Source organism: Variovorax sp. N23 (genome assembly GCF_025486315.1).
In the GTDB taxonomy this organism is placed as follows: Bacteria; Pseudomonadota; Gammaproteobacteria; order Burkholderiales; family Burkholderiaceae_C; genus Variovorax.
This window is the reverse complement of the sequence record NZ_JAOOPY010000003.1, coordinates 1-226,088: the sequence shown is the minus strand read 5'-3', so window position 1 is coordinate 226,088 and position 226,088 is coordinate 1. Positions and strand designations below refer to the sequence as shown.

General features: G+C 68.7%; 206 protein-coding genes, 4 pseudogenes and 1 riboswitch (1 of these 211 running past the window's edge). Of the genes and pseudogenes, 78 read left to right on the top strand and 132 right to left on the bottom strand.

All coding sequences use genetic code 11. The features are described from left to right. On the bottom strand, positions 1-416 hold the 5' portion of the coding sequence (gene norR / locus N8A90_RS06255; protein WP_262073809.1) for a nitric oxide reductase transcriptional regulator NorR. 1,207 nt of this gene lie to the left of the window's left edge; only the first 416 of its 1,623 coding nucleotides appear in the window; its start codon is at positions 414-416; its stop codon lies off the left edge, out of view. 144 nt (positions 417-560) lie between these two features. Here norR and hmpA point away from each other — a divergent pair, with 144 nt between their 5' ends. Next, positions 561-1,769, top strand: coding sequence for an NO-inducible flavohemoprotein (hmpA, locus tag N8A90_RS06250; RefSeq protein WP_262073808.1), 1,209 nt, complete (start codon positions 561-563; stop codon positions 1,767-1,769). A 27-nt stretch (positions 1,770-1,796) separates the two neighbouring features. Here the strand turns inward: hmpA and N8A90_RS06245 are convergent, their stop codons facing one another. The 3 genes from N8A90_RS06245 to N8A90_RS06235 form a co-directional block, all read right to left on the bottom strand. Beyond that, on the bottom strand, positions 1,797-2,120 hold the full coding sequence (locus tag N8A90_RS06245) for a hypothetical protein (RefSeq protein WP_262073807.1): 324 nt from the start codon (positions 2,118-2,120) through the stop codon (positions 1,797-1,799). A gap of 120 nt (positions 2,121-2,240) precedes the next feature. Beyond that, entirely contained in the window at positions 2,241-3,158 is a 918-nt protein-coding gene (locus tag N8A90_RS06240) for a hypothetical protein (protein ID WP_262073806.1), read from the bottom strand. Between the two features lie 78 nt (positions 3,159-3,236). After that, positions 3,237-3,947 carry a helix-turn-helix domain-containing protein gene (locus tag N8A90_RS06235; protein ID WP_262073805.1) on the bottom strand — a complete coding sequence of 237 codons (711 nt, stop codon included), beginning with the start codon at positions 3,945-3,947 and terminating at the stop codon, positions 3,237-3,239. A 236-nt stretch (positions 3,948-4,183) separates the two neighbouring features. Here N8A90_RS06235 and N8A90_RS06230 point away from each other — a divergent pair, with 236 nt between their 5' ends. From N8A90_RS06230 to N8A90_RS06195, 8 genes are read left to right on the top strand one after another with little or no spacing between them, the layout of a single operon-like run. After that, positions 4,184-5,350, top strand: a complete 1,167-nt coding sequence (locus N8A90_RS06230) for an NAD(P)/FAD-dependent oxidoreductase (RefSeq protein ID WP_262073804.1) — start codon at positions 4,184-4,186, stop codon at positions 5,348-5,350. 37 nt (positions 5,351-5,387) lie between these two features. Further along, on the top strand, positions 5,388-6,839 hold the full coding sequence (locus N8A90_RS06225; RefSeq protein WP_262073803.1) for a M81 family metallopeptidase: 1,452 nt from the start codon (positions 5,388-5,390) through the stop codon (positions 6,837-6,839). A gap of 37 nt (positions 6,840-6,876) precedes the next feature. After that, the gene (locus N8A90_RS06220; protein WP_262073802.1) at positions 6,877-8,454 is read left to right on the top strand and encodes an ABC transporter substrate-binding protein; all 1,578 of its coding nucleotides are present in this window, start codon (positions 6,877-6,879) and stop codon (positions 8,452-8,454) included. A gap of 24 nt (positions 8,455-8,478) precedes the next feature. After that, entirely contained in the window at positions 8,479-9,414 is a 936-nt protein-coding gene (locus N8A90_RS06215) for an ABC transporter permease (RefSeq protein ID WP_262073801.1), read from the top strand. A gap of 2 nt (positions 9,415-9,416) precedes the next feature. Then, entirely contained in the window at positions 9,417-10,322 is a 906-nt protein-coding gene (locus tag N8A90_RS06210) for an ABC transporter permease (protein WP_262073800.1), read from the top strand. A gap of 34 nt (positions 10,323-10,356) precedes the next feature. After that, positions 10,357-11,379 carry an ABC transporter ATP-binding protein gene (locus N8A90_RS06205; RefSeq protein WP_262073799.1) on the top strand — a complete coding sequence of 341 codons (1,023 nt, stop codon included), beginning with the start codon at positions 10,357-10,359 and terminating at the stop codon, positions 11,377-11,379. Further along, positions 11,376-12,356: an ABC transporter ATP-binding protein gene (locus tag N8A90_RS06200; protein ID WP_262073798.1), complete on the top strand. Its 981-nt coding sequence runs from the start codon at positions 11,376-11,378 to the stop codon at positions 12,354-12,356. Before N8A90_RS06205 ends, N8A90_RS06200 begins: the two co-directional genes overlap by 4 nt. 25 nt (positions 12,357-12,381) lie before the next feature. After that, a complete protein-coding gene (locus N8A90_RS06195) occupies positions 12,382-13,857 on the top strand; it encodes an N-acyl-D-amino-acid deacylase family protein (protein WP_262073797.1) in 1,476 nt (491 codons plus the stop codon). 1 nt (position 13,858) lies between these two features. Here N8A90_RS06195 and N8A90_RS06190 read toward each other — a convergent pair whose 3' ends face one another. From N8A90_RS06190 to N8A90_RS06120, 15 genes are all read right to left on the bottom strand, one after another. Beyond that, on the bottom strand, positions 13,859-13,993 hold the full coding sequence (locus N8A90_RS06190) for a hypothetical protein (protein WP_262073796.1): 135 nt from the start codon (positions 13,991-13,993) through the stop codon (positions 13,859-13,861). A 61-nt stretch (positions 13,994-14,054) separates the two neighbouring features. Further along, positions 14,055-14,363 carry a flagellar transcriptional regulator FlhD gene (locus tag N8A90_RS06185; protein ID WP_262073795.1) on the bottom strand — a complete coding sequence of 103 codons (309 nt, stop codon included), beginning with the start codon at positions 14,361-14,363 and terminating at the stop codon, positions 14,055-14,057. Further along, complete coding sequence (locus tag N8A90_RS06180; RefSeq protein WP_262073794.1) at positions 14,360-14,638, bottom strand: hypothetical protein; 279 nt, start codon at positions 14,636-14,638, stop codon at positions 14,360-14,362. The genes N8A90_RS06185 and N8A90_RS06180 overlap by 4 nt, the downstream gene beginning before the upstream one ends. A gap of 76 nt (positions 14,639-14,714) precedes the next feature. After that, the gene (locus N8A90_RS06175; protein ID WP_262073793.1) at positions 14,715-15,230 is read right to left on the bottom strand and encodes a chemotaxis protein CheW; all 516 of its coding nucleotides are present in this window, start codon (positions 15,228-15,230) and stop codon (positions 14,715-14,717) included. A gap of 43 nt (positions 15,231-15,273) precedes the next feature. Beyond that, entirely contained in the window at positions 15,274-16,926 is a 1,653-nt protein-coding gene (locus tag N8A90_RS06170) for a methyl-accepting chemotaxis protein (protein WP_262073994.1), read from the bottom strand. A 275-nt stretch (positions 16,927-17,201) separates the two neighbouring features. After that, positions 17,202-17,903, bottom strand: a complete 702-nt coding sequence (locus tag N8A90_RS06165) for a response regulator transcription factor (RefSeq protein ID WP_262073792.1) — start codon at positions 17,901-17,903, stop codon at positions 17,202-17,204. 4 nt (positions 17,904-17,907) lie between these two features. Continuing rightward, on the bottom strand, positions 17,908-21,330 hold the full coding sequence (locus N8A90_RS06160; RefSeq protein ID WP_262073791.1) for a PAS domain S-box protein: 3,423 nt from the start codon (positions 21,328-21,330) through the stop codon (positions 17,908-17,910). 64 nt (positions 21,331-21,394) lie between these two features. Beyond that, positions 21,395-21,754: an STAS domain-containing protein gene (locus N8A90_RS06155; RefSeq protein WP_262073790.1), complete on the bottom strand. Its 360-nt coding sequence runs from the start codon at positions 21,752-21,754 to the stop codon at positions 21,395-21,397. A 12-nt stretch (positions 21,755-21,766) separates the two neighbouring features. Beyond that, complete coding sequence (locus tag N8A90_RS06150) at positions 21,767-22,093, bottom strand: Hpt domain-containing protein (RefSeq protein WP_262073789.1); 327 nt, start codon at positions 22,091-22,093, stop codon at positions 21,767-21,769. Next, positions 22,074-22,475 (bottom strand): response regulator, encoded by a 402-nt coding sequence (locus N8A90_RS06145; RefSeq protein WP_262073788.1) that lies wholly within the window; start codon positions 22,473-22,475, stop codon positions 22,074-22,076. Before N8A90_RS06145 ends, N8A90_RS06150 begins: the two co-directional genes overlap by 20 nt. Then, positions 22,465-23,976 (bottom strand): ATP-binding protein, encoded by a 1,512-nt coding sequence (locus N8A90_RS06140; protein WP_262073787.1) that lies wholly within the window; start codon positions 23,974-23,976, stop codon positions 22,465-22,467. The genes N8A90_RS06145 and N8A90_RS06140 overlap by 11 nt, the downstream gene beginning before the upstream one ends. 109 nt (positions 23,977-24,085) lie before the next feature. Next, on the bottom strand, positions 24,086-27,472 hold the full coding sequence (locus N8A90_RS06135; RefSeq protein ID WP_262073786.1) for an error-prone DNA polymerase: 3,387 nt from the start codon (positions 27,470-27,472) through the stop codon (positions 24,086-24,088). Continuing rightward, positions 27,465-28,880 carry a Y-family DNA polymerase gene (locus tag N8A90_RS06130; protein WP_262073785.1) on the bottom strand — a complete coding sequence of 472 codons (1,416 nt, stop codon included), beginning with the start codon at positions 28,878-28,880 and terminating at the stop codon, positions 27,465-27,467. Before N8A90_RS06130 ends, N8A90_RS06135 begins: the two co-directional genes overlap by 8 nt. Then, positions 28,849-29,670: a translesion DNA synthesis-associated protein ImuA gene (gene imuA / locus N8A90_RS06125; protein WP_262073784.1), complete on the bottom strand. Its 822-nt coding sequence runs from the start codon at positions 29,668-29,670 to the stop codon at positions 28,849-28,851. Before imuA ends, N8A90_RS06130 begins: the two co-directional genes overlap by 32 nt. 200 nt (positions 29,671-29,870) lie before the next feature. Further along, a complete protein-coding gene (locus N8A90_RS06120) occupies positions 29,871-30,044 on the bottom strand; it encodes a hypothetical protein (RefSeq protein ID WP_262073783.1) in 174 nt (57 codons plus the stop codon). Between the two features lie 178 nt (positions 30,045-30,222). On the opposite strand from N8A90_RS06120, the gene N8A90_RS06115 reads away from it, so the two are divergent. The 10 genes from N8A90_RS06115 to N8A90_RS06070 all read left to right on the top strand — a co-directional run bounded on the left by N8A90_RS06115 (position 30,223) and on the right by N8A90_RS06070 (position 41,440). Beyond that, positions 30,223-31,254, top strand: coding sequence for a LacI family DNA-binding transcriptional regulator (locus N8A90_RS06115; RefSeq protein WP_262073782.1), 1,032 nt, complete (start codon positions 30,223-30,225; stop codon positions 31,252-31,254). Positions 31,255-31,395: 141 nt separating this feature from the next. After that, positions 31,396-33,156 carry an L-arabinonate dehydratase gene (gene araD, locus N8A90_RS06110; RefSeq protein ID WP_262073781.1) on the top strand — a complete coding sequence of 587 codons (1,761 nt, stop codon included), beginning with the start codon at positions 31,396-31,398 and terminating at the stop codon, positions 33,154-33,156. 41 nt (positions 33,157-33,197) lie between these two features. After that, positions 33,198-34,208 carry a tripartite tricarboxylate transporter substrate binding protein gene (locus N8A90_RS06105; RefSeq protein ID WP_316044003.1) on the top strand — a complete coding sequence of 337 codons (1,011 nt, stop codon included), beginning with the start codon at positions 33,198-33,200 and terminating at the stop codon, positions 34,206-34,208. Position 34,209: 1 nt separating this feature from the next. Then, complete coding sequence (locus tag N8A90_RS06100; protein WP_262073780.1) at positions 34,210-35,217, top strand: Bug family tripartite tricarboxylate transporter substrate binding protein; 1,008 nt, start codon at positions 34,210-34,212, stop codon at positions 35,215-35,217. Positions 35,218-35,239: 22 nt separating this feature from the next. Continuing rightward, complete coding sequence (locus tag N8A90_RS06095; protein WP_262073779.1) at positions 35,240-35,968, top strand: ribonuclease activity regulator RraA; 729 nt, start codon at positions 35,240-35,242, stop codon at positions 35,966-35,968. 2 nt (positions 35,969-35,970) lie between these two features. Next, positions 35,971-36,948, top strand: a complete 978-nt coding sequence (locus tag N8A90_RS06090; RefSeq protein WP_262073778.1) for a tripartite tricarboxylate transporter substrate binding protein — start codon at positions 35,971-35,973, stop codon at positions 36,946-36,948. A 43-nt stretch (positions 36,949-36,991) separates the two neighbouring features. Further along, positions 36,992-37,930, top strand: coding sequence for a 2-hydroxyacid dehydrogenase (locus tag N8A90_RS06085; RefSeq protein WP_262073777.1), 939 nt, complete (start codon positions 36,992-36,994; stop codon positions 37,928-37,930). A gap of 32 nt (positions 37,931-37,962) precedes the next feature. After that, positions 37,963-39,069 (top strand): SMP-30/gluconolactonase/LRE family protein, encoded by a 1,107-nt coding sequence (locus tag N8A90_RS06080; protein ID WP_262073776.1) that lies wholly within the window; start codon positions 37,963-37,965, stop codon positions 39,067-39,069. 138 nt (positions 39,070-39,207) lie between these two features. Further along, positions 39,208-40,470, top strand: a complete 1,263-nt coding sequence (locus tag N8A90_RS06075) for a putative Na+/H+ antiporter (protein WP_262073775.1) — start codon at positions 39,208-39,210, stop codon at positions 40,468-40,470. 49 nt (positions 40,471-40,519) lie between these two features. Further along, on the top strand, positions 40,520-41,440 hold the full coding sequence (locus N8A90_RS06070; RefSeq protein WP_410087639.1) for an amidohydrolase: 921 nt from the start codon (positions 40,520-40,522) through the stop codon (positions 41,438-41,440). Between the two features lie 100 nt (positions 41,441-41,540). Here N8A90_RS06070 and N8A90_RS06065 read toward each other — a convergent pair whose 3' ends face one another. The 5 genes and pseudogenes from N8A90_RS06065 to N8A90_RS06045 form a co-directional block, all read right to left on the bottom strand. Beyond that, on the bottom strand, positions 41,541-42,053 hold the full coding sequence (locus tag N8A90_RS06065; protein ID WP_262073774.1) for an SRPBCC domain-containing protein: 513 nt from the start codon (positions 42,051-42,053) through the stop codon (positions 41,541-41,543). Continuing rightward, entirely contained in the window at positions 42,050-42,631 is a 582-nt protein-coding gene (locus tag N8A90_RS06060; RefSeq protein ID WP_262073773.1) for a sugar O-acetyltransferase, read from the bottom strand. The genes N8A90_RS06065 and N8A90_RS06060 overlap by 4 nt, the downstream gene beginning before the upstream one ends. Before the next feature lie 58 nt (positions 42,632-42,689). Then, entirely contained in the window at positions 42,690-43,568 is an 879-nt protein-coding gene (locus tag N8A90_RS06055; protein WP_262073772.1) for an alpha/beta fold hydrolase, read from the bottom strand. A gap of 63 nt (positions 43,569-43,631) precedes the next feature. Then, positions 43,632-44,879 (bottom strand): annotated as a pseudogene (locus tag N8A90_RS06050) (TonB-dependent siderophore receptor); the annotation flags it as partial. 82 nt (positions 44,880-44,961) lie between these two features. Beyond that, positions 44,962-45,774: a DODA-type extradiol aromatic ring-opening family dioxygenase gene (locus N8A90_RS06045; protein WP_262073771.1), complete on the bottom strand. Its 813-nt coding sequence runs from the start codon at positions 45,772-45,774 to the stop codon at positions 44,962-44,964. Positions 45,775-45,865: 91 nt separating this feature from the next. Between N8A90_RS06045 and N8A90_RS06040 the strand changes: the two genes are divergently transcribed. The 3 genes from N8A90_RS06040 (at position 45,866) to N8A90_RS06030 (ending at position 49,942) form a co-directional block, all read left to right on the top strand. Beyond that, positions 45,866-46,762 (top strand): LysR family transcriptional regulator, encoded by an 897-nt coding sequence (locus tag N8A90_RS06040; protein ID WP_262073770.1) that lies wholly within the window; start codon positions 45,866-45,868, stop codon positions 46,760-46,762. A gap of 58 nt (positions 46,763-46,820) precedes the next feature. Then, positions 46,821-47,963, top strand: a complete 1,143-nt coding sequence (locus tag N8A90_RS06035; protein ID WP_262073769.1) for a zinc-binding dehydrogenase — start codon at positions 46,821-46,823, stop codon at positions 47,961-47,963. A 149-nt stretch (positions 47,964-48,112) separates the two neighbouring features. Next, complete coding sequence (locus N8A90_RS06030; protein ID WP_262073768.1) at positions 48,113-49,942, top strand: ABC transporter ATP-binding protein; 1,830 nt, start codon at positions 48,113-48,115, stop codon at positions 49,940-49,942. 13 nt (positions 49,943-49,955) lie between these two features. On the opposite strand, the gene N8A90_RS06025 is transcribed toward N8A90_RS06030, so the two are convergent. The 4 genes from N8A90_RS06025 to N8A90_RS06010 form a co-directional block, all read right to left on the bottom strand. Then, positions 49,956-50,555 carry a TetR/AcrR family transcriptional regulator gene (locus tag N8A90_RS06025; RefSeq protein WP_262073767.1) on the bottom strand — a complete coding sequence of 200 codons (600 nt, stop codon included), beginning with the start codon at positions 50,553-50,555 and terminating at the stop codon, positions 49,956-49,958. Between the two features lie 83 nt (positions 50,556-50,638). After that, a complete protein-coding gene (gene adeC, locus N8A90_RS06020) occupies positions 50,639-52,093 on the bottom strand; it encodes an AdeC/AdeK/OprM family multidrug efflux complex outer membrane factor (protein WP_262073766.1) in 1,455 nt (484 codons plus the stop codon). 1 nt (position 52,094) lies between these two features. Further along, entirely contained in the window at positions 52,095-55,265 is a 3,171-nt protein-coding gene (locus N8A90_RS06015; RefSeq protein WP_262073765.1) for an efflux RND transporter permease subunit, read from the bottom strand. An 18-nt stretch (positions 55,266-55,283) separates the two neighbouring features. Beyond that, positions 55,284-56,504: an efflux RND transporter periplasmic adaptor subunit gene (locus N8A90_RS06010; protein WP_262073764.1), complete on the bottom strand. Its 1,221-nt coding sequence runs from the start codon at positions 56,502-56,504 to the stop codon at positions 55,284-55,286. Between the two features lie 136 nt (positions 56,505-56,640). Between N8A90_RS06010 and N8A90_RS06005 the strand changes: the two genes are divergently transcribed. Further along, the gene (locus N8A90_RS06005) at positions 56,641-57,267 is read left to right on the top strand and encodes a TetR/AcrR family transcriptional regulator (RefSeq protein WP_262073763.1); all 627 of its coding nucleotides are present in this window, start codon (positions 56,641-56,643) and stop codon (positions 57,265-57,267) included. Positions 57,268-57,288: 21 nt separating this feature from the next. On the opposite strand, the gene N8A90_RS06000 is transcribed toward N8A90_RS06005, so the two are convergent. After that, on the bottom strand, positions 57,289-57,921 hold the full coding sequence (locus N8A90_RS06000; RefSeq protein WP_262073762.1) for a pyridoxamine 5'-phosphate oxidase family protein: 633 nt from the start codon (positions 57,919-57,921) through the stop codon (positions 57,289-57,291). A gap of 104 nt (positions 57,922-58,025) precedes the next feature. Between N8A90_RS06000 and N8A90_RS05995 the strand changes: the two genes are divergently transcribed. Then, complete coding sequence (locus N8A90_RS05995) at positions 58,026-58,982, top strand: LysR family transcriptional regulator (protein WP_262073761.1); 957 nt, start codon at positions 58,026-58,028, stop codon at positions 58,980-58,982. Here N8A90_RS05995 and N8A90_RS05990 read toward each other — a convergent pair. From N8A90_RS05990 to N8A90_RS05980, 3 genes are read right to left on the bottom strand one after another with little or no spacing between them, the layout of a single operon-like run. Beyond that, complete coding sequence (locus N8A90_RS05990) at positions 58,954-59,952, bottom strand: Bug family tripartite tricarboxylate transporter substrate binding protein (RefSeq protein ID WP_262073760.1); 999 nt, start codon at positions 59,950-59,952, stop codon at positions 58,954-58,956. The genes N8A90_RS05995 and N8A90_RS05990 overlap by 29 nt on opposite strands. 53 nt (positions 59,953-60,005) lie before the next feature. Next, positions 60,006-61,001, bottom strand: coding sequence for a hydroxymethylglutaryl-CoA lyase (locus N8A90_RS05985; protein ID WP_262073759.1), 996 nt, complete (start codon positions 60,999-61,001; stop codon positions 60,006-60,008). Beyond that, positions 60,998-62,215, bottom strand: a complete 1,218-nt coding sequence (locus N8A90_RS05980) for a CaiB/BaiF CoA transferase family protein (RefSeq protein ID WP_262073758.1) — start codon at positions 62,213-62,215, stop codon at positions 60,998-61,000. Before N8A90_RS05980 ends, N8A90_RS05985 begins: the two co-directional genes overlap by 4 nt. Positions 62,216-62,325: 110 nt before the next feature. On the opposite strand from N8A90_RS05980, the gene N8A90_RS05975 reads away from it, so the two are divergent. Beyond that, positions 62,326-63,234 carry a LysR family transcriptional regulator gene (locus N8A90_RS05975; RefSeq protein ID WP_262073757.1) on the top strand — a complete coding sequence of 303 codons (909 nt, stop codon included), beginning with the start codon at positions 62,326-62,328 and terminating at the stop codon, positions 63,232-63,234. A 28-nt stretch (positions 63,235-63,262) separates the two neighbouring features. Here N8A90_RS05975 and N8A90_RS05970 read toward each other — a convergent pair whose 3' ends face one another. Next, entirely contained in the window at positions 63,263-63,700 is a 438-nt protein-coding gene (locus N8A90_RS05970; RefSeq protein ID WP_262073756.1) for an NUDIX hydrolase, read from the bottom strand. 395 nt (positions 63,701-64,095) lie between these two features. Here N8A90_RS05970 and N8A90_RS05965 point away from each other — a divergent pair, with 395 nt between their 5' ends. The 11 genes from N8A90_RS05965 to N8A90_RS05915 all read left to right on the top strand — a co-directional run bounded on the left by N8A90_RS05965 (position 64,096) and on the right by N8A90_RS05915 (position 74,308). Further along, positions 64,096-65,487, top strand: coding sequence for a DUF2868 domain-containing protein (locus N8A90_RS05965; protein WP_262073755.1), 1,392 nt, complete (start codon positions 64,096-64,098; stop codon positions 65,485-65,487). Positions 65,488-65,489: 2 nt separating this feature from the next. After that, complete coding sequence (locus tag N8A90_RS05960; protein ID WP_262073754.1) at positions 65,490-66,896, top strand: GTPase/DUF3482 domain-containing protein; 1,407 nt, start codon at positions 65,490-65,492, stop codon at positions 66,894-66,896. A 100-nt stretch (positions 66,897-66,996) separates the two neighbouring features. Further along, positions 66,997-68,370, top strand: coding sequence for a GGDEF domain-containing protein (locus N8A90_RS05955; RefSeq protein WP_262073753.1), 1,374 nt, complete (start codon positions 66,997-66,999; stop codon positions 68,368-68,370). 94 nt (positions 68,371-68,464) lie between these two features. Continuing rightward, positions 68,465-69,118 carry a CDP-alcohol phosphatidyltransferase family protein gene (locus N8A90_RS05950; RefSeq protein WP_262073752.1) on the top strand — a complete coding sequence of 218 codons (654 nt, stop codon included), beginning with the start codon at positions 68,465-68,467 and terminating at the stop codon, positions 69,116-69,118. 62 nt (positions 69,119-69,180) lie between these two features. Next, positions 69,181-69,825, top strand: coding sequence for a histidine phosphatase family protein (locus N8A90_RS05945; RefSeq protein WP_262073751.1), 645 nt, complete (start codon positions 69,181-69,183; stop codon positions 69,823-69,825). Between the two features lie 174 nt (positions 69,826-69,999). Then, entirely contained in the window at positions 70,000-70,965 is a 966-nt protein-coding gene (locus N8A90_RS05940) for a DnaJ C-terminal domain-containing protein (protein WP_262073750.1), read from the top strand. 2 nt (positions 70,966-70,967) lie between these two features. After that, a complete protein-coding gene (locus tag N8A90_RS05935; RefSeq protein WP_262073749.1) occupies positions 70,968-71,291 on the top strand; it encodes a chaperone modulator CbpM in 324 nt (107 codons plus the stop codon). Between the two features lie 120 nt (positions 71,292-71,411). Then, positions 71,412-72,026: a Dps family protein gene (locus N8A90_RS05930; RefSeq protein ID WP_262073748.1), complete on the top strand. Its 615-nt coding sequence runs from the start codon at positions 71,412-71,414 to the stop codon at positions 72,024-72,026. A gap of 32 nt (positions 72,027-72,058) precedes the next feature. Continuing rightward, the gene (locus N8A90_RS05925; RefSeq protein ID WP_262073747.1) at positions 72,059-72,697 is read left to right on the top strand and encodes a chemotaxis protein CheB; all 639 of its coding nucleotides are present in this window, start codon (positions 72,059-72,061) and stop codon (positions 72,695-72,697) included. 79 nt (positions 72,698-72,776) lie between these two features. After that, positions 72,777-73,196: a CopG family transcriptional regulator gene (locus N8A90_RS05920; RefSeq protein ID WP_262073746.1), complete on the top strand. Its 420-nt coding sequence runs from the start codon at positions 72,777-72,779 to the stop codon at positions 73,194-73,196. 20 nt (positions 73,197-73,216) lie between these two features. Beyond that, positions 73,217-74,308 (top strand): PHB depolymerase family esterase, encoded by a 1,092-nt coding sequence (locus N8A90_RS05915; protein ID WP_316044002.1) that lies wholly within the window; start codon positions 73,217-73,219, stop codon positions 74,306-74,308. 29 nt (positions 74,309-74,337) lie between these two features. Here N8A90_RS05915 and N8A90_RS05910 read toward each other — a convergent pair whose 3' ends face one another. Together N8A90_RS05910 and N8A90_RS05905 are read right to left on the bottom strand one after the other, a co-directional pair. Then, positions 74,338-75,582 (bottom strand): NAD(P)/FAD-dependent oxidoreductase, encoded by a 1,245-nt coding sequence (locus N8A90_RS05910; protein ID WP_262073745.1) that lies wholly within the window; start codon positions 75,580-75,582, stop codon positions 74,338-74,340. A gap of 137 nt (positions 75,583-75,719) precedes the next feature. Further along, a complete protein-coding gene (locus N8A90_RS05905) occupies positions 75,720-76,637 on the bottom strand; it encodes a LysR family transcriptional regulator (protein ID WP_262073744.1) in 918 nt (305 codons plus the stop codon). Between the two features lie 120 nt (positions 76,638-76,757). Between N8A90_RS05905 and N8A90_RS05900 the strand changes: the two genes are divergently transcribed. Further along, positions 76,758-77,747, top strand: a complete 990-nt coding sequence (locus N8A90_RS05900) for a Bug family tripartite tricarboxylate transporter substrate binding protein (RefSeq protein WP_262073743.1) — start codon at positions 76,758-76,760, stop codon at positions 77,745-77,747. A gap of 5 nt (positions 77,748-77,752) precedes the next feature. Then, on the top strand, positions 77,753-79,276 hold the full coding sequence (locus tag N8A90_RS05895) for an amidase (protein WP_262073742.1): 1,524 nt from the start codon (positions 77,753-77,755) through the stop codon (positions 79,274-79,276). Between the two features lie 39 nt (positions 79,277-79,315). Here the strand turns inward: N8A90_RS05895 and N8A90_RS05890 are convergent, their stop codons facing one another. Continuing rightward, positions 79,316-83,683 carry an autotransporter domain-containing protein gene (locus N8A90_RS05890; RefSeq protein ID WP_262073741.1) on the bottom strand — a complete coding sequence of 1,456 codons (4,368 nt, stop codon included), beginning with the start codon at positions 83,681-83,683 and terminating at the stop codon, positions 79,316-79,318. A gap of 381 nt (positions 83,684-84,064) precedes the next feature. On the opposite strand from N8A90_RS05890, the gene N8A90_RS05885 reads away from it, so the two are divergent. Next, entirely contained in the window at positions 84,065-84,499 is a 435-nt protein-coding gene (locus tag N8A90_RS05885; protein ID WP_262073740.1) for a DUF2267 domain-containing protein, read from the top strand. Between the two features lie 93 nt (positions 84,500-84,592). Here the strand turns inward: N8A90_RS05885 and N8A90_RS05880 are convergent, their stop codons facing one another. The 3 genes and pseudogenes from N8A90_RS05880 to N8A90_RS05870 form a co-directional block, all read right to left on the bottom strand. Continuing rightward, a complete protein-coding gene (locus N8A90_RS05880; protein ID WP_262073739.1) occupies positions 84,593-85,441 on the bottom strand; it encodes an MBL fold metallo-hydrolase in 849 nt (282 codons plus the stop codon). A 10-nt stretch (positions 85,442-85,451) separates the two neighbouring features. Further along, positions 85,452-85,777: pseudogene (locus tag N8A90_RS05875) on the bottom strand (hypothetical protein). 7 nt (positions 85,778-85,784) lie between these two features. Further along, positions 85,785-86,330 (bottom strand): sugar ABC transporter, encoded by a 546-nt coding sequence (locus N8A90_RS05870; protein ID WP_262073738.1) that lies wholly within the window; start codon positions 86,328-86,330, stop codon positions 85,785-85,787. 163 nt (positions 86,331-86,493) lie between these two features. Between N8A90_RS05870 and N8A90_RS05865 the strand changes: the two genes are divergently transcribed. After that, positions 86,494-87,384, top strand: coding sequence for a LysR substrate-binding domain-containing protein (locus N8A90_RS05865; RefSeq protein WP_262073737.1), 891 nt, complete (start codon positions 86,494-86,496; stop codon positions 87,382-87,384). A gap of 94 nt (positions 87,385-87,478) precedes the next feature. Here N8A90_RS05865 and N8A90_RS05860 read toward each other — a convergent pair whose 3' ends face one another. The 7 genes from N8A90_RS05860 to cyoA all read right to left on the bottom strand — a co-directional run bounded on the left by N8A90_RS05860 (position 87,479) and on the right by cyoA (position 94,370). Next, on the bottom strand, positions 87,479-88,042 hold the full coding sequence (locus N8A90_RS05860; RefSeq protein ID WP_262073736.1) for a response regulator transcription factor: 564 nt from the start codon (positions 88,040-88,042) through the stop codon (positions 87,479-87,481). Beyond that, positions 88,032-89,381, bottom strand: coding sequence for an ATP-binding protein (locus tag N8A90_RS05855; protein WP_262073735.1), 1,350 nt, complete (start codon positions 89,379-89,381; stop codon positions 88,032-88,034). Before N8A90_RS05855 ends, N8A90_RS05860 begins: the two co-directional genes overlap by 11 nt. After that, positions 89,365-90,189 carry an SURF1 family protein gene (locus tag N8A90_RS05850; RefSeq protein WP_410087638.1) on the bottom strand — a complete coding sequence of 275 codons (825 nt, stop codon included), beginning with the start codon at positions 90,187-90,189 and terminating at the stop codon, positions 89,365-89,367. The genes N8A90_RS05855 and N8A90_RS05850 overlap by 17 nt, the downstream gene beginning before the upstream one ends. Then, positions 90,186-90,572 (bottom strand): cytochrome o ubiquinol oxidase subunit IV, encoded by a 387-nt coding sequence (gene cyoD, locus N8A90_RS05845; RefSeq protein ID WP_262073734.1) that lies wholly within the window; start codon positions 90,570-90,572, stop codon positions 90,186-90,188. The genes N8A90_RS05850 and cyoD overlap by 4 nt, the downstream gene beginning before the upstream one ends. Positions 90,573-90,634: 62 nt before the next feature. After that, a complete protein-coding gene (cyoC, locus tag N8A90_RS05840) occupies positions 90,635-91,267 on the bottom strand; it encodes a cytochrome o ubiquinol oxidase subunit III (RefSeq protein ID WP_262073733.1) in 633 nt (210 codons plus the stop codon). Further along, positions 91,260-93,263, bottom strand: a complete 2,004-nt coding sequence (cyoB, locus tag N8A90_RS05835; RefSeq protein ID WP_262073732.1) for a cytochrome o ubiquinol oxidase subunit I — start codon at positions 93,261-93,263, stop codon at positions 91,260-91,262. The genes cyoC and cyoB overlap by 8 nt, the downstream gene beginning before the upstream one ends. Positions 93,264-93,281: 18 nt before the next feature. After that, positions 93,282-94,370: a ubiquinol oxidase subunit II gene (gene cyoA, locus N8A90_RS05830; RefSeq protein WP_262073731.1), complete on the bottom strand. Its 1,089-nt coding sequence runs from the start codon at positions 94,368-94,370 to the stop codon at positions 93,282-93,284. Between the two features lie 189 nt (positions 94,371-94,559). Here cyoA and N8A90_RS05825 point away from each other — a divergent pair, with 189 nt between their 5' ends. Next, positions 94,560-95,912: an MFS transporter gene (locus N8A90_RS05825; RefSeq protein ID WP_262073730.1), complete on the top strand. Its 1,353-nt coding sequence runs from the start codon at positions 94,560-94,562 to the stop codon at positions 95,910-95,912. A gap of 26 nt (positions 95,913-95,938) precedes the next feature. Here the strand turns inward: N8A90_RS05825 and N8A90_RS05820 are convergent, their stop codons facing one another. From N8A90_RS05820 to N8A90_RS05800, 5 genes are all read right to left on the bottom strand, one after another. Further along, positions 95,939-97,225, bottom strand: a complete 1,287-nt coding sequence (locus N8A90_RS05820; protein ID WP_262073729.1) for a carbohydrate porin — start codon at positions 97,223-97,225, stop codon at positions 95,939-95,941. 173 nt (positions 97,226-97,398) lie between these two features. Beyond that, positions 97,399-99,000 carry a gamma-glutamyltransferase family protein gene (locus N8A90_RS05815; RefSeq protein ID WP_262073728.1) on the bottom strand — a complete coding sequence of 534 codons (1,602 nt, stop codon included), beginning with the start codon at positions 98,998-99,000 and terminating at the stop codon, positions 97,399-97,401. 114 nt (positions 99,001-99,114) lie between these two features. Beyond that, positions 99,115-100,083 carry a Bug family tripartite tricarboxylate transporter substrate binding protein gene (locus N8A90_RS05810; RefSeq protein WP_262073727.1) on the bottom strand — a complete coding sequence of 323 codons (969 nt, stop codon included), beginning with the start codon at positions 100,081-100,083 and terminating at the stop codon, positions 99,115-99,117. Positions 100,084-100,114: 31 nt separating this feature from the next. Beyond that, the gene (locus N8A90_RS05805; RefSeq protein ID WP_262073726.1) at positions 100,115-100,477 is read right to left on the bottom strand and encodes a hypothetical protein; all 363 of its coding nucleotides are present in this window, start codon (positions 100,475-100,477) and stop codon (positions 100,115-100,117) included. Then, positions 100,474-101,874: an acyclic terpene utilization AtuA family protein gene (locus N8A90_RS05800; protein WP_262073725.1), complete on the bottom strand. Its 1,401-nt coding sequence runs from the start codon at positions 101,872-101,874 to the stop codon at positions 100,474-100,476. Before N8A90_RS05800 ends, N8A90_RS05805 begins: the two co-directional genes overlap by 4 nt. Positions 101,875-101,979: 105 nt before the next feature. Here N8A90_RS05800 and N8A90_RS05795 point away from each other — a divergent pair, with 105 nt between their 5' ends. Both N8A90_RS05795 and N8A90_RS05790 read left to right on the top strand, forming a co-directional pair. Beyond that, positions 101,980-102,894, top strand: a complete 915-nt coding sequence (locus N8A90_RS05795) for a LysR family transcriptional regulator (RefSeq protein ID WP_262073724.1) — start codon at positions 101,980-101,982, stop codon at positions 102,892-102,894. 71 nt (positions 102,895-102,965) lie between these two features. Further along, the gene (locus N8A90_RS05790) at positions 102,966-104,264 is read left to right on the top strand and encodes an amidohydrolase family protein (protein ID WP_262073723.1); all 1,299 of its coding nucleotides are present in this window, start codon (positions 102,966-102,968) and stop codon (positions 104,262-104,264) included. Here N8A90_RS05790 and N8A90_RS05785 read toward each other — a convergent pair. From N8A90_RS05785 to ompR, 7 genes are all read right to left on the bottom strand, one after another. Beyond that, entirely contained in the window at positions 104,255-104,527 is a 273-nt protein-coding gene (locus tag N8A90_RS05785; protein ID WP_262073722.1) for a hypothetical protein, read from the bottom strand. The genes N8A90_RS05790 and N8A90_RS05785 overlap by 10 nt on opposite strands. Before the next feature lie 58 nt (positions 104,528-104,585). Next, on the bottom strand, positions 104,586-105,410 hold the full coding sequence (locus tag N8A90_RS05780; RefSeq protein ID WP_262073721.1) for an NAD-dependent protein deacetylase: 825 nt from the start codon (positions 105,408-105,410) through the stop codon (positions 104,586-104,588). Positions 105,411-105,425: 15 nt separating this feature from the next. Continuing rightward, the gene (locus N8A90_RS05775; protein WP_262073720.1) at positions 105,426-105,878 is read right to left on the bottom strand and encodes a hypothetical protein; all 453 of its coding nucleotides are present in this window, start codon (positions 105,876-105,878) and stop codon (positions 105,426-105,428) included. A gap of 32 nt (positions 105,879-105,910) precedes the next feature. Further along, positions 105,911-106,516 (bottom strand): hypothetical protein, encoded by a 606-nt coding sequence (locus N8A90_RS05770; RefSeq protein WP_262073719.1) that lies wholly within the window; start codon positions 106,514-106,516, stop codon positions 105,911-105,913. 91 nt (positions 106,517-106,607) lie between these two features. Beyond that, complete coding sequence (locus N8A90_RS05765; protein WP_262073718.1) at positions 106,608-107,165, bottom strand: fasciclin domain-containing protein; 558 nt, start codon at positions 107,163-107,165, stop codon at positions 106,608-106,610. Between the two features lie 170 nt (positions 107,166-107,335). Then, entirely contained in the window at positions 107,336-108,679 is a 1,344-nt protein-coding gene (locus N8A90_RS05760; RefSeq protein WP_262073717.1) for an ATP-binding protein, read from the bottom strand. After that, positions 108,676-109,437 carry a two-component system response regulator OmpR gene (gene ompR / locus N8A90_RS05755; RefSeq protein ID WP_262073716.1) on the bottom strand — a complete coding sequence of 254 codons (762 nt, stop codon included), beginning with the start codon at positions 109,435-109,437 and terminating at the stop codon, positions 108,676-108,678. Before ompR ends, N8A90_RS05760 begins: the two co-directional genes overlap by 4 nt. Before the next feature lie 257 nt (positions 109,438-109,694). Here ompR and N8A90_RS05750 point away from each other — a divergent pair, with 257 nt between their 5' ends. The 4 genes from N8A90_RS05750 to N8A90_RS05735 are packed head-to-tail and all read left to right on the top strand — an operon-like array spanning position 109,695 to position 112,044. Continuing rightward, on the top strand, positions 109,695-109,988 hold the full coding sequence (locus N8A90_RS05750) for a hypothetical protein (protein WP_262073715.1): 294 nt from the start codon (positions 109,695-109,697) through the stop codon (positions 109,986-109,988). A 22-nt stretch (positions 109,989-110,010) separates the two neighbouring features. Next, positions 110,011-110,328 carry a hypothetical protein gene (locus N8A90_RS05745; RefSeq protein ID WP_262073714.1) on the top strand — a complete coding sequence of 106 codons (318 nt, stop codon included), beginning with the start codon at positions 110,011-110,013 and terminating at the stop codon, positions 110,326-110,328. A 10-nt stretch (positions 110,329-110,338) separates the two neighbouring features. Continuing rightward, entirely contained in the window at positions 110,339-111,199 is an 861-nt protein-coding gene (locus tag N8A90_RS05740) for a sterol desaturase family protein (protein WP_262073713.1), read from the top strand. Further along, complete coding sequence (locus N8A90_RS05735; RefSeq protein ID WP_262073712.1) at positions 111,196-112,044, top strand: alpha/beta hydrolase; 849 nt, start codon at positions 111,196-111,198, stop codon at positions 112,042-112,044. The genes N8A90_RS05740 and N8A90_RS05735 overlap by 4 nt, the downstream gene beginning before the upstream one ends. 9 nt (positions 112,045-112,053) lie before the next feature. Here the strand turns inward: N8A90_RS05735 and N8A90_RS05730 are convergent, their stop codons facing one another. Continuing rightward, positions 112,054-114,429, bottom strand: coding sequence for a Tex family protein (locus N8A90_RS05730; protein ID WP_262073711.1), 2,376 nt, complete (start codon positions 114,427-114,429; stop codon positions 112,054-112,056). 93 nt (positions 114,430-114,522) lie between these two features. Further along, positions 114,523-114,741 (bottom strand): hypothetical protein, encoded by a 219-nt coding sequence (locus tag N8A90_RS05725; RefSeq protein ID WP_262073710.1) that lies wholly within the window; start codon positions 114,739-114,741, stop codon positions 114,523-114,525. Positions 114,742-114,823: 82 nt separating this feature from the next. On the opposite strand from N8A90_RS05725, the gene N8A90_RS05720 reads away from it, so the two are divergent. Continuing rightward, positions 114,824-115,483 (top strand): class I SAM-dependent methyltransferase, encoded by a 660-nt coding sequence (locus N8A90_RS05720; RefSeq protein ID WP_262073709.1) that lies wholly within the window; start codon positions 114,824-114,826, stop codon positions 115,481-115,483. Here the strand turns inward: N8A90_RS05720 and N8A90_RS05715 are convergent. The 4 genes from N8A90_RS05715 to N8A90_RS05700 form a co-directional block, all read right to left on the bottom strand. Next, the gene (locus tag N8A90_RS05715) at positions 115,444-115,869 is read right to left on the bottom strand and encodes a hypothetical protein (RefSeq protein ID WP_262073708.1); all 426 of its coding nucleotides are present in this window, start codon (positions 115,867-115,869) and stop codon (positions 115,444-115,446) included. The genes N8A90_RS05720 and N8A90_RS05715 overlap by 40 nt on opposite strands. A 58-nt stretch (positions 115,870-115,927) precedes the next feature. Further along, the gene (locus N8A90_RS05710; protein WP_262073707.1) at positions 115,928-118,720 is read right to left on the bottom strand and encodes a galactose oxidase-like domain-containing protein; all 2,793 of its coding nucleotides are present in this window, start codon (positions 118,718-118,720) and stop codon (positions 115,928-115,930) included. Positions 118,721-118,899: 179 nt separating this feature from the next. Beyond that, positions 118,900-119,487 carry an OmpA family protein gene (locus N8A90_RS05705; protein ID WP_262073706.1) on the bottom strand — a complete coding sequence of 196 codons (588 nt, stop codon included), beginning with the start codon at positions 119,485-119,487 and terminating at the stop codon, positions 118,900-118,902. A 52-nt stretch (positions 119,488-119,539) separates the two neighbouring features. Then, positions 119,540-123,859, bottom strand: coding sequence for an autotransporter outer membrane beta-barrel domain-containing protein (locus N8A90_RS05700; protein ID WP_262073705.1), 4,320 nt, complete (start codon positions 123,857-123,859; stop codon positions 119,540-119,542). A gap of 259 nt (positions 123,860-124,118) precedes the next feature. Between N8A90_RS05700 and N8A90_RS05695 the strand changes: the two genes are divergently transcribed. The 3 genes from N8A90_RS05695 to N8A90_RS05685 are packed head-to-tail and all read left to right on the top strand — an operon-like array spanning position 124,119 to position 126,630. Then, on the top strand, positions 124,119-124,637 hold the full coding sequence (locus N8A90_RS05695) for a hypothetical protein (protein WP_262073704.1): 519 nt from the start codon (positions 124,119-124,121) through the stop codon (positions 124,635-124,637). A 38-nt stretch (positions 124,638-124,675) separates the two neighbouring features. Next, on the top strand, positions 124,676-125,239 hold the full coding sequence (locus tag N8A90_RS05690) for a DUF2239 family protein (protein WP_262073703.1): 564 nt from the start codon (positions 124,676-124,678) through the stop codon (positions 125,237-125,239). Continuing rightward, positions 125,236-126,630, top strand: a complete 1,395-nt coding sequence (locus N8A90_RS05685) for an MATE family efflux transporter (protein WP_262073702.1) — start codon at positions 125,236-125,238, stop codon at positions 126,628-126,630. The genes N8A90_RS05690 and N8A90_RS05685 overlap by 4 nt, the downstream gene beginning before the upstream one ends. 208 nt (positions 126,631-126,838) lie before the next feature. Here the strand turns inward: N8A90_RS05685 and N8A90_RS05680 are convergent, their stop codons facing one another. From N8A90_RS05680 to N8A90_RS05655, 6 genes are read right to left on the bottom strand one after another with little or no spacing between them, the layout of a single operon-like run. Next, positions 126,839-127,465, bottom strand: a complete 627-nt coding sequence (locus N8A90_RS05680) for a membrane integrity-associated transporter subunit PqiC (RefSeq protein ID WP_262073701.1) — start codon at positions 127,463-127,465, stop codon at positions 126,839-126,841. Further along, the gene (locus N8A90_RS05675) at positions 127,462-129,099 is read right to left on the bottom strand and encodes an intermembrane transport protein PqiB (RefSeq protein ID WP_262073700.1); all 1,638 of its coding nucleotides are present in this window, start codon (positions 129,097-129,099) and stop codon (positions 127,462-127,464) included. The genes N8A90_RS05680 and N8A90_RS05675 overlap by 4 nt, the downstream gene beginning before the upstream one ends. Next, complete coding sequence (locus N8A90_RS05670; RefSeq protein WP_262073699.1) at positions 129,096-129,761, bottom strand: paraquat-inducible protein A; 666 nt, start codon at positions 129,759-129,761, stop codon at positions 129,096-129,098. The genes N8A90_RS05675 and N8A90_RS05670 overlap by 4 nt, the downstream gene beginning before the upstream one ends. Continuing rightward, positions 129,758-130,411, bottom strand: a complete 654-nt coding sequence (locus N8A90_RS05665) for a paraquat-inducible protein A (RefSeq protein ID WP_262073698.1) — start codon at positions 130,409-130,411, stop codon at positions 129,758-129,760. Before N8A90_RS05665 ends, N8A90_RS05670 begins: the two co-directional genes overlap by 4 nt. A 10-nt stretch (positions 130,412-130,421) precedes the next feature. After that, positions 130,422-131,864 carry an MFS transporter gene (locus tag N8A90_RS05660; protein WP_262073697.1) on the bottom strand — a complete coding sequence of 481 codons (1,443 nt, stop codon included), beginning with the start codon at positions 131,862-131,864 and terminating at the stop codon, positions 130,422-130,424. A gap of 1 nt (position 131,865) precedes the next feature. After that, positions 131,866-133,083 carry a multidrug effflux MFS transporter gene (locus tag N8A90_RS05655; RefSeq protein WP_262073696.1) on the bottom strand — a complete coding sequence of 406 codons (1,218 nt, stop codon included), beginning with the start codon at positions 133,081-133,083 and terminating at the stop codon, positions 131,866-131,868. Positions 133,084-133,396: 313 nt separating this feature from the next. Here N8A90_RS05655 and N8A90_RS05650 point away from each other — a divergent pair, with 313 nt between their 5' ends. Further along, entirely contained in the window at positions 133,397-133,747 is a 351-nt protein-coding gene (locus tag N8A90_RS05650; protein WP_262073695.1) for an alpha/beta hydrolase, read from the top strand. Between the two features lie 31 nt (positions 133,748-133,778). Here N8A90_RS05650 and N8A90_RS05645 read toward each other — a convergent pair whose 3' ends face one another. Both N8A90_RS05645 and N8A90_RS05640 read right to left on the bottom strand, forming a co-directional pair. After that, the gene (locus N8A90_RS05645) at positions 133,779-134,339 is read right to left on the bottom strand and encodes a methylated-DNA--[protein]-cysteine S-methyltransferase (RefSeq protein WP_262073694.1); all 561 of its coding nucleotides are present in this window, start codon (positions 134,337-134,339) and stop codon (positions 133,779-133,781) included. Beyond that, positions 134,336-135,262 (bottom strand): LysR family transcriptional regulator, encoded by a 927-nt coding sequence (locus tag N8A90_RS05640; RefSeq protein WP_262073693.1) that lies wholly within the window; start codon positions 135,260-135,262, stop codon positions 134,336-134,338. The genes N8A90_RS05645 and N8A90_RS05640 overlap by 4 nt, the downstream gene beginning before the upstream one ends. Positions 135,263-135,340: 78 nt before the next feature. On the opposite strand from N8A90_RS05640, the gene N8A90_RS05635 reads away from it, so the two are divergent. Continuing rightward, positions 135,341-136,525 carry an MFS transporter gene (locus N8A90_RS05635; protein ID WP_262073692.1) on the top strand — a complete coding sequence of 395 codons (1,185 nt, stop codon included), beginning with the start codon at positions 135,341-135,343 and terminating at the stop codon, positions 136,523-136,525. 31 nt (positions 136,526-136,556) lie between these two features. Next, complete coding sequence (locus tag N8A90_RS05630; RefSeq protein ID WP_262073691.1) at positions 136,557-137,588, top strand: aldo/keto reductase; 1,032 nt, start codon at positions 136,557-136,559, stop codon at positions 137,586-137,588. An 18-nt stretch (positions 137,589-137,606) separates the two neighbouring features. Here N8A90_RS05630 and N8A90_RS05625 read toward each other — a convergent pair whose 3' ends face one another. From N8A90_RS05625 to N8A90_RS05565, 13 genes are all read right to left on the bottom strand, one after another. Continuing rightward, on the bottom strand, positions 137,607-138,989 hold the full coding sequence (locus tag N8A90_RS05625) for a D-amino acid dehydrogenase (RefSeq protein ID WP_410087637.1): 1,383 nt from the start codon (positions 138,987-138,989) through the stop codon (positions 137,607-137,609). Next, a riboswitch (glycine riboswitch) is annotated at positions 138,954-139,058 on the bottom strand. (Overlaps the previous gene by 36 nt.) Before the next feature lie 125 nt (positions 139,059-139,183). Continuing rightward, positions 139,184-140,068, bottom strand: coding sequence for a hypothetical protein (locus N8A90_RS05620; RefSeq protein ID WP_262073689.1), 885 nt, complete (start codon positions 140,066-140,068; stop codon positions 139,184-139,186). Between the two features lie 42 nt (positions 140,069-140,110). Then, complete coding sequence (locus N8A90_RS05615) at positions 140,111-141,013, bottom strand: SDR family oxidoreductase (RefSeq protein WP_262073688.1); 903 nt, start codon at positions 141,011-141,013, stop codon at positions 140,111-140,113. Next, positions 141,010-141,954 (bottom strand): glutathione S-transferase family protein, encoded by a 945-nt coding sequence (locus tag N8A90_RS05610; protein WP_262073687.1) that lies wholly within the window; start codon positions 141,952-141,954, stop codon positions 141,010-141,012. The genes N8A90_RS05615 and N8A90_RS05610 overlap by 4 nt, the downstream gene beginning before the upstream one ends. Positions 141,955-141,982: 28 nt before the next feature. After that, positions 141,983-143,704 carry an acyl-CoA dehydrogenase family protein gene (locus N8A90_RS05605; protein WP_262073686.1) on the bottom strand — a complete coding sequence of 574 codons (1,722 nt, stop codon included), beginning with the start codon at positions 143,702-143,704 and terminating at the stop codon, positions 141,983-141,985. A 23-nt stretch (positions 143,705-143,727) separates the two neighbouring features. Beyond that, on the bottom strand, positions 143,728-144,744 hold the full coding sequence (locus N8A90_RS05600; RefSeq protein ID WP_262073685.1) for an NADP-dependent oxidoreductase: 1,017 nt from the start codon (positions 144,742-144,744) through the stop codon (positions 143,728-143,730). 16 nt (positions 144,745-144,760) lie between these two features. Beyond that, a complete protein-coding gene (locus N8A90_RS05595; protein ID WP_262073684.1) occupies positions 144,761-145,216 on the bottom strand; it encodes a PaaI family thioesterase in 456 nt (151 codons plus the stop codon). Between the two features lie 11 nt (positions 145,217-145,227). Beyond that, positions 145,228-146,019 (bottom strand): SDR family oxidoreductase, encoded by a 792-nt coding sequence (locus tag N8A90_RS05590; protein WP_262073683.1) that lies wholly within the window; start codon positions 146,017-146,019, stop codon positions 145,228-145,230. Positions 146,020-146,035: 16 nt separating this feature from the next. Next, positions 146,036-146,314 (bottom strand): Dabb family protein, encoded by a 279-nt coding sequence (locus N8A90_RS05585; protein WP_262073682.1) that lies wholly within the window; start codon positions 146,312-146,314, stop codon positions 146,036-146,038. Beyond that, positions 146,311-146,535, bottom strand: a complete 225-nt coding sequence (locus tag N8A90_RS05580; protein ID WP_262073681.1) for a hypothetical protein — start codon at positions 146,533-146,535, stop codon at positions 146,311-146,313. The genes N8A90_RS05585 and N8A90_RS05580 overlap by 4 nt, the downstream gene beginning before the upstream one ends. A 19-nt stretch (positions 146,536-146,554) precedes the next feature. Then, entirely contained in the window at positions 146,555-148,387 is a 1,833-nt protein-coding gene (locus tag N8A90_RS05575) for an acyl-CoA dehydrogenase (RefSeq protein ID WP_262073680.1), read from the bottom strand. A gap of 144 nt (positions 148,388-148,531) precedes the next feature. Continuing rightward, positions 148,532-149,707 (bottom strand): acetyl-CoA C-acyltransferase, encoded by a 1,176-nt coding sequence (locus N8A90_RS05570; RefSeq protein WP_262073679.1) that lies wholly within the window; start codon positions 149,705-149,707, stop codon positions 148,532-148,534. A gap of 40 nt (positions 149,708-149,747) precedes the next feature. Then, entirely contained in the window at positions 149,748-151,853 is a 2,106-nt protein-coding gene (locus N8A90_RS05565) for a 3-hydroxyacyl-CoA dehydrogenase NAD-binding domain-containing protein (RefSeq protein WP_262073678.1), read from the bottom strand. 265 nt (positions 151,854-152,118) lie between these two features. Between N8A90_RS05565 and N8A90_RS05560 the strand changes: the two genes are divergently transcribed. Next, entirely contained in the window at positions 152,119-152,892 is a 774-nt protein-coding gene (locus N8A90_RS05560; RefSeq protein WP_262073677.1) for a sulfite exporter TauE/SafE family protein, read from the top strand. A gap of 4 nt (positions 152,893-152,896) precedes the next feature. On the opposite strand, the gene N8A90_RS05555 is transcribed toward N8A90_RS05560, so the two are convergent. From N8A90_RS05555 to N8A90_RS05525, 7 genes are all read right to left on the bottom strand, one after another. Beyond that, a complete protein-coding gene (locus tag N8A90_RS05555; RefSeq protein WP_262073676.1) occupies positions 152,897-153,598 on the bottom strand; it encodes an ABC transporter ATP-binding protein in 702 nt (233 codons plus the stop codon). A gap of 84 nt (positions 153,599-153,682) precedes the next feature. Beyond that, entirely contained in the window at positions 153,683-154,450 is a 768-nt protein-coding gene (locus N8A90_RS05550; protein ID WP_262073675.1) for an ABC transporter ATP-binding protein, read from the bottom strand. Continuing rightward, a complete protein-coding gene (locus tag N8A90_RS05545; protein ID WP_262073674.1) occupies positions 154,447-155,769 on the bottom strand; it encodes a branched-chain amino acid ABC transporter permease in 1,323 nt (440 codons plus the stop codon). The genes N8A90_RS05550 and N8A90_RS05545 overlap by 4 nt, the downstream gene beginning before the upstream one ends. A gap of 1 nt (position 155,770) precedes the next feature. Further along, positions 155,771-156,724 (bottom strand): branched-chain amino acid ABC transporter permease, encoded by a 954-nt coding sequence (locus tag N8A90_RS05540; protein WP_262073673.1) that lies wholly within the window; start codon positions 156,722-156,724, stop codon positions 155,771-155,773. A 90-nt stretch (positions 156,725-156,814) separates the two neighbouring features. After that, positions 156,815-158,044 carry a branched-chain amino acid ABC transporter substrate-binding protein gene (locus tag N8A90_RS05535; protein ID WP_262073672.1) on the bottom strand — a complete coding sequence of 410 codons (1,230 nt, stop codon included), beginning with the start codon at positions 158,042-158,044 and terminating at the stop codon, positions 156,815-156,817. Between the two features lie 180 nt (positions 158,045-158,224). Continuing rightward, positions 158,225-159,454, bottom strand: coding sequence for a branched-chain amino acid ABC transporter substrate-binding protein (locus N8A90_RS05530; protein WP_262073671.1), 1,230 nt, complete (start codon positions 159,452-159,454; stop codon positions 158,225-158,227). A 160-nt stretch (positions 159,455-159,614) separates the two neighbouring features. After that, a complete protein-coding gene (locus tag N8A90_RS05525) occupies positions 159,615-161,258 on the bottom strand; it encodes a 3-(methylthio)propionyl-CoA ligase (protein ID WP_262073670.1) in 1,644 nt (547 codons plus the stop codon). A 160-nt stretch (positions 161,259-161,418) separates the two neighbouring features. Here N8A90_RS05525 and N8A90_RS05520 point away from each other — a divergent pair, with 160 nt between their 5' ends. From N8A90_RS05520 to N8A90_RS05500, 5 genes are all read left to right on the top strand, one after another. Beyond that, the gene (locus tag N8A90_RS05520) at positions 161,419-162,903 is read left to right on the top strand and encodes a protein adenylyltransferase SelO (RefSeq protein WP_262073669.1); all 1,485 of its coding nucleotides are present in this window, start codon (positions 161,419-161,421) and stop codon (positions 162,901-162,903) included. Continuing rightward, the gene (gene msrB, locus N8A90_RS05515) at positions 162,900-163,319 is read left to right on the top strand and encodes a peptide-methionine (R)-S-oxide reductase MsrB (RefSeq protein WP_262073668.1); all 420 of its coding nucleotides are present in this window, start codon (positions 162,900-162,902) and stop codon (positions 163,317-163,319) included. The genes N8A90_RS05520 and msrB overlap by 4 nt, the downstream gene beginning before the upstream one ends. Before the next feature lie 27 nt (positions 163,320-163,346). Next, positions 163,347-163,889, top strand: a complete 543-nt coding sequence (locus N8A90_RS05510) for a septation protein A (RefSeq protein WP_262073667.1) — start codon at positions 163,347-163,349, stop codon at positions 163,887-163,889. Continuing rightward, on the top strand, positions 163,886-164,149 hold the full coding sequence (locus N8A90_RS05505; protein ID WP_262073666.1) for a BolA family protein: 264 nt from the start codon (positions 163,886-163,888) through the stop codon (positions 164,147-164,149). Before N8A90_RS05510 ends, N8A90_RS05505 begins: the two co-directional genes overlap by 4 nt. Before the next feature lie 129 nt (positions 164,150-164,278). Then, positions 164,279-165,064, top strand: coding sequence for a peptidylprolyl isomerase (locus tag N8A90_RS05500; protein ID WP_262073664.1), 786 nt, complete (start codon positions 164,279-164,281; stop codon positions 165,062-165,064). A gap of 48 nt (positions 165,065-165,112) precedes the next feature. Here the strand turns inward: N8A90_RS05500 and ygiD are convergent, their stop codons facing one another. Both ygiD and purL read right to left on the bottom strand, forming a co-directional pair. Beyond that, complete coding sequence (gene ygiD / locus N8A90_RS05495) at positions 165,113-165,913, bottom strand: 4,5-DOPA dioxygenase extradiol (protein ID WP_262073663.1); 801 nt, start codon at positions 165,911-165,913, stop codon at positions 165,113-165,115. A gap of 197 nt (positions 165,914-166,110) precedes the next feature. Further along, complete coding sequence (gene purL / locus N8A90_RS05490; RefSeq protein WP_262073662.1) at positions 166,111-170,148, bottom strand: phosphoribosylformylglycinamidine synthase; 4,038 nt, start codon at positions 170,146-170,148, stop codon at positions 166,111-166,113. 194 nt (positions 170,149-170,342) lie between these two features. Here purL and map point away from each other — a divergent pair, with 194 nt between their 5' ends. From map to N8A90_RS05475, 3 genes are all read left to right on the top strand, one after another. Next, positions 170,343-171,167 carry a type I methionyl aminopeptidase gene (gene map, locus N8A90_RS05485; protein ID WP_262073661.1) on the top strand — a complete coding sequence of 275 codons (825 nt, stop codon included), beginning with the start codon at positions 170,343-170,345 and terminating at the stop codon, positions 171,165-171,167. A 16-nt stretch (positions 171,168-171,183) separates the two neighbouring features. Next, a complete protein-coding gene (locus N8A90_RS05480) occupies positions 171,184-173,799 on the top strand; it encodes a [protein-PII] uridylyltransferase (protein WP_262073660.1) in 2,616 nt (871 codons plus the stop codon). Between the two features lie 99 nt (positions 173,800-173,898). Next, entirely contained in the window at positions 173,899-174,303 is a 405-nt protein-coding gene (locus tag N8A90_RS05475) for a DoxX family protein (protein WP_262073659.1), read from the top strand. 44 nt (positions 174,304-174,347) lie between these two features. Here the strand turns inward: N8A90_RS05475 and def are convergent, their stop codons facing one another. The 5 genes from def to smc form a co-directional block, all read right to left on the bottom strand. Then, positions 174,348-174,884, bottom strand: coding sequence for a peptide deformylase (gene def, locus N8A90_RS05470; RefSeq protein ID WP_262073658.1), 537 nt, complete (start codon positions 174,882-174,884; stop codon positions 174,348-174,350). A 46-nt stretch (positions 174,885-174,930) separates the two neighbouring features. Further along, complete coding sequence (locus N8A90_RS05465; RefSeq protein WP_262073657.1) at positions 174,931-175,404, bottom strand: hypothetical protein; 474 nt, start codon at positions 175,402-175,404, stop codon at positions 174,931-174,933. Between the two features lie 109 nt (positions 175,405-175,513). After that, positions 175,514-177,601 (bottom strand): NAD-dependent DNA ligase LigA, encoded by a 2,088-nt coding sequence (gene ligA, locus N8A90_RS05460; protein ID WP_262073656.1) that lies wholly within the window; start codon positions 177,599-177,601, stop codon positions 175,514-175,516. 22 nt (positions 177,602-177,623) lie between these two features. Next, a complete protein-coding gene (locus tag N8A90_RS05455; RefSeq protein WP_262073655.1) occupies positions 177,624-178,718 on the bottom strand; it encodes a cell division protein ZipA C-terminal FtsZ-binding domain-containing protein in 1,095 nt (364 codons plus the stop codon). Further along, positions 178,715-182,227, bottom strand: a complete 3,513-nt coding sequence (gene smc, locus N8A90_RS05450; RefSeq protein WP_262073654.1) for a chromosome segregation protein SMC — start codon at positions 182,225-182,227, stop codon at positions 178,715-178,717. Before smc ends, N8A90_RS05455 begins: the two co-directional genes overlap by 4 nt. 104 nt (positions 182,228-182,331) lie before the next feature. Here smc and N8A90_RS05445 point away from each other — a divergent pair, with 104 nt between their 5' ends. The 3 genes from N8A90_RS05445 (at position 182,332) to bla (ending at position 184,829) form a co-directional block, all read left to right on the top strand. Beyond that, the gene (locus tag N8A90_RS05445) at positions 182,332-183,108 is read left to right on the top strand and encodes a hypothetical protein (protein WP_262073653.1); all 777 of its coding nucleotides are present in this window, start codon (positions 182,332-182,334) and stop codon (positions 183,106-183,108) included. Positions 183,109-183,237: 129 nt separating this feature from the next. Next, positions 183,238-183,930, top strand: coding sequence for a mobilization protein (locus N8A90_RS05440; RefSeq protein ID WP_262073652.1), 693 nt, complete (start codon positions 183,238-183,240; stop codon positions 183,928-183,930). A 2-nt stretch (positions 183,931-183,932) separates the two neighbouring features. Continuing rightward, positions 183,933-184,829, top strand: coding sequence for a class A beta-lactamase (gene bla / locus N8A90_RS05435; RefSeq protein ID WP_262073651.1), 897 nt, complete (start codon positions 183,933-183,935; stop codon positions 184,827-184,829). 13 nt (positions 184,830-184,842) lie between these two features. Here the strand turns inward: bla and N8A90_RS05430 are convergent, their stop codons facing one another. The 8 genes from N8A90_RS05430 to N8A90_RS05395 form a co-directional block, all read right to left on the bottom strand. Then, positions 184,843-185,346 (bottom strand): disulfide bond formation protein B, encoded by a 504-nt coding sequence (locus N8A90_RS05430; protein WP_262073650.1) that lies wholly within the window; start codon positions 185,344-185,346, stop codon positions 184,843-184,845. Continuing rightward, positions 185,343-186,455 carry a sulfate/molybdate ABC transporter ATP-binding protein gene (locus N8A90_RS05425; RefSeq protein WP_262073649.1) on the bottom strand — a complete coding sequence of 371 codons (1,113 nt, stop codon included), beginning with the start codon at positions 186,453-186,455 and terminating at the stop codon, positions 185,343-185,345. Before N8A90_RS05425 ends, N8A90_RS05430 begins: the two co-directional genes overlap by 4 nt. 11 nt (positions 186,456-186,466) lie before the next feature. Continuing rightward, the gene (gene cysW / locus N8A90_RS05420; RefSeq protein ID WP_262073648.1) at positions 186,467-187,360 is read right to left on the bottom strand and encodes a sulfate ABC transporter permease subunit CysW; all 894 of its coding nucleotides are present in this window, start codon (positions 187,358-187,360) and stop codon (positions 186,467-186,469) included. A gap of 90 nt (positions 187,361-187,450) precedes the next feature. Continuing rightward, entirely contained in the window at positions 187,451-188,329 is an 879-nt protein-coding gene (gene cysT / locus N8A90_RS05415; RefSeq protein ID WP_262073647.1) for a sulfate ABC transporter permease subunit CysT, read from the bottom strand. Between the two features lie 31 nt (positions 188,330-188,360). Beyond that, positions 188,361-189,368: a sulfate ABC transporter substrate-binding protein gene (locus tag N8A90_RS05410; RefSeq protein ID WP_262073646.1), complete on the bottom strand. Its 1,008-nt coding sequence runs from the start codon at positions 189,366-189,368 to the stop codon at positions 188,361-188,363. Next, positions 189,365-189,940, bottom strand: a complete 576-nt coding sequence (locus N8A90_RS05405; RefSeq protein WP_262073645.1) for an RBBP9/YdeN family alpha/beta hydrolase — start codon at positions 189,938-189,940, stop codon at positions 189,365-189,367. The genes N8A90_RS05410 and N8A90_RS05405 overlap by 4 nt, the downstream gene beginning before the upstream one ends. Continuing rightward, complete coding sequence (locus N8A90_RS05400; protein WP_262073644.1) at positions 189,937-190,578, bottom strand: peroxiredoxin; 642 nt, start codon at positions 190,576-190,578, stop codon at positions 189,937-189,939. Before N8A90_RS05400 ends, N8A90_RS05405 begins: the two co-directional genes overlap by 4 nt. Positions 190,579-190,656: 78 nt before the next feature. Further along, positions 190,657-191,619, bottom strand: coding sequence for a LysR family transcriptional regulator (locus N8A90_RS05395; protein WP_262073643.1), 963 nt, complete (start codon positions 191,617-191,619; stop codon positions 190,657-190,659). A gap of 132 nt (positions 191,620-191,751) precedes the next feature. On the opposite strand from N8A90_RS05395, the gene N8A90_RS05390 reads away from it, so the two are divergent. Next, on the top strand, positions 191,752-192,396 hold the full coding sequence (locus tag N8A90_RS05390) for an FMN-dependent NADH-azoreductase (RefSeq protein WP_262073642.1): 645 nt from the start codon (positions 191,752-191,754) through the stop codon (positions 192,394-192,396). 55 nt (positions 192,397-192,451) lie between these two features. Here the strand turns inward: N8A90_RS05390 and N8A90_RS05385 are convergent, their stop codons facing one another. From N8A90_RS05385 to N8A90_RS05365, 5 genes are all read right to left on the bottom strand, one after another. Continuing rightward, positions 192,452-193,015 (bottom strand): NADPH-dependent FMN reductase, encoded by a 564-nt coding sequence (locus N8A90_RS05385; RefSeq protein ID WP_262073640.1) that lies wholly within the window; start codon positions 193,013-193,015, stop codon positions 192,452-192,454. Positions 193,016-193,047: 32 nt separating this feature from the next. Continuing rightward, positions 193,048-193,590 (bottom strand): DsbA family protein, encoded by a 543-nt coding sequence (locus N8A90_RS05380; protein ID WP_262073639.1) that lies wholly within the window; start codon positions 193,588-193,590, stop codon positions 193,048-193,050. Positions 193,591-193,702: 112 nt separating this feature from the next. Next, on the bottom strand, positions 193,703-194,608 hold the full coding sequence (gene epsC, locus N8A90_RS05375) for a serine O-acetyltransferase EpsC (RefSeq protein ID WP_262073638.1): 906 nt from the start codon (positions 194,606-194,608) through the stop codon (positions 193,703-193,705). Positions 194,609-194,683: 75 nt separating this feature from the next. Continuing rightward, a complete protein-coding gene (locus tag N8A90_RS05370; RefSeq protein ID WP_262073637.1) occupies positions 194,684-195,622 on the bottom strand; it encodes a glycosyltransferase family 47 protein in 939 nt (312 codons plus the stop codon). Positions 195,623-195,858: 236 nt separating this feature from the next. Beyond that, the gene (locus N8A90_RS05365) at positions 195,859-196,479 is read right to left on the bottom strand and encodes a DUF4124 domain-containing protein (RefSeq protein WP_262073635.1); all 621 of its coding nucleotides are present in this window, start codon (positions 196,477-196,479) and stop codon (positions 195,859-195,861) included. 149 nt (positions 196,480-196,628) lie between these two features. Here N8A90_RS05365 and N8A90_RS05360 point away from each other — a divergent pair, with 149 nt between their 5' ends. Beyond that, a complete protein-coding gene (locus tag N8A90_RS05360) occupies positions 196,629-198,104 on the top strand; it encodes an alpha/beta hydrolase (RefSeq protein ID WP_262073634.1) in 1,476 nt (491 codons plus the stop codon). Between the two features lie 22 nt (positions 198,105-198,126). Here N8A90_RS05360 and N8A90_RS05355 read toward each other — a convergent pair whose 3' ends face one another. Both N8A90_RS05355 and N8A90_RS05350 read right to left on the bottom strand, forming a co-directional pair. Continuing rightward, positions 198,127-199,449, bottom strand: a complete 1,323-nt coding sequence (locus N8A90_RS05355) for a nitrate/sulfonate/bicarbonate ABC transporter ATP-binding protein (RefSeq protein ID WP_262073633.1) — start codon at positions 199,447-199,449, stop codon at positions 198,127-198,129. Positions 199,450-199,459: 10 nt separating this feature from the next. Then, positions 199,460-201,187 carry an ABC transporter permease gene (locus N8A90_RS05350; RefSeq protein WP_262073632.1) on the bottom strand — a complete coding sequence of 576 codons (1,728 nt, stop codon included), beginning with the start codon at positions 201,185-201,187 and terminating at the stop codon, positions 199,460-199,462. A 171-nt stretch (positions 201,188-201,358) separates the two neighbouring features. On the opposite strand from N8A90_RS05350, the gene N8A90_RS05345 reads away from it, so the two are divergent. The 5 genes from N8A90_RS05345 to N8A90_RS05325 all read left to right on the top strand — a co-directional run bounded on the left by N8A90_RS05345 (position 201,359) and on the right by N8A90_RS05325 (position 206,016). Continuing rightward, positions 201,359-201,808 carry a hypothetical protein gene (locus tag N8A90_RS05345; RefSeq protein WP_262073631.1) on the top strand — a complete coding sequence of 150 codons (450 nt, stop codon included), beginning with the start codon at positions 201,359-201,361 and terminating at the stop codon, positions 201,806-201,808. A 158-nt stretch (positions 201,809-201,966) separates the two neighbouring features. Next, on the top strand, positions 201,967-202,524 hold the full coding sequence (locus tag N8A90_RS05340) for a phosphatase PAP2 family protein (protein ID WP_262073629.1): 558 nt from the start codon (positions 201,967-201,969) through the stop codon (positions 202,522-202,524). Further along, on the top strand, positions 202,521-203,564 hold the full coding sequence (locus tag N8A90_RS05335; protein WP_262073628.1) for a glycosyltransferase family 2 protein: 1,044 nt from the start codon (positions 202,521-202,523) through the stop codon (positions 203,562-203,564). The genes N8A90_RS05340 and N8A90_RS05335 overlap by 4 nt, the downstream gene beginning before the upstream one ends. After that, positions 203,561-205,138 carry an ArnT family glycosyltransferase gene (locus N8A90_RS05330; protein ID WP_262073627.1) on the top strand — a complete coding sequence of 526 codons (1,578 nt, stop codon included), beginning with the start codon at positions 203,561-203,563 and terminating at the stop codon, positions 205,136-205,138. The genes N8A90_RS05335 and N8A90_RS05330 overlap by 4 nt, the downstream gene beginning before the upstream one ends. A gap of 335 nt (positions 205,139-205,473) precedes the next feature. Continuing rightward, positions 205,474-206,016 carry a cysteine hydrolase family protein gene (locus tag N8A90_RS05325; protein ID WP_262073626.1) on the top strand — a complete coding sequence of 181 codons (543 nt, stop codon included), beginning with the start codon at positions 205,474-205,476 and terminating at the stop codon, positions 206,014-206,016. A gap of 29 nt (positions 206,017-206,045) precedes the next feature. On the opposite strand, the gene N8A90_RS05320 is transcribed toward N8A90_RS05325, so the two are convergent. The 3 genes from N8A90_RS05320 to N8A90_RS05310 form a co-directional block, all read right to left on the bottom strand. Continuing rightward, positions 206,046-206,420: a nuclear transport factor 2 family protein gene (locus N8A90_RS05320; protein ID WP_262073625.1), complete on the bottom strand. Its 375-nt coding sequence runs from the start codon at positions 206,418-206,420 to the stop codon at positions 206,046-206,048. Positions 206,421-206,586: 166 nt separating this feature from the next. Continuing rightward, on the bottom strand, positions 206,587-206,790 hold the full coding sequence (locus tag N8A90_RS05315; RefSeq protein ID WP_262073624.1) for a hypothetical protein: 204 nt from the start codon (positions 206,788-206,790) through the stop codon (positions 206,587-206,589). Between the two features lie 83 nt (positions 206,791-206,873). After that, positions 206,874-207,437 carry a hypothetical protein gene (locus tag N8A90_RS05310; protein ID WP_262073623.1) on the bottom strand — a complete coding sequence of 188 codons (564 nt, stop codon included), beginning with the start codon at positions 207,435-207,437 and terminating at the stop codon, positions 206,874-206,876. Positions 207,438-207,916: 479 nt separating this feature from the next. Here N8A90_RS05310 and N8A90_RS05305 point away from each other — a divergent pair. Further along, a pseudogene (locus tag N8A90_RS05305) lies at positions 207,917-208,059 on the top strand (phage integrase N-terminal SAM-like domain-containing protein); the annotation flags it as partial. Between the two features lie 32 nt (positions 208,060-208,091). On the opposite strand, the gene N8A90_RS05300 reads toward N8A90_RS05305, so the two are convergent. From N8A90_RS05300 to N8A90_RS05270, 7 genes are read right to left on the bottom strand one after another with little or no spacing between them, the layout of a single operon-like run. Further along, entirely contained in the window at positions 208,092-208,307 is a 216-nt protein-coding gene (locus N8A90_RS05300) for a molybdopterin-binding protein (protein WP_183026473.1), read from the bottom strand. Positions 208,308-208,350: 43 nt separating this feature from the next. Beyond that, entirely contained in the window at positions 208,351-209,634 is a 1,284-nt protein-coding gene (locus N8A90_RS05295) for an O-acetylhomoserine aminocarboxypropyltransferase/cysteine synthase family protein (protein ID WP_262073622.1), read from the bottom strand. A gap of 52 nt (positions 209,635-209,686) precedes the next feature. Further along, entirely contained in the window at positions 209,687-210,559 is an 873-nt protein-coding gene (locus tag N8A90_RS05290) for an ABC transporter permease (RefSeq protein WP_262073621.1), read from the bottom strand. Further along, the gene (locus N8A90_RS05285; protein ID WP_262073619.1) at positions 210,556-211,467 is read right to left on the bottom strand and encodes an ABC transporter ATP-binding protein; all 912 of its coding nucleotides are present in this window, start codon (positions 211,465-211,467) and stop codon (positions 210,556-210,558) included. Before N8A90_RS05285 ends, N8A90_RS05290 begins: the two co-directional genes overlap by 4 nt. After that, positions 211,467-212,468, bottom strand: coding sequence for an ABC transporter substrate-binding protein (locus tag N8A90_RS05280; protein WP_262073618.1), 1,002 nt, complete (start codon positions 212,466-212,468; stop codon positions 211,467-211,469). Before N8A90_RS05280 ends, N8A90_RS05285 begins: the two co-directional genes overlap by 1 nt. Position 212,469: 1 nt before the next feature. Further along, positions 212,470-213,480, bottom strand: coding sequence for an ABC transporter substrate-binding protein (locus tag N8A90_RS05275; protein WP_262073617.1), 1,011 nt, complete (start codon positions 213,478-213,480; stop codon positions 212,470-212,472). A gap of 1 nt (position 213,481) precedes the next feature. Beyond that, positions 213,482-214,393, bottom strand: a complete 912-nt coding sequence (locus tag N8A90_RS05270; RefSeq protein ID WP_262073616.1) for a TauD/TfdA dioxygenase family protein — start codon at positions 214,391-214,393, stop codon at positions 213,482-213,484. A gap of 219 nt (positions 214,394-214,612) precedes the next feature. Between N8A90_RS05270 and N8A90_RS05265 the strand changes: the two genes are divergently transcribed. Continuing rightward, positions 214,613-215,437 (top strand): MetQ/NlpA family ABC transporter substrate-binding protein, encoded by an 825-nt coding sequence (locus N8A90_RS05265; RefSeq protein WP_262073615.1) that lies wholly within the window; start codon positions 214,613-214,615, stop codon positions 215,435-215,437. A 126-nt stretch (positions 215,438-215,563) separates the two neighbouring features. Then, positions 215,564-216,544, top strand: coding sequence for a CysB family HTH-type transcriptional regulator (locus N8A90_RS05260; protein ID WP_262073614.1), 981 nt, complete (start codon positions 215,564-215,566; stop codon positions 216,542-216,544). 32 nt (positions 216,545-216,576) lie between these two features. Here the strand turns inward: N8A90_RS05260 and N8A90_RS05255 are convergent, their stop codons facing one another. The 8 genes from N8A90_RS05255 to N8A90_RS05220 are packed head-to-tail and all read right to left on the bottom strand — an operon-like array spanning position 216,577 to position 224,625. Continuing rightward, positions 216,577-217,533: an ABC transporter substrate-binding protein gene (locus tag N8A90_RS05255; protein ID WP_262073613.1), complete on the bottom strand. Its 957-nt coding sequence runs from the start codon at positions 217,531-217,533 to the stop codon at positions 216,577-216,579. 25 nt (positions 217,534-217,558) lie between these two features. Next, the gene (locus tag N8A90_RS05250) at positions 217,559-218,683 is read right to left on the bottom strand and encodes a c-type cytochrome (RefSeq protein ID WP_262073989.1); all 1,125 of its coding nucleotides are present in this window, start codon (positions 218,681-218,683) and stop codon (positions 217,559-217,561) included. Positions 218,684-218,724: 41 nt separating this feature from the next. Further along, positions 218,725-219,531 (bottom strand): ABC transporter ATP-binding protein, encoded by an 807-nt coding sequence (locus N8A90_RS05245; protein WP_262073612.1) that lies wholly within the window; start codon positions 219,529-219,531, stop codon positions 218,725-218,727. Continuing rightward, positions 219,525-220,607 carry an ABC transporter permease gene (locus N8A90_RS05240; RefSeq protein ID WP_262073611.1) on the bottom strand — a complete coding sequence of 361 codons (1,083 nt, stop codon included), beginning with the start codon at positions 220,605-220,607 and terminating at the stop codon, positions 219,525-219,527. The genes N8A90_RS05245 and N8A90_RS05240 overlap by 7 nt, the downstream gene beginning before the upstream one ends. After that, complete coding sequence (locus N8A90_RS05235; RefSeq protein WP_262073610.1) at positions 220,604-221,602, bottom strand: ABC transporter substrate-binding protein; 999 nt, start codon at positions 221,600-221,602, stop codon at positions 220,604-220,606. The genes N8A90_RS05240 and N8A90_RS05235 overlap by 4 nt, the downstream gene beginning before the upstream one ends. A gap of 17 nt (positions 221,603-221,619) precedes the next feature. Next, positions 221,620-222,438, bottom strand: coding sequence for a class II aldolase/adducin family protein (locus tag N8A90_RS05230; protein ID WP_262073609.1), 819 nt, complete (start codon positions 222,436-222,438; stop codon positions 221,620-221,622). After that, positions 222,435-223,547, bottom strand: coding sequence for an LLM class flavin-dependent oxidoreductase (locus N8A90_RS05225; RefSeq protein WP_262073608.1), 1,113 nt, complete (start codon positions 223,545-223,547; stop codon positions 222,435-222,437). Before N8A90_RS05225 ends, N8A90_RS05230 begins: the two co-directional genes overlap by 4 nt. Before the next feature lie 31 nt (positions 223,548-223,578). Continuing rightward, positions 223,579-224,625 (bottom strand): ABC transporter substrate-binding protein, encoded by a 1,047-nt coding sequence (locus N8A90_RS05220; RefSeq protein WP_262073606.1) that lies wholly within the window; start codon positions 224,623-224,625, stop codon positions 223,579-223,581. 136 nt (positions 224,626-224,761) lie between these two features. Between N8A90_RS05220 and N8A90_RS05215 the strand changes: the two genes are divergently transcribed. Then, positions 224,762-225,997 carry an acyl-CoA dehydrogenase family protein gene (locus N8A90_RS05215; protein WP_262073605.1) on the top strand — a complete coding sequence of 412 codons (1,236 nt, stop codon included), beginning with the start codon at positions 224,762-224,764 and terminating at the stop codon, positions 225,995-225,997. Positions 225,998-226,010: 13 nt separating this feature from the next. After that, positions 226,011-226,088: pseudogene (locus N8A90_RS25390) on the top strand (cysteine dioxygenase); the annotation flags it as partial.

Genomic DNA, 226,088 nt, shown 5'->3' with positions numbered 1-226,088 from the left:
TCGGGGTCGAGCGCGTCGAGCGTCAGCAGGCCCCAGGGCCGGTCGTCCAGGTGCACGGCGCAGCCGACGCAGTCGTGCACCGGCAAGTGGCCGTCCACCCCGTCGACCAGCCCGTCGTAGGGGTCCGGCAGCGGGCTGTCGGCCGGGAAGCGCAGCGGCCCGCCGGCCTGCAGCAACGCAGCGAAGCGCGGGTGCTGGTCGATGCGAAAGCGCCGCCCCATCGTGTCGGCACCGAGCCCGTCGACGGCCAGCGGCACCAGCACCTCGCCGTCGAGCCGCAGCAGCGCGGCGGCGTCGCAGGGCAGGAGCGCGCGCAGGGCGTGCAGCAGGCGCCGGTAGCGCTCGGCCGCCGGCAGGTCGCGGGCGAGGTCGCCCACCAGGGGAATCAGGGCGTGCAGCAAAGGTTTTGTTGTCATCAGGACATTGGCGATGTCATCCAGACATGAATCGAACCATGTCACAACGACACCCATCGGCGCTAAGTCCTTGATTCTCCTGAAAACCCGCGCTGGAACGGCGATTGCACTGAGAAAGCCCTACTCCCACCGTCCAAGGATTCCATGCTGAGCACCGCGCACAAAGCCATCGTCACCGCCACCGTCCCCTTGCTGGAGACCGGTGGCGAGGCCCTGACCACGCACTTCTACAAGATCATGCTGGCCGAGCATCCGGAAGTCCGCCCGCTCTTCAACCAGGCCAACCAGGTCAGCGGCGAGCAGCCGCGCGCCCTGGCCAACGGGGTGCTCATGTACGCGAAGAACATCGACCGGCTCGAGGCACTGGGCGACCTGGCGACGCAAATCGTACAGAAGCATGTGGCGCTGCAGATCCTGCCCGAGCACTACCCGATCGTGGGCGCCTGCCTGCTGCGCGCGATCCGCGAGGTGCTGGGCGCCGAGGTCGCGACCGACGCAGTGATCGAGGCCTGGGCCGCCGCCTATGGGCAACTGGCCGACATCCTGATCGGCGCCGAGGCGGCCGAGTACGACCGCAAGGCGGCGGCACCGGGCGGCTGGCGCGGCGCGCGGGCCTTCCGCGTGGCCCGCAAGGAAGCGGAGAGCGCCGAGATCACGTCCTTCTACCTCGAACCGGTCGACGGCCAGCCGGTGCTCGACTTCGCGCCCGGCCAGTACATCGGCCTGCGGCTCGACGTGGACGGACAGGACGTGCGCCGCAACTACTCGCTGTCCGCGGCGCCGAACGGCCGCAGCTACCGCATCAGCGTGAAGCGCGAGCCCGGTGGGCGGGTGTCGAACCATCTGCATGACCAGGTGGAGGTCGGCGGCGTGGTCGAGCTGTTCCCGCCATCGGGCGGCTTCACGCTGGCCGACGGCGAGCGGCCGCTGGTGCTGATCAGCGGCGGCGTCGGCATCACGCCGACGCTGGCCATGCTCGAGACGGCGCTGGCCCGGACGCCGTCTCGGCCGGTGCGCTTCATCCACTGCGCGCGTTCGCACAAGGTGCATGCCTTCCGCCGCGCCATCGACGCGCTGGCCCACAAGCACCCGCATCTGGAGCGCTTCTATTGCTACGACGAGGCGCCGGCCGCCGACGACGTGGGGGTGGCGCCGCATGCCGTCGGCCGGATCGACGCCGCCTCCCTGGCGCAATGGCTGCCGGCTGCGGCCGAGGGTGTGCGCGACATCGATGCCTATTTCCTCGGACCCAAGCCCTTCATGCAGCAGGTGCAGCGCTCGCTGCGCACGCTGGGCGTGCCCGACCGGCAGGTGCGCTACGAGTTCTTCGGGCCCGCCTCGGCCCTTGAATGAAAAAAGGTGGCTCGCCGGCCGCCTGGCTCAGCCGGCGGCAGCGGCGGGCACGGCCGATTCAGCCACGCTGCGGCGCGCGTACTCGGCCTTGAGCTGCTGGGCGATGAATTCGGAGCAGGCGCGCAGCCGGCTGACCTCGATCTCGCCCATCCACACCCCCTGGTACGAGATATGCGCCCGCGGGAAGTTGGGGCTGAGCGCCTGGGCCGCATCGAACACGCAGGCGGCGAGCGAGGTCAGCCCGAGGTCCACGTAGCACGCCTCCCGGGGCACCGTGCTCTTGTGGGGCGCACGGACGCTGTAGGTGTACGAACGCTCGTGGCGCTGGATGAACTCGAGAACCGGTTGCATGGCGGGGCAGCTCCTGGCAATTCGCGGCGTCGTTGCCGCACCGTCGAGGGTGGGCCGGCGATCTTACGTTTTGAAGCAATTTCCGCAAGTCCATCCGACAAACGGTGAACCAACGGTCGTTCAACCCTCGCCGCAGAGCAGCCCCTGGGCGTCCTCATCGAAGCCCGCCACGGGCTGGGCCTTGGCCAGCGCCATCCAGAGGCCGAAGGGCATGCGGGCCTGGGCCCGATGCACGGCGGGCCGCATCACGACCAGACGGCCACCCTCGAGCACCAGCACGCCGCATTCCGCCGGGATTTCCTCCGGCGTGGCGATCGGGCGGTCGCGCGCGTCGCGCCCCAGCACGTACCAGCACTCGCCGCCCAAATCGAGGTAGGCCGCGCGCTTGTCGGGCTTGCGCAGGTCGGCCATCAGGTCGGCGCGCCGCACCTTGATCTCGTGGACGACCGGCTGCGCATAGGCCTCCACGCTGGTGTTGCGGATCGAGAAGACGTCGGGCCGCGCGATACACCAGCGTGCCTTGCCACCCGGCTCCGCCGCCGGCAGCCGGGCGCGCAGGCCGAGGCCGCGCCAGGCGATGCGGCCGCTGCGCGTCATCTCGCGCGCCACCTGTTCGACGAGCGCCTCGTGCGCCGACAGCGCGGCGCGGTTCACGACGAGCGAGCTGGCGATGTGGGCGATGCCCCGGTCGGTCACCCGCAGCGTCTCGTGCCCGAAGGCCGAGCGCTGGCGTTCCAGCAGCCCGGCGGCGAGCAGGTCGACCTCGACCGGGTCGCCGCAGGGCCAGCCGGCCGAGCGGTAGATGTCGCGCAGGCGCCGCGCGTGCGCACGGCCCAGCACGATGTCGCCGGGCGGCGGCTCGATCACCGGCGCCGGCCAGCCGGGGTCGGTCACGGGCGGCACCACGGCGGGCGGATCACCCTCCGGGGGCGGGATCGAAGGAACCGGGGGGCTGGGCGGGACCGGGAGGTCCGGCGCAGGCGGCGGCGGGCCGATGGGCGCACCGGCCGCCGCGCGCTGCGGGGCGAAGGCAATCATCGGCAAAGGTTAGCGAAAAGAGGCCCTCGAAGCGAGCGCCGGAGGGTGACAAAAGACAAGCGCCGCGGTCTCAGCCTCTCAGCGCCTGCGCCGCGCGGCGGCCGGTTCCGCCCGCTGGACCTCGCGCACGCCGCCCTCGCGCGCCGACAGCATCAGGTTGCTCTCGCTGGTGCAGGCGCCGATGGTGCGGGCCAGTTGCCGGCTGACCGTGACATAGGCATGGCCGATGCGGCTGTCGAAATACAGCATGTCGCCCCGCGCCAGATGCACCACCTCGCCGTCCTCGAAGTGCACCTCGACCGCGCCGCTCAGGATGTAGACGAACTCTTCGCCGTCGTGGCGCGCGTAGTCTTCCGGGCCGGTGATGCTGCGCGCGTGCACCGTGCCGAGGATCGGGCTCATCTGCTTGCCCAGGGCCTGCGTCCCGAGGAACTGGTAGGCGATGGAGAGCCCGCGGTAGGTCACGCCCTCGCCCGCGCGCGTGACGATGGGGCGGTCCAGGCGGCGCGCCTGGGTACCGGCCTCGGCGAACATCGCGCCCATGTCCATGCGCAGCGTGCGCCCCAGCGCCGAGAACTTCTCGTAGCTCAGCGCGAGCTGCCCGCGCTCGGCGCGCGAGATGGTGGTGATGGAGACGCCCGACTGCTCCGCGACATGCGCCAGGGTCCAGCCGAACTGCTTGCGTGCGGCGCGCAGGCGCTTGCCGAAAGCCACGCGGTCCAGGGTGTGCGGTGCAGCCTCTGCAGCGCGGGCAACGGCCTTCGTCGGGGGTTTCTGGGGACTTTTCATGAATGCCTGTACGAACGATGATTCTGCCAGCGCCAGCCCGGCGGACGGCACACGGCCGGGCGATTTCTGGCCTGAAAGTTGCGTATATGCAAATTGCAGAAGCGCAAATGCACCAAAGCAGACTGCCGTGATCTTCAGGGCGTTCTGCGCAAATGTATTTGCATATACGCAAATTGTGACTAGACTGCCACGCCATCGAAGCCCGGACGCACCACGCGCCATCACCCTCCCGTCCCATGATCGACAGCGTCGACTTCCTCATCATCGGCGGCGGCATCGCCGCAGCGTCCGTCGGCTACTGGCTGGCACCGCATGGCCGCGTGCTGCTGCTCGAGCGCGAGTCGCAGCCCGGCTACCACGCCACCGGCCGTTCGGCCGCGCTCTTCATGGAAAGCTACGGCACGCCGCAGGTGCGCGCGCTCACCATGGCGAGCCGCGCCTTCCTCCAGTCGCCGCCCGAGGGCTTCAGCGAGCACCCCGTGCTGTCGCCGCGCGGCGCGATGATGGTCGCGGTGCACGGGCAGGACGCGCTGCTCGCCGCGCACTGGGACGTGCTGCGCGCCATGACGCCGCACGCCCGGCTGCTCGACAGCGCAGGCGCCTGCGCCCTGGTGCCCGTACTGCGGTCCGAGCAGGTGATGGGCGCCGTGTTCGAGCCCGACGCCGCCGACATGGACGTGCATGCCATCCACCAGGGCTACCTGCGCGGCCTGCGGCGCGCCGGCGGCCGGGTGGTCTGCGACGCCGAAGCCACGGCAATCGAACGCATCGGCGACGTCTGGCGCGTGCAGGCCAGCGGCGCGACGTATGAAGCCCCCGTGCTGCTCGATGCCGCCGGCGCCTGGGCCGACGTGGTGGCCCGTCGTGCCGGCGTCGCGCCCATCGGCCTGCAGCCGTGCCGCCGCTCCGCCTTCATCTTCGCGCCGCCCGAAGGCGTCGACACCGCCGCCTGGCCGATGACGGCCGGCCTCGACGAAGACTGGTACTTCAAGCCCGACGCGGGCATGCTGCTCGGCTCGCCCGCCAACGCCGACCCGGTCGAGCCGCAGGACGTGCAGCCCGAAGAACTGGACATCGCCCTGGCCATCCACCGCATCGAGGAAATGACCACGCTCACCGTGCGCCGCCCGACGCGCACCTGGGCCGGGCTGCGCTCCTTCGTGGAAGACGGCGACCTGGTCGGCGGCTTCGACCCCGACGTGCCGGGCTTCTTCTGGGTCGCGGCGCAAGGCGGCTACGGCATCCAGACCTCGGCCGCGATGGGCGAGGCCTGCGCCGCCCTGGCCCGCGGCCTGCCGCTGCCCGAGCGCATCGCCGCCTTCGGGCTCACGGCCCAGATGCTGAGCCCGGCGCGCCTGAATGCCAAGCGCGCCAAGGCCGAGCCCCCGTCCAGCGCCGCCTGACGCGCTGCCCGTTCATCTCCCACACATCGAGTTCACCATGCGCGTCTTCAGCGGATCCCTCGCCACCGAAACGAACACCTTCGGCCCGATGCCGACCGGCATCGCCTCCTTTCGCGACCGCGGCTACTTCGCCGCCGGCCAGCACCCCGACAAGATGACCTTCTTCTCGGGCCCGCTGTGGGCGGCGCGCCTGCGCGGCCAGGACCGGGGCTGGGACCTGGTCGAAGGCATGGTGGCCGGCGCGCAGCCCAGCGGCACGACCACGCGCCACGCCTACGAGACGCTGCGCGAGGAGCTGCTGGCCGACCTGCGCGCTGCGCTGCCGGTCGACATGGTGGTGCTCGGCCTGCACGGCGCGATGGTGGCCGACGGCTACGACGACTGCGAAGGCGACCTGCTGCAACGGGTGCGCGCCATCGTCGGCCCCGACGTGGTGGTCGGCGCCGAACTCGACCCGCACAGCCACCTCACGCCGCTGATGGTCGCGCAGGCCGACCTGTTGATCGCCTTCAAGGAGTACCCGCACACCGACGTGCTGGAGCGCGCGCTGGAACTGGTCGACCTGTGCGCTGCGATGGTCGAGAAGAAGATCGCCCCGGTGGCCGCGCTGGTCGACTGCGAGATGGCCGTCACGATGCACACCTCGCGCGAACCGGCGCGCGGCTATGTCGACCGGCTGCAGGCCCTCGAAGGAAAAGACGGCGTGCTGTCGATCTCGGTCGCCCACGGCTTCCCTTGGGGCGACGTGCCCGAGATGGGCACCAAGCTGCTGGTCTACACCGACGGCGACCCGGCCGGCGCGCAGGCGCTGGCACGCACGCTCGCCGACGAACTCATCGGCATGCGTGAGGCCCTGTCGGTGCGCTACCCCGACATCGACGCCTCGCTCGACGAGGCGCTCGCCTTCGACGGCGGCCCGGTGGTGCTGGCCGACGGTGCCGACAACCCGGGCGGCGGCGCGGCCGGCGACAGCACCTTCATCCTGCGCCGCATGGTCGAGCGCGGCATCCGCAACGCGGCCATCGGCCCGATGTGGGACCCGATCGCGGTGCGCATCGCCTTCGAGGCGGGCGAAGGCGCGCGGCTCGACCTGCGCATCGGCGGCAAGATCAGCCCGATGTCGGGCCCGCCGATCGACCTGCACTGCACCGTGAAGGCACTGCACCCCGACATGGTGATGACCGGGCTGGCCAACACCCCCGTGCCGCTGGGCGACTGCGCGCTGCTGGAGGCCGACGGCATCGAGATCGTGCTGATCACGCTGCGCAACCAGGCGATGGGCACCGACGTCTTCACGCAGCTGGGCTGCGACCTGGCGGCCAAGAAGATCATCGTGGTCAAGTCCTCGCAGCACTTCTACGCGTCCTTCTCGCAGGTCGCCAGGCATGTCATCTACGTCGGTGCGCCGGGCGCGGTGACGCTCGACCTCAGGACCCTGCCCTACCGCAAGGCGCGCCGCCCGAAATGGCCGCTGGACGCCACCGCCTGACCCCTCCCTTCTTTCGCCACCTTCCGGAGAACCGCAGATGAAACGACGCACGCTCGCCGCCCTCGCCCTGGGCACCCTCGCGCTCGCAGGGGCCAGCCTCCCCGCGCTGGCCCAGACCAAGACGCTCAAGGTCGTGGCGCACGCCGACGTGAAGATCCTCGACCCGACCTTCACCACCGCCTACATCTCGCGCAACTTCGGCTACATGGTCTACGACACGCTGTTCGCGCAGGACGCGAGCGGCAAGCCGCAGCCGCAGATGGTCGACAAGTACACCACCTCGAAGGACGGCAAGCAGTGGAGCTTCACGCTGCGCCCGGGGCTCAAGTTCTCCGACGGCAGCCCGGTGACCTCCGCCGACGTCGTCGCATCGCTGCAGCGCTGGGGCGCACGCGACAGCCTGGGCCGCGCCATGGGCAACGCCGGGGCCGTCTGGAAGGCCGTGGACGCCGGCAACTTCACACTGACGCTCGACGAGCCCTTCGGCATGGTGCTCGACGCACTGGCCAAGCCCTCGGGCTTTCCGCCGGTGATCCTGCCGGAGCGGCTGGCCAAGATGCCGGCCACGTCGCCGCTGCCCGAAGTGCTGGGCTCGGGCCCCTTCATCTTCAAGCGCGACGAATGGGTGCCGGGCAACAAGGCGGTGTTCGTGCGCAACCCGAACTACGTGGCACGCAGCGAACCGCCGAGCGGTCTCTCAGGCAGCAAGAAGAGCCACTTCGATCGCGTCGAATGGCTCTACCTGCCCGACGCCAACAGCGCCATCGCCGCCCTCAAGCGCGGCGAGGTGGACATCATCGAGCAGGTGCCGCCGGACTACATCGCGCCGCTGCGCACCGACCCCAACATCAAGGTCGCGGCCAGCGGCAACTGGCAGGGCTTCCTGGTGTTGAACCACATGTACCCGCCCTTCAACAACGCGAAGGCGCGCCAGGCGCTGCTGATGGCCACCAACCAGGAGAAGTTCACCGCCGGCATGGGCTACCCGCTGGACATGCGCATCACCTACTGCGCCACCTACTTTATCTGCGGCGGCCCGAACGAAACCGCCGCCGGTGCCGAGCCCTACCGCAAGCCCGACATCGCCAAGGCCAAGGCGCTGCTGGCCGAGTCGGGCTACAAGGGCGAGAAGGTGGTGCTGCTGGTGCCGACCGACGTGACCTACCTGAACGCCGAAGCGCTGGTCGCGGCACAGACCATGCGCAGCATCGGCATGAACGTCGACATGCAGAACTCCGACTGGGCCTCCATCGGTGCACGCCGCGCCAAGAAGGACGCGCCCGACGCCGGCGGCTGGAACATCTACGTGACGGTGGCCGGCGAGTTCGACGTCAACTCGCCCATCACCAACGCCTACCTGAGCGCGGCCTGCGGCAACAGCCTGCCGGGCTGGCCCTGCGACAAGCCGCTCGACGAACTGCGCACCGCGTGGATCAAGGAGACGAACCCGTCCAAGCGCCGGGAACTGCTCGACGCCTTCCAGAAGCGCGCCTACGAAGCCGTGCCCTACGTGAGCGCCGGCCAGTACTCGGCCGCCTACGCCGCACGGTCCAGCCTCAAGGGCCTGGACAAGCTGTGGGCCGGCATGCCGGTGGTCTGGGCGCTCGACAAGTAAGACGCACGCCGGGAACGCACGACCATGGGCTATCTCCTCCGGCGCCTCGTCGCCACCCTGCCCGTCATGGCGGTGGTGGCGGTCGTGGTGTTCCTGCTGATCCACCTGTCGCCGGGCGATCCGGCCGCGCTCATCGCCGGCGACCTCGCCACCGGCGACGACATCGCCAAGCTGCGCATCGCGCTCGGGCTCGACCAGCCGCTGTGGCGCCAGTTCGTGCTGTGGCTCGGCCGGCTGGCCACCGGCGACCTGGGCACCTCGATCTTCACGCAGGTGCCGGTGTCCGAACTGCTGGCCCAAAGGCTGGAGCCGACGGTCTCGATCGCCGCGCTGACCATGTTGCTCACGCTGCTGGTCGCGGTGCCGCTGGGCACGCTGGCGGCCTACCGCGCCGGCAGCTGGATCGACCGGCTGGTCATGCTCTTCGCGGTGCTGGCCTTCTCGCTGCCGGTGTTCCTGGTCGGCTACCTGCTGGTCTATGCCTTCGCGATCCAGCTGCCGTGGTTCCCCGTGCAGGGCTACACGCGCTTGGCCGACAGCCCGGGCGAATGGCTGCGCGGCCTGGTGCTGCCTTGCGTCAACCTCGCGCTGGTCTACATCGCGCTGGTGACGCGCATGACGCGCGCCACCGTGCTCGAGGTGCTGCACGAGGACTACATCCGCACCGCGCGCGCCAAGGGCCTGGGCGTGCTGCCGGTGCTGGGCCACGCGCTGCGCAACGCGGCCATCCCGATCGCCACCACCATCGGCGTGGGCATCGCGCTGCTGATCGGTGGCGTGGTGGTCACCGAAACGGTGTTCGCCATTCCCGGCGTCGGCCGGCTGGTGATCGACTCGGTGCAGCGCCACGACTATCCGGTGATCCAGAGCGTGCTGCTCATCTCCGCCGGCGTGTACGTGCTGATCAACCTGCTGATCGACCTGAGCTACCGGCTCTTCGACCCCCGAATCCAATACTGACGATGTCCGCCCTGCCCCCGATGACCACGACGACCACCCCGGCGGCGACGGCGCCCCCGGACGACGCGCCCTTCGTGCTGCCGCGCTTTCGCTGGGCGCGCAAGCACCCGACGCTGATCGTCGGCGCGCTGCTGCTGCTGGCCATGGCGGCCCTGTCGGTCTTCGCGCCGTGGATCGCCACGCACGACCCGCAGGACATGGACGTGCTGGCGCGCATGCAGCCGCCGTCGTCCGAGCACTGGTTCGGCACCGACGCGCTGGGCCGCGACGTGTTCAGCCGCGCCGTGTGGGGCGGCCGGGTGTCGATGATCGTCGGCCTGTCGGTCGGCGCGCTCGCCACCGTGCTGGGGGTGCTGCTGGGGCTCACCGCCGGCTTCGTGCGCTGGACCGACGGCTTCGTCATGCGGGTGATGGACGGCCTGATGGCGATCCCCGGCATCCTGCTGGCCATCGCCTTGATGGCGGTCACGCAGGCCAGCCTGACGACCGTGATCGTCGCCATCACCGTCCCGGAGATTCCACGCGTGGTGCGGCTGGTGCGCTCGCTGGCGCTCACGCTGCGCGAGCAGCTTTACGTGGAGGCTGCGCACGCGGTCGGCACGCGCCTGCCGACCATCCTGGCGCGCCATGTGCTGCCCAACATGGTGGCGCCGCTGATCGTGCAGGCCACCTTCGTCGCCGCCGCCGCGGTGCTGACCGAGGCCGCGCTGTCCTTCCTGGGCGTGGGCGTGCCGGCGCAGACGCCCAGCTGGGGCAACATGATGGCCGAGGGCCGCAACTTCGTCGCCGTGGCCTTCCACATCATCCTGTACCCCGGCATCCTGCTGGCGGCGACGGTGCTGGCCATCAACCTGCTCGGCGACGGCCTGCGCGATGCGCTGGACCCGCGCCTTGCGCGACAACTGTGATGGCGAGCTTTCCACGATGACAACGACAAACACGATGTCCCGCGTTGCCCTCGCCGTCGGCGAGCCGCTGCTGGAGGTCGACGACCTCCGCACCCACTTCGACACCCTCACCGGCCCGGCGCGCTCGGTCGACGGCGTGAGCTACACCGTGCGCGCCGGCCAGACGCTGGGCGTGGTCGGCGAGTCCGGCTGCGGCAAGAGCGTGACGGCGCTGTCGATCCTGCGGCTGCTGCCGACGCCGCCCGCGCGCATCAGCGGCAGCGTGCGGCTGCGCGGCACCGACCTGCTGCAGCTGAGCGAACGCGAGATGCGCCAGATTCGCGGAAACCGCATCTCGATGATCTTCCAGGAGCCGATGACCTCGCTCAACCCGGTGCTCACCGTCGGCCGGCAGATCGCCGAGACGGTGCAGGTGCACCAGAAGCTCAACCGCGCCGAGGCGCTGGCGCGCGCCGTCGAGATGCTGCGCGTGGTGCAGATCCCCGAGCCCGAACGCCGCGTCAACGAGTACCCGCACCAGTTGTCGGGCGGCATGCGTCAGCGCGTGATGATCGCGCTGGCGCTGGCCTGCAACCCCGAGGTGCTGATCGCCGACGAGCCGACGACCGCACTCGACGTGACCATCCAGGCGCAGATCCTCGAACTGATCCGCCGCCTGCAGAAGGAGCTGGGCATGGGCGTCGTGATGATCACGCACGACCTCGGCGTGGTGGCCGAGAGCTGCGACCGCGTGGTCGTGATGTACGCCGGACGCAAGGTCGAGGAGGCCGACGTGATCGAGCTGTTCGACCGGCCGCTGCACCCCTACACCCGCGCGCTGATGGCGTCGATGCCGTCGATGAACACCCACACGAAGCGGCTGGCCGAGATCCCGGGGCTGGTGCCCTCGCCGCAGGAGCCGCGGCGCGGCTGCGCCTTCGCGGCACGCTGCGGCCATGCCGAGGCGCGTTGCCGCAGCGAGATCCCGGCGCTGACGCTGCAAGGCGGCGATCACGTCGTCGCCTGCTTCGCGGTCGAGGAAGGTCGCATCGAGCGCACGAACGAGGTGATGGCATGACGGCATCGACGCTGCTGAAGGTCGTCGACCTCAAGAAGCACTACATCGCACCCAAGCGCTGGCTCGCGCCGCGCAAGCCGCCGATCCAGGCGGTCGACGGCGTGTCCTTCACCGTGGCGCGCGGCGAGACGCTGTCGCTGGTCGGCGAGTCGGGCTGCGGCAAGACGACCACCGCGAAGTCGGTGATGCGGCTGATCGAACCCACCTCGGGCTCGGTGCAGCTCGACGGCGAGGAGCTCACCACGCTCGGCCCCGAGCAGATGCGGCTGCGCCGCCGCGACGTGCAGATCATCTTCCAGGACCCCTACGCCTCGCTGAGCCCGCGCCTGCCGGCCGGCGAGATCGTGGCCGAGCCGCTGAAGAACTTCGGCATGAACTCGGCCGCCGAGCGGCGCGAGCGCGTGCAGTGGCTCTTCGGCAAGGTCGGCCTGCGCCCCGAGGCAGTCAAGAAGTATCCGCACGAGTTCTCCGGCGGGCAGCGCCAGCGCCTGGGCATCGCACGGGCGCTGGCGCTCAACCCGAAGCTCATCGTCTGCGACGAGCCGGTGTCGGCGCTCGACGTGTCGGTGCAGGCGCAGGTGGTGAACCTGCTGATGGACCTGCAGGCCGAGTTCGGCATCGCCTACCTCTTCGTCGCGCACGACCTGGCGGTGGTGCGCCACATCAGCCATCGCGTGGCCGTGATGTACCTCGGCCACATCGTCGAGGTGGCCGACCGCGACACGCTGTTCTCGGCGCCGCGGCATCCGTACACCGAGATCCTGCTGTCGGCCGTGCCGGTGCCCAACCCACGCACGCCGGCCCGGCGGATGCTGCTGCAGGGCGATCCGCCCAGCCCGGCAAACCCGCCGAGCGGCTGCCGCTTCCACACGCGCTGCCCGCTGGCTCAGGACCTCTGCAAGACGCAGGCGCCTGCGCTGACCGAGCGGCCGTCCGAATCCGCCGCAGGCCACCAGGTGGCCTGCCATTTCCGCTGACCCCACGCACCGAGCAAGGAACCCCATGTCCGAGATCCCCCACTACGACCTGCTGATCCGCGGCGGCACCGTCATCGACGGCAGCAAGGCGCCGCGCTTCACCGCCGACATCGGCGTCGTCGGCGGACGCATCGCCGCCATCGGCGACCTCGCCGGCCACACGGCCGACACCACGCTCGACGCCACCGGCCGCATCGTCGCGCCCGGCTTCATCGATTCGCACACCCACGACGACCAGGCCGTGCTGTCGCAGTCGGCGATGCCCTTCAAGGTGTCGCAGGGCGTGACCACGGTGGTGGCCGGCAACTGCGGCATCAGCGCCGCCCCGCTGCGCGCCGACATGGACCTGCCCATGCCACTGAGCCTGATCGACTCGCCCGTCGAAGGCCGCTTCACCACCTTCAGGGCCTACCTCGACGCGCTGCGCGCCACGCCGTCGTCGGTCAACGTGGCCGCGATGATCGGCCACTCGACCCTGCGCGCCGTGACCATGGGCGACCACAACCTCGACCGCGTCGCCAGCGCCGAGGAGATCGCCGCCATGCAGGCGCTGGTCGAAGAGGCGATGCAGGCCGGCGCGATCGGCCTGTCGACCGGCACCTTCTACCCGCCGGCCGTCAAGGCGACGACCGAGGAGATCATCGAGGTGAGCCGCCCGCTGGCCGCGCGCAAGGCGCTGTACGTGACGCACATGCGCGACGAGAGCGACAAGGTGATGGAGGCGCTCGAAGAGACCTTCCTCATCGGCCGCGCGCTCGACATCCCGGTGGTCGTGTCGCACCACAAGGTGCAGAACACGCAAAACTTCGGCAAGACCAAGGTCACCCTGCCCTTCATCCAGGAAGCGATGAAGCACCAGTGCATCGGGCTCGACTGCTACCCGTACACCGCGGGCTCCACCATGATCCGCACCGACCGCGGCATGCTCGAGGGCCGCGTGCTCATCGCCAGCAGCGAGCCGCATCCCGAATGCGCGGGCCGCGACCTGGCCGACATCGCGAAGGAATGGGGCGTGCCCAACGACGAGGCCGCCCGGCGGCTGCAGCCCGGCAGCGCCATCTATTTCATGATGGACGAGGACGACGTGCAGCGCGTGCTGGCCTTCGACGAAACCATGATCGGCTCCGACGGCATCCCGCTCGGCGACAAGCCGCACCCACGCCTGTGGGGCACCTTCCCGCGCGTGCTCGGCCACTACAGCCGCGACGTCGGCCTGTTCCCGCTGGAGACCGCGGTGTGGAAGATGACCGGCCTGACCGCGCGCAACTTCGGCCTGCACGAGCGCGGCACCCTGAAGCCCGGCCACCACGCCGACATCACGATCTTCGACGCGGCCACGGTGCGCGACGCCGCCAACTACGAGACCCCGACGCGGCCCGCCGAAGGCATCGACACCGTGATCGTCAACGGCACCATCACCTGGCAGCACGGCGCGCACAGCGGCGCGCGCGCCGGTCAGGTCATCACGCGCCAGAACCACGCAGCGCAGACCGCTGCCTGATTCAGGCCCAGGCCAGGCTGGGGCTGGCGATGGTGGTGCCCGACGTGCTGCCGTACATCGTCTCCAGCTGCGCGGCGGGTGCGCGAGCGGCACCAGGGTCGCGGCTGGCCATGGCCAGGGCGCTGAACGGAATCATGCGTTTTCCTTAAGTCAAGAGGGTCGTCTCGCTGGACCTCCTGACAAGGAAACATCTGGCTTCAGTCGCAAATTGTAGCGATGCGATGCGACCGATCTGAATGCTCGAAGGCGCCGATGCCGGCCGCCGACAAGTCGCATGGCCACTTCGATGCGGCGACAAGGGCCAACTGGCTCGGCGACAGCTGCTCCAGAAATTCGGCCAACTCGGGGCGCATGCCAAGCCGGGACATCGCCGCGGCCTTGTCCCTCTTGACCAGCCTCTGCGCCGTCAGGAGGTAGGCCAGATCGGGCTCGCCCATGCCCATGCCGGCCCACGGCAGCGCATGCGATTCGGTGGCCGGCGAATCGCCGGCACGCTCGGCGCTCATGCCTGCATCGTCGAGAAGATGCGCGCGAGGCGCTGGCCCACGCCGGGCCGCTCGGTTGGCGGCGCCAACGCCTCCAGCTGCGAAGCGGACCAATCCGCCGGTTCGGCCATGTGCAGCGGGCCGCTGCAGCGCAAACCGAGCAACTGGATTTCCCGCGCGAGACGCATCATGTGCTTCGAGCCGCTGGTGTCGCCGCGGCGCAGTGCCTCCAGCCCCTGTCGATATTCGTCTGTCAGACGTTTCCATTGCGAGAACGTGGGTCCCATGGTCATCATGTGTTTGGAAGGAGTCGTTGTCTGTATTGCCTCGGGCCGCCGAATGGAATTCGGCATCATCGCCCGGTGTGAATGCCTAGGCGGCCAGCCGCTCGATCAGGCCCATCTCGTCGCTCGCCATCAGGCGCTCGATGTCCAGCAGGATGAGCATTCGCTGGTCCAGCGCGCCCAGTCCGATGAGGTAGTCGGTGTCGAGCGTCGCACCCATTGCCGGGGCCGGCTTGATCTGTTCGCTGCTCAGCGTGATCACGTCCGACACGCTGTCCACCACCATGCCGACGACGCGACCGCCGACGTTCAGCACGATCACCACGGTGAAGGCGTCGTACGTCGGCTCACCCAGGTCGAACTTGATGCGCATGTCGATGATGGGAATGATGATCCCGCGCAGGTTCACCACGCCCTTGATGAACGCCGATGCGTTGGCGATGCGGGTCACGGCGTCATAGCCGCGCAACTCCTGCACCTTCTGGATATCGATTCCATATTCTTCGTCGCCCAGCCTGAACGACAGGAATTCGAGCGTCGAGGGGGCCGCATCGCGCTGCGGCGGAGCGCCGGTCGTCTCGGCGGCGATGTCGTGTGTCTGCATGGGGTGACTCTCGATCAGGAAAAGAACCGGGCGCGCACGAACATCAGAACTCCGCCCACTCGGCCGACTCGCTCTTCGACGGCTGGGAGGCCGGCGTCGGGAGGCGGCGCGCGCCCACCGTCGGTGCCAACGGCTTGGGCGTCTGCTTTTTCGACGGGCTCGAGCCCGCAGCCGGGGCACGGCGCGCCGGCGTCGTGGGGACGACAGGCGCGCCATCGGAGGTACCGAGATCGAACACGCTGACGGCCTCGACCAGGCCCATGGCCTGCTCCTGCAGTGAGCCCGAGGCCGCGGCGGCCTGCTCCACCAGGGCAGCGTTCTGCTGCGTCACCTGGTCCATCTGCGAGATCGCCTGGTTGATCTGCTCGATGCCCGTGGTCTGCTCCTGACTGGCTGCGGTGATCTCGCCCATGATGTCGGTGACGCGGCGGACGCTGCCGACGATCTCGTCCATCGTGCGACCGGCTTCGCTCACCTGTTCACTGCCCGCACCGACCTTGCTGACCGAGTCGTCGATGAGCACCTTGATTTCCTTGGCCGCGGCCGCCGAGCGCTGCGCCAGGCTGCGCACTTCCGAAGCGACCACCGCGAAGCCGCGGCCCTGTTCACCGGCACGGGCGGCTTCCACCGCCGCGTTCAGCGCCAGGATGTTGGTCTGGAAGGCGATGCCGTCGATGACCGCGATGATGTCGACGATCTTCTTGCTCGAGGTGTTGATCGCGCTCATCGTGTCGACCACCTGGCTGACGACGCTGCCGCCACGCACGGCGACTTCCGACGCCGAGACGGCCAGCTGATTGGCCTGGCGCGCGTTGTCGGCGTTCTGCTTGACGGTCGAGGTCAGCTCTTCCATCGAGGCGGCCGTCTGTTCCAGCGAGCTGGCCTGCTGTTCGGTGCGCGACGACAGGTCCTGGTTGCCGGCGGAAATTTCGCCCGAGGCCGTCGCGACGGCCCGTGCGTTCTCGCGCACCGTGGTGACCACCCCCTTGAGCGCCGCCTGCATCGCGCTCATCGCCGCCAGCAGCGGACTGAACTCGTCGCGCGCCGAATCCACCACCTCGGTCGACAGCTTGCCGTCACGCACCCGATCCGCCACCGCCAGGGAAGCCGCCACCCGGCGACGCAGCACCATGGACAGATAGAAAGCGAACACCATCAGACCCGCGGCAATGAATGCGGAGAGGACCACCAGTTGCCTGCGCGTCTTGGCCGCAGCTGCCACGACATCCGCCAACTCGGAGGTCAGGATGTCTTCCTGGCGCTGGCGCTCCTCGCCCAGCCACTTGCTCAGGCGAAACCGCGTCGGGCCGGTCTGCTCGGCCTGAACCTTGCGCGCTTCGTCGAGCTGCTCGGCCTGGATCAGCTTGACCAGGTTGGCCTGCATCGGCCAATACTCGTTCTCCAGCGCGCCCCAGATGCCGAAGGCAGCGCGGGCGGCCGGCGGCGTGTCGTTCATGAACGCCGCATCGTTGGCGTCGACGACCCGCTTGAGCGTCTCCAGCTGTCCGAGCGCCGTATCCCTGATTGTCTTTTCGCGCGCGAGCATGGCCTCCCGCACCCAGAAGCCCATCTGCGACATGCTCAGCTCCGTGCTGGCGATGCGTTGCAGTTGCTGCACACGAACCTTGCCCGTGTTCTGCGCGATCGCTTCCACGTTCGACAGCTGGCTCCATGCCAGGACCGCCAGAACGACCATGGTGGCGATCAGAAGAAACGAGAACGCATAGAGCCGCTGTGCGATGCCGAAGACGAATTTTTTCACGATGTTGCTCTTGCCGAGGCCGCTGTGCGGTGGAGTCGATGAAGGAGGGGTGCGTGCGATTGGATAACGGCATCGCGGCTCACTTGTGACCGAAATGCAAACTTGCTGCCTCATTCCGGTCACCGTGAATTTCTTCACGACGCGCGCGGCACGCGCCCTTCAAGTCCCGACGCGGCATGCCGATAGCCAGCAGCGAAGCGCCCCCCCGCTCACCCCGGCTCGACGAGGTCGTCGGCCCGATCGAAGCGATACCCCACGCCGTGGACCGAGGCCAGCTTCCAGCCGGTCGATCCGTCGAGCCGGAGCTTCTTGCGCAATCGGCTGATATGGGTGTCGACCGTGCGGGTGTCGATGTCGGCGTTCAGGCCCCAGATCCTGTTGAGCAGGTGATCGCGGGTGAAGAGCTTGGCGGGATTCTGGAAGACATACACCGCCAGGTCGAACTCCTTCTGCGTCAGCGCCACGGGGACGTTGTCCACGAACAGGCGGCGCTGGGCGATGTCGATCTCGTAGACCCCCATGCGCAGGACCTGCGTGCCCGGGGGCTGCACACGCCGGACGACGGCGTCGATGCGCGCGAGGAGTTCCAGGGGCTTGGGCGGTTTGACGACGTAGTCGTCCGCGCCCGCCGCCAGCGCGGCGACGACCGTCGCCTCGTCTTCCCTGGCCGTGACGACGATGACCGGAAGGGCCCCGCCCAGATGCTGCCGCACCCAGCCCAGCACCTGCGCGCCGGTCGCATCCGGCAGGAACCAGTCGAGGATCAGGATGTCGTAGCGCCCCGCGGCCAGCCCCGCGCACAGGGCCGCCGCCGTGCCATACGACGCGACCGTGTTCCGGCCGTCACCGGTGAGCCAGAGTTCGAGCAGCTCACGCTGCGCTTCGTCGTCTTCGACCAGGGCGATGTGCATGGTTTCAGTGTAGTGACCCCATTGTCGGCACACCAATGATCGGAATCCCCCATCCGTGCCTTCGGGTTCGGTCGGTGGCGATCGTCAGGCGTGTGGTGTTCACGCCGGCGTGATGGTCGTAGACCACCTCGTCGGCCGCTTTGCGGATGATCGCCAGACCGAAGCCGCCCTCGGGAAAGGTCTCGAAGTGGGTCGAGGGCAGTTCCAGCGGGGGGCTGAAGGGGTCGCCCACATGGACCAGCTCGATCGTCAGGCGGTCGCTGCCACGATGCGCGAACACCTCGATCGATGCGCCGTCGAGCAGGCCGGTCGCATGCCGGACGATATTGGTGAAGACCTCGGTGACGGCCACCGCGAAGAGGCCCCGGTCGATCTCGTCCACGGACGCCGCGCGGGCCTGCGTCTCCACCAGCCGGCGCAGCGCCGGCAACGACGCGGTGTCACAGGCCAGGTCGATGCGGGCGCAGTCGTCGATCGCACTGATGCGCGCCACCAGCAGCGTCGTGTCGTCGGTGAGCGTGGCGCCATCGAGCATCTCGTGCCGCAGAAGCTGGAGCACCGCGCCCGGGGCGACATGCCCGCGTGCGAGCCGCAGGAAGGTCTGGCGCACACGCGCCGAACCGATGCGCTGCCCCTGCGCGTCGATCGCATCCGAGACGCCGTCCGAATGCATGAGCAGGCAGTCGCCCGGCCCTGCCGGCAGGGTGTCCTGGTGGAAGCAGGCATCGTCGAGCACGCCCAGCGGAGGCTGCTGGTTGTGGAGCGTGATCGATGCGCCGTCGGCAGTCGCCAGGACCGGCTCCTCATGGCCGCAGCCGGCCCAGGTCAGGGTGCCGGCGCGGCGGTCGATTCGCACGTAGCACAGCGTGACGAACGCATCCAGCGCCTGGAGATGCGGCGTCATCGCGTCGTGCACGGCCGTCAGGATCCGGGCCGGCTCGGGGGCCAGGCCCAGGCCGCCGGCATCCGTCGTCAGGAGCTCGATCAGCGAGCGCGCCAGCTGCATCTTGACCGCCGCGCCCATCAGGGCCGCGTTGACGCCTTTGCCCATCACGTCGCCGACGATGAGGTCCACGCAGTGCGGACCCGGCTGCAGCAGCTCGAAGAAGTCGCCGTCGACGCCATCGGACGGGCGGGTGTAATTGCTCAGCCACACGCAGGGCAGCGCCGAGCGTGCGGGCGTCACCAGCAGTTCCTGCTGCACACGAATGGCGAACTGCGCCTCGCGCCGGCGTGCCGCGTCCAGCTCCTGCTGCGCCAGCTTCTGCGACTGGATGTCTTCCACGATCCCGATCACGTAGAAGGGCTGGCCGGGCGCGTCGTGCCCGATGGATGCGGTCAGGCGCACCCAGAGGTAGCTGCCATCCTTGCGGCGGATCCGCTTTTCCTGCACGAAGCTGCTGATCTCCCCGCGCGCGAACCTGGCCACGCCCTCGACGCCGGGCGCCACGTCGTCGGGGTGGATCAGGTCGTCCGGCGTCATGCGCATGAATTCGTCGGGCGTGTACTGCAACATCCGGCACAGGGTCTGGTTGACGCGGAGAAACCGTCGGTCGGCCGCCTGCTGGATCACCCCCACGGCGGCCTGCTCGAAGATGTTGAGCGCGCGGGCCTCGCTGTCGCGCAGCGCACGCTCGACCCGCTTTCGCTCCGAGATGTCGTGCATCGTGGCCGTGAACCACTGCTGGTCGCCCACCTCGACCGCCACCATGCTGAACTCGATCGGGAAGACCGTGCCATCGGCCCGGACGGCGGCCGCCTCCAGCCGGCGGTTCAGCAAGGGCGAGTCGACCGTGCGCCTGAAGCTTCGCCCGGCGCGCAGGAAGGGTTCGTGCTGTTCGGGTGGCAGCAGCAGCTCGTGCAGCGGCTGCTGTAGGACATCGGCACGACGCCTCGCGAACATGGCCTCTGCCGCCGCGTTGAAATCCACGATGCGCGCGTTGTCGTCGATCGTGATGATGGCGTCGAGCGAACTCTGGAGGACGGCCTCGCGCCGCGCCTGGCTCATGGCCAGGGCGGCTTCCGCGGCGCGCTGCTCGGTCACGTCGGTCAGGGTTCCCGTCATCCGCACGGGCCGGCCTTGCGCGTCGCGTTGCGTGACCATGCCACGCATCAGCACCTGTTTCCAGCTGCCGTCCTTGCAGCGCCCGCGCATCTCCTCGTGCACCAGCGGCGCCCTGCCCTCGAGGTGCGCCACCCGTGCCGCGCGGACACGGGCGCTGTCCTCGGGATGAATCAGTGCGGCCCAATCCTCCAGCCGCGCGCCCACCTCTCCCTCGGCGTAGCCCAGCATCGAGGAAGCGCGGGCCGAATGGTGAAAGTCGTTGGTGACGAGGTTCCAGTCCCAGATGCCATCGCCCGCGCCCTCCAGCGCGAACTGCCAGCGCTGCTCGTTGGCGGCCGCCTGCGCCAGCAGGCCCACGACCTTCCGGTGCGCGGCCAGCTCGCTGGCGTGGCCCCTGCGAACCAGCACGTAACCGATGAGGATGCAGCTCAGCGAAGCGACGACGCCGACCACGGCCCATCGGATCTGCGCCCCCATCTCGTCCCGGATCTCGGCATAGGCGCGTTCGACGACCACGATCAGCGGCCATTCGCGCAGCCTTCGGTACGCGCCGATGGACAGTTCCCCATCCAGCCCACTGTCGGCGTAGCTTCCCTGGCCGGTGCCCGTGCCCGCCAGGCGCAGGGCGGGCAGGCCCGAAGGTCGGCTTCCGACATCCAGCGGCACGCTGCTGCCAGCCGTCACCAGCTGGCCATCGGTCGAGATCACGGCCTCGCGCGGCGCCGCGTCGCCCAGGAGCTGGCTCTGCTCCGACGCCAGTCGCTCCGGGTCGATCACCGCCACCAGCAGCATCGGGGGGCGCGTGCGCCCCTGGGTCGCCAGTACCAGCGGGAGGCCAAACACGCCCGCGGGCCGCGCGCCGCCCTCCGAGAGCTGCCGCAGATCGCGTGCCGCGAAGAGCGGGCCGATCCGGCCCCGTGCCGCCGACGGGACATCGCCCAACGCGCCCAGCGCGCTCAGCGCAACGACGGCATCGACGTTGTGCGTGTCCGAACTGGCCAGCACGCGGCCGTGCGCGTCCAGCAGCGACATGCTCCTGAGCACGGGCTGCCCGCGCACCGCCTCCTCCAGGAGGCGATGGCTGCGCACGGGATCGGCGTCGGCCAGCCACTGCTCGACCGCTTCCCCGGTCGTGCGCAGGTGGCCCTCGACCAGTTCCAGCGTGGCGGCGAGCTGGCCCTCGGCCACGCGCGCATACATGCCCTGGGACTCGGCGGTTTCACGCTCCAGGGCTCGCCAGTCGAGGGTGATCTCGCCGATCGAGACCGCCAGCACGACGGCACCGAGGCACAGGCAGATCGCGCAGAATCGGCGCGCGCGCGCACGCATCGACTGCTCGACCGGGTCGTTCGCCCCGTTCATCGGGGAACGGCCATCCCGCGAAGGCCCCACCGTCGACCGGCGCCGGAAGACGCGCTCGCCGGGTTCATGGCCTCGGCGCACCTCCGCAGGCTTCGAGGTCGGTGGCGTCCGCGCAGGTGGCGAACACGCTGAACACACGGTCCAGCCGCATCAGCTCGAACAGGGCGATCACGGTGCCAGACAGGCCGCACAGCCGCATCTCGCCCTGCCGCTGGCGCATCTGGCGCATGCACGACAGCAGCGCCCCGATGCCCGAGCTGTCGATGAAACGGACGCCCTCCAGATCGAACACCACGCACGCGTGATGTTTCAACAGGGCCTGGACCGCGTCCTTGAAGACCTGCACGTTGCTGGCGTCGAGACTTTCCTCGCGCAGCTGAATGACGAGCGTGCTGTCGCCCACGACGGTCGAATGGATTCTCATGCTGGACTGTTTTCAGGGTGAATGCAGGTGGGAAGCGGCATCGCCGCGTGTCAACGCTTCGATTTCCGTCGAGATGTCGCGCAAGGCCGCGCCGAGGGCCGCCGCGTCGGCGCGCGAGGCGGCCTCCTCGGCACGGTGCGCGGCACTGCTCAAGGCAGCGAAGCCGAAGCTCCCGGCGGCGCCCTTCAATCGGTGCAGCAGGGCCTCGCGCTGCGCGTTGTCCGTCGCCGCATGAATGGCGGCCCCTCTGGCAGGCAGGCCGTCGACAAAGCGCACCTGCATGCGAAAAAAGGCCTGTGCGGTTCCTTCGGGCAAGGGGTCAACCAGCGTGGTGCGCACGTCCATGTTCCCAATAGATGAGGATGTCGCGGGGTAAGCGCATCGGGTCGAAGGGCTTGACGATGACACCGGTCGCGCCGTACTGCATCAGTTCCTCGAGCTGGTCCGGCATGGCCTTGGCCGTGAGGAAGACGCTCGGAACGCCCGCCAGGGCGGGCAGTTCGCGCAGCGCGCCCAGCGTCTCGGGGCCGCTCAGTCCGGGCATCATCACGTCGAGCAGGATGAGGTCGGGCTTGAAGACCTGGGCGGCAAAGACGGCTTCGTGGCCGCTGGCGCACATGCAGACCTCGTAGCCCCCGACGGTCCCCAGGCTGAACTCCAGGACCATCCGGATGTCGGCGTCGTCCTCGACGCACATGACGCGGCGCAATCTATCCTGCATGGCTATCCTCCGTGGGCCAGGTCGCCGAAGGGGGCGCACGTTCGTGCGCTTCGGGGAACACGTTCGCGTCCGAAGGCGCTCGCGGCAGCCACACGCTGAACGTCGCGCCCCTGGATGCCGGCGTGTCGGCGGAAATGCGGCCGGCCATCTGCTCGACGAGCAGGCGGGCGATGTACAGGCCCAGGCCGGTACCGCCCTGCGAACGGCGGTCGCTGGTGTCTTCCTGCGAGAACTTCTCGAACAGCCGCTGGCGAAAGTCGGCCGCCACGCCGGGTCCGTTGTCGGACACGCTGACGCACAGTCCGTCCGAGCGCGTGCTCAGCCGCACCACGACCGTTTCGCCGCGGGGCGAATGCTTGATCGCATTCGACAGCAGGTTGCCGAACACCTGCTGCAGGCGATCGGCGTCCACCGACACCAACGCATCGGCCAGGGCCGGCTCTGCCATTTCGGCACGCAGATAGACGCCCAGGCCGCTGGCGTAGCCCTGGTTGGCGCTGATGGCCTCCTGGATGACACGCGCCAACGGCTTCACCTTGAGGCGCAAGGCCATCCGGTCGCCCTCGAGCTTGGTCAGGTCGAGGATGTCGTCGATCAGCTTGCTCAGGCGTACCCCGTTGCGCTGCACCGCCGCGGCCAGGGGAATCGCCTGGATCGGCAGGGCGCCGGCGGCGCCCGAGGTCAGCAGGCCGATGGCCCCCAGCACCGAGGTCAGGGGCGTGCGCAGCTCGTGGCTGACCGTGGCGACGAATTCGTCGCGCATGCGGTCGATGCGCAGTTGTTCGGTCAGGTCGCGAACGACGAGCGTCGTGCGGGTTCCCTCCCCTTCCATCCATTGGCTGACCGACACGTCGGCTTGGAAGTGCGTGCCGTCGCCACGCCGCAGCGACATCCGCCCCCCTGCGAGCAGCGCGTTGCGTGCACAGGCGGCCACCGTCGCGATGTCCCGGGTCACGAGGGCGTCCGGCCTGCCCCCGCCGAAGGTCTGGCAGGCCGCCAGGTTGGCTTCGACGGCTCGGCCGTCCTCATCGAGCGTCAGGACCGAATCCAGGATGTTGTCCTGGATGTCGCGCTGCCGCTGCACCAGGCGCGCCGTCGACAGCTGCCGCTGCAGCGTGTGCGACCACCGCGTCAGCTTGGCGTCGAGCAGCGCCCCCCCGATGGGGAGCATCAGCACGTCGTCGGCCCCGCTTTGAAGTGCCTGCGCCACCGCTGACTCGTCGGCGCGCTCGGCCAGCAGCAGCACAGGCATCCAGGTCGTTCCCGACGCTTGCCGCAGTCGGCAGATCGCCGAGCCGAGACCTTCCGTGGGGATTTGGCCGACATGGAGGAGGACGATGTCGGCATTCCTGCCCACCAGGCAGGTCGACGCTGCCTCGAGGCCGACCGCCTGCGCCAGGTCATACCCGAGCGAGGCCAGCATCTCGCAGAGGGCCGCACTCGACGTTCCGTCGTGGTCGACGACGAGCAGTTGGGGTTGGCGGCTTTCGATGAGTTGCATGGGCAGCCCATCGATCCTAGTGTGGGATCGCGCGCGCGGGACCCTCCGCTGCCGCAGATTTCACAAACCGATCACAAATGCCAACTCGGGGGATGCCCGAGGCGCCCGTTCAATGAAAGTCCCGGCTGCGCCGCCCCTCGGCGAGCCGGCCCAGCCAGGGCGTGAGGTCCTTGAAGCGCTGGGCCAGCAGGTGCCGCACCTGCCCGCCGCTGGCCGTGTCGCGCTGCCACACGCCCTGCACCGCCAGCAGCTTCGACTTGAGGAGCGGCTCGCGCTGCGCCTCGACCACGTCGTGCCAGACGATCACGTTGACGATGCCGGTCTCGTCCTCCAGCGACACGAAGATCGTGCCCTTGGCGGTCTGCGGGCGCTGGCGCATGGTGACGATGCCGCAGGCGCGCACCGTGCGGCCATGCGGCACGTCGCTCAGCTCCTGCGCGCTCAGCAGCCTGAAGCGCGCCATGCGGGGGCGCAGCAGCGCGAGCGGGTGGCGACGCAGCGTGAGGTTGAGCGACGCGTAGTCACCGACGATCTCCTCACCCTCCGACGCTTCGGGCAGCCGCAGCGGTGCTTCGTGGATCGGCACGCCCTTGAGCAGGGCCGGCGCCCGCCCCCCCACGCCCCGCGTCGCGGTGGCGTCCCACACCTGCTGGCGGCGGTGGCCCGACAGGCGCATCAGGGCATCGGCGCCGGCGAGCGCGGCCATGTCCTTGGTGTCGAGGTCGGCGCGCACGGCCAGGTCCTCGGTGCTGGCGAAGGGCGCGAAGGTGCGGGCTTCGAGCAGTCGCCTGGCACCGGCCTCGCTGAGCGAAACGATCCGCCTGAGCCCCAGACGCACCGCCGGCTGATCGGGCCGGCCCTGGAACCCGGCGTACTGCGGATCGGCGGATGGCCGGTGCGACGCATCGTGGGACCGTGCTTCGAGCGTGCTGTCGAGTTCGCTCAGCGTCACGTCGACCGGCCGCACCTCCACGCCGTGGCGCCGCGCGTCCTGCACCAGCTGCGATGCCGAATAGAAACCCATGGGCTGCGAATCGAGCATCGCCGCCAGGAAGCAGGCCGGCTCGTGGCACTTGAGCCAGCTGCTCACGACCACCAGCAGCGCGAAGCTGGCGGCGTGGCTTTCGGGAAAGCCGTAGTCGCCGAAGCCCTTGACCTGCTCGAAGATGGCTTCCGAAAAAGGCCGGTCGTAGCCGTTGTCGACCATGCCTTCGATCAGCTTGCTCTGGAACTTCTCGATGTGCCCGGTGTGCTTCCAGGCCGCCATCGCTCGGCGCAGGCCATCGGCCTCGTCGGAGCTGAACCGGGCCGCGACCATCGCGATCTGCATCACCTGTTCCTGGAAGATCGGGATGCCCAGCGTGCGGCCCAGCGCTTCCTTCAACTGGGGGTAGCGGTACGTGATCGGCTCGCCCCGGCGCTCTTTCTCGCGGTTCTTCAGGTACGGATGCACCATGCCGCCCTGGATCGGCCCCGGTCGCACGATGGCGACTTCGACCACCAGGTCGTAGTAGGTGCGCGGCTGCAGGCGCGGCAGCATCGACATCTGCGCCCGGCTCTCGATCTGGAACACGCCGATGGTGTCGGCCGCGCAGATCATGTCGTAGACCTTCGGGTCGTCATCCGCGATGTGATGCATCTCCAGCGACGTGCCGCGCCAGCGGTTCACGACGTCGAGCCCGCGCTTGATCGCGCTCAGCATGCCGAGCGCCAGCACGTCGACCTTGAGCATGCCCATGGCCTCGAGGTCGTTCTTCTCCCACTGGATCACGGAGCGATCCTTCATGGATGCCTTCTCGACCGGCACCAGGCGCGTGAGCTTCGTCTGCGTGAGCACGAAGCCGCCGACATGCTGGCTCAGGTGGCGCGGAAAGCCCTTGAGGTCATTCGTGAGCTCGAGCCACAGCTGCAGCTTCTGCAGGCTCTCGCGCACGCCGGTGCGTTCCATCGCTTCTTCGAGGCGATCCACCAGCACGGTCTGGTCGAACCAGTAATGGTCCTTGGCGAACTCGTCGACCAGGCGCTCGTTGACCCCCATCGCCTTGCCGACGTCGCGCAGGGCGCTGCGGGACCGGTAGCAGATGACCACGGCGGCGATGGCGGCGCGGTCGCGGCCGTATTTGTCGTAGATGTACTGGATGACCTCTTCGCGCCGCTGGTGCTCGAAGTCGACGTCGATATCGGGCGGCTCGTTGCGTTCACGGCTCAGGAAGCGCTCGAACAGCAGATGCCCCGTGTCCGGGTTGATGGCCGTGATGCCCAGGCAGTAGCAGACCGCCGAGTTGGCCGACGAGCCGCGGCCCTGGCAGAGGATGCTCCGCTCCCTGGCGAAGCGCACGATGTCTTCGACCGTCAGGAAGAACATCTCGTAGTGCTTCTCGATGATCAGCGCGAGTTCGTGCTGGACCTGCCGGCAGACCTTCTCCGGAATGCCGCTCGCATAGCGTTCGAGCGGATACCTCGTCAGCGCGCCCTCCCAGGTCTTGCGCACCAGCGTCTGCGCCGGCGTCTCGCCGTTGCCCAGCAGCTCCAGCGGGTACGCGTAGTGCTTCTTGATGTCGTCGGGGTCGAAGCGACAACGCCCCATCACCGTCAGCGTGTTCGACAGCCATTCGGCCGGGTAGAGGTTTTCCAGCCGGATGCGCGAGCGCAGGTGCCGCTCGGCATTGCCCTGCAGCGCGAAGCCGCACTCGGCCACCGGCTTGCCTTCGCGGATGGCCGTGACCACGTCCTGCAGCCGCTTGCGCGAGCGCTTGTGCATGTGCACGTCGCCGGCCGCGACCAGGGGCACGCCGGTAGCCTCGCCCACTTCTTCGAGCGTCATCAGCCACAGGTCGTCGTCGAGTTCGTTGAGCAGTTCGACCGCGATCCACAGGTGCTCGCCATAGAGCGCCTTGGCGGCGGCCACGTCGGCGCACATCGATGCGACATCCATGGCGCCGCCCGGCGGACGATGCGGCACGAGCAGGATCTCGCAATGCTGCAGCGACGCGACATCGCTGCGCTCCCAGCTCACCTGGTACGCGCCCTTGGGCGCATCGCCGGTGCGCGCCGCGGTGATGAATTCGCAGAGCTGGCCCCAGCCTTCGAGGTCGTGCGCGATGGCCACCAGTTTGAAGCGCTCGAAGCGGAACTCGCTGCCGAAGAGCAGCCGGAAACCCGGGTTGCGCGTGAGCGGCGGCTCGTCGGGGTTGGTGCGCTCCCAGTCGGCCATCGCCTCGGGATGCTCGCGCAGCGCGACGTGCGCGCGCACGATGCCGGCCACCGAGCATTCGTCGGTGATGGCCAGGGCCTGGTAGCCGAGGTGGTAGGCCTGCGCCACCAGCTCCTGCGGCGTCGAGGCGCCCCGCTGAAAGCTGAAGTTCGTCAGGCAGTGCAACTCGGCGTAGCCGGGCAGGCCGTGTCGGCCGTGCACCGGCGGGGTGGGCCTGGGCGGCAGCGCATGCAGCCGCGCAGGCTGCCGCGCCTGCATCTGCTTGTCGGTGTGTTCAGGCATAGAGCCCCTGCAGGAACCAGCGCACCTCGCCGGAGGTGAAGCAGCCCGATGGCCGTTCGCGGAAGATCCACACCAGCCCCGCTTCGGGGCTCTCGGCGACGTAGTAGTCGCGCACCGCCGGGTGGCCGCCTTCGTCGTCGCCCCCCCTGCCGCTGTCGCTCCACCAGCCCGCTTCGAGCCGCTGCGGGCCGACCAGACTGCGCAGGCGGCCGTGGTACCAGGGATGGCCGTCGCGCATGTCGAGGCGCAAGGGCTCGCGCAGCAGCCAGGGCGGATACAGGGTATCTCCCTGTGCACCGGCTCCTTCCCCTTTCGGGAGAAGGTGGGGATGAAGGCCGCAGGCGCCCGATGCCGTCGCACGACGCAGCGCCGGCTGCCAGCGCTGCATGCCTTCGGGCCGGTGGTCGGCCTGCGCCACCGGCACCAGCACCTCGCGCGGGCCCAGCCGGGCGCTGAGCCGCTCGACCAGTTCGTGCAGCTTGTCGCCCTTGCGGTTGTCCTCAGGCAGGAAGCTGGTGCTGGCGCCGGCCCAGGGCGTGGTCTCGATGGAGCGAAGCCGCAGCCAGCTCGCCGGCGCAGCCAGCTTCGTGAGCGCGAGCCGCTCGCTCATCAGGCGGCGCAGGTGCGCCATGTCCTGCGTGGGCTCTGCCGTGCGCACGGTGATGTGCTGATGCGGCGGCAGGTCGACGCCGTTGTAGCGCTTGAGGTCGAGCGTCCATTCCAGTTCCAGCGCCAGCACCCCGCGCTGGCGAACGCGCAACCACACCTGCAGTGCAGCCAGCAGCCGGTTGGCCGACCACATCAGTTCATGCGCGTTCTCGGCCAGTGCGGGCAGCTCCAGCTTCTGCGCGAAGGCATCGGGCAGCGTGAGCCAGGTGTGGCGCTCGGGCCGCAGGCCCCAGGCCCTGTCGAGCGCCTCGCGCAGCGCCGCGCCGAAGCGCCGCGACAGTCCGCCGCGCGGCAGCGCTGCCACGTCGCCCCAGGTGCGGCAGCCCATGCGGGCCAGCACGTCGAGATGTTCGCGCGCGGCCGTCAGCGTGTGCAGCGGCAGGGCCGACGGGATGTCGGCCGGCGGCTGCTGGCCGAGTGCGAACAGGCGCAGCCGGGCCAGCGCGACCAGGCTGGTGGCGCCCTGCACTTTCTGCAGGCGGCTGCCGGGCACCGGGTTCCAGGCGGTCATCAGGCGCATCAGGGGCTGCAGGCCGCCCCACAGCCGTTCGCAGGCCGAGACCTCGAGCACCAGCGCCTCGTCGAGCCAGGCCACGCGCGGCGTGTAGCGCAATGCCCACCAGCCGAGGGCCTCGAGGGAAAGCGGCAGTTCGGGGGCCGGCCGGACGGAGGCAGCGCTGTCGGAAGAAGGCACCGCCGCATCGTCTTCAGGCAGCCACCGCAAGGCGATCCACTGCATGGGCGACCTCCTCTCTGCGCCTGCTGCGCACATCGAGGCGCACGATGGTCGCGCCCTGGGCGGGGGCGGTCTGGACGGCCTCCTGCGGCTGGCGACGCTGGCGCCGCCACTGGCTGGCCGCCAGCAGCGCCGTCATGCGTTCGCTGCGGGCCGGCAAGCTCAGCGGCTGCGCGAGCGGCGGGCCGCGGCGCTTGAGCAGGTGCACGTCCATCTGCCCGCCGTCGGCCGCCACCAGTTGCAGGCGCAGCCGCGCCGGCGAAGCCGACTGCGCCACGGCCTCGGGCCGCATCACGAACAGCAGCGCCTCGTGCTGCGCGGCCGCCAGTTGCAGGCGGCGCAGTTCGCCCACCCGCGCCTGCGGCAGCCAGGCCATGACGGCCGCGACATCGGCACAGCGCAAGGCCTGTTCGCAGGCCCACATCCGGGCCGCCGAGGCGTCGCTGCGCACCCACAGGAGCGCCTCGGTGGGCAACCCACCGGCCGCCAAGGCCGGCCCGAAAGGCTCGTGCGGCGCACCGATCAGCACCACCGGCCCGCCGCGCGTTGCCACCGACCGGGCCAGTGCAGGCAGCAGCAAGGGCCAGACATGCGCCTGCGGCCGGTCCTGCAGCAGCTCGGTCATGGCGCCCACCGGCCAGCCGCCGCCGGGCAGTTCGGCGTCGAGCGCCGGATGGCCCGTGCCCACCACCGGCATGTCGGCCGCCCCCAACTCGTCGCCGCGCCAGACCTTGTGTCGGGCGGAAGCGAAAGAAAAGGAGGAGAGGGATGAGGAAGGAGAAGGCTGGCCCATGGCGGATCGACTGTTAACTGTATTTTTATACAGTATTCTGCCGATGGGCAATGCCTTTCTGGTGACAGCGCATGTCCGCTCGGCGGCTTCGCCCGAGCGGGGGCCGGAGCGCACTCGATCTTTTGTCGCCGCCGATGTTCAGTTCTGGCGGCCCTGGGAGCCCGTCCGCGCAGCCGCTATGGCGTCAGGCCGGCCGACGCTCACGCAAACCCGTGGTCGCTGTCCGCCTCCGACGGCTCGCACACGGCGCCCGTCGAGAACAGAAACGTGCAACCGCAGAGCGCGAACACCGCCAGCAGCGCGGCCGGACCCACGTACCGGACGAGCGCCACGGACACGCCCATGCTGAGCGCATAAAGGAAAAGCTTGGTCATGGACCATGATGCAGCGGCGGCAGGGACTCAGGGGATACACCCAAGGGAAAGCCCTCTCCTCGAATTCCCGAAGAATGCGTCTCGAAAGTAGCCCGAAGGTTCCAGCGCGGCACTGGAGATAATGAAACGCTCCGCTGGCGCCCTTCTCTCTTTCGCCAACCTCCAGAGTGCTCCTTTCGTGATCCAACAGATTGTTCCCGGCCGTGCGGCCCGGCGCGGCAGCGGCGGCATCACGCTCAGCGACGTGTCCAAGCTCGCGGGCGTGTCGACCATCACCGTCTCGCGCGCGCTCAACACGCCCGAGCTGGTGTCGCCGGACACGCGCGAGAAGGTGCGCGCGGCGGTCGAGCGCACCGGCTACGTGCCCAACCGCCTGGCGGGCGGCCTGGCGTCGAACCGCAGCCGGCTGGTCGCGGCGCTGGTGCCGACCATCGCCGGCCCGGTGTTCCTCGAAACCATCCAGGCGCTGACCGAGGCGCTCGACGAGGCCGGCTACCAGCTCATGCTGGGCCAGAGCGGCTACCACCACTCGCGCGAGGACGCGCTGATCGACGCCATCATCGGCCGCCGGCCCGACGGCATCGTGCTGACCGGCATCATGCATTCGGCCGAAGGCCGGCGCCGGCTGCTCGCCTCGGGCATCCCGGTGGTCGAGACCTGGGACCTGACACCGACCCCGGTCGACATGCTGGTGGGCTTCTCGCACGAGAAGGTCGGTGCGGCCATCGCGGGCTTCCTGCACGCCAAGGGCTACCGGCACCCCGCCGTCGTGACCGGCGACGACCAGCGCGCCGACCTGCGGCGCCGGGGATTCACCGCGGCGATGGCCGACCTCGGCGTGACGACGGTGCCGGTGCACACCGTCGCGGCGCCCACCACGCTGGGCAGCGGACGCACCGCGCTGACCGCCCTGCTCACGGACGCGCCGCACACCGACGTGCTGGTCTGCAGTTCCGATGCGCTGGCGCACGGCGTGATCACCGAGGCGCACGCGCGCGGCCTGCGCGTGCCGGCCGACCTGGGCGTGATGGGTTTCGGCGACCTCGCCTTCGCGCAGCACACGCACCCCGCCATCACGACCGTGCGCATCGACGGCACCGCCATCGGCCGGCAGGCGGCGCGCTTCATCGTCGAGCGCGCCAAGGGCGTCGAGGTCACGCAGAAGGTCATCGACCTGGGCTTTTCGCTGATCGAGCGCGACAGCGTCTGAGGCTGTTCGTCGGCGCTGCGCGCATCGCCTCGCAGGCATCGGCCGCACTGACAGCGGAAACACCTCCTCGTTGAACGAGTGGAACAACCAAAGGAAAACCCTCGCTTCACATCGGAATGACAGCGCTAACATTCGAGCCTCATGACCGATGCCACCACACCCGCCCCGCGCCGCAAGCAACCCGAAGACCTCCGCTCCCACCGCTGGTACGGCGCGCGCGACCTGCGCAGCTTCGGCCACCGCTCGCGCACCGCGCAGATGGGCTTGAGCCGCGACGACTACCTGGGCAAGCCGGTCATCGCCATCCTCAACACCTGGAGCGACATGAACTCCTGCCACACGCACTTCAAGCAGCGCGTGGAAGAGGTCAAGCGCGGGGTCTGGCAAGCCGGTGGCTTCCCGGTCGAGATCCCGGCGATGAGCCTGGGCGAGGCCTTCCAGAAGCCGACCACGATGCTCTACCGCAACCTGCTCGCGATGGAGGCCGAGGAGCTGATCCGCTCCTACCCCGCCGACGGCGTGGTGCTGATGGGCGGCTGCGACAAGACCACGCCGGGCCTGGTGATGGGCGCGCTGGCGATGAACCTGCCGACCATCTTCGTGCCCGCCGGCCCGATGCTGCGCGGCGATTACAAGGGCAGCGTGCTGGGCTCGGGCTCGGACACCTGGAAGTACTGGGCCGAGCTGCGCGCCGGCAACATCACCGAAGACGATTGGCAGGCGGTGGAAGACGGCATCGCTCGCTCCGCCGGCACCTGCATGACCATGGGCACCGCCAGCACCATGACCAGCGCGGCCGAGGTGCTGGGCCTGACGCTGCCGGGCGCTTCGTCGATCCCCGCGGTCGATTCGCGCCACGCCATGATGGCCACGCACACCGGCAAGCGCATCGTCGACATGGTCTGGGAAGACCTCAAGCCGCTCGACATCCTCACGCCCGCGTCCTTCGACAACGCGGTCACCGCGGTACTCGGCCTCGGCGGCTCGACCAACGCGATCGTCCACCTGATCGCGATGGCGCGGCGCGCCGGCGTGCCACTCGACCTGGCCCGCTTCGACGAACTGGCACGCAGCACGCCGGTCATCGCCAACCTGCGGCCGGGCGGCAAGTACCTGATGGAGGACTTCTACTACGCCGGCGGCCTGCGCGCCTTCCTGCGCGAGATGGGCCCGCTCATCGACGGCAGCCAGCGCACCTGCAACGGCCGCACGCTCGGCGAAAACATCGCCGACGCGAAGACCTTCAACGCCGACGTGATCCGCCCGCGCAGCGAAGCGCTGCTCGAAAGCGGCGGCCTCGCGGTGCTGCACGGCAACCTCGCGCCGTCGGGCGCCGTCATCAAGCCGGCCGCGATGGAGCCGCACCTGCGCAAGCACACCGGCCCGGCGGTCGTCTTCAAGAACTACGACGACCTCGCCGCGCGCATCGATTCGCCCGAACTGGTGGTCACGAAGGACAGTGTGATCGTGCTGCAGAGCGCCGGCCCGCAGGGTGCGCCCGGCATGCCCGAGTGGGGCCAGCTGCCGATCCCGCAGAAGCTGCTGAAGGAAGGCGTGCGCGACATGGTGCGCATCAGCGACGCACGCATGAGCGGCACCAGCTACGGCGCCTGCGTGCTGCACGTCACGCCCGAGTCGCACGTCGGCGGGCCGCTGGCGCTGGTGCGCGACGGCGACCTGGTCACGCTCGACATCGAGGCACGCCGCATCGACATGGCCGTGAGCGACGAGGAGATCGCGAAGCGCCGGGCTGACTGGCAAAGGCCCGTTCCGAAATTTGGCAGAGGCTACGGCGTGCTGTTCCTGAAGCATGTGCAACAGGCCGACACCGGCTGCGACTTCGACTTCCTCGCGCCCGATTACGCGGAAGGTGCCGGACAGGGCGAACCCGAAATCCACTGACCCCAGCGCCCAACGACAACGAGATACAAAAAAGGAAAGACATGGAGACAGACAAGTTCACACGCCGAACCCTCGGCCCGCTCACGCTGCGCGTCGCGCAGCTCGCCCTGATGGCGTTGCCCTTCGCCGTGGCCGCGCAGACCACGCCGGCCCCCACCTGGCCGACGCGGCCCGTGACCGTCGTCGTGCCCTTCGCGCCCGGCGGCGGCACCGACATCGCGGGGCGCCTGCTCGCCGTGCGACTGGGCCAGAAATGGGGCCAGACGGTGGTGGTGGACAACCGCACCGGCGCCGGCGGCGTGGTCGGCGCCGAGCTGGTCGCCAAGGCCAAGCCAGACGGCTACACGCTGCTGATCGGCAACGTCGGCACGCAGTCGATCAACCCGTCGCTCTACAAGCTGACGTACGACGCGGACAAGGCTTTCGCCCCCATCTCGCTGTTCGCCGAGCTGCCCTTCGCCTTCGTCGTCAACCCGAGCCTGCCGGCGAAAACGCCGAAGGAGCTGATCGCGCTCGCCAAGGCCGCGCCCGGGAAGTACACCTACGCGAGCTCGGGCAGCGGCGGGTCGCCGCACCTCACGGCCGAGATCTTCCAGCAGGCGACCGGCGTGAAGTTCGTGCACGTGCCCTACAAGGGCGGCGGGCCGGCCATGTCGGACCTGATGGCCGGCCATGTCGACATGCTCTTCGCGTCGATCCTCGAGACCTCCGGCTACGTCAAGACCGGCAAGCTGCGCGCCCTGGCCGTGACCAGCGCGCAGCGCTCGCCCGCCATGCCCGAGGTGCCGACGCTGGCCGAGCTCGGCGTGCCCAACGCCGAGTCCGGTTCGTGGGTGGCACTGCTGGCGCCGAGCGGCACGCCGCAAGCGCTGGTCGACAGGATCGCCGCCGACGTGAAGGAGGCCGTGGCGACCGAGGACATGCGCAAGGCGCTGATCGCGCAGGGCGCGACGCCGCGCGGCAGCACGCCGGCCGAACTGCAGAAGACCATCGACGCGGACAAGCTGCGTTATGGCCAGGTCATCCAGGCCGGCGGCGTGAAGGTGGAATGACATGAAGCGCACCCACCTCCCCCATCGCCGCCGCCTGCTCGTCGCCGGTGCATCGCTGCTGGCGCCCGGCGCCCTTCTCGGTGCAGGCAGTGCGCTCGCACAGGACAAGTGGCCGAGCAAGCCGATCACCTACGTCGTTCCCTTCACGCCCGGCGGCTCGACCGACGTGATCGGCCGCGTCATCGCGCAGAAGCTGGGCGACGCGCTCGGCCAGCCGGTCATCGTCGACAACCGGCCGGGCGCCGCCGGTGCGGTCGGTGCGGGCTATGTCGCCAAGGCCAAGCCCGACGGCTACACGCTCTTCGGCGAGACCATCAGCACGCATGCCATCAATGCGAGCCTGTACAAGAACCTGCCTTACGACCCGGTGAAGGACTTCGATCCGATCGCGCTCGTGGCCTTCCTGCCGAACGTGCTGATCGTCGACCCGGCGCTCGGCGTCAACTCGGTCGCCGATCTGATCGCGCTGCTGAAGAAGGACCCGGCGCGGCGTACCTTCGCGTCGTCGGGGGCTGGCACGTCCACGCACCTCGCGGGCGAGATGCTGGCCGACATGATCGGCGTGAAGCTCACACACATCCCGTACAAGGGCACGCCGCCGGCGATGCTCGACGTGTCGTCGGGCCAGGTCACCTTCATGTTCGACCAGATCACGGCGGCGCTGCCGCTGGTGCAGGCCGGCAAGCTCACGCTGCTGGCCGTGACGACTGCGAAGCGCATGGCGCTGGCGCCCGATCTGCCCACGATGCAGGAAGCCGGCGTGAAGGGTTTCGAGATGGCGTCGTGGCAGGCCGTGTATGCGCCCAAAGGCCTGCCCGCGCCGATCGCGCAGCGGCTGGCCACCGAGATCCACAAGATCCTTCTCACGCCCGAAGTGAAGGACAAGCTCACGAACCAGCTCGGCATGGATGTGGTGGCCGGCTCGCCGGCCGACCTCGCCGCGCTGATGCAGAAAGAGATCCCGCGCTGGGGCGAGCTCGTCCGCAAATCCGGCGCGACGGCCAACTGAATTTTCCTTTCCAACGCCACCCATGACCGACACCACACCCCTTTCCGACGAAGCCCGCGAACGCCTGCGCCACGTGAGCGTCGCCACGCTGTGCACCCAGCTCTTCAAGCGCGGCTTCCGCAACGTCTACCTGCAACAGGTGCGCCGCCTCACGACGCCGAGCGGCGGCAACCTGGTCGGCCCGGCCTTCACCATGCGCAACATCCCCGCGCGCGAGGACCTCGACCAGATCAGCGCCTTCGACGACCCGAACCATCCGCAGCGCAAGGGCATCGAAAGCGTGCCGCCCGGCCACGTGCTGGTGATCGACTGCCGCGGCGAGACGCGGGTGGCATCGGGCGGGCAGATCCTCACGACGCGGCTCAAGGTCCGCGGCGCGGCGGGCCTGGTGTCCGACGGCCCGGTGCGCGACAGCGGCCCGATCTCGCAGATGGACTTCCCGGTGTACTGCGCGGGCGGCAGCGCGCCGCTCAACCTCATCCACCACCACGCCATCGACCTCGACGTGCCGATCGGCTGCGGCGGCGTGCCGGTGTACCCGGGCGACGTGATGGTGGGCGACGACGAAGGCGTGGTGGTCATTCCGCAGCACCTGGCCGAGGAGGTGTCGCGCGACGCCGTCGAACAGGAAAAGATGGAGGCCTTCATCCTCGAACGCATCGAAGGCGGCGCCCGGCTGGCCGGCACCTATCCACCCAACGCAGAAACCCGCGCCGCCTTCGAAGGCTGGCGCAAGGAAAAGGGAGTTTGACCATGGCGTCTCCACTTCGAGCACTTCAGCTGGCGTGCGCATTGGCGGTGGCCGCCGTGCTGCCCGCGCAGGCACAGGCCCAGACCTACCCGAGCAAGCAGATCACCATCGTCGTGCCGGCCTCGCCCGGCGGTGCGATCGACCTGGCGGCGCGGCTCATCGGCCAGAAGCTCACCGAGGCCTGGGGCCAGCCGGTGGTCATCGACAACCGCGCCGGCGCCACCGGCATCATCGGCACCGACCTGGTCGCCAAGAGCCCGCCCGACGGCCACATGCTGGTGCTGGTCGCCAGCAGCCATGCGATCAACCCGAGCATGGTCAAGAAGCTGCCCTTCGACACGGTCAAGAGCTTCGAGCCGGTCGCGCTGACGCACGTGGTGCCGCTGGTGCTGATCGTCTCGCCCACGCTGCCGGTGAAGTCGGTCAAGGAGCTCATCGCCTACGGCAAGGCCAACCCCGGCAAGCTGAGCTTCGCGTCCAGCGGCAACGGCGGTGCGCCGCATTTCTCGGGCGAACTGTTCAAGTCGATGGCCGGCCTCGACATGACGCACATCCCGTACAAGGGCAGCACGCTGGCGCACCCCGACCTGATCAGCGGGCGCACCTCGCTCATGTTCGACACGGTGGCCGCCGCCAACGTGCAGATCAAGGCCGACCGCCTGCGCGCGCTGGCGGTGACGACGACCAAGCGCTCCTCGGTGCTGCCCGACGTGCCGACCATGCAGGAAGCCGGCGTGGCCGGTTACGAGACCAGCACCTGGGGCGGCCTGCTCGCGCCCGCGGGCACGCCCAAAGCCACGGTCGCCAAGCTCAATGCCGAGGTCAACAAGATCCTCGCGATGCCCGACGTGCGCAAGACGCTGCAGGACAACGGCATCGAGCCCGGCAGCGGCACGCCGCAGCAGTTCGGCGGCTTCATCGGCACCGAGATGGTGAAGTGGTCGAAGGTCGCCAAGGACGCGGGCATCCAGGCCGAGTGAGCCGATCGCTGTTTCCTCTTTGTCTCTGATTCGAACTTTCTTCATGCCTCACCGCCTCCTCCAGATGGGCCCGCTGCTGCCCGCCCTCGAAGCCCGTCTCGCCGCGACCTACGACATCCATCTGCTGCACAAGGAGCCCGACCCGAGGGCCTTCCTCGCGGCGCATGGCCGCGAGTTCGTCGGGGTCGCGACGTCGGCCCGCTTCGGCGCCGATGCGGCGCTGATCGCGGCCCTGCCGAACCTGAAGGTCATCTCGAGCTTCGGCGTCGGCCTCGACGCCATCGACCTCGATGCCGCGCGCGCCCGCGGCGTCGCCGTCGGCTACACGCCCGACGTGCTCAACGACTGCGTGGCCGACACCGCCTTCGCGCTGGTGATGGACGTGGCGCGCCGCTTCAGCGCGTCGGACCGCTTCGTGCGGCGTGGGGACTGGCTCAAAGGCCAGTTCCCGCTCGCGACCAAGGTGTCGGGCAAGAAGCTCGGCATCCTCGGCATGGGGCGCATCGGGCGCGTCATCGCGCGGCGCGCATCGGGCTTCGACATGGACGTGCGCTATCACAACCGCAAGCCGCTCGTCGATGTCGACCATGTCTATGCGGGGTCGTTGAAGGAACTCGCCGAATGGGCCGACTTCCTCGTCGTGGCGAGCGCGGGCGGCACCGAGACGCGCGGCCTGGTGTCGCGCGAGATCCTCGATGCGCTCGGGCCGACGGGCTACCTCGTCAACATCTCGCGCGGCACGGTGGTCGACGAACAGGCCCTGGTCGACGCGCTGCAGAACGGCCGCATCGCCGGCGCCGGCCTCGACGTGTTCGAGGACGAGCCGATGGTGCCCGAGGCGCTGTTCGCGCTCGATAACGTCGTGCTGCTGCCGCACCTGGCCAGCAACACGCACGAGACACGCGCGGCCATGGCGCAGCGGGTTGAGGACAACCTCGCGGCCTTCTTCGCAGGCCGGCCGCTGGTCAGCGCGGCGCACTGACCCGGAACCACAACAACAGCAGGAGACAGACCATGCACCCCACGATCGGCAACCCGCGCCGGCAATTCCTCAAGACGGCCGCCGGCGCCGGCGCCGCAGCCCTCAGCGGCCTGGCCGGCGCACAGGCCTTCGACTTCCGCCCGAGTCAGCGCTACCCCGACCCGGCGGTGATGATCCTCGACCCGAGCTTCGCCAAGTACCGCCTCTACAGCAGCACGCTGGAGCAGCTCGGCAGCGGCATGCGCTGGGCCGAGGGCCCGGTGTACTTTCCCGAACAGGGCACTCTGCTGCTGAGCGACATCCCGAACAACCGGCTGATGAAGTACGACGAGAAGACCGGCACCTTCGGCGTGCACAAGACCAACGTCAACTACGCCAACGGCAACACCCGCGACCGGCAGGGCCGCCTCGTCACCTGCGAGCATTCGGTGACGCGGCGCATCGTGCGCACCGAGAAGGACGGCCGCATGACCGTGCTGGCCGACAGCTTCGAAGGCAAGCGCCTGAACGCGCCGAACGACATCGTGGCGCGCTCCGACGACAGCATCTGGTTCACCGACCCGACCTTCGGCATCAACGGCGAGTGGGAAGGCACGCGCGCCACGCCCGAGCAGGCGACGACCAACGTGTACCGCATCGCGAAGGACGGCGCGCTGACGGCGGTGATCACCGATCTGGTGAACCCGAACGGCCTGGCCTTCTCGCCGGACGAGCGCACGCTCTACGTCGTCGAGTGGAAGGGCACGCCCCACCGCAGCATGTGGCGCTACGACGTCGCGGCCGACGGGGCCAGCGTGTCGAACAAGACCAAGCTGATCGACGCGGGCGGCCCGGGCGCCTTCGACGGATTCCGCGTCGACCGCGACGGCAACCTGTGGTGCGGCTGGGGCCACAGCGGCGCCCTCGCGGCCGAGCCGACCGACATCGGCGGCGGCATGAAGGCCTACCTGCCGACCGCGCGCTCGGACGAGATGGACGGCGTCAAGGTCTTCAACCCGCAGGGCAAGCCGATCGGCTTCATCCGCCTGCCCGAACGCTGCGCCAACCTGGAGTTCGGCGGGCCGAAACGCAACCGGCTCTACATGGCGAGCAGCCATTCGCTCTACGCGCTGTATGTGGAGGCGCACGGCGCCGTCTGACGCGCACAGGCGCGGCGCCGGCGGCGCTGCGCGCAGTCGCATCCCTTAGACTGCGCCCTGGGTGTCGCGCGGCTTCTTGCGCGGCAGGTTCTTGCGTCGGTCGGGCCGCCACGCGGTTTTTTCACGCCCAGGAAACGCATGTCCGACACCCCGATCCAGTGGATCGCCGCCGCCCTTTTCGCCGTCGCCCTGCTGCACACCTTCGCGGCCAAGCAGTTCGAGCGCTTGTCCCATCGCTATCCCCGCCATGCCGGCCTGTTCCATCTGCTCGGTGAAGTCGAGGTCGTCTTCGGCTTCTGGGCCATCGTGCTGGTGCTGGCCATGGCGCTCGTCGTGGGGGGCGCGCCCGCGCTCGACTACGCCGAGTCGCGCAACTACACCGAGCCGCTCTTCGTCTTCGTGGTGATGGTCATCGCCGCGTCGCGGCCGGTGCTGCGTACCGTGATATCGCTGGTCGACAGCGTCGCGCGCCTGGTGCCCCTGTCCACGCCGCTCGCCACCGCCTGGCTCGGCCTGGCTGCGGTGCCGCTGCTAGGGTCGCTCATCACCGAACCGGCCGCCATGACCATCGCCGCGCTGATGCTGGCGCCGCAGATCTTCCGGCGGCTGGTGCCGGAAGGCGTCAAGTACCTGGCGCTGGGCGTGCTGTTCGTCAACGTCTCGATCGGCGGCACGCTCACGTCGTATGCCGCGCCGCCGGTGCTGATGGTGGCGACCACCTGGCAATGGGACAGCGCCTTCATGTTCGCCAACTTCGGGTGGAAGGCCGCGCTCGCCGTGCTGGTGAACGCGACCATCGCCACCTTCGTGCTGCGCCGCCACCTGCGCCCTGCCCCGCCTCCCGACAAAGACATGCCGGCCGAGGCGCGCATGCCGCTGTCGGTGGTGGCGGTGCACCTGGGCCTGCTGGCGGGCGTGGTGCTGTTCGCCCACCACCCGGTGGTGTTCCTCGGCCTGTTCCTGATGTTCATGGGTTTCACGCAGGCCTACGAGCGCCACCAGAGCCCGCTGATCATCAAGGAGGCGCTGCTGGTCGGCTTCTTCCTGGCCGGCCTGGTGGTGCTCGGCGGCATGCAGCAGTGGTGGCTGCAGCCCATCGTCTCGGGGCTGGCGCCGCTGGCGCTGTTCGCCGGGGCGCTCGGGCTCACGGCCATCACCGACAACGCCGCGCTGACCTACCTCGGCTCGCTGATCGAGGGCATCTCCGACACGTCGAAGTACATGCTGGTGGCCGGTGCGGTGGCCGGTGGCGGCCTGACGGTGATCGCCAATGCGCCCAACCCGGCCGGCGTCGCGCTGCTCAAGCGGGGCTTCGCGGACGAGACGATCGGCGCCGGCGGATTGCTGCTGGGCGCGCTGGGGCCGACGGCGGTCGCGGCGCTGGCCTTCCTGCTGCTGTAGGGCGCCCACGCCGGGATAATCGGCGGCTTCCCGTGCTCCCGAGGACCGCATGACCCGCCTGACCGCCTCCGCGCCGATCGCCGCCCTGCTCCTGGCCGCCTTCGCGGTGCTTCTCCCGGCGGCCCACGCCCAGTCCCCGGAAAAGGAAGCTGCGGGCTACCGCGGCCCGTTGTTCGACACGCACCTGCACTACAACCAGGAGGCGTGGGACGGCCACACCGGCCCCTACCCGCCGGCCGAGGCGCTGGCGCGCTTCCAGCGCAACGACGTTCGCGCCATCATCGCCAACTCGCGGCCGAACGCCGGCACGCAGACCCTGGCCGCCTCGCGCGAGACCCGCGCCGCCGGCGTGCGCGTGGTGCCCTTCGTGCGGCTCTACCGCAACCGCGACGACTACGGCAACTGGTTCCGCGACGAGACCATCTACGACCTGGTGCAGGCCGAACTGGCGCGCGGCACGCCGAGCGGCCCCTACCGTGGCCTCGGCGAGTTCCATCTGTACGACAGCGCCAACGCCAACGGCCCGGTGGCGAAGAAGCTGATCGCGTTGGCCGACCGGCAGCAGCTCGCGGTGCTGGCGCATGTCGACGACGTGGCGATCGACCTGCTGATGGCCAACGCACCGTCGAAGGGCCGCAACCTGCGCCTGATCTGGGCCCACACGGGCATCGGCGGCGCGCCGATCGAGCGGGTCCAGGCCCTGCTCGATCGCTACTCGCTGCTGATGGGCGAGCTCTCGTACCGGCCGGGCCTGACCTGCGGCGACGGCACCCTGTGCCCCGCGTGGCGGGCGCTCATCCTGAAGCACCCGGGGCGCTTCATGATCGGCTCCGACACCTGGGTCAACCAGCGCTGGAGCGCCTACGACGAGATCATGCGCGGCTACCGCACCTGGCTGGCCGACCTGCCGCCCGACGTGGCGCAGCGCGTGGCCTGGGGCAACGCGGCAGCGCTGTTCGAGCTGCGCTGAGCAGGGGCGGCATCACGAGCGGCCCGTCGTCTGGGTCTGGGCACGGCACCGCCGTCGCGAGCACGACGACGCCAAACCTGCGTCGATCCGCGGTTGGACCTCAGGCCTGCGCCGCCAGGTGCGCGGCCAATTGGTCGAGCGTGCCGCCGAAGCCCATCTGCATCGACGGGAAACCGGCCAGGAACACCGCCGTCTCGACCGCGTTGGCGTTCAATGGTTCACCGCGGATGTCGAGGGTCGTCTTGCCGTCCGCTTCGGCGAAGGTCCAGGTGTTGAGAATCTCCATCGGCCACGCGTCGGCGAAGGGTGCGCGCGTCAGGCCGCCCTGCGGGTCGGAGAAGGCGTTGACGAAGACGATGCGGCCGGGCGCCTCGATCTCGCGGTAGACGAAGCGGCCCCACATCGTCTGGCCGGCCGCTTCCATGGCGTAGACGAACAGGCCGCCGGGCCGGAAGTCGAACTGCGTGGCGCGCACCGTGAAGCCCTTCGGGCCCCACCACTTCTGAAGCTGCTCGCGTTCGGTGAAGGCCTTCCACACCTGGGCGCGCGGCGCATCGAAGGTGCGTGACAGAGTGAAGGGAGGCACCGCGAGTGCGCTGGCAGCGTCGGTCATTCAGAGACTCCTTGGGTTGCGGGGCGCTGTCGCGCCGGATTGCCCACCACGGTAGCACCAGCCGGCACATCGCGCGTGACCACGCTGCCGGCGCCGATCACCGCGTCATCGCCGACCGTGACGCCCGGCAGCAGGATCGCGCCGCCGCCGATCCAGACGTTGCGCCCGATGCGGATCGGCCGGCCGAACTCCAGCCCCGATTCCCGCTCGGCGGGCGTGCGCGGATGGTCGGCCGTGAGGATCTGCACGCCCGGGCCGATCTGCGTCCGGTCGCCGATCGCCACCTCGACGACGTCGAGGATCACGCAGTTGAAGTTGAGGAAGACGCCCTCGCCCACGCGGATGTTGAAGCCGTAGTCGCAATGGAACGGCGGGCGGATGCCGGCGCCTGCCCCCACGGCCGCGAAACGCTCGACCAGCAGTTGACGACGCTCGGCGCTGGTGGCGCCCAGCGACGCGTTGTAGCGCACCAGCCATGCGCGCGTGGCGGCGAGGTCGGCCTGGATCTCCGGGTCGCCGGCGTCGTAGAGATCGCCGGCGAGCATCCGCTGCTTCTGGGTTCGGGTGTCGAGGGTCATCGCTTCATTGTGGCCGTGCACCATGGCGACGGCTGTCGGACGCGACACCATCGCGGCGCTATGCGAGGAAGTCGACCAGCAGCCGGTTGATCTCGTCCGCGCGTTCGTACTGCACCCAGTGACCGGCCCCGTCGACCACCGCACCGCTGCGCTGCGAATGCACGTCGGTCAGCTGCGCCACCAGTGGCCGCGGGTCGGCGGTCACGTCGAACTCGCCCCACACCAGCAATTGCGGCCCGGCGTGCGTCGCCAGGGCACGCTGCAGTCCGCCCGCCTGCGACACCTCCTTGCTGCGAAAGCGCGTGCCATGGCAGGAGATGTCGTGGATGGCGAATGCGAGCGCGTCGATGGCGGCCGGGTCGTGCAGCATCAGTGCGGCCAGGTTGTGCCGCAGCGCGGCAACCTCGGCAGCACGGTCCGGCGCGGCGCGCCAGTTGATCAGCTCGACCGCCATGCGGCGCTGTGTTCCGTGGCCGCCACTGCCCAGCAGCGCCAGCTTGCGCACGGCGCCCCGCGCGGCAGCGAACTTCGCGGCCGTCAGCCCACCGAAGGAAAAGCCGCCGAGGTCGATCGGCGTGCCAGCGCCGATCAGCGCGTCGAGCGTGCCGCCGAGCGCCTCCAGCAACGGGTCGAGCGCAGCCTCGCCCGCAGCGACGGCGCGCGGCACGTCGGAGTCATGAAAGCCGGGCATGTCGGGCAGCCACAGCACGCGGTCGGCCGACAGCGCCTCGACGTTGCGCAGCCAATGCATCCAGCTGCCATGGCCACCGTGCAGCAGCACCAGCGGCGGTGCGCCGCGCGACATCCGGGGATCACCGAAGCGACGCCAGCGCACCCGCACACCGGCGTGCACCGCGTCGTGCGCGCTGCCGAGTTGCTCGACACGCGCGATCTCGGCCCGCGCGGCGCCGGGGAGTTCATCAGGCAAGAAAGTCATGCGCCCGATTCTCTCCAAGTCGGGCGAAGGACGACGCCGGGACGGCATGCGCGCCGTGCAAGGTCAGAACGCCACCTTGACGCTCGCCACCACCTGGCGACCGAGCCCCGGCAACACGGTGAGCGCCCCCCACGATGCGGCGTCGTAGGTCGTGTCGAACAGGTTGTGGACCTCGAGCATGAATCGGGTGCGCGCATCCATCTGCCAGTAGCTGGTCAGCCGTACCGTGGTGTAGGCCGGCAGGCGGTACGTGTCGGTCGCCGTTCCGGTGCGTTCGCCGACATGCACCAGCCCGCCCCCCACGCCGTAACGGCCCCCATGGGCCAACGCGTCCTCACGCATCACGAAGAGCCCGGCGCTCACGCGCGGAATGTTCACCAGCCGCTTGTCCAGCAGGGCCGGGTTGTTGTCGCGCGTGACCTTGGCGTCGGTGAAGGCGGCATTGGCGCTCAGGCGCCAGTGGGCGTCGAGCTGTCCGGCGAGGTCGGCTTCGATGCCGCGGCTGCGCACCTCGCCGGCGGCGACGCTGAAGCTGGGGTTGGTCGAACTGGGCGTGAGCACGTTCGACTTCTTGATGTCGAAGACCGCCACGGAACCGTTCAGGCGGTCGTCGGCGGATGCCCACTTGGCGCCGGCCTCGAAAGCCGTGCCCTTCTGGGGATCGAACGCGATGCCGTTCTCGGCCAGACCGGCGTTCGGGCGGAACGAGCGGCCCGCCGACACATAGACCGAACTGCGATCGCTCAGCATGTACGTCAGCCCCAAACGGGGCGAAGCGGCCGAATGCCGCTGCACCTGCCGGGTGTTCGCGAGCCTGTCGGTCAGCGTCTGGTCGAAGCGGTCGAAGCGCACGCCGGCCAGCAGCTTCCACTTCGCCGTCAGGTCGACCTGGTCCTGCAGGAAGACGCCCGTGGCGCGCTGCCGGTCGTCCGTCCAGAAGCCACGGGAAAGCACCCCATGCGGCGCGCCGTACGTCGGGTTGTCGATGTCGATGGCGAAGGGCTGCGCGGCGAGGTTGGAGTACCAGATGTTCTGCCCCGTCGTCAGCCGCGAGGTCGATACGCCCGCCAGCACGGTGTGGGTGAATGCGCCGGTGCGCAGCTTGCCCTCCACCTCCGCCTGCACGGCGCTGTCGCGCGACGGAAGACTGCGCCAGCTGTCGCGGCGCGTCAGCGTTCGGCGATCGGGCCGCAAGGGGCCGTTGAGGTCGACCGCTTCGCCGGTGAATTCGGTCTCACGGTACGAGGCACCCACCCGGGTGCGCCAGCCGTTGCCGAGGTCGTGGTCCAGGGTCAGGTGGTGCGTGCTGCCTCGTCGTCGCTGGGAAGCTCGGACAGTCGGTGGCTGGGGAAGGCGAAGATCTTAAAGCGCCGTGGCTCCCCACCCGCGCCGCTCAGCCGAAACGAAAGCTCGACACCGCGATCCCGCCCATGAAGGCGTCCTCGTGGTAGACGCGCTCAGCCGCCTCGCTCTCGGCCGCACCGACCGCGACCATCAGGGGGATCAGGTGCTCCTCGCGCGGATGCGCGATGCGTGCGGCCGGCGCCGACGACCAGTCGATCAGTTGCGCCACCCGCTCGGTCGGGCTGGCATGCACCACGGTCTGGTCGAGCCAGTCGTCGAAGGCCTTCGACACGTCGCGCGCCTGCGGGCCGAAGTTGCGCAGGTTGTGGTAGCTCAGGCCGCTGCCGATGATGAGCACGTCTTCGCGGCGCAGTGGCGCCAGCGCGCGGCCCAGCGCCAGGTGCTCGGCCGGGTCGAGCCCGCGCTTGAGCGACAGCTGCACCACGGGCACGTCGGCCTTCGGGTAGATCGCGGCCATGGGCGAGAACATGCCGTGGTCGTAGCCGCGCTCCGCGTCGATGCCCGAGGGCAGGCCGGCCGCTTCGAGCAAGGCGCGAACGCGCTGCGCCAGTTCGGGCGAACCGGGGGCGTCGTAGTGCACCTGGTAGGTGTGGGCGGGAAAGCCGCCGTAGTCGTAGATCATCGGCGGGCGGGGGTTGCCCTGTACCGTGAAGACGGGCGCTTCCCAATGGGCCGACACCATGAGGATGGCGCGCGGCGTGCGGCCGATCTGGCGCGGGATGTCGGCCAGCGAGGCCTCGAGCTGCGCATAGGCATCGCCCATCTCGCGCTTCATCCACGGCCAGGGGCCGCCGCCGTGCGAGATGAAGTAGGTCGGAAGGGTCGTGTCGATCGTGGTCATGGAAGGCTCCTTGGCCACGAGTCTAGAGATTTCACCAGTGGAAATCGATGGGCTAGCATTCAATGCATCGTTTCTCCAGAGGAAATCATCCATGGACCGTCTGACCAGCCTGAGGGTGTTCCGCGAGGTGGTGGATGCCGGCAGCTTCGCCGCCGCGGCGGACCGCCTCGACATCTCGCCGCCGATGGCCAGCAAGCATGTCGCGCAGTTGGAGAAGTCGCTGGGCGCGCGGCTGCTCAACCGCTCCAGCCGCCACCTGAGCCTGACGGAGGCTGGCGAGGCCTGGTACGCGCAGAGCGCGCAGGCGCTCGACCTGCTCGATGCCGCCGAGGCCGCCATCGGCCGCAAGAACGAAGCGCCGCGCGGCCAGTTGAAGGTCAGCGCGCCGGTGTGGTGCGCCACGCCGCGCATCGCCCGCGTGCTGACCGACTACCGCGCGGCCTTCCCCGAGGTGCTGGTCGACATGCACCTGGAGAACCGCAAGGTCGACCTGGCCGCCGACGGCTACGACCTCGCGCTGCGCGCCACGCAGGAGCCCTCCCCCGCGCTCATCGCACGGCCGCTGTGCCCGGTGCAGTTCCATCTGGTGGGCGCGACCGAGCTGCTGGCGCGCGCCGGCGTGCCCGCCAGCCCGGCCGACCTGGCGCGGCTCGGCGCCATCGTGCCGAGCTACGTCGACCTGGAAGGCTTCGCGCTGCGCGGGCCGGGCGGGCGGCAGGCGCCGCTGCGGCTCAACCCGGTGCTGCGCTCGGACGACACCAACCTCACGCTGCACGCGGTGCGCGCCGGCCTGGGCGTGTCCTTCCTGCCGGCCTGGCTGGTCGACGAGGACATCGCGGCGGGCCGCCTCGTGCGGCTGATTCCGGCCTACAGCGTGGCGCCTGTGACGCTCTTTGCGGTCTACACCAGCCGGCAGTACATGGCGCCCAAGCTGCGCAGCTTCATCGATTTCCTGGGGCAGGCGCTGTCGCCTGAGCGCAAGCAATGACACGCCATCAGTTCTAGACTGGCGCCCCCTTGCAGCTTCGCAGCCCGGAAACACCGCCATGCCCTTCGCCACCGACCGCACCGCCCTCGAACTGCGTTCCCTCATCACGCCGTCCGGCGAGCTCGAAGTGAGCCTGGCCGAGGTGACGATCGCCGCGCCCGGCCCCGACGAGGTGGTGGTGCGCGTGGAGGCCGCGCCGATCAACCCGTCGGACCTGGGCCTGCTCTTCGGCGCCGCCGACATGACGACCGCCGCCGTGTCCGGCACGCCCGCGCGCCCGGTGGTGACCGCGCATGTGCCTGAGGCCGGCATGAAGGCGATGGCCGGCCGCCTGGGCGAATCGATGCCGGTCGGCAACGAGGGCGCGGGCGTGGTGGTCGAGGCCGGCAGTTCGCCCGCGGCGCAGGCGCTGCTGGGCAAGACGGTCGCGCTGATCGGCGGTGCGATGTACGCGCAGTACCGCGTGATCGCGGCCGACCAGTGCCTGCGGCTGCCCGACGACGCGACGCCGGCCGAAGGCGCGTCGTCCTTCGTCAACCCGCTGACGGCGCTCGGCATGGTCGAGACCATGAAGCGCGAAGGCCACACCGCGCTGGTGCACACCGCGGCGGCGTCGAACCTCGGCCAGATGCTGCAGCGCATCTGCCTGAAGGACGGCATCGCGCTGGTCAACATCGTGCGCAAGCCCGAGCAGGTCGCGCTGCTGAAGTCTCAGGGCGCGGTGCATGTGTGCGATGCCAGCGCGCCCACCTTCATGGCCGACCTGACCGAAGCGCTGGTCGCCACCGGCGCGACGATCGCCTTCGACGCCACCGGCGGCGGCCCGCTGGCCGGGCAGATCCTCGGCTGCATGGAAGCGGCCCTGGTGCGCACCGCCACGGTCTACAGCCGCTACGGCACCAGCACCCACAAGCAGGTGTACCTCTATGGCGGCCTCGACACGCGGCCGACCGAGTTCCGCCGCAACTTCGGCATGGCCTGGGGCATGGGCGGCTGGCTGCTCTTTCCCTTCCTGCAGAAGATCGGCCCGGCCGCCGCGCAAGTGCTCAAGCAGCGGGTCGCGGCCGAGCTGAAGACCACCTTCGCGAGCCGCTATGCAGGCGAGCTGTCGCTGCCCGAGGTGCTGACGCTCGACGCCATCGCACGCTACAACCAGCGCGCCACCGGCGCGAAGTTCCTGATCGCGCCGCACAAGCGCTGAGCCCGCCCGGCATGCGTTGCGGGTGCAGCAGATGGTGGCCGGCAAGTCCTGACGCACGCACGGTCGCGGCGAGGCCGCTACAGTCGATGCCCTTCACCGCATGACCGGCCGCGCGGACCCGATCCGCGCCGCCAGAGAGACATTCCGCCTTGTTCCGCTTCTTCGAGAGACTCCTCAACCCCTACCCCGCGGCCGAGCCCGCGCTGCCACCCGACGGCTTCTTCGCCTTCCTCTGGGCCTGCACACAGGGCCTGCGCGGCAAGATCGCGGCCATGGCGCTGCTCACGGCCGCCATGTCGGCCTTCGAGGCGCTGCTGTTCGCCATGCTCGGGCGCATCGTCGACTGGCTGGGCGGCCAGGTGCCGGCGCGGCTGTGGGCGGACCGGGGCACCACGCTCACCTGGCTGGCCGCCGCGCTGGTCGCGAGCATTGCGGTGGTCGCCCTGCAGACCATCGTCAAGCACCAGACGCTGGCCATCAACATGCCGATGCGCCTGCGCTGGAACTTCCATCGCCTGATGCTCGGCCAGAGCATGGCCTTCTACCAGGACGAGTTCGCCGGCCGCGTCACCGCCAAGGTGATGCAGACCGCGCTGGCCGTGCGCGACACGGTCTTCGTGCTGGCCGACGTGCTGGTGGCGATGGGCGTGTACGTCATCACGCTGATCGTGCTGGCCGCCGTGCTCGACACGCAGCTGATGATCCCCTTCGTGGGGTGGCTGCTGCTCTACATCGTGCAGCTGGCGTGGTTCGTGCCGCGCCTGGGCGCCATCGGCAAGGCGCAGGCCGATGCGCGCGCCGACATGACCGGCCGCATCACCGACGCCTACACCAACATCGCCACCGTCAAGCTGTTCTCGCACACCCAGCGCGAAGCGGGCTTCGCGCGATCGGCCATGCAGACCTTCCAGGCCACCGGCCAGGCGCAGATGCGGCTGGTGAGCGCCTTCGAGATCGTCAACCACACGCTGAGCATGGGCCTGACCGCCGGCATGGCGGGCATGGGCCTGTGGCTGTGGTCGCAGGGCGCCGTCGGCGTGGGCGCGGTGGCCGCGGCGACTGCCATGGCGCTGCGCCTGCAGGGCATGTCGCACTGGATCATGTGGGAGATGACCAGCCTGTTCGAGAACATCGGCACGGTGCAGGACGGCATGAAGACGCTGTCGCGCGCGCGCACCGTGGTCGACGCGCCGGCCGCGACGACGCTGCAGGTGCCGCATGGCGAGGTGCGCTTCGAGCACGCCAGCTTCCGCTACGCCGAAGGCCGCCCGCGCGTGATCGACGACATGACGCTGGTGGTACGCCCCGGCGAGAAGATCGGCCTGGTGGGCCGCTCGGGCGCGGGCAAGTCGACGCTGGTGAACCTGCTGCTGCGCTTCCACGACCTGGACGGCGGCCGCATCCTCATCGACGGCCAGGACATCGCACACGTGACGCAGGATTCGCTGCGCGAGCACATCGGCATGGTCACGCAGGACACCTCGCTGCTGCACCGCTCGGTGGCCGACAACATCGCCTACGGCCGGCCCGATGCGAGCGACGAGGCGATCCGTGCCGCCGCCGAGCGCGCCGAGGCGCACGACTTCATCGGCACGCTGGGCGACGCCAAGGGCCGCACGGGCTACCAGGCCCATGTCGGCGAACGCGGCGTGAAGCTCTCGGGCGGCCAGCGCCAGCGCATCGCCATCGCGCGCGTGATGCTCAAGGACGCGCCCATCCTGCTGCTCGACGAAGCCACCAGCGCGCTCGACTCCGAGGTCGAGGCCGCCATCCAGGCCAGCCTGTACCGCCTGATGGAAGGCAAGACCGTGATCGCCATCGCCCACCGCCTGTCGACCATCGCGGCGATGGACCGGCTCATCGTGCTCGACGAAGGCCGCGTGGTGGAAGAAGGCGACCACCAGACGCTGATGGCGCAGGGCGGACTCTATGCCCGGCTGTGGGCGCACCAGAGCGGCGGCTTCCTGGGCGAGAGCTGACGGCCGGCCGGGCTCACCGCCACGCCGCCGTGTGCAGCGTGGCCGACGGATCGCGGCATATTCCCAGCATGAACAGGTCGAGGCTGGTCGGCGGGGCGAGTTGCCGCGCGTGCGGCCACTCGTTGGCGCGCGCCGACAGCATGCCGATGCCGACGGTATGCAGGCACCGTGCCGCGGCCGCCGGCCGCAGGCCCTCGCGCAGTTGGTGCCGCTCGCGGGCGATGGCCATGACCTGGGCGACATGGCGTGCGGCCCGGATCATCGCGCGCTCGATCTGCACCATGGCGTCGGCCGGCAGGTCGGCGCGAAGGCCATGGCAAAGCACGAGCTGGATGGTGCGCCATTGCACCGGGTCCTCCATGCAGCGCGCCAGCTGCAGCGACAACTGCTGGTGCAGCAGCCGCAGTGGCTGCTGATGCGCTTCGTAGCCCGTGATGTCGGACCCGATATCGAGCGGCCACTGCAGCCCGGCGACGACCTCGCTCACCAGGGCCGCCTTGTCCGCGAAATGCCAGTAGACGGCCCCCCGGGTGACGCCGGCCAGCGCCGCGACGTCTTCCAGGGTGGTCGCACGCACGCCGACCTTCGCAAAGACCGAGAGCGCGGCGTCCATCACGCGCGCCCGCGTGAGTCGCGCGTGAGCCCTGGCGGGGCGCGCGGCGGCACGCCTGGCTCTGGTGGTAGCGGCCGGGCTGTTCAAGGCTGGGCCGAGGAGGAAACCGTCGCAACCGGCGTTCCGGTGGTTTCGACCCAGCCACCACCCAGCGTCTTGTAGAAGGTGGCGAGGTTGGTGAAGCGCGACAGCCGCGTGGTGATCAGGTTCTGTTGCGCGGTATAGAGCGAGCGCTGCGAGTCGAGCACGCTGAGGTAGCTGTCGACGCCACGCTGGAAGCGGGCCTGCGACAACCGGTAGCTGTCGTCCGTGGCATCCACCAGCGACTGCTGCGCCTCCAGCTGCCGGCCGAGCGTGCTGCGTTGCGCGAGCGCATCGGAGACCTCGCGGAAGGCCGTCTGGATGGCCTTCTCGTACTGTGCGACGCCGATGTCGCGATCGGCCTTGGCAATGTCCAGATTCGCCTGATTGCTGCCGGCGTCGAAGATCGGCAGCGAGATCTGGGGCGCGAAGCTCCAGGTGCCCGAGCCGGCCTTGAACATGTTCGACAGGCTCGCGCTCGAGGTGCCGGCCGAGGCCGTGAGACTGATGCGCGGATAGAAGGCCGCGCGCGCCGCTCCGATGTTGGCGTTGGCGGCCTTCAGGGTCCGCTCGGCCTCCAGGATGTCCGGGCGGCGCGCCAGCAGTTCGGAAGGCAGCCCCGGTGGGATGCTGGCCAGCGGGCTGGCCGCTGCGGTGGCGATGTCGGGCAGCGCTTGCGGCAGCAGCTCGGCAGGCAGGTCGGCACCGACCAGCAGCACCAGCGCGTTGCGGTCCTGGGCCACCTGCGAGGTGTACTTCTCGACGTCGACGCGCGCGGAATCCACGCTGGTCTGGGCCTGGCGCAGCGTGAGGGCGGACGTCACGCCCATCTCGAAGCTGCGCTGGTTGAGCTTGTAGGTGTCGCTCTGGCTGCCCAGCGTGTCTTTCGCGAGCCGCAGCCGGTCCTGGTCGGCCGCCATCGTGAGGTAGGCGGTCGCGACCTCGGCCACCAGGCTGATCTGCGTGCTGCGGCGCGCCTCGGCGGTGGAGAAGAATTGTTCGAGCGCCTGCGCATTGAGGCTGCGCACGCGGCCGAACAGATCGAGCTCGTAGGAACTGAAGCCCAGCGAGGCGCTGTAGCTGTGCGACACGGTCGTCTGCCCAGTGGTCGACAGGTCGGCCGGGGTTCGGGCGCTGCTGCCGCTGCCGCTGGCCTTGATCGACGGGAACAGCGCTGCGTCCTGCACGCGATAGGTCGCGCGGGCCTTTTCGATGTTGAGCACGGCCACGCGCAGGTCGCGGTTGTTCGCCAGCGACATCTCGATCACGCGCTGCAGCGACGAGTCGGTGAAGACGTTGCGCCAGCCGATCTCGGCCACCGGCGTCGTGGCGGTGCCGCCGGTATCGCCGGAAAAGGTGGTCGGCACCGGTGCGGCCGGCTGCTCGTAAGTCGGCATCAGGCTGCAGCCGGCGAGGAAGACGGCCAGCGTCAGGGGGGCCCATGCGAAGCGGTTCATCTCAGACTCCTTCCGAAGCGGCCGGGGCCGGTTGGCCATGGGGGGCCGCAGCGCCCGGCTCGGCCGGCTTGCGCTTGTTGAACAGGCCCACCACGAGGACGAAGAACAGCGGCACGAAGAAGATCGCGAGGATCGTGCCGGACAGCATGCCGCCGATCACCGCAGTGCCCAGCGCGTGCTGCGCACCGGCGCCGGCACCGCTGCCAAGCACCATGGGCAGCACACCCAGGATGAAGGCGAGCGAGGTCATCAGGATCGGGCGCAGCCGCATGCGAACGGCCGCCAGCGCTGCGGCGACCAGGCTCATGCCCTCTTCGTACAGGTCCTTCGCGAACTCGACGATCAGGATGGCGTTCTTCGACGCCAGCCCGATGGTGGTGAGCAGGCCCACCTGAAAGTACACGTCGTTCATCTTCCAGGTCAGGATCGCGCCGAGCAGCGCGCCGAAGACGCCCAGCGGCACCACCATGATCACGGAGAACGGGATCGCCCAGCTCTCGTAGAGCGCGGCCAGGCACAGGAACACGATCAGGATCGACAGCGCATAGAGGATGCCGGTCTGGCCGCTCGATGCCTTCTCCTGGCGCGACAGGCCGGTCCATTCGTAGCCGATGCCCGGCGGCAGCTTGGCGACCGCGGCCTCGACGATGGCGAGCGCCTCGCCGCTCGATGCCACACCCGGCAGGGCCATGCCCAGGATCTCCACCGACGGCACACCGTTGTAGCGCTCCAGCCGTGGCGAACCCGAACTCCAGCTCGCCTTGGCGAAGGAGGTGAAGGGCACCATGGTGCCGGCGCTGTTGCGCACGTACCAGCGGTCGATGTCCTCCGGCAGCATGCGGTACTTGGCGTCGGCCTGCAGCATCACCTTCTTCACGCGGCCCTTGTCGATGAAGTCGTTGACGTAGCTGCTGCCCCACGCGGCCGAGAAGGTGTCGTTGATGTCGGACATCGACAGGCCCAGCGCGCCAGCCTTGTGCGGGTCGATCTCCAGGCGGAACTCCGGCGTGTCCTCCATGCCGTTGGGGCGCACTGCCACCAGGCGCTTGTCCTTCGACAGTTCGCCCAGCAGCTGGTTGCGGGCCTGCATCAGCGCCGCGTGGCCCAGGTTGGCCTGGTCCTGCAGCATCAGGTCGAAGCCCGTGGCGTTGCCGAGTTCGGCCACGGCCGGCGGGGCGAAGGCGAAGACCTTGGCATCGCGGATCGTCGCGAAGAAGGCGCCGGCCTTGGCCGACACGCCGCTCACGCTCAGCGCGTCGCCCTTGCGTTCGTCCCAGGGTTTGAGCTTGACGAAGGCGAAGCCGGTGTTCTGGCCGCTGCCCGCGAAGCTGAAGCCCGACACCGCGAACACGCCGGCGACCGCGTCCTTCTGGTCTTCCAGGAAGTGGTGCTCCACCTGCAGGATCACGTCATTGGTGCGCGCAGCGGTGGCGCCGGGCGGCGTCTGGATCAGCACGAACAGCGTGCCCTGGTCCTCGTCGGGCAGGAAGCCGACCGGCAGCTTCATGAAGCCGAACACCACGGCCGCCAGCAGCACGGCGTAGACGATCATGTAGCGCCAGCCCTTGCCCAGCATGTGGCGCACGATGCCCTGGTAACGGCTGTTGCCGCGGTCGAAGCTGCGGTTGAACCAGCCGAAGAAGCCGGTGGTCGCCATGGCATGGCCCTTGGCCACCGGCTTGAGCAGCGTGGCGCACAGCGCCGGCGTGAGCACCAGCGCGACCAGCACCGACAGCGTCATGGCCGACACGATGGTGATCGAGAACTGGCGGTAGATCACGCCGGTCGAGCCGCTGAAGAAGGCCATCGGCACGAACACCGCGGCCAGCACCAGGGCCACGCCGACCAGCGCGCCGGTGATCTGGTCCATCGACTTGCGCGTGGCTTCCTTCGGCGAGAGGCCCTCTTCGGTCATCACCCGCTCGACGTTTTCCACCACCACGATGGCATCGTCGACCAGCAGGCCGATGGCCAGCACCATGGCGAACATCGTGAGCGTGTTGATCGAGTAGCCGAAGGCCGATAGCACGCCGAAGGTGCCCAGCAGCACCACCGGCACCGCGATCGTCGGGATCAGCGTGGCGCGGAAGTTCTGCAGGAAGAGGTACATCACCAGGAACACCAGCACCACGGCCTCGATGAGCGTGCGCACCACCTCCTCGATGGAGATGCGCACGAAGGGCGTGGTGTCGTACGGCTTCTGCACCTTCATGCCGGGCGGGAAGAACTTGGCGAGCTCGTCCACGCGGGCGTCGATGGCCTTCACCGTGTCGAGCGCATTGGCGCCGGTGGCGAGCTTGATGGCCAGGCCCGCGGCCGGCTTGCCGTTGTAGCGGCCGACGGTCGAATACGACTCCTGGCCGAGCTCGATGCGCGCGACGTCGCGCAGGCGCACCTGCGAGCCGTCGGTCTGGGTGCGCAGCAGGATCTCCTCGAACTCCTTGGCCGTCTTCAGCCGGGTCTGCGACGTGATGGTCGCGTTGATCTGCTGGTTGCTCGTCGCAGGCAGCCCGCCGAGCTGGCCGGCGGAGACCTGGGCGTTCTGCGCCGAGATGGCGTTCTTGACGTCGATCGGCGTGAGGTTGAAGTTGGCCAGCTTGTCCGGGTCGAGCCAGACACGCATCGCGTACTGCGCGCCGAACAGCGTGGTGTCGCCCACGCCTTCGACGCGGCTGATCGCGTCCTGCACGTTGGCGGCAACGTAGTCCGACAGGTCGGAGCCGTTCATGCTGCCGTCTTCGGACGTGAAGGCCAGCACGTTCAGGAAGTTGGCGGCCGACTTGGTGACCGTCACACCCTGTTGCTGGACCTCTTGCGGCAGCAGCGACGTGGCCAGCGCCAGCTTGTTCTGCACCTGCACCTGTGCGGTGTCGGGGTTGGTACCGTTCTCGAAGGTCAGCGTGATGGTGACCGAGCCGGACGACTCGCTGGTCGAGGCCATGTAGCTCAGCCGGTCCAGCCCCTTCATCTTCTGTTCGATGACCTGGGTGACGGTGTCCTCCAGCGTCTTGGCGGATGCGCCGGGATAGTTCGCGGTGACCGCGATGGCGGGCGGCGCGATGCTCGGGTACTGCGCGATCGGCAGCGTGAAGATCGCGAGAACCCCCGTCAGCATCACGATGATGGCGAGGACCCACGCGAAGATGGGGCGGTCGATGAAGAAGCGTGCCATGACGGTCTTTCGCGCGGGTCAGCTCGACGCTTTGGTGTTGGCGGCCGCGGGTGCCGGTGTGGGCGCCTGTGCCTTGGCCGCACCGTCCGCCGGCTTCGGCGTCCACGGGGTGACCTTCACCTCGACGCCCTGCCGGGCGCTCTGCTGGCCGTCCACCACGAGTTGGTCGCCCGCCTGGAGGCCGCTGCGCACGAGCCACTGGTCGCCCACGGCGCGTTCGGTCTCGAGCATGCGGCGCTGCAGCTTGTTGTCGCTGCCCACCACATAGGCCGTCGGCTTGCCGGCGTTGTCACGCGACACGGCCTGTTGGGGCACCAGCAGGCCCTGCTCCTTCACGCCTTCCTGCAACACGGCGCGCACGTACATGCCGGGCAACAGGTCGGCCTTCGGGTTGGGGAACACCGCGCGCAGCGTGATCGAGCCGGTGTTCTGGTCGACCGTGACGTCGGAGAACTCGAGCTTGCCTTCCAGCGGGTAGGTGCTGCCGTCTTCCAGCGTGAGCTTCACCACGGCAGCGTTGGCGCCCGCCCGCTGCAGGTCGCCGCGGGCCATGGCCTGCTTCAGGCGCAGCAGCGACGCGCTGGGCTGGGTAACGTCCACATAGATCGGGTCGAGCTGCTGGATGGTGGCGAGCGCGGTGGTCTGGTTGGCCGTGACCAGGGCGCCCGGCGTGACGCTCGACTTGCCGATGCGGCCGGAGATGGGCGCGTCGACGCGGGCGTAGGCCAGGTTGATGCGGCTCGTCTCGACGTTCGCCTTGGCGGAAGCCACGTCGGCCTCGCCCTGGCCGAGCGAGGCCGCCGCATCGTCGTAATCCTGCTGGCTGACGGCCTGGATGGCAACCAGTTCCTTATAGCGGTCCGCCTTCAGCCGCGTGGTCTTCAGGCTGGCCTGCGACTTGGCCAGTGCAGCGACATTGCTGTCGTAGGTCGCCTTGTACGTGGCCGGATCGATCTGGTAGAGCGCCTCGCCCGCCTTCACGTCGCTGCCCTCGCGGAACTTGCGCGCCTTGACGATCCCGTTGACCTGCGGGCGCACGTCGGCGATCAGGAACGGCACGGTGCGCCCGGGCAGCTCGGTGCTCAGCGCCACCCGCTGCGGCTGCACCGTCAGGACGCCGACGACCGGTGTGCCCGCCGCCGGCGGGGCGCCGCCCGGCGGCTTGCCGCAGGCGGTCACGAGGAACGCGGCCGTCAACGCCGCGGTGAAGGTGGAGCAATAGGTGGCGACAGGGCGCATCGGATTCTTCCCGGAAAAGTCGGAACTCATGGGCGGCTTTAACAAACCGTACTGTACGGTAATTTACTTTGACTCGGGAGAATGAGCAAGCAATAATGAACACTCTGGTGCAGAAATATCGACGAAGGGAGACACGATGAGAGTCAAGACCGAGGCCAAGCGGGAGGCGATCCTGGAGGCCGCATCGAAGGTGTTCCTGGAACTCGGCTTCGAGGGCGCGTCCATGGCCGAGATCGCCGCCCGTGTCGGCGGGTCCAAGGCAACCCTCTACAGCTACTTCCCGTCCAAGGAAGAGCTTTTCATCGAGGTCACGCTCAGTGCGGCGAAGTGCCACCTGGAGCCCGTGTTCAGCGCATTGGCTCAGACCAGCGAGGACTTGCGACATGTGCTGCAGCGCTTCGGCGAGCGCACGCTCGCCTTTCTGTGCACCGATGCGGTCGTTCAGGCGCGGCGCGCCGTCATTGCCGAGTCCGGGCGCAGCGACATCGGGCTTCGCTTCTACGAGAACGGGCCCAAGAAGGGCATGGAAGAACTTGCCCGCTTCCTGGCCCTGCAGATGGCGCAGGGGCGGCTGCGGCCTACCGACCCGGCCGTCGCGGCACAGCATCTCATGGCGCTGCTGGATTCCGAGACGGTGACGCCCCGGCTGTTGGGCATCCCCTCCAAGTGCTCGAAGGTGCAGCTGAAACACGCGGTCGAGCGGGCCCTCGACGTCTTTCTCGTCGGCTATGCATCCCGCGACGCCGGCGCGGCCGCGCCCTGAGCGGCCGGCCCCGCGGGGGCGTCATGCTGCGGCCGCCCCGGAGGCAAGCCGGGCACGAAGCCCGGCGATCTCCGTCTCCAGGGTGCTCAGTCTTTCACGCAGCGGCAGAACCGCCTCGGTCACCTCCTGCTGTGTGAAGCGAGGCGTGATGTGCTGCGGACAGTTCCAGTCGAAGGCCTCCAGCCGCACCCGGAAGATGCGTTCGAGCCTGGCCTTGTAGCCCGGCACCGTGACGCGTTGCGCGAGTGCCGCGTCGGCGTCCGGCGCGACGGCTTCGACGTGCGCGTAGATCTTCAGGCGCGCACGGCCGGCGTAGTCCATCAGGAACAGGCAGGCGCGATCGTCGGCCGCCAGGTTGCCCGTGCTGATGTACTGGCGATTGCCGCGGTAGTCGGCGAAGGCCAGCGTCCGGTCGTCGACCACCTTCAGGAAGCCGCGCGGCCCCCCGCGGTGCTGGACGTAGGGCCACCCCGTTTCCGACACCGTGGCCATGTAGAAGCTGTCGCGCTCGGCGATGAACGCGGCCTCGTTGTCGGTGAAGCGGTCGAATTCGCGGTGCCCCTCGAAGTCCTGCCACAGATGATCGGCACCCATCGCCGCCTGCGCCGCCCGCACGCTGGGCGTCGATGCGATGTTCATGAAACCGTAGGACATGGAAGCCTCCAATCGAAGAGTGGGCCTGATCATGGACTCTTCCATGCAGATGGATAATCCACTGAATTTGGAGAATTTCCTCTCGAAAACTGGAAGGATGACCCATGGACCGCCTGGAGGCCATGTCGATGCTGGTGTCGGTGACCGAAACCGGCAGCCTCTCCGCTGCGGCGCGTGGGCTGCAGGTGCCGCTGGCGACGCTGAGCCGCAAGATTTCCGATCTCGAAGCACGGCTCGGGGCACGTCTGCTGATCCGCACGACGCGCAAGCTCACGTTGACCGATGCCGGCGTGGCCTATGTGGCCTCGGCCCGCCGCATCCTCGAACAGGTCGAGGAGGCGGAGCGCACCGCCGCGGGCGAGTTCACCGAACCCCGGGGCGAACTGGTGCTGACCGCGCCGATCATGTTCGGTCGGCTGCATGTGCTGCCCGTCGTGGCGCAATTCCTGGCGGCGTTCCCCGAGATCAACGTCCGGCTCGCCCTGGCCGACCGCAACGTGAACCTGGTCGACGACCACATCGACATGGCCGTGCGGATCGGCAAGCTTGCGGACAGCGCGATGGTCGCCACCGCCATCGGCGTGATGCGGTGGGTGACCTGCGCCAGTCCGGCGCTGCTGGCCGCCGAAGGCGTGCCCCGCGAGCCCGCCGACCTGGCCCGCTACCCTTGCGTGGCGGTCGACGCGCCCCTGCCCGCGCCCTACTGGCGCTTCCGCCAACCGCGTTCGGGCGCGGCCATCGATGTCCAAGTCCGGCAGCGCCTGACCGTGACGACGCCAGAGGCTGCGGCAGAGGCGGCGAGCCTCTCGGTGGGCGTGACGCGCCTGTTGCACTACCAGGCCGCCGATGCCATCGGGCGGGGCAGGCTTCAGATCATCCTGGCGCCCTACGAGCCGGAACCCGCACCCGTCCACCTCGTGCATGTCTCGCGCGGGCAGATGCCGCTGAAGATGCGCCGCTTCATCGATTTCGCGGCGCCTCGGCTGAGGCAGGCGATCACGCCCGCCCCGCTCCCCTCGCCGAGTGCCGGCGTCAGTCCGCCTCGATCTTCGCCGCCTTGACGACCGCGGCCCAGTCCTCGGACTCCTTCTTCACCTTCGCATCGAGCTGCGCCGGCGTCTGGTAGTCGGCCGTGGCGCCCTGCTCCTCGGCCTTCTTCTGGAAGGCCGGCGTCGCCAGCACCTTGGCGATTTCCGCGGAGAGCTTGTCGACGATGGGCTTGGGCGTCTTCGCCGGCGCGTAGATGGCGAACCAGGAGGTGGCGTCGAGCCTGGGCAGGCCTGCTTCGGCCGTGGTCGGCACATCGGGCAGGCTGGGCAGCCGGGCCTTGCCGGTGGTCGCGAGCACCCGCAGCTTGCCGCTGTGGATGTGGGGAATGAAGGGCGGCGCGGTGCCGAAGGTGATGTCGACCTGGCCGGCCAGCAGGTCCTGCAACGCCGGCCCGGTGCCCTTGTACGGGATGTGCGTCATGCGGATGCCGGCCTGCTGCTCGAGCATGGCGCCGGTCGCGTGCTGGAGCGAGCCGTTGCCCGACGACGCGTAGTTCACCTTGCCGGGGTTGGCCTTGGCGTAGGCGATGAACTCGGCCATGGTCTTGTACGGCAGGTCGGCCCGCACCACCACGATCTGCGGCGCGGAGATGACGTTGGCCACGGCCGTCAGGTCCTGCGGGCCCCACTGCGGCGTCTGCTTGCTCACCAGCGGCGTGATGACGTGGTAGCCCGAGTACTGCATGAGCAGCGTGTGGCCGTCGGGCTCCGCGCGCTTGACCGCGATGGCCGCGATGGCGCCGTTGCCGCCGCCGCGGTTGTCCACCACCACCGTCTGGCCGAGCGCGGCCCCGAGCGGCACGCCGAGCATGCGCGCCGAGATGTCGGTGGTGCCGCCGGCCGCGGTGGGCACGATCAGCGTGACGGGCCGGCTGGGGTAGTTGGCCGCACCCGGCTGGGCCGAGACGGCGGTGCTGGCTGCGGCCAGCAGGGCCGCGACGGCGACGAGGGTGTGGCGGCGGGAACGAGTGATCGATGGCATGTGAGGAAGGTCTCCGTGGTGTTGGTATGGGGTCGAAGAAGTGACGGTGGCGATCAGCCGCGCGCCAGGGCGCGGTCGCGCCAGCTCGCGAAATCGGGCGGCGGCGCATGCAGGTCGAGCCGGCGGCCGGCCTTGGCGATCTGGCTGGGGATGTCGTGGCCGATCAGCGCGGGCAGACGGTGTGCGGCCTGCAACAGCACGGGCAGGTCGCAGCCGGTGTCGTAGTCCATGAGTTCGAGCGCATGCACGATCTCTTCGGTGCACACGTTGCCGCTGGCGCCGGGCGCGTAGGGGCAGCCGCCCAGGCCGCCGAGCGAGGCGTCGAAGCGGTCCGCCCCGGCATCGATGGACGCCAGCACATTGGCCAGGCCCATGCCGCGCGTGTTGTGGAAATGCAGGGTCAGCTCGGTGCCCGCGAAGCGTTCGCGAAAGCCGCGCGTCAGGGCCGCGACCTGGGTCGGAAAGGCCATGCCGGTGGTGTCGCACAGCGTGATGCCGCGGGCGCCGAGCGCGACGAAGCGCGCCGCCCAGTCGAGCACCACCTCGGCCGGCACGTCGCCCTCCATCGGGCAGCCGAAGGCGCACGACAGCGACACGTTGACGGCCACCTGCGCCTGCTGCGCCAGCGCCACCACGGCCGACAGCGCGGCGAAGGACTGCTCGCGCGTCATGCGCAGGTTGGCCAGGTTGTGCGTCTCGCTGCACGACATCACCAGGTTCAGCTCGTCGGCCCGCGCCTCGATGGCGCGCTCGGCGCCGCGCAGGTTGGGCACGAGGCAGGTGTAGACGATGCCCGGCGCGCGGCGGATCTCGCGCAGCACGATCTCGGCGTCGCGCAGCGCGGGGATGGCCTGCGGCGACACGAAGGACGTCACCTCGATCTTCGCCAGGCCCGCGGTGGAGAGCAGGTCGACCAGCGCGATCTTGTCGGCCGTGGGCACGAAGGCCTGTTCCATCTGCAACCCGTCGCGCGGGCCGACGTCCTGCAGGTGGATGCGGCGGCGGGCGCCCTGCCAGACCGTGGATTCCAGAGTGCTTGAGGTGCTCATGCCACGATGCCTTTCTCGCGCAGGACCGCGATCTGCGTGTCGGTGAGGCCGGCTTCGCGCAGCACCGCATCGGTGTCGTCGCCCAGCCGCGGCGCCGAAGACCGGATGCTGCCCGGCGTGCCCGAGAGCTTGGGCACGATGCCCGGCACGTCCAGCGTGTGGCCGTCGCGCGTGCGCTGCGGCAGGATCATGTCGCGCGCCCGGTAGTGCGGGTCCTCGTGGATGTCCTTCGCGGTGTAGACCTTGCCGGCCGGCACCCGGGCCGCGCCCAGCACGTCCAGCACCTCGGCCATGGGCCGCGAGCGCGTCCAGTCGCCGATGGCGGCATCGAGTTCGTCCACCCGGGCCACGCGGCCGGCATTGCTCTGCAGGTCGGGCGCGCTCGCCAGGTCCGGCCGGCCGATGGTCTCCATCAGGCGGCGGAAGATGCTGTCGCCGTTGCCCGCGACAAGCACGTAGCCGTCGGTGCAGGCGTAGGCATTGCTGGGCGCGATCCCCGGCAGCGCGCTGCCGGCGGCGTCGCGCACCGCACCGAAGGCACTGTACTCGGGGATCAGGCTCTCCATCACGTTGAACACCGCCTCGTGCAGCGCCACGTCGATCACCTGGCCCTGGCCGCCATTGACCTTGCGGTGGTAGAGCGCGGCGAGCACGCCGATGGCGCCGTGCAGCGCGGCCAGCGTGTCGCCGATGGACACGCCCACGCGCACCGGCACCCGGCCGGGCTCGCCGGTGAGGTGGCGCAGCCCGCCCATGGCCTCGCCGATGGCACCGAAGCCCGGCAGGTCGCGGTAGGGGCCGGTCTGGCCGTAGCCCGAGATGCGCAGCATCACGAGGCCGGGGTTGCGCTGGCGCAGTTCGTCCCACCCCAGGCCCCAGCCTTCGAGCGTGCCGGGGCGGAAGTTCTCGATCAGCACGTCGGCTTCGGCGATGAGCGTGCGCGCGATCTCCTGGCCTTCGGCGCTGCGCAGGTCCAGCGCGATGCTGCGCTTGTTGCGCGACTGCACCTGCCACCAGACGGAGGTGCCGTCCTGCAGCAGCCGCCAGTTGCGCAGCGGGTCACCGCTACCCGGTGCCTCGATCTTGATCACGTCGGCACCGAATTCGCCGAGCGTCTTGCCGCAGAAGGGGCCGGCGATGAGCTGGCCCATCTCGATGATGCGGACACCGGCGAGCGCGCCGGTGGAGGCCGTGGGGGCGGGAGGGGAAATCACGGTGTTGTCTCTCGAAGGGGCGCGTGGGGTCGCATGATGGTCATGCGCCACGAAACTGCAAAGCGCTCATCGACGAATGCACCATCGCAATACGCGATGATGGGCGGCTCATGAAGCTCGATCCGATATCCCTGCGCCTGTTCGTCGCGGTCATGGAGACCGGCACCATCGCCGCCGCGGCCGCACGCGAGCACATCGCCACGGCCGCGGCCAGCCGGCGCATCAGCGAACTGGAAGGCGCGCTGTCCGCCGTGCTGTTCGCGCGCAGCAACAAGGGGACCGAGCCGACCGCCGCGGCCTATGCGCTGCTGGGGCTGGCGCGCGGCGTGCTCAACGGCCTGGACGACATCGCCGCGCAGATGCAGGGCTACGCCGACGGCGTGCGCGGCCAGGTGCGCGTGTCGGCCAACATCTCGGCCATCACGCAGTTTCTGCCCGGCGAGCTGCGCGCCTTCATGGACCGCTACCCGCGGCTGCAGGTGCATCTGCAGGAACGCATCAGCACCGCCGTGGCGCGCGAGGTGGCCGAGAACGTCGCCGACATCGGCATCCTGAACGCCGGCCACTACGGCGACGAGCGCCTCACGCTGCTGCCCTACCGCGAAGACGAGCTGGTGATCGTGGTGCCCAGGGCGCACCCGCTGGCACGCGGCCGCATCGCGCTGCGCGATGCCCTGGCCTACGACTTCGTCGGCATGCACCCGGGCAGCGCGATCAACAACCGCATCACGCAGGCCACCGCCGAGATGGGCCTGACGCTGAAGACGCGCATGCAGGTGACCGGCTACGACGCGCTGTGCCTGATGGTCGCCCACGGCATGGGCTTCGGCGTGATGCCGCGCGGCAGCGCAGGCCTGTACCTGCGCGCCCTGTCCCTGGTGGCCGTGAAGCTCGACGAGCCCTGGGCGCGGCGCGACCTGGTGCTGTGCGTGCGCCAGGGCAGCGAGCTGCTGCCGGCGACACGCCTGCTGGTCGAGCACCTGCAGCAGCACCCGGCCGCCGGGCGAAGCCGCCCGTGACGGCACGGCGCGTCGGGATCGAGGCGGCCTACGCCCGAGAGGCCACCGGCCCGGGCAGGCGCTGCAGCGCCGCCGTCATCGAGGCCGCGGCGAACGCGGGCAGGTCCGGGAGGTCGGTCCAGCGGAAGGCATCCACCTCCGGCGTCATCGCGCCGGTGATGCGATGCGGGAAGAAGCTCTCGCAGCGGCAGGCCCGGATGTCGCAGGTGCGGGTCTGAAGGCGGACGCGGAACAGGTGCAGGTCCTTCCTCGCGGTGTAGGGGACGCGCCCGATCTCCTCGAGCGCCGCGGGGTCCAGCACCAGACCGGTTTCTTCACGCACCTCGCGCACGGCCGCGTCGCGCGGCGACTCGCCGGGCTCGGCGCCCCCCTTGGGGATGTCCCAGTGCCGCTGCCCGGTGGCATGCGCCAGCAGCAGCTGGTCGTGCTCGTTGAGGATCAGCACACCGCAGGAGACCTTCTTCATGCGCCGACTCTGCGCCTTCCGACCTCACGCGGCAACCCGGCCACCCGCGGCCTTGAAACTCGGCGCGTCCTACAGCACGCGCCGCCGGCCGCCGACAGGTCGCAGGCGTCCTGGGAGCGACGCTATCGCTGTCGTCAACAAAGAGGAGCCCTCGCGTGAATTCCATCATCTATATCGTCGGTCTGGTCGTGGTCGTGGTCGCCGTCCTGTCCTTCTTCGGACTGCGCTGAACACCCTTCTTCCCGATCGGCGCCGCGCCGATCCGAACGGGGCCGCTTGCGGCCCCGTTGGCCGTTGAGCCGCCTCGCGGTCGCCGACCGGCCCGGCCGAATGGCGCGGCATAATTTCCCGCCCGCCGGTGCGCCGCATCGGTGCAGCCGACACAAGGGAAGCCGTTGAACATCGCCCCGCGCCCGTCCGCCCTCTCTGGCGCGGTGGTCACCGAAGCCATCCGGCTCATCGAAGAAGCCGGCCCCCTGGACGACGCGGCCGCCATGCGCGAAGCCGCCGCCACCCGCACCACCCTGGCCACCCGCGTCGGCCGCCGCGCCGCGCTGCTCGCCCAGCGCCTCCGGCTCGACGAGGAACTCGCACGCATGCGCCGCGGGGCGCCCTGGGTCGGCCTGGGCCTGGTCCTGCTGATCGGGGTGGCCGGGCTGGCCCTGGCCGGCAGCGTGGTGGGCGGCAGCGATCGGCGCATCAACATCATGGCGGCACTGCTCAGTCTGCTGGGCGCGCACCTGCTCACGCTCGCGGCCTGGCTGCTGGGCCTGCTGCTGCCGCTGCGGGCACCGCGCGCCTCCTTCGGCTGGCTGTGGATGACGCTGACGGCCCGCGTCGCCGGCGGCCGCCACGGCCAGGCGCCGGTGCTGCTGCGCGCCGCGACGCGACTGCTGCAGCAGGCCCGCCTGCTGCCCTGGGCGCTGGGGCTGGCCAGCCACGGCATCTGGGCGCTGTCCTTCGTCGTGGTGCTGGGCGCGATGCTGTTCGCCCTGGCCTTCCACCGCTACACGCTGAGCTGGGAAACCACCATCCTCGAGCCGCAGTTCTTCCTGCAGGCGGTGCAGGCGCTGGGCCGCATCCCGGCCTGGTTCGGCTTCGCGACGCCGGACGCGAGTGCGGTGCTCACGCCGCAGCCCAACGATGTCGCGGGGCAACGCGCCTGGGCGCTGTGGCTCACCGGCTGCGTCGCCGTCTATGGGCTGCTGCCCCGGGTGCTGCTCCTGATGCTGAGCGCCGCGATATGGCGCTTGCGCCAGCGCGATCTGCAGCCCGCGCTCGACGCGCCCTACTACCGCCGGCTCGCCTCGCGCTTCGAGGCGCTGGCGCCGGCCGCGATCGTCGACGCCGACCCCGGCGCCACGCACTGGCCAACGCCACCGCCTGCCACCGACACCACGGACGCGCTGATCGTGGCGGCCTACGAGCTGCCGCCCGGGCACCCCTGGCCGCCGGCGGGCCTGCCCGACACGGCCGCCGCCGTGCTGCGCGTCGACGGCAGCGCCGCCGACCGCCGCACGCTGCTCGACACCGCCGCCCGGCTGCGCCCGCGCGCCCTGCTGCTGGTCTGCCGCGCCGCCGCCAGCCCCGACCGCGGCACCGAGCGGCTGCTGCGCGAACTGCTGGCGCACTGCGGCGACTGCCGGCTCTGGCTGGTGCCCGACATCGACACTCCCGCACCGTCGAACGACCCCGCTGTGGCCCGCTGGCGGCGCTGGCTGGCCGACAGCGGCCTCGCCCGCATCACGGCGCACGACATGCTGGCCGACGCGCTGGCAGGATGGTGAACATGGAAGACCAGCCCCTGCGCATCGCCGTGGTCGGCCACACCAACGCGGGCAAGACCTCGCTGCTGCGCACGCTCGCGCGCCGCGCCGATTTCGGCGAGGTGTCCGACCGGCCCGGCACCACGCGCCATGTCGAGCGCATCGAGCTCGCAGTGCGCGACCGCGCCGCGGTGCACTTCTTCGACACGCCCGGCCTGGAAGACGCGGTGAGCCTGCGCGAGCACATCGATCGCACCGCCGATGCCGCCACACCGCCCGAGCGCATCCGCCAGTTCCTGCGGGGGCCGGAAGCACACGGCGTCTTCGAGCAGGAGGCCAAGGTGCTGCGCGCCCTGCTCGACGTCGACGCCGCCTTCCTGGTGATCGACGCGCGCGAGCCGGTGCTGCCCAAGTACCGCGACGAGATCGAGCTGCTGCGCTCCTGCGCCCGGCCGGTGCTGCCGGTGCTCAACTTCGTGCGCGACCCGGCCAGCCGCGAAGCGGCCTGGAAGGAACTGCTGGCCGCCTACGGCATGCACGCCGTGGTGCGCTTCGACGCGGCCGCGCCCTTCGTCGGCGCCGAGCGCGACCTGTACCAGGACCTGATCACGCTGCTGCGCGATCGGCGCCCCCAACTGGAGGCGGTGGTCGAGTCGCTGGCGCGCGAAGCGGCCGAGCGCCGCGATGCGGCCGCTTCTCGCATCGCCGAACTGCTGGTCGACGTGGCCGCCCTGCGCCGCCAGGTGGCCGCCGCCGACTTCGAGGACGAGGCCCGCCGCGCCCCGCAGGTCGCCCAATTGCAGCAGACGGTCTTCGACAAGGCGCAGCGCTGCGCGTCCGACCTGCTCACGCTCTACCGCTTCCGCGACGGCGACGCCGCCGAGGCGCCGCTGCCGCTGCTCGAGGGCCGCTGGTCGATGGATTTCTTCAGCCCCGAAGCCATGAAGGACGCCGGCCTGCGCCTGGGCAAGGGCGCTGCCGTCGGCGCGGCCGTGGGCGTGGTGGCCGACCTGGCCGCGGGCGGGCTGTCGCTCGGCGCCGGCGCGGCGCTCGGGGGCGTGATCGGCGGTGCCATCTCGCAGGGCCTCGGCCCGCTCGGGCGCAAGCTCTTCAACACGCTGCGCGACGTGCACGAGCTGAGCGTCGACGACGGCGTGCTCTTCGTGCTGGCCGACTGGCAACGGGCCCTGGTGCGCGCCCTCGAGCGGCGCGGCCATGCCGCCACGTCGCGCATCCAGGTCGAGCCCCCACGCGGCGCCGGCCACACCCAAGCGCTGAGCGCCGCAGTGCGTGCGACGGCGCCGGCGCGGAGCCACCCCGAATGGGCCCGCCCGCCGGGCCGCCAACGGATGGACGACACGCCCCAGCGCCGGCAGGTGGTGGCCGAGGCGGCGCGCCACATCGCGCGCAGCATCGGCACGGACCCTTGACCCCCGCGCGATGCCCCGCCGTCCCACGCATCCGCCACCGACTGCGGCATGATGGGGCCAGCGCCCCGCGGGTAGCGCGCCGCCTCGCTCCTCTCTCGCCATGAACATCACCAGCGATGCCTTCCTGTCCAGCGTCATGGACCTGCTGGTCGACACCATCTGCGTCGTGAACGTGGAGGGGCGCTTCGTCTTCGTGAGCGCGGCCTGCCAACAGACCTTCGGCTATACACCGGCCGAAATGATCGGCCAGCCGATGATCGACTTCGTCCACCCGGACGACCGCGCGCGCACCCTGGCCCGCGTCGACAACATCTACGCCGGGACGCAGAAGCCGCATTTCGAGAACCGCTACGTGCGCAAGGACGGCCGCACGGTGCACATCATGTGGTCGGCGCGCTGGTCGCCCGAGGCCGGCGTGCGGGTGGCCGTGGCGCGGGACGTGACCGAGCGCAAGCGCGCCGAATCGATGCAGGCGGCGCTCTACGCCGTGTCCGAGGCGGCGCATACCGCCGAAAACCTGCTGGCGCTGTTCCGCCATGTCCACCAGATCGTCGGCGGGCTGCTGCCGGCCGTGAACTTCTTCGTCGCGCTCTACGACAAGGCCAAGGACGAGCTGTCCTTCCCCTACTACGTCGACGCCGAGCACGAGGCGCCCGCCCCGCGCCCGCTCGATTCGGGCACGCTGAGCGCCGAGGTGATCCGCAGCGGCCAGGCGATGCTGCTGCGCGCCGACACCGCGCCGAACCTGCCGCCGCGCGTGAAGCTCGACGTCGGCCGCAACTCGCTCGACTGGCTCGGCGTTCCGCTGCAGACGCAGCAGGGCCCGATCGGCGTGCTGGTGGTGCAGAGCTACACCGGCGACGTGCGCTACACCGAACACGACATGGAGCTGCTGCAGTTCGTCTCGACCCAGGTGGCGACCGCCATCGAGCGCAAGCAGATGGAGACGCGGCTGCGCCACATCGCGCGCCACGACCCGCTCACCGACCTGCCCAACCGCGCCCTGCTGCACGAGCGCATCGAGGCCGCGCTGCAGCACGCGCGCGCCGAACACCGCCGGCTGGCCCTGCTGTACGTCGACCTCGACATGTTCAAGGAGGTCAACGACCGTTTCGGCCACGCGGCAGGCGACCTGCTGCTGCAGGAAACCGCCGTGCGCCTGCACAGCGGCGTGGCGCAGGCCGGCATGGTCGGGCGCATCGGCGGCGACGAATTCCTGGTGCTGCTCGACAGCGACTGCACGGTCGAACGGTCCCTGGCGATCGCGGAGTCCCTGCGCTCGCGCCTGTGCCAGCCCTTCGCGCTGGCCGACACCGTGGTCAGCGTGTCGCCCAGCATCGGCATCGCGCTCTATCCGGAACACGGCGACGACTACAAGCAGCTCATCCGCGACGCCGACGAGGCCCTGTACGCGGCCAAGAAGTCGGGCGGCAACCGCGTGCGGCTCGCCGACGGCCCGGCCGCACCGGATTGAACCTACACGGCGCGACCGCCAATTGCGCTAAGGTGCGTCGCAACGCAGCGCTCGAATGCGCGCTTTTCCCGATCTCCTTCCGAAGGACACCCCCATGTCTTCTTCCCCCTCCCAGGCCCCCCAGGCCGCCCCGGTCCGCAAGCATTTCTCGATGCTTCGCGGCTTCCACCTGGCGGACGTCTTCACGCTCGGCAACGCGGCCTGCGGCGTCGGTGCCGTCTTCCTGGCGATGGCCTACATGGCGAGCCAGTCGCTCGCGCAGTTCCTGTGGGCGGCCGCGCTCGCGCCCGCGGCCTTCATCTTCGACGTGTTCGACGGGCGCATCGCGCGCTGGCGCCAGACCCATTCGGCCCTCGGCCGCGAACTCGACTCGCTGGCCGACGTGATCTCCTTCGGCGTGGCGCCGGCGGCGCTGGCCTTCGCGGCGGGCCTGAACGGCGGCTGGGACTGCGCCGTGCTCATCTATTTCGTCGGCTGCGGCGTGAGCCGCCTCGCGCGCTACAACGTCACGGCCGAGACGCTCTCCGAAGGCGCCGACAAGGTGAAGTACTTCGAGGGCACCCCCATCCCCACCAGCGTGGTGCTGGTCGGCGTGCTGGCCTGGGCCGCCTGGCAGGGCCGCGTGGGCGACGCGGTGTGGGGCGGGGCCTGGGTGGCCGGGCCGTGGACGCTGCACCCGCTGGTGCTGCTGTTCGCGCTGTCGGGCACACTGATGATCAGCAAGACGCTGCGCATCCCGAAGCTGTAGTCGACCGACCGCCGCCTGACCCTGCCATCCATCCGACACCGTTCACGCTTAACCTCCGGCCCATGAGCACCACACCGCACTTCACCCATCAGCACCCGGCTGGTTTCGATACGCTGGTGCGGCTGGCCGCCGCCGAACCGATCGCGCCCGAGGTCGACCACTTCTACTTCCTGCGCCACGGCCAGACCGGGCGCAACGCCTCGCGCATCTTCCAGGCGGTCGACGAGCCGCTGAGCGAGTTGGGCATGCAGCAGGCCGCGCGCGCAGCCGAGCGGCTGGCCGGCGAGCCGATCCGCACCATCGTCGCCAGCGACTCGCGCCGTGCCTTCGACACCGCCAGCACCGTGGCCGAGCAGCTGCGCATCGTGCCGATGCCGCGCGAAGACCTGCGCGAGCGGCACTTCGGCGCACTCATCGGCACCTCGTCGGTCGACCTCGACTGGGCCTGCGCGCCCGAAGGCGGCGAGACGCTGCAGCAGTTCATCGACCGCAAGCGCGTCGCCCTGACCTTCGCCCTCGCCCAGCCGGCGCCGGTGCTGGTGGTGGCGCACGGCGGCACGCTGTATGTGCTGACCGCGCTGCTGGGCGTGTCGATCGAGCCGGCGGTGCTCGGCAATGCGCAGCCATTGCGTTTCAGCCGCGTCGGCACCACATGGCGCATAGACCCTTTACTGGCACGCACGAACGAGGCCGCGTCGCTGGCCTGATGAGGTGACCCACCCCCGAAGCGGCGCACTTCGTGTCGCCGCCTCCCCCTCAAGGGGGCGATACCAGCAGCCCGGCAAAGCCGGTTCTGCGGTATCCCTGGTATCAGGCTTCGCCCAATCGGACGGCGGCTGGTCACGGTGGCGAATGGGGTATTGAACAGGATCGAAACTGAGATGGACTTCAAGGATTACTACAAGGTGCTCGGCGTCGAGCGCACCGCGTCGGACGACGAGGTGCGCAAGGCCTACCGCAAGCTCGCACGCAAATACCACCCCGACGTCAGCAAGGAAGCCGACGCCGAGCTGAAGATGCGCGACATCAACGAGGCGAACGACGTGCTGCGCGACAAGGAGAAGCGCGCGGCCTACGACGCGCTGGCCGACCGCGTGGCGCGCGGCGGCAGCCCCGAGGGCGACTTCCGGCCGCCACCGGGCTGGGACGAAGGCTTCGAATTCCACCGCGGCCCGGCTTCGGGCCCGGCCGACCACGCCGAGTTCAGCGACTTCTTCTCCTCGCTGTTCGGCGCGGCCGAGCGACGCAGCGCGACGCGCCAGAACCGCCGTGCACGCGGCGAAGACCACCACGCGGCCATCGAGATCTCGCTGGAAGACGCGCTCAACGGCGCCGAGCGCGAGATCACGCTGCGCGGCATCGAGACCGGTGCCGACGGCCAGCCCGAACTCAAGACCCGTACGCTGAGCGTGAAGATCCCCCCCGGCATGCACCCGGGCCAGTACATCCGGCTCGCCAAGCAAGGCATGCCCGGCCACGGCGGCGAGCCGGCGGGCGACCTGTACCTGGAGGTGCGGATCGCGCCGCACCCGCGCTACCGCATCGAGGGGCGCGACCTGTACATGACGCTGCCGGTCACGCCCAGCGAAGCCGCGCTCGGCGCGCAGGTCGAGGTGCCCACGCCCACCGGCGGCACGGTCGAACTCACCGTGCCGGCCAAGGCGCGCAATGGCCTCAAGCTGCGGCTCAAGGGCCGCGGCCTGGGCGGCAAGCCGCCCGGCGACCTGTACCTGCTGCTGGAGATCGTGCTGCCGCCGGCCGACAGCGACGCCGCGCGCCAGGCCTACGAACAGCTGGCCGCCGCCAGCACCGCCTTCAACCCCCGCCGTCACCTGGGAGCGCGATGACCATGGCCGCTGTTTCCGTCACCACCACGGCGCTGGGCCTGGCCCATCCGCTGGCCGCGCACGAACTGGCGCACGCCTGCGGCGCCGAGCTCGAATGGGTCGTCCAACTGGTCGAGGTCGGCATCGTCGAACTGTCCGCGCCGTCGACGCGGCCCGACGAATGGCGCTTCCAGAGCGCCGACCTGCAGCAGGCGCTGGCCGCCCGCCGGCTGGAGCGCGACTTCGGCGTCGGGCTGGACGCCGCCGCGCTGATCCTCGACCTGCAGCGCGAGGTGCGGCACCTGAGGGCCGTGCTGCACGCCCAGGGCCTCTCGCCGGGGCGGTGAGCGGCTTGCCGCACACGCGGCACGGCCGATCGGCGTGGGTGACACGGGCTGCCGCCCTACGTGTCGGCCTTGCCACGACGACTACAAAGGTTCACTAGATTCACATGCTGGAGAACCCCAATGGCCACGCGCACCGCTACCCAACCCCAATCCCTGAGCGACACCCAGAAGCAGCAACCCAGCGAGGTCGCGCCCGACCTTGACCAACGCAGCCACGAGACGCAGAAGTTCGGCGAGATCGTCAAGCTGCCGAATGGCCTGGCGGAGAAGGTCTGCAAGGACAGCGTCGCGCTATTGAACCAGTGCCTGGCGGACACCATCACGCTGCGCGACATGTACAAGAAGCACCACTGGCAGGTGGTCGGCCCGACCTTCAACCAGCTGCACCTGATGTACGACCAGCATTTCGAGGCCCAGGTGCTGATCGTCGACATCCTGGCCGAGCGCATCCAGCTGCTCGGCGGCATCGCCCTGGCCATGGCGGCGGACATCGCCGAGACCACCAAGATCAAGCGCCCGCCGCGCGGCCGCGAACCGGCGGCGGTGCAGATCCGTCGTCTGGCCGAGGCGCACGAGCACATCATCATCGAAGCACGCAAGGCGGCCAAGGCCGTCGACGAGGCGGGCGACGACGGCAGCAACGACGTGTTCGTCAGCAACGTGCTGCGCACGAACGAACTGCAGGTGTGGTTCCTCACCGAACACCTCGTCGCCGCTTCGCCGGTGAGCGCCTGACCGTCTCCCGATCACCGGTCGATGCGCTGTCCATGTCCGGCGACCACACCCCTGCCCAGAAGCAGCGACGCGACGTGGTGGTCATCGGCGCCGGATCGGGCGGCCTGACCGCCGTGTGCAAGCTGCTGGGCGACCTGCCCCGCACCTTCGACGCCGCCATCCTGCTGGCGCTGGACGCGGGTTCGCAACCGGCGTCCAGCGTGCTGCAGATCCTGCGCGGCTACTCCCACATTCCCGTCATCTACGCCGCCGACGGCGTGATGGTGCGCCGAGGCCGCGTGGTGGTCGCGCCGGCGCGTCAGCACATGGTCGTCGTGCCCCCCGAGATCATCTCGCTGGAATACGAGCGCTCGTTCTCCGAGGGCGGCCCCTCCGTCAACCGTCTTTTCGAAACGGCCGCTGCAGCGTTCGGACGGCGGGTGATCGGCATCGTGCTGAGTGGCGCGTCGCACGACGGCGCCGCCGGGCTCACGCGCATCGAGGCGGCCGGCGGACTTGGCGTGGTCCAGGAGCCCAGGGAGGCGGCCGAGAGCGGCATGCCCGCCCGTGCGCTCCGGTTGGACCACCCGGACTACTGCTGCACGCTGGAGCAGATGGCCCCGCTGCTCGTCAAACTGGTCGACGGCGAGTTGCCGGCCTTCGCATCCATACAACCCGGCGAAAACAAATAGCCCGCGGCCTGGGTAGGCCTCCGGTGAGGCAGGCATCCGATCTTTTTTACCATCCATGTGGATGGTGGTAGGATGGCAAATGGCTTCCGATCCTGCATCATCCCCCGTCAAACTCCCCGAGTCCGAGAAGATCACGATCAACCTCGGCTACGTCGACCTCGGCCACATCGACCTGCTGGTGGCCGAGCGCTTCTATGCGAACCGGACGGACTTCATCCGCACCGCCATCCGTGGGCAGTTGGCCGTCCACACCGACGCGCTGCGGCAGGCCGCTTCCAGAAAGATGCTGGTGCTGGGGTTGCAGCAGTTTTCGGCGAAAGACCTGGAAGCGGCGCGTGCCGCGAACCAGCGCCTCGACATCCGTGTGCTCGGGCTGGCCGTGATCGGCAGGGACGTCTCGCCCGAACTGGCTGCGGCCACCATCGAATCCATCACCGTGCTCGGCGCTCTGCACGCCAGCGCCTCCGTCAAGGACGCCCTGGCCGGGCGCATCCATTGATCCTCCCATCGAAAGACCTCTTGAACGATTTTCTCCACCGCATGAGCAACGCCGCCCAGCAGACCCGGCTCGGGCAACTGATGGACGCCACGAGGGCGATCCAGCGCGCGCTGCACGACCAGGCCGCGCAGGGCCAGGACATCGCCGAGGCGGCGAGCCCCGCCCCCGTCGCATGGCTGACGCCCCCCGCACCGCCCACGGTCGAGCGCGCCGCGCGCGGCGCCGAGCGGTGGCTCGACGGCAGCGCCAGCCATCGGGGACGCACCCTGGCCTACAAGCTCTACGTCCCGCCACACGTCAGCGACTGCGGCACGGCGCAGCGCCCTCTGATCGTCATGCTCCACGGCTGCACGCAGGGCGCCGCGGATTTCGCTGCCGGCACGAACATGAACGCGCTCGCGCGCCAGGCCGGCGCGCTGGTGCTCTACCCCGAGCAGACCCAGCATGCCAATGCGCAGCGGTGCTGGAACTGGTTCAAGCCGCAGCACCAGGAGCGCGGCAGGGGCGAGCCGGAAGCGCTGGCGATGCTCATTCGATCGATCGTGGCCGAACACGAGGTCGATGGTTCCAGGATCTACGTGGCGGGGCTGTCGGCCGGCGGTGCCATGGCCGACATCCTGGGGCGCTGCTACCCCGACCTGGTCGCCGCCGTGGGCGTGCATTCGGGCCTGCCCAGCGGGGCGGCCAGCGACCTCGGCTCTGCGCTGTCCGTGATGCGCCAGGGCGCTGCGCCCCGCGCGGACAGCGGCGCCACGGCCCCGGTCCCGCCGACGATCGTCTTCCATGGCGACGCCGACGCCACGGTCCATGTGCGCAATGCGACGGCCATCGTCGAGGCGGTGCGGGCGGCACACCGCGACCCGTCGGGCACGCTGCCCGAGGCGAACGCCTCCGAGGGAAGCGCTCCCGCGGGCCGGCGATACACCCGCACGGTCTACACCGACGGCGACGGCGGCGCGAGGGCCGAATACTGGCGGCTGCACGGCGCGGGCCACGCCTGGTCGGGCGGCAGCGCGCAGGGCAGCTACACCGACCCCACGGGCGTGGATGCGAGTGCGGAGATGCTGCGCTTCTTCCTCGCGCATCCGCTCCGCACCGTCGTCGACGCGTAGCCTTGCAGCGCTCGGGCGGGCCGATGCGGTCAACGCCCGAAGCGGCTCGGCAGGTAGGGCGCCGGGTCGGTGAAAGGCGTCTCGCCGTCCATCATCTCCGCCAGCAATTGCCCGGTCGCAGGCCCGAGCGTGAAGCCCTGGTGCGCGTGGCCGAAGTTGAACCACAGGCCGGCGTGCCGCGGCGCCGGGCCGATCACCGGCTTCATGTCGGCGGTACATGGTCGCGCGCCCAGCCAGGGCACCGCCTCCACCGGGTCGCCCAGGTCGATCAGCGCTTGCGTGCTGCGCTCGGCGTGGCGCAACTGCACCGGCGTCGCCGGGGCATCGATGCGCGCGAACTCCGCGCCGGTGGTCAGGCGCAAGCCGCGCGACATCGGCGCCAGCATCACGCCATGGGCGACGTCGAGCATCGGTGCGTTCAGCCGCACCGGCGTGGCGTAGTGGCGGTGGTAGCCGCGCTTGACGAAGAGCGGCAGGCGGTAGCCGAGCTGGCGGGTCAGCGTGTCGGCCCAGGGGCCGAGCGCCACCACCATGCGCTCGGCCTCGACCGGGCCGTCGTCCGTCTGCACCGACCAGCCGCTGCCCTGCTGGCGCAGCGTCGATGCATCGCCATGGGCGAAGCTGCCGCCGCGGCGCAGGAAGAGCTGCGCATAGCGCGCGACCAGTTCGCCGGGGTCGCTGATCGACCACGGATCGCGCCAGTGGATGGCGCCGGCCAGCGGGAGGCACAGGGCCGGCTCGGCCGCCGCCAGCGCGGCGCTGTCGAGCACCACGGCGTCGAGCCCGGCGCGCTGCGTCAGCCGGCGTGCCGCCGCCGCTGCCGCCTCGAAGCCCGCCGCGTCGCGGTACGCCTGGCGCCAGCCGTTGCGGCTCACCAGCGCGTCGGCACCGGCTTCGGCGATGAGCGGGCGGTGCGCCTCGATGGACTGCGCGATCAGCTTGCCGTAGGCGTCGGCGATGGGCGCATAGCGCCTGGGCGCCGAGGCATGCCAGTAGCGCGCCAGGGGCGGCAGCAGCGACCACAGGGCGCCCAGGTGGTAGTTCGCGTCGTTGCTGCGGCCGGTCGCGACGCGCAGCAGCGTGGCGATGTCGCGCGGGAAGGCATAGGGCTCGACCGCCTCGCGCTGGATGATGCCGGCGTTGCCGTAGGAGGTCTCGCGGCCGGGCGGCTTGCGGTCGACCAGCGTGACCGCATGGCCGCGCTGCTGCAGCGCCAGCGCGGTGCCCAGGCCGACCATGCCGGCGCCGAGCACGACGGTTGCGGTGTTCTTCATGGAGCGAGAGAGAAAGAGAGTGACAGCGTGGAAGGAGACTGCCGGAATTGTGCCGCCGGGCGACGCGGGTCGGCGGTGCCACAGCCGCAATTAATCGAACCGTCGATTGCCGTCACGGCAATCCGTCGGCCGCAGCCCTAGACGCCGGCCTTGATCGCGTCCGTCAGGTACTGCACGAAGGCCCGGCCGGCCTCCGGCAGCGGGCGGCCGGCCAGCGTCTCGACCTCCAGATAGCGCTCGTTCATCTCGCGGTCGCGCAGCGGTATCGCCACCAGCGTGCTGTTCACGAGCCGCGTGCGGATCGACAGCTCGCCATAGAAAGCGATGCCGCCCCCGCCCGCCGCCGCGAAGCTCACCAGCGCGTCCGCATGGTTGCTCGACATGGCGACCTCGTACTGCAGGCCCTGGCGGCTGCAGCTGATGTCGAGCAGCTGCCGCAGCGAGCTGTGCTTGAGCGGCAGCGCCAGCGGGTAGGCCACCACCTGGCTGAGCGACAGCTGGCGCTGCCCGGCCAGCGGATGGCCGGCGGCCATCACGGCGAGGATGGGGCTCGGGTGCCGCAGCTCCAGCTTGATGCCGGCTTCGGGCACGCCGCTGAGCGTGAGGCCGACGTCGGCCTCGCCGTCGCGGATGCGCCGCGCGACCTCGCTCTGCCCGCACACCTCCAGGTGGAAGCGGATGCCGGTGTAGCGCTCGCGGAAGCGCGCGATCAGCGTCGGGATGAAGTCGAAGGCGAAGCCCTCGGCGCTGACCACGCGCACATGGCCGCTGCGCAGGCCGCGCAGCGCGGAGATGTCGCCGGTGACGCGCTCGATGTCCTGCTGGGTGCGCTTGGCGTGTGCGGCGAGCAGTTCGCCGGCGGCGTTGGGCACCATGCCGCGCGAACGCCGCTCGAAGAGCAGCGTGTCGAGCTCGCTCTCGAGCCGGGCCACCTGGCGGCTCACCGCCGAGGGCGCCACGTTGAGCTTGGCCGCAGCGTCCTTGATCGAGCCGGCCTTCACCACTTCGAGGAAGTAGCGGACCGCGGTCTCCTGCAGGGCATGGCTGGGCGGCATGGGTGCTTTCGTCGTGGATGTTCAGCGTGAGAATTCAGTGCTTATAGATTGCCTTTTCGGCAATCGAATATTCTAAACATGGTGCTTGCCGCAACAGGAGTCGGCGCCTAGCATGCCACCATGAACGCATTCACCGCCCTCACCCGCCTTGCGACCGCCGGCTGCCTCGCTGTCACCGTTGTGGCCGCGCCGTTTGCCGCCGTCGCAGCCGACTACCCGACCAAGCCGATCACGCTGGTGATCCCATTCCCGCCGGGCGGCGCCACCGACGTGCTCGGCCGCGTGATCGGCCTGCGCCTGGGCCAGGAACTGGGCCAGCCGGTGGTGGTGGAGAACCGCGCCGGCGCCGGCACGGTCATTGGTGCGGCCTACGTCGCCAAGGCACCGGCCGACGGCTACACGCTGCTGGTGAGCTCGGGCACCACCTTCACGGTGAACCCGGCCATCCGCCACAACCTGCCCTACGACCCGGTGAAGAGCTTCGACCCGATCGGCATCACCGGCCGCACCAGCCTGATCCTGCTGGCCAACAAGGACGTGCCGGTCACCACCGTCAAGCAGTTCGTCGACTACGTGAAGGCCGCGCCGGGCAAGTACGCCTACGGCTCCTACGGCAGCGGCACCACGGCGCAGTTCGCTGGCGAAACCGTGCTGTACGCCGCCGGCCTGAAGATGACGCATGTGCCCTACAAGGGCAGCGCGCCGGCCATGACCGACCTGATGGGCGGGCAGATCCCGTTCAGCATCGACACCGTGTCGGCCGCCATTCCGCAGCTCAAGAGCGGCAAGATCAAGGCCATCGCGGTGACGGCGGCCAAGCGCTCCGCCCTGCTGCCCAACGTGCCGACGATGGCCGAGAGCGGCTACCCGGACATCGACATGGACACCTGGCTCATCCTGGCCGCGCCGAAGGGCCTGCCGACGGACGTCAAGGCACGCCTCGAGAAGGCGCTGGCCACCACCATGGCCGACGCCGATACCCGTGCCAAGCTGGTCGCCCAGGGCTTCGAGCCCGCCTACAGCAACGCGGCCGCATCCGCCGCGCTGATCAACCGCGAACTGCCAGTGATGCGCGCCCTGGCCGTGCGCGCCAACATCACGGCGGATTGAGGTTCATGAGCACACTCGTCGAAACCTCCGCCGTCGAACTGCGCCGCCTGATCGGCCGCAAGGCGATCTCCCCCGTCGAACTGCTCGACGCCTGCATCGCGCGCATCGAAGACCTCAACCCGCACGTCAACGCCGTGACCGCCACCGCCTTCGAGCGCGCGCGCGGCGAAGCCCAGGCGGCCGAACGCGCCGTGCTGGCCGGCGAGCCGCTCGGCCTGCTGCACGGCCTGCCGCTGGGCGTGAAGGACCTGGAGCCGACCGCCGGCCTGCTGACCACCTGGGGCTCGCCGATCTACCGCGCGCACGTGCCCGACGAAGACATCGTGCTGGTCGCGCGGCTGCGCCAGGCCGGCGCCATCGTCGCGGGCAAGACCAACGTGCCTGAGATGGGCGCGGGCGCCAATTCGCGCAACGTGGTGTGGGGCGCGACCGGCAACCCCTTCGACCCGAACCTCAACGCCGGTGGTTCCTCCGGCGGCTCGGCCGCCGCGCTGGCCTGCGACATGCTGCCGCTGTGCACCGGCTCCGACACCGGCGGCTCGCTGCGCATCCCGGCCGCCAAGTGTGGCGTGGTGGGCTTTCGCCCCTCGCCCGGCGTGGTGCCGAGCGTGCGCAAGCTGCTGGGCTGGACGCCCATCTCGGTGGTCGGCCCGATGGGCCGCAGCGTGGAAGACGCCTGCCTGCAGATGGCCGCCTCCGCGGGCATGCACGCGGGCGACCCGCTGAGCTATCCGCTGGACCCGCTGGCTTTCCTGAAGCCGCAGGACATCGACCTGAGCCGCCTGCGCGTGGCCTACACCGAAGACTTCGGCACCTGCGCCGTCGACGACGACATCCGCGCCACCTTCCGCCGGAAGATCGCCGCGATGAAGCACCTGTTCGCACGCTGCGACGCGGTGAGCTTCGACCTCGGCGAGGCCCACCGCTGCTTCGACGTGCTGCGCGCCGAAGCCTTCGTGGCCGGCATGCACGCCGCCTACCAGAAGGACCCGTCCAGCCTCGGCCCCAACTCGCGCGCCAACTACGAGATGGGCGCGCGCATGTCGCTGCCCGACAGCGCCTGGGCGCAGGCCGAGCAGACCCGGCTCATCGCCCGCTTCCAGCGCACCTTCGCCGAGTACGACCTGGTGCTCTCGCCCACCACGCCGGTGTCGCCCTTCCCGTGGACGCAGATGTACGCCGACACCATCAACGGCGAGCCGCAGGAGAACTACTACCGCTGGCTGTCGCTGACCTACGTGGTCACGCTCGCGACCAACCCGGCCATGGCCCTGCCCTGCGGCGTCGACCACCGCGGCATGCCCTTCGGCCTGCAGGTGGTGGGCGGCTTCCGTGCCGACGCGCAGGTGCTCGGCGCGTCGCATGCGATGGAACAGGCCTTCGCGGCCATCCCCGAACTGCGCCGGCCGCGGCCGGATCTGGCGAAGCTGCGGGCGTCGGTGGTGGAGCCGGCGCTGCGTTCCATCGTGACGGCGCCGCCGGTGCTGGATGGCAGTGGCGGCGCGCAGCACGCGACGTCGGCGGTGTGATCCCCGGCAGCGACAGACCTGCCTGAGCCGCAGGAGAATTCACTTCTCTGGCGGCACATGAAGATCAGAAGGTCGCTTTGAGGTACAGCGATGCGTGCCGTAGCGGCTGCCGCCGCCGAATTCGCCGATGTAGCTCAGTCCCACCGTGGCATTTTTGCCGATCGCCATTTCAGCGCCGACGCTCACCAGGGCAGCATCCTTGGCAATGGGCGTGCCGGCGATGCTGAAGGACGCGCTGTCGCCTTGACTGAACGACATCTGGCGCCGTGGATCGATGTCACCGGCGGCATGTCGCCAACCGATGCCGCCGGTCAATGTCGCCTTCTGGGCGCCCACGGTGAACGCGGTCTTGCCCCGCACCCCCACGGTCGCGGTCGTGACGTCATCGGTTTGTCCAGCGGACCTCAAGGCGGCAGCGCCACCCGATTCGTCGAAGCCATCGACGGACTGTTTCAACCAGGCCAACCCGAGATACGGCCCGAACGAACTGGCGTCCCCGACCGGGAAGGCATGGCCCAGTTCCGAGAACAACTGCGTGCCATTGGCGTGGTAGTCGGCCTTCAGCGCCTGGTTGCCCCCGAGCGTCACCGAACGGCTCGTGTCGATGGCATGGCGTGTGTACGCCGCACCCAGCAGAAGGTCCAGGCTTCCCTTCCCGGTGTCCCAGCTGTTCCCGCCGTAGACGGCCGCCGTGTAGCTCTTGACGTCGGCTTGCGATGACCGGTCATCCACCTTGGTATCGCCGTCGGTGTATCCCAGTGCGGCACCGATGCGCCAGCCTTGGCCAACCTGGGTATCGCCGCCCAGGAACAGCCCGCCCACGGCACTTTTCGCTGTCGCCGCGTTGCTGTCACCGTCCAGCGTCCTCCTCTCGCCGACCACTTGCGCCCACAAAGGGCTGGTCGACGGGGGGATGCCGGCGCCTGCATTGCCGCGCAGGCGATCCGAAACCGTGTTCCGAACCAGATGGCTTGAATTGAGCATTGCCGACAGCGTGCTGGCATGCACTTCTCCCGACAACTGATTCAAGGAGCCCTTGGTGTCGGTCGACGTCATCGCGGCCGCGGCGGCGGCATTCTCACCGGCGACGGAAAGCGCACCATCCAGCGTTTGACTTTGATTGAAGGAGAGACCCCTGCGTGCCGCCGCGACCTTGGCTGCGTCGACGGACAAACTCACACTGACGTCCTTGGACGCGTACTTGACCGGATCCAGCGTCACCAGCGTGTTGGCAAAACTGTCATCCAGCTGCGTGCTGGCGAATTGATTTTTGACGACCCCATCGACCGTCTGCACGATGGTGTAGTCATGATGGAGAAGGTACCCGCCGTTGCCGTTCTCCTGAGCGACGGTCAGATGCGTGGACGACAGATCGACATCGCCGGTCCTGGCAATGACCAGGTCGGACTTTCCGGCGGCATTGACCTCAGCCTTGTACGTGCTGCCGAAACTCGTGATGGACGCATAGCTCTGCGTCCCGACCGAATTGCCCGGGCTGATGTTGCCGCCCGCACCGTTCAATGCACCCTGGACGTACAGGTTGCCGCCCAGGGTCGCGCCGCTGCTGACGATGGCATCACCGCCAATGACAATGGGCGTGGCCGTCGTGCCGCCCTGGAGGCTGGCGTTGTCGTTCAGCGTGACATCGCCGCCGATCGTCGTCTGTTGCCCCTTGCTGAACTCGAAACGGGTCCCGCTGCCGACGACGTCCTGCCCGATGGTCGTCGCGCCGGCAAAGGTGTAGGACGATCCTGCGCCTCCTGTCACGTTCTGCGCAACACTGGCCGCGCCGTTGAACGCGATCGTCGAGCCGCTGCCGCCGATGACGCTCTGGTTGATGGTGGTGGAAGCGGCGAACGTGATCTGCGTCTGTTCCGCATTGACGCTCTGGTTGATCGTCGTGGCGCCGTTGAATGACAGCGTCGCATCGGTGGCCGTCACGTTGCCGCCAATGGACGTCGCGCCATTGAAAGTCGCCTGGCTGGCCGCTGCGACCGACACGGTGCCACCGATCGCGGCACCATTGTTGAAGGTGATCGTGGAGCTCGGGCCACCCGTGACATTGCCCTGAATCGGCGACCCGCCATTGTCGACCAGCGACCCGCCGTCGCCGGCCGTGACATCGTTGATACCCCGGACGATACCGGTCCAACTGGCGCCCGCCGCGACAGTGAAGTTGGTCTTGCCGCCTTGGCTGCGCGTCGTGTTGTCGGAGGTCAACCCATCCAGATCGATCACGTCGCCGCGCGCGATGGAACCGGCCTGCAACGTGAGATCGACGATGCCGTCCATGCCGGCCTCCGAGCGATTCACCTGCAGCAGGGTGCCATTGTTCACCGTCAGCGCGGACCCTGCACCGACGCTGATCGCCTGCTTTTGTCCTGCCCTGTCCAGGTTCGAGACCAGCGAGGCGCCTGCAGCCTGTACGCTGGTGCCGACCAGGTTGACGGTCGCGTTGTCCGTCATCACGATGCCATCGCCATTTTGGGAAACCAGTGTGGAGCCGTTGGCCGTCAGCGAACTGCCGTAGTTCACACGCGCGGCGACGGCATGGCTGCCCTGCACCGTGACACTGGAGTTGGTCAGATTGACAGCCCCGGTGGTGAACGACGTGCCGACAGTGGACCCGGCCAACACGCCCGCGCTGTTGGCACCCTGGGTCACGACCGTGACCCCTGTGGCATTGATCGTCCCCGGCGCGAAGACGCTGTCGCCGCCCACCGCGACCAAGCCATTGGCCGTTTCATGCGGACTGTTCACATTGGGTTCGCCGCCCACGGTGACGGAGCCGCCGTTGAGGTTGACCACGCCCCCCTGGTACGCCCAGACGCCATCGCCGACGCTGCCAGACGTGGTCACGGCGACGTTGTTGGCATCGACCGTGGACCCGGCATCCCTGGCATACAAACCGTACGCCATGAACCCGTGGGTGGTCACCGATGCACCGGTCAGCGAGACATGCCCACCGTTCGTCGCATAAGCGCCGTACGCACGCTGACCTTGCGTGGTGATGGCCGTCCCGTTCTGAACGCTGATGCTCGAGCCGCCGCCGTCGGCGCTCAGCGCATAAGCACGCGAGCCGTCCCCGCTCTGAACGTCGCGGCCGGTCGAGTTGTTCGTCGTGATCGAGCCGCCATCGAGGCTGATGACGCCCCCGGCTTCGGCGCGCGCTCCGAATCCATACAAGCCGCTCGTGGCGATCGAAGCGGCCGTTGCGGTGACGGAGGCACCCGACCCCGTCGCGTCAATGCCGTAGGACTGATTTCCGCCTGTCGTGACCGTGTCTCCGCTCAAGGTGATCGAACCACCGTCGTGCGCATAGACGCCGTGCGAGGCACTGCCCTGGGTGTGCACGCTTGACGTCGTGCTCGTGATGTCGCTGCCGAATGCCGACTCGAGGCCTGCCGCGTTGCTGCCCGTCGTCGTGATGGTTGCACCGACAAGCGAGGCGGTTCCAGCCGTGGGTTCGGCGGCGTCGCCGGCCAGGATGCCGGACGCACTTGCACCGCTGGTGGTGATGGTTGTGCCCTGAACGGTGACGGCACCCGATCCCAGACTGCCACCGTAAACACGCACCCCGGCGGCGCCGGCTCCGGACGTTGTGATCGATCCGTTGGTGAGCAGGGCCGTCGCGCCGTTGAAGGTTTCGACGCCGAAGCTGATGGCGCCTTGGGTGGTGATGTCCGTATCGGTCGCGGTCACGCTGGCGCCCTTGTTCGCCGATTGAATGCCTACGGCGTAATTTGAACCATGGGTCGTGATCGACACATGGTCCAGGTCGATGTGGGTCGCCTGCTCACTGGCCGAGGGCGTCCGATACACATTGACGGCGTGTCCGAAGTTGCCGTTGGTGGTGATCTGCACATCGCTCGCGCTGATGGAGCCGCCGTCATTCGCTTGAATGCCCACGGTGCGCTTGCTGCCCGAGGCGCTGATGCTTCCCCCGCTGATATCGACGTGGCCGCCATTCGTCGCCCCCACGGCAGCGGTGAATGCGTGGGCGTAGTCGGCGCCGGCATTCGTCGATTGCGCGCTGATCGAGAGGGTCGAGTTCGTGAGCGAAGCCGCGGCGCCGACGCCCTTGACTGTAATGCTGCGGCCGTTTTGTCCCGTCGGACTGTCGAGATTATTCGACAGGGTCGCGTTGTCGAAAGACAGACTTCCGCCTGAGTTGACCAGCACCATGTCGTAGGCGCTGCCGCTGATTGCCGTGCCATTGCCCGTGACCACGCCACCGGCGTTCACGGTCACCGTGCTGTTCGTCATCACCGAGGCACCCAGATCGGTGGGGGTCTCGATCGTCAAATTGACTGCGGCAGCACCGGGTGCGTAGCCATAGATGGCAAGCAATGCCGCAGTCAACGCTGTCTTCCTGAGAATATCTCCGTGCGCGGTCGTCTTTCCCATCGCGGATTTCCCTTTGTTGCAGGCCAATGAAACCGAAGCGGCGCCAGACGTGTTCGTCTCCACATCTCTTTGAGATCTGTTCATAAAGTTCCAAGGTGATTGATTTCGATCGGCCGCGCGAGTGCACTGCGATCAGGTGCAACAGTCGTTGCAACCAAATGTCCCATGAACGTTCAGCAACGGGGCTGCGCATTGAGCGAGGAATGTGATCCCGCTCACATTCCGAGTGATGGCCGGCGTGAACGCTGAATGACCCACCGCAATGCAGTGCACTGGCGGTCCCGATGCCATGCCTCGAACACAGAATTCAGGACAGGCTCCTGTAGCATCTCCGGTCGACTGCTTTCGGCGGCGGCGGAAGCCGAGCCTGGTTCACGTGATATGACCATCCCTTCCGAGTACCAACGCGCAACCGTGGAGTTCGAGCGCTTCATGGTCGATGCCCGCGATGCAGCGGGTTTGGCCACCACGAACATGGCCTGGAATATGGTGGTGGGCGTTCTTCGCACTTTCAGGCGAAGGCTGTCCACGCAAGATGCCATCGACTTCGCGAACGTCTTGCCTCCGGTCGTTCGAGCCATCTTCGTGGCCGATTGGGATTTCAACGAGTCGCCACTTCCTTTTGACCAGAACGAATCGCTCATCGACGAAGTACGCGACGTTCGCAGAGCGCACAACTTTTCACCCGATTCAGCGATTCAGGCCGTTGTGCATGCGGTGCGACGTCACGTTGACCATGAGGCATTCGAGAGGGCCCTCGCCAAGTTGCCAGCGGGTGCCGCCAAGTTTTGGGCGGCCACGCGTGAGGGGTGCTGACGGCCGACACCGGGCGGCGGATTCAACCGGTCGACGCAACACATTCGCTGAGCATCTCAGCGGGCGTCTGGAAGCCGAGCGTCTTGCCCGGCCTCATGCCTCGGTCTCGTAGAGCAGCCCGTAGCCCCCGCTCGTTCGCTCGATCCGCGCGAAGCCGAGTTCTCCCAGATGCATGCCAGCGATCAGCAGTCTCTCTGAGCTGACCCTGTCCAGAAGCAGTGATCGCGTGGTGGCTGCCATGGAAGCGTCCTGATCGAATGCAATCGACACGTCAGGCCGACTGATCTGAATGTGAGGGAAATGAACAATATCTCCCCAGATAAGCAGGCCCTGAGCATGGGATTCGAGGAGGTATCCGGTGTGACCATCCGTGTGTCCGGGTAGCGGCATCGCGCGGATGCCGGGAAGCACTTCCCTCTCATCATCGAAAGTACGGAGCTTGTCGCGGTAGGCATCGAACGCCTCTCGCGCGATCAGGAAGTTGCCTCGTGCTCGCTCGCTGGCACGACTCAGGTTTGCGTCATCCTGCCAGAACTTGAGCTCGCGCTCGTGGACGACAAGCTCCGCATTCGGAAAGGCGGTTCGCCCGCCTCTGTCCACCAGCCCTCCGACATGGTCGGGATGGGCGTGCGTGAGCAGGATGGTGTCGATCTCGGATGGCTCGACACCTGCAAGCGACAGATTGGTTCCCAGGCGGCCGCCCCATTGCTTGATGCCTCCGGCCCCGCCGTCGATGAGAATCGTGCGGCCCGCTCCGCGTACCACGTAGCAGTTGATATGAACGGCCGAAGGCGCCGTCTGTCCTGCATCACTTTGGATTCTGGAGGCCTCGGACGGATCGATGTTCGAGAGGAAATCCAGGCTGGCGCTGAGGTAGCCGTCGCTGATGGCGGTGATCGTGAAGTCCCCGGCTCGCTGACTTGGAAAGGTAACGATGGACACGGTTCTTCTCTCAATTCCGGGCGTGAATGCTTGACGCGGCATAACCAAAACAACGGATACGCGCCGTGAGGCCCGTGCGGCGCGCGATGGCGTCGTCCAGGGCTTCCATGAACTTGTTCATGACCGAGGGCGTGCGAAACGTCTCGAGGCGGTATTGACTTCCGCAAAGACGGGATGCCCGTGTCCATGCCGAACTTCGACATGGATGACATGAACGTTCTCGAGTGCGGCCTCAAGGACAGTGGTACAGAGATCGAGGCAGTCGCTCGAAAGCTCAGCGAGCTTCTCATCGGACGGCATCCGCCCCGCTGATAGATGGAAAGTGACATTGGGCATCGCGTGCCTACTTTTCCTCTTCGGTCGAAACGACGTTCGCGGTTGTCAGTTGTCGCGTCATCGGCGCGTAGAGGTGGATGCCTTCAGGAAGGCTCTCGGCGATCCGAGCGTTTCGCCCAGGCAGCTTTGCAAGCCAGCGGTGTTCGGGAGACTTCTCCAGCGCAACTGCGCGCATGGCCAACGGTGCGAGACCCATCCGGGTCAGCGCTTCGGGGCCGCTGGCACAAAGCGCGAGGAGTTCGTCTGCATGCACCGCCGGCGCAAGGCCGATATCGCTGTAGAGGTTTCGGTGCCAGTCGGTGATGTGTGGCTGCCATCTTGCGAAGTTGCCGCCGCCTTTCTGCCGATATTCCTCCCCGGTCAGGACATCGAGACCGTCCATCGTGTGGACGGCCAGGTAGACCGGGCAGCCATCGCTCAACGCCTTGAAGCGCTGCGACGTGCGAAAGCCAGTCACCGAGATGAGGGCGGGCAGTTTTTCAAGGCTGTAGAAGTCGTTCCATTCCGCTTCGCTGCGGGGATCCGCGAAGCTGCATTCAACGGTGTAGATCAAGGATTGTTCCTCCTGGGCGGGTGAGCTTGTTGCAGCAAACGGATGTTCATTGCATAAACGTCATGCTAGGGCGGCCTGTCATGCGTGGATAACGATATAAATTCACCCTTCAGTGACGTTTGCTCAAGCCGGCGTCGAACGCACACCCACCGGCAAACGCTCCATGCGACGCAAGATTCCAAGCAATTCCGCACTTCTGGCCTTTGAGGCCGCGGCTCGACATGGCAGCTTCGCCCGCGCAGCCGAGGAACTGGCGCTGACCGAGGGCGCTGTCAGTCGTCAGATTGGGCGATTGGAGGCGTTCCTGGGTCTTGCGCTGTTCGAGCGGGTTGGCAATCGGGTACGGCTTGCACCCCACGGCAAGCGATACGCTGTGCAGGTCCGCGAGGTTCTGGATCGGTTGGAACGGGACAGCCTTTATCTGATGGGGCAGCCCATCGCGGGCGCGAGCATCGACATCGCCGCCATTCCGACCTTCGCCACGCGCTGGCTCATCCCCCGGCTGAAGCGATTTCAGGACAAGCATCCCAACATCACTGTGCATATCGCCGAACGCATGGACCCCTTCATACTGGCTGGTAGCGGCTTTGACGCGGCCATCCATTTCGAGCATCCTGCATGGGCGGGTATGCGTATCCATCGCCTGCTGGAAGAGGTGCTGGTGCCCGTCTGCAGTCCGGCGCTTCTCGCCGACGCCGGTGCGTCAATATCGCTCGACGAACTGCCACGCCTTCACAGACGACAAAATCCGGACGCGTGGCAGCGCTATGCACAAGAGACCGGCATCGTGCTGACCAATTCGGCGGTCGGCGCCCGTTACGACCTTCATGCCATGCTGATAGCCGCGGCCCTGGCCGGCTTGGGCGTTGCACTGGTGCCGCGCCTGTACGTCGGGGCAGAGCTCGAACAAGGCCGCTTGGTCGCGCCTTGGCCGGACGGCAAAGCGATTACCAAGAACTTTTGCCTCGTTCTTCCTGAGCCGGTCGAGCTGAGTGAAGCGCCGCTGCAGGCGTTTGCGAAATGGATTCTTCACGAAGCACGGACAGAACCGTGATCGTGGCCACACCGCCACCGGCCACCGTGGTCGCGCGAGCTGCTGATGTTCCAAGTGGAGGACGTGCAGCAACTGCGCTCCGACAACCTCCCCGCTACTTCACCTGCTGCTTCCCCAGCTTGCGCGCCAGCGTGCGGCGGTGCATGCCCAGGCGGCGCGCAGTCTCGGAGATGTTGAAGCCGGTCTCGGCCAGCGTCTCGTGGATGCGCTCCCACTCCAGCGTCTTGATCGAGGTCGAGCGGTTGGTCAGCTCGACGTCGATCGTGCCTTCGGCCCGTCCGAAGGCGGCTTCGATGTCGTCGGTGTTCGACGGCTTGGCGAGGTAGTGGCAGGCCCCTAGCTTGATCGCCTCGACGGCGGTCGCGATGCTGGCGAAGCCGGTGAGCACCACGATCAGCATGTCCGGGGCGTGCGCATTCAGGCGCTGGACACAGGCCAGTCCCGAGGCCTCGCCGCCGAGCTTCAGGTCGACCACGGCGTATTTGGGGGAATCCGGCGAACCCGGCGCCCTCAGCAGCTCGTCCACCTCCTCCAGGCTGGTTGCCAGCGACACCGCATAGCCGCGCCGCTCGAAGGAGCGGCCGAGCGTGCGCGCAAAGGCCGCATCGTCCTCGACGATCAGCAGCCGGCGTGCGGGCGGCCCGGGATCAACTTGCATTCGGTTCCTTTTCTTCCAGGGTGACGGCGGACAGCGGCAGCGAGATGCGCACCAGCGCGCCCCCCTCGGCGAGGTTGTGCGCCGTCACGTTGCCGCCGAGCGTGCGCAGCACGTTGACGACCAGGAACAGCCCGAGCCCGCCCCCCGGCCGGCCCTTGCTCGACTGATAGGGCTTGCCCAGCTGCGTCAGCATGTACGGCGCAAAGCCGGGGCCGGCGTCGGTCACCGTGAGGACCAGGCGATCGTCGACGCGCTCGACGTCCAGCATCACGCGGTGCGGCGACGCCTCCAGCGCATTGTCGAGCACGTTGTGGATGGTCTGCTTCAACGCCGAATCGGAGACCATGGGCAGGTCGTGGCCGAAGCGGTTCTCGTAGACGAAGGCGGTCGCGGGCCGGCTCGCGCGCCACTCCTGCACCAGGTCGTCGAGGAAGATGCCGACGGTGGTGGCCGCCGACGATTCGCCGCGCGCCTCACCGGCCGACAACAGGATGCCGCTGACGATGGTCTTGCAGCGCCGGAGCTGCGCCTGCATCTCGTCGACTTCTTGCAGCAGCTCGGGGTTCGACGTGAATTCGGGCATGCGCTTCCAGTCGCCCAGGATCACCGACAGGGTGGCCAGCGGCGTGCCCAGCTCGTGCGCGGCGCCCGACGCGAGCAGGCCCATGCGCACGATGTGCTCCTCTTCCGCCGCGCGCTGCCGCAGGCTCGCCAGGCGGGCATCGCGCGCCCGCAGGTTGCCGTTGATGCGCGTGATGAAGATGAGCAGCAGCGCCGCATTGAGCGCGAAGCACAGCACCATGCCCTGGATGTACGGGCTCGCCAGACCACGGTCGTGGTCGAGCGGCAGCGCCAGCGGCCGCGAGAACAAGGCCAGCCCCGCGAGGCAGAGCGTGGTGATCACCACCATGGCCGCGCTCGACCAGGCTTCCAGCAGCACGGCGCCCAGAATCACCTGCAGGAGGTAGAGGAAGACGAAGGGGTTGGTGGTGCCGCCGCTCAGGTACAGCTGCGCCGTGAGCATCGCCACATCGACCAGCAGGGCCACGAAGAGCTCGGTGTTGGTCGCCTCGCGCCCGGTGCGCCAGCGCAGCAGGCTCGCGACGTTGAAGCCGACGAGGGCGGCCAGCACCATGAGCATCGGCTCCAGCGGCAGCGGGATGCGGAAGCCGTAGTGCACCACCTCGATGGTGACGATCTGGCCGAACACGGCCAGCCAGCGCAGCTGGATCAGCTGCTGCATGTTCTTCAGTCCGGTGCGGTCGCCGGGCGCGTCTCCCACGGTGTCGGCCGGCCCGATGCCCGGTAAGCCGGCCGGGGCCTCAGTCTTGCGCAGCATCCTTGCTTTCGGGGTCGATGGAGTGCGCATTCTCGCCAATGCGGCGGCGCCGCAGCCGACGCTCGTCACGCGCGACATAGGCTGCCGCCAGCGCGACCATCAGCGCCAGCCCGTACCAGGTCACCGCGTAGACGAAATGGCTGTTGGGAAAGGCGATGACGGTGAGCCCGCCGATCGGCCAGGTCTGCGGCGGACCGGCGTCGGCATCGACGAAGTACGGCGCCACGGCGCCCAGCCCGCCCAACCCGCGTGCGGCGGCGATGGCCGGCAGTTCGCGCGAGAACCAGCGGTTGGCAGCAGGGTCGTTGCGCCGCGGGAAGAAGCCGTTGCGCTCGCTCATGCGCAGGAAGCCGGTGAGGGTCACGGGGCCGGTCGGCGTCGTGCCGCGCGCGGACGGGTCGCGCCGCTCCGGCGGGATGAAGCCGCGGTTGACCATCACCAGGCTCCCGTCGGCGACACGCAGCGGCGTGAGCACCCAGAAGCCGGTGCCGATGGCTGTGGAGGCCTGGACCAGCGTCTCGCGGTCGTGCAGGAAGATGCCGCTCAGCCGCACGCGGCGGTAGTCGTCGCGGGCCGCATCGACCTGGGGCCAGGCGGCCCGCGATGGCGCATCCACCGGCGCAGCGTGGACCCGCGCATCGACGCGCTCGATCAGGTCGAGCTTCCAGGCACGGCGCTCGACCTGCCAGGTGCCCAGGGCGACGAAGCCGCAGAAAACGAGGAGCGCCAGAAACGCCAACGCGGCCAGGACGGCCGCGGAGCGCGGGCCGCGTTCAGCGGCCGGGTCGGCGTGCTTGCGCAGGCTCAAGGCATGTTCTTCATGTCGTGCAGCGACGGCATCATGTTGTGGTTGAGGTGGTACATCACCCACAAGGAGCCGGCCAGCGTGATGACCACGAGCACCAACGTGAAGACCAGCGCCAGCATCGACCAGCCACCTTCGACCTTGGTGTTCATGTGCAAGAAATAGATCATGTGCACCACCATCTGAACGGCGGCGAAGCCGAGGATGACGAAGGCGGTGGTGCTCGAGTTGTCGAACACCTTGCCCATCACCAGCCAGAACGGGATGACCGTGAGGATGACCGACAGCACGAAGCCGATGGTGTAGCCCTTGACGGTGCTGTGCGGGCCCTCGTCTTCGTGGTGGTGGTGGTCGTCGTGACCGTGCGTGTCGTGACCTGCGCTCATAGAAATACCTCCGTGCTCCGCACTGCGGTGCGAGCTTTGCTTGGGGCGGCCCAGCGCGTCGCTCATGGCAGCACTCCCATCAGGTAGACAAACGTGAACACGCCGATCCAGACCACGTCCAGGAAGTGCCAGAACATCGACAGGCACATCAGGCGGCGGCGGTTCTCCACGGTGAGGCCGTGGCGCGACACCTGCAGCATCAGCGTGATGAGCCAGATGATGCCGAAGGTGACGTGCAGGCCATGGGTACCGACCAGCGTGAAGAAGGCCGACAGGAAGGCACTGCGCTGCGGCACCGCGCCTTCGTGGATCAAGTGCTGGAATTCGTAGAGTTCCAGGCTGACGAAGGCCAGGCCGAACAGACCCGTGATGGCGAGCCACACGAGCACCGCCTTCATCCGCTTCTTCTGCATCTCGATCATGGCAAAGCCATAGGTGATCGAGGACAGCAGCAGCATCGAAGTGTTCAGCGCGACGAGCGGCAGATCGAACAGGTCGGCACCCGAGGGGCCGGCCGCGTAGCTGCGGCCCACCACCGCATACACGGCAAACAGGCAGGCGAAGATGAGGCAGTCGCTCATCAGGTAGAGCCAGAAACCGAGCAGCGTCCCGTTCTCGGGATGGTGCTCTTCCTTCAGGTAGAAGCTGTCGGGCGCGATCGCAGCAGCGGACGAAGAGGCGGTCATATCAGACATGGCTGGCCAGGATACGGGTGCGATCTGCTTCGATGCGGACGACGTCGGCCGCAGCAATGTGATAGTCGCGCTTGTAGTTGAAGGTGTGGACGATGGTCGTCACGATCACGGCCACGAAGGCCACGATCGCGATGGCCCACATGTGCCAGATCGCAGCAAAACCGAACAGCGTGCTCAGCCCGGCCAGAACGACGCCGGCCCAGGTGTTCTTCGGCATGTGGATGGGAATGAAGCCAGCGAGCGGCCGTTCGTAGCCACGCTTCTTCATGTCCCACCAAGCATCGTTGTCGTGAATGCGGGGCGTGAAAGCGAAGTTGTAGGCCGGCGGCGGCGACGAGGTCGACCACTCCAGCGTGCGGCCGCCCCATGGGTCGCCCGTGTAGTCGCGCAGCGCTTCGCGGTTCTTCCAGGTGACGTAGAACTGGATCAGCATCGCAGCGATGCCCAGGGCGATCAGCACCGCACCGAAGGCGGCGATCTGGAACCAGATCTGCAGCGACGGGTCTTCGAAGTGGCTCATGCGGCGCGTCACGCCCATCAGGCCCAACACGTACAGCGGGGCGAACGCGAACCAGAAGCCGACCAGCCAGAACCAGAACGACACCTTGCCCCAGAAGGGATCGAGCTTCACGCCGGTGGCCTTCGGGAACCAGTAGTTGATGCCGGCGAAGACGCCGAACACCACGCCGCCGATGATCACGTTGTGGAAGTGGGCAATCAGGAACAGGCTGTTGTGCAGCACGAAGTCGGCCGGAGGCACCGCCAGCAGCACGCCCGTCATCCCGCCGATCACGAAGGTGAACATGAAGCCCATGGTCCACAGCATCGGCACTTCAAAGCGGATGCGGCCGCGGTACATGGTGAACAGCCAATTGAAGATCTTCGCCCCGGTCGGGATCGAGATGATCATCGTCGTGATGCCGAAGAAGGAATTGACGCTGGCACCCGACCCCATGGTGAAGAAGTGGTGCAACCACACCAGGTACGACAGGATGGTGATCACCACGGTGGCGTAGACCATCGACGCGTAGCCGAAGAGGCGCTTGCCCGAGAAGGTGGACACGATCTCCGAGAAGATGCCGAACACCGGCAGCACCAGGATGTAGACCTCGGGGTGGCCCCAGATCCAGATCAGGTTCACGTACATCATCGCGTTGCCGCCGAAGTCGTTCGTGAAGAAGTTGGTGCCGACGTAACGGTCGAGCGACAGCAGGGCCAGCACGGCAGTCAGCACCGGGAAAGCAGCCACGATCAGCACGTTGGTGCACAGCGAGGTCCAGGTGAACACCGGCATCTTCATCATCGTCATGCCTGGCGCGCGCATCTTGACGATGGTCGCGATCAGGTTGACGCCGGAAAGCAGCGTTCCGACCCCCGCGAGCTGCAAGGACCAGATGTAGTAGTCCACCCCCACGTCGGGGCTGTAGACAATGCCCGAGAGTGGCGGATAGGCCAGCCAGCCGGTGCGCGCGAACTCGCCCACGAAGAGCGACATCATCACCAGCACCGCGCCGCTGGTGGTCATCCAGAAGCTGAAGTTGTTCAGGAACGGAAAGGCCACGTCGCGCGCGCCGATCTGCAACGGCACGGCGAAGTTCATCAGGCCCGTGACGAAAGGCATCGCCACGAAGAAGATCATGATCACGCCGTGCGCGGTGAAGACCTGATCGTAGTGATGCGGCGGCAGGAAACCGGCGGAATCGCCGAACGCAAATGCCTGCTGCATCCGCATCATGATCGCGTCGGAGAAGCCCCGCAGCAGCATGACGATCCCCAGAATCATGTACATGATGCCGATCTTCTTGTGATCGATGCTGGTGAACCACTCGCGCCACAGGTAGCCCCAGACACGGAAGTACGTGAGTGCGCCGACCAGCGCGAGACCACCAAGCGCGACGGCAATGAAGGTCACCAACAGGATCGGTTCATGGAACGGGATGGCGTCCCAGGTGAGGCGGCCGAAGATGAGCTTCGTGAGGTCCAGAGATTCGAACATGGGGATCCGGGAGGGCAATTACAGCGGCTGGTTGGCAGCGGGCACGGAGAGCGGGAACGCATCCACGGGATCGTTCACGGAGCACATGGCGCCGACGTAGGTGCGGGCGCGGCCCAGCTCGACGCCGGGTGCCAGACCTTGGCGGGCGCGCGTGGCAGCGTCCATCGAGGCGACGTTGAAGGCGCCGGGCACGCCCTGCCCGCCGTTGGCGTCGATCGCCATCATGTCTTTCATGCACATGCGGTTGGCCTCGACGCAGCGGTTGAGGATGGCGTCGTACAGGCCGGGCGCCACCGTGGCGAAGCGGCGCACCGGGTCCCGCTCGCTCGGCTTTTCCAGCTGCAGGTAGGCGCCGCGGGTGAGTTCGCTGCCGGCCGCCTTGTTGCTCTGCACCCATTTGTCGAAATCGGCGTCGTTCAGGCCGTGGAACTTGAAGCGCATGCCCGAGAAGCCGGCGCCACTGTAGTTGGCGGAGAAGCCTTCGTACTCGCCGGGCTCGTTGATGACCGCGTGCAGCTTGGTCTCCATGCCCGCCATGGCGTAGATCTGGCCGGCCAGCGCCGGGATGAAGAACGAGTTCATCACCGTCGACGAGGTGATCTTGAACTGGATCGGGCGGTCGACCGGCGCGGCCAGCTCGTTGACCGTGGCAATGCCCTGCTCGGGGTAGAGGAACAGCCACTTCCAGTCGAGCGCCACCACCTCGACCACCAGCGGCTTGGTGTCCGCCGGGATCGGCCGCTGGGCGTCGATGCGCGCCAGCGGGCGGTACGGGTCGAGCGTGTGGGTGCTGATCCAGGTCAGGGCGCCCAGCGCGATGATGATGAGCAGTGGCGCGCCCCAGATGGCCAGCTCGAGCTGGGTCGAGTGGTCCCAGTCGGGCGAATAGGTCGCTTCCTTGTTGGACTGCCGGTACTTCCAGGCGAAGAACAGCGTCATCGCGATCACCGGCACGATGATCAGCAGCATGAGGACCGTGGAGATCACGATCAGCCGCCCCTGCTGGGCCGCGATGTCGCCAGAGGGGTTGAGCAGCACCATGTTGCAGCCAGCCAGCAAGCTCAGCGGCAGCAGGAACAACACACGCGGGATCTTGAAGGAAGGCATGCCAGGGAAAGAGAGCTTGTATTTGGGCAAGAAGCCTGCGAATCTACGACGAATGGCACCCGACGGGCATTGGACGTTTTGTCCTACGGTGGCAGAGGCAGGCCGATGCAAAGCTCTGCTTTGACGCAGTTCGCATCGGTCCTCAGACGTTGAAATGCGCCAATTTTCTTGGGTTTTTGCAGGGATCTCATGACCACGTCCGCTATCGCACCACAAGGCAGCCACTTTGGCCAGAGCGCCAGTTCCACCGGAAGGGATATCGCCCACGCCGTCGGCGGCGACAAGGAACACGTCGACCCCAGCGACATCGCCGTCGGCGTCGTGATCGGCCGCGCTTCCGAGTATTTCGACTTCTTCGTCTACGGCATCGCCTCCGCGCTGGTCTTCCCGTCGGTGTTCTTCCCCTTCGCCGACCGCCTGACGGGCACGCTCTACGCCTTCGCGATCTTCTCCCTCGCCTTCATCGCCCGCCCCTTCGGCACGGCGCTGTCGATGGCCATCCAGCGCCGCTACGGGCGCGAGGCCAAGCTGACCGCCGCCATCTTCATGCTCGGCACCGCCACGGCCGGCATCGCCTTCCTGCCGACCTACGAGAGCATCGGCGCGACGGCCATCGTGCTGCTGGCGGTCCTGCGCATCGCGCAGGGCATCGCGCTGGGCGGCAGCTGGGACGGCCTGCCCTCGCTGCTGGCGCTCGCCGCCCCGCAGAACCGGCGCGGCTGGTACGCGATGCTCGGGCAACTGGGCGCCCCCTTCGGCTTCCTGGTGGCCGGCGGGCTCTTCGCCTATCTGAGTTCCAGCATCCCAGCGGAAGATTTCCTGACCTGGGGCTGGCGCTACCCGTTCTACGTGGCCTTCGCGATCAACGTCGTCGCGCTCTTCGCCCGCCTGCGCCTGGTGGCAGCCACCGAATACTCCCGCCTGCTGGACGACCGCGAGCTGGAGCCCACCGGCATCGTCGAGATCACGCGCGCGCAAGGCGGCAACATCCTCATCGGCGCCTTCGCCGCACTGGCGAGCTACGCCCTCTTCCACATCGTCACGATCTTCCCGCTGTCGTGGATCTCGCTCTATTCCGAGCAGTCCGTGAGCCAGTTCCTGGTGATCCAGGTCATCGGTGCCTGCCTGGCGGCCGTGGCGATGGTCGCCTCCGGCAAGATCGCCGACCGCATCGGCCGGCGCCGCACGCTCGGCACGCTGGCCGTGGCGATCGCCGTGTTCAGCGGCTTCGCGCCCACGCTGCTCGACGGCGGCAACGTCGGCCAGGACACCTTCATCCTGGTCGGCTTCATCCTGCTGGGCCTGTCCTACGGCCAGGCATCGGGCACCGTGACCTCGAACTTCGCAGCCAGGTACCGCTACACCGGCGCGGCGCTGACGGCCGACGTGGCGTGGCTCATCGGCGCCGCTTTCGCGCCGCTGGTGGCCCTGGGCCTGTCGGCGCACTTCGGGCTGGGCTACGTCAGCGTCTACCTGCTGTCGGGTTCGGCCTGCACGCTCACCGCGCTGTGGGTCAACCGGACGCTCGAGCAGCGGGAGTAAGCACCCGGCGCAGCGCGCCGTCGCGGCTAGAACGCGATCTCGAAGCGCACTTGCAGCACCCACGCGCTGGCAAGCGTCGGGTCGGTGTTCGGATGCCGCACGTACTGCAGATCGGGTTGCACGCTCAGCCAGCTGTTCACCTGGGCCAGGTAGCTGAGTTCGAGCGTCGTTTCCGTCCGTGTCACCGGTTGCGCCAGCGCCCATTGCGCCCGCATATAGGGTGATCCATTGCGCGCCCGCGCGAACGAGAGACCCAGCTGATCCGCGTCGCGGCCGGGCACCCAGCCCGTGCCGACCAGCCCGGCGCCGAGGTACGACCCGAAGCGGTTGACGGCCGTGCTGGCGGCGCCCAGCTGCATGAAGGCCGACAGCGTGCGCTCGGCATCCGGGCCACGGCCCAGCAGGCGCGTCTCCCCGATCACGTAGCCCCCGGAACTTCGTCGCAGGCCTGGCGCCTCCCCGGCGACGTCGGTCAGCCCGATGGCGGAATAGCGCGCCGAGTAGCGCCACGCACCGAAGGCCAGCTTGTCCTCGTACGGCGACAGGGACGAGAAGCGGCCCTGGCGCGCACGCGCATCGGACGGCGCATCGGCGTTGTCGGTCGCGCGCGTGAGGAACGCCGCCTCCACGACGCCCAGCACGCCGTCGCCGGCGCGGAAGACGCCCCGGGAGCCGTCCGGCCGGACGACGGGAACGCCGTCGAGCACCGCCGCACGCAGCACCACGCCCGGCGCCGGCTTGGCCGACACCCGCACGCCGGCCGACGTACGCGGAAAGATCGAAGGCCCCTCGGCGCCGCTCTGCGCGAATTCCGGGCCGATGCCGAAGGAGCTGTTGAGGAACAGCCCCGCCGACTGGAGGCGGTAGAACTCGCTGTTCAGGTCGTAGATGCCCGCCAGCACCGAGAGGCCGCCGCCCGTGAAGTTGTGCTGCACCCAGAGCTCCTCGATCTCGGTGCCGCGCGGCCCTTCCATGTTGCTCACGCCCTGCGCGTCACCCACGCGCGCGCTCGGGCGGCCGCCATGGATGTTGAGCACGTCGGCAAAGCCGGTGGTGCCGGCCCAGGACGAGTCGGCCGGGGCCTTCGCCAGCAGGCGGAGGTGAAGATTGCCCACATAGGCGACGCCGGTGCGTTGTCCGCCACGCAGGTTGCCCACGGCATCGCCGTCGTAAGTCAGCGACGGCGTGACGACCGGGTCCGGCGCGGGCGCATCGTCCGCCATGGCGGGGCCCGCCAGGAGCGCCAGGCAGGCGCCCGCAGCGACGGCGGCGACAGCAGAGAAAGAGGTAGGCGGTGCGGGAGCACGATTCATGTCCGTTCATCCTCGGTGGGGTTTCGCGCCCCGGCGGCGCGTTTGCCGGAGGCCCGAGCTTGAACGCGCCGCCTTGCGTGTGCATTGCGGCCTCCGAACCGAAGATGTCCGGTGGCACGCGGCCGTGTTTCAACTGCAACGATCGGGCCCGGGACGGGCCCGATCGCCCGTGCTCAGAACGCCGCCACGATCCCGTCCGAGCGCGGGTCGAAGCCGCCCTCGAGGCTGCCGTCGGGCTTGCGCAGCAGGCAGCCGGCATGGCCGAAGGTCTCGTCGAAGTCGCCGAGCACGTCGACCTCGTGGCCCCGGGCACGCAGGGCTGCCACCGTTTCGGCGGGGAAGCGCGACTCCAGCTTGAGCGAATCGGTGCTCTGGCCCCAGGTGCGGCCGAGCAGCCAGCGCGGCGCGCTCACCGCGTCCTGCGGGTTCAGGCCCTGCACGACCGTGCGCGTGAATACCGCCGACTGGCTTTGCGGCTGGCCGTCGCCGCCCATGTTGCCGTAGACCATCGTGCGGCCATCGGCCAGCAGCGCCAGACCGGGGATCAGCGTGTGGAAGGGCTTCTTGCCCGGCATCAGCGTGTTGATGTGCTCGGGCTTCAGCGAGAAGGACGCGCCCCGGTTCTGCCAGTTGACGCCGCTGCGCGCCAGCACCACGCCCGAACCGAACTCGTGGTACACGCTCTGGATCATCGAGACGGCGCGGCCCTCGCCGTCGATCACGCCCATCCACACCGTGTCGGCCGGGCCCTTGCCGGCGCCCCACGGCGCCGCGCGGGCCATGTCGATGCGCGCGGCCATCGCGTCCAGCGCGGCCGGCGTCAGCAGTTCGGCCGCCGCAATGCGCATGTGGGCCGGGTCGGTGATCTCGCGGTCGCGCACCGCGAAGGCCTGCTTGACCGACTCCACCGCCGCATGCACGTAGTCGGCGCTCAGGTGGTCGTAGCGTTCGATGCCCAGGCGCTCCATCAGGCCCAGGATGATCAGCGCCACCACGCCCTGCGTCGGCGGCGGCATGTTGAAGACGCGGCCATGGCGATGCGCCAATTCGAGCGGTTCGCGCAGCAGGCCGCGGTGCGCCGCGAAATCGGCCAGGGTGATCGGGCTGCCGGCGCGCGCCAGGTCTTCGGCCATGGTGCGGGCCAGGTCGCCACGGTAGAAGTCGTCGAGGCCGGCGCGCGCCAGATGCTCCAGCGTGGCCGCGAGCCGGGGCTGGCGGAACAGCGCGCCGGCGGTCGGCGCCTCGCCGCCCGGCATGTAGGTTTCAGCGAAACCGTGCACGCCCTCGAGCTCGGCGCGCTTGCCGCGCACCGTGCGCGCCTGGCTGGCCGTGACCGGCGCGCCGTGCGTGGCGTAGTCGATCGCATCGGCCATCAGGCGCGACAGCGGCAGGCGCCCGCCCAGCCGGTCGCGGCTGAACGCCAGCGCCTGGTCCCAGCCGCTGATCGTGCCGGCCATGGTGATGGCGGCCGAGCCCCCGCGAAAGGGAATGGCCGATTGGCCGGCGTACTGTGCGCGGCTCACGCCCAGGGCCGCAGCGCCCGAGCCGTCGATCGCCACCACATCGTGCGCCCCGCCGCTCGGCATCGACACCAGCCAGAAGCTGTCGCCGCCGATGCCGTTCATGTGCGGGTAGACCACCGCGATGGTCGCGGCAGCGGCCACCATGGCTTCGACCGCATTGCCGCCTTCGCGCAGCACGGCCAGGGCGGATTGGGCAGCGAGCGAATGCGGCGCGACCGCGATGCCGCGGCGGCCCTGGATGGCGTTGGCCATGGGAGAGATCCTTCTGAGGGTTGAACGGGAACGGGCAGCGCGCCCGCGCCGACCCCCAGGGGTCCGCAAGTTCCGTGCGCGCGCCGTGATGTTAAGACGCGCGCGCCGTCACGTTCACTCCGCCTCGATGCCGGCCGCCTTCACGATGCGGCCCCACTTCTGCGACTCGGCGGTCTGGAACTTCGCCATCTCTTCGGGCGTGGTGGTGAAGACCTCGGTGCCGGTCGGCTGGTAGAAGGCCGCCTTGGCCGCCTCGCTCTTCGCGGCCTTCACCAGCAGCTCGTTCAGGCGCTTGACCACGGCCGGCGGGGTCTTGGCCGGCGCGTAGGCGGCGAACCAGTAGCCCATCTCGTAACCCTTCACACCCGCTTCGGCGATGGTCGGCACGTCGGGGGCCAGCGGCGAACGCGCTGCGCTCGACATGCCCAGCGCACGCAGCTTGCCGGACTTGACCTGCGGCAGGCCGGTCGTGGTGTCGGTGATCATCATGTGGATCTGGTTGCCCAGGAGGTCGGTCACGGCCAGCGTGTTGCTCTTGTACGGGACGTGCAGCAGCTGGATGTCGGCCATCTGCTGGAGCAGTTCGCCCGCCATGCGGCTCGACGAGCTGCCGCTGCCGAAGCTGTACTTGCCCGGCTCCTTCTTGGCCAGCGCGATGAACTCGGCCACGGTCTTGGCCGGAAACGACGGGTTGACCACCATGATCTGCCCGCCCTTGCCCAGGCCGGTGATCGGGGCGAAGTCCTTCACCGGGTCGTAGGGCAGCTTCTTGTAGAGGTGCTCGTTCGCCGCATGCGTGGTGTTGGTGGTGATGAGCACCGTGTAGCCGTCGGCCGGTGCCTTGGCGGCGTACTGCGACGCGATGAAACCGCTGGCGCCCGCCCGGTTGTCGATGACGACCGACTGCTTGGTTTCGGCCGTGACGCCGTTGCCGATGGCGCGCGCGATCTGGTCGGTGGCGGTGCCGGCCGCGAAGGGCACGACGAAGGTGATGGGCTTGTCGGGGAAGGCCTGCGCCTGGCTCAGCGCCGGCGCCAGGGCCAGCGCGGCGACAGCAAGGGCGAGGGTGGGAATGCGGTTCATGGGTCTTGTCTCCTGTGGTTGCGAAAAGGGGTCAGCCTTCGGGGGGGCCGGCGAGCAGGTGCTGCAGATCGGCCGGCACGTCGATGCGCAGGTCGAGCAGCAGAAAGGACAGCGACTTGCCGTGCGTGTCGAGGTTCAGCGCGTCGTTCACGCCGCCGTCGAGCACCGCGTCGAGCACGAAATTCATCGCGTGCAGCTTCGGCAGCAGGAAGCGCTGGACGCGCGCAGGCGCCCGGTAGCGGAACTGCGCGGCGACGGCCTCGGGCGTGACCTGTGCGACCAGCAAGGGCCACAGCGCCGGGTGCCAGGCGATCACGCTGATGTTCGAGCGGTCGCCCTTGTCGCCGGTGCGGCCGTGCGCGGCGCGGTAGAGGGGAACGGTGACGGTGGTCATGCCGCGGCCTCCACCATGGCGAAGCCGACCGGCACGCGCTCGCGCGGCAGCAGGCAGGAGAGCGTGTTGAGCCGTGGCGTCAGCGCGGTGCGCACGCCGCCGCCGCCGGCCGGGCCGCAGGTATAGAGCGCCATCACCTCGCGGCCCAGGCGCTCGGCCTGGGCGCGGTCGGCGTGGGCGGCGGCCACGCGCAGACGCACGTCGCGCGCGCCGCCGTCGGGCGTGGCCGCGAGCGCGCGGCCGGCGTCGTCGGCCAGGATGCTGATCGCGCCGATCAGGTCCACACGCAGGTCGAGGCCGGCGAGCCGCTGTCGCAGAACGTCTGCGGCCATGCGCGCACGACCCTCGGCGCGCGGGCCGGCGTAGGAGATCTCGCCCTCGGCCAGCCAGCCACCCTCGTGGCAGACGTTGACCTTGTAGTGCGTCGGCCGCGCATGTCCGCGCACGCCGCCGAGCGCCACGCGGTCGTCGCCGACGGCCTGCACCTGGGCGTCGCCGATGTCGGCCACCACGTCGGGCGTCAGGTAGGCGGCAGGGTCGTGCACTTCGTAGAGCAGCTGCTCCTTCACCGTCGCCTCGGTCACGAAGCCCCCGGTGCCTTCCGACTTGCCGATGGTGCAATGGCCATCCGCCGCGATCTCGGCGATCGGGAAGCCGACGTTGTCCAGCCCCGGCACGTCCTTGTAGCCGGGGTCGGCGAAGTAGCCGCCGCAGACCTGGGCACCGCATTCCAGCAGATGGCCGGCCATGGTCGCGCGACCCAGCACGTCCCAGTCGTCGGGTGCCCAGCCGAAGTGCGACATCGCCGGCCCGACCGTGAGCGAGGGGTCGGCCACGCGGCCGCACACCACGATCTGCGCGCCGGCATCGAGCGCGGCGGCGATGGGTTCGGCGCCGATGTAGGCATTGGCGCTGACGATGCGCAGGCCGTCCATCGCGGCACCCAGCGTCTCGTGCAACAGCGCCTGGTGGCCGGGCGCCGACAGGTCGTCGCCCTCCACCACCGCGATGCGTGGCACCGGCCCGCCGAGTTCGCGCGCCATGCGGGCAATGTGCCGGGCCGCAGCGCGCGGGTTGGCTGCGCCGAAGTTGCTGACGATGCGGATGCCGTGCGCCAGGCACGTCGCCAGCACGGGGCGCAGCATGGCGTCGAGCAGGGGTTCGTAGCCGGCCTCGGGGTCGGTGCGGCGACGCAGCTGGGCCAGCGCGAGCGTGCGCTCGGCCAGGGTCTCGAAGATGAGGAAAGCGCGCTGGCCCGGCAGGCCGGACGCCAGCCGCGCAATGAGCGTGTCGACCACCGGGCCGGCCACGTCGGTGCGGTCGCCCGAGAAGCCGGCGGCGCAGCCGATCAGCAGGGGCGCGCGCGTGGGCAATGCCGAAGGGGCTTGTGATGTCATGTCTCCGATGTCTCGCTTCGGGTGTCGTGGCGCCAATGTAGGCCGCGCACGGTCATCCGTAAAATAGAAAGTTCAGATCGATTCATTCAAAAAACGGATCACGCCATGAAAGCGCCCGACCTCACGGCACGCCAGCTGCGGGCCTTCGCCGCGCTGGCCGAGCAACGCAACTTCACCCGCGCGGCGCAGCTGTGCCACCTGTCGCAGCCGGCCTTCAGCGCGCTCATCCGCACGCTCGAGAGTGCGCTGGGAACGCGGCTGTTCGACCGCGACACGCGCAGCGTGCAGCTCACGCCCGAGGGGCGGCTGTTCGAGGGCGCGGCGCAGCGGCTGCTCGACGACATGCGCGGTGCGGTCGCCGACCTGGCCGACCACGTCGAGCGCCGCAAGGGGCGTGTGCGCGTGGCCGCCCTGCCCTCGCTCGCCGCCGGCTGGCTGCCCGCGGTGTTCGCCGAATTCATGGCCGCCTGGCCGGGCATCCGCATCGACCTGGACGATGCCCTGTCCGACGCCTGCATCGCGCGCGTGCGCAGCGGCGACGCCGACTTCGCGCTGGCCTCGTCCGGCACGGGCACCGCCGCCGCCAGCGACCTGCGCAGCCGCAGGCTGTGCAGCGACCGCTTCCACCTGGTGTGCCGCGCCGACCACCCGCTCGCCGCCGAGACGCGCCTGAGCGCCCGCAAGATCGCGCCCTACCCCTTCATCCAGATGGCGCGCCACAGCAGCGTGCGCCAGTCGCTCGACGGGGCCCTGCACCCGTTGCGGCTCAACGCCGTGTTCGAGGTCGAGCACCTGGCCACCGTGATGGGGCTGGTCGAAGCGGGCCTGGGCATCAGCGTGGTGCCCGCCCTCACGCTCTTCCACTTCCGCCGCGAGTCGCTGGTGACCCGGCCGCTGCCGGTGCCAGGGCTGACGCGCACGGTGTACCTGGTGCAGCGGCGCGAGGGCAGCCTGTCGGTGGCGGCACAGACCTTGCACGACCTGATCGTCGCGCGGCTGGGCAAGCTCGTTCTTCCATAGCGCTGCCCGTGATGCACCGCCGCCGATAATCGAACACCCCTCTCAACGAACCCACGACAAGGCACCCGCCCATGCTCGACCTCCTCGTGCGCAACGCCACCCTCCCCGACGGCCGCACCGGCATGTCGATCGCCGTGCAGGGCGGTCGCATCGCCGAGGTCACGCCGGGTCTCGATGTCCCCGCGCACGAGACGCTCGACGCGCAGGGCCTGCTGGTCACCCCGCACTTCGTCGACCCGCACTTCCACATGGACGCGACGCTCAGCTACGGCCTGCCGCGCGTCAACGAGAGCGGCACGCTGCTCGAAGGCATCGCGCTGTGGGGCGAGCTCAAGCCGCTGCTCACGCAAGAGGCGCTGATCGAACGCGCGCTGGCCTACTGCGACTGGGCCGTGGCCAAGGGGCTGCTGGCCATCCGCACGCACGTCGACACCAGCGACCCGAGCCTGCTGGCGGTCGACGCGCTGCTGGAGGTCCGGCGGCTGGTCGCGCCCTACCTCGACCTGCAGCTGGTGGCCTTCCCGCAGGACGGCGTGCTGCGCACCGCCAGCGGTATCGACAGCCTCCAGCGCGCGCTCGACAAGGGCGTCGACGTGGTCGGCGGCATTCCGCACTTCGAACGCACCATGGCCGATGGCGCCGCCAGCGTGAAGCTGCTGTGCGAGATCGCGGCCGAGCGCGGGCTGCTGGTCGACATGCACTGCGACGAATCCGACGACCCGCTGTCGCGACACATCGAGACGCTGGCCTTCGAGGCGCAACGCCTGGGCCTGCAGGGCCGCGTGACCGGCTCGCACTGCACCTCGATGCACAGCATGGACAACTACTACGTGAGCAAGCTGCTGCCGCTGATCGCCCAGAGCGGCGTCGCCGTGATCGCCAACCCGCTCATCAACATCACGCTGCAGGGCCGCCACGACAGCTACCCCAAGCGCCGCGGCATGACGCGCGTGCCCGAGCTGATGGCCGCCGGCGTGACCGTCGCCTTCGGCCACGACTGCGTGATGGACCCGTGGTACGGCATGGGTTCGGGCGACATGCTCGAAGTCGCGCACATGGGGCTGCACGTCGCGCAGATGACCAGCCAGGCCGGCATCCGCCGCTGCTTCGACGCAGTGACGACGAACGCGGCGAAAGTGTTCCACCTGCCGGCCTACGGGCTCGAGGCAGGCTGCGACGCCAGCTTCGTGCTGCTGCAGGCGCGCGACCCGGTCGAGGCGATCCGCCTGCGTGCCACGCGGCTGAAGGTGTACCGGCGCGGCCGGCTGCTGGCCGAAACCCCCGCCGCGAGCGCGACGCTGCATCTGGCGGGCCGGCCCGCCGGCACCGCCTTCATGCCGGCCCGGCCGGGCGGCGCCATTCAGCCCTGATCGGACCCGGCTTGCGCCACCCGCTGCGCGACCCAGGCCGCGAAGGCCCGCTCAGCCTGCATCCGGAATTCGTTGCGCGTGTGATTGCACACAGCGTGGGCCAGGCGCCGGTATTTCGGCTTGCGCACGCTGCCCAGCGTGGCGTCGTGCAGGTGTTCGATGGTGGCCGACTCCGGCCGGTCGTGCGGCGGCGCGAAGTCCATCGGCAGGCCGCACCAATGGCAGCGGTCACCGAAGGTCGATCGCAAGGCTTTGACGCTCATTGGATAACCTCCGCCCTACGGGCTGCGGTGCTGAGCGCCTTCGGCGGCCGGGCGGCGCTCATGCGTCGAGCTGCGCCGCCAGCGCAGAGAGGGCCTCGCCCACCGGCTGCGCCACCTTCAGCGTCAGCAGTTCATCGGCCCGCGTGCGTCCCAGGTTGACGGCCGCCACCGGCTTGCCCGCCGCCACCGCCGCCTGCACGAAGCGGAAGCCCGAATAGACCATCAGCGACGAGCCGGCGACCAGCATGGCATCGGCCTCGGCCAAGGCCGCATGGGCGGCGGCCACGCGCTCGCGCGGCACGCTCTCGCCGAAGAACACCACATCGGGCTTGAGCATGCCGCCGCACAGCGGGCAGGCCGGCACGTCGAAGGTGGCGAAGTCGCGCCCGTCCAGGTCGGCATCGCCGTCGGGTGCGGCGTTCGCCTCCAGCGCGGCCCAGGCCGGGTTGCGCGCGCGCAGTTGCTGCTGCAGGTCGGCGCGCGGCGTGCGGGTGTCGCAGCCGAGGCAGCGCACGGTGTCGATGCGCCCGTGCAGGTCGATGGTCCGACGGCTGCCGGCGGCGTCGTGCAGGCCGTCGACGTTCTGCGTGAGCAGCAGCCCGACGCGGCCTGCCGCTTCGAGCCGGGCCAACGCGCGGTGCGCGGCACCGGCCCGTGCGGTCGCCATCGTCGGCCAGCCGACCAGGCTGCGTGCCCAATAGCGGCGACGTGTGAGCTCGTCGCCGGTGAAGGCCTGGTAGGTGACCGGCGACGGCCGCTTCCAGTCGCCGTTGACGTCGCGATAGTCGGGGATGCCCGAGTCGGTGCTGCAACCGGCGCCGGTGAGCACGAAGAGGCGCGGGTGGCGCTCGGCGAAATCGGCGAGCGAGGTGGAGGAATCCATGGCGATCCGCAGGCTCTATCGGAACTGCTTGCGCAGAAAGGGCTTGTGCCGATCGATGTGCGCGAGCTGGGCCTCGGCGACGAGGCCGCCCAGGTCCACGCCGTCGCCGTTGAGCACCGCGTTGGCCTGTACCAATGCGCGGGCCACCACCTCGTCCTCGCTCACGCCCACCTGCGCGGCGAGGTCGAGCGCCACGCGCTTCATGGCGCGCTGCGACAGCACCCACATGGCGCCGAAGGCGTCCCATGCGGCGGCCGCTTCCTTGAAGCGCTCGCGCTCGGCCAGGATCTCGTTGAGCGGCTTGGCCAGCAGCGCGTTGACCGCATCGAGCTGCTCGGCCAGCGCGGCCTGCTGCGCCTGGGCGTCGCGCAGCGCATCGGCCGCGCTGTCGGCGGCCGATGGCGCCGGCGCGGCGAAGCTGCCGTCGGCGTTGGGCCGGGGGATCTGGAGCTGGTCGGTGAGGGACATGGCGGTGCCTTTCTTCGAGTGGCGTGCGGCGCTCAGACGCCGGTCAGTGCGCGGTAGGCGTCGCGCGTCTTCGGCGACACCGAAGCAAGCGCCATCGCGTGCGAGGTGCCGTGACGCAATTGCAGGCGCGCATTGGCCACCGCGCGCGAACGGCAGAACCAGTGGCAGGTGTGCTGCATGAGAAAGAGCTCGGCCGACATCGTGAAGGCCTTGGCCTTCGGGGTCTGCCCCGCCACATTGGCCGCGGCGTCGGCGATGCCGCGCGCATGGATCGCGAAGGCCTGGCGCGCGTCGAAGCTCATCGCCGGCAGCAGGCGGTCGATCATCGGGATGGCGATCGGCAGCCTGCTGACGCGCGCCTGCGCCGCGTCGACCTTGGCGAAGTCGCCGGCGAAGCGCTCGAACTGCGACGCCAGCGTCTGCTCGCTCTGCGCGAGCAGCGACCAGATCTGGGACTGTCGTTCCGCATCGCTCTCGCCGAGGCAGCGCATATAGCCCTCGGTCAGCGTCTCCATCAGCTTCTCGATCTGGTACTGGCCGAGATGACCGCCCAGGAGACGGATGCGGCGGCCCTGATCCGTGGCCTTGAGCACGTAGAGGCCGATGGCGACGAAGACCACCAGGGTGAAGAATTCCATTGCGATGCGCGAACGACGTTGTTGAGGGCGAACGTCGAGTGTAGTGACCGCGCTGCACACCGTTGTGCACTGCAGCGCGGCCCGAGCTGCCTTACTTCGGCAACAGCACCTTGTCGACGACGTGGATCACGCCGTTGGACTGCACCACGTCGGCGATCGTCACGGTGGCGGTGCCGCCCTTCTCGTCGGTGATCATCACCTTGCCGCCGCTGGTCTTGGCGACGAGCGTGCCGCCGGCCACGGTCTTGAACGACGTGGTGCCCTTGCCGTCTTCCATCATCTTCATGAGCATCTTGGCGTCGATCTTGCCCGGCACCACGTGGTAGGTGAGGATGCTCGTGAGCGTCGCCTTGTTCTCCGGCTTGAGCAGCGTGTCGACGGTACCGGCCGGCAGGGCGGCGAAGGCTTCGTTGGTCGGTGCGAAGACGGTGAACGGCCCCGGCCCCTTGAGCGTGTCGACCAGGCCCGCGGCCTTGATCGCGGCGACCAGCGTGGTGTGGTCCTTCGAGTTGACGGCGTTGTCGACGATGTCCTTGTTGGCGTACATCGGCGCGCCGCCGACCATCACCTGGGCGAAGGCCGTGACGGTGCCGACCGACAGCGCGGCAGCGAGCGTGAGAGAGGCGAGGTGCGAGAACTTGGCTGGCATGGATGGCTCCTGTTGGATAGGCCGCCACGGAGATGCGTGGCGACACCTGCTCATACGCAGCGAGGCCGCGCTTGGATTCCCGTCGACCACCGGGCTGCGATTCACGCGGCCCTCTCCTACGCCAGCGGGTTGATCGTCGCCGCGGCCGGCAGGGATGCCTGCTGACGTGCCTATTGAATGTCCCCCGCCTGATACGACGCGCCGCGCTCGGCCGGCGGCACACTCACCCGCGCCCGCAGCCCGCCGCCCTCGCCGGACAGCAGGTCGAGCCGGCCGCCATGCGCCTGCGCCACGCGCTGGACGATGGCCAGCCCGAGCCCGGCGCCCGCCGGCCCGCCGCGTGCATCGTCGGTGCTGCGGCGGAAAGGCTGCTTCAGGCGCTCGGCATCGGCAGGGTCGATGCCGTCGCCGTGGTCCGACACCTCGAACCACACGCCCTGCGGCCCGCTGCCGGTGGCGATGCGCACGGGCGGCCGGCCATGGCGCCAGGCGTTCTCGACCAGGTTGACCATCGCGCGGCGCATCGCCGCAGCGCGCAGGGGCAGCACCGGCACCGCACCCAGGTCCAGCCCGAGTTCGCGGCCGTGGTCGGCAGCGCTCGCGGCCACGTCGCGCGCCATCGCATCGAGCGCGGTGGGCACCGGCACCTCGTCGGCCTCGCTGCGCGCGAAGTCCAGGAACTGGCCGACGATGGCGTCCATCTCCTCGATGCTGCGGACCATGCTGGCTCTGACCGCCGGTTCGCTCGCGCTCGCCATGATCTCGACGCCCAGGCGCAGTTTCGCCAGCGGCGTGCGCAGGTCGTGCGACACGCCGGCGAGCATCAGCGCGCGCTCGCGCTCGGTCTGCTGCAGGCTCCCGACCAGGTGGTTGAAGCTGCGGCTCACCGTGGCGATCTCGGTCGGCCCATCCTCGGGCAGGGGCGGCGGCACCTGCCCGCCCGCGAGCGTGCCGGCGGCCTGCACCACCCGCGCGAGCGGGCGGTTGAGGCGGCGCTGGAACCACAGCGCACCGATCAGCGCCAGCAAGGCGCTGCCCGCCGTGACGGCGAGCCAGGCGCCGGTGAACTCGCGTGCGGGCAAGGCGCCGGGCAGCGCGATCCAATGGTCGCTGCCATCGATGGTCATGCGCACCGCGAGGCCGCTGCCGCCCTCGCGCCGCCACACGGCCTCGGTGCCCTGGGCCGCGATGCGCGCCGACACCGCCCGCACGAAGCTGCGCTCCATGGGCGTGAGCAGCACACGGGCACGGGCCCCCCCGCCCTCGCCGTCCGCGGACAGCGCCGCGCGCCGGTTGAAGCGCTCGACGAAGCCGTCCCGCGCGTCGGCAGGCAAGGCGCGCAAGCCGTCGCGCAAGGCATCGACGGTGCGTGCCACGCTGTCGGCCGCCTGCTCGATGCGGGGGCGGATCACCATCTGGCGCACCAGCAGCGCGCCGCCGATTTGGCCGATCGCGATGAGGGCCACGATGAGCAGCGCGTTGCGGCCCAGCAGGCTGCGCGGCAACAGCCTCATGCGTCGTCGCCTGCAGGTTGCGCCGCCACACGGCCGTGCAGCCGGCCGTCGGGCACGAAGACATAGCCCAGGCCCCACACCGTCTGGATGTGCCGCGGCTGCGCCGGCTCGGTTTCGATCAGCTTGCGCAGGCGCATCACCTGCACGTCGATGCTGCGGTCCGTCGCGGCGTGGTCATGCCCGTGGGCCAGCACCATGAGCCGGTCGCGGCCGAGCGGACGGTTCGGGTGCTGCGCCAGCGCCTGCAGCAACTTGAATTCGACCGTGCTCAGGGGCACGTCCTCGCCGTCGCGCTCAAGCCGGCGCTGCGACAGGTGCAGCGCGTACGCACCGAAGCGCACGGTGCCGGCGTCGGCGGCCGGCCCGGCATGCGCGCCCAGCACGCGCTGGCGCCGTATCAGCGCCTCGATGCGCGCGAGCAGCTCGCGCGGCGTGAAGGGCTTGGGCAGGTAGTCGTCGGCGCCCATCTCGAGGCCCACGATGCGGTCGACCGCATCGCCGCGCGCCGTGAGCATGAGGATCGGAACGGTCTCGCCCTGCGCGCGGAGGCGCCGGCACAGCGCCAGCCCGTCTTCGCCGGGCATCATCACGTCGAGCACCAGCACGTCGAAGCGCTCGCGCGCCAGCAGCCGCTCCACCGGTTCGGCGCTGTCGACGGCACGCACCACCAGGCCCTGGTCGCCCAGGTAGCGCTGCAGCAACGCGCGCAGGTCGGCTTCGTCGTCGGCGATGAGGATGCGGCCCGGTGTGGCGGTCATGACGGGATCGTAGTCGCGCCCATGCGCCCTGCGCGGCCGCGAAACCATGACAAACGATGACACGGCCGTCCCGGCCGTCATAACTTGCCATCGACCAGATCCGCCATGACATCGATGCCACACGGCGCCCGCTGACAGTCAAGGCCACGGCGCCGCACGGTGTGGCGCCGACCGTCCAAGGAGTCGTTCCATGAACCACGCACTGTCCATTTCCGCCGTCGGCGCCGCGCTGCTGGCCGCCGGTGTCGCCGCCACCGATGCCGAGGCGGCCAGCCGCCGCGTCACGCGCCGGCACCAACACCCGCAACGCCGATGGCTCGGCCACCCACCGGAGCAGCCTGTCGGCCAGCGGCAGCCAGGGCAGCGTTCAAAGCAGCGGCAGCGCCAGCCGCGACGCATCCGGCAATGTGACGCAGAGCCGCAGCACCAGCGCCACCAATGCCGCGACGGGCAACAGTGTGCAGAGCAGCAGTTCGTACAGCAAGGACACCGGGCTGACCCGCAGCGCCACCTGCTACAACGCCAGCGGCGCCGTGATCGCCTGCCGCTGATCGCCGGATGAAGGAGAAGACCATGAAGCTCACCCGTCCCGCCCACCGCATCGCCCCCCGCGCAGGGGCTCTCGTGCTGGTGCTGACCAGCATCGCCGCCTGCGCGCAGGCGCCCGGCGGCCAGCGTGCTGAACGCATGCAGACCGAACTGCGCAAGCGCTTCGGCAGCGCCGACACCAACGTCGACGGTCAGCTCACCCGCGCCGAAGCCAACGCCGGGATGCCATGGGTGTCGAAGAACTTCGACGCCATCGACGCCACCCGCAAGGGCAGCGTGACCCTGGCCGAGATCAAGGCCTATGCGATGACGCAGCGCGGCGCGCGCCGGGCCGGAAAGTAAGAGGCGACGCATGTCCTTCAACGCTCTCGGCGAATCGCTGGGCACCGACGCCATGCGCTGGCTGGCGCTGCTGCCACTGGTCGTGATCGGCATCGCCACGCTCGAAGGGCTGGTGCGCACCTTCTGGCTGCGACGCGGCTACGACTGGCGCGCCTTCGCCGCATCGGTCGCCGACGCGCTGGGCCGCCGCGCCGTCGATGCGCTCGGCCTTTCGCTGGCCGCGCCGCTCCTGGCGTGGGCCTACGCGCACCGCCTGCAGACGCTGCCACTCTCGACGCCGCTGGCCTTCCTGCTGCTGTTCGTCGGGCAGGAGTTCTTCTACTACGGCTACCACCGCTGCGCGCACCGGGTGCGCTGGTTCTGGGCGACGCACGCGGTGCACCATTCGCCCAACGAGCTCACGCTGGCCGCGGCGATGCGGTTGGGCTGGACCGGCCAGCTCACCGGCACCGCCCTCTTCTTCACGCCGCTGGTGTGGCTGGGCTTTCCGCCGAATGCGGTGCTCGCGAGCGTGGCGCTCAACCTGCTCTACCAGTTCTGGCTGCATGCGCCGTGGATGCCACGGCTCGGCCCGCTCGAATGGGTGCTGAACACGCCGACCCACCACAAGGTGCACCACGCCTCGAACACCGAGTACCTCGACTGCAACTACGGCGGCGTGCTGATCGTGTTCGACCGGCTCTTCGGCACCTTCGTCGACGAGCGGGCCGACGTGCCGATCCGCTACGGGCTCACCACGCCATTGCGCACGCACAACCCGCTGCGCATCGCCTTCCACGAATGGGGGAACCTCGGGCGCGACCTGTGGGCCGCGCGCAGTTGGCGGGGGCGACTGCGGACCGTGTTCGGGCCACCGGGAGCCAAGCCGTGAAGCAGACGGTGCATCGCGCGACCGCTGCACTGCTCGCCTTGGTGGCCGTGGCGGCCCTCGCCGCACCGCCCGCCGACGTGCGCCGCCTCGACGACCTGCCCTACGGCACCGACGCCCGCCAGCGCATGGACGTCTTCCTGCCCGCCGCCCCACGTGAGGCACCGATCCTGCTGATGGTCCACGGCGGCGCGTGGATGGTCGGCGACAAGTCGATGTCGCGCGTGGTCGACGCCAAGGTCGCGCACTGGGTCGGCGAGCGCGGCTCCATCGTGGTGTCGATCAACTACCGCATGGTGCCGGAGGTCGACGTGCAGGCGCAGGCGCGCGACGTCGCCACCGCCCTGGCGACCGTGCAGGCCCGCGCCGCCGAATGGGGCGGCGACCCGTCGCGCCTGGTGTTGATGGGCCACTCGGCCGGCGCGCACCTGGTGGCGCTGCTGAGCGCCGACCCGGCGCGGGCCGCGGCCCTGGGCGCGGGGCCGTGGCGCGGCACGGTGGTGCTGGACTCGGCCGCGATCGACACGGTCGCGCTGATGTCGCGCCGGCACCTGCGCTTGTACGACCGCGTGTTCGGCGCCGATCCGGCGTACTGGCGCAGCGTCTCGCCGACCGCTGCGCTCACGCCGCGCGCCGTGCCGACGCTGGTGGTGTGCTCGACGCTGCGCCGCGACGATTCGTGCGGCCAGGCGAAGGTGTTCGTCGACCGTGCCCGCGCCGTGGGTGCGCGCTCCGAGCTGCTGCCGCAGGCGCTCGACCATGCGGATGTCAACGGCGAACTCGGCCGGCCGGGCGCGTACACCGCGTCGGTCGACGCGTTCATCGACCGGCTGCTGGACGCCCGCTGAAGCCGAAGGCTACTTGCGCAGCCCCTGCAGCTTGGCGAAGGCGCTCGCCATCTGCCCCGCGGGCTGCGGCGCGTTGTCGCGGCGCGCGCCCTGCTGCTGGCCGCGGCCTGCGCCCTCGAAGCGGTTCTCGCGCGGGCCGTCGCGACGTGCGGGGGCCGCGTCCAGCCGCATCGACAGCCCGATGCGCTTGCGCGCCACGTCGACTTCCATCACCTTGACGCGCACGATGTCGCCGGTCTTGACGATCTCGCGCGCGTCCTCGACGAACTTGTTGGCGAGCTGGCTCACATGCACCAGGCCGTCCTGGTGCACGCCCAGGTCGATGAAGGCGCCGAACTGCGCCACATTGCTCACGGTGCCTTCGAGGATCATCCCTTCCTTCAGGTCGGCGATGTCATCGACGCCGTCGTTGAAGCGCGCCACCTTGAAGTCCGGGCGCGGGTCGCGACCGGGCTTCTCGAGTTCGCCCAGGATGTCCTTGACCGTGATGACGCCGAACTTCTCGTTGGCGAACAGCTCCGGCCGCAGCGTCTTGAGCATTTCGGCACGCCCCATCAGCTCGGCGATCGGCTTGCCGGTCTTTTCCATGATCTGTTCGACCACCGGGTAGGTTTCCGGGTGCACGCCGGTCACGTCGAGCGGGTTGCTGCCGCCGCGCACGCGCAGGAAGCCGGCGCTCTGCTCGAAGGCCTTGGGGCCGAAACCGGTCACCTCGAGCAGTTGCTTGCGCGTCGCGAAGGCACCGTTGGCCTCGCGCCAACGAACCACCGCCTTGGCCACGCTGGCCGACAGGCCCGACACGCGCGACAGCAGCGGCACGCTGGCCGTGTTGAGGTCGACGCCCACGGAGTTCACGCAGTCTTCCACCACCGCGACCAGCGTGCGCGCGAGCTCGCTCTGGTTCACGTCGTGCTGGTACTGGCCGACGCCGATCGACTTCGGATCGATCTTCACCAGTTCGGCCAGCGGGTCCTGCAGGCGGCGCGCGATGCTGGCGGCGCCGCGCAGGCTCACGTCGACATCGGGCATTTCCTGCGAGGCGAATTCGCTGGCGGAATAGACCGAGGCGCCGGCCTCGCTCACCACCACCTTGTCGATGGCCATCGGCGGTGCGCCGGCCTGCTCGGCCATCTTCGCGAGCAGCTTGATCAGGTCGCCGGCCAGCTTGTCGGTCTCGCGGCTGGCGGTGCCGTTGCCGATGGCGATGAGGTTCACGCCGTGCTTGGCGCACAGCTTGCCGAGCGTGTGCAGCGAGCCTTCCCAGTCGCGGCGCGGCTCGTGCGGGAACACGGTGGCGGTCTCGACCAGCTTGCCGGTGGCATCGACCACCGCGACCTTCACGCCGGTGCGGATGCCGGGGTCCAGCCCCAGCACCACGCGCGGGCCGGCCGGCGCGGCCAGCAGCAGGTCGCGCAGGTTGTCGGCGAAGACCTTGATCGCCACCTTCTCGGCCTCTTCGCGCAGGCGGGTGAACAGATCGCGCTCGGTCGAGAGCGCGAGCTTGACACGCCAGGTCCAGGCCACGCACTTGCGGATCAGGTCATCGGCCTTGCGGGCCGAATGGCTCCAGCCCAAATGCAGCGCGATCTTGCCCTCGGCGATCGACGGCTTGCCCGGCTCGGGTTCGACCGGCAGCACCAGCTTCGCGTCCAGGATGTCGAGCGCGCGGCCGCGGAACACGGCCAGCGCGCGGTGCGAGGGCACGCGGCCGATCGGCTCGTCGTAGTCGAAGTAGTCGCGGAACTTGGCGACGTCGGCGTTGTTCTCGTCCTTGCCCGCCATCAGCGTCGACTTGAGCAGGCCCTCGGCCCACAGCCATTCGCGCAGGCGCTGCACCAGTGCGGCGTCTTCGGCCCAGCGCTCCGAGAGGATGTCGCGCACGCCGTCGAGCACGGCCGGCACGGTGGAGAAGTCGGCGCCCGGCTTGCCGTCGTCCAGCGTCTCGGGCGGCTTCAGGAAGGCCTGCGCCTCCACGGCCGGGTCGAGCGTCGGGTCGGCGAAGAGCTTGTCGGCCAAGGGCTCGATGCCGAACTCGCGCGCGATCTGGCCCTTGGTACGGCGCTTCTGCTTGAAGGGCAGGTAGAGGTCTTCCAGCTCCTGCTTGGTCGCCACGTTGGCGATGGCGGCACGCAGCGCATCGGTCAGCTTGCCCTGTTCATCGATGCTTTTCAGCACCGCGCCGCGGCGGTCATCGAGCTCGCGCAGGTACGACAGGCGGGCTTCGAGTTCGCGCAACTGGATGTCGTCGAGCCCATCGGTCACTTCCTTGCGGTAGCGGGCGATGAAAGGCACCGTGGCGCCGCCGTCGAGCAGCTCGATGGCCGCTTTCACCTGGTGCTCGCCGACCTTGATCTCGGCGGCGAGCTGGCGAATGATTTTCTGCATGTTCGAAAGAGTCCCTGACGCGCAATGAAGCGCGGAAGTTTGCCATAGGCCTCCGGGCGCGCAAGGTCGTGATCGCAGGCGTCTACCGGCTCTCTAGGGGAAGACGGCGTCGCCGGCCCCGAGCAAGGGCGGACGCGTCAGGTCCTGGTCGATGCCCATGACCTCGCTGGCGCGCTCGACGGCCTGCCAGAGCGGCGCGGGCATCTTCAGAATTTCTTCGGGCGAGTTCGCGCGCGCAATCCAGTCGCCGATCTGGCGGTGCTGCTCAGGGGTGAGCAAGTCGAGGTTCAGCATCTCGTCGATGGTTTTCATGGGGAGAACAGTGGCTTGTCAATGGGCTCATCAGCGAATGCCGATGGCTGGGGTATGAACATACTGCCGCAAAATCCGGCCGATGACCGATCTGCCCTTCAGCACCGCCGCCGAGCGCAACAAGCAGCCCATCCTCGACGCCCTGCGCGACCTGCTGGGCGAGCGCGGCGCCGCCCTCGAGATCGCCTCCGGCACGGGCCAGCACGCGGTGTGGTTCGCCGCGGCGCTGAAGGATTGGGTCTGGCAACCCACCGATGCCGATGCCCGAGCGTTGCCTGCGATCGCCACCCGGATCGCGCAGAGCGGCCTGACCAACCTGCGACCGCCGGCGCTACTGGACGTCATGTCGACGCCGTGGCCCGCCGCGGAGGCACCCTTCGCCGAGCGGTTCGACGCGATCTTCTGCGCCAACATGCTGCACATCGCCCCGCCCGCCACGTGCGCCGCGCTCATGCAGGGCGCGGCCCGCCATCTGCAGCCGGGCGGCGTGCTGATCACCTATGGCCCTTACCTGGAGGACGGTCCGGTCGCGCCGAGCAATGAGGCCTTCGATCGCAGCCTGCGGGCACGTGACCCGGCCTGGGGCATCCGCAGGCTGGACGACGTGGTGCGCGAAGCGGCCCATGCGGGCCTCGCGCTGCGCGAACGGCGTCCGATGCCGGCGAACAACCTGTTGCTCGTGTTCGGCGGCGCTGCGGTAGCTCAGCGCTTTTTCCAGGTTCGTCCGTCCACGGAGCGATAGGTGCCGCCCGTGGCGCAGCATCCGCCCGCGCCGATGGCCATGCGGCCGAGCGTGACGGTCAGCACGCCGGCATCGAACGACAGGGACTGGCGTTGGCACACGGTCCAGAACGGATAGAACTCGGGTGCCAGAACGCTGACCCAGCGGACGCCGCCCTCTTCGCGGCGCTCGACCCGGTACACCTCGCAGTCGTGCAGCACCAGGAACGTGGGTTCACCGGCCAGCCGGCCCTGAAAGACGCGTTCGGCAGGCGCTTCGCGCGTGGCGATGGCCTCCTTGCTCATCAAGGGATCGGAAGGCGTCGCCGTGAACAGTTGAAGGTCGCAACCCGACAGGCTACCCAACGCCAGCAGCCAACCCAAGGCACGACACAGTTTCGCGGTCATGGCCTCGAGCATGCCACCGCTGCCGGCAGTGACATCGGCGCCCGCAGCCCCTGCCCGCTCACTGCTGCGCGGCGAGGCCCGCCGGCAGTGCGCCCGCGGGCCGCCAGACGGCCGTGCCGTCCGCCCGGGAGAGCACCAGGACGCCATCGTTTCCAAGCGCAGCCGAGGTGCCTCCCGATCCGGTGTTGCCACTTTTCCAGATCGGCACCAGGTCGAGTCCATACAGCACCAGATGGCCCTCGCTGCCCAGGGCCAGACGCGCCGCCGGCTTGCCCGCGGTGCCCGACTGCCAGCGCACGGTGCCGCTGGCGTACTCGGTCAGCACGAGGTTGCCGCTTTCCTCGAAGGTCAGGCCGAAGCGGCCGTCCGGCGACGCCAGGCGCTGGCCCGGGATCAGTTGCTCTCCGGCCACCAGGCGGTCCTTCGCCGTCGGCGCAGTGCCGGCCACGAAACTCCAGTTGTCGACCTGGTGGGCGGTGGCCTGCTGGCCATTGGCGGCCGTGAAGCCGACGTAGAGCTTGGCACTGTCGACCACCCGCTCCAGATTGATATCGCGCTGCAGCACCGGCTGAGCCGGCTTGACGGCGGTGGCGTCGCGCGAGAGGAACACCGACAGCTTGCGCGAGCGCGCGTCGTAGTCCACCCACATCGTGTGCGCGAAGCCGTCCGCCAGGGTGAATGGGCCGTCGACATAGGCATCGGCCAGCAGGCTGCCGTTGCGCAGGATGCCGACGTGGTTGCCGTTCGGGTCCACTCCCAGCGTGGCGCGCGTATCGAGCTTGACGGCCACGCTGCGTCGGATGCCGCCGTAGCCGAGGGCGCTGCCGCCCTCGCCCAGCGTCGACGAGTCGTTGCCCTGCACCACGAAGGTCATGCCCTCGCCGCCGCTACCACCAACATCACCGCCCATCTTGAACTGGAACCGGGTGCTGAACGAGGTGTCCCCGTTCAGCGCCACCGGCGCCCGGTAGAAGGCCGAGCCGAGCTGCCCGGCCTTGGCGTCAGTCAGCATCAGTACCCCGGCGCTGTCGATGTGCGCCGAGCCGTTGCGGCCGACATCGGCAGTGCCGAGGAAGGACGGCAGATGCGCCGCCAGCGTGAACTGCGCCGGCACCGCCGTGCTGCCGATGCGCACGATCTTCGCCACCGATGGCACGCCGGCATCGTCGAAGGCGAACACCATGTAGTGCCCCGGCGGCACCACGTTGGCGCTCTCGTTCAGCTTGATCTTGAGGCGGGTGCCGTCCTGGGTGAAGGGCAGTTCGAGGAAGCGCTGCTCGAAGTTGTAGGAGTGGGTCACCGAGCCGGTACGCACCAGCGTCACGCGCTGGATCGGACGCGACGAGATCACCGACATGCCGAAGTCATTGCCCAGTGTCAGGTCGCTCTGCCCCGCCACGATCATCGGGCGCGGCAGGCGCCGGCCGCTGCCGTCCTTGGCGAACAGATAGGGCGGCGCATAGACCTCGCCGTTCAACTGCACCACCGGCCCGGGCGAGCCGCCGCCGACCGTGAGCACGGTGGCGTCGGGCAGCAGCAGCGCCGTGGAATGGTAGAGACGGTACTTCTGCGCCGAGGCGCCGACGCTCCATTGGCCGGTCTTCGGGTTCCAGATGCTCGCCTCGAGCGACACATCGAACGCCGCATTTTCCCGGCCCGAGCCGCCAGTGGCGAGCACCTGCCCGTCGGGCAGCACGGTGGTGGATGCCCAGATGCGGTTGGCACCGATGCTCTCGGTTTCGGTGACGACCGGCGTGGGGGTGTTGACGTCCACCACCGAGACCTTGCCGCCGGCTCGCACGAACAGCGCCTTGCCCTTGTCGAACATGGCCCACGGAAGCTGCCATCGGACATCGGAGGGCAGCACGCCGACCTGGACCATGGCGCCGTTGCCGTCGGTGTTGATGCCGTACAGCGTGCTGCCGCTGGCCACGACCAATTGGCCGGTCGGGGCGAGCATCGCGCGCGGATAGAACAGCTCGCCCGTCCAGCGGATGCCGGTGAGCGTGCGCCAGCCTTGGCCGGCGGTGTAGACCTCCGGGTACTCGGCCCGCGCACCGCTGGCTTCCATGCCGGCGAGCACGAACACGCGGCCGTCCGGCAACGTGGTCAGCGTGTCGTACCAGCGCGAATAATTCATCGGCGTGCCGGAGGCCTTGATGGATTGCGCCACCGGATCGAAGAGATTGACGTCGGCCACGCCGGTGTTGACCAGCAGGTTGCCCGCCGCGTCGCGCAGGTTCTGCCCTCGTACATCGCCGCCCGCGAGCAGCACCTGGCCCGACACGGGCAGCACCAACTGTGCATTGCAGAAGAGATCGGTGCCGGTGGTGTGTTGCAACAGGGCATGGGCCTTCGTCACCGGGTTCCAGACGTCGTAGTAGAGCTGCGCGCCCTGCTCCCCGCTCGGGTTGCTGCCGTAGCTCATCACCTTGCCGTCGGGCGTCAACACGGCATGGATGGCGTTGATCGGCCAGGTCTCCGGTGCCGACCACAGGCCCTTCGCGCCTGCCTCGCGCAGCTCCTGTGTGAGTGCCGGTACGGGCTGGGGCGACTCGGGTGGCTGGTCGGGTGGATTCACGGGCGGCGAAACCGGGGGCGACGGTGGCGTGCCGGAGTCGACCGGCGCGCCCGGCGTGTCTTGCTCGGCCGCCACGACGGCAGCGACCTCCGGCGTCATCCCGGCGGAGCCGGGCCCGGCCGCCGCGGTGCCAGCGCCCGAAGAACCCCCTTGCGCGCCGTCCCCGCCACCTCCGCCGCAACTGGCCAGCATGGCCGTCACCGCGACGAAAACGCCGGTGCGTGCCCACACGCGTACGGCGGCCGCATTCCTGTCGATCCATGCGTTCATTCGACGCCTCCCTGATTGAACGCGGTGTTTATAGATTGAACACAAAAGTTCACAAAATTGAACCGACTCAACGCTTGCAGCACCGTGCGGTTGTGCACATGCAGACAAAAAAGGGCGCGGCCCCTTGGCACCGCGCCCCTGTTCGACGACTGACCGGGCGATGCGCGCCCGGCCTGTTGCTATGGCGTCGTCGTCATGCCGTGGATGTCGACCGACACACGCCGATCGGGCTGCAGACAAGCGATCAGCGCCGCAGTACGCGCCTCCCCCTTGCAGCCGGTCGTGACGGGCTCGTGCTCGCCCATGGCCTTGACCTGCATGGGCGCGCCCACACCCTGCGCCTTCAGGTAGTCAGCGACGGTGCTGGCACGGCGCTGCGACAGCGCCTGGTTGTAGGCATCGCCGCCCAGGCGATCGGTGTGGCCGGTGATGGTCAGGCTTTGCACCCGCATGTCCTGGCCGCGCAGGGCGCGCGCCAGTGCATCAAGCTCGGCCTTGCCCCTGGGCAGCATGTCGCTCGCGCCGGAGCGGTCGAAGGCGAACAGCGCGTCCGCACTCAGGTCGACGCGGCGCGTGGTCGCCACCGATGCAGGCCGCGCCGCAGCCGGTGCGTCGGGGGCGGGTGTGACAACCTGCGCGATGGCGCAGTTCTGCCCCTGGCACCAGTTGTAGCGTTCATCGTGCAGGCTGCTGCAGCCAGCAAGGGCAAGACCGGCGAGTGCCGCCGCAGCGAGCACCAGATGGCGTGGAGTGAGGTTCGTTGGCATGGGATGGTTCCTTGATTTGGTCAGTGCTGCTTCGCCGATGGTCACCACGCGGTCACCACGCCACCCGCACGCCGACCTGGCCCGACACGCCCTCACGGCTGCTGTTGCCCAGTGAGCGCTGGTACTGCAGGCCGCCGTACAGGTAGGTCGACTTGCTCAACGGCAGTTGCGCGCCTACGCCGAACTCGGCCCAGGTCTTCTTGGCCCAGTCCTCGCTCACCGAGGTGCCGCCGACGTTCACCGCCTCCGGGTCCATGAACTCGTGCAGCAGGTTGGCCGTTACATAGAAGGTATTGGTGCGCGTGAGCTGGTCGGCGCGATCGGCCTTGTCGTTCCAGGCCAGGCGGCCGCCCAGACGCGCGCGCAGGCTCTGGCTGGTGAACCCGTCTACCGAAGACACGTTGTCCGAGAAGCCCCGATAGCGCGTGGCCTGGTAGCTCAGCTGCGCCTGCGGCTCGATGAGCCACTGGCTCTCGCCGATCTGCCAGGGCCGGCCGACCTCGGCGCTCAGGCCGAAGCCGGCGCCCCTCTGCGTGCCCTCGCCGCCGTACTTGTCGGTGTACTTGTTGTGCACCGCATGCAATTGGCCGACCAGGTCGAGGTAGCTGCCATTGTCGGCATAGCGCGTGTGATACGCCCCCAGCGTGGCCATCTGGCCTTTCATCTTGCCGGTGTCATAGCCCATGCCCGCGTCGCCGCGGCGCCGGTCGCCGAAGTCGGTGGTGGTACGCCCATAGCCCATGCTCAGGCCCGTGTGCGTGCGTGACTTGTCGCCCGGGTCACCGCTGTAGGCGATCGAGAGGTCCTTGCCGAACTGCACGAACTGCAGGTCCTGCTCGGACCCGAACTGGCGTTTGCCGTCGATGTCCAGGCGCTGTGCGTGCAGGCGAGCCCAGACCTGATCGGCGGGCGCCTTGTCGTTGCAGCCGCAGTAGTCCCACTTGAAGGTCTGCTGCTCGCCGACGCGCTCGTGCAATGTGCCGAGCAGGCCCTGGCCGAGTTCGTTGCTGGCGACCTGACCGAGCACGTAGCCGGGGACCGCCGGGCGAAGCACTTCCGGCGCAGGGGCAGGTGCCGGGCTGGGCGTGGGTTCGACGGGGTTCGGCGTCGGGACGTAGACGCTGCTCAGGTAGAAGCTGTTGGCATCGCCATCAGTGCGGCCGCCGCGGTGCAGGCCGTATTCGTAGGCACCGGCCTGCACCGGCGAGGCCAGGGCGAAGTTGCCATCGCTCGAACTGCCCGTCACCTGCACGACCTGAATGCCGTTGACCGTCACGCCGCCGGTGCCGCCGGCGTTGGTCACCTGCACTCGCGTCGTACCGCTGGTGTCGCCATTGACGACCAGCTTGTCGGTGGCGCTCGCGTCACCGCCCAGAACAGTGTTGATTTTCACCAGGCCGTTGTTGCCGGCATAGTTGCCACGCACGGTGAGCACGTTTCCCGCCCCGCCCGAAGAACTGCTCAGGTCGATCGTGCCGGCGTTCTGCACATCGCCGGTGATGGTGAAGGCACTGCTGCCCATCGCCACGGTGCTGGTGGAGTTGATCAGGAGGCCGAGCTGCGTGCCGCTGGCGTCGAGCCCGGAGCCGACCGTGAGCGGGTCGCCGGCCAGGGTGAGGCGCGTGTTGTCCAGCGTGATGGACTCCCAGTTCAGCAACTGCGCACCGCCGGCCGTGGCGGTGACGCCCTGCAGCGTCAGCCGGTCGACCCAGCCGTCGGCCACGGACACATCGTCCCCACCGTCGAGGATCTGGCTGCCGTTGTAGGCGGGCACGGAGACAAAAGCGGTGTCGGAGCCGTTCTGGCCATAGAAGCCGCCGTTCAGCGTGCCGCCGGTCCAGCGGAAGGTGTCGTTGCCGTTGTTGGCGCTGGCGACTTTGTCGTCGCCGTAGATGTTGCCGCTGAAGGTGCCGCCGGTGAGCGTCAGGCTGTCGTTGCCGAGGCCCAGGATGGCATCGCCGGTCACGGTGCCGGCGGTGGTGACCACCGCGTTGCCGCCCAGCGTGTCGGTGCCGCTGCCCGCGGCATCGCCGTCGCGGATCGCGATGCCGGATGCCGCACCGTTGACGGTGGTAGCCGCGCCGATGTCGATGGTTCCGCCTGCTGCTGCGAGCGTATGGATGGCCGCGCCTGCGCCGCTGCCGCTGGTGACGCTGCCACCGGTCATCGCGACGGTGTAGGTGCCGCCAGTCGAGTTCGCGAGCAGACCGTCCGAATCCGCGCCCGTCGCCGCCACGGTACCGGCGCTCATCTGAACCGAAGCCAAGCCCACGCCGTTGTTTTGGGCTCGCACGCCCGTCGCCGACGCGCCCGACGTGCTGACCGTGCCGCCGCTCATGGTCGCCGTGGCGGTCGACGCGCTTCCGACGGTCTCGACCGATGCCACGACGCCCGCCGAGCTGTCCCCCGTCGTCGTCACCGTCCCCGTATTCAGCGCGTCGGCGCTACCCGTCGCGCCCTGCCCCACGGCCGCATACACGCCATTCGCCGCAATGCCAGTGGTGGAAATTGCCCCTTGATTCACAGCGCTGGCGTGGCCCGCGCCGTAGAGCACTCGGGCGGCCGTGCCATGTGCGAACTGGCCCTGCGTGGAGACGGTCCCGGCGTTGGTGGCGACCGCATCTCCATAGCCCATGACGTCAGCAAAGATCCCGATGCCGTAGGGCGACCCGGTGGTCGTGACGGTCCCGCCGCTCTGGAGCGTGGCAATCGCCGTGCCATGCTTGGTCGAATCGAAATTGTCGATGTGCGCACCGATCCCGGTGGAATACGGACCGTTGGTCGTGACGGCGCCGCTCGAGCTGGCCGTCGCGACGCCATTGCCGTTTGCGACTGCATAGACGCCGTAGCCGAACGTCCCGCCGGTCGTCACGGTGCCGGTGTTGGCCGCTGTCGCGTTGCCGCTCGCTGCAGCGGCATAGACGCCGAAGTTGCCGTCGAGGCCCGAAGCACCGGTCGTCACGACCGTCCCGTTGTTCGTCGCCGTTGCGTTGCCGGTCCCCCCGGCGTAAGCGAACACCCCCTTGGCACCGTCGAGACCGCCGGTCTGGATGGATGTGCCCGCCGAAGAACTGGCAACCGCATCGCCCATGCCGAGCGTTTCGGCATACACGCCGTAACCGTAGGTGCCCGCAGTGCTGATGCTGCCGTTCAGCAGCGTGGCAGTGGCCGTGCCACTGCCGGCGTTACTTGCGTAGATGCCGTAGCCGGCGGTCTGCTGCGTGGTGATTGTCGAAGCTGCGGCATCCATGGTCGCCGTTGCCGCGGCCGTGCTGGCCGAGTTCAGGACAGTGGCCCAGATTCCGTAGCCGTTGCTGCCCTGCGTCGCGATGCTGCCACCCGTCATCGACGCGGTCGCGGCGCCTGTGCCAACGGCCAACGCGGCCAACCCGACGCCGCCCGTTCCGTTGGCGATCACCGTCCCGCCCGTCTGGCTGGCGATCGCATCGCCGGACCCGGAACCGACCGCGACGACGGTCGAGCTGGCGCCGTTGGTCGTCGCAGTGCCGCCAGAAATGGTGGCGTACGCATCGCCAGAGCCCATTGTCTGGGCCACAACAGCCGAGTTATTCAAGGCCTGTGTGGTGGCAGCCCCACCCGTCATGGTGGCCACAGCGTCGCCGTTGCCGTACGCCAACGCGTAAGCGGCGTGCGACCCGTTCGCAGTGCTGGTGCCTGTATTGATCGAACCGCCGTTCACCGTGACCGTCGCCGTGCCGCTGCCGTACGTCACGGCATACAGACCGACAGCGGAACCTTGCTGGCCGGTGGTGGAGATGGAACCGCTGTTGAGAACCGAGGTTGCATTGCCGTCGCCGTGGGCGGCTGAGGTAGCGCCAGCAGCATATTCGCCGACGCTGGTGATCTGCGCACCATTGATGACGACGCTCGCATCACCGTTACCGCCTCTCGTTTCGGCCAGCACAGCCCACAAAGGATTGGCCCCCGTATTGCCCGGAGGAGCGGTCAAATTGATCGTGACGGGGCCATTGACTTCAATCTGTTGATTGCCTGCGCCGCTACCGGTCGAATACACAGCATTGGCGGTTGTCGTCGCGATGGTGAACGGTGCAGCAGTGCCGTCCACGATGACTTTGATGTTGTCGGTGTTGTACGCAATGCCGGTGGTGTTCGGGTTGGCGTCCCCCACTGGCGTTCCATCGCCCTGGCACGTCACCGTGCCGCCCGAAGCGACGACACCGCACTCGTTGGCCGCCCAGGCGGACGATGCGCTGCCGCAGATCACTGCAGCCACCAGGCCCGCAGCAAGCACGCTGCTCGAAGATTTCTTGCCGCGCGCGGCGCAAAGCTCGCTGGTCGCCACCCAGGCGCCGAGCGACTCGTTCCAGATTGACCGATATGCGCTGTTCATGTGTTCACCCTCGTATGTTGCAAATGCGATCGGGCAGACTGCGGACTGCTCTGACCATCGCTCCCTGGTGGGGCCGGATGGTGTCGAGCGCGCTGTGGGCACAGTGACGGGTGCGAGGTTTCGCGAGATTGCGTTGACTTTGTTAACCAGTTGTGCCGACTAGTTGGCACAACTGACGCAGGCATGCTTCCCCGCCCGGCCGTCGCAGTTAAGTGGATCGCCGTCCAAAGGGTCAGCGCACTGCGCTTAAGCTCCGGCGATGCCGCCCGACACCCCCACCTTCCGCAGCAGACGGGCCCGGCTGCTGCACGGCATCGCGGCGCTGTTGCTGGTGCCGGTGTTGCTCTTCGAGGAATGGGGCTGGGCACCATTGGCCGCGCTGACGGCCCGCCTCGCCCGACTGCCGTGGTGGGCTCGCGCAGAAAGCTGGGTGCGCAACCTGCCGCCGTGGGGCGCGCTGTTGGCCTTCGTCCTGCCGGTTCTGTTGCTGCTGCCGGTCAAGGTCCTGGCGTTGTTTCTTTTCAGCGAAGGCCACGCGACCAGCGGCGTCACGGTGCTGATCGTTGCCAAGCTGGTCGGCACCGCCATCGTGGCGCGCATCTTCCAATTGGTCGAAACCACGTTGATGCGCATCCCGCTTTTCGCGCGCTGGTATCCGCGCTGGAAAGCCTGGAAGAACTCGGTGCTCTACACCGTGCGCGAAAGTGCCCTCTGGCGCAGCATACGGGCCATGAAACAGGGCGCGCGGCGCTGGTGGCGGCGCGTTCGCAACGCCTGATACCAACCCTCTATTTTGCCCGGGTAGAATTCACGGCCATGCCAACCGACACCTCTCCTTCGTCACTCACCGCCTTCGCCGATTCGCGCCGCATCGCCACCGGCACACGCGACGAGGTGATCGCCCAGCTGCGTCGACGCAGCGACGCGTCGCCCGTCTTCGTGTTCGACGACGTGACCGGCGAACCGCTCGATCTCGATTTGCGCGACAGCGCAACGGCGGTCGGAAAACCCGTCACGGAAGAGCCAGCGGCCCGCGCCGTCGGCCGCCCCAAACTCGGCGTCGTCGCACGGGAAGTCACGCTGCTCCCGCGCCACTGGGACTGGCTCAATCGCCAGCCGGGTGGCGCGTCGGTCGCGTTGCGCAAGCTGGTCGAAGACGCGCGCCGCGTGAACGCCGAGCGCGACACGGTCCGAGCCTCACGCGAAGCCGCCTACCGTTTCATGAGCGCCATCGCAGGCCATTCGCCCGGATTCGAGGAAGCCTCGCGCGCCCTCTTCGCCGGCGAACAGGAGCGCTTCGAGTCGCTCGTGGCGAGCTGGCCGGACGACGTGCGAACGCATCTCCACAAGCTGGCCGATGCGGCATGGAGCGTGGCATGAGCGCCGCGCCGGAAGTGACCGCTTCGCAGCCCTCCCGCGGCCCCGTCGAGGGCCGCCCGCTGTGGAAGACCTTCGCGTTCTTCCTCGCCCCCATGCTGCTGAGCAACATCCTGCAGTCGCTCTCGGGCACGCTCAACAACGTGTACGTGGGCCAGATGATCGGCGTCCGCGCGCTGGCCGCGGTGTCGAGCTTCTTCCCGGTGATGTTCTTCTTCATCGCCTTCACCATCGGCCTGGGCGCCGGCGCGTCGGTACTCATCGGCCAGGCCTGGGGGGCGCGCGACATCGCCAAGGTCAAGGCCGTCGCCGGCACCACGCTCACGGTCGGCATCGTCTTCGGGCTGGTGGTCGCGGTGTTCGGCGGCGCCTTCACCGCGCCGATGCTGAAGGCGCTGCACACGCCGCCCGACATCCTGGCGGACGCGACGAGTTATGCCCGCATCATCCTGATCGCGATGCCGGGGCTGTTCGTCTTCCTGCTCTCCACCGCCATGCTGCGCGGCGTGAGCGACACGGTGACGCCGCTGCTCACGCTGGGCATCTCCACGCTGATCGGCCTGGTGCTGACGCCGGCGCTCATCCGCGGCTGGGGCGGGCTGCCGATGCTGGGGGTGGCCAGCGGGGCCGCGGCGACGGTGGTGTCCTTCGTGATCGCCACGGTCTGGCTGGGCTTCCAGCTGCGCCGCATGAAGAGTCCGCTGGCGCCGGACCGCGACTTCGCCCGCAGCATGCGCATCGACCCCGCGATCCTCAAGACCGTGCTGCGCGTCGGCGTGCCCACCGGCGTGCAGATGATCGTGATCGCGCTGGCCGAGATCGCCCTGCTCTCGCTGGTCAACAGCTACGGCTCGGAGGCGACGGCTGCCTACGGCGCGGTCAACCAGGTGGTGGCGTACGTGCAGTTCCCGGCCATCTCCATCGCCATCACGGCATCGATCCTCGGCGCCCAGGCCATCGGCGCGGGCCGCACCGCACAGCTGGGCGCCATCGCGCGCACCGGGCTCATGATGAACCTGGTGCTCACCGGGTCGCTGGTCGTGTTGGGCTACCTGTTCTCACGCCGGCTGATGGGCTTCTTCATCACCAGCGCGCCGGTCATCGACATCGCCCAGACACTGCTGCACATCATGCTGTGGGGCACCGTGATCTTCGGCATGGCGTCGGTGCTGTCGGGGATCATGCGGGCCAGCGGCTCGGTGCTGGTGCCTACCGCCATCTCCATCGCCTGCATCGCAGGGGTCGAGGTGCCGGTGGCCTACGTGATGAGCCATCGCATCGGGCTCAACGGCGTGTGGATCGCCTACCCGGCCGCCTTCATCGCGATGCTGGCGCTGCAGACGGCCTACTACCGCCTGGTGTGGCGCAAGAAGGCGATCCGGCGGCTGGTGTGACGCCAGGCGCCCGGGGGGCGCATAGCCTGGGCTTATCGCCCGGATGAAGATCGACAAACCCGCGCCCGCGCGGATTGGGCGAACATGGCGGCAAGGGGAAATGCCATGAAAGTACTTCGTCTCTTGGCCGGCAGCGCGGTCTCGTTGTCCGGCGCCGCCATCCTGCTGTCCCGACTGTTCTGAGCCGGAAGAACGCCGGCACCCGACGCTACGGCGTCGTGCAGGTCGCGCCGGGGTTCTGCTGCAGTTGCGCGACGTGCCGGGCGATGGCGTCCGACGCGTTCGACGCCACGCGCTGCGCGCCTTGCGCCAGTGCATCGATGCCGTGGCCCACGGGTTCGCTGGTGCGCCACTGGCAGGTCGCACCGAGGTCGGCGTCGGAGCGGCGCACGGTCCAGCTCAGGGCCGCGTCGACGCGCGTGTTCTCCACCGCATCGAACTGCCGCACCTGCACCGCGATGCGCCATGCCGGCGTGCTCGGCTGGCGGCCGCCCTTCGTCACGTCGATGGCGCCCAGCCGCGCCGCGATGCCGCTCGACAGCGCATCGCGCAACTCGTTCTCGAAGGACGACGACCAGCGATGCTGCTCCAGCAGCGCCACTTCGGCACTCCGGCCGCCGGCCTGGTGCACCACCATCTGCGGCCGCGCGAGGCGTTCGGACACGGCGACCGGCGCCAGTTCGATGAAGACCGGTGCGCCGGACGCGGGCGCCGCGCTCGACGGACCGTCGGGCGCTGCCAGGGTGTAGTAGCGGTCCGGCGCACTGGCGCAGCCCGCGACGAGCACGGCGGCCGCGAGGCAAGCAACAGCAAGAGAAATCGGATATCGCGTCATTTCTTCGTGTCCTCCGGTTTGCCGCGCAGGAGCGACTCGGGATGGCGTTCGAGGTAGTCGGTGAGCACGCGCACGGAGCCCGCGGCGCGTGTCAGTTCCTGCAGCGTCTGGCGCATGTCCTGTTGCAGCGGCGAGTCCTGTGCCAGCGTGCGCTCGGCCGAGTTGATGGTCTTGCGCGCGTCCTTCATGGCCGCGGTGATTTCCGGCGACACGTCGTTGTTGAGCGTGCGCGTGAGCTGCTCGGCGCTCACCAGCGTCTTGTTCAGCGTGGCGAGCGCCGTGCGCACGTCGGTGCCGATCTGCTCGAAAGGCACCTTGTTGAGCTTGGTCGCGATCTCCTGCACCTGCGATTGCAGCTCGTCGAGGCTGTTGGGCACGGTCGGCATCTCGAGGGGGTTTTTCGCGAGGTCGAGGTCGACCTTGGGCGCCTTGGGGAAGAAATCGATCGCGATGTAGTTCTGGCCCGTCAACAGGTTGCCGGTGCGCATCTGCGCGCGCAACCCCTTGCCGATGAGAAAACGCAGCCGCCGCTCCTGGGAGAAACGCGGCTCCTCGGGCTCGCCGGTGGTGCGCGTGTGCAGCCGGTCCGGGTAGACCGTCACCAGCACGGGCATGCGGAATTCGCGCTCGGTGCGATCGAAGCGGATGCCGATCGACTTGACCTCGCCGATCACCACGCCGCGGAAGTCGAGCGGCGCGCCGGGCGACAGGCCGCGCAGCGACTGGTTGAAGTACAGCAGCATGGTCTGCGCCGGACCGTCCGGCGGCTTCATCGCCGCGCCCTCGTCCTCGGCCAGGGCGAAGGCGGTGTTCTCGCCGGCGACCGGCCCGTTGTCGTCGTCCGGCGCACCGAAGGCGATGCCGCCGAGCAGGATGGTGGCGAGCGACTGGGTGCGCAGCGTGATGCCGCTGGCATTGAGCCGCATGTCGAGGCCGCTGGCCTGCCAGAAGCGCGAGTTGCCGCCGACGAACTTGTCGTAGGGCGCATTGACGAACACCCGCAGCGTCACGCCGCGTCCATCCTCGTTCAGCTCGTAGGCCGCCACCTGGCCGACCTTGATGCGGCGGAAATACACCGGCGAGCCGACGTCGAGCGAGCCGATGTCCGCGGCGCGCAGCAGGAACTGCTTGCCCGAGGCGTCGCGCGTGACGATGGGAGGCACTTCGAGCCCGGTGAATTCCTTGGCGCTCTCTTCCGAGGTGCCGGCGTCGGCACCGATGTACGCGCCCGAGAGCAGCGTGCTCAAGCCGGAAATGCCCGAGGTGTCCAGCCGCGGCCGCACCACCCAGTAGCGGGTGTCCTCGGCGGTGAAGGCACTCGCATCCTTGTTGAGTTGCAGCGTGACGCGCACATGCGAACGGTCATGCGCCAGGCGCAGGCTCTGCACCACGCCGATCTGCACGTCCTTGTATTTCACGGCGGTCTTGCCGGCCTCCAGGCCCTCGGCCGTCTTGAAGGTCAGCACGATCTCGGGGCCGCGGTCGATCAGGATGCGCACCACCAGAAAGATGCCGACCAGCGCGGCCACCACCGGAATCAGCCAGATCAGTGAGGGCATCCAATCGCGCCGCCGCACCACCCGCGGCGTCGGCAGTTCGCCGGGGCCCGCGGGGCGTGGATCGTTGTCACTCATTGCGTTCTTCCCTTGTGTTTCCCGTCATCGTCGGCCGGGCCGTCCCAGGTCAGCTTGGGGTCGAAGCTCAGCGATGCGAGCATCGTCAGCACCACGACCGCACCGAAGGCGGCGATGCCCACCCCTGCCGTGATCTCGGCGAAGCCCTGGATGCGCACCAGCCCGGCCAGCAGCGCCACCACGAAGACGTCGAGCATCGACCAGCGGCCGATGATCTCGATGACGTGATAGAGCCGGGCCCGTTCGGCGCGCCGCCAGGTGCTGCGCCGCTGCGCGCTCACCACCAGCACGAACAGTGCCGCCAGCTTGAACAGCGGCACCAGGAAGCTGGCGACGAAGACGATGGCGGCGAGTCCGTAGGCACCGGTCACCCAGAAATAGATCACGCCGCTCATGATGGTGTCGCTGCTCGTGCCGAACAGCGTGCGCGTGATCATCACCGGCAGCAGGTTGGCCGGCAGGTACATCAGGCAGGCGGCGATCAGGAGGGCCCAGGTGCGGTTGAGGCTGTCGGCCTTGCGAAGGTGCAGCGGCGTGCCGCAGCGGCCGCAGTGCGCGCCCTCCTCCGCGCCCTGCCACACGGTGCCGCAATGGCGACAGCCGATCAGGCCGCTGTCGATGGCGCGGGCTTTGCGTGCAGGGGCGGTCGCCGCTACCGTCACGCGGCTTCCTCGCGGCCGGCGGCTTCCGCCTCGGCCTGGCCCATCGCCCCCTCGGCCATCTCCCAGAAGCCGCGCGGGTCGAAGGCCAGCACCGCCGTCAGCAGCACGGTCAGCGCCATGAAGGCATACAGCGCCGGGCCGGGCAGCACCGTGGCCATGCTCGAGAGCTTGACCAGCGCCACCAGCACGCCGAGCAGGAAGACCTCGATCATTCCCCAGGGCCGCAGCGACTGCATCGTGCGCACCAGCCAGGCGAAGCCGGCCACGATGCGCTCGTGCCGGCGCAGCGGCACCAGCAGCCAGAGCAGGATCAGCAGCTGAAGCAGCGGAAAGAGGATGGTGGTGGCCAGCACCAGCAGCGCCACCAGCGACATGCCCTCGCCCGCCAGCGCCACCACGGCGCCCGCCAGGGTGGTCTGGCTGCGCAGGCCGCGCAGCTCGATCTCGACGATGGGGAACAGGTTGGCCACGCAGAACATGATGAGCCCGGCCACCGCCAGCGGCAGGATCCGCGCCTGCTGGCCGCCGAGGTGGCGCTCGAGTTCGGTCCCGCAGACCGGGCAGCGGGCGACCTCGCGTTCGCGCAGCGCCGCGCGGCCATAGACCGCGTCGCAGCCCTCGCAGACGATCGCCTCGGGAATTTCCTTCATCGGTGCGAGCTTAATGGCTCGTCGGCGACTGCACCCTCAGACGAAGGCTGCTGAAGATGCCAGCCAGCGCCGCGCAGGCCGCCGCCAGCACCAGCGCGATGACCGGTCCGTGGCCTTCGTGGGGCGTCCAGATGCTGAAGACGGCCGCCACGACGACCGCGCCGAGCGTCTGCCCCGTCAGTCGGGCCGTCCCCAGCATGCCGCTGGCCGCCCCGCTGCGATGCCGTGGGGCCGAGGTGACGATGGTGTGGTTGTTGGGCGACTGGAACAGCCCGAACCCGATGCCGCACAGGGCCATGCGCCAGGCGATGTCCAGGTCGCCCGGCTGCGCCGGCAAGGCCGCGAGCAGCGCGAGCCCGCAAGCGAGCAGGCCCAGGCCGATGCCGCCGAGCAGGCCGTCGGGGTAGCGGCCGATCAGCCGCCCGACGATCGGCGCCATCGCGACGATGGCCAGCGGCCAGGCCGTGATAAGCAGGCCCGCCTCGAGAGGGGTGCGGCCGTAGACGTCGAGCAGCAGGAACGGCAGCGCGATGTACGACAGCATCTGCGCCGTAAACGCGGCCACCGAGGTGCCCATCGACAGCGCGAAGACCGGGATGCGCAGCAGATCGACCGGGAACAGCGGCAGCGCCATCGTGCGCTGGCGGCGCAGGTAGACGAAGCCGACGGCCAGACCGGCCCCCAGCAGTCCCCAGGCCATCGGCGATGTGCCGCTGGCCCCGCCTTCGCGCACGCCCAGCCGGTCGACGCCCAGGAAGACGAGCGCGAACATCCCGATGTTGAGCAGCACGTCGACGACCGAGAAGCGCGTGCCCGGCACCGCGGCGGCGCGCTGGTTGTGGGGCAGCGAACGCATGCCAATCGCCAGAACGACCAGCCCCAGCGGCACGTTGAAGGCGAAGAGCCAGGGCCACGAGGCCACCGACAGGATCGATGCCGCCACCGACGGACCGGCGACCGATGCGGTGGCGACCACCATCGAGTTGATCGCCATGCCGCGCCCGAGCTGCGAGGAGGGATAGATCAGCCGCACCAGCGCGGCGTTCACGCTCATGATGCCGGCGGCGCCCAGTCCCTGCAGCGTGCGCGCGGCGATCAGCGTCCCCATCGAATCGGACAGCACGGCGGCCAGCGAGGACACGGTGAAGAGGCCCATGCCGAGCAGGTAGATGCGCCGGTAGCCGAACAGGTCACCCAGCGACGCGAGCGGCAGCAGCATGACCAGTGTGGCGATCTGGTAGGCGTTGACCACCCAGATCGAATGCGAGGCGCTGGCGTTCAGCTCGCGCGCGATGCTCGGCAGCGCCAGGTTCATGATCGTGCCGTCGAGCACCGCGACCGCGATGCCGAGGATGATGACGGCCATCGCATGCCCGCGCTGCGGCGTCGGCAGGCCGTCTGGCACGGCGGCTTCGGCCATCGATGTCGCCGCGACCGGCGTGACGGCACTCATCTCATGCGCTCCGGCCCGCGACTGCATGGCTTCCGGATGCGGCACCGCCGAGCGTCAGCCAGGTCAGCAGCATGGCCACCAGCGCGCCGCCGGCCATGCCGGCCACCATCGGCAGCGGCCGCCCGTCGGTGAACAGGCCGACGACGGCCATGACCACCGCACCGGTCAGCATCTGCAGCGTGCCGAGCAGCGCCGACGCCGTGCCGGCGATGGTGCCGTGGGTCTCGAGCGCGAGCACCGAGGTGGTCGGGATCACCAGCCCCATCAGGCCGCTGGCGATGAAGTACAGCACCAGCAGCACCCACATCGAATCGCCGCCCAGCAGGAAGTACAGGAACATCGCCACCATCACCACGCCGCAGGCGCCGACCGCGCCCTTGACGACACGCACCAGCCCGAAGCGCTCGCCCAGCCGCCCGTTGAACTGCGCTGCGACGAAGAACGCGGCGGCATTCACGCCGAAGGCCACGCTGTAGACCACGGGAGACAGCCCGTAGTGGTCGATCAGCACGAAGGACGAGTTGGCCAGGTAGGTGAAGAAGCCGGCCATCGCGAAGCTGCCGATGAACACGAGCCCCAGGTAGTGCCCGTCGCGCAGCAGCACGCCGTAGGCACTCAGTGCGCTGCGCAGGCTGCTCTCCACGCGCTGGTCGGCCCTGCGCGTCTCGGTCAGCGAGGTGGCGATCAGCACCAGCCCCGCGATGGCCGCCAGCGTGACGGCCCAGAACACGCCGCGCCAGCCCGCCACCGCGATCACGCCGCTGCCCACCAGCGGCGCCAGGATCGGCGAGATGCTGAAGACCAGCATGAGCAGCGACATCAGCCGCGCCGCGTCGTTGCCGGTGTGCAGGTCGCGCACCACCGCCCGCGGGATCGCCATGCCCGCGGCCGCACCCAAGCCCTGCAGGAAGCGCAGCACGATCAGCGTCTGGATGTTGTCGGCCAGCGCGCAGCCGATGCTGGCGATGGCGAAGAGCACCAGCCCGAAGTACAGCGGCGGCTTGCGGCCGACCATGTCCGACACCGGGCCGTAGAAGGGCTGGCCGGCCGCCAGCGCCAGGAAGAAGACGGTGAGGCTCATCTGCACCGAGCCGATGTCGGCGCGCAGGCTGGCGCCGATGGCCGGCAACGCCGGCAGGTACATGTCGATGGCGAACGGGCCGATGGCAGACAGCAGCCCGAGCACGAGTGCGATCCGGAAGAAACGAGAAGAAGTCATGGGCCGATTGTCGCCAAGGCCGCAAAGACCGCGGCGAGCGGCGTTCGCGGACTTGTGTCAGGGCCTGACCCTTGTGACGGGTACGCCGCTGCACCCGGGGACGCAGCGCCGATTGTTTCCAATGCCCGAACGCCGTGATTCCTTCGAGAGACGTTGCGAAGCCCTTTGCCGTCGCACACTTGATCCCACAGACCAACAGCACACGTTGATCTGGGTGAACAGGCCACCGAGCGAGCGGGCCGCCTCGACAACGACGCGGAACACCCACCCAAGACCGGTTCGACATCATCCAAATCATTGAAGGAACATTGACATGAACACCCGCAACATCCTCGCCGCCGCCGCGCTGTCCCTCCTGGCCGCAGCCGGCGCACACGCCGAAACCTACGACGGCGTGCTGACCATCACCCCGTCCGTGAGCCGCGCTGCGGTGCAAGGCCAGGGCGTGGCTGCCGCCCGTGCCGGTGACGTCTTCGGCGAAGGCTACGCCGCCGGCGTGCAGACCGTGAACACGACGGCCGACCGCAGCGCCGTGCGCAGCCAGGCCGTGGCCGCGGCCCATGACCCGCTGCAGAGCCTGAACGCGAAGTCGTACTACCGCGACCAGATCCCGGCCGAATACAAGAAGGCCAGCGTGTCGTTCACGCGTCAGGCAGCGTACTGAGTGCGAAGCGCCGGGATCTCCCGGCGCGAGTTCACAGATCGTCGAACAGGGGCGCGGTGCCAAGGGGCCGCGCCCCTTCTTTCGCCAGCATGCGCAGCTTGGCCAGCGCGCCGCCCGGCGCCGAGAAGCCGCCGGGCCGACCGTCGGCCGCCAGCACACGATGGCACGGCACCATGGGCGCGAAGGGGTTGCGCCCGAGCGCCTGACCCACCGCACGGGCCAGGCCCTTGCCACCCACCGCCTCGGCCACCTCGCCATAGGTGCGCGTCTCGCCGGGCGGAATAGCGCGCGCGAACGCGTACACGCGTCGGTGGAATTCCGGTACGTCGGATTCGTCGAGCACCACGTCCAGCAACAGATCCTTCGATGTGCCCGCCAACACCGCACGCAGCGCCTCGATGGCCGCCTGCGTCGACGGCGGCGGCTCGGCTTCCGTCAGCGCAGGAAAGCGAGCGGCCATGCGCGCCAACGTCGCAGCCTCTTCGTTCTCCGCCTCAGGCAACTGCGCGCCGACGATGCCCCGCGGACCCCATGCGACGCCGCAGGTGCCGATGGCCGTCGGGAAGATGGCGAAGCCACCGGTCGCCGTCATGCGACACGCTCCTGGTCGCCATCGAGCTTCACGTGCGCCATGAGGAAGTCGAGCATCGCGCGCACCCGCGCCGGCAGACGGCCTGCCTTGCCCAGATAGACCGCGTGCATCGGCTCCATCTCGTGCGGGTTGAATTCCTCCATCACCTTCACCAGCCGGCCGGCGTCGATGTCGGCCTGCACGTGGTAGAGCGACAGCCGCCCCAGGCCGACGCCGTCGAGCACCAGCCGCCGAAGTGCCGAACCATCGCCCACGCGCATGTTGCCGACGATCGGCATCTCGAGCCGCCGGCCGTCGACCGACAGCGGCCAGTCCGGCACCGCACGGCGGTAGCTGGTGCCCAGGCGGTTGTGCGCTTCCAGCTCCTGCGGCGTGCGCGGCGTGCCGTAGCGGGCGAGGTAGGCGGGCGCGGCGACGATGGCCTGCCCCGTTTCACCGAGCCGGCGCGCGACGAGGTCCGACGACGGCAACTGCCCCCAGCGCACCGCGATGTCGGTGCGCTCGTCCATCAGGTCGACCACACGGTCGGTCAGCGAGACGTCGACCGTCACCTGCGGGTGCAGTTCGAGAAAGCGCGGCATCAGCGGCAACAGCACATGGTGGCCGAAGGGCACGCTGGCGTTGATGCTGACCCGCCCGCGCGGCGCGGCGCCCGATGCGGCGCAGCGCTCGGCCTCGTCCATGTCGGCCAGCACCCGCACGCTGCGTTCGTGGAACTGCTGACCCTCGGGCGTCAGCGTGAGCTTGCGCGTGGACCGGTGCACCAGCTGCACCGCGAGGCGCGATTCGAGCCGGGCGACCAGCTTGCTGACGGCCGAGGGCGTCATGCCGAGTGCGCGTGCCGCGGCCGAGAAGCCGCCACGCTCGACCACCTGCACGAAGGCTTCCATCTCGCCGGAACGGTTCACGTCGATGCGGGGCATATGTGATTTCAACTCACAGCAGTCGGTCCGGCGGGCATTCTAGTCACAGGGCATGGACGACGGCACATTCGACGCATCATGCCCATCGCACTCCTTGCCCTCACTGTCGGCGCCTTCGGCATCGGCACCACCGAATTCGTCCTCATGGGCCTGCTCCAGCAGGTCGCGGACGACCTCCATGTCTCCATCGCCGCCGTCGGGCTGCTGATCTCCGGCTATGCGGTCGGCGTCGCCATCGGCGCGCCGGTGCTCACGCTCGCCTCGCGCCGGCTGCCGCGCAAGACGGTGCTGCTCGCGCTGATGGCGATCTTCACGCTCGGCAACCTCGCCTGCGCGCTGGCCCCGAGCTACGGCTGGCTGATGGCGGCGCGCGTCGTCACGGCGCTGGCGCATGGCACCTTCTTCGGCGTGGGCGCGGTCGTGGCGACCGGCCTGGTCGCGCCGGAGCGTCGCGCCTCGGCCATCGCGATCATGTTCACCGGCCTCACGGCCGCCACCATCCTCGGCGTGCCGGCCGGTGCGTGGCTCGGGCTGCACCATGGCTGGCGCGCGTCGTTCTGGGCCGTCACGGCGATCGGTGTGCTGGCCTTCGCGGTGCTCGCCGTCTTCGTGCCGCGCAGCCGGCGCGAAGGCGTCCTGCCGCCGCTGCGCGACGAACTCGCCGTGCTGGCCCGGCCGCAGGTGCTGCTCGGCCTGGCGATGACGGTGGTCGGCTACGCCGGCGTGTTCGCCGTGTTCACCTACGTGCAGCCGCTGCTCAACCGCCTGACCGGGTTCTCCGACGGTGCGGTGTCGGCGGTGCTGCTGCTCTTCGGGGGCGGCATGGCCATCGGCAACCTGCTGGGCGGCCGGCTGGCCGACCGCGGCGTGATGCGTGCGGTGCTGTGGACGCTGAGCGTGCTTGCGCTGGTGCTCGCGACCATGCAGTTCGCCATCGGCTCGGCGGTGCCGGCCATCGTCTTCTTCGCGGTGCTCGGCGTGGCGTCCTTCGCCACCGTGGCGCCGCTGCAGATGCGTGTGCTCGAGAAGGCCTCGGGCGCCGGCCAGAACCTGGCGTCGAGCCTGAACATCGCGGCCTTCAACCTCGGCAACGCCATCGGCGCGTGGGTCGGCGGCGTGACGATCGAGCGCGGACCCGGGCTGGCATCGCTCGGCTGGGTGGCGGCGGCGATCACGCTCGTCGGCCTGGGCATCGCGCTGTGGAGCCGCTCGCTGGATGGCCGCGAACCGGCCACGCCGGACGGCATGCCGGCCAAGGCCTGACCCTCCTCATTCCAACACGAGAAACAACACCATGGATTACCGCTATCTCGGCCGCTCCGGCTTCCAGGTCCCCGCCCTCGGCTTCGGCGCCGGCACCTTCGGCGGGCACGGCCCGCTCTTCAGCGCCTGGGGCAACACCGACGCGGCCGGTGCGCGGCGCATCGTCGACCTGTGCCTCGACGCCGGCGTGACGCTGTTCGACACGGCCGACGTGTACTCCGACGGCGCATCGGAAAGCATCCTCGGCGCGGCGCTCAAGGGGCGGCGCCACCAGGCGATCGTCTCGACCAAGCTGTCGCTGCGCATGGGCGACGGGCCGAACGACGCCGGCACGTCGCGGCACCACCTGCTCGCCGGTGTCGATGCCGCACTCAAGCGCCTCGACACCGGGCACATCGACATCCTGCAACTGCACGCCTTCGACGCGATGACACCGGTCGAGCAGGTGCTGCGCACGCTCGACGACCTGGTGCGCGCCGGCAAGGTCCGCTACATCGGCGTGTCGAACTTCTCGGGCTGGCAGCTGATGAAGTCGCTCGCGGCGTCGGACCGACTCGGGCTCGAGCGCTATGTCGCCAACCAGACCTACTACTCGCTGATCGGCCGCGACTACGAGTGGGAGCTGATGCCGCTGGGCATCGACCAGGGCGTGGGCGCGATCGTCTGGAGCCCCCTCGGCTGGGGCCGCCTCACCGGCAAGGTCCGCCGCGGCCAGCCCCTGCCGGCCGACAGCCGCCTGCACGCGACCGAGGGCTTCGCGCCACCGGCCGACACCGAGCGCCTGTACCGCGTGGTCGACGCGCTCGACCAGGTCGCGGCCGAGACCGGCAAGACCATCCCGCAGATCGCCATCAACTGGCTGCTGCAGCGCCCCACCGTCGCGAGCGTGCTGATCGGCGCACGCGACGAGGCGCAACTGATACAAAACCTCGGCGCCGTCGGCTGGTCGCTCACGCCCGAACAGGTCGCGCGACTCGACGCGGCCAGCGCCGTCACACCGCCCTACCCTTACTACCCGTACTGGAACGGGCAGTTCGCCGAGCGCAGCCCGGTGGCGGTGTGAGGCAGCCGCTGGCCCAGCCTACGCGACGGCGCTCTTCACGGCACGCCGGCCGGTCCGTTCCGGTAGACCGGTGAACGCAAAATCCACCTCCGGCGCGAGCCCGCTCACGATCTGCGCGATGCTCTTGCCGGAGCCGCAGGAATGCGTCCACCCCAGCGTGCCGTGGCCCGTGTTCAGGAACAGGTTCGGCAGTTTCGAGCGGCCGATGATCGGCACGTTCGATGGCGTCGCAGGGCGAAGCCCCGTCCAGAACTGCGCCTGCTCGAGGTCGCCGGCACCGGGGAAGAGTTCTTCGGTGCGGCGCACGATCGCCTCGCAGCGCACGCGGTTGAGGTCGCGGTCGTAGCCGTTGAGCTCCGCCGTGCCGGCGATGCGCAGCCGGTCGCCCAGCCGCGAGAAAACGAGCTTGTATTCGTCATCCGTGAGCGACACCTGGTGCGCCATCGACGCGTCCTTCACGGGCAGCGTCACCGAGTAGCCCTTCGCGGGGTAGATCGGCAGGTGGATGCCCAGCGGCGCGGCGTAGAGCGGGCTCAGGCTGCCCATCGCCAGCACGTAGGCATCGCCGCGCACACGCTGGAAGCGGCCGTCGGCATCGGTGGCCTCGACGTGGTCGATCTGCCCACCGGCCTCCCGCAGCGCGGTCACGGTGTGGCTCATCAGGAATTCCACGCCGTCGGTGCGGCAGCGCGCGACCAGTTCGCGCGCGAAGCGGTTCGCGTCGCCCGACTCGTCCTCGGCGGTGTAGGTGGCGCCGGCGAGCTGCGGGCGGATGTGCCGCAAGGCGGGCTCGATGCGCACCGCCTCGTCCGCCGAGATCACGCGCCGGTCGCAGCCCAGTTCACGCATCTGCGCGGCCGGCCCTTCGGCACCGTCGAATTCCTTCTGGCTCGTGTAGAAGTGCAGGATGCCCTGCGTGCGCTCGTCGTACTCGATGCCGATGTCGCGCCGCAGCGCCTGCAGCGTGTCGCGGCTGTAGGTGCCCAGCCGCACGATCTGCTCGATGTTGTGCTGCGTGCGGGCGGGCGTGCATTCGCGCAGGAACTGCAGGCCCCAGAGCCACTGGCGCATGTCGGCGCGCATGCGGAAGAGCAGTGGCGCATCTTCCTTGCCCAGCCACTTGAGCACCTTCAGCGGTGCGCTCGGATTGGCCCACGGTTCGGCGTGGCTGACCGAGATCTGCCCGCCGTTGGCGAAGCTCGTCTCGGCGGCTGGCGAGGCCTGCCGGTCGATCACGGTCACGTCGTGACCCAGTTGACGAAGGAAATACGCAGAGGTGACGCCGAGCAGGCCGGCGCCGAGGACAACCACTTTCATGGGGAGCTCCAGAGGACGATGGCACGCATGACGCGTGTCATGCGTGGTGCCGCTCCCCCTGTCCTTGGTACCTGAGAGATTCAACCGCGGCTTTCGGCCGGGCCTTGCTCCTTCGGTGCGTCACGGTCGTGACGGCTCTCCAGACGGCGATGATGGTGTGCAGTACGGGACCTGAGCGTTCATGGGAGTTTGCGCCTTCGGTGGCCGGGACGGAGCCCGGCACTCTCCTGCAGAGGGCGGATTCTACCGGGGCAAGCCCGACGGGGCGAGTTCCCCCTCTAGCCGCCGCTCTTGATGCGCTTGTATTCGCTCCGTTTCATCGCGAGGTAATCGGCACGCTCGACTTCATGCAACTGCCGCGCGTACCGCTCGGTGGCGTCGAACCATGCCGCCAGCCGGCGGTCGAGTTGCTCCGGCTTCGGCGCATCGAGGAAGGCATCGATGGCGAGGTGGTAGCGCATGGTGTTGCGCTCGACCACGCCGCGCACGCCGCCGATCTGCTCGGGGGCGCCCTGCGCGTCGCGGCCGGTCACGGTGAAGCCGACCTTGCCGTTGCCGAGCGTGCCGAGGTAGGCCTTCATGGCGAGCCGCGCGGCGGTGCCGTAGGCGTAGGAATAGGACAGATGCACGAAGCTCTTGCCCGACGCGATCGGCGCGGCCTCGAAGACGATGCGGTAGTCACGCGTCGACAGCGGCCCTTCGGCGGCGGACAGCTGCACGGCCAGATAGTCGGCGCTGCTGGCTATCGGCTTCCATGCGAACTGCACGCGCTGCGCCTGGTCCAGCGGTTGATCGAACTTGCGCCCGACCGCCACATCCAGCAGCGCGCCGTCGCCCTCGCCCTTGACCACGCAGTGTTTGGTGTTGAGGTGCAGCATGAGCACCTCGCACCAGTTCGCCGGCCTGGCGAGCGCGCCGATGTCGGCGAAGGGATGGTCGACCACCGCGTAGATGTCGCCGCTCAAGCGGTCGGGCTTCTCGGTGGAATCGAGCACCAGCGGGCGCTGGAACGGGTTGTCGGCCAGCCTGGATGCGAGCGCCGTGTACTTCGCCTGCAGGGCGTTACCGTCCTGTGCAGCAGCAGGTGCGGCCAGCGCCCATGCCATGAGCGGCGTGAGCAGAAGAAGAGGAAGACGGCGGAAGGTGGCGTGAAAAAGCGGCATGGTGCCGTCAAGTTATCACGCCGGCGCCGCCCGGCCTGTAGTTCAGGACCGCAGTTGTGCGCGCAGCTGCTGGCCGATGTCGGGCCGCTCCAGAAAAGGATCGGTGGGATTGGTCATCGACACGATGCTGTCCATCCGGCTCTTCACGTTGCCCAGCGCCTTGGGGTGGCTGAAGATGTAGAACTGGTTGGCGGCGATGGCATCGAACACCTTGGCCGCCACGTCCGCTGCACTGACCTTGCCGCTGTTCACCGCCTTGGCCGTCATGGCCTGGCCGATCAGCTGGCTCTTGGTGAGTTCGCCCGCCGGCAGCGTGCCGGGGCGATTGCGTTCGCTGCTGTGGATGCCGGTCGCCACGAAGTAGGGACACAGCAGGCTGGCGCCGATCTGGTCGGTGACGAGTGCCAGGTCCTGGTACAGCGTCTCGGTCAGGCTCACGACGGCGTGCTTGCTCACGTTGTAGACGCCCATGTTCGGCGGCGTGAGCAGGCCGGCCATGCTGGCGGTGTTGACGATGTGGCCGCGGTAGGCCGGGTCCTGCGCGGCCGCGGCCAGCATCATGGGCGTGAACAGGCGCACGCCGTGCACCACGCCCCACACGTTGACGCCGAGCACCCATTCCCAGTCGGCCACGGTGTTCTCCCACACCAGGCCCCCGGCGCCGACGCCTGCGTTGTTGAAAACGAAGTGCGGGGCGCCGAAGCGCTGCTGCACCGCTTCGGCCAGCGCCTCCATCTGGTCGGCCTTCGACACGTCGACCCGACGCGCCAGCACCTGCACGCCGGCGGCCTCCATCTCGGCCTGGGCGCGGTCGAGCGCGTCCTGCTGCACGTCGACCAGCACCAGGTTCATGCCGCGCGCGGCGCCGATGCGCGCGCATTCGAGGCCGAAGCCGGAGCCGGCCCCGGTGAGTACCGCCGTCTTGCCTTGGAAATCCTGAATCATGTCGTTGTCTCTGCTGTTTTGAGGATGTAGCCGATGCGCGGGAAATGCACATGCAACGTGCCGGCACGTGCGTCGTTGCGGCGCAGCGTGTAGTGGGTGCGGGTGGCGGCCACCAGTTCGCCTTCGGTCGTCTCGGGGCCGAAGCTCTCGGCGCCGATGGTGACGCGGCTGCCCAGCGCAATGCCATGCTCGTCCTGGAAGGTGCTGTCGGTCAGCAGCGTGTGCGGCACCGATGCGGCGGCGTGCGCGATGGCCGTGGCGGCGTCGGTGGCTTCCATGGTGCCGTGGCCGATGGCCGCCATGCGGTCCATCCAGTCGAGCACCGCGGGCGTCAGTTGCAGCACACCGCTCATCGACGGCGTGCGCTTGCGCGTGAACCACAGCGGGTGGTAGCAGGCGAAGTCGGCGATGGTCGGCACGTCACCCATCAGGTAGGGGGTGTCGTCGAGCATGTCCGACAGCCGCCGCAGGTAGGACTTGTAGGCGCATGCGGCATCGGCCGGGCGCGGGCGGACCATGTTCGCGCTCATGGCGCGGCGGTCTTCCGAGAAGGCCTTGGCCGCTTCGGGCGGCGCCTTGGCGAACAGGTCGGCGGCGCCCTGGGGGCTGAAGCTGTACGCCATCGCCACCGAGAACAGGGTGCTGTCGGCCCACTGCGCCAGGGTGCGGGCCAGGCCCTTGCTCGGCTCGGGGTAGAGGTAAGGCTCGGGCTGCAGGTGCTCGAGCACGTCGCAGATGAGCGCGCTGTCGCAGTAGATGTCGGCGCCGACCTGCAGGAAGGGCGTCTTGCGGTAGCCGCCGGTGAGCGCCTGCACGTCGGGCTTGGGCATGATCTGCGGCACGATGACCGAGCGCCAGGCGAGCTTCTTGTAGCCCAGCACCAGCCGGATCTTTTCCGAGAAGGGCGAGGCGGCGTAGTGGTGCAGGATCAGGTCGGACATCGTGGGCTCTCCGGGGATGGCGTGAGGTTCAGCGTGGCATCGCGCGGGCGATGATCGAATCGACGTCGGCACCGGTGCCGAGCGTGCCGAAGGCATGGCCCCAGTCGCCACCGAGGCGTGAAGCGCAGAAGGCGTCGACCACGGCGGGCGGCGCGGTCTGCGCCAGCAGTGCGGCCTGCACCGCCAGCGCCACGTCCTGCGCGAGCCGGCGCGCCTCGGGCTCGGTGGCCATCGCCTCGATGCGCGACGGCAGCGCAGCGGCGAGGCGGTCGAGCGCGGCATGCGCGCCGCGCGCGGGCGAGAGTTCATGGGCGAGCGCGGCGACCACGTCGCCCTTGCGCGTGGCCCGCAGCAGGTCGAGCGCCATGATGTTGCCGGCGCCCTCCCAGATCGAGTTGAGCGGCATCTCGCGGTAGATGCGGGCCATCACGCCTTCGCCGCCCTCCTCCACGTAGCCGTTGCCACCCAGGCATTCCATCGCCTCCTGGGCGAAGTGGCTGCCGCGTTTGCAGATCCAGAACTTGGCGACCGGCGTGAGCAGCCGCGCCATGAGGCGCTCGTGCGCGTCGTCGGGGTGGTCGAAGGCACGGGCCAGGCGGACGGCGAGCGCGGTAGCGGCTTCGCTTTCGAGCGCCAGGTCGGCCAGCACGTTCTTCATCAGCGGCTGTGCGATCAGCGGCTTGCCGAAGGCGTTGCGCTGTGCCGTGTGGTTCAGCGCGAGCGCCAGCGCCTGGCGCATCAGCCCGGTGGTGCCGAGCGCGCAGTCGAGCCGCGTCATCGTGCCCATCTCGAGGATCTGCGGCACGCCGCGGCCCTCCTCGCCGACCAGCCAGGCGGTGGCGGCGTGGAACTCGACCTCGGAACTCGCGTTGGCCTTGTTGCCCAGCTTGTCCTTCAGGCGCTGGATGCGGATTGCGTTGCGCGCCCCATCGGGCAACACGCGCGGCAGGAAGAAGCAGCTGAGCCCGGCCGGCGCCTGCGCCAGCACCAGGAAGGCATCGCACATGGGCGCCGAGAAGAACCACTTGTGACCGGTCAGCCGATAGCGCTCGCCCCAGGCGTCGCTGCCGTCGCGCACCGCCTGCGTGGTGTTGGCGCGCACGTCGGAGCCGCCCTGCTTCTCGGTCATGCCCATGCCCATGGTCACGCCGGGCTTGTCGCGCCAGGGCACCAGCGCCGGGTCGTAGGCGTGGCTGGTGAGCTTCGGTCCCCAGTCGGCGAAAACCGCCGCATTGCCACGCAGCGCCGGCGTGGCGGCGTAGGTCATCGAGATCGGGCACAGGATGGACGGCTCGAGCTCGGTGAAGAGCATGAAGCCGGCCGCGCGCTGGACATGCGGCGACGCATCGAGTGGCGCCGGGCCGCCCCGAGCCGCGAGCGCCCCCTCGGGGGGCAGCGCAGCACGCGCAGCGGCCAGCGTGGGGGCCACATTCACGGCCCACGGCGCGCCGTGCAGACCCGCGCCGACCGCAGCAGTCATCAGCGCGTGATAGCTCGGATGGAACTCCACCTCGTCGATGCGCCGCCCGAAGCGATCGTGCGTGTGCAGCACCGGCGCGTTCGTGTTCGCGAGCCGCGCGTGTGCCTGCATGTCGACGGTACCGATGGCGGCACCCAGCGTATCCAGTGAGGTCAGGTCGAGCTGCGGCGCGTTGAAAGCCAACGCATCGCGCAGCGCGCGGTTCGTTTCGAACAGGTTGTAGCCCGCGAGCGGCGCAGGCTGGTTGAAGACCTCGTGCGTCGCGTCCATGGCAGACCTCCGGTCGTCGTCGCTTAGACCAGCTTCACCAGTTGCTTGCCGAAGTTCTTGCCCTTGAGCAGCCCGAGGAAGGCCTCGGGTGCCGACTCGATGCCCTGGGCCATCGACTCGCGCGGGCGCAGCTTGCCGCTGGCGACCAGGCCACCGAGCTCCTTCAATGCCTCTGGCCACACGTCCATGTGCTCACTGACGATGAAGCCTTCGACCTTGAGGCGGTTGACGAGGATCAGCGCGGGGTTGGTCAGCGGCATCGGCGCGCCGTCGTAGCCGGCGATCATTCCGCACAGCGCGACCCGCGCGAAGGCGTTGGTGCGCAGCAGCACCGCGTCGAAGATGTAGCCGCCGACATTCTCGAAGTAGCCGTCGATGCCGTCCGGGCACGCTTCCTTGAGCGCCTTGCTCATCGTCTTGATGTCGGGATGCTGGCGGTAGTCGATGCAGGCGTCGAAGCCGAGTTCTTCCGTCACGTAGCGGCACTTGTCCGGCCCGCCCGCGATGCCGACGACGCGGCAGCCGCGCGCCTTGGCCAGCGCGCCGAAGGCGCTGCCGACCGCACCGCTGGCGGCCGTGACCACCACCGTGTCGCCGGCCTTCGGCGCGATGATCTTCACCAGGCCGTACCAGGCGGTCACGCCCGGCATGCCGACGGCGCCCAGGTAGTGCGACAGCGGAACGTGCGTGGTGTCGACCTTGCGCAGCGCGCCGACCTGATTGCCGTCGACCACGCTGTATTCCTGCCAGCCGCCGAATCCGACCACCTTGTCGCCCACGGCGTATTTCGGGTGCTTGCTCTCGACCACCTCGCCGACGGTACCGCCCTGCATCACTTCGCCCAGCGGCTGCGGCTGCGCGTAGCTCTTGGCATCGTTCATGCGGCCGCGCATGTACGGGTCGAGGCTCAGGTAGTGGTGGCGCACGAGGACCTGGTTGTCCTGCAGCGGCGGGGTCTCGGTGGTCACCAGCTTGAAGTTGCTGGCGACGGCTTCGCCCTCGGGGCGGTTGTCGAGGTGCTGCTGGCGGTTGGTGGGCATGGGGTTGTCTCCGGGTTCAATCTGTCGAGGGTGGGCGCTGCGCGTTGGCGCTGGCCGGGCCGGTGGGAAGACGGCGTGTCACGTACTTGAAGGTGCCGGTCGAATGCGCGCAGGCCTGCTCCTTCTCGTCGTAGATCGTCGCCTCGACGAAGGCCATGGTGGCGGTGCGGTGCATCAGCCGGCCGCGCGCGTGCAGCGGCCCGACCGAAGGCCGCATGAAGCTGGTCTTCATCTCGATGGTGACGACGCCGGACTCGGGCGACACGCTGCGCGCTGCCGACGCCATCGCAATGTCGAGCAGCGTCATGCAGGCGCCGCCGTGCGTCACGTCGAAGGTGTTCAGGTGCTCGGGCTTGGCCGTGTAGAGGATCTCCGACTCGCCGCCCTCGAACTTCGTCAGCTCGAAACCCAGGTGCTGCGCGAACGGGATCTGGCTGGTGTACGAGCGGACGTTGACGTCGGACGTAGCCACGCGCGCCTCCGTCACGCGAGCACCACGCTCACGCCGCCGTCCACCGCCATCCACTGGCCGGTGATGTGCTTGCCGGCGTCGCTGGCATAGAGCACGGTCAGGCCCTTCAGGTCTTCGTCGTCGCCCAGGCGGCCGAGCGGCACGGTCGACGTCATCTTCTCTTCGCCGATGTTCTGGATCAGCTTGGTCGCCATCTTCGTCATGAAGAAGCCCGGGCAGATCGCGTTGACGTTGATGTTGTACTTGCCCCATTCCGCGGCCAGCGTCTTGGTGAAGCCGATCACCGCGGTTTTGGAGGTGTTGTAGGCCAGGGTCTGGATGTCGGGCGGGTTGCCGTTCAGGCCGGCGATCGACGCGATGTTGATGATGCGCCCCGTCTTCTTCGGGATCATGTACTTGTTGGCCACCTGCTGCGACAGGATGAAGTAGCCACGCACGTTGAGGTTCATCACCTTGTCCCAGGCCTCGACCGGGTGCGACTCGGCCGGGGCGCCCCAGCTGGCACCGGCGTTGTTCACCAGGATGTCGATGGCGCCCATGCGTTCGAGCGTCTGGTCGGCCAGGCGGCGCGTGTCTTCTTCCTTGGAGCAGTCGGCGGCGATCCAGCGCGCGTCGATGCCGGCGGCCTGCAGGTCGGCCGTGGCCTGCTCCAGGTCGTCGGCCTTGCGCGAACTCAGCATGATGCGGGCGCCGGCTTCGCCGAGCGCGTGGGCCATCTGCAGGCCCAGGCCACGCGAGCCGCCGGTGACGAGCGCGGTCTTGCCCTTGAGGTCGAAAAGTTGCTGGACGGTACGTGGGCTCATGGACTCGGTTCCTCGGTCAGACGGCATAGTCGAAAACGCTGCGCGATGCGCGCGCGGGGAGTTTTGCAACCACGTCCTGGTGGCTCGGGTGGACGATGTAGGCCTGCAGCGAGGCCGCATCGTCGAACACTGCGTACAGCGCCACGTCGTGGTTGGCCTCCAGGCCGTCGGCGCGCACCGCCACCTCGAACTCGCGCATGCCGGGCACGATGCCCTTGCAGGTGTCGAGGATTTCCTTGAAGCGCGGCGCCTCGGCCGCGTCCACCAGCTTCCACATCACGATGTGCTTGATCATTTCCGGTCGTCCTTGAAGCGCGAACGCACATAGAGGAGCACCACGCCGACCGCCGCCGCGATGGCGCCGGGCGTGGCGATGCTCCAGCCGAGCGCCGCATCGGTGCGCGCCGTGGCGAAGCCGAGGATGAAGGCGAACAGGCCGCCGTAGATCAGGATCCAGATCCATGTCTCCAGCCGCGCGTGCGGCCTGGATGGTTCGGTCGAACGAAGTTTTGGCATGTAGCTTCCGCTGTGCATTTCAGAATGCCTCCTCGGGCAATTGGGCGCAAATCGGGTCGCGGGTTTCGACCACGTTGAGCCAGGCGCCGATTTTCGGCAGTTCGTAGTGAAAGAAATAGCTCGCGGCCGCAAGCCGTCCGACGGTGGCCGGCGCCGCCGCCGCGGGGTCGCCCTGCAGGGAGCGATGCGCGACGTCGAGCCAGATCCACGCCAGCACGGTGTGGCCGAAAGCCTGCATATAGGGTACCGCGTTCGCGAGGGCCGCCTGCGGGTCGCCGGTCGACCATGCCGCCTGCGTGGCGGCGCCCACCCGCGCGAGCGCCTCGCCGAGCGCCTTCGCATGCGCGGCGAGCGACGGTTCGGCCGACGCGCGGCGCGCGGTATCGGCGATGCGCGCGGCCAGCAGCGTGAGGCCACGCCCCTCCTCCATCAGCACCTTGCGGCCCAGCAGGTCGGCCGCCTGGATGCCGTGCGTGCCCTCGTGGATCATGTTGAGCCGGTTGTCGCGCCAGTACTGCTCCACCGGGAAATCGCGCGTATAGCCGTAGCCGCCGTGCACCTGGATCGCCAGCGAATTCGCCTCCAGACACCATTCGCTGGGCCAGCTCTTGGCGATGGGCGTGAGCACTTCCAGCAGCAGGCGCGCATCGTCGGCGGCCTGGGTTTCGGCCGTCTTCTGCGCGTCGACCAGGCGCGCGCAGTACAGCTGCAGCGCCAGCGAACCTTCGCAGTACGACTTCTGCGCCAGCAGCATGCGGCGCACGTCGGCGTGCTCGATGATGCGCACCTGCGGCTTCGAGGCGTCTTTGCCTGCCGGACCCGCGGGCCGACCTTGGGGACGCTGCTTGGCATAGGCCAGCGAGGCCTCGTAGCCCGCCATGCCCAGCATCGTCGCCGCCATGCCGATGGCGATGCGCGCCTCGTTCATCATGTGGAACATGCAATGCAGGCCCTTGCCGGGCTGCCCCAAGAGATAGCCGACAGCACCGGGCCTGCCCGCCACCGGGTACTTGCCTTCGCCGAAGTTCAGCAGCGTGTTGGTGGTGCCGCGCCAGCCCAGCTTGTGGTTGAGGCCCGCCAGCGCCACGTCGTTGCGCTCGCCGGTGAGCTGCCCCTGCGTGTCGACCATGCGCTTGGGCACGATGAACAGCGAGATGCCGCGGGTGCCGGGCACCAGCCGGCCCTCTGCATCGGGAATCTTCGCCAGCACGATGTGCACGATGTTCTCGGTCAACTCGTGGTCGCCCGAGGAAATCCACATCTTGTTGCCCGTGAGGCGGTAGCGCGGGCCGAGCGGGTCGCGCTCGAAATCCACCCCGTCGGGCACGGCGCGCGTCGCCACGTCGCTCAGCGACGAGCCGGCCTGCGGCTCCGACAGGCACATGGTGCCGGCCCAGCGCCCCGAGAACTCGTTGAGCGCGAAGACCCGCTTCTGCAAATCGGTGCCGTGCACCATCAACAGGTTCGCGTTGCCGCTGGTGAGCATGTTCGAGCCGATGCTCACCGAAGCCTTGGCGAAGAAGGCGTTGGCCGCCGCCTGCACCGTGTAGGGCAGCTGCATGCCGCCGATGTCGTAGTCCTGTGCCGCCGCGAGCATGCCCGATTCGACGAAGGCGGCGTGCGCGTCGTGCGTGGCCTGCGGCAGCACCACCTTCTCGCCGTCGAAGCGCGGCTCCTGCGTGTCGACCGTGCGGTTGTGCGGCGCGTACTTCTCGCGCGCGATGCGCTCGCAGGTGTCGAGCACCGCGTCGAAGGTTTCGCGCGAATGGTCGGCGAAGCGCTCCCGCCCGTTCAGCGCGGCGGCGTCGAGCCAGTCGTAGAGGAGGAAGTCGAGGGTGGGACGCAGGCTCATGACGCTATCGAGACGTAAAGGCCAGTTATCTCACTGGCAAATTCGTGAAACGCCGCGGAACCGGCTTTGCCGGGCCGCTGGCGTTGCCCCCGGAAGGGGGTGGGCGGAGGCGACACGCAGTGCGCCTTCGCCTTCGGGGAAGCGTCAAATGACTTCGAAGACGCCCGCAGCCCCCATGCCGCCGCCGATGCACATCGTGACGACGACCTTCTTCGCGCCACGGCGCTTGCCTTCGATGAGCGCGTGGCCGGTGAGGCGCTGGCCGCTCACGCCGTAGGGGTGGCCCACCGCGATGGCGCCGCCGTCGACGTTCAGCCGGTCGCCCGGAATGCCCAGCTTGTCGCGGCAGTAGATGACCTGCACCGCGAAGGCTTCGTTCAGCTCCCACAGATCGATGTCATTGACCGTCAGGCCCAGCTTCTTCAGCACCTTCGGGATCGCGAAGACCGGGCCGATGCCCATCTCGTCGGGCTCGCAGCCCGCCACCGCGAAGCCGAGGAAACGGCCCAGCGGCTTCAGGCCCTTGCGCTCGGCGTAGCGCTCGTCGACCACCACGCAGGCGCCGCCGCCGTCGGAGAACTGGCTGGCGTTGCCGGCCGAGATCACGCCACCCGGAATCGCCGGGCGGATGCCGCTGATGCCTTCCTTGGTGGTGCCGGCGCGGATGCCCTCGTCGTTCTCGACCGTCACTTCCTTGGTGCGCAGGCCCATCACCGGGTCGGCCACGCCGGCCAGCACGGTGATCGGTGCGATCTCCTCCTTGAAGCGGCCGGCTTCCAGCGCGGCCGTGGCCCTCTGCTGGCTGGCGGCGCCGTACTCGTCCATCGCGTCGCGACCGATGTGGTAGCGCTTGGCCACCTGCTCGGCCGTCTGCAGCATGTTCCAGTAGATCTCGGGCTTGTGCTTGACCAGCCACGGGTCGTGGATCATGTGGCGGTTGGCCTCGTTCTGCACGCACGAGATGCTCTCGACGCCGCCGGCCACGTAGACCTCGCCCTCGCCCGCGATGATGCGTTGGGCGGCGGTCGCAATGGTCTGCAGGCCCGACGAGCAGAAGCGGTTGATGGTCATGCCCGAGGTGGTGACGGGCAGCCCGGCGCGCAGCGCGATCTGGCGCGCGATGTTCGCCCCGGTCGCACCTTCGGGCGTGGCGCAGCCCATGATCACGTCGTCGACTTCGGCGCCGTCGATGCCAGCACGCTGCACGGCGTGCTGCACCGCGTGGCCGCCGAGGGTGGCGCCGTGGGTCATGTTGAAGGCACCCTTCCAGCTCTTGGCGAGCGGCGTGCGGGCGGTGGAGACGATGACGGCAGAAGTCATGGTGGTGGTGTCCTGAATGGGGGTGACGATGCGGCCGGGCTCAGCTGAACTGCTTGCCTTCGGCGACCAGCTTCTGGATCAGCGGCGCGGGCTCCCAGAACTTGCCGTCGTCGCGCGGGTTCTTCGCGAATCGCTTCATGGCTTCGGCCACGTTGTACAGGCCGACCTGGCTGGCGTAGTGCATCGGTCCGCCGCGCCAGATCGGAAAGCCGTAGCCCGTGAGGTAGACCATGTCGATGTCGCCGGACTTGCTGGCGATGCCGTCTTCCAGGATGTGCGCGCCTTCGTTCACCAGCGCATAGACCAGGCGCTGCACGATTTCCTCGTCGCTGATCTTGCGCGGCACGATGCCTTCGTCCCTGCGGTGCTGCTCGATCAGGTCGAGCACGACCTGGCTCGGGATCGCGTCGCGCTTGCCGGCCTGGTAGTCGTACCAGCCGGCGCCGGTCTTCTGGCCGAAGCGGCCCAGTTCGCACAGCTTGTCGGCCGTCTTGCTGTACTTCATCTCGGCACGCTCGGTGGCGCGACGCTTGCGAATGGCCCAGCCGATGTCGTTGCCGGCCAGGTCGCCCATGCGGAACGGGCCCATCGCGAAGCCGAACTTCTCGATCGCCTTGTCGACCTGCTGCGGCGTCGCGCCTTCGTCCAGCAGGAAGCCCGCCTGGCGGCTGTACTGCTCGATCATGCGGTTGCCGATGAAGCCGTCGCACACGCCCGACACCACGGCCGTCTTCTTGATCTTCTTGGCCACGCTCATCACGGTGGCGAGCACGTCCTTGCCGGTCTTGGCGCCGCGCACCACTTCCAGCAGCTTCATCACGTTGGCCGGGCTGAAGAAGTGCATGCCGACCACGTCCTGCGGGCGCTTGGTGAAGGCGGCGATCTTGTCGACGTCGAGCGTCGAGGTGTTCGATGCCAGGATGGCACCGGGCTTGGCCACTTCGTCGAGCTGCTTGAAGACCTGTTCCTTCACGCCCAGTTCCTCGAACACAGCCTCGATGATCAGGTCGGCGTCCTTCAGGTCGGCATAGCTCAGCGTGGTCGTGAGCAGGGCCATGCGCTGCTCGTAGGTGTCCTGCTTGAGCTTGCCCTTCTTGACCTGCGCCTCGTAGTTCTTCTTGATGGTGGCGATGCCGCGGTCGAGCGCCTCCTGCTTCATCTCGAGGATCTTCACCGGGATGCCGGCGTTCAGGAAGTTCATCGAGATGCCGCCGCCCATGGTGCCGGCGCCGATCACGGCGACCGACTTGATCTCGCGCCTGGGCGTGTCCTCCGGTACGTCGGGGATCCGGCTGGCCGCGCGCTCGGCCATGAAGAGATGACGCAGCGCGATCGACTCGGGCGTGAACATCAGCATGACGAAGAGGCGGCGCTCTTCGGCCATGCCCTCATCGAACTTCAGCTTGGTGGCGGCCTCCACGGCATCCACGCACTTCAGCGGCGCGGGGTAGTTCTTCGACATGCCGCCCACCATGTTGCGCGCGAACTGGAAGTAGGCGTCGCCCTGCGGGTGCTGGCACGGCAGCTTGCGCACCAGCGGCAGCGCGTCGCCGGTCTTGCCCGTGACCGACTTGGCGTAGATCAGCGCTTCGTCGAACAGCGACTCGGCCGATGCGGCGAGGTGGTCGAACAGCTTCTGGCCGGGCAGCGAGGCGAGCACTTCGCTCTTGACCGCTTCGCCGCTGACGATCATGTTGAGGGCGGTTTCCACACCCAGCAGACGTGGCAGGCGCTGCGTGCCGCCGGCGCCCGGCAAGAGGCCCAGCTTGACCTCGGGCAGCGCGACGCTGGTCCCCGGCGCCGCCACACGGTAGTGGCAGCCCATCGCCAGCTCGAGCCCGCCGCCCATGCAGACCGAGTGGATGGCCGCGACGATCGGCTTGGGCGAGGCTTCGAGCGCGAGGATGACGCTGAGCAGGTTCGGGTCCTGCAACGCCTTGGGCGTGCCGAATTCCTTGATGTCGGCGCCGCCCGAGAAGGCCTTGCCCGCGCCGGTGATGATGATCGCCTTGACGGCATCGTCGGCATTCGCCTTGGCCAGCCCGTCGGTGATGCCCAGCCGCGTCGCGTAGCCCAGGCCGTTGACCGGCGGGTTGGTCAGCGTGATCACGGCGATATCGCCGAGCACCTTGTATTCAGCCGTCATGCTGCGTTCCTTCGAGTGAGAAGTTGGGAGGAGGAAGAACGGCGGAGCACAGCACGCACGACACACCCGGTGTCGTTTGTCTTGTCTCCGAAAAGAACGAGTGTTCTTTTTTCTTCGAGAATTCTAGGCATTTCCGGCGACCGGACAACGTCGCCCAGTCGCTGGAGGGACAAGCGCTCGCCGGCTGCGCCGAGCGCCGTCGCCGCAGCCACGACAATCGACCGCGATGCCCCTGATGACGACCCCGCCCGCGGCCCGCCCCTAGATGCCCACCCTCCCCGTCGATGCCGGCCAGCTGCTGGCCTTCATGGCCTGCGTCGCGCTCGCCACCTATGCGCAGAACCTCACCGGCTTCGCCTTCAGCCTGATCCTGCTCGGGCTCGTGTCGCTGTTTCACATCGCGAGTGTGAGCGAGACCGCGAACGCCGCCATGGTGCTGACCCTGATCAACGCATGGACGTATTTCCGTGCCCGCCCGGGTCCGGTGCCGTGGAAGCTGATGAAGCCCGCGCTAAACGGCAGCACCGTCGGCGTGCTCGCGGGGCTGATCCTGCTCGCCTGGCTCAGCGGCGGCGCGGTCGCGTGGCTGCGCGGCCTGCTGGGCGTGTCGATCCTGCTGTGCGCACTGCTGCTCGTGCTGCAGGGCCGTCCGCGGCCGGTGGTGTCGAGCGGCACGAGCTTCGCGCTGATCGGTGCGCTGTCGGGCGTGCTGGGCGGCCTGTTCTCCAGCTCCGGGCCGCCGATCGTCTTCCACATGTATCGCCAGCCGATCGACCGCGAACTCGTGCGGCGAGGCTTGCTGCTGATGTTCGCCTTCAACGCCCTGGTGCGCATCGCCGTGGTGCTGCCCACCGGGCAGTTCTCGTGGCGCTCGGCCTGGCTGGCCGGTTGCGCCGTGCCGGTGGTCTATGGCGTCACGCGGCTGCACCACCGGCTGCCGAACAGGCTGAGCCCCACGACGCTCAAGCGGCTGGTCGCCGGGCTGCTGGCCGCGGCCGGCATGACGCTGGTCGTCACGGCCTGGCGCGCCATCGCCTGACGGGCTAGACCTCCAGCCACTCCTTGCGCGTAGTCGCGTCGGCACGCAGGCTGTCGGGCGTGCCGTCGAAGACGATGCTGCCGTGGCCCATGACCAGCGCGCGGTCGGAGATCGCCATCGCGATGGTGAGCTTCTGCTCGATCAGCAGCACGGAAATGCCGCGGTCCTTGAGCCGCTTCAGGTATTGGCCGACCAGCTCGACGATCTTCGGCGCGAGGCCCTCGGTCGGCTCGTCGATGATGATCAGGTCGGGGTCGCCCATCAGCGTGCGGCACAGCGTGAGCATCTGCTGCTCGCCGCCCGACAACACACCAGCCTCGGTGTGCTGACGTTCCTTGAGCCGCGGGAACATCGCGTACATGTCGTCGAAGGACCAGCGGCTTCTCTTGGCAGCGGCCTTGCCCTTCTGGCCGAGCATCAGGTTCTGGTGCACCGTGAGCTTCGGGAAGATCTCCCGGTTCTCGGGCACGTAGCCGATGCCCAGATGCGCGATCTCGTAGGCCTTGCGGCGCAGGATGTCCTGGCCATTCCAGTGCAGTGCGCCCTCGGCATGCACCAGGCCCATGATGGCCTTGGCGGTGGTCGAGCGGCCCGAGCCGTTGCGCCCCAGCAGCGCGACGATCTCTCCCGCGCCCACCTCGAAGGACACGCCGTGCAGCACATGGCTCTTGCCGTAGTAGGCGTGCAGGTCTTGAAGTTTGAGCATGTCAGGTCTCCCGCCGGGCCGCCCCAAGGGAGACCGCGCCCCCTCGGGGGGCAGCGAATACACGAAGTGATGAGCGTGGGGGCATCAGTGCGCTCCTTGTGCGTCGGCCACGGCAGAGCCCAGATAAGCCTCCTGCACCCGTGGGTTGGCGCGGACCGCGGCCGGCGTGTCGAAAGCGATCACCTCGCCGTACACCACCACCGCGATCCGGTCGGCCAGGCCGAACACCACGCCCATGTCATGCTCCACCGTCAGCAGCGTGCGGCCCACCGTCACCTCCTTGATGAGCGCGATGAAGTGCGCGGTCTCGGTCTTGCTCATGCCGGCGGTCGGTTCGTCAAGCAGGATCACGTTGGCGCCACCGGCGATGGTCACGCCGATCTCGAGCGCGCGCTGCTCGGCGTAGGTGAGGTTCACGGCCAGTACGTCGCGCTTGCGCTCCAGGCCGACCTGGCGGATGAGCTGCTCGGTGCGCTCGTTGGCGTCGTCCAGCTTCGAGAGGAAGCGCAGGAAGGTGTAGCGGTAGCCCAGGCTCCACAGCACGCCGCAGCGCAGGTTCTCGAACACGCTGAGCTTGGGGAAGATGTTGGTGATCTGGAAGCTGCGCGACAGCCCCAGCCGGTTGATCTCGTACGGCCGCAGGCCATTGATCAATTGGCCGTTGAGCAGCACCTCGCCGCTGGTCGGTGCCAGCCGCCCGCTGATGAGGTTGAACAGCGTCGACTTGCCCGCGCCGTTGGGCCCGATGATGGCGATGCGCTCGCCCGCATTCACCGCCAGGTTGGCGCCACGGATGATCTCGGTCTTGCCGAAGTTCTTGCGCAGGTCTTTCAGTTCCAATGCGAAGGTCATGCCGTGAGCTCCCGGCGCTTGATCTCGCGTTCGATCTCTTCCTGTGCATGCCCCCAGGCGCGTACGAAGCGGCGGCGCACGATCTCCAGCAGGCCGCCGCCCACCACCATCAGCCCGATGGCGATCCCCCAGCTCGTCGGGCTGGACGTGTCGAGCGTCAGCCCGAAGAACTCCAGCGTCGGCCCGAGCGCGGCGTTGAGCTGCATGTGATAGATCATCTCGACCACACCGGCCACACCCGCGACCAGCAAGGCACCGGTGGCCATGAGGCCGGCGTACAGCGACCAGAAGGGCTTGAACCTGCCGAACTTGGCAACCCGCAGGTTCATCATGATCAGGCTGGCCACGCCGCCGGGCGCGAACATCACCATGAAGAGGAAGACCAGGCCGAGGTACAGCAGCCAGGCCTTGCTGAGTTCCGACAGCAGGATCGACGCGAACACCAGCAGCACCGCGCCGATGATCGGCCCGAAGAAGAAGGTCGCACCACCCAGGAAGGTGAAGAGCAGGTAGCCGCCCGAGCGGATGCCGTTCAGGCTGTCGGCCGCGTTCACGATCTCGAAGTTGATCGACGCCAGCCCACCGCCGATGCCGGCGAAGAAGCCGGCGATGATGAAGGCCGTGTAGCGCACGCGCTGCGTGTTGTAGCCGATGAATTCCACACGCTCCGGGTTGTCGCGCACCGCGTTCAGGATGCGGCCGAGCGGCGTGCCGGTGAAGGCATACATCAGCGCGGTGCACACGAAGCAGTATGCGGCGATCAGGTAGTACACCTGGATCTGCGGGCCGAAGGTCAGGCCGAGGAACGGCGTGCCGTACACCCGGTTGGTGGTGATGCCGCCCTCGCCGCCGAAGAAGGTCGGGAACATCAGCGCCATCGACGCCACCAGCTCGCCGATGCCCAGCGTGATCATCGCGAAGGTCGTGCCCGCCTTCTTGGTGGTCACGTAGCCGAACAGGACGGCGAAGAACATGCCGCCCAGCCCGCCGGCCAGCGGGATCAGCACCAGCGGCACCGGCAGGCTGCCCTTGGCGGCGAGGTTCATCGTGTGGATGGCGATGAAGGAGCCGAGCCCCGTGTAGACCGCATGCCCGAAACTGAGCATGCCGCCCTGCCCCAACAGCATGTTGTAGCTCAGGCAGATGATGATGAGGTAGCCGATCTGCGAAAGCATGGTCAGCGCCAGGCTGCTGCGGAACAGCATCGGCGCCACGATGAGTGCGATGGCGAACAACGACCAGATCAGCCAGCGGCCGATGTTCCAGGGTTGGAAGCGGTAGTAGCGCGGCGGGTTCGAAGGGGTTGCAATGGCATTCATGTCAATCTTCCCGTGTTCCCAACAGGCCCTTGGGGCGGAAGATCAGGATCAGCACCAGGAACAGGTACGGCAGGATGGGGGCCACCTGCGAGACCGTGAGCTTCATCAGCTCGTAGCCGAAGGTCTGGTCGGTGACGGCCACGCCCAGGCCCTGCAGCGCCGTCGCCAGTGAATAGTCCATCGCCACCGCGAAGGTCTGGATGATGCCGATGAGCAGCGACGCCAGGAACGCGCCGGCCAGCGAGCCCATGCCGCCCACCACCACCACCACGAAGATGATCGAGCCGACCGATGCCGCCATGGCCGGCTCCGTGATGTAAGTGTTGCCGCCGATCACGCCGGCCAGCCCCGCCAGCGCGGCGCCACCACCAAACACCAGCATGAAGACGCGCGGCACGTTGTGGCCCAGCGCTTCGACCATCTCGGGATGCTTGAGCGCCGCCTGGATCACCAGCCCGATGCGCGTGCGCGTCAGCAGCAGCCACACCGCCAGCAGCATCAGCAAGGCCACCGCCATGATGAAGGAGCGCGACTTGGGAAACTGCGTGCCGTACAGCGTGAAGAGCGGCCCCTGCAGCTGCGTCGGCAGGCCATAAGGAACGGTGGAACGGCCCCACAGCAATTGCACGACTTCCAGGATCAGGTAGGAAAGCCCGAAGGTGACGAGCAATTCCGGCACATGGCCGAACTTGTGCACCCGCCGCAGGCTATAGCGCTCGAAGGCCGCCCCCAGCACGAAGACCGCCAGCGGCGCGAGCACCAGCGCCGGCCAGAAGCCCACCAGTCCCGAGATGGTGTACGCCAGGTACGCCCCCAGCATGTAGAAGCTGGTGTGCGCGAAGTTCAGGACGCCCATCATGCTGAAGATCAGCGTGAGGCCCGAGCTGAGCATGAACAGCAGCAGCCCGTAGCTGACGCCGTTGAGCAGCGAGATGGCAAAGAATTCCACGTTCATCGACGTTCGATCGTTCCCTGTGCGGGGGTGAAAACAAAAAAAAGGCCCGCGTCGCGACGTCGGGCCTTCGCGCTCGTGCGCTCGCGCGTGTCAGGGCCGCTTCATCTGGCAGGTGGTCGGCGTGCTCGCCACGTAGGCCTCGTAGTACTTGACCGGCGCCAGCGTGTAGCCGGTGTTCTCCGGACTGTAGGGGTTCTTCGCGTCGGTCTTCTGCCAGCGCGTGATGTAGAGCCCCTGCTGCAGCTGGTGGTCGGCCTTGCGCATCTCCACGTCGCCGTTGAAGCTCTTGAACTTCATGCCTTCCATCGCCGCCGCGACCTTCAGCGGTTCGGTCGACTTGGTGCGCACGAAGGCTTCGCTGAGCATCGCATAGACGGTGTAGATGTCGGTCGTGTACATGTCGTCGTTGAAGCGCTTCTTGTACTCGGTCATCAGCGGCACCATGACGCCCGGTGCGTTGTAGTGGCTGTAGCCCACCTGGTAGACCTTGCCGTCCGACGCGGCGCCCATGGCCGTCGGCGTACCGGTGGTCACCGCGTAGTAGGTGTAGAACTTGACGTTCAGGCCCGAGTCGTTCGACGCCTTGATGAGCAGCGCCAGGTCGGAACCCCAGTTGCCGGTGATCACCGTGTCGGCGCCCGACTGCTTGATCTTCGCGATGTAGGGCGCGAAGTCGCGCACCTGGGCCAGCGGGTGGAGATCGTCACCGACGATCTCCACGTCGGGCCGCTTGATCTTGAGGTTTTCCTTGGCGAACTTCGAGACCTGCTGGCCGTGCGAGTAGTTCTGGTTGATCAGGTACACCTTCTTGATGTCCGGCTGCTCCTTCATGAAGGTGGTGAGCGCTTCCATCTTCATCGAGGTGTCGGCGTCGAGCCGGAAGTGCCAGTAGCTGCACTTGCTGTTGGTCAGGTCGGGGTCGACCGCCGCGTAGTTGATGTAGAGCACCTCCTTACCCGGGTTGCGGGCGTTGTGCTTCTCGAGCGCATCGATGATGGCCAGCGCCGGGCCGGAGCCGTTGCCCTGCACCACGTAGCGTGCGCCCTGGTCCATGGCCGAACGCAGCGCGCTGGTGGTTTCCTGCGGGCTCAGCTTGTTGTCGATGCCGATGATCTCGAACTTCACGCCGGCGGCGTTCTTCTTGTTGAACTCCTCCGCCAGGAACTGGAAGGTCTTGAGCTGGTTCGTGCCCACCGCGGCCATGAGGCCCGACAGCGGATCGAGCCAGGCGATCTTCACGGTTTCGCCCTTTTGCGCCCAGGCGCTGGCCGCATTGGCAGCGAGGACCGAGGCAACGAGAAACTTCACTGGGAATCGCATGGTGTGTCTCCTGGATCGGTGGTCCGAACGCGATCGAGATTACAAGCCTTTGCAAGCGTACCCCTCAGGGATTGCCCGCAACGGGGGCCGCCGGTGCGCTTTTTCTATCGCACACGCGACACGCAGCCTCCGAAAAAGCTACCGATCGGTAGCACGCCGCTCGATGGCACTGGATGGCGTTCAGGGCCGCTTCATCTGGCACGACGTCGGCGTGCTGGCCACGTAGGGCTCGAAGTACTTCACCGGCGCCAGCGTGTAGCCGGTGTTCTCGCCGTCGTAGGGGTACTTGGCACTCTTCTTTTCCCAGCGCGTGATGAACAGCCCCTGCTGGAGCTGATGGTCGGCCTTGCGCATCTCGACTTCGCCGTTGAAGCTCTTGATCTTCATGCCCTCGAGCGCCACGGCCACCTTCACCGGATCGGTGGACTTCGTCTGCGCGAAGGCGTTGTCGAGCAGCGCGAACGCGTGATAGATCGACGCCTGCGTCAGGTCGTCGTTCATCTTCTTCTTGTAGCCGTCGATGCTCTTCTGGATCTCGCCGCCCATGTTGTAGTGGCCGTAGCCGATCGCATACACCTTGCCGTCGGACGCGCTGCCCATGGCGGTGGGTGCGCCCGCCCCGTAGGCGTAGTAGGTCAGGAAGCGCACGTCGAGCCCGGCGTCGTTGGCCGCCTTCAGCAGCAGCGACAGGTCCGAGCCCCAGTTGCCGGTGATCACCGTGTCGGCGCCAGACTGCTTGATCTTGGCGATGTAGGGCGCAAAGTCGCGGACCTGGGCCAGCGGGTGCAGGTCGTCGCCGACGATCTGGATGTCGGGGCGCTTGGCCTTGAGGTCTTCCTTGGCGTACTTCGACACCTGGACGCCGTGCGCATAGTTCTGGCCGAGGATGTAGACCTTCTTGATCTCGGGCCGGTCCTTCATGAAGGTCGTGAGCGCCTCCATCTTCATGGAAGTGTCGGCGTCGAGCCGGAAATGCCAGTAGCTGCACTTGCTGTTGGTCAGGTCCGGGTCGACCGCCGCATAGTTCATGTACAGCATCTCCTTGCCCGGATTGCGCGCGTTGTTCTTCTCGATCGCGTCGATGATGGCCAGCGCCGGGCCGGAGCCGTTGCCCTGCAGGACGTAGCGGGCGCCCTGGTCTTGCGCCGAGCGCAGCGCGCTGGTCGTTTCCTGCGGGCTCAGCTTGTTGTCGATGGCGATGACCTCGAACTTCACGCCCGAGAGGTTCTTGCGGTTGAACTCCTCGGCGAAGAACTGCGTGGTCTTGAGCTGGTTCGTGCCCACCGCGGCCATGAGGCCCGACAACGGATCGAGCCAGGCGATCTTCACGGTTTCGCCTTTTTGCGCCCAGGCGCCTGCCGCACTGGCGGCAATGAGCGAGGCAACGAGAAACTTCACGGGGAATCGCATGTCATGTCTCCTGGGATCGGTGTGTCGAACGCGACCGAGCGTACAAGTCTTCGGCCGCGCCACCCTCAGGGAATGCCCGCGAACTCACGCGACGCCGCCGCTCCTGCGCCCTTTTCTGTCACCTGCGCGGCAGCGCCGATCTACCGCGCGGTAGGAACGCTCAAAGGCCAGGCAGCCGATAGTCCTTGAACTGCTCGCGCAGCCGGGTCTTCAGGATCTTGCCGGTGGCGCCGAGCGGAATGGCCTCGACGAAGAGCACGTCGTCGGGGATCTGCCACTTGGCCGTCTTGCCTTCGTAGAACTTCAGCAGCTCCTCGCGCGTGACCTCGGCGCCCGGCCGCTTGACGACCGCCACCACCGGGCGCTCGTCCCACTTCGGGTGGGCCACGCCGATGCAGGCCGCCATCAGCACCGCCGGGTGCGCGACGGCGATGTTCTCGATGTCGATGGAGCTGATCCATTCGCCGCCCGACTTGATCACGTCCTTGCTGCGGTCGGTGATCTGCAGGAAGCCGTCGGCATCGATGGTGGCGACGTCGCCGGTCGGGAACCAGCCGTGGCCCTGCGCGTCGGGCACCAGCGGGTCGCCGCCCTCGCCCTTGAAGTACTCCTTGACGATCCACGGCCCCTTGACCAGCAGGTCGCCAGAGGCCTTGCCGTCCCAGGGCAGTTCGGCACCATTGCCATCGATGATCTTCATGTCGACGCCGAAGATGGCGCGGCCCTGCTTCTGGCGGATCGCATCCTGCGCGTCGGCCGGCATCGTCAGGTGCTTGTTCTTGAGCGTGCACAGCGTGCCGAGCGGGCTCATCTCGGTCATGCCCCAGGCGTGGAGCACGTCCACCCCGTAGTCCTGCTGGAAGGCATGGATCATGGCCGGCGGGCAGGCCGAGCCGCCGATCACCGTGCGCTTGAGCGTCGAGAAGCGCAGGCCACCCGGCTTCATGTGCGTCAGCAGCATCTGCCAGACGGTCGGCACGCCGGCGGCGAAGGTCACGCCTTCGGCCTCGATCAGTTCGTACACCGACTTGCCGTCGAGCGCCGGCCCGGGGAAGACGAGCTTGCAGCCGGTCAGCGCGGCCGAGTACGGAATGCCCCAGGCATTGACGTGGAACATGGGCACGACCGGCAACACCGAATCGCGCGCCGAGATGCCCATCACGTCGGGCAGCGCGGCGGCGTAGGCGTGCAGCAGCGTCGAGCGGTGGCTGTAGAGCGCGGCCTTCGGGTTGCCGGTGGTGCCACTCGTGTAGCACATGCTCGACGCCGAGTTCTCGTCGAAGCGCGGCCAGGCGTAGTCGGTGGACCGGTCACCCATCCAGGCCTCGTAGCTCAGCAGGCCGGGAATGCCGCTGTCGGCCGGCAGCTTGTCGGCGTCGCACAGCGCGATCCAGCGCTTGACCGTGGGGCAGCGGGCGTGCACCGCCTGCACCAGCGGCAGGAAGTTCAGGTCGAAGCACAGGATCTGGTCTTCGGCGTGGTTGGCGATCCACGCGATCTGGTCCGGATGCAGGCGCGGGTTGATGGTGTGCAGCACGCGGCCGGAGCCCGAGACGCCGTAGTACAACTCGAGGTGGCGGTAGCCGTTCCACGCCAGCGTGGCGACGCGGTCGCTGAACAGCAGGTCTTCGCCTTCCAGCGCATTGGCGACCTGGCGAGCGCGGCGCGCCACGTCGGCCCAGGTGTAGCGGTGGATGTCGCCTTCGACCCGCCTCGACACGATCTCGCCGTCACCGTGGTGGCGCTCGGCGAACTCGATCAGGGACGAGATCAGCAGCGGTTGGTCTTGCATCAAACCCAGCATCGGTACGGCTCCTTCATCTCAATACGCAAAAAGATGGGCGAGTATTGCGCACTGCAGCATGGGCCCGATGCGGGAATGCCCGTAGCGCTGTCGCGCCGGCGGCAGGAACGCCCATGGCCTTCCGGGAACGGGGTTTCGGGCGCTGCGAGACAATCGGGCCATGAACCTGCTCGTGGACGACAGCACCACCGCCGCGGCCTCGGGGCTGCGCTGGACCGAGGGATTTCGCAGCCTGGGGCCGGCCTTCTTCACACCGCTGCAGCCGACGCCGCTGACCGCGCCCTACTGGGTCGGCCGCAGCGCCGGCGCGGCGCGCCAACTCGGCGTCGATGGCGACTGGCTGGCCTCCGACGAAGCGCTGGACGTCCTGACGGGCAATGCGCTCCTGCCGGGCATGGCACCGCTCGCGAGCGTCTACAGCGGGCACCAGTTCGGCGTGTGGGCCGGTCAGCTCGGCGACGGCCGGGCCATCCTGCTCGGCGAAACCGACCTCGGACTCGAAGTGCAACTGAAGGGCGCCGGCCGCACGCCCTACTCCCGCATGGGCGACGGGCGCGCCGTGCTGCGCTCGAGCATCCGCGAATTCCTCTGCAGCGAGGCGATGCACGGCCTGGGTATCCCGACCACACGCGCACTGGCCGTGACCGGCTCCGACCAGCGCGTGCGCCGCGAGGACATCGAAACCGCCGCCGTCGTGACCCGCGTGGCACCGAGCTTCATCCGCTTCGGCCATTTCGAGCACTTCGCCGCCAACGACCGCATCGATGAACTCAGGCAACTGGCCGACTACGTCATCGACCGCCACTACCCGGCTTGCCGGACGACGGAGCGCTTCGGCGGCAATGCCTACGCAGCCTTCCTGGAGGCCGTGAGCGAGCGCACGGCGGCGCTGCTCGCGCAGTGGCAGGCGGTGGGCTTCTGCCACGGCGTGATGAACACTGACAACATGAGCATCCTGGGCCTGACGATCGACTACGGACCCTTCCAGTTCCTCGACGGCTTCGACCCGGCGCACATCTGCAACCACAGCGATACCGCCGGCCGCTACGCCTTCAACCAGCAGCCCAACGTGGCCTACTGGAACCTGCATTGCCTGGCGCAGGCGCTGCTGCCGCTGATCGGCGAGCAGGACTTGGCCATCGCCGCGCTCGCGTCGTACAAGACGGTGTTCCCGCACGCGTTCGACCAGCGCATGGCCCGCAAGCTCGGTCTGCCGTCCGGCGACGCGCGCGACCGCGGCCTGGTCGACGGCGTGCTGCGCCTGCTGGCCGCCGAGCGTACCGACTGGACGATCTTCTGGCGGCGGCTGTCCGATGCCGTGGGCAGCGGCGACTTCGCGCCGGTGCGCGACCTGTTCATCGACCGCGCCGGCATCGATGCCTGGCTGCCGCTGTACGCCGCGCAGCGCGCTTCGACGCCCGCGGCCGAAGCCGCCACCGCCATGCGCGCAGCCAACCCCAAGTACGTGCTGCGGAACCACCTGGGCCAGCAGGCGATCGAAGCGGCCCAGCAGAAGGACTTCGCCGGCGTCGCCACCTTGCTGATGCTGCTCGAGTCCCCATTTGACGACCATGCCGGCTTCGAGGCCTACGCCGGCTTCCCGCCCGACTGGGCGTCCACCATCGAAATCAGCTGCTCCTCATGACCACCCCCAAGATCCAGAAGACCGATGCGGAATGGAAGGCCGTGCTGGCCGAGAAAGGCGCCGAATCGGCCGCCTTCCAGGTCACGCGCCATGCTGCCACCGAGCGCCCCTTCACCGGCAAGTACGAAGCCCACTGGGCCGACGGCACCTACCACTGCGTGTGCTGCGGCGCCAAGCTCTTCGAGTCGGGCACCAAGTTCGACGCCGGCTGCGGCTGGCCCAGCTTCTCGGAAGAAGCGGTGCCCGGCGCCATCACCAACATCGTCGACCGTTCGCACGGCATGACGCGCACCGAGAACGTCTGCACGAACTGCGGCGCGCACCTGGGCCACGTGTTCCCGGACGGCCCGACGCCGACCGGGTTACGCTACTGCATGAATTCGGCCTCGCTGAGCTTCGAACCCAGCAAGGACTGACCGCCCCGTTGCGCATCCCGCCCCCGCATGAAACTGATCCTCGACTTCTTCCCCATCCTGCTGTTCTTCGGCGCGTACAAGCTCGCCGACATCTACGTGGCGACCGCGGTACTGATGGGTGCCACCGTCCTGCAGTCGGTGATCATCTACGCCATCGACCGCAAGCTGCCGACCATGCAGAAGGCCACGCTGGTGCTGATCCTGCTGTTCGGCACGCTCACCCTGGTGCTGCACGACGACCGCTTCATCAAGTGGAAGCCGACCGTGCTGTACGGCGCCATGGCGATCGCGCTGGCCGTAGCGCTGTGGGGCTTCCGCAGGAACTTCCTGCAGGTGATGCTGGGCGCGCAGTTGCAGTTGCCCCAGCGCATCTGGACGCATCTGAACGTCGCATGGATCTTCTACTGCGTGTTCATGTCCGTCATCAACGCCTATGTGGCGCTGTACTTCAGCACCGAAGCATGGGTGAACTTCAAGCTGTGGGGCTACGCCTTCCCGATCGTCTTCCTGATCGCGCAGGGGCTGTACATCTCGCCGCACCTGAAGTCCGAAGACACCCCCGCGGCATGACGCTCTACACCGCCGCCGACCTCGAGGCCACGCTGCGCGCGAAGCTGCAGCCCAGCGCGCTCGAAGTGATCGACGAAAGTGCCGCCCACGCGGGCCATGCGGGCGCGGGTGTCGAGGGCTACGGCACCCACTTCCGGGTGCGCGTCGCCTCGCCCTTGTTCGATGGCCAGTCGCGCGTGGCGAGGCATCGGCTTGTGTATGATGCGCTGCACTTTTTCATCGCCGAAGGCGTTCACGCCATCGCCATCGAAACGCGCTGAGTCCGCCTTTCACCCAATTCCCGCAGTCCACAGCACCCTCCCCGATCCCACGGCGGCACGCGACTTCGTCTTTCATCCCCGCGCTTTTCGCGCCATCACCCTGCAAGTCCCCCGGACCCCATCCCTCCCATGAAGCAACACTCCCTGAAAACCCTGGCGGCGGCCGTCGTGCTGAGCGCCGCCTCCGTCGGCGCCTTCGCGCAGAACATCGCGATCGTCAACGGCAAGGCCGTGCCCAAGGCCCGCATGGACGTCCTGGCCCAGCAGCTGGCCGGCGCGGGCCGCCCCGTCACCCCCGAGATGGAACCCCAGTTGCGCGAGGAAGTCATCGCGCGCGAAGTCTTCATGCAGGAAGCCCAGAAGCAGGGCCTGGATGCCAGCGACGACTACCGCAACCAGATCGAACTCGCGCGCCAGGCCATCCTGATCCGCACGCTGTTCGAGAACTACCGCAAGACCCACCCGGTGACCGACGCCGACGTGCAGGCCGAGTACGACAAGTTCGTCGCGGCCAACGGCGGCAAGGAATACAAGGCGCGCCACATCCTGGTCGAGACCGAAGACCAGGCCAAGAAGATCCTGGCCGACCTGAAGAAGGGCGCGAAGTTCGAGGACATCGCCAAGAAGCAGAGCAAGGACCCGGGATCGGGCGCCAACGGCGGCGACCTCGACTGGGCCAACCCGGCCAGCTTCGTGCCCGAGTTCTCGGAAGCCATGATCAAACTCAACAAGGGCGAGATGACGCAGGTGCCGGTCAAGTCGCAGTTCGGCTACCACATCATCCGCGTCGACGACATCCGCCAGGCGCAGCTGCCCAAGCTGGAAGAAGTCAAGCCGCAGGTCACGCAGCAGCTGCAACAGCAGCGCCTGCAGAAGTACCAGGAAGAACTGCGCGCGAAGGCGAAGGTCGAGTAACGCCCCGCTTTCAAGCGAATCGGAAGAGCGGCCTGCGGGCCGCTTTTTTCATCCCCAGACCACCGAGCGCATCGAGATTGACGCGGACTGGAAGTCGGCATTTAAGAAGCGCGGCGCCTCCTTGCCTGCATCGACGGCGCCTGCGGCATAGAGCAGCGGCAGGTAGTGCTCGTGCGTCGGGTGGGCTTGCTGCGCCAGGGCGCCCATCGACTGGAAGCGCGGCAGTGCGGCGAGGTCGCCCTTCTCCAGCTGGCCGGCCACCAGTCGGTCGAACTCATGCGCCCACTCGTAGGCCTGGTTCGGCGCGGTGCCACGACGCGTCACGCGCAGGTTGTGCACCAAGTTGCCGCTGCCGACGATCAGCACGCCGCGCTCGCGCAGCGCCTTGAGTTGCTGGCCGAGCATCGCATGCTCGGCCGGAGGGCGGCTGTAGTCCATGCTGAGCTGCACGACCGGAATTTGCGCCTTCGGGAACATGGGCTTGAGCACCGACCAGGTGCCGTGGTCGAAGCCCCACTCCTCCAGATCAATGCCCAATGCGGTCCCGCTCATCGGTTGCCGTATGGCCTGCGCGATCTCCGTCGCGGCCGCTGGCGCGCCGGGCGCAGGAAACTGCTGGTCGAACAGCTCCTGCGGAAAGCCGCCGAAGTCGTGGATCGTCTTCGGCTTGGCCATGCCGGTGAGGTACCAGCCACCGCGCGTCAGCCAGTGTGCCGACACGCAGAGGATGAGTTGCGGCGTCGGATACTTGCTGCCGAACTCCGCACCCAGGGCCTGCCAGCTGCGTCGGTAGGCGTTGTCGCCGATCGCGTTCATCGGGCTGCCGTGACCGAGGAAGAGCACGGGCATGCGCGGAGACTTCTTCAGTGCCCGGAAAGGTTCAACCGCCAACGCGTCGGCCAGCGGAAGGACGGCGCTCAGGGCGCCCAAGAAGTCACGGCGATTCAGCATGGCCCGATCATCGAACACACCCACCGCCGGCCACCCTTCGAGTCACCGAAAGCGGTGCGCCAGCGCACACGAAACCAGAGAAACCCAGGTCTGCGTCAGCCGACCCACTTGCGCGCGTTGCGCCAGATCTGCATCCACGGGCTGAAGTCGTTCTTGTCGCCCGACGTCCAGCTCATCTGGATGTTGCGGAACACGCGCTCCGGGTGCGGCATGACGGCTGTGAAGCGGCCGTCCGCCGTGGTCACCGAGGTCAGGCCACCGGCGCTGCCGTTCGGGTTGAACGGGTACTGCTCGGTCGGCTGGCCGTGGTGGTCGACGTAGCGCATCGCGGCAATGGCCTTCGCCGCGTCGCCGCGGTGCTTGAAGTTCGCGTAGCCCTCGCCGTGCGCCACCGCGATCGGCAGGCGGCTGCCGGCCAGGCCACCGAAGAAAAGGCTCGGCGATGCGAGCACCTCGACCATCGACAGCCGCGCCTCGAAGCGCTCGCTCTGGTTGGTGGTGAAGCGCGGCCAGGCCTCGGCGCCCGGGATGATGTCGGCCAGCTCGGCGAACATCTGGCAGCCGTTGCACACGCCCAGGCCGAAAGTGTCGCCCCGGCCGAAGAAGGCCTGGAACTGGTCCGACAGCTTGGGGTTGAAGGTGATGCTGCGCGCCCAGCCGATGCCCGCGCCCAGCGTGTCGCCGTAGCTGAAACCGCCGCAGGCGACCACGCCCTGAAAGTCGGCCAGGTCGGCGCGACCGGTCTGCAGGTCGGTCATATGCACGTCATGCGCTTCGAAGCCGGCCTCGGTGAAGGCGTAGGCCATCTCGACATGCGAGTTGACGCCCTGCTCCCGCAGGATGGCGACCTTGGGCCGCGCTGCCAGATTCAGGAAGGGCGCGGTGATCGATGCGTCGACAGCGCCCGCGGCGAGCGACACATGCGCGCCCGAGTCCTGAGGCACGCCGGCTGATGCGTGCTCGGCGTCGGCACAGGCCGGGTTGTCGCGCTCGCGGGCGATCCTCCAGCTGACCGAGTCCCACACCTGATGCAGGTCGTGCAGGCTGGCGCTGAACACCGACTTGGCGTCGCGCCAGACCTCGAGCTTGCCCTTGCCGACGTCCATCGTCGAGCTGGCGGGGCGCGTCTTGCCGACGAAGTGGCTGTGCGCGCTCAGGCCGTGCGCGCGCAACAGCTGCATGACGTCGTTGCGGTCAGCGGTGCGCACCTGCAGCACCATGCCCAGTTCTTCGCTGAACAGTGCCTTGAGCGTGAGTTCTTCGCGGCGCGCGCTGACCTGCTGCGCCCAGTTCTTGGCGTCGCCGGTTTCCATGCGGCTGTCGGAGATGCCGTCGCCCTCGGTGACCAGCATGTCGACGTTGAGCGCCACGCCGACGTGGCCGGCGAAGGCCATCTCGCAGGCCGTGGCGAACAGGCCGCCGTCGCTGCGGTCGTGCATCGCGAGGATCTTGCCGTCGGCGCGCAGGGCGTTCACGGCCTTGACCAGGTTCACCAGGTCTTCCGGATGGTCCAGGTCAGGGACCGTGTCGCCGCTCTGCCCCAGCGTCTGCGCCAGGATGCTGCCGGCCATGCGGTGCTGGCCGCGGCCCAGGTCGATGAGCACCAGCGTGGTGTCGGCCTCGTCGCGGTCGAGCTGCGGCGTGAGCGTGCCGCGCACGTCGGCCAGCGTGGCGAAGGCGGTGACGATCAGGCTGACCGGCGACGTGACCTTCTTCTTTTGATCGCCGTCCGACCACTGCGTGCGCATCGACAGCGAATCCTTGCCGACCGGGATCGAGATGCCCAGCGCCGGGCACAGTTCGAGGCCGACCGCCTTCACCGTCTCGTACAGCGCGGCGTCTTCGCCGGGCTCGCCGCACGCGGCCATCCAGTTGGCCGACAGCTTGACGCGCGACAGTTCGATCGGCGCCGCCAGCAGGTTGGTGATGGCCTCGGCCACCGCCATGCGGCCGGACGCCGGCGCGTCGAGCGCGGCCAGCGGCGTGCGCTCGCCCATGCTCATGCCCTCGCCGGCGAAGCCGCTGTAGTCGGCCAGCGTCACGGCGCAGTCGGCCACTGGCACCTGCCACGGGCCGACCATCTGGTCACGGTGCGTCAGGCCGCCCACGGTGCGGTCGCCGATGGTGATGAGGAAGCGCTTGGACGCGACGGTCGGGTGCGACAGCACGTCGATGGCGGCCTTCTGCAGCTCGACGCCGGTCAGGTCGAGCGGCTTGAACTGGCGGGCGATGGTCTTCACGTCGCGCAGCATCTTGGGCGGCTTGCCGAGCAGCACGTCCATCGGCATGTCGACGGGTTGCGCTTCGGCACCTTCGTCTGCCACGATCAACTGGCGCTCTTCGGTCGCCACGCCCACCACCGCGAACGGGCAGCGCTCGCGCTCGCAGAAGGCCTTGAACTGCTCCAGCGACTCCGGCGCGATGGCCAGCACGTAACGTTCCTGGCTTTCGTTGCACCAGATTTCCTTGGGCGCCATGCCCGACTCCTCGAGCGGCACGCCGCGCAGGTCGAAGCGCGCGCCGCGGCCGGCGTCGTTGGTCAGTTCGGGGAAGGCGTTCGACAGGCCGCCGGCGCCCACGTCGTGAATGGCCAGGATCGGGTTGGCCGCGCCCTGCTGCCAGCAGTGGTTGATGACCTCCTGCGCGCGCCGCTCGATCTCGGGGTTGCCGCGCTGCACCGAGTCGAAGTCGAGCTCGGCCGCGTTCGCGCCGGTCGCCATCGAGCTGGCGGCGCTGCCGCCCATGCCGATGCGCATGCCGGGGCCGCCGAGCTGGATCAGCAGCGAGCCGGCGGGGAACAGGATCTTCTTGGTCTGCGTCGCGTCGATGCTGCCGAGGCCGCCCGCGATCATGATGGGCTTGTGGTAGCCGCGCTGCACGGTGTCGCTTCCCTCGGCGGTCGTGCTGGCGATCGCCTGCTCGTACTCGCGGAAGTAGCCCAGCAGGTTGGGACGGCCGAATTCGTTGTTGAAGGCCGCGCCGCCCAGCGGGCCCTCGGTCATGATCTGCAGCGGGCTGGCGATGTGCGCGGGCTTGCCGTAGTGGTCCGCTTCGGGCCAGAGCTTCGACACGGTGAAGCCCGTCAGGCCGGCCTTGGGCTTGGAACCGCGGCCGGTCGCGCCCTCGTCGCGGATCTCGCCGCCGGCGCCGGTCGAGGCCCCCGGGAATGGGGAGATCGCGGTCGGGTGGTTGTGCGTCTCGACCTTCATCAGCACATGGCTCAGCGCGCTCTGCTTCCTGTAGCTGCCGCTGGCCGCGCCGTCGGCCGCCACGAAGCGCTCGATCTGCGTGCCTTCCATGATCGACGCGTTGTCGGCGTAGGCGACCACGGTGTGCTGCGGGCTGAGCTTCTCGGTGTTGCGGATCATGCCGAACAGGCTGATCGGCTGCTTCTCGCCGTCGATCACGAAGTCGGCGTTGAAGATCTTGTGGCGGCAGTGCTCGCTGTTCGCCTGCGCGAACATCATCAGCTCGACGTCGCTCGGGTTGCGGCCGAGCCGGGTGAAGGCCTCGACCAGGTAGTCGATCTCGTCCTCGGCCAGGGCCAGGCCGAAGGTGCCGTTGGCCGAGACCAGCGCCGCGCGGCCGCCGGACAGCACGTCGACCTGTGCCATCGGCTGCGCATCGAGTTCGGCGAACAGCGCTGCCGCGCCGTCGATGCCGGGCAGCACCGACTCGGTCATGCGGTCGTGCAGCAGCGCCGCCACGGCCAGCCGCCGGTCACCGGCCAGCGTCGGCGCCTTGCCGATCAACGGCGCCTTCAGGCGCAGGTGGTATTGCGTGACGCGCTCGACCCGGCGCAGCGCCAGCCCGCAGTTGTGGGCGATGTCGGTCGCCTTCGAGGCCCAGGGCGACACGGTGCCCAGGCGTGGCGTGACGACCAGTTCGGTGGCCGACGGGGGAACTTCAAAGGGCTCGCCGTAGCTCAGGAGCGCGGCGAAGCGCTCGCGGGCCGCGGTGTCGGGGGCCGCATCGGTCACGACCAGGTGTACGAAGCGCGCCGCGATCGCCTCGATCCTCGGCTCGACCGCCTGCAGTTTCGGCAGGAGCTGGCGGGCCCGGAAGTCGCTGAGTGCGCTGCCGCCCTCGAACACGGTCACGACGGGTTGGGCGGTGTGGGATGGCTGCGTCACGGTCGAATGGGCCGGCGGGGGCCGGCTGGCTGAGGGTGAATGAAGAAACACGCTGGACGGCCGCTGACTGGGGCCGTCCGTGGAAACCCGGAATTTTAGGCCACCGCGACCGGCCGGGCCGCTGCTCCGCGCATGCGCCGAGGTCATGCGCCGCGACGCCGGGCGGCCTGGATGCCGGATGGGATAATCGCAGGATGAGCATTACCCTACACGACGCGGCTGGCATTGCGGCCATGCGCGCGGTCGGCCGCCTGACGTCGGAGGTGCTGGACTACCTCACGGCATTCGTGAAACCCGGCGTCACCACCAACGAAATCGACCGCCTGGCGGCCGAATACATGGCCAAGCAAGGCACCACCTCGGCCACGGTCGGCTACCTGGGCGCGAGCAGCACGCCCTTCCCCAAGTCGCTCTGCACCTCGGTCAACCACGTGGTGTGCCACGGCATCCCGAACGACAAGCCCCTGAAGAAGGGCGACATCATGAACATCGATGTCACCGTCATCAAGGACGGCTGGTTCGGCGACAACAGCCGCATGTTCATCGTGGGCGACGCGTCCATCGCCGCCAAGCGCCTGTGCTCGGTGACCTACGAGGCGATGTGGCACGGCATCCTGCAGGTGCGCCCCGGTGCGCACCTGGGTGACGTGGGCCATGCCATCCAGAAGTTCGCCGAAGGCAATGGCTATTCGGTGGTGCGCGAGTTCTGCGGCCACGGCGTGGGCCGCAAGTTCCACGAGGAGCCACAGGTGCTGCACTACGGCCGGCCAGGCACCCTGGAACGGCTCGAGCCGGGCATGATCTTCACGATCGAGCCCATGATCAACGCCGGCAAGCGCGACATCAAGGAAGACGCCAAGGGCGGCCAGTACGACGGCTGGACCATCGTCACGCGCGACCATTCGCTGTCGGCGCAGTGGGAGCACAGCGTGCTCGTCACCGAGACGGGCTACGAGGTGCTGACCCTGTCGGCCGGCAGCCCGCCGCTGCCGTCCTTCGTCAAGTCGACGGCCACCTGAGCGCCGGGGCCAGGGCGTGATCGAAGTCGCCACCACGGTCGACGTGCCGTCGCTGCGCGAGGCCTACCGCGCGCAGAAGATGGCGCTGTTCGAGACGCTGCGGCACGGCAACGCGCCCACGCGCAGCGTGCACCACACCTTGCGCCAGTTCGCCGCGTTCGCCGACGAGGCGTTGATCACGCTGTGGAACGATGCCGGCTTCGGCAACGACCTGGCGCTGGTCGCGGTGGGCGGCTTCGGGCGTGGCGAGCTGTTCCCCTATTCCGACGTCGACGTGCTGCTGCTGCTGCCGGAGGTCCATGCGTCGAACATCGAGCCGGCCCGGCTCGAAGCCTTCATCGGCCGCTGCTGGGACGTGGGCCTGGAGATCGGCTCGAGCGTGCGGACGCTGGGCGAATGCCTCGACGAAGCGGACAAGGACGTGACCGTGCAGACCTCGCTGCTCGAGTCGCGCCTGATCACCGGCGACAAGAAGCTGTACACGGCCTTCCGCAAGCGCTTCTGCACCGCCATCGACCCCCAGGCCTTCTTCGCCGCCAAGTCGCAGGAGATGCGGCACCGGCACCACAAGTTCGACGACACGCCCTACGCGCTCGAGCCCAACTGCAAGGAATCACCCGGCGGCTTGCGCGACCTGCAGACGGTGCTCTGGATGACCAAGGCCGTCGGCTTCGGCCGGCGTTGGGAAGACCTGGCGAAGAACGGTCTGGCCACCGCCTTCGAGGTGCAGCAGATCAAACGCAACGAGGCGCTGCTGTGCCTGATCCGCGCCCGCCTGCATGTCACGGCCAACCGGCGTGAAGACCGGCTGGTGTTCGACCTGCAGACGGCCGTGGCCGCCACCTTCGGCTACGAAGGCCAGGCGGAGGGCGGGCAGCGCAAGGCCAGCGAAGCGCTCATGCGCCGCTACTACTGGGCCGCCAAGGCGGTCACGCAGCTCACCCAGATCCTGCTGCTGAACATCGCCGAGCGGCTGCAGCCGCAGGCCGAGGAGCCCACCCGCATCAACGACCGCTTCTTCGAGAAGGCCGGGATGATCGAGGTGGCGAGCGACGACCTGTACCTCAAGGACCCGCACGCCATCCTCGAGACCTTCCTGCTCTACCAGAAGACCATCGGCGTGAAAGGCCTGTCGGCACGCACGCTGCGCGCGCTCTACAACGCGCGCTCGGTGATGGACAGCAAGTTCCGCAACGACCGGGTCAACCACGTCACCTTCATGCGGATGCTGGTGGAGCCGCGCGGCATCACGCACGCCTTCCGGCTGATGAACCAGACCTCGGTGCTCGGGCGCTACCTGCGGCCCTTCCGCAGCATCGTCGGGCAGATGCAGCACGACCTGTTCCACGTCTACACGGTCGACCAGCACATCCTGATGGTGCTGCGCAACGTGCGGCGCTTCTTCATCGCCGAGCATGCGCACGAGTACCCCTTCTGCTCGCAGCTCGCGGCCGGCTGGGACAAGCCCTGGGTGCTGTACGTGGCCGCGCTGTTCCACGACATCGCCAAGGGGCGCGGCGGCGACCATTCGACGCTGGGCGCACGCGACGTGCACCGCTTCTGCCAGCAGCACGGCATCGAGCGGGGCGACAGCAAGCTCATCGAGTTCCTGGTGGCCGAACACCTCACGATGAGCACGGTCGCGCAGAAGCAGGACCTGAGCGATCCCGAGGTGATCGCCGCCTTCGCCAAGCGTGTGGGCAGCGAACGCTACCTGACCGCCCTGTACCTGCTGACCATCGCCGACATCCGCGGCACCTCGCCGCGCGTGTGGAATGCGTGGAAGGGCAAGCTGCTCGAGGACCTTTACCGCTACACCTCGCGCGCCCTGGGCGGACACCTGCCCGACCCGGACGCCGAGATCGAATCGCGCAAGCGCGAGGCGCTGGTGCAGCTCGCCCTGCACGCCCAGCCCTTCGAGGTGCACAAGGCCCTGTGGGAGACGCTCGACGTCGGCTACTTCATGAGGCACGACGCCTCGGAGATCGCCTGGCACACCAAACAGCTGTCGCGGCATGTGCCGCACAAGGGCGTGCCGGTCGACCCGCACGCGCCGCCCATCGTCCGGGCGCGCCTCTCGCCGGTGGGCGAGGGCCTTCAGGTGGTGGTCTACACCCCCGACCAGCAGGAACTGTTCGCGCGCATCTGCGGCTACTTCGACCAAGCCTCGTTCAGCATCCTGGACGCGAAGGTCCACACCGCCACCAACGGCTACGCACTGGACACCTTCCAGGTCGTGACCGCCTACACACCCGAGCACTACCGCGACCTGATCAGCATGGTGGAGACCGGCCTCACGAAGACGCTGGCCGAAGCCGGCGCGCTGCCGCCCCCCAGCAAGGGCCGCGTGTCGCGCCGGGTGCGCAGCTTCCCGATCCAGCCGCGCATCAACCTCGTACCGGACGAGAAGGCGCAGCGCTGGCTGCTGAGCATCTCGGCCAGCGACCGCGCCGGCCTGCTCTATTCGGTGGCCCGCGTGCTCGCCCGCCACCGGCTGCACCTGCAGCTCGCCAAGGTCACCACGCTCGGCGAGCGGGTGGAAGACACCTTCCTGCTGAGCGGCCCGGAACTGCAGGGGCAGCGTGCGCAGCTGGCGATCGAGACGGAACTGATCGAGGCCCTGTCGGCTTGACCGGCCGGCGCGCCCCCGCACGACACAGCGGGGCCCATGTGTGTGAAATGTCGCGAACATCGACCACAATCCGGTTTTTCGCTTGAAAGGACTTTCCTCATGACCCGTTCCGACGACACCGGCAAACTCGTCCTCCGCCTGGCCCTGGGGATCCTGATCCTGCTGCATGGCGTGGCCAAGATCAGCGCCGGCGTGAGTGGCGTGGGCGGCATGCTGGCCTCGCACGGCCTGCCCAGCGCGCTGGCGTACCTGGTCTATGTCGGCGAGATCGTCGCGCCGGTGCTGGTGATCGTCGGCATCTACACCCGCCCGGCCGCCTGGATCATCGCCATCAACATGGTGGTGGCCCTCTGGCTGGTGCACATGAAGGACCTGTTCACGATCGGTAAGAACGGCGGCTGGGCGCTGGAACTGCAGGGCATGTTCCTCTTCGCCGCGATCGCCGTGGCGCTGCTGGGCGCGGGCCGCCTCAGCGTGGGCGGCAGCAGCGGCAAGTACAACTGACGTCGACGGGTGATAGAAGGCGTGCTCGCACGCCCTCCGTCACCTCAATCGTCTGCTGCGTCCAGCCCGGGGAACAACACCTCGGTGAAACCGAAGCGCGAAAAGTCGCGCACCCGCATCGGATAGAGCTTGCCCAGCAGGTGGTCGACCTCGTGCTGGACCACCCGGGCATGGAAGCCGCTCACCGTCCGATCGATCGGGTCGCCGTAAGGATCGAACCCGGTGTAGCGGATGGTCGAGAAACGCGGCACCACCCCACGCAGGCCGGGCACCGACAGACAGCCCTCCCAACCTTCTTCCTCTTCATCGCCCAGCGGCGTGACGATGGGATTGAGGAGGACGGTCTGCGGGACGATGGGCGCGTCCGGATAGCGCGGATTCACGGTGCTGGTGCCGAAGATCACCAACTGCAGGTCGACCCCGATCTGCGGTGCCGCGAGGCCGGCGCCGTCGGCGGCATGCATGGTCTCGAACATGTCGCGCACCAGCAGGTGCAGTTCGTCGGTGTCGAAGGCGGTCACGGGCTGCGCGATGCGCAGGAGCCGTGGGTCGCCCATCCTCAAGATGTCGCGAATCGTCATGGATCGATTATCGCGACGAGGCCGCCCTCATGCGACCTGCCGGTCTCTATTCCTTCTGGCGCCCGTCAGGCGTAAAACCATTGCGCACATTATTCGCTTGCGACCGAGATATCTGCTGAGCAGGGGACGCGTTGCCGCTGGGCCGCGGGCCCGGGCCCGCCACCGGCCCGCCACCGCCGCCCGGACGCGGACCCGGGTTGTAACCAGGGCGTGGGCCCTGGTCCGGCCGTGGTTGCGCATAGCCAGGACCGCCGTAGCCCGGTCCAGGACGTCCGTCGTAATAGCCCCGGTTGTAATAACCCCGGTTGTAATAGCCGCGGTCGTAATAGCTTCCACCCTGCAGGTACACCGAAGGCGCCACCACGACGGGAGCGGGCTCGGCGTAATACGGCTGCGAGTAGTACCCGCTGCTGTAGCCGCCGTTGTCGTAGCCGTACCCACCGGGCACCGCCACGCACCCGCTCAACAACACGACGCCACTGGCCACCAGCCCGGCTGAGATCCATCGAATGTTCTTCATGACTGACTCCTTGTCTGCTCCCTAGTAAACGCCACGCGCCCTGCGCTGTTGACGTCGGCCGGATGAAGTTCGGTAACGGCGCGGTAACGACTCTGCCGTCAGGACTTCGTCACACCTCGGGCCACCCATCGGCCAGGATCGCGAGCATGCCTGCCTCGTCCACCACCTTCACGCCGAGCGCCTGGGCCTTGTCGAGCTTGCTGCCGGCTTCGGCACCGGCCACCACGCAATCGGTCTTCTTGCTGACCGATCCGGCCACCTTGGCGCCCGCCTCTTCCAGTTTGTCCTTGGCCTCGTCACGGCTGAGCGTAGGCAAAGTGCCGGTGATCACGAAGGTCTTGCCCGCCAGCGGGCGCGGGGTGCGTGCGGCGGGTTCGCCCTCTTCCCAGGTCACGCCGCTGGCGCGCAGTTGTTCGACCACTTCGCGGTTGTGCGGCTGGTCGAAGAAGGTGCGCAGGCTGGTCGCCACCACCGGTCCGACGTCGTTGACCTCCAGAAGTTCCGCCTCGGTGGCGCCCATGATGGCGTCGAGCTTGCCGAAGTGCTTGGCCAGGTCCTTGGCCGTGCTCTCGCCGACGTGGCGGATGCCGAGCCCGAAGAGGAAGCGCGGCAGCGTGGTCTGCTTGGACTTTTCAAGCGCTGCGACGATGTTCGCCGCCGACTTGTCGGCCATGCGGTCCAGTCCGGCGAGCGTCGTGAAGCCCAGTCTGTAGAGATCGGGCAGCGTGCGGATCAATTGCGCGTCGACCAGTTGCTCGACCAGCTTGTCGCCCAGGCCTTCGATGTCCAGCGCACGTCGGGCTGCGAAATGCAGGATGGCTTCCTTGCGCTGCGCCGGGCAGAACAGCCCGCCGGTGCAGCGATAGTCGACCTCGCCCTCCTCGCGCAAGGCGTCGGAACCGCAGACCGGGCAGACGCGCGGCATGGTGAAGAGCGCGCCGCGCTCCGTCTCGGGCCTGGCCAGGCTGTCTGGCGCAACGCCGACGACCTCGGGGATGACGTCGCCAGCGCGACGCACGATCACGGTGTCGCCCACGCGCACGTCCTTGCGGCGGGCCTCGTCCTCGTTGTGCAGGGTCGCGTTGGTCACGGTCACGCCGCCGACGAAGACAGGCGCCAGCTTGGCCACGGGTGTCAGCTTGCCGGTGCGGCCGACCTGCACCTCGATCGCCAGCACCTCGGTGAGCTGCTCCTGGGCAGGGTACTTGTGTGCCACCGCCCAGCGCGGCTCGCGCGAGACGAAACCGAGCTGGCCCTGCAGCGCCAGGCTGTCGACCTTGTAGACCACGCCGTCGATGTCGTAGGGCAAGGCGTCGCGCTGGCGGCCGATGTTCTCGTGGAAGGCGATCAGCTCGGCCGCGCCGCGCGCACGCGCCGTCTGGCTGGCCACCGGAAAGCCCCAGGCGTGGAACTGCTGCAGCCAGTCGAACTGGGTCGGACAGTCGGGGCCGCCCTCGGCCGGTGCGCTGACCTCGCCCAACCCATACGCAAAGAAACTCAGCGGCCGCGACGCCGCGATGGCCGGGTCGAGTTGGCGCACCGCACCGGCGGCAGCGTTGCGCGGGTTGACGAACACCTTCTCGTTCTTCTGGCCGGCCGCGATCCGCTCGCGCTGCCGCGCGTTGAGCGCGTCGAAATCGGCACGCTTCATGTAGACCTCGCCGCGCACCTCGACCACCGGCGGCGCGTGGCCGTTCAGCCGCAGAGGAATCTCGTGCACGGTGCGGATGTTCTGCGTCACGTCCTCGCCCACCTCGCCGTCGCCCCGCGTGGCCGCCTGCACCAGCACGCCGTGTTCGTAGCGCAGGTTCATGGCGAGGCCGTCGAACTTCAACTCACAGACGTACTCGACCTGCGGGCCGTCCTCGGGCAGGCCAAGCTCCTTGCGCACGCGGGCGTCGAAGGCGCTCGCGCCGCCGGGCGTGATATCGGTCTCGGTGCGGATCGACAGCATCGGCACCCGGTGCCGCACCTTGGCGAAACCGTCGAGCACCTGGCCGCCCACACGTTGCGTGGGCGAATCGGCCGTGCGCAGCTCGGGGTACTCGGCCTCGAGCGCCTGCAGGCGCTGGAACAGCTTGTCGTATTCAGCGTCGGGCAGCTCGGGCGCATCGAGCACGTAGTACAGATGGGCGTGGCGGTGCAGCTGCTCGCTCAATGCAGCGGCCTCGCGTGCCGCGTCTTCACGCGTCGTCATGGCGGTGTCTCCAGAAAGAAGTTCAGCTGAACAGGCGCCGCGCCAGGTGCGACCCGGCAGCAAGATCGCGCGAATCCAGCGTGTCGTAGAGCTGTTCGAGGTCGGCGCCGATGGCGTCCATCGTCTCCTCGCGCAGCAGCTGGCCATCGCTGTCGGTCACCACGCCGTCCATCTCGCGGGTCAGCGTGGCGGCAGCGTCGCGCATGCGCGCAAAGGGCTGTTCGCCGCGGTCGACCTGCGGCACGTCGAGGCTCAGCGTCAGCTCGCGGATGGCCGACTGCGCCGGGTCGTCCGCCAGCGCCGCCTGGGTGTCGAAGGACAGGCCGATGATCGGCGGCAAGCCGGCCTCGGCCGCGGGCAGCACCATGCGGCCCGGGATCATGCCTGCGACAAAGCCCAGCCGCGCCGCGTTCTGCTGCACGTAGCCGGGGCTCCAGGCCGCATGCCGTGCGCGCAGCACGAACGCGAGCTGCGCGTCGTGCGCACTCGCGAACTGGTCGAGCTCGCGCGCACGCGCCACCTCGTCGAGCATCTCGGGAAATTCCGGCGCACCGCCCACCGCATCGGCGAAGGCCTGGGCCTTCACCACGAACTCGGAGTACTCGATCTCGTTGAGCGCACCGGTGCGGTTGGCCAGTTGCACGCCGACCTGGAAGGCACCGTAGCGCTGGCCCGCCACCGGCGGCTCCCATTCGCCGTTGTGCTCGTTGAGGCCTTCGATGGCGACCGGCTTGCTGCCGGCACGCCGGGTGGCGGGCATGGCGGCGATGGCGGCATCGCCGGACACCAGCCCGTCGAGCGACACCGGCGCGATCACGTCGATCAGCGGGTCGAGCCCGCCCCGGCGGTCGGCCATCGGGATCGGCAGGGCACTGGGCGCGGGCAGGTCCGGGTCGAACAGCGGCTCGTGCCGCTCGTTGCCGGGCGTGGGGTGCGGCTCGACGTGCAGCACGGGCTCCTCGTCCGAGTGCGCCGGCAGCGGCTCGTCGAAGCCGGTGGGCGGCGGCGCATCGGGCTGGCGCGGTGCGTTGCGCCGCGATACCCACGCGTCGTAACCGACGACGGCGGCGAGGAACAGGCCGCCGAGGACGGCCAGGGCGATGGTGAGGCTGCTCATGCTTCGACCATGGACACCGCGGACTCCATGTCCACGGCGACGATGCGCGACACGCCCTGCTCCTGCATGGTCACGCCGATGAGTTGCTCGGCCATTTCCATCGCGATCTTGTTGTGGCTGATGAAGAGGAACTGCGTGCTCTTGCTCATGGCGGACACCAGCTTGGCATAGCGTTCGGTGTTGGCGTCGTCCAGCGGCGCGTCCACCTCGTCCAGCAGACAGAAGGGCGCCGGGTTGAGCTGGAAGATCGCGAAGACCAGCGCGATGGCGGTCAGCGCCTTCTCGCCACCCGACAGCAGGTGGATGGTCTGGTTCTTCTTGCCGGGCGGCTGCGCCAGCACCTGCACGCCGGCATCGAGGATCTCGTCGCCCGTCATCACCAGCCGCGCGTTGCCGCCGCCGAACAGCTCGGGGAACATGCGGCTGAAGTGCTCGTTGACGATCTTGAAGGTCCCGCCGAGCAGCTCGCGGGTTTCGCCGTCGATCTTGCGGATGGCGTCTTCCAGCGTGGTGATGGCTTCGTTCAGGTCGGCCGACTGCGCGTCGAGGAAGATCTTGCGCTCGCTGGCGGTCGCCAATTCCTCCAGCGCCGCCAGGTTGACGGCACCGAGCGCCGCGACCTCGCGGTGGATGCGCTCGATCTCGCTCTGCAGGCCGACCAGCCGGACCTTGTCGGTCTCGATCGACGCGGCGACCGCTTCGAGGTCGGCCTGCGCGTCGGCCAGCAGCGTGGCGTACTGCTCGACGCCCAGGCGCGCGGCCTGTTCCTTCAACTGGAATTCGGTGATGCGCTGGCGCAGCGGGTCGAGTTCGCGTTCGAGCTGCAGGCGGCGTTCGTCGCTGGCGCGCAGCTTCATCGTGAGGTCGTCGTACTGGCTGCGCGACGCGCCCAGCGCGGTCTCGCGCTCGAGCTTGAGCGACAGCGCGTCCTGCAGGCCGGCCTGCGCCGCGGCGTCGGACAGGCGCCCGAGTTCGGCCTGCGCACGCTCCTGCTCGTCGGCCAGCGACACGGTCTGCTGCGCCGCCGTCTCGATCGCGCGGCTCAGTTCGCCGCGGCGGGCCTCGACGCTGCGCCGGGTGAAGGTCGCCTCCTGCGCCTGGCGTTCCAGGCTGCGGTGCTGGTCGCGGCTGGCGGCCAGCGCGCGGCCGGCTTCGATCACGCGTTCGTCGAGCTGCGCATGCCGCTCCTGCGCGTCGGCCAGCTGCATGTCGAGTTCCTCGAAGCGGCCTTCGGCGGCGATGCGACGCTCCTGCAGGTCCTCGAGCTGCGCGTCGACCTCGCCGAGGTCGGCTGCCAGTTGCTCACTGCGGGCGCGGGTCTGTTCGGCCAGCTGCGTCAGGCGCAGCGTCTCGACCTGCAGCTCGTGCGAGCGCGACTGCGTTTCGGCGGCTTCGCGGCGCACGCTGACCAGGCGCTGCGCCGCATCGGCGTAGGCGGCCTCGGCACGCACCAGCGCGGTCCGCGCTTCTTCGCTGATCAGCGTCTGGGCGCGCAGCTGGCGCTCCAGGTTTTCCATTTCCTGCTGGCGCGCCAACAGGCCGGCCTGCTCCGAATCCTGCGCGTAGAAGCTCACGCTGTGCGTCGTGACGGCATGGCCGCTCTGCACGAAGATGGCTTCGCCGGGCTGGAGCTTCTCGCGCTGCGCCAGCGCCTCTTCGAAGCTCGACGCCGTGTAGCACCCGTGCAGCCAGTCGACCAGCAGCGCCTGCAGGCCGGCGTCGTTCAGGCGCAGCAGGTCCGACAGGCGCGGCAGTGTCGCGCTGCCCGGGGGCGCGCCGGCCGACGGCGGGTTGTAGAAGGCCAGCTTGGCCGGCGGCGCGTCGTTGCCGAAGGCGCGGACCATGTCCAGGCGCGACACTTCCAGCGCGCCCAGGCGTTCGCGCAGCGCCGATTCGAGCGCGTTCTCCCAGCCCTGCTCGATGTGGATGCGGCTCCACAGCCCCTGCAGACCGTCGAGCCCGTGCTTGGCGAGCCACGGCGCGAGTTTGCCGTCGGTCTTGACCTTCTCCTGCAGCGCCTTGAGCGCTTCGAGCCGGGCCGACAGTTCGGCGTGGCGTGCGCCTTCGGTGTTGACGGCCTGCTGCCGGGTGCGGCGGTCGTCGTCGAGCTGCGGCACCGCTTCCTGCAGGTCCTGCAGGCGGGCGTCGGATTCGGCAGCGGCCTCCTGCGCGGCGGAGAACTGGGCCTGCAGATCTTGCAGCTTCACTTCGTCGGGCGCGGCCAGCGCCTGCTTGTCGGCGCGCAGGCGTTCGCTGCGCATCGTCAGCTGGCGGCTCTGCTCCTCGATGTTGCGCTGGTCGGCGGCCAGCACCTGGATCTGCTGCTGCACCTGCGCGACGCTGGCGCGCTGCGCGTTGGCCTCGTCCTGCGCGCGCTGCTGCGCTTCTTCGAGCTCGGGCAGGCGCGCGTCGTGCTCTTCCAGCTGCGCGGCCAGCAGTTCGGCCTGCTCCTCGGCGTCGACGCCCTGCCCGGCCAGCGTTTCGATCTCGGCTTCGGCGTCTTCCTTGCGGCCGCGCCATTGCCCGATCTGCTCGCGCAACTGGATCAGCCGCTGCTCGACACGCTGGCGGCCCTCGACCACGAAGCGGATCTCGCCTTCGAGCCGGCCGACTTCGGCGCTGGCCTCGTAGAGCTTGCCCTGCGCCTGGTTGACCTGGTCGCCGGCGGCGTAGTGCGCCTGGCGCACCGTCTCCAGTTCGGACTCGATGCGGCGCAGGTCGGCGGTGCGCGACTCGAGGTCGTTCAGCGCCTTGTCGGCGTCGGCCTTGATCTTGGCCTGGTCGGCCTCGCTCTCGCTGCGCTTGAGGAACCACAGCTGGTGCTGCTTGCGCGTGGCGTCGGCCGTGAGCGTGTTGTAGCGCTGCGCGACCTCGGCCTGCTTCTCGAGCCGCTCGAGGTTGGTGTTGAGCTCCCGCAGGATGTCTTCCACCCGCGTGAGGTTCTCGCGCGTGTCGCCCAGGCGGTTCTCGGTCTCGCGGCGGCGTTCCTTGTACTTGGAGACGCCGGCGGCTTCCTCGAGGAACAGGCGCAATTCCTCGGGCTTGGATTCGATGATCCGGCTGATCGTGCCCTGGCCGATGATGGCGTAGGCGCGCGGGCCGAGGCCGGTGCCCAGGAACACGTCCTGCACGTCGCGGCGCCGCACCGGCAGGTTGTTGATGAAGTAGCTGCTGGTGCCGTCGCGCGTGAGCACGCGACGCACTGCGATCTCGGTGAACTGCGACCACTGGCCGCCGGCGCGATGGTCGGCGTTGTCGAACACCAGCTCCACGCTGGAGCGGCTGGCCTGCTTGCGGGTGGTCGTGCCGTTGAAGATCACGTCCTGCATCGACTCGCCGCGCAGCTCCGACGCGCGCGACTCGCCCAGCACCCAGCGCACCGCATCCATGATGTTCGACTTGCCGCAGCCGTTGGGCCCCACCACGCCGACCAGTTGGCCCGGCAGCAGGAAATTGGTGGGTTCGGCGAACGACTTGAAGCCGGAGAGCTTGATGGAATTGAGACGCACGAGGGGTCGTTCCGTCTTGGCTCTGAGGCCAAGGTATTGATTTGTAAGGAATTTTGCACAGCCTGCCGGCTGCCGCCCGAGGCCGCGATGATAACGTGCGGGCCATGCGCGAATCACTCCTGCCGCCCATCGATGGCCGCTCATTTTTCACGGGTCGTCGCGCGGTGCTGGCAGGCGCAGCCGCCGTGGCGCTCGGCCTGGCCGGCTGCGCGGCCACCCGCTCCACGCAACGCGCCGAAGGTTACGACAGCCGCGAGTGGATGCAGTCCAGCGCCAACCGCATCGCCAACCTCGCGCTGCGCGACAACCTGCAGTCGATCCGCCGCGTGCAGCTGTCGCTGTACCGGCGCAATCCGCGCGAATGGCGCAAGGCGGCGTCCGGCGCGGACGACGCCATCCAGCGCACCTGGGACGCCGTCATGCAGGCGACCCCGCTGCCGGCCCTCGGCGGCAAGGACGGAAAAAGCGGCATCGATGCCGTGCGCCTGGCCTTCGAGCCCGGCTACACCGGCGACCGGGTCGCGGCGCTGGTCTACGGCTGGGCCTCGATGCTCAAGGAAGCCAACGGCAACACCTGGGAACAGACGATGGTCGATGGCGTGAACGCCGAGAACAGCTTCCGGGCGGCGCGCAACATGGAAATCTCGCTGTGGCTGATCGGCTCGAAGACCGGCCCCGACGGCCAGCCGCTGCTGCTGGCCACCGAGATCAGCGAGCGCGGGCGCAACCTGGTGGTGGACCGCGAACTCTCGAAGATCGTGGCGCGCCTGGACCTGCTGGCCGCGCAGGCCGACGAGAAGTACCGCCGCGCGGCGCTCGACTTCGCCCAAGGCTGGCTCATGGGCAGCCTGGGCCCCTTCCTGTCGCTGGCGAAGCCCTGAGAGGTCGAGCGGCAGCGGTTCCGTGCATCGGGTGGACGCACCCCGTTGCCGAAGCCCGCGCGAGGTGGCACCTAAAATGCTTCGCAGCCTTCAGCCTCCCTTCCACTCCCTCTTCTCCAGGCACAACTCATGAGCTCCATCAATTTCATCGGCGGCGAAAAAGGTGGCGTCGGCAAGTCGGTCACGTCGCGGGTGCTGGCGCAGTACTTCATCGACCACAGCCGGCCCTTCACCGGCTTCGACACCGACCGTTCGCACAGCTCCTTCACCCGCTTCTACGAAGGCTTCGCCTCGCCGGTGGTGGTCGACAGCTTCGAGGGCCTCGACAAGGTGGTCAACGGCTTCGAACACAACCCGCAGCAGAGCGTGATCGTCGACCTGGCGGCGCAGACGCTGGCGCCGCTGTCGCGCTGGATCAAGGAGTCGGACCTGTTCGACGTCTTCGCCGAACTAGGCGTGGCGGTCAATTTCTGGCACGTGCTGGACGACGGCAAGGACTCCACCGACCTGCTGGGCACGCTGATCGACACCTTCGGCGACCGCCCCAACTACATCGTGGTGCAGAACTACGGCCGCGGCAGCGACTTCGGCATGCTGCTCGGTTCGCAGTCGCTGCAGAAGGCGGTCGCCCATGGCGCACGCGTGATCGCGCTGCCGCGCCTGCACGACGCCAGCATGCGCAAGATCGACGCGCAGAACAGCAGCTTCTGGAAGGCCGTCAACGACCGCGAAGGCCCGCACGCCCTCGGCCTGCTCGAGCGCCAGCGCGTGAAGACCTGGCTGGGCACGGCCTACGCGGCCTTCGACACGCTGCCGCTGTGAGCATGCGGCGGCGCGCGTTCGTCCTGGCCGGATCGGCCGCTGCCGCCATCGGCGCCCCGGCGCTGGCCAACGCCGCCGACGATCCGGCCCTCCAGCCCTTCCGCACGCGGATTGCGCAGGAGAAGCTCAATCGCATCGAGGCGGACAGCGGCGGGCGCCTCGGCGTCTGCATCCTCGACACCGCCAGCGGCCGGCGAATCGTGCATCGCGCCGATGAGCGCTTCCCGATGTGCAGCACCTTCAAGCTGCTGGCCGCGGCGATGGTGCTCAAGGGGGTCGACGACGGGCAGGAACGACTCGACCGACCGATCGCCATCGAGCGTTCGGCGATCCTCGCGCATTCGCCACTGACCGAACCGAACGTCGGCGCCACGATGACGATGGGCGCGCTGTGCGAGGCCACCGTCACGCAGAGCGACAACGCCGCCGCCAACCTCATGCTCGCCAGCTTCGGCGGGCCGGCCGCCCTCACCGCCTATGTGCGCTCGTTGGGCGACAAGACGACGCGGCTCGACCGCAACGAGCCATCGCTGAACGCAGCGATCGCCGGCGACCCGCGCGACACGACCACGCCGGCGGCCATGCTCCACTTGATGCAGGCCCTGGTACTTGGCAATGCGCTGAGGCCCGCGTCGCGTGCGCAATTGCGCGATTGGCTGATCGCCAACCAGACCGGTGGCAGGAAGATCCGGGCGGGCCTCCCGGCCGGCTGGCAGGTGGGCGACAAGACGGGTGGCGGCGCCTTCGGCACGAACAACGACGTGGCCGTGGTCTGGCCGCCGGGCCAGCCGCCCCTGCTGGTCACGGCCTACCTCACGCAGACCAAAGCGCCGCTCGCGCAGCGGGATGCCACCCTGGCCGCGGTCGCGGCGCTGATTCCGGACTTCGTCGGCGCCTGAGCGCCACCGGATGTCAGGCGCGGCGCGGGCGCTTGACCAGCAGCACCAGCAACAGCACCGCGAACGCCACGAAACACACGAAGGACCAGTTCGCGATCGACAGGCCCAGGAAGGTCCAGTCGATCTTGGTGCAGTCGCCGCTGCCGCGGAAGATCATCGGGATCGCGCGCTGCAGCGGGAAGGTTTCGATCATCCCGTAGATGTCGCGCCCGCAGGAACCGAATTCCGGCGGGTACCACTGCAGCCAACTCTGGCGCGCCGCGGTGTAGGCGCCGCCGACGGAGACGATCAGTGCCAACACCGCACCCGTCGCCTGGAGGCCACGCCCCCGCGCCAGGGCGGTCAGCCCGGTGATCACAGCCACCAGGATGAGCGCATAGCGCTGCACGATGCACATCGGGCACGGCTCGAGGCCGACCACGTGCTGGAGGTACATGCCGAAGGCCAGCATGGCGACGCAGGCCAGGCAGATCAGCGCGAAGGCGCGGCGCGGTGCGCCGAAGAACCAGTCGATCAAGGAGACACCCAATCTTCTACGAACACCCGGGCCTTGCGCGGTGTGGCGACGACGGTGTCGCCCTCGGCGAGGCCCAGGTCCCGGAACTGTTGCGCAGGGAGTTGCGCTTCGATGATGGTTCCGGATGCAGGATTATCAGGATTCGTTTCGACCGGTTCGAGTTCCAGCCGCGCGATGGGTCCAACGACGATGGCGCGAGAAATCTTCGCGACCAGGCCACTCGACGCATGGCCTGCCCCGCTGCCCGTCACATAGGGCTGGATATCGATGTCGTGCGGCCGCACATAGGCGAGCGCCTTGCTGTCCTGCACGCCGCTGTGCTCGGGCGCCTGCAGGCGGATGCCCTCGAGCTGCACCTCGCCCTCGTGCGCGCGGCCGTGGAACAGGTTCACGTCGCCCAGGAAGCCGTAGACGAAGGGGCTGGCCGGGTGGTCCCAGACCTCCTGCGGCGAGCCGACCTGCTCGATCTTGCCCTTGTTGATCACGACCACGCGGTCGGCCACCTCGAGCGCCTCCTCCTGGTCGTGCGTGACGAAGATCGAGGTGACGTGCAGCTCGTCGTGCAGGCGGCGCAGCCAGCGGCGCAGCTCCTTGCGCACCTTGGCGTCGAGCGCGCCGAAGGGCTCGTCGAGCAGCAGCACCTTGGGCTCCACGGCGAGCGCACGGGCCAGCGCGATGCGCTGGCGCTGGCCGCCCGAGAGCTGCGACGGGTAGCGGTCGGCCAGCCAGTCAAGCTGCACCAACTTGAGCAGGTCGGTCACCTTCTGCCTGATCTGCGCGTCCGACGGGCGCTCGCGGCGCGGCTTCACGCGCAGGCCGAAGGCGACGTTCTCGAAGACGGTCATGTGGCGGAACAGCGCGTAGTGCTGGAACACGAAGCCGACCTGGCGCTCGCGCACATGCACGTCGGTCGTGTCCTCGCCGGAGAACAGGATGCTGCCGGCGTCGGCCGTCTCCAGCCCCGCGATGATGCGCAGCAGCGTGGTCTTGCCGCAGCCCGAAGGGCCGAGCAGCGCGACCAGTTCGCCGGAGGCGATGTCGAGGTTGACGTCGTTCAACGCGCGGAAGTCGCCGAACTGCTTGCTGACGTTGCGGATTTCGATGCTCATGGTGTTCTCTTTCAGGCCGCCTGCGGGCGCTCGGGGGGCAGCTCGGCGATGGCTTTCATCTCGCGCTCGTGACGCCACTCGATCACCGTCTTGATGACCAGCGTGACCAGCGCCAGGATGGCCAGCAGCGACGCCACGGCGAAGGCCGCGACCGACTGGTACTCGTTGTAGAGCACCTCGACGTGCAGCGGCATGGTGTTGGTCTGGCCGCGGATGTGGCCGGAGACGACCGACACCGCACCGAACTCGCCCATCGCGCGCGCGTTGCAGAGGATCACGCCGTACAGCAGGCCCCACTTGATGTTGGGCAGCGTCACGCGCCAGAAGGTCTGCCAGCCGGTGGCGCCGAGCACGATGGCGGCCTGCTCCTCGTCGGTGCCCTGCGCCTGCATCAGCGGGATGAGTTCGCGCGCAATGAAGGGGAAGGTCACGAACACGGTGGCCAGCACGATGCCCGGCACGGCGAAGATGATCTTGATGTCGTGTTCCGCGAGCCACGGGCCCAGCCAGCCCTGCGCGCCGAAGACCAGCACGTAGATCAGGCCGGCCACCACCGGCGACACCGCGAACGGCAGGTCGACCAGCGTGGTGAGCACGGCCTTGCCGCGGAACTCGTACTTGGCGATGGCCCAGGCCGCGGCGACGCCGAACACCAGGTTCAACGGCACGGCGATGGCGGCGGTGATCAGCGTGAGGCGGATCGCGCTCCAGGCATCGGGTTCCTTCAGCGCCTCGACGTACGCGCCAAAGCCCTTGCGCAGTGCCTCGGTCGCCACCGCAGCCAGCGGCAGCACGAGGAACAGGAACATGAAGAGCAGCGCGAGCCCGATCAGCGTCCAGCGGACCCAGGGCGCCTCGGTGGTGCCGGCGCGTGCGCGGCGGATGACTTTTTTCGGAGCACTCATGTCAGTGCCGCCCGGCCGCCCGAAGGCACTGACGCGCCCCCTCGGGGGGCAGCGATACGCGAAGCGATGAGCGTGGGGGTACTTTTCATGTCAGGTTGCCGAACGGCGGCGCTGCCAGCCTTGCAAAGCGTTGATCACCAGCAGCAGCATGAACGAGATGACCAGCATCACCAGCGCCACCGCGGTCGCACCGGCGTAGTCGTACTGTTCCAGCTTGCCGATGATGATGAGCGGCGTGATCTCCGAGACCATCGGCATGTTGCCGGCGATGAAGATGACCGAGCCGTACTCGCCCACCGCGCGCGCGAAGGCCATGGCGAAGCCCGTGAGCAGGGCAGGAAGGATGGAAGGCAGGATCACGCGGGTGAAGGTCTGCAGCCGGGTCGCGCCGAGCGAGGTGGCGGCTTCTTCCAGTTCCTTCTCGGTGTCTTCCAGCACCGGCTGCACCGTGCGCACCACGAAGGGCAGGCCGATGAAGATCAGCGCGATCACGATGCCCGCCGGCGTGAAAGCCAGCTTGATGCCGAGCGGCTCGAGGTACTGGCCGATCCAGCCGTTGCCGGCCAGCAGCGCGGTCAGCGAGATGCCGGCCACGGCAGTGGGCAGCGCGAAAGGCAGGTCGACCAGCGCATCGACGATCTTCTTGCCCGGGAATTTGTAGCGCACCAGCACCCAGGCCACCAGCAGGCCGGCGACGAGGTTGACCAGCGCCGCGATCAGCGATGCGCCGAAGGTCAGCCGGTACGACGCCATCACGCGCGGCGCGGTCACGGCCACCCAGAACTGGTCCCAGGTCAGCGTGAAGGTCTTGAAGACCAGCGCCGACAGCGGGATCAGCACGATCAGGCAGAGGTAGAACAGGGTGTAGCCGAGCGTCAGGTTGAAGCCCGGCAGCACGCGCCGCGTGCCACCCGAACGCGAAACCGGCGCTGCCGCGGACGACAGCGCCGACGAGGGGGCGCCGCTCATCGCGCGGCGCTCCTGGACAGGGCCGGGGCGCTCACTTCGCGCCGGGGGTGTAGAGCTTGTCGAACTGGCCACCGTCGTTGAAGTGCACCTTCTGCGCTTCGCCCAGGCTGCCGAAGAGTTCGGCCACGGTGAACAGCTGCACCGGCTTGAAGGTGGCGGCGTACTTCTTCAGCACGGCCGGCGAACGCGGGCGCAGCGCATGCTTGGCGGCGATTTCCTGGCCCTCTTCCGAATACAGGAAGTCGAGGTAGGCCTTGGCCACATCGGCGGTGCCCTTCTTGGCGACGGTGCGCTCGACGATGGCGACCGGGTTCTCGGCCAGCACGCTGATCGAGGGGTACACGGTGTCGACCTTGCCGGCGCCGAACTCACGGTCGATCGACAGCACCTCGGACTCGAAGGTGATCAGCACGTCGCCGATGTTGCGCTGCAGGAAGATCGTGGTCGCGTCGCGCCCGCCCTTGCCCAGCACCGGCACGTTCTTGAAGAGCTTGCCGACGAACTCGGCCGCCTGGGCGTCGGTGCCGCCCTTCTTCTTCACGTAGCCCCAGGCCGCCAGATAGGCGTAGCGGCCGTTGCCGCCGGTCTTGGGGTTGACGACGATGACCTGCACGCCCGGCTTGGTCAGGTCGTCCCAGTCCTTGATGCCCTTCGGGTTGCCCTTGCGCACCAGGAACAGCATGGTCGAGGTGGTCGGCGAGGCGTTGTCGGGGAAGCGCTTCTGCCAGTCCTTGGCCACCACACCGATGCCGGCGAGGTAGTCGACGTCGGTGGTGGTGTTCATCGTCACCACGTCGGCGTCGAGGCCGTCGGCCACGGCCCGCGCCTGCGCGCTGGAGCCGCCATGCGCCTGATCGATCTTCACGTCCTTGCCGGTCGCCTTCTTGTAGCTGGCGATGAAGGCCGGGTTGATGTCCTTGTAGAACTCGCGCGCCACGTCGTACGACGCGTTGAGCAGCGTCGTGGTCTGCGCGATGGCGCCGGAAGCGGCCGCGGCGAAAACCACGGCGGCGAAGATCGTCTTGATTCTGGAAGTCATAGGGTGGCCAGGTTGTCTGAAGTGGGGTGGCCGGCCAGCAGTTGGCTCGGCGTTTCGGTCAGCGACTGCAGCAGCGCCAGGCCCAGGGGCCAGTCGCCGTGTCCGGAGTCGACATTGATGTGGCCCGCATTCTGCATGCGGACAAATTCGCTGCCCCAGGCGCGGGCATAGGCGCCCGCCAGGCGCACGGGGCAGAAGGGGTCGTTGCTGCTGGCGACCACCACGCTGCGGTAAGGCAGCGGGGCATGGGGCACCGGCGCGAAATCGTTCAGCGGCGCGCGGCGCTCCGGGTCGGCCGGCGCCACCAGCAAGGCACCGGCGATACGCTCTGCCACCTCGGGCGGCAGGTGCGCCGTCGCGATGCAGCCCAGGCTGTGGGCCGCGATGACCACCGGCATGTCCTGCGCCAGGATCAGATCGCCGATCGCCCTCACCCAAGCCTCGCGCCGGGGCGACACCCAGTCGTCCTGCACCACGCGCACGGCACCGGCCAGGCCCGCGGCCCACAAGCTCTGCCAGTGGCCGGGACCGGAGTCGCGCCAGCCCGGAACGATGACGACGCGATGGGTCACTTGTTGGGTTGCGGCGTGACGCGCAGGTACGGCCGCACGGCCTTGAAGCCCTTGGGAAAGCGCTGCGCCAGTTCGGCCGGGTCCTGGAGGCTCGGGATGATGACGACATCGTCGCCGTCCTTCCAGTTGGCCGGCGTCGCGACCTTGTGGCTGTCGGTGAGCTGGAGCGAGTCGATCACGCGCAGGATCTCGTCGAAGTTGCGGCCGGTGCTGGCCGGGTAGGTCAGCGTGGTGCGCACGACGTGCTTCGGATCGATGATGAACACGCTGCGCACGGTGGCCGTGGCCGACGCGTTCGGGTGGATCATGTCGTACAGCGTCGCCACCTTGCGGTCGGCATCGGCCAGGATCGGGAAGTTGACCGTGGTGTTCTGCGTCTCGTTGATGTCGGCGATCCATTCCTTGTGCTTGCCCACCGGGTCGACGCTGACCGCGATCGGCTTCACGCCGCGCCTGGCGAATTCGGTGGCCAGCGCCGCGGTCTTGCCCAGCTCGGTGGTGCAGACCGGCGTGAAATCGGCCGGGTGCGAGAACAGCACCACCCACGAATCACCCGCCCATTGGTGAAAGCTGATCGGGCCTTCGCTGGAGTCCTGCTGGAAATCGGGGGCGGTGTCGCCGAGTCGGAGGGTGGCCATCGTCGTTGCTCCTGGAAGGTTGGAGCGCCGATTGTGGGAAGCCTTGCTCGGATAACAAACGACTATCTGCTTGTTTGTTTATCGCGATTTCGGAATAAGACCCGCGGCGCGGCTCAGTGGGTCGCAAGGCGCCAGCGCATGCGGCTCGGCGCCATCGAGGTGCTCCGCCAGGAAATCGATGAGGTGCCGCACCGCGGGCACCTGGGCGCGCCGCGGCGCGAACATGGCGTGCACGATGCCGGCCGGCGGTGTCCATCCGGGCAGCAGTTCGACCAGTTCACCGCTGCCGATCTCGCGGCGGCACATGTAGTCGGGGAGCATGCCGGCGCCCACGCCCTGCACGATGGCGGATTTGAGCGTCAGCAAGTCGTCGGCCACGAAGCGCGGCTGGTGCGGCACCTGGTGCAGCTTGCCGTCGGGCCCATGGAGCGGCATGACCGCCCGTCCGTCGCCGGCGCCCATGGCCACGGTGTCGATGCGCATCAGGTCTTCCGGCCCCTTGATCTGCCCCTGGTGCGCCATGCGCTCCGCGCTGATCACCAGCAAGCCGCGGCTGATGCCGAAGCGGCGCGCCGAGAGCGTCGCGCTGTCCTCGATCGCGGTGCGCACGCGCAGCGCCAGGTCGACGCCGTCTTCCACCGGGTCGACCGGCCGGTTGATCACCCGCATCTCGACCCGCACCAGCGGATAGCGGCGCAGGAAGAGCGGCAGCAACGGCCCGACGCTGGCCTGGGCGAGCGTGACTGGGCAGCTGATGCGCACCGTGCCGCGCGGCTCCGTCTGCACCTGCGACACCGCCTCGGCAGCCGCCTGCGCCGCGTCGCGCATCTCGACGCAATGCCGCAGGTACACCTCGCCGGCCGGCGTGAGCGACAGACGGCGGGTGCTGCGCTGCAGCAGCTGCACGCCGAGCGCGGCCTCCAGGTCGGCGACCCGGCGCGACAGCCGGGACTTCGGCACGCCGAGCGCCTTGCTGGCGGCGGTGAAGCCGCCCCGCTCCGCCACTTCGGCAAAAAACACCATGTCGTTGAGGTCTTGCATGGCCACGATTGTCCCAAATCAAGAACGATCTGGCGTGAATATGACTACTTATCGCCGACTCACCTCAAAAATAGAATTCTTGCCATGCCGGCCTTCCGCGCCGAGCCTTCAACCGAAAGTGAGCGAACGATCATGAAACTGCTGCAAGTCGATTCCAGCGTGCTGGGCACCCACTCCGTCTCCCGCCAGCTGACCACGGAGATCGTGGCCGAATGGCGCCGCGCGCACCAGGACACCACTGTCGAGCACCTCGACCTCGCCGTCGACACGCCCAACCACTTCGACGCCAATGCCCTCGGCATCAAGGTCGCGGTGGCCGAGCCGACCGAAGCGCAGAAGCGCGAGAACGCCGTGTCCGAAAAACTGGTGAGCCAGTTCCTGGCCGCCGATGTCATCGTGGTCGGCGCGCCGCTCTACAACTTCTCGGTGCCCAGCCAGCTCAAGGCCTGGATCGACCGACTGGCGCAAGTGGGCCGCACCTTCAAGTACACCGAGAAGGGCCCGGTCGGCCTGGCCGGCAGCAAGACCGTGATCGTGGCCTCCACCCGCGGCGGTGTGTACTCGACCAGCGAGGGCGGCCGTGCCCTGGAACACCAGGAGAGCTACCTGAAGGCGATCTTCGGCTTCTTCGGCATCACGGACGTGCGCATCGTGCGTGCCGAAGGCCTGGCCATGGGCGACGCGGCCAAGGCGGCAGCGATCGAATCGGCCCGTGCGGACATCCGCGCCGTCACGGCCGAGGCTGCGAATCAGGGCGTCGCCACGCTCGCCGCCTGAGCGGCTGGCCGTCGGCTGCGGCGGTTGACCAGCACCACCGCACGCAGCGTGCGGATCAGGCCAGCTTGGCGAGGTTGTGCCGCTTGACCCACTCGACGTACTTGTCCATCCAGCCCTGCAGGAACTGCCGGCTGGCTTCCGACACATGGCCCTTGTCGTCGAACAGACCTTCCTTGTTCTGGATGAAGGCTTCGGGCTGGCCGAGCGTCGGCACGTCGAGGTAGGCCAGCACGTTGCGCAGGTGCTGCTGCGCCAGCGCCGTGCCGATGGCGCCGACCGACACGCCGATCACGCCCGCCGGCTTGCCGCCCCAGGCGCTCTGGCCATAGGGCCGCGAGGCGTGGTCGATGGCGTTCTTGAGCACGCCCGGGAAGGAGCGGTTGTATTCCGGCGTGATGAAGAGCAGGCCCTGCGCCGCGGCGATCTCCGACTTGAGCCGCTTCACGGCCGGGGCCTGATGGCCGTCGTCGTCCTGGTTGTAGAGCGGCAGATCGCCGATCTCGACATGCTCGAAGGTGAAGTCCGACGGCGCCAGGTGGGCCAGCGCCAGGGCGAGCTTGCGGTTGAAGGAATCCTTGCGCAGGCTGCCGATGACGACAGCGATCTTGTAGTGGCTCATGAAATCTCCAGACGATGAAAAAGGAAAAAGGCTCAGCCCCGCGCGAGCGCGCTCTCGATGGCCTGTTGCAGGTGCGTCAGGCCGAAGGACACGTCGACGAAGGCGCCGTTGAGGTAGAAGCTTGGCGTGGCGCGCACGCGCAGCTGATCGGCCACCTGCATCTGCTCCTGCACGCGCTGGAGGTAGACGTGGTCGCGCATCTCGTTCTCGAAACGCGCCATGTCCAGGCCGGCCTGCTGCGCATGGTCGCGCAGATGCGCCTCGCCCAGACGGTGCTGGTGCGTGAAGAGCAGATCGTGGTAGGGCCAGAACCGGCCCTGCGCGCCGGCCGCCTCGGCGGCCTCGGCCGCGAGTTCGGCGTGGGGATGCACCTCGCGCAGGGGGAAGTGGCGGAAGACGAAACGCACCTGACGGCCGAACTGGTCGAGCACGATCTTCACCGCCGGGAACGCCTGGGCGCAGGACGGGCACTCGAAATCGCCGTACTCGACGAGCGTGACGCGCGCATCGGCCGGCCCGAGGATGTGGTCGGTGGCCGGGTCCGGCACGAGCAGAGGGTTCACGGTGGCGTTCATGGCGATGTCCTTTGGCGCTTTGAAGAGGCGACAACCGCAGTATGGTCCGCCTCGATGTCGCTGGCGATACGGCCCGACGCGTGTGTGTGACAGATGAAATCTGCCATCGCGCTCAGGGGCACGGCCGGTTCTGCAGGCTGGCCTGCGTCACGCTGGCGCCCGGCGGCACGTCGTCGGTGACCCACACGTTGCCGCCGATGGTGGCGCCCGCGCCGAGCGTGACGCGGCCCAGGATGGTCGCGCCGGCGTAGATCACCACATCGTCCTCCACGATCGGATGGCGCGGCAGCCCCTTCTGCAGGTGGCCGTCGGCACCCAGCGGGAAACGCTTGGCGCCCAGCGTCACGGCCTGGTACAGGCGCACGCGTTCGCCGATCACCGCGGTCTCGCCGATCACCACACCGGTGCCGTGGTCCATGAAGAAGCCGGCACCGATGGTCGCGCCCGGGTGGATGTCGATGCCGGTCTGGCCGTGCGCCAGCTCGGCCACGATGCGCGCCAGCAGCGGCAGGCCGAGCTGGTACAGACGGTGCGCCAGGCGGTGATGGATCATCGCGAGCACGCCGGGGTAGCACAGCAGCACCTCGTCGACGCTGCGCGCGGCCGGGTCGCCCTGGTAGGCGGCGAGCACGTCGCTGTCGAGCATCCGGCGGATCTGCGGCAGCGAGGCGCCGAAGGCCCGCACCGCTGCGGTGGCGCGCGCATCGATCGCCGCCTCGTCGATGGCCTGCTGGCGGCCGACGTAGCGCAGTTCGAGCTTGGCCTGCGTCAGCAGGCCAAGCAGCGCGGCGTCCAGCGTGTGGCCGACGTAGAAGTCTTCGCTCTCGTGGCGCAGGTCGGGCGGGCCCAGGCGCATCGGGAACAGTGCGCCCTTGAGCGCCTCGACGATCTCGGCGAGCCCCTCGCGGGACGGGAATTCGCGCCCCACGGGTTCGCGGGAGCGCTTCTGCGAATCGCGCCATTCGTTGCGCGCATCGCGCAGGGCGCGGACGATGTCGTCGACGTCGAAGGAATGCATGACCGGCTCCGTGCCCGTGGCACGCGATGGAGGAACAGCCTGCGGTTGTAGCGCAAAAAGCGCCGCGGTCGGCCGCTAAGGCTTTGCGCCCTGCCGGCCCGCTTCGGGCAAGGCGGGCGCGGGACGCGACGCCAGCAAGGACTTCAGCGCACGCTTGACCCGCTTGGCCCGGGACCGCAGATACAGGTTGCGCATGTCCGACGAGAGCAGGTCGATGTAAGGCCGCCGCGCGCCCTGGAGCGCCCCCTTCTGCTCGACGATGCATTGCAGGGTTTCCGCGAGGTGGTGAAAGGCGTGCGGACGGTCGATATGCTGCTCCCAGGCCTCGCGCGCGGCGCGCCCGAGCGCGACGTGCGGCGCATCCGCCAAGATGCGCGGGAGATCGCCGACCTGGCTCTCCTTGACCCGGAGACTGAATTTTTCCCAGGGAATGAAGGGCGGTGGAACCCAGTCGTCGGACAGGATCACCGGGCAGCGGCCCATCTCCATCGCCTCGAACAGGCGATAGGTGCTCGGCCCGATGCCGCGCGGCGACAGCATGAAGCGGCTGCGCACACAGACGCTCGCGTATTCGCCTTCATACGCCGCGCGCTCCTCGGGGCTCAGAAGCCAGGCATGCCGTTGGGTGGTGTCGGCCACGTACGCCTCGGGCACCTCGGCCTTGAGGATCCGATCGCGCACCTCGCAATTGTTCGCACCGACAAAGGAATAGAGCAGGTCCTGGGGCAGGTCCAGCTGCCGCGCACGGCTCACGGCGTGGTTTTCTTCGATGCGTGCGAGATACACCCCACCCGCGGACACCCCCGGCTTGTGGTGCGCGGCGCGGATCGACGGATAGACGCCCTGCATCAACGGGAAGGCGTAGTCCCAGTCGTGATAGATGAAGGTCTTGTCGGGGTAGCGGCGGCGCAGCGGATGCCACAGCACCTCTTCCATGAACATGTCCGTCCCCTGGTGCCCCTCCATGAAGAGGATGGCGTCGGCCGCCTCGGCGTCGTCGGTGAGCGTGTGCACGCCGTGCACGTCGAGCGCGGCCGCCGCACAGAGCCACTCCGCGGCATGCGTACCCCAGGTCGCGTTCGGATACGCCGTCAGGACTTTGATCTTCATGATCCCACCAAATCGTTGTGATCAAGCGTGTCCGCCGCGAGAGGCCATGAGGCTCCGGGGACGAGGCGGCGCCCGAAAAAGTTAACTATCGTTAACAATTCTAGCCGGACTCGCCGGCAATCGGACCGCTTTTCGGTTCCCTACTGGCAGACCACGGTGGTGTTGACCGGCCGGCAGGTGCGGCCGTCGGGCCGCACATAGCGGTCGACGTTGCCCTGGGGGTCGTAGTGGTTGCCCATGTTGTCGCGGCAGCCCGCGGCGTCGCAGTGGCGCAGGCGCGGACGCATGTCGCGCGGGGGTGGCGCGGGGCGCGGGTAGTAGCCACCATCGCCCTGTCCGCTGTAGCCCTGGCGCCACGCTTCGTCGGCGGCCAGCTGCGCCTCGCGCTGCCGACGCTCGGCCTGGTCGCGTTCGGCCTGGGCACGCTGCTCGGCGCGCGGGTCGATCACCACCAGGCCGCTGCCGCCGGCCGGCGCCGACTGCCGCTGCACCGTCTCGACCGATTCGCGCTGCAGCTGCCGGGCGCGCGCCACGCTGTCGAGCTGCTCCTGGCGGCGGTTCGTCTCCGGCACTGTCGACGGCTGGGTCGCCTCGGCGCCCAGCACCACCGCCGACTGGCGATCGCCGGGCGCGCAGCCGCTGTCGGTGTAGCGCACCTTGCCCGCCGCGTCGACGCACCGGACCACCTGCGCGCCGGCCCCGGCGGCGAAGAGCGCAGCCGAAGCGACGAGCAGGGTGGCGAAGGCACGGGGGCGAGACATGCCGTCACTGTAGCGGCCGCTTGTCGCCCATGCGATACGGGCCTGGGGTAAGCCCTTGGCGTGCCGGGCTTGCTCGCGCCCTAGTCTGCACGCACAAAGCACGGTCGTACGGCGCCCTGCAAATGGCCACCCCCCAGAAGGAGACCCCCATGGAACCCCTCCGCGCCCGCCCCTTCCTGCTCGCCCTCGTGGCAGCCGCCGCCCTCGCCGCCTGCGGCGGCGGCGGCGACGGGAGCTCGTCCGCCCCCTCGCCCGTGCCCGAGGAGACGCGCGTGCAGGACAGCCGCACCGCCTATGTGCCGGCTGAACCGAACGCCACGACCTTCGCACCGCTGGCCGTCGCCGCGGGCGACACCGTCGACCCCGGCAGCACCAGCCGCTGGGCCGGCGTGCTGGGCGGCGCCGCCTACCGCGTCGAGGTGCCGGCCAACTGGAACGGCAAGCTGGTGATGTACGCGCACGGCTATGCCGGCACCGGCAACACGCTGGTCGTCAGCAACCCGCAGATCCGCCGCCATCTGATCGCCAACGGCTACGCCTGGGCGGCGTCGAGCTACACCAAGAACTACTACGACGTGCGCGTCGGCGTGGAGGACACCAACGCGCTCGCCCTGGCCTTCAACAAGATCGCGGCGGCCAACAGCCGCCCGCTGGCCGCGCCGAGCCGCATCTACATCACCGGGGTGTCGATGGGCGGCCACATCACCGCCGCCGCCATCGAGGACGAGGCCTTCGCCACCGCGAACAACCGGCTGCGCTACCACGGCGCCGTGCCGATGTGCGGCGTGCTCGGCGACGCCGAACTGTTCGACTACTTCGCCGGCGCCCAGGTCAGCGCGCAGTCCCTGGCCGGCGTGGCCACCTATCCGTTCACCCAATGGGCCGACATTCAGGCGCAGGTGACGGCCGCGCTCTTCACCCAGTTTCCGACCGCGCCCGTGACCACCACCACGCTGGGCAACCGCTACAAGTCGGTGCTCAAGAACCTGACCGGCGGCGAGCGCCCGCTGTTCGACCTGAGCCTGGCGTATGGCGGCTCGTTCTCGGCGGTGTGGGGCGTGTTCGGCGGCGACGGCACGGTCAACGGCATCCTGAACAAGCCGGTGATCGACACCAACCGCTTCACCTACACCATCGACAACGACGCCGCGGCGAGCGCCACGCTCAACGCCACGGCGCAGAGGCTCACGGCCGACCCGGAGGCCAACCGGCTGCGGCGCGACGGGCTGCGCTGGATTCCGGTGACGAGCGGCAACATCCACATCCCCGTGGTCACGCTGCACACGCTGGGCGACCTGTACGTGCCCTTCAGCATGGAGCAGATCTACCAGAAGCGCGTGGCCGCCAAGGGCAACGGCCAGTGGCTGGTGCAGCGCGCGATCCGCGGTGTCACGCACTGCGACTTCACCGTCGTCGAGCAGGCCGAAGCCTTCGACGCCATGATCCGGTGGGAGCAGGACGGCGTGAAGCCGGCCGGCGACGACGTGGTGACGTCCACGACAGTGGCGCAGCCGAGCTACGGCTGCACCTTCACCCGCAACACCTTCGGTCCGGACGACTCGGCCACGACCCAGCAGCTGCGCGGGCTGATCGCCAGCAGCGGCGCCACCTGCCCGGCGCAGTGAGGCGCCGCCCACGCATCGGCCGTCAGCGCGGCGGCGGTGCGTCCGCAGCGGCATCGCCTTCCGGCAGCTGAATGAGACCGGTGCGCAAGTCGTACTCGAAGACTTCGCCGTAGCGGCCCCATTCGATGGCGGTGCGCAGCACCCGTTCGGCCACCGGCGCATCGAGGCTCTCGCGCAGCAACTGGAGGAAGGGCTCCTGCGGCAGCTCGCCCGACGGCGCCTGTTCCAGGCTGTGCCGGATGTGCGCGGCCAGCGGCACGCGCGCGAGCAACTGTTGGCCGAAGAGCTGCTGACGCAGCGTGTGGGCGCCCTCGACGTAGCAGCGGCCGAGCTCGGTCAGGTGCAGATCGGCATCCGCCAGCTTGGCAAAACCCAGCAGGGCCAGCGCCCGGGCCAGCGGCAGCAGCTCGTGGTCGGCGAGTTCCGCCTCCTCCGCCAGCTGCGGCAGGTCCGCGCGGCCATTGCGCCCGTCGTCGACCAGCATCTCCAGCAGCGCCTCCATGCGGTCGACGTCGGCGTCGGGCAGGCGGTCGCTCAGGTGCATGTGCACCGTCTCGTCGCGCACGCGTCCGGCGCTCGGTGCACCGGAGGTCATCAGCCGGTAGACCTCGTCGATCAGGGCGCGGACCTCCAGGCTGTCCACGTCGCGCGGACGCGGCAGCGTGATCGGCAGCTCGGCGTGCACATGCCCCGGATTGCTGGCGAAGATCAGCACGCGGTCGGCCATCAGCACGGCTTCCTCGATGTTGTGCGAGACGACCAGCATGGCCTGGGTCGGCATGGCGCCGGCGCCCCAGAGCTGCAGGATGTCGTCGCGCAGCCGCTCGCCGGTGAGCACGTCCAGGGCCGAGAAGGCTTCGTCCATGAGCAGCACCTCGGGCTCGACCACCAGCGCGCGGGCGATGCCCACGCGCTGCCGCATGCCGCCCGAGAGTTCGCGCGGCAAGGCGCCCTCGAAGCCCGCGAGCCCGATCAGCGCGATGGCGGCACCGGCACGCCGGGCCCGCTCCACGCGCTCGATGCCGCGGGCCTCCAGCCCGAGCTCCACGTTCTGCTGCACGGTCAGCCAGGGGAACAGCGCGAAGGACTGGAACACCATCGCGATGCCCCGCGCGGGGCCATAGAGCGGCTGGCCGCGATAGCGCACGTCGCCCGCGTCCACGCCGATCAGCCCGGCCATGATGCGCAGCAGGGTCGACTTGCCGGAGCCGGACTGACCCAGCAGCGCGACGATCTCGCCCGGTGCCAGGTGGAAGTCGACGCCTTCGAGCACGGAGCGCGCGGCGCCGTCGGCCGAGCGGAAGGATTTGCCCACGCCCTGGAGTTCGATAATGGCTTCGGTCATGGCGGCGCTTTCAGAAATGCATGCGGTCTTCGGCCAGCGCGTAGAGCTTGCGCCAGACGAAATGGTTCATGCCCATCACGAACACGCACATCACGCCGATGCCCAGCGCGATGCGCGGGAAGTCGCCGATGGCGGTCATGTGGGCGATGTAGCTGCCCAGGCCCGCAGCCTGCAGCGTGGTGTCGCCCCAGGTGACGTACTCGGCCACGATGCTGGCGTTCCACGAGCCGCCGCTGGCCGTGATGGCGCCGGTCACGAAGCTTGGGAACACCGCCGGCAGCAGGTAGCGCTTCCACTTCAGCCAGCCGCCGAGGCCCAGGTTGCCGGCCGCGTAGCGCAGTTCGGTCGGCACGCTGGACGCGCCGGCGATCACGTTGAACAGCAGGTACCACTGCGTGCCCAGCACCATCAGCGGCGAGAGCCACACGTTGGGGTCGAGCTGCCAGCGCACGATGAAGAGCACCGCCACGGGGAACATCAGGTTGGCGGGGAAGGCGGCGAGGAACTGCGCCACACCCTGCAAGCGCCCGGCCCAGCGCGGGTTCATGCCGATCCACACGCCCACCGGGACCCACACCAGCGCGGCCAGCGCGATCAGCACCAGCACGCGCACCATGGTGTAGAAGCCGAGCACGAACACATGCGCGACCTCCGACCAGCCGACCTCGGTGTGGATGAAGCGGCCGAGCCAGACGATTGCCAGCAGCACGGCCGCGGCCAGTGTGGCGTCCCACACGCGCTCGATGGTGGCGTTGGGCGGCCGGGGCCGCGCCTTGATCGACGTGCCGTCGTGGTCGCGCCGGAGCCGCACCACCGACCAGTCGATGAGGCGCGTGAAGACGAGACCGACGCGCTGCAGCCGGTCGGTGCGGCGCAGCCAGGTCAGCAGCCACGAGCGCGGTGCCTCGTCGCCGCTGCCTTCCTCGAAGCGGAACTTGTCGGCCCACGCGATCAGCGGGCGGAAGAAGAGCTGGTCGTACAGCACGATGCCCACCAGCATGCCGCCGATGGCCCAGCCGATGGCGGCCAGGTCGCGCGCCTCGATCGCCATCGCGATGTACGACCCCACGCCCGGCAGCTTGATGCTCTGGTTCGACACCGAGATCGCTTCCGAGGCGACCACGAAGAACCAGCCGCCGGACATCGACATCATCATGTTCCACAGCAGGCCCGGCATCGCGAAGGGCAGCTCGAGCCGCCAGAAGCGTTGCCAGCCGGAGAGCTGGAAGACCTGCGCCGCCTCGCGCAGCTCGGCCGGCACCGTGCGCAGCGACTGGTACAGGCTGAAGGCCATGTTCCAGGCCTGCGAGGTGAAGATGGCGAAGATGGCCGCGCATTCCACGCCGAGCAGGTTGCCCGGGAACAGCGCGATGAAGCCCGTGACCGTGATCGACAGGAAGCCCAGGATCGGGATCGACTGCAGGATGTCGAGGATTGGCACCATCACCCGTTCGGCCGCGCGGTACTTGGCCGCGACCGCCGCGAAGACGCAGGCGAACACCAGCGACGCCGCGAGCGCGAGGAACATGCGCAGCGTGGTGCGCAGCAGGTAGTAGGGCAGCAACAGCGGGTCGAGGCTGATCGGCATCGACTGGCCCAGCTGATAGGGCCGCGCCATCTGGGAGCCGCCATAGGCCAGGGCGAAGAGCAGCGCCAGCACCAGCGGCAGCAAGGCCCAGTCCCACCGATTGCCGCCCGATGCGACCACCTGACCCGGGAAATAGCGTTTGTAGAACATGGAGCGGGTTGAAGGTGTTCGTCGAGCGCGGCCTCGCCACGAGCGGTGGCATTGTGCCCTTGCGTCCCGGTGGCGAACCTGACTTCGCCAGACGCGCAAGCCATGCACCCATGCCCTAACCTGAACAGCCCGTTCATGCAAGCCTCCAGGCGAACTTTTAGAATCCGAGCCGTGCAAATCACCCGGCTTCGTCGTCTTGTCGCAACGCACTGCCTCTGGTGGTGCGTCGCTGGCGTTCTGCTGGCGGCATTGCAGCCCTTCCTCTTCACCCATTTCCGACAGGACGGCTGGGAAGACGAGCCGGGCTTCCGGGTCCGGAATGCGGAAGCCATGGCGGTCTTCTCGCCCGACGATCGCGCGGCGCACCGGCAGGAACTCGAGACGACGCTGTACGTCCCGACGGCCGCGCACATCGACGTGCCCGACACCCTGCATCAGGGCCTCGACGTGCTGATGGCCCTGGTGGGCCTGATGCTGCCCCTGGCGGTGGCCCTCGCATGGCCGGCGTGCCCCCGCGCGCAGATCACGCCGAAACCCGTTGCGCACACCGGCGGGGCACCACCGCCGACTGCGCCGTGGCGGACACAGCCTCCGCCCACGGCCCCACCCCTGACGACTTGAAGAACCGGCGCCCCATGCGGCGTCACGGCCCGACCGCGCCCGTCGCGCGGTGGGTTTCCCTCTTCCTGGTCCAAAGGTTTTCCAATGACTCCCCTCTTCCGGCGCAGCTGCGGCGCCGCGCGATCCTGCACGCCCTCGTTCTTCGCGGTGCAGTCGTCATGAATGCACTGAATCTCACCCTTCTGCACGCGCTCTCCCCCGGCAGCAGCCCCTCGCCGACACTGCTCTTCGTCGCGCGGCTTCTGGCGCTGTGGGGCGCCTGGGCCTGCGCCGCCGCCATCGGCTGGGCCGCCTGGCAGCGGCGCGCCGACACGCTTTACCTGCTCGCCGTAGCCGCCGGCGCCGCGCTGGCATCGGTGCTGTCGCACGCGATCGCGGCCCGCCTCGACATCCCGAGACCCTTCGTCGCAGGCTGGGTGCCGGCGTACATCGCGCACGGCAGCAGCCCCTCGCTGCCAAGCACGCACGCCACCGTCATGTTCTTCGTCGCCGTCGCGCTGCTCATGCGCGCCGGCCTGCGACGCACGGGCATCATCGCTCTGGCACTGGCCTGCATGGTGGGCTGGGCGCGCATCTACGTCGGTGTGCACACCCCGCTGGACATCGCAGCGGGCCTGGCACTGGGCACGGTGATGGCCGCCGTGCTCGGACTGCTCTGGCGCCGTCCACGGCGACCGACAGCCGGCACGGGGCCGGTGTACGGAGGTACGCCATGAACAGCGCCCCGTTCGAAGCGCCACAACCTGTCGGGGGCGCGCCCCTTGCAGCGCATGGCCCAGCGGTCTCGCCGGCCCCTGCAGATACCGCCGTCGAACACACTCTTTCCTGCGTCATTCCCTGCTTCAACGAAGCAGCGAATCTTCGCGTGATGCTGCCACGCCTGGAGGAAATCCTCGCCTCGACCGGCATGCGCTGGGAAATCCTGGTGATCGACGACGGGAGCACCGACGACACGTTGTCGGCCGTCTCGCCCTGGTGCGAGCTGTCGGGTTTCCGGTACATCCGCCTGTCGCGCAACTTCGGCAAGGAGGCCGCCCTGAGCGCCGGCCTCAAGGCGAGCCACGGTGATGCTGTCGTGATGCTCGACGGCGATCTGCAACATTCGCCGGCGCTGATCCGCGACATGCTGGCGCAGTGGCACAACGGCGCGCAGGTGGTGTATGCCGTGCGCCAGGGACGCCACGACGAGCCCCCCTTCAAACGCTGGGGCAGCGCGCTCTTCTATCGACTGATCAACGCACAGGCGCGATTCGCGATTCCCAAGGATGCGGGCGACTTCCGCCTGATGGACAGGCGCGTGGTCGATGCGCTGATGGCTCTTCCCGAACGCAACCGGTTCATGAAGGGCCTGTACGCCTGGGTCGGCTTTCGAGCCGTCCCGCTGCCCTACGCCCCGGCCCCGCGTGCCGAGGGCACCAGCCGGTTCAACACCTACCGGCTGGCGCAACTGGCCATCGACGGTCTGACGTCCTTCACGACCTGGCCTCTGCGGCTTGTGAGCATCATGGGGGTGCTGATCGCGGCGCCCGCATTCGCGTATGGCCTGTTCCTGATCGTCGACCACTTCGTCGCAGGCGACGCCGTCTCGGGCTGGTCAACCATCATGGTGAGCCTGATGTTCTTCATCGGCATCCAGATGATCTCGACCGGCATCGTCGGCGAGTACGTCGCGCGCATCTTCGAAGAGGTCAAGGCCCGCCCACTGTATGTGGTGAGCGAGGAACGGGGCATCGGCCTCGCGGAGCGGGCATCGTGAGGGCGCTCGGCAACTGGCTCCGCGGGCTGGAAATCGCGCTCGGCGTGCTGGCGATCTTCTGCTGGCTCGCCGCCACCGCGTGGCTGCGGCATCTCACCGCGCCGGACGAAGGCCGGTACGTCGGTGTCGCGCTGGAAATGCTGCGCACCGGCGACTGGGTCGTGCCTCGCCTCGACGGCCTGCCCTTCTTCCACAAGCCGCCGCTGTTCTATTGGATCGGCGCGTCGGCCATGTCGGTGTTCGGGGTGTCGGAGTGGGCCGCGCGGCTGCCCTCGATGCTCGGCGCCACGGCGGCGGCCACCGCGCTGTGGCTGTTTCTGCGCCGGTGGGACAGCGCCCCCGTGGCCCGGGCGGCGGCGGGGGTCTTCGTGACCATGCCCTTTCTCTACATCGGTGCGCAGTTCGCCAATCTCGACATGCTGGTGGCGGGCTGCATCACCGTCACCCTCCTGTTCGCTGCGCATGCGGCACTGGCGCGGGAAGCCGGCGAGCCGTGGCGGATGCCGCTCGCACTCGCGTTCGCCTCCGCGGCGCTCGGCGTGCTGGCGAAGGGGCTCATCGGCCTGCTGCTGCCCGGCGTCATCTTCATCGGCTGGGTGCTGGCGGCACGCAAGGCGCGCAGGCTTGGGCTGCTGGCATGGTGGCCGGGCTGGCTGCTCTTCGCCACCATCGCGATGCCGTGGTTCGTCGCGATGCAACTGCGGTATGCGGACTTCTTCGACTACTTCGTCGTGACGCAGCACTTCCGCCGCTTCGCCGCGGGCGGCTTCAACAATGTCGAACCGCTCTGGTTCTACGTGCCGGTGATCGGCCTGCTGACACTGCCCTGGGTCGGTTGGCTGGCGGTCAGGCCGCGAAGGCAGTGGCGATTCGGCCTCGGCGACATCGACAGGCTGATGCTGGTGTGGCTGGTGGTCATCGTCGTGTTCTTTTCGCTGCCTCGCTCCAAGTTGATCGGCTACGTGCTCCCCGCACTGCCGCCGCTGGCCTACCTGATCGCCCGGGCACTGCAGCGCCCGGCGGCCACCGAGGGAGGTGCGCGCCGCTTGCCGCGCTGGACCGCCGGCGCCGCTGCGATCGTTTGTGTGCTCGCCGTCCTGGCGGCGGATCGATTCGGCACGCCGCCCGGCGCCCGCCTGCCGTTGCCGGCGGGCAGGCCCATCGCCCAAGACGACCAGGTGCTCATGCTCGATGTCTACGTCTACGAACTCCCGTTCTATTGGCGCCTGACCCACCCCGTGATGGTGCTCGGCGACTGGGACGACCCGGCCATCCCGCAGCACGACAACTGGCGCAAGGAGATGAGCGACGCCGCGCGCTTCGACCCCGATCAGGGACGCTCGGTACTGATCCGCAGCGGCGATGCGGCGTCGGTGCTGTGCGTTGCCCGCACGACGTGGCTCGTCGGCCCACGATCCGCACCGCAGTCCTGGCCGTGGCTGAACGACCCGCGCTTCGAGCTCGTCGCCCAGAACAGCCGGCTCGCTGCCTGGCGATTCGCCGGCGTGACGGCGAGCGAACCTCGGTGCCTGCAGCGCGACGCACCGCAACGCCCGGCCATCGAGGTGCCCTGAGACAGGCCCCGACGCCCGAGCCTGCAGGGAAACCAGGCCGTTGGCTGCGTCATCCACCCGGCGACGGCCGACGGCGCCCGGCACCTGCGGCAGCGCATCGAGAAAGCGCTGCGCCGCCGGCGAACTGCACCAGGCTTTCCTGCGCCGCACACAGGCCGAATTCATTCGCCACCTGTACCAGGTCGCCGGCCACGCAGGCCACCTTCCGGCTCGAAGCCCAGCCGGTGGCAGGCCGGCCTCTACGGCATGGGCGTCGATGCCAACCGCGGCACGGTGGAAATCCGCCGGCCGCCCCTGCTCATCGACTGAATCGGCGCTTTGCGATACTCGGCGGCATGAACACCGCCATCCTCGTCATCGATGTCCAACAGGGCCTGTGCGAGGGCGACAGCGCCGCCTTCGAGGCAGCGCCAACCATCGATCGCATCAACCAGGTGACCGCCAAGGCCCGCGCCGCGGGCCGTCCGGTGATCTTCATCCAGCACGAGTCGGGCGGCGGTTATCTCGAACATGGCAGCGCCGCCTGGCAGTTGGCACACGGTCTCGAAGCGCTGCCGACCGACCTGCGCCTGCGCAAGACCGCCGCCGATTCCTTCCACCGCACGACGCTGCAAGAGGTGCTGCAGCAGCACAGCATCGACGAACTCGTGATCTGCGGCATGCACACGGAGTTCTGCGTCGACACCACGACGCGTCGCGCCCTCGCGCTGGGCTACCCCGTGACGCTGGTGGAGGACGCGCACACCTCCGCCGGCAACGCGGCGCTGTCGGCGCCGCAAGTCATCGCGCACCACAACATCACGTTGAGCAACATCGAAAGCTTCGGTCCGCGCGTTCGCCTAGTGAGCGCGGCTAACCTGCGCTTCGACGGAGGCTGACCGGCCGTCCCCACCGCGCACGATGATGCTCACCATGATTCCGCTGCTGCGGTGCCTTGGTGATAGCGCAGTTGCCAACCCGCGTTTGTCTGCAGCCAGACGGATGAACGGAGCGTGTGGTTCACCAAGGACTTGCCTTTTTCAACGTGCGCCGAACGATAGTTGAGGAGGGCAACCCCCGGACTGAGTTCAGAGACCGAGAACGCATCCGACGCCACGACAGGCTGCGATTCCTGTGCCGCCAGGAAGTTGACGATGGTCTCGCGGCTGTATGCGCGGCCAGAGCGGCCGACCTCATGGAACTCGGGGTGCAGCAATTCCTCCAGTCGTTCACGACTGCACCGAACCCAAGGGTGGTGGAGTTCGACTTCGAGCGCTTGGAGTTCTTGAAGGAGGCGGTCCACGGACAGTGTGTTTTGTGCGGCCAAACGCCAAAGTTAACCGGCGCCGGAGCGCGAAGCACGGAGGGCACCAACACGGGCCATAAAAATGGTGAAGCCATGGCCAGTGTTGGCTTGCGCGTTGAACGCCCAGTTAGGCACGGGGTTGATAACTCCGACGGCGCTCACATCAACGCCCAGCCCCAGGCTTACGACCACCTCGGCGGCCCACGTAGAGCAGCACGCAACCGATGGCAAGGGCGATGGCGCCATATGCTGCCCATTGAATTTGGCCGGTCATGAAGCTGCCCGGCAGTACGTTCAGGCCTTGGAGTATCCAAACGATGCCAATGAGCGCCAAGAGTACGCCGAAGATGGTGCTAGCAGTTTTCATGGAGATACTCCGGGGGGGGTAGATGACGCTGCCTAACGTTTGATTTAGGCGGGCCGCCGTAGGGGTTCCGCTTGAAGGATTGGTTAGCCGATCGTTTCGATGATGGGCACAGTCTTGAACCCTTCCGGAACGGTAGCGAGCACCTTCTCGCGCGAAGACGATGGGCAAACGAGAGCGCGAACTCCCTCACGGGGAGCGTGTAGAACATTTAGGTATTTCGCCCAGTTCTGCGGCGGAGACACAGCCGCAATTGCCTCTGTTTTCGACGAGCTCAGCGAGTAGATCGGCTCCTTGTTTACTACTCTCCATTCTCTTTCGTGGGCGACGATCCCGGGCTCCATGTACTCGTAGAGTTGCAAGAGGTATGGCCAGATTTCGGCTCCTACGAGGCCAGCAATCACTTTGTTCTCATATGCCATCGTTCGGAAGGAATCCTCTGATTCGCCGATAGATGTTTTCACATCTTCATACGCCTTCATGAAGAGAGCCAACCACATGTCCGAGACGGGCCCTACTTCGTCAACATAGATCACCCTTTGCGCCTGCTGGGCCTTGGCCCACTTCTCGGTCATCACGATTCCGAAGGGTCCGAATTGCTCGGCATGCGCAGAAGCATCTGCAGGCTCAATATCGGTGAACGAGACCATTCCGAACTGCTGCGGCTCTCGCGACGAGAAGTCGTGATGAGGCATTAGAAAATGGGTGAGCCTGCGTGGATTCGCAACCCAAGCGAACCCATATTCGAGTATGTTCGCGACTGCTTTGGCAGAGCGGCAGTAGTGCGTAATCATCGTCCAGAACTTAAGGCAGCTAACTTGGCTATAGGAATACAGGATCGCTGCGTAACACTGCTGGGTGTCTCCACAACATCGAGCCTATCGACCAGTCGAAACCTGCATGGAGTCTGGCGCTGCGGCGTCTTGACTGTTCATTCATGCAGCACCGGTCTGACGGCAAAATCTGCATGTCCGTGCCAACTCGAATTTGCCTTGCAAACGACCGCGTGGCAAGCGATAAATGACAAGTCGCAGGCAGACCATGTAAGGAACCTGATGCATCCCCCGGCCCGCGCAGCAGTGCGGTCCGAGCCCCCGTGGCCCAGATGTCGCCGCCGTTGTAGTCGCGTGTTCACTGGCTCCGCGCCTTCGTCCGCTTCACGACATCCGACACTTGGCGGAAATGGACAGCAGCGAAGTGGAAGCCTTTCTCGGCTGGCTCGCCACCGAGCGCAAGGTGTCGGCCTCGATGCATCGGCAGGCGCTGTCGGCTGCACACGGGCCGCAGCCGCCCGAGCATGCGCCTCACAGCTTCGCGATCGACACCTCCGTCGACTTCACCAGCGCGACCACGTCGGAGCCGGGCTTGAGCTGAAGCTCGTCGACCGAGCGGGTGGTGATGACCGAGGTCACGATGCCCCACGGCGTCTCGACGTCGACTTCGGAGACGACGTCGCCGCGGATGATCTCCTTGACCTTGCCCTTGAACTGGTTGCGGACGTTGATGGCTTGGATGGACATGGTGCTTCTTTCGGTTGGATGAAAAAGTGGATGGCGGAAAGGCTCAGGCGGCCAGCGCCTGGTCGAGGTCGGCGAGCAGGTCGTCGATGTGTTCGATGCCGACGGACAGGCGCACCGTGTCTTCGGTGACGCCGGCGCGCGCCAGTTCGGCGGGGGACAGCTGGCGGTGCGTGGTCGATGCGGGATGGGTGGCGAGCGAACGCACGTCGCCGATGTTCACGAGCCGGGTGAAAAGCTGCAGCGCGTCGAGGAATCTCGCCCCGCCCTCGCGGCCGGCGCCGATGCCGAAGGTCAGCACGCCGCTCGACCGGCCGCCGAAATACTTCTGCGCGAGCGCATGGTCGGGATGGTCCTCGAGCGCCGCATAGTTGACCCACTTCACGGCCGGGCTCTTCTTGAGATGCTGCGCCACGGCCAGCGCGTTGCTGCTGATGCGGTCCATGCGCAGCGCCAGCGTCTCGATGCCCTGCAGGATCAGGAAGGCGTTGAAAGGCGAGATGGCGGCACCGGTGTTGCGCAGGGGCACCACGCGCGCGCGGCCGATATACGCCGCCGCGCCGAGCGCTTCGGTGTAGACCACGCCGTGGTAGCTCGGGTCGGGCTCGTTCAGCCGCTTGAAGCGCTCCTTGTGCTTCGCCCAAGGGAACTTGCCCGAATCGACAATGGCGCCGCCGATGCTGGTGCCGTGGCCGCCCAGGTACTTGGTGAGCGAATGCACCACGATGTCGGCGCCGTGCTCGATGGGCCGGCTCAGGTACGGCGACGGCACGGTGTTGTCGACGATCAGCGGCACGCCATGGCGGTGCGCGATCTCGGCGATGGCCGCGATGTCGGTCACGTTGCCGGCGGGGTTGCCGAGCGATTCGACGAACACGGCCTTGGTCTTCTCGTCGAACAGTTCGTCGAAGCTCTTCGGGTCGCGATGGTCTGCGAAGCGCGTCGTGATGCCGAACTGCGGCAGCGTGTGCGCGAACAGGTTGTACGTACCGCCGTAGAGCGCCGTGCTGCTGATGATGTTGTCGCCCGCCTCCGCGATGGTCTGGATGGCATAGGTCACCGCCGCCTGCCCCGACGCCAGCGCCAGCGCGGCAATGCCGCCTTCGAGCGCCGCCACGCGCTGCTCGAGCACGTCCTGCGTCGGGTTGTTGATGCGCGTGTAGATGTTGCCCGGCACCTTCAGGTCGAACAGGTCGGCACCGTGCTGCGCGCTGTCGAAGGCATAGGCCACCGTCTGGTAAATCGGTGGCGCCACGGCGCGCGTCGTCGGCTCGGGCGAATAGCCGGCGTGCACCGACAGCGTTTCGAATTTCCAGCGGTCCTTGGACATAGCTTCTCCGTTCAAATTAAGACGTCGTGCATCGGTGCTCCGCGCCGTGCGGCTATCGCTGTTGGCCCCACTTGCGGACCGTGAGCCGTTCCAGCGTCGCGAAACCGAAGCTCTCGACCGCCAGGCCGATCAGCACCACGAGCGCGAGCCCGGCGAACACACGGTCGGTGTAAAGCTCGTTGCGGTTCTGGAAGATGTACCAACCCAGCCCGCCCTTGCCCGACGAGGCGCCGAACACGAGTTCGGCCGCGATCAGCGTGCGCCAGGCAAAGGCCCAGCCGATCTTGAGCCCCGACAGGATGGCCGGCAACGCCGCGGGCACGAGGATCTGCAGCACGTAGCGCAAGCCACGCAGGCCGTAGTTGCGGCCTGCCATGCGCAGCGTCTCGGGCACGCCCTGGAAGCCTGCGTAGGTGTTGAGCGCCAGCGGCCACAGCACCGAATGAATCAGCACGAAGACCAGGCTTCCGCGCCCGAGGCCGAACCACAGCAAGGCCAGCGGCAGCAGCGCGATGGCCGGCAACGGGTTGAACATCGACGTGAGCGTGTCCAGCAAGTCGCGCCCGATCTGCGTCGACACCGCCAGCGTGGTGAGGCCGAAGGCCAGCAGCACGCCGGCGATGTAGCCCTGCAGCAGCACCGCCAGCGAGATGCGCACCTTCTCGACCAGCTCGCCGCTGGCCAGGCCCTCCACAAGCGCCCGCGCGGTCGCAATGAAGGTGGGCAGCAGCAGGTCGTTGTCCTGCCAGCGCGCGGCCAGTTCCCACAGCACGGCGAGCACGGCCAGGATCACACCCTTGCGCAGCCAGCCTTGCGACCACAGGCGCGTTCCGAAGGGCAGCACGCGCTCGACCGGCAGCTCGGTGAAGGGCTCGAGGCGGTTCTCGTATTCGGGCCGGATCGGCGGGGTCAGCGATGAACTCATGGCGCAGCGCCCTCCTCGACTTCTTCCTCGAACAGCATGTCGTGGATGCGTGTGGCTGTCGCCTGGAACTCGGCGCCGCCGAGGCTGCCCAGGCCGAAGTCGTGGCTGTTGATCTCGGCGCGCATGCGCCCCGGGTGCGGCGACAGCAAGGCGATGCGGTTGCCCACCACCAACGCCTCTTCGATCGAGTGCGTGACGAAGAGCAGCGTGAAGCGCACCTCGTCCCACAGCTCGAGCAACTCTTCCTGCATCTTGCGGCGCGTGAGCGCGTCGAGCGCGGCGAAGGGCTCGTCCATCAGCAGCACGCGCGGCTGCATGGCCAGCGCACGGGCGATGGCCACGCGCTGCTTCATGCCGCCGGAGAGCTGGTGCGGATGCACATCGGCGAACTTGTCGAGGCCGACCTTGGCCAGGTAGTGCAGCGCGCGCTCCTCGGCCTCCCTGCGGCCCAGCGTCTTCGACGCGAGCAGCGGGAACATCACGTTCTGTCTGACCGTCTTCCACGGCGGCAACTGGTCGAATTCCTGGAACACGACGATGCGGTCCGGCCCTGGTGCGCGCACGCGGTGCCCGTCGAGCCGGATCTCGCCCTCCACCGGCGCGATGAAGCCGCCCACCGCCTTCAGCAGCGTCGACTTGCCGCAGCCCGAGGGGCCCAGCAGCACGAAGCGATCGGCCGCATGCACGTCGAAGCTCACGCGGTGCGTGGCACGCACCACGCGTTCCGGCGTGCGGTACTCGAGGCTCACGCCGTCGACCTGGAGCAAGGCCGAATCGGGTGCGTCGGGTGAATATGCCGCAGACACCTGGCCCGGACGGTTGAGCGGCCGGCCCGGTCGCGGAACGAGTGCCGACTGCGAAGAAGCGGGCGGGGCAGCGCGCAGCGCATGAGAGCCGAGGTTCGACATCACGAACCCGGCTGCGCGTAGGCCTCGTCGAAGAAGTAGACCTTCCACGACACCGCCTTGTTCTTCAGCACGCCGAGCTTGTGCAGCTCGTCGGCATACACGTAGCTGCGATGCGGCGACACGGTGAAGTCATTTTCCGGGTCTTCAATGATGCGGCGCACCAGCTCGGGCGAGAGCTTGGACTTCTGCACACGGATGAAGATGTCCGCCGCCTTGGCCTTGTCGGCCTTCACGATCTGCGCCGCCTCGACCAGCGCCGCATAGAAGGCCTTGTAGGTCTTCGGGTTCTCGTCGTGGAACTTCTGCGTCGTGTAGAGCACGTTGAAGGTCGCCGGCCCGCCGAGGATGTCGTAGCTGCTGATGACCTTGTGGATCGCCTTGTTCGCGTCCAGCGCCTGGTAGTAGAAGGGCGCGCTCGAGAAGTGCGTGTTGATCTCCGAGCCGCCCGCGATCAGCGCCGCGGTCGCCTCCGGATGCGGCAGGCTGACCGAGATGGTGTCGAAGCGCTTGAAGTCGTCCTTGCCGAACAGCTTCGCGGTCTCGATCTGCAGCGTGCGCGACTGGAAGCCAACGCCCGCGGCCGGCACCGCGATGCGGTCCTTCTCGCCCAGGTCCTTGAGCGTCTTCACGCGCGGGCTGTTGCTCAGCAGGTAGTTGGGCAGCGAGCCGAGCGCGGCCACCGCCTTCACGTTCTGCCTGCCCTTGGTGCGGTCCCACATCGTGAGCATCGGCGGCACGCCGGCCGACACCACGTCGAGTGCGCCGGCCAGCAGCGCCTCGTTCATCGCGGTGGCGCCCGAGATGCTGGCCCATTCGACCTGCACGTCCACGCCCTGCTGCTTGCCGTGCTTCTCGATGAGCTGCTGGTCGCGCACCACGTCGAGCAGCAGATAACCGATGCCGAACTGCTGCGCGATGCTGATCTTGCCTTCGGCGTTGGCCTGCAGCGCCACGGCGGCGACGAGGACGGCCACGGCGCCCTTCAGAAAACGGACCGCCATGTCAGTTGCCTTGCGCGTTCTGCGCGTCGTCGAAGAAGTAGTCCTTCACCGACGCCGGCTTGTTCTTGATGGCGCCCACGCGATGCATGAACTCGGCCAGCTGGTAGGTGTTCTGCGGCGTGGTCTTGAACTGCACCTCGGGGTTCTTGATGATCTTCAGCAGCAGGTCGCGGTCGATCTTCGCGTTGCTGACCTTGATGTAGATGTCGGCCGCCTTCTCGGGGTTTGCGGTGACGAACTGCGCGGCTTCGTTCAGCGCCTCGACGAAGGCCTGGTAGGTCTTCGGGTTCTCGGCGCGGAATTTCTCGGTGGCATAGAGCACCGTCGCCGATGCCGGGCCGCCGAGCACCTGGTACGAGTTCAGCACGATGTGCGCCTGCGGATTGCCGGCCAGCTCCTGCTCCTGGAACGGCGGGTTGCCGAAGTGGCCCGTGATCTCGGTGCCGCCCTTGATGATGGCCGCGGCTGCATCGGGGTGCGGCACCGCCACGCTGATCTTGTCGAGCTTGGCGAATTCCTTGTCGCCCCACAGCTTGGCCGAGGCCAGCTGCAGCACACGCGACTGCACCGACACGCCGACGGCGGGCACCGCGATGCGGTCCTTCTCGGTGAAATCGGCGATGGTCTTCACGGCCGGGTTGTTGCTCACCAGGTAGTACGGGAAGTTGCCGAGCGAGGCCACGCCCTTCACGTTCTGGCGGCCCTTGGTGCGGTCCCAAATGGTCAGCAGCGGTCCGACCCCGGCACCGGCGATTTCGATGTTGCCGGACAGCAGCGCATCGTTGACCGCCGAACCGCCCGAAAGCTTGACCCACTCGACCTTGGCGTCGATGCCCGCCGCCTTGGCGTGCTTCTCGATCAGCTTCTGGTCCTGCGCGACGTTGAGCAGCAGGTAGACGATGCCGAACTGCTCAGCAATGCGGATCTGCCCTTCGGCATGCGCCGCGAGGCTGGAAATGGCGAGGCCCAGGCCGGCGAGGGTCGCGGCCGTTTTGCGATAGAGCTTGTTCATGTCAGAAAGGACGATCGCCTTCGATGGTGGTTCGGAACAGTTTTCTGCGGAGGTGGTCGGGCGTGCCGGCCGCCAGGTGCATGAGCGAGCGGTTGTCCCAGAACACCAGGTCATGCGGCTTCCATTGATGCCGATACACGAACTCGGGCTTCACGCTGTGCGCGAACAGTTCGGCCAGCAGTGCGTCGCCCTCTTCTTTCGGCAGGCCGACGATGCCGGTCGTGAAATGCTCGCTGACGAACAGTGCCTTGCGGCCGGTCTCCGGATGGGTGCGCACCACCGGCTGCACCGCAGGCGCCACCTGGTCGATTTGCGCCTGCGAGAGCTTCGGCCGCCACGGGTTCTTCGCACGCAACGCCTCGTACTTCGCGAGGTAGCTGTGCTCGGCCTTCAGCGGCAGGATGCGCTGCTGCAGCTCGGGCGGCAGCGTCTCCCACGCCAGGTGCTGGTCTGCGAAGAGCGTGTCGCCGCCTTCGCTCGGCAGCTCCTGCGCATGCAGCAGCGAGCCGAGGCTGGGGATCTCTTTGTACGACAGGTCCGAGTGCCAATACACGCCTGCATCGCCCAGCCCGATGGGCTCGCCGTTCTCCTTGATGTTGGAGACGATCAGTACCTCCGGGTGGCCGTTGAGCTGGAACTGGTGCAGCACATGGATCTGCAGCGGGCCGAAGCGGCGGCTGAAGGCCACGTGGTCGTCGGGCGAGACACGCTGGTCGCGGAACACCACCACGTGGTGGTCGAGGTGCGCACGGTGCAGGCGCGCGAAGTCGGCGTCGTTGATGGGCTTGGCGATGTCGAGGCCGATGACTTCGGCACCGACGGGTGCATCGAAGGGCCGAACCTCGAAGGCCTGGCTCGGGGCATCGCGCCAGGCACTGAGCACGGCGTCGCGGGAAAGGATGGCTTCGGTCATGGGATATGAAGAGAACGCCGCAGCCCACATGGCGCGGCAGTGCGGTCACTCTAGGGAAGACGCAACCAACAAGGAACGACGGATTCGTTGCTTGCTTATGCGGAAATCGTCTGTGCGCCGTGCGCCCGCGTCGGCCTCATATCGTCATGCGGATTGCTTCGTTGGCGGGGCGAGAGGGGCGATGCACAGTCGCGCTCCTCTCCGCTTCTCAGGTATTTCATGTCCTTCGCACTCCTCCCCCGCCGCCGTGCCCTGCTTGCGCTGTACTCCGTCCTTGCAGCCGCCTGCACCTTTGCCGCCCCGGTCCATGCACAGGACAAGGCCCGCATCAAGGTCGGCATCTCGGTCGGCAATGCCGAACAGATCTTCGAGGTGGTCAAGAAAGTGGCGGCCCGTGACGGACTCACCATCGACGTGGTCGTCTTCAACGACTATCAGTTGCCCAATGCGGCGCTGGCCGCCGGCGACCTGGACGCCAACGCCTTCCAGCACCAGCCTTTTCTCGACAACCAGACCAAGTCGCGCGGCTTCGACATCGTGCCGGTCGGCCTGACCATCACCGCGCCGCTGGGCTTCTATTCACGCAAGCTCAAGCGCATCGATGACCTGCCAGAAGGCGCCACGGTCGGTATCCAGAACGACCCGTCGAACGGCAACCGCTCCTTGTTGCTGCTGCAGTCGGCGGGCCTCGTCTCGCTCAAGCCCGAGGCGGTGAAGAACAACACCGCGACGCCGCTCGACGTGGTGGCCAATCCGAAGAAGATCAAGCTGGTGGCCCTCGACGCCGCGCAACTGCCGCGTTCGCTCGACGACCTGACGATCGCCTCCATCAACAACGACTACGCCGAGAAGTCGGGGCTGTCCTTCAACAAGGACGCGATCCTCAAGGAATCGCCCAAGGGCCCGTACGCCAACCTGATCGCGGTGCGCCGCGTCGACAAGGACCAACCTTGGGCCAGGAAGCTGGTGGCCGCCTACCAGTCGGCCGAGGTCAAGCAGTTCATCGAGACGAAGTTCAACGGCGCACTGGTCCCAGCGTTCTGACCGTTCGCAGCGGGCCGTTTGGTCGTCCATAGACGATTGCTTCATTAAGAAGGAAGAAAACGGTTGTTCGCGTCATGCGGGCTGCGCCAGAGAATGGCCGGCCTTGCTACCACGCCCAAGAACAACATGAACTTCCAACAACTGCGCTCGGTGCGCGAGGCGGTGCGCTGCGGCTTCAACCTCACCGAAGCCGCGCACGCGCTTCATACGTCCCAACCGGGCGTCAGCCGACAGATCCGCGAGCTGGAAGAGGAACTCGGTGTTTCGCTTTTTGCACGAGCCGGCAAGCGCCTGACCGGCCTCACCTCGCCGGGCAGCCACCTGCTGCCGATCATCGAGCGCGTGCTGCTGGAGAGCCACAACCTGCGTCAGGCAGGCCAGGAATTCGCGGGCCAGCAGGACGGACAACTCTCCGTAGCCGCCACGCATTCGCAGGCTCGCTATGCGATGCCGCTCGCGGTACAGGAATTCCGGGCGCTGTTTCCCGGCGTCAAGCTGCACCTGCACCAGGGCTCACCCAAGCAGATCGCGCAGATGCTGCTCGATGGTGAAGCCGAAGTCGGCATCGCCACCGAGGCGCTGGGCGACTACCCGCAACTCGTCGCCCTGCCCTGCTACCGCTGGACGCATTCGGTGATCGTGCCGCCCGGGCATGCGCTGCTCGATGGACCGCTGACGCTGGAGGCATTGGCGCGCTATCCGCTCATCACCTACGACACCGGCTTCACCGGCCGCACGCGCATCGACGCCGCCTTCGAGGAATCGGGCCTCGCGCCACAGATCGTGCTGACGGCCATGGACGCCGACGTCATCAAGACCTACGTGCAGCTGGGCATGGGGGTGGGCATCGTCGCCGGCGTGGCCTACGAGGCCGAGCGCGACACGCAGTTGCGCGCGGTGGACGCCGGTGCGCTGTTCGGCATCAACACGACCAAGCTGGCGGTACGCCGCGGCAGCTACCTGCGCGGATACGTATATGCCTTCATCGAATCGTTCGCGCCGACGCTGACGCGTGGCGTGGTGGAGGCCGCACTCGACGTCGAGCCTGCGACCGGATCTGTCCGCCCGGCACCGCAGCGCATCGAAGGCGCGCCGGCCGTGCACTGACGGACGGCTGGATGACGCCTGCCGTCAGGCCCTCAACCCGCCGTGAGGGCGAAGCCGGTGTCGAAGGTCCCCTTCACGTCGAGCGGCTGCTTGATCAGTCCGACCTGCCGATAGAAGTCCGCCGTGCCTTGCTGGTCGGCCACGACCTGCGCATCGATCGGCACCCACTTCTGCTGCCGCCGCGCGAACTGCAGCTTCGCCGCCTCGGCCGGAATACCGATGATGCGGGCCAGCGCTGCCGAGTAGGTGTCGACGTTGCGGTTCGACCAGTCCTGCGCACGCACCACGCGCTGCAAGAAGTCCTGCAGCACCGGGCGCTTCGATGCGATGGCCGCGTCGGTGGCCGCCAGGTAGCTCAACCCTGGTAGCAGCTCGCGCCCGCTCACCAGCACGCGCGCATGGCCACTCACCTCGGCCAGCGCGGTGTACGGCTCCCAGGTGGCCCAGGCATCGACCGAACCCTGCGTGAGCGCGAGCTTGGCGTCGGCCGGCGCGAGGAAGCGCAGGTTCACGTCTTCCGGTTTCAGGCCGGCGCGCGTGATCGCCTTGAGCGTGACGTAGTGGCCGATCGAGCCGCGGTTGGTCGCGATGCTCTTGCCCTTCAGGTCGGCCGCCGTCTTCAACGCCGAATCGGGCCGCACCAGCACCGCCGTGCCGTAGGCGTCCGACCGATTGGCACCGATCGCCTTCACGCGCGTGCCGGCCGCCAGCGCGAAGATCAACGGCGCATCGCCGATCGGGCCGGAGTCGACCGCGCCCGCGTTGAGCGCCTCGGCCAACGGCGCGGCAGCGGGGAATTCCGACCACTGGATGTCGTAGCCGACGCCGTCGAGCGCCCCGGCGGCCTCGAGCAGCGCGCGCAGGCCGCCCTTCTGATCGCCGGCCTTCAGAACGGGACGCGCCTGCGCGCGGCCGATGGCGGGCAGCGCCAGCGCGGCACCCGCACCGAGCGTGTGTACGACGAATTGACGACGTGATGGGTGGGACATGGATCTCTCCTTTGGAACAAGTGATTCAGTGGACGAAGCCGCCCTTGACGAAGCGCACTGGCTGGGCGTCCATGCGGGCGATCAGCGCCCCCAGGCCGTCGGCGACAACGACGGGCTGCGCCGCGCGCGGCGCCGCATCGGTGCGGCACAGCAGGTCCTCGTCCGACCAACCGGCCTGGCCCGGCTGGCTGCGCGCGCGCAGCCAGCCGTCGCGATCGGCGATCAGCGTCGTGCCCGCCAGCGACGGTGTGCCGGTGACCAACGCGAAGGCGGCCCAGGCGTCTGCGGCTTCGGATGCGTCGACCACGCAACCGTCCGTGTCGCGCGGTGCGGACTTCGCATCAGGTGCAATCCGCACGGTCACGAGCCGCGGGTCTTCGAGCGGCGGTGCTTGCGCATCGCCTGGCGCCACGATACGCACGCGCTGCCCGCGCCAGCTTGTGATGCGTCGCGGCGATTGGCCCTCGCAACGCACCGCCGCATCGGGCAGCGCGGCAGGCCATGCCCACACGCCGGTGGTGCGCAGCGTTTCGCCGGCCGCCTGCGCCTTCATGAAATCGATCAGCGCCCAGGCCTCGTCGTCGCGCAGGCGTTCGCCGAAGGCCGGCATCGTCACCGCACCGTCACGCGCGCGCATGCCGTGCATCACGTGCCACAGCAGATCGCCGTCGGCGCGCCGCCAGAGGAGCGAGCCCGCGAGATTCGGCGGCGACATCGACCGGGCATCGGCCAACGCCCCCTGCCCGCGCCCGTCCGCACCATGGCAGCCCACGCAGTGCTGCGCATAGAGCGCGCGGCCCTGCACGATCGACTGCACCGTGAAGCCGCTCGGCGAACGGTGAAAACTCGCCGGCGTCGCGGCGACCCAGATCACGCGTGCGTCGGGCCAGGGTGCGGCCAGCAGCAGCACGGGCACGGCGACGAGGACGGCAACGCGTCGGCGGCGCCAGACCATGGCCAACAGCAACAGGACGACAACCAACGCGAGTACGGCCAGGCTGCCGGCCAACCGTCGCGCCTGGCCACCGTCGATCAGCAGGTTCTCGCCGGACAGCTTGAGCGCCCACGGCCAGGCCGGTTGCCCATGGCTCGCATCGAGCAGGCCCAGCGCAGCGAGCGTTTGCAGCAGCGCGACCTGCGCGCCCTGCATCAAGCCAATCAGAGCGTTGAGCCAGCCGTCGCCCACACCCGTCACCAGGTCGCATCCAGCCCGAGATGCCGCAATGCCTCGTGGCGCAATTCCGCCAGACGTGGATGGCCGCGATGCCGCGGGTAAGGCAGGTCGACCACCAGCTCGGCCGCAATGCGCGCCGGCCGGTCGCTCAGCACGATCACGCGGTTGGCGAGGAACAGCGCCTCCTCCACGTCGTGCGTCACCAGTAGCGCCGAGAAGCCAGTGCGCTGCCACAGGTTGACCAGCTCGCTCTGCATCGCGATGCGCGTGAGCGAGTCGAGCTTGCCCAGCGGCTCGTCGAGCACCAACAGCTGCGGGTCGTTGACCAACGCACGCGCCAGCGCTACGCGCTGCGCCATGCCGCCCGACAGCTGGTGCGGAAAGCTCTTCGCGAAGTCGGTGAGGCCGACCAGCGCAAGCGCATCGTCGACACGCGACCGTTGCGTCTTGAGCAACCCGCGCGCCTGCAGGCCCAGCGCCACGTTGTCCCAGACGTTGCGCCAGGGGTACAGCGTCGGGTCCTGGAACACGACGATGCGCGACGGGTCGGGCCGGGTGATCGGTTCGCCGTCCTGCGCGATGCGGCCCGTGGTGGCGGGCTCGAGGCCGGCGACGAGCCGCAGCAGCGTCGACTTGCCGCATCCACTGGGGCCGAGCAGCGCGACGAACTCGCCAGGTTGCACCTGCAGGTCGATGCCGTCGAGCACTTGCAGCACGCCGCCCTGCTGCTTGAACCAGTGGCTGACACCTTCGATGTCGATGCGCGCGCCGCCGTGCGAAGCGGTCGTCTCGGCAGCGGCTCGAACGGCAGCGACGCTCACCATTTCACCGTCCCCTTCTGCCACGACAGCGCGCGATCGCGCACCGTGAACAGCAGCGTGATGAGCCCGGAGCACAGCACCGCCATCACCAGCAGCGCCGCGTACATGTTCGCGTAGGCCGCCCAGCCCTGCGCCCACTGCAGGTACCAGCCGAGCCCGGCCTTCACGCCCATCATCTCGGCTGTGACCAGTACCGAGAATGAAGCGCCCAAGCCCATGAAGAGCCCGACGAAGACCTGCGGCAGCGCCGCGGGAACGGCCACGCGCAGCACCAGGAACCACTCCGACGCACCGAGCGTGCGCGCCACGTCGTAGTAGCTCTTGTGGACCGACGCCACGCCCGACCAGGTGAGCACTGCCACCGGGAAGAAGGTGGCCAGGCCCACCAGGAACACCGCCGCCGCATAGCTGGACGGCGCGAAGAAGAAGGCCAGCGGCAGCAAAGCCGATGCCGGCACCGGGCCGAGGAAGCGCAGCACCGGATGCACCCAGTAGCCAGCGACGCGCGACCAGCCGATCCACACACCCGTGCCGAAACCCACCAAAGCGCCAAGCACGAAGCCATGCGCCAGCAGCCGCAGCGAATGCGCGGTCGACAGGCCCAGCCGCGCCCAGTCTTCGTAGGCCACATCGATCAGGCTTTGCGGCGGCGCGAAGAAAGGCGGCGGCAGCGCGCCGAGTTTGGCCGTCAGCGTTTCCCACAGCGCCAGCAGCAGCGGCGCGGCGATCAGCCATTGACCGGCGGGCCGCAGCGTGCGGCCGACGCGGCCCGCGTTGGCGCCGAGGACGGCGACGACGAGCAGCAACACGCCGACAACCAGCACGGCCACGCCGAGCTCGGTCGTGAAGGCCCAGTCGCTGAAGCCGACTTCCTTGTTGGGCCAATAGAGCGTAAGCGCACCCAGCGCCAGCCACGCGACGGCGGCCACCAGCCCAGTACGCCAGAGGCCGGTGACGGCGACGTCCTGCAGCGAGGCCGGCAACGCCGCCGTGCGCGGCGCGGTCGCCGCAACGGCGCGGGCGGGCGGAACACCAGGCCGCTCGAGCCGGTGTCCCAGGACCTGGTCCGCGGTCGTCATGCGAGCACGTCCACCGACACGTGGTTGGCCAGCTTCACCGGATCGGTCGAGGCCTTCAGCACGCCGACCGATTTGAAGTCGCGCGCATAGAACTCGACCTCGTCGCGCAGGCTCTTGCCCGTCGGGTGATGCCCGTGCGTCAGCGTGCCCAGCAGCGCCTGCAGGTCTTCCACCGCCACCTTGGGCGAGTACTTGGCGAAGAGCTTGGCCGACTCGTTGGGGTTCTCCGCGACGAAGTCGGAGGCCTGCACGATCGAGCGGACGAGCGCCGCGACGGTCGGCTTGTCCTTGCGCACCAGCTCGCCGCGCGCACCGACGATGCAGCAGACCTTGTCCTTGTACTCGCCCGACAGATTGGTCGCGAGCTCGACGAAGCGGCCCTTGTTGCGCTTCTCGATCAGGTAGAGCGTCGGGTCCCCATCGGCGATCGCCTGGATCTCGCCCTTGTTGACGGCGATGTCCAGCAGGTCGGCCGGGTACTGGCGCCAGGTCACGTCCTTGTCGGCGTCGATGCCGTTCTTCTTGAGGAGGATCGAGAAGAAGTTCTTGCCCGGGCTCGCGATGTCCGACACGCCGATGGTCGTGCCCTTGAGCTTCTGCAGGTTGGTGATGCCGGCCTCCTTCACGCCCACCAGGCGCACGCAGCCGCCGTGCGAGCTGCCGACGATCTTCACGTCGAAGCCCGACTCGAGCGGCTTGAGCCAGCGGTGGATCATCCCGACCGCAGCGTCGGCCTTGGCGGTCGCTAGCGACTCCAGCAGCTGGTCGGTCGAGCCGGTGTAGTTGATCAGGTCGACCTGCAGGCCGTTCTTCTCGAAGTAGCCGCGCTCCTGCGCGACCACCACGGGCGACAGGCAGAAGGCCGACGCGTTCCAGGCGAAGGTCAGCTTGCGTTGCTGCGACCAGGCGCGCGAGGCGATGAGGCCGCTGGAAGCGACGATGGCGGCGGCGCTGCCGGCACGCAGCACGTTGCGGCGGGAGAAGGGCGTGTTCATGGTTTCCTCGGGCGTGGTCAATCGAGCAGTTCGGGTTCGGCTTCGACTAAGCCTTCGTACAGGCTCTCGAAGGAATGCAGCGCGCCTTCGGGGCCACCGATCTGGCCGTGCGTGTGCTGCGCGGTCGCTTCGTCGATCGGCTGCGGCGTGCCAGCGGCTTCGGCCAGCAGTTGCGTATGGCAGGCGTTGTCGAGCGCGATGTACCACCAGGCGGCGGCCTCGACCGTCGGGCCGGCGGTCAGGATGCCGTGGTTCTTCAGGATCGCGCCCTTGCCGTCGCCCAGCGCCCGCGCGATGCGCTCGCCTTCGCTGCCGTCGACCACCATGCCGGTGAAGTCGTCGAACAGCGCCACGTCGCCGTGGAACACGCAGGCGTCCTGCGTCAGCGTATCGAGCTTGCGGCCGAGCGTCGACCAGGCCTTGCCGTAGGTCGAGTGCGTGTGGGCCGCGGCGATGATCTTCGGGTTGTGCTCGTGGATGGCCGCATGGATCGCGAAGGCGGCCTTGTTGAGCGGCCGGTCGCCGATCACCGTCTCGCCGCGCGCGTTGACCAGCAGCAGGTCCGACACCTTGATGCGCGAGAAGTGCACGCCCAGCGGGTTGACCCAGAAATGGTCCGTCAGCTCGGGGTCGCGTGCCGTGATGTGGCCAGCCAGGCCTTGCGCGAAGCCGAAGCGCGCGAACAGGCGGAAGGCGCCGGCCAGGCGTTCCTGGCGGTGGCGCCGCTCGGCCTCCACGCTGGTGCGCCGCGGGGGTGGGTCGAACCAGAACTTCTGCTTCGGGTTCGGGTTGAGCGCGAGTGGCGACTTTCGGTCGATGGACAGAACGGCGCTCATGCCACCTTCCTTTTCGCGGCGATGCGTTCGGCCACCAGCGCATGTGTGCGCGGGATGAGTTCTCGTCCGTAGTCGAGGGCGTCTTCCAGCGGATCGAAGCCGCGGATGAGGAAGGTGGTCACGCCGAGGTCGTAGTAGTCGAGCAGCGCGTCGGCCACCTGCTCGGGTGTGCCGACCAGCGCGGTGCTGTTGGAGCGGCCGCCGATCTCCTGTGCAACGGCCGTCCACAACAGCTTGTCGAGCCGGGTGCCCTTTTCCGCGGCAGCCAGCAGGCGCTTGGCGCCCTCGCTTTGCTGCGGCCCGCCGCGACCGAAGCCCTGCACGACGCGCAGACGCTTAGTCTCGGCGAGGATGCCATCGGCGCGCGCCCACGCGGCTGCCTCGGTCTCGGCCAGGATCGGGCGGAACGACACCGAGAAGCGGACGCTGCGGCCGTGCTTGGCCGCCTCGGCCCGCACACGGCCGGTGAGTTCGCGCACCTGATCGAGCGACTCGCCCCACAGCGCATATACGTCCGCGTGCTTGCCCGCTACGGGAATGGCAGCCGCCGAGGCGCCGCCGAAATACACCGGCACATGCGGCTTGCCGTTCAGGGTCTGCACCGGCTTCACTTCCGAGAAGGCCTTCTCGGCGTGGTAGTGCGTGCCCAGGTGGTCGAAGGGCTTGTCGGCCGTCCACACCTTGCGCAGCACCTCGAGGTATTCGTCGGTGCGCGCGTAGCGCTGGTCGTGGTCGAGCCAGTCGCCGTCGCGCCGCTGCTCCTCGTCGGAACCGCCCGAGATGTAGTGCACCGCCAGCCGGCCGCCGCTGAACTGGTCGAGCGACGCGAACTGCCGCGCCGCCAGCGTGGGCGCTACGAAGCCGGGTCGGTGGGCCAGCATGAAGTGGATGCGCTCGGTGACCGAGGCGGCGTAGGCGACGGTCAGCGTCGCATCGGGGCTGGTCGAATGGTGCGGCACCAGGATGCGGTCGAAGCCGGCCTGCTCGTGGGCCTGCGCAAAGGCGCGCACGTAGTCGCGATCGATCGCCGGTCCTTTGGCCGGATGGATCTCCGAGACCTTCTGGCTCTGGATCATTCCGATGAATTCGATGGGGCTGTCTTGGCTCATGGGGTGTCCTTGCAATGGATTCAAGAAAGGGTCAGGCGGCAGAGAGGCCGCGCGCACCGGCGGCCAGCGCGCGGTCGAAGCTGCGGTCCCAGAAGGGGGCGACGTTGGCCGGGCCGTCGAGCACGCCCAGGCGCTGGAAGGTGTCGGCCACCTCCTGATGGCTGCGCACGATCGTCTCGGTCACCGGGCCGAGCGCGTAGTCGTCGCTGCGGCCGTTGAAGAGTTCGACCAGGTCGCCCACCGGCACGCGGGTCTCGGCCGACTGCGCCTTGGCATACGCCAGGTAGTTGCGGTTGGCCCAGGCGTAGGCGCGCTGCACGCGCAGCAGGTAGTCGGTGATGGCCGCGTGGCGGCGCGGGTCGTCGATGGCCCGCGGGTTGGCGTAGACGGGGAAGTTGCCCGACAGGTAGCCCTTGCCGGTCTTGATCGTGCGGGCGCCGTACTGGGTGCGTGCGATCTGGCCGTTGTAGCCATAGATGGCCCAGGCATCGAGGTCGCCCCGCGCGAAGGCCGACAGGCCGTCCGCCGGCGTGAGGTTCACCGCCTGGATGTCGTCGAAGCCGAGGCCGGCCTCGGCGAGCTGCTTGCTCAGGAAGTAGTGCGCCGTGGTGGCACGCACGTAGCCCACCCGCTTGCCCTTGAGGTCGGCGATCTTGTGGATGGGCGCGTCCTTGCGCGCCAGCGTGACCTGGTTGTTCAGGTCCTCATGCGAGGCGGCGATGAAGCGCACGTTGGCCTTCTGCCGCGCCGCGAAGGTCGCGGGGATCTCGCTGCCCGAGCCGATGTCGAGCGCATCGCCGTTGATCGCCTCGATGTGCAGCACGCCGTTGTTGAGCTCGCGCCAGTCGATCTTGTAGGGCGTGTTGGCTTCGCCGGCCGCCTGCAGCAGCGGACGCCACACGCCCTTGTAGACGGCCACGCGCAAGGTCAGGCCCGAGAGGTCGGTGGCAGCAGGCGCTGCCGACGGCGCGGCGTTCGCGGCCTGCACGGCAAACGGCAGGCTGGCGCCGATCGTGGTGGCGGCGGCACCCTGCAGCCAGGTGCGGCGCGACCAGGCGTCGGTGGGATGGGAAGGCATGAAGGTTCCTCGCGTCGATGAATGACAGGACCGAGACCGTAAGCCGCAGGGCACCGAAATCCAACGCAGAAAAACGCACATCGATAGGCGAGAAACTTTGTTGGCCGGCGGCGGAAGCCACCCTATGGTTGCGTCCATGCCTTCCATCGCCCTCGACCGACCCGTGCCCGTGCCTGCCTTCCAGGCGCCCTCTCCCAGGGCCGACGCCCCGCCCCGCATCGACGACGCCCTGCTCGCCCGGCTCAGCGCACAGTTCGCCGCGACGGCGGCCGACCACGACCGGGCCGGCCGCTTCCCTCGCGACAACTTCGCGACGCTGCAGCGCCACGGCCTCGTCGGGCTCACCGTGCCCTTCGCCCACGGTGGGCGCGGCGCCACGCTGGCCGAGGCGCGACGGGTGATCAGCGCCGTGGCGCGCGGCGAGCCGGCAACGGCGCTGATCCTGACCATGACCTACCTGCAGCACCAGGCGATCGGCCGCGCCGACAGCCGCTGGCCGCGCCAACTGCGCGAACGCGTGGCGCGCGACACGGCGGCGCACGGGGCGCTCATCAATGCGCTGCGCGTGGAACCGGCGCTCGGTTCGCCCGCGCGCGGTGGCCTGCCGGGCACCGTGGGCACGCGCACCGCGGAGGGCTGGACCATCAACGGCCACAAGCTCTACACCACCGGCATCGAGGGGCTGCGCTGGCTGTCGGTGTGGGGCCGCACGGACGAGCCGGTGCCGCAGGTCGGCGTCTTCCTGGTGCCGCGCGACACGCCCGGCATTCGGGTGATCGAGAGCTGGGACCACCTGGGCCTGCGCGCGTCGGGCAGCCACGAGGTGGTGTTCGAGGACGTGAAGATCCCGCTCGACCACGCGGCCGACCTGCGCGCACCGGAGGAATGGATTCCCGGCAACGGTACGCCGGCAGATGCCGACGCCTACGCCCAGCAGCAGGCCTGGATGGTCGTCCTGCTCGGCTCGCTTTACGACGCCGTCGCGCAGGCGGCAGAGGCCTGGCTGCTCGGCTTCCTGCAGGCGCGCGCGCCGGGCAGCCTCGGCGCGCCGTTGGCCAGCCTGCCGCGGATGCAGGAACAGGTCGGCGAGATCCAGGCGCTGCTGCGCACCAACCGTGTGCTGCTGGATCAGGCCAGCGCCGAGGTCGATGACGGCCGCACGCCGTCGGCCACCGACAGCGGCTTGCTGAAGTACAGCGTGACGGCGAACGCGATCCGCGCCGTGGAGATCGCCCTGCAGCTCAGCGGCAACCACGGCCTGTCGCGCCAGAACCCGCTGGAACGCCACCACCGGGACGTGCTGTGCAGCCGCATCCACACGCCGCAGAACGATGCGATCCTGGTGGCGGCGGGCAAGGCCGCGTTGGGATGAGAGACCGCGGATGACGGCCGAAGGCGGGCGCAAGCCCTTCGTCTCCGGCTATTCGAACGCCCTGCTGCCCAACCTGTGGGACCGCTCCGCC

Coding starts and splice junctions, on each gene's coding strand:
- hmpA (WP_262073808.1), top strand. CDS start 561: ATGCTGAGCACCGCGCACAAAGCCATCGTCACCGCCACCGTCCCCTTG.
- N8A90_RS06245 (WP_262073807.1), bottom strand. CDS start 2,120: ATGCAACCGGTTCTCGAGTTCATCCAGCGCCACGAGCGTTCGTACACC.
- N8A90_RS06240 (WP_262073806.1), bottom strand. CDS start 3,158: ATGATTGCCTTCGCCCCGCAGCGCGCGGCGGCCGGTGCGCCCATCGGC.
- N8A90_RS06235 (WP_262073805.1), bottom strand. CDS start 3,947: ATGAAAAGTCCCCAGAAACCCCCGACGAAGGCCGTTGCCCGCGCTGCA.
- N8A90_RS06230 (WP_262073804.1), top strand. CDS start 4,184: ATGATCGACAGCGTCGACTTCCTCATCATCGGCGGCGGCATCGCCGCA.
- N8A90_RS06225 (WP_262073803.1), top strand. CDS start 5,388: ATGCGCGTCTTCAGCGGATCCCTCGCCACCGAAACGAACACCTTCGGC.
- N8A90_RS06220 (WP_262073802.1), top strand. CDS start 6,877: ATGAAACGACGCACGCTCGCCGCCCTCGCCCTGGGCACCCTCGCGCTC.
- N8A90_RS06215 (WP_262073801.1), top strand. CDS start 8,479: ATGGGCTATCTCCTCCGGCGCCTCGTCGCCACCCTGCCCGTCATGGCG.
- N8A90_RS06210 (WP_262073800.1), top strand. CDS start 9,417: ATGTCCGCCCTGCCCCCGATGACCACGACGACCACCCCGGCGGCGACG.
- N8A90_RS06205 (WP_262073799.1), top strand. CDS start 10,357: ATGTCCCGCGTTGCCCTCGCCGTCGGCGAGCCGCTGCTGGAGGTCGAC.
- N8A90_RS06200 (WP_262073798.1), top strand. CDS start 11,376: ATGACGGCATCGACGCTGCTGAAGGTCGTCGACCTCAAGAAGCACTAC.
- N8A90_RS06195 (WP_262073797.1), top strand. CDS start 12,382: ATGTCCGAGATCCCCCACTACGACCTGCTGATCCGCGGCGGCACCGTC.
- N8A90_RS06190 (WP_262073796.1), bottom strand. CDS start 13,993: ATGATTCCGTTCAGCGCCCTGGCCATGGCCAGCCGCGACCCTGGTGCC.
- N8A90_RS06185 (WP_262073795.1), bottom strand. CDS start 14,363: ATGAGCGCCGAGCGTGCCGGCGATTCGCCGGCCACCGAATCGCATGCG.
- N8A90_RS06180 (WP_262073794.1), bottom strand. CDS start 14,638: ATGATGACCATGGGACCCACGTTCTCGCAATGGAAACGTCTGACAGAC.
- N8A90_RS06175 (WP_262073793.1), bottom strand. CDS start 15,230: ATGCAGACACACGACATCGCCGCCGAGACGACCGGCGCTCCGCCGCAG.
- N8A90_RS06170 (WP_262073994.1), bottom strand. CDS start 16,926: ATGGTCGTTCTGGCGGTCCTGGCATGGAGCCAGCTGTCGAACGTGGAA.
- N8A90_RS06165 (WP_262073792.1), bottom strand. CDS start 17,903: ATGCACATCGCCCTGGTCGAAGACGACGAAGCGCAGCGTGAGCTGCTC.
- N8A90_RS06160 (WP_262073791.1), bottom strand. CDS start 21,330: ATGAACGGGGCGAACGACCCGGTCGAGCAGTCGATGCGTGCGCGCGCG.
- N8A90_RS06155 (WP_262073790.1), bottom strand. CDS start 21,754: ATGAGAATCCATTCGACCGTCGTGGGCGACAGCACGCTCGTCATTCAG.
- N8A90_RS06145 (WP_262073788.1), bottom strand. CDS start 22,475: ATGCAGGATAGATTGCGCCGCGTCATGTGCGTCGAGGACGACGCCGAC.
- N8A90_RS06140 (WP_262073787.1), bottom strand. CDS start 23,976: ATGCAACTCATCGAAAGCCGCCAACCCCAACTGCTCGTCGTCGACCAC.
- N8A90_RS06135 (WP_262073786.1), bottom strand. CDS start 27,472: ATGCCTGAACACACCGACAAGCAGATGCAGGCGCGGCAGCCTGCGCGG.
- N8A90_RS06130 (WP_262073785.1), bottom strand. CDS start 28,880: ATGCAGTGGATCGCCTTGCGGTGGCTGCCTGAAGACGATGCGGCGGTG.
- imuA (WP_262073784.1), bottom strand. CDS start 29,670: ATGGGCCAGCCTTCTCCTTCCTCATCCCTCTCCTCCTTTTCTTTCGCT.
- N8A90_RS06120 (WP_262073783.1), bottom strand. CDS start 30,044: ATGACCAAGCTTTTCCTTTATGCGCTCAGCATGGGCGTGTCCGTGGCG.
- araD (WP_262073781.1), top strand. CDS start 31,396: ATGACCGATGCCACCACACCCGCCCCGCGCCGCAAGCAACCCGAAGAC.
- N8A90_RS06105 (WP_316044003.1), top strand. CDS start 33,198: ATGGAGACAGACAAGTTCACACGCCGAACCCTCGGCCCGCTCACGCTG.
- N8A90_RS06100 (WP_262073780.1), top strand. CDS start 34,210: ATGAAGCGCACCCACCTCCCCCATCGCCGCCGCCTGCTCGTCGCCGGT.
- N8A90_RS06095 (WP_262073779.1), top strand. CDS start 35,240: ATGACCGACACCACACCCCTTTCCGACGAAGCCCGCGAACGCCTGCGC.
- N8A90_RS06090 (WP_262073778.1), top strand. CDS start 35,971: ATGGCGTCTCCACTTCGAGCACTTCAGCTGGCGTGCGCATTGGCGGTG.
- N8A90_RS06085 (WP_262073777.1), top strand. CDS start 36,992: ATGCCTCACCGCCTCCTCCAGATGGGCCCGCTGCTGCCCGCCCTCGAA.
- N8A90_RS06080 (WP_262073776.1), top strand. CDS start 37,963: ATGCACCCCACGATCGGCAACCCGCGCCGGCAATTCCTCAAGACGGCC.
- N8A90_RS06075 (WP_262073775.1), top strand. CDS start 39,208: ATGTCCGACACCCCGATCCAGTGGATCGCCGCCGCCCTTTTCGCCGTC.
- N8A90_RS06070 (WP_410087639.1), top strand. CDS start 40,520: ATGACCCGCCTGACCGCCTCCGCGCCGATCGCCGCCCTGCTCCTGGCC.
- N8A90_RS06065 (WP_262073774.1), bottom strand. CDS start 42,053: ATGACCGACGCTGCCAGCGCACTCGCGGTGCCTCCCTTCACTCTGTCA.
- N8A90_RS06060 (WP_262073773.1), bottom strand. CDS start 42,631: ATGACCCTCGACACCCGAACCCAGAAGCAGCGGATGCTCGCCGGCGAT.
- N8A90_RS06055 (WP_262073772.1), bottom strand. CDS start 43,568: ATGACTTTCTTGCCTGATGAACTCCCCGGCGCCGCGCGGGCCGAGATC.
- N8A90_RS06045 (WP_262073771.1), bottom strand. CDS start 45,774: ATGACCACGATCGACACGACCCTTCCGACCTACTTCATCTCGCACGGC.
- N8A90_RS06040 (WP_262073770.1), top strand. CDS start 45,866: ATGGACCGTCTGACCAGCCTGAGGGTGTTCCGCGAGGTGGTGGATGCC.
- N8A90_RS06035 (WP_262073769.1), top strand. CDS start 46,821: ATGCCCTTCGCCACCGACCGCACCGCCCTCGAACTGCGTTCCCTCATC.
- N8A90_RS06025 (WP_262073767.1), bottom strand. CDS start 50,555: ATGGACGCCGCGCTCTCGGTCTTTGCGAAGGTCGGCGTGCGTGCGACC.
- adeC (WP_262073766.1), bottom strand. CDS start 52,093: ATGAACCGCTTCGCATGGGCCCCCCTGACGCTGGCCGTCTTCCTCGCC.
- N8A90_RS06015 (WP_262073765.1), bottom strand. CDS start 55,265: ATGGCACGCTTCTTCATCGACCGCCCCATCTTCGCGTGGGTCCTCGCC.
- N8A90_RS06010 (WP_262073764.1), bottom strand. CDS start 56,504: ATGCGCCCTGTCGCCACCTATTGCTCCACCTTCACCGCGGCGTTGACG.
- N8A90_RS06005 (WP_262073763.1), top strand. CDS start 56,641: ATGAGAGTCAAGACCGAGGCCAAGCGGGAGGCGATCCTGGAGGCCGCA.
- N8A90_RS06000 (WP_262073762.1), bottom strand. CDS start 57,921: ATGTCCTACGGTTTCATGAACATCGCATCGACGCCCAGCGTGCGGGCG.
- N8A90_RS05995 (WP_262073761.1), top strand. CDS start 58,026: ATGGACCGCCTGGAGGCCATGTCGATGCTGGTGTCGGTGACCGAAACC.
- N8A90_RS05990 (WP_262073760.1), bottom strand. CDS start 59,952: ATGCCATCGATCACTCGTTCCCGCCGCCACACCCTCGTCGCCGTCGCG.
- N8A90_RS05985 (WP_262073759.1), bottom strand. CDS start 61,001: ATGAGCACCTCAAGCACTCTGGAATCCACGGTCTGGCAGGGCGCCCGC.
- N8A90_RS05975 (WP_262073757.1), top strand. CDS start 62,326: ATGAAGCTCGATCCGATATCCCTGCGCCTGTTCGTCGCGGTCATGGAG.
- N8A90_RS05970 (WP_262073756.1), bottom strand. CDS start 63,700: ATGAAGAAGGTCTCCTGCGGTGTGCTGATCCTCAACGAGCACGACCAG.
- N8A90_RS05960 (WP_262073754.1), top strand. CDS start 65,490: ATGGAAGACCAGCCCCTGCGCATCGCCGTGGTCGGCCACACCAACGCG.
- N8A90_RS05955 (WP_262073753.1), top strand. CDS start 66,997: ATGAACATCACCAGCGATGCCTTCCTGTCCAGCGTCATGGACCTGCTG.
- N8A90_RS05950 (WP_262073752.1), top strand. CDS start 68,465: ATGTCTTCTTCCCCCTCCCAGGCCCCCCAGGCCGCCCCGGTCCGCAAG.
- N8A90_RS05945 (WP_262073751.1), top strand. CDS start 69,181: ATGAGCACCACACCGCACTTCACCCATCAGCACCCGGCTGGTTTCGAT.
- N8A90_RS05940 (WP_262073750.1), top strand. CDS start 70,000: ATGGACTTCAAGGATTACTACAAGGTGCTCGGCGTCGAGCGCACCGCG.
- N8A90_RS05935 (WP_262073749.1), top strand. CDS start 70,968: ATGGCCGCTGTTTCCGTCACCACCACGGCGCTGGGCCTGGCCCATCCG.
- N8A90_RS05930 (WP_262073748.1), top strand. CDS start 71,412: ATGGCCACGCGCACCGCTACCCAACCCCAATCCCTGAGCGACACCCAG.
- N8A90_RS05925 (WP_262073747.1), top strand. CDS start 72,059: ATGTCCGGCGACCACACCCCTGCCCAGAAGCAGCGACGCGACGTGGTG.
- N8A90_RS05920 (WP_262073746.1), top strand. CDS start 72,777: ATGGCTTCCGATCCTGCATCATCCCCCGTCAAACTCCCCGAGTCCGAG.
- N8A90_RS05910 (WP_262073745.1), bottom strand. CDS start 75,582: ATGAAGAACACCGCAACCGTCGTGCTCGGCGCCGGCATGGTCGGCCTG.
- N8A90_RS05905 (WP_262073744.1), bottom strand. CDS start 76,637: ATGCCGCCCAGCCATGCCCTGCAGGAGACCGCGGTCCGCTACTTCCTC.
- N8A90_RS05900 (WP_262073743.1), top strand. CDS start 76,758: ATGAACGCATTCACCGCCCTCACCCGCCTTGCGACCGCCGGCTGCCTC.
- N8A90_RS05895 (WP_262073742.1), top strand. CDS start 77,753: ATGAGCACACTCGTCGAAACCTCCGCCGTCGAACTGCGCCGCCTGATC.
- N8A90_RS05890 (WP_262073741.1), bottom strand. CDS start 83,683: ATGGGAAAGACGACCGCGCACGGAGATATTCTCAGGAAGACAGCGTTG.
- N8A90_RS05885 (WP_262073740.1), top strand. CDS start 84,065: ATGACCATCCCTTCCGAGTACCAACGCGCAACCGTGGAGTTCGAGCGC.
- N8A90_RS05865 (WP_262073737.1), top strand. CDS start 86,494: ATGCGACGCAAGATTCCAAGCAATTCCGCACTTCTGGCCTTTGAGGCC.
- N8A90_RS05860 (WP_262073736.1), bottom strand. CDS start 88,042: ATGCAAGTTGATCCCGGGCCGCCCGCACGCCGGCTGCTGATCGTCGAG.
- N8A90_RS05855 (WP_262073735.1), bottom strand. CDS start 89,381: ATGCTGCGCAAGACTGAGGCCCCGGCCGGCTTACCGGGCATCGGGCCG.
- cyoD (WP_262073734.1), bottom strand. CDS start 90,572: ATGAGCGCAGGTCACGACACGCACGGTCACGACGACCACCACCACCAC.
- cyoC (WP_262073733.1), bottom strand. CDS start 91,267: ATGTCTGATATGACCGCCTCTTCGTCCGCTGCTGCGATCGCGCCCGAC.
- cyoB (WP_262073732.1), bottom strand. CDS start 93,263: ATGTTCGAATCTCTGGACCTCACGAAGCTCATCTTCGGCCGCCTCACC.
- cyoA (WP_262073731.1), bottom strand. CDS start 94,370: ATGCCTTCCTTCAAGATCCCGCGTGTGTTGTTCCTGCTGCCGCTGAGC.
- N8A90_RS05825 (WP_262073730.1), top strand. CDS start 94,560: ATGACCACGTCCGCTATCGCACCACAAGGCAGCCACTTTGGCCAGAGC.
- N8A90_RS05820 (WP_262073729.1), bottom strand. CDS start 97,225: ATGAATCGTGCTCCCGCACCGCCTACCTCTTTCTCTGCTGTCGCCGCC.
- N8A90_RS05815 (WP_262073728.1), bottom strand. CDS start 99,000: ATGGCCAACGCCATCCAGGGCCGCCGCGGCATCGCGGTCGCGCCGCAT.
- N8A90_RS05810 (WP_262073727.1), bottom strand. CDS start 100,083: ATGAACCGCATTCCCACCCTCGCCCTTGCTGTCGCCGCGCTGGCCCTG.
- N8A90_RS05805 (WP_262073726.1), bottom strand. CDS start 100,477: ATGACCACCGTCACCGTTCCCCTCTACCGCGCCGCGCACGGCCGCACC.
- N8A90_RS05800 (WP_262073725.1), bottom strand. CDS start 101,874: ATGACATCACAAGCCCCTTCGGCATTGCCCACGCGCGCGCCCCTGCTG.
- N8A90_RS05795 (WP_262073724.1), top strand. CDS start 101,980: ATGAAAGCGCCCGACCTCACGGCACGCCAGCTGCGGGCCTTCGCCGCG.
- N8A90_RS05790 (WP_262073723.1), top strand. CDS start 102,966: ATGCTCGACCTCCTCGTGCGCAACGCCACCCTCCCCGACGGCCGCACC.
- N8A90_RS05785 (WP_262073722.1), bottom strand. CDS start 104,527: ATGAGCGTCAAAGCCTTGCGATCGACCTTCGGTGACCGCTGCCATTGG.
- N8A90_RS05780 (WP_262073721.1), bottom strand. CDS start 105,410: ATGGATTCCTCCACCTCGCTCGCCGATTTCGCCGAGCGCCACCCGCGC.
- N8A90_RS05775 (WP_262073720.1), bottom strand. CDS start 105,878: ATGTCCCTCACCGACCAGCTCCAGATCCCCCGGCCCAACGCCGACGGC.
- N8A90_RS05770 (WP_262073719.1), bottom strand. CDS start 106,516: ATGGAATTCTTCACCCTGGTGGTCTTCGTCGCCATCGGCCTCTACGTG.
- N8A90_RS05765 (WP_262073718.1), bottom strand. CDS start 107,165: ATGCCAGCCAAGTTCTCGCACCTCGCCTCTCTCACGCTCGCTGCCGCG.
- N8A90_RS05760 (WP_262073717.1), bottom strand. CDS start 108,679: ATGAGGCTGTTGCCGCGCAGCCTGCTGGGCCGCAACGCGCTGCTCATC.
- ompR (WP_262073716.1), bottom strand. CDS start 109,437: ATGACCGCCACACCGGGCCGCATCCTCATCGCCGACGACGAAGCCGAC.
- N8A90_RS05750 (WP_262073715.1), top strand. CDS start 109,695: ATGCCGAGGCGGCCAGCCGCCGCGTCACGCGCCGGCACCAACACCCGC.
- N8A90_RS05745 (WP_262073714.1), top strand. CDS start 110,011: ATGAAGCTCACCCGTCCCGCCCACCGCATCGCCCCCCGCGCAGGGGCT.
- N8A90_RS05740 (WP_262073713.1), top strand. CDS start 110,339: ATGTCCTTCAACGCTCTCGGCGAATCGCTGGGCACCGACGCCATGCGC.
- N8A90_RS05730 (WP_262073711.1), bottom strand. CDS start 114,429: ATGCAGAAAATCATTCGCCAGCTCGCCGCCGAGATCAAGGTCGGCGAG.
- N8A90_RS05725 (WP_262073710.1), bottom strand. CDS start 114,741: ATGAAAACCATCGACGAGATGCTGAACCTCGACTTGCTCACCCCTGAG.
- N8A90_RS05720 (WP_262073709.1), top strand. CDS start 114,824: ATGACCGATCTGCCCTTCAGCACCGCCGCCGAGCGCAACAAGCAGCCC.
- N8A90_RS05715 (WP_262073708.1), bottom strand. CDS start 115,869: ATGACCGCGAAACTGTGTCGTGCCTTGGGTTGGCTGCTGGCGTTGGGT.
- N8A90_RS05710 (WP_262073707.1), bottom strand. CDS start 118,720: ATGAACGCATGGATCGACAGGAATGCGGCCGCCGTACGCGTGTGGGCA.
- N8A90_RS05705 (WP_262073706.1), bottom strand. CDS start 119,487: ATGCCAACGAACCTCACTCCACGCCATCTGGTGCTCGCTGCGGCGGCA.
- N8A90_RS05700 (WP_262073705.1), bottom strand. CDS start 123,859: ATGAACAGCGCATATCGGTCAATCTGGAACGAGTCGCTCGGCGCCTGG.
- N8A90_RS05695 (WP_262073704.1), top strand. CDS start 124,119: ATGCCGCCCGACACCCCCACCTTCCGCAGCAGACGGGCCCGGCTGCTG.
- N8A90_RS05690 (WP_262073703.1), top strand. CDS start 124,676: ATGCCAACCGACACCTCTCCTTCGTCACTCACCGCCTTCGCCGATTCG.
- N8A90_RS05685 (WP_262073702.1), top strand. CDS start 125,236: ATGAGCGCCGCGCCGGAAGTGACCGCTTCGCAGCCCTCCCGCGGCCCC.
- N8A90_RS05680 (WP_262073701.1), bottom strand. CDS start 127,465: ATGACGCGATATCCGATTTCTCTTGCTGTTGCTTGCCTCGCGGCCGCC.
- N8A90_RS05675 (WP_262073700.1), bottom strand. CDS start 129,099: ATGAGTGACAACGATCCACGCCCCGCGGGCCCCGGCGAACTGCCGACG.
- N8A90_RS05665 (WP_262073698.1), bottom strand. CDS start 130,411: ATGAAGGAAATTCCCGAGGCGATCGTCTGCGAGGGCTGCGACGCGGTC.
- N8A90_RS05660 (WP_262073697.1), bottom strand. CDS start 131,864: ATGAGTGCCGTCACGCCGGTCGCGGCGACATCGATGGCCGAAGCCGCC.
- N8A90_RS05655 (WP_262073696.1), bottom strand. CDS start 133,083: ATGACTTCTTCTCGTTTCTTCCGGATCGCACTCGTGCTCGGGCTGCTG.
- N8A90_RS05650 (WP_262073695.1), top strand. CDS start 133,397: ATGAACACCCGCAACATCCTCGCCGCCGCCGCGCTGTCCCTCCTGGCC.
- N8A90_RS05645 (WP_262073694.1), bottom strand. CDS start 134,339: ATGACGGCGACCGGTGGCTTCGCCATCTTCCCGACGGCCATCGGCACC.
- N8A90_RS05640 (WP_262073693.1), bottom strand. CDS start 135,262: ATGCCCCGCATCGACGTGAACCGTTCCGGCGAGATGGAAGCCTTCGTG.
- N8A90_RS05635 (WP_262073692.1), top strand. CDS start 135,341: ATGCCCATCGCACTCCTTGCCCTCACTGTCGGCGCCTTCGGCATCGGC.
- N8A90_RS05630 (WP_262073691.1), top strand. CDS start 136,557: ATGGATTACCGCTATCTCGGCCGCTCCGGCTTCCAGGTCCCCGCCCTC.
- N8A90_RS05620 (WP_262073689.1), bottom strand. CDS start 140,068: ATGCCGCTTTTTCACGCCACCTTCCGCCGTCTTCCTCTTCTTCTGCTC.
- N8A90_RS05615 (WP_262073688.1), bottom strand. CDS start 141,013: ATGATTCAGGATTTCCAAGGCAAGACGGCGGTACTCACCGGGGCCGGC.
- N8A90_RS05610 (WP_262073687.1), bottom strand. CDS start 141,954: ATGTCCGACCTGATCCTGCACCACTACGCCGCCTCGCCCTTCTCGGAA.
- N8A90_RS05605 (WP_262073686.1), bottom strand. CDS start 143,704: ATGGACGCGACGCACGAGGTCTTCAACCAGCCTGCGCCGCTCGCGGGC.
- N8A90_RS05600 (WP_262073685.1), bottom strand. CDS start 144,744: ATGCCCACCAACCGCCAGCAGCACCTCGACAACCGCCCCGAGGGCGAA.
- N8A90_RS05590 (WP_262073683.1), bottom strand. CDS start 146,019: ATGAGCCCACGTACCGTCCAGCAACTTTTCGACCTCAAGGGCAAGACC.
- N8A90_RS05585 (WP_262073682.1), bottom strand. CDS start 146,314: ATGATCAAGCACATCGTGATGTGGAAGCTGGTGGACGCGGCCGAGGCG.
- N8A90_RS05580 (WP_262073681.1), bottom strand. CDS start 146,535: ATGCCAAAACTTCGTTCGACCGAACCATCCAGGCCGCACGCGCGGCTG.
- N8A90_RS05575 (WP_262073680.1), bottom strand. CDS start 148,387: ATGAGCCTGCGTCCCACCCTCGACTTCCTCCTCTACGACTGGCTCGAC.
- N8A90_RS05570 (WP_262073679.1), bottom strand. CDS start 149,707: ATGACTTCTGCCGTCATCGTCTCCACCGCCCGCACGCCGCTCGCCAAG.
- N8A90_RS05565 (WP_262073678.1), bottom strand. CDS start 151,853: ATGACGGCTGAATACAAGGTGCTCGGCGATATCGCCGTGATCACGCTG.
- N8A90_RS05560 (WP_262073677.1), top strand. CDS start 152,119: ATGCCCACCCTCCCCGTCGATGCCGGCCAGCTGCTGGCCTTCATGGCC.
- N8A90_RS05555 (WP_262073676.1), bottom strand. CDS start 153,598: ATGCTCAAACTTCAAGACCTGCACGCCTACTACGGCAAGAGCCATGTG.
- N8A90_RS05550 (WP_262073675.1), bottom strand. CDS start 154,450: ATGACCTTCGCATTGGAACTGAAAGACCTGCGCAAGAACTTCGGCAAG.
- N8A90_RS05545 (WP_262073674.1), bottom strand. CDS start 155,769: ATGAATGCCATTGCAACCCCTTCGAACCCGCCGCGCTACTACCGCTTC.
- N8A90_RS05540 (WP_262073673.1), bottom strand. CDS start 156,724: ATGAACGTGGAATTCTTTGCCATCTCGCTGCTCAACGGCGTCAGCTAC.
- N8A90_RS05535 (WP_262073672.1), bottom strand. CDS start 158,044: ATGCGATTCCCAGTGAAGTTTCTCGTTGCCTCGGTCCTCGCTGCCAAT.
- N8A90_RS05530 (WP_262073671.1), bottom strand. CDS start 159,454: ATGCGATTCCCCGTGAAGTTTCTCGTTGCCTCGCTCATTGCCGCCAGT.
- N8A90_RS05525 (WP_262073670.1), bottom strand. CDS start 161,258: ATGCTGGGTTTGATGCAAGACCAACCGCTGCTGATCTCGTCCCTGATC.
- N8A90_RS05520 (WP_262073669.1), top strand. CDS start 161,419: ATGAACCTGCTCGTGGACGACAGCACCACCGCCGCGGCCTCGGGGCTG.
- msrB (WP_262073668.1), top strand. CDS start 162,900: ATGACCACCCCCAAGATCCAGAAGACCGATGCGGAATGGAAGGCCGTG.
- N8A90_RS05510 (WP_262073667.1), top strand. CDS start 163,347: ATGAAACTGATCCTCGACTTCTTCCCCATCCTGCTGTTCTTCGGCGCG.
- N8A90_RS05505 (WP_262073666.1), top strand. CDS start 163,886: ATGACGCTCTACACCGCCGCCGACCTCGAGGCCACGCTGCGCGCGAAG.
- N8A90_RS05500 (WP_262073664.1), top strand. CDS start 164,279: ATGAAGCAACACTCCCTGAAAACCCTGGCGGCGGCCGTCGTGCTGAGC.
- ygiD (WP_262073663.1), bottom strand. CDS start 165,913: ATGCCCGTGCTCTTCCTCGGTCACGGCAGCCCGATGAACGCGATCGGC.
- map (WP_262073661.1), top strand. CDS start 170,343: ATGAGCATTACCCTACACGACGCGGCTGGCATTGCGGCCATGCGCGCG.
- N8A90_RS05475 (WP_262073659.1), top strand. CDS start 173,899: ATGACCCGTTCCGACGACACCGGCAAACTCGTCCTCCGCCTGGCCCTG.
- def (WP_262073658.1), bottom strand. CDS start 174,884: ATGACGATTCGCGACATCTTGAGGATGGGCGACCCACGGCTCCTGCGC.
- N8A90_RS05465 (WP_262073657.1), bottom strand. CDS start 175,404: ATGAAGAACATTCGATGGATCTCAGCCGGGCTGGTGGCCAGTGGCGTC.
- ligA (WP_262073656.1), bottom strand. CDS start 177,601: ATGACGACGCGTGAAGACGCGGCACGCGAGGCCGCTGCATTGAGCGAG.
- N8A90_RS05455 (WP_262073655.1), bottom strand. CDS start 178,718: ATGAGCAGCCTCACCATCGCCCTGGCCGTCCTCGGCGGCCTGTTCCTC.
- N8A90_RS05445 (WP_262073653.1), top strand. CDS start 182,332: ATGCGCGAATCACTCCTGCCGCCCATCGATGGCCGCTCATTTTTCACG.
- N8A90_RS05440 (WP_262073652.1), top strand. CDS start 183,238: ATGAGCTCCATCAATTTCATCGGCGGCGAAAAAGGTGGCGTCGGCAAG.
- bla (WP_262073651.1), top strand. CDS start 183,933: ATGCGGCGGCGCGCGTTCGTCCTGGCCGGATCGGCCGCTGCCGCCATC.
- N8A90_RS05425 (WP_262073649.1), bottom strand. CDS start 186,455: ATGAGCATCGAAATCCGCAACGTCAGCAAGCAGTTCGGCGACTTCCGC.
- cysW (WP_262073648.1), bottom strand. CDS start 187,360: ATGAGTGCTCCGAAAAAAGTCATCCGCCGCGCACGCGCCGGCACCACC.
- cysT (WP_262073647.1), bottom strand. CDS start 188,329: ATGAGCGGCGCCCCCTCGTCGGCGCTGTCGTCCGCGGCAGCGCCGGTT.
- N8A90_RS05410 (WP_262073646.1), bottom strand. CDS start 189,368: ATGACTTCCAGAATCAAGACGATCTTCGCCGCCGTGGTTTTCGCCGCG.
- N8A90_RS05400 (WP_262073644.1), bottom strand. CDS start 190,578: ATGGCCACCCTCCGACTCGGCGACACCGCCCCCGATTTCCAGCAGGAC.
- N8A90_RS05395 (WP_262073643.1), bottom strand. CDS start 191,619: ATGCAAGACCTCAACGACATGGTGTTTTTTGCCGAAGTGGCGGAGCGG.
- N8A90_RS05390 (WP_262073642.1), top strand. CDS start 191,752: ATGAAACTGCTGCAAGTCGATTCCAGCGTGCTGGGCACCCACTCCGTC.
- N8A90_RS05385 (WP_262073640.1), bottom strand. CDS start 193,015: ATGAGCCACTACAAGATCGCTGTCGTCATCGGCAGCCTGCGCAAGGAT.
- N8A90_RS05380 (WP_262073639.1), bottom strand. CDS start 193,590: ATGAACGCCACCGTGAACCCTCTGCTCGTGCCGGACCCGGCCACCGAC.
- epsC (WP_262073638.1), bottom strand. CDS start 194,608: ATGCATTCCTTCGACGTCGACGACATCGTCCGCGCCCTGCGCGATGCG.
- N8A90_RS05365 (WP_262073635.1), bottom strand. CDS start 196,479: ATGTCTCGCCCCCGTGCCTTCGCCACCCTGCTCGTCGCTTCGGCTGCG.
- N8A90_RS05360 (WP_262073634.1), top strand. CDS start 196,629: ATGGAACCCCTCCGCGCCCGCCCCTTCCTGCTCGCCCTCGTGGCAGCC.
- N8A90_RS05355 (WP_262073633.1), bottom strand. CDS start 199,449: ATGACCGAAGCCATTATCGAACTCCAGGGCGTGGGCAAATCCTTCCGC.
- N8A90_RS05350 (WP_262073632.1), bottom strand. CDS start 201,187: ATGTTCTACAAACGCTATTTCCCGGGTCAGGTGGTCGCATCGGGCGGC.
- N8A90_RS05340 (WP_262073629.1), top strand. CDS start 201,967: ATGAATGCACTGAATCTCACCCTTCTGCACGCGCTCTCCCCCGGCAGC.
- N8A90_RS05335 (WP_262073628.1), top strand. CDS start 202,521: ATGAACAGCGCCCCGTTCGAAGCGCCACAACCTGTCGGGGGCGCGCCC.
- N8A90_RS05325 (WP_262073626.1), top strand. CDS start 205,474: ATGAACACCGCCATCCTCGTCATCGATGTCCAACAGGGCCTGTGCGAG.
- N8A90_RS05315 (WP_262073624.1), bottom strand. CDS start 206,790: ATGAAAACTGCTAGCACCATCTTCGGCGTACTCTTGGCGCTCATTGGC.
- N8A90_RS05310 (WP_262073623.1), bottom strand. CDS start 207,437: ATGGTCTCGTTCACCGATATTGAGCCTGCAGATGCTTCTGCGCATGCC.
- N8A90_RS05300 (WP_183026473.1), bottom strand. CDS start 208,307: ATGTCCATCCAAGCCATCAACGTCCGCAACCAGTTCAAGGGCAAGGTC.
- N8A90_RS05295 (WP_262073622.1), bottom strand. CDS start 209,634: ATGTCCAAGGACCGCTGGAAATTCGAAACGCTGTCGGTGCACGCCGGC.
- N8A90_RS05290 (WP_262073621.1), bottom strand. CDS start 210,559: ATGAGTTCATCGCTGACCCCGCCGATCCGGCCCGAATACGAGAACCGC.
- N8A90_RS05285 (WP_262073619.1), bottom strand. CDS start 211,467: ATGTCGAACCTCGGCTCTCATGCGCTGCGCGCTGCCCCGCCCGCTTCT.
- N8A90_RS05280 (WP_262073618.1), bottom strand. CDS start 212,468: ATGGCGGTCCGTTTTCTGAAGGGCGCCGTGGCCGTCCTCGTCGCCGCC.
- N8A90_RS05275 (WP_262073617.1), bottom strand. CDS start 213,480: ATGAACAAGCTCTATCGCAAAACGGCCGCGACCCTCGCCGGCCTGGGC.
- N8A90_RS05270 (WP_262073616.1), bottom strand. CDS start 214,393: ATGACCGAAGCCATCCTTTCCCGCGACGCCGTGCTCAGTGCCTGGCGC.
- N8A90_RS05265 (WP_262073615.1), top strand. CDS start 214,613: ATGTCCTTCGCACTCCTCCCCCGCCGCCGTGCCCTGCTTGCGCTGTAC.
- N8A90_RS05260 (WP_262073614.1), top strand. CDS start 215,564: ATGAACTTCCAACAACTGCGCTCGGTGCGCGAGGCGGTGCGCTGCGGC.
- N8A90_RS05255 (WP_262073613.1), bottom strand. CDS start 217,533: ATGTCCCACCCATCACGTCGTCAATTCGTCGTACACACGCTCGGTGCG.
- N8A90_RS05250 (WP_262073989.1), bottom strand. CDS start 218,683: ATGCAGGGCGCGCAGGTCGCGCTGCTGCAAACGCTCGCTGCGCTGGGC.
- N8A90_RS05245 (WP_262073612.1), bottom strand. CDS start 219,531: ATGGTGAGCGTCGCTGCCGTTCGAGCCGCTGCCGAGACGACCGCTTCG.
- N8A90_RS05240 (WP_262073611.1), bottom strand. CDS start 220,607: ATGACGACCGCGGACCAGGTCCTGGGACACCGGCTCGAGCGGCCTGGT.
- N8A90_RS05235 (WP_262073610.1), bottom strand. CDS start 221,602: ATGAACACGCCCTTCTCCCGCCGCAACGTGCTGCGTGCCGGCAGCGCC.
- N8A90_RS05230 (WP_262073609.1), bottom strand. CDS start 222,438: ATGAGCGCCGTTCTGTCCATCGACCGAAAGTCGCCACTCGCGCTCAAC.
- N8A90_RS05225 (WP_262073608.1), bottom strand. CDS start 223,547: ATGAGCCAAGACAGCCCCATCGAATTCATCGGAATGATCCAGAGCCAG.
- N8A90_RS05220 (WP_262073606.1), bottom strand. CDS start 224,625: ATGCCTTCCCATCCCACCGACGCCTGGTCGCGCCGCACCTGGCTGCAG.
- N8A90_RS05215 (WP_262073605.1), top strand. CDS start 224,762: ATGCCTTCCATCGCCCTCGACCGACCCGTGCCCGTGCCTGCCTTCCAG.